Origin of the sequence: Microbacterium sp. USTB-Y (genome assembly GCF_023703415.1) — a bacterium.
GTDB lineage: Bacteria > Actinomycetota > Actinomycetes > Actinomycetales > Microbacteriaceae > Microbacterium.
Window position 1 is genome coordinate 112,909 of the sequence record NZ_JAGMTU010000003.1, and the last position, 227,146, is coordinate 340,054.

The following is a 227,146-nucleotide window of genomic DNA, read 5'->3' on the forward strand; positions in this document are numbered from 1 at the left end:
GGAGCCGGGGCCGCGGACCTGTTCGGCGCACCCGCTGCGACGGCCGACGAGGCCGACGCGAACACGGTGGCGATCCCCACGACCCGCCGCGAGGCCGCGGAGTACGCCGCCGCGCAGAACGCTCAGGACGAGGGCGAGGGCACCGCCGAGGCAGACGATTCCGCACCGGAGGAAGACCAGGGCGCCGAGCCCGACGGCACTCCGGAGGAAGGCGCCGCTGCGGAGGCCGAGTCGTCGAGCGATGCGGCCGAGCAGGATGCGGAGGACGCGGAGGAGCACTCCGACGGTCCCTCCGACGGCGAGGCCGAGGCCCTGGCCGAGGAGGGCTCCGAGGCCGAGGCGCACGAGGGCGACGCGGCCGGATCCGAGGACGCCGGAGAGCAGCACTCCGAGGCGCCGGGCGAGACCGACGACGCGACGCAGCCGGAGGCTCCCGCCGAGGACGAGCCCGCCGAGGATGCCGACAAGGACGAGCCCGCCGAGGAACCCGCCGAGGACGCCGACAAGGACGAGCCCGACGCGATCGCCGCGGGCATCGCGCTGACGGCCCCGATCGTCACCGACGACGCGCATGGCGAGCCGCGGCACGAGGACGGGCACGAGCAGGCGGGATCCGAGGAGCAGGTCGGATCCGCGGAGCAGGCCGGATCCGAGGACGGCGCGCCGCTCGGCGACGGGCATTCCGACGCCCCGCTCACGCACGCCGCCGACGGCGCCGAGGACGAGCAGGGCACCGCGCTCGGCTCGTTCGAGACCGCCGCGCTCACGATCCCCGCCGAGGCCGCCGCGGTGTCGTTCGACGACCTGATCACCGGCGTCCCGCTGGCCGTGCAGGATCCGGAGCACACCGACCACGATGGGACCGAGGACCAGGACGGCGCATCCGAGCAGCACGAAGCCGACTCCGAGCAGCGCGAGCCGGGCGGGGAAGGCGAGGACGTCGAGCAGGACGCGCACTCCAACGACGACGCGCAGGACGGGACCGCCGAGCACCACGACATCGACGACGCCCCGACCGCCGCGACCACGGTCATCACCACGCCGTCCCCCGAGGACGAGTTCATCACCCCCGAGCCGAGCACCGAGACCGCGCAGATCGCGGGCATCGAGATCTTCGACGCCCTCGCCGAGGGACGCACCCAGGAGATCCAGGTCATCCTCGACGAGGCGCCGGACGATGACGACGATCTCGAGGATGTGACCCAGGGCGAGATCCACCACGACGACGACCCGCGGGCCGCCGCCGTCAGTGCATCGCTCGCCGCCGCGGCGCGGGCCTTCTACAACGACGACGCCCCCTCGTACACCCCCGGCCCGACGGGCGAGGAGCAGCCTGCGCCGGAGCACGCCGAGCACGATCAGGGCGAGGCCGAGGAATCGCGCGACCAGGGCGAGGGACAGGACTCGCACGACCACGGCGACGGACAGGACTCGCACGACCACGGCGACGGACAGAACTCGCACGACCACGACGGCGAGCACTCCGGGAACTGATCCCGCACCCTCCGGAAACGGAGTCGTCCCCCTGAGCACGGTCCATGGACCGTTCCCAGGGGGACGACTCCGTTTCCGGGAGGATCCGGGTCCGCGATCCCGGGATCCGGCGGTGCTGGTCGGCGCCGTGCGCACAATTCAGGCTGGACACCCGTCGGTGCCGATCAGAGCCGCGCGTTCCGCGCCGACCCGCTGCCGTGGCCGGAAGATGGCCTGAGTCGTGCACGGCCCCGCCCGGGGCTCTCGGCTCAGGCCGGGCGGACCGCCGGCTTGCGCTTGCGCGAGGATCCAGCCGATTCCACGACGGGGATGGCGCCGGTCGCCGCGATGTCGGTGACCTCGGCGAGCTCGCTCGTGGCGTCGAGGCGGAGCGCCTGGGCGAGCGCCAGCCCGTGCCGAGTGGTGAGCACGAGACGCTGGAACTCGGCACCCTCGAGGTCGATCACGACACTCGGCTTGTGCCGCCGGATGAGGACGAAGTCGTCGCCGTTCGCCGATTTCCAGGTGCCGGCGGCGAGCACGAGCGGCACGTGGGTGCCGGGACTGCCCACGCCGCGGAGCCACGTCCAGGCGTCGTCGGTCAGCTGCACCTTCACGATCGTCTCGCGGGCGATGTGCAGGTTGTCGCGGCGGAACGAGACGGCGCGCTCGAGCGGAGACAGCTCCACCTCGAGGCGGGTCCGATCCAGCAGCAGCGTCACCATCGTCCCAGTCTGCCAGCGCTCCGCGGCATTGACCTGCGAGGCACCTCACAGGACGGCAACGATCCGGCTGGCGGAGATCCACAATCCGGATCCCGACCGTGCCCGCGCCCGGGCCCGGCGCGGGGGTACCCCGCCGGATCGGTCGCCCGCCCCGCTCGCACAACTCAGGCCAGGACCTGCCCCGACCGGCCTCTGGCCTCCGCATCCCCCGATCCGGCCGGCTTCAGCCTGAATTGCGCAGGCACGCGTCGCCGACGTCCCCCGCCGAGCCGACCGTGCGCCGCGCGGGTCGCGGCCGAGCCGCGTCGCCGACGTCCCCCGCCGAGCCGCGCCGGCTCAGGCCGTCGCGCGGGCCGCGGCCTCGGCCGCCGCCGGAAGCGCGGCCTCGATCGCGGCGAGCTCGACGTCGCCGTGCGCCGCCGTGAGAAACCAGGCCTCGAACACGCTCGGCGGCAGGGCCACGCCCTGCTCGCGCATCGCGTGGAAGAACGGCGCGTACCGGAACGTCTGCTGGGCCTGGGCCTCGGCGTAGTCCCGCGGGGCCGTCTCGGCGAAGGCCACCCCGAACAGGTTGCCCGCCCGCGGCACCGCATGCACGACGCCCGCGTCGGTCAGTGCGCGGTCGAGCGCGTCCGACAGGCGCACCGCGGCGGCGTCGATCCGCGCGTACACCTCCGGCGTCGCGAGGCGCAGCGTCGCCAGTCCCGCGGCCACCGAGAGGGGGTTCCCGCTCAGGGTGCCCGCCTGGTAGACCGGGCCGGTCGGCGCCAGCTGGTCCATGACCTCGGCACGGCCGCCGAGCGCGGCGAGCGGCATCCCGCCGCCGACGACCTTGCCGAACGTGATGATGTCGGGCAGGTACGCCTCGCCGGCGGCCTGCTGCAGACCCCAGAAGCCGGCGGGATGCACGCGGAACCCGGTGAGCACCTCGTCCAGGATCATCAGGGCGCCGTGCGCGTGCGCGGTCTCGGCGATGAGCTGGTTGAACCCGGGCTGCGGGGCGACGACGCCCATGTTCGCCGCGGAGGCCTCCACGATGACGGCCGCGATGCGGTCGCCGTGCTCGGCGAACACGGCGGCGAGAGCCTCCGGGGAGTTGTAGTCGATGACGAGCGTCTGCGCCGCGATCGGAGCGGGAACGCCCGCGGATCCGGGCAGGGCGAGGGTCGCCACACCGGATCCGGCGGCAGCCAGCAGCCCGTCCGAGTGCCCGTGGTAGTGCCCGGCGAACTTCACGAGCAGGTCGCGTCCGGTCGCGCCGCGCGCGAGCCGGATCGCGGTCATGGTCGCCTCCGTGCCCGTGGAGACCAGGCGCACGCGCTCGACGGGCCGGGCCTCGCCGTGCCGCACCCGATCGGCGATGAGGGCGGCGAGCTCGACCTCGCCCTCGGTCGGGGCGCCGAACGACAGGCCGCGGGTCGCGGACTCCTGCACCGCGGCGACCACCTCGGGGTGCGCGTGCCCGAGCAGTGCCGGCCCCCAGGATGCGACGAGGTCGAGGTACGTCGTGCCGGCCGCATCCGTGACCGTCGCGCCGGAGGCGCTCGCGAGGAACCGCGGCGTGCCGCCGACCGAGCCGTAGGCGCGCACGGGCGAGTTCACCCCGCCGGGGATCACGGCACGGGCGGCGTCGAACAGGTCGTCATTGCGGTCGGTCATGGATCCATTCTCCCGGAGGCGGCTGTGCCGTTCCTGCTCGGAGGGAACGGCCGGGCGCCCTGCGCCGCGGGCACGGCCGGGCAGCCGTCAGCCCCGCGCGACCCAGCGGGCGGCCTCGGTCGCCCAGTAGGTGAGCACGGCGTCGGCGCCTGCGCGGCGGATCGACAGCAGCGACTCCAGGATCGTGCGCTCGCGGTCGAGCCAGCCGTTCTGCGCGGCGGCCTCGATCATCGCGTACTCCCCCGACACCTGGTACGCCCAGACGGGCACGCGCACGCTGTCGCGCACCTCGCGCAGCACGTCGAGGAACGCCATCGCGGGCTTGACCATCACGACGTCGGCGCCCTCAGCCTCGTCCAGCAGCGCCTCGCGCACGCCCTCGCGCCGGTTGCCCGGGTCGAGCTGATACGTGCGGCGGTCGCCCTGCAGCTGCGAGTCGACGGCCTCGCGGAACGGCCCGTAGAACGCGCTCGCGTACTTGGCCGCGTAGCCGAGCAGCAGCACGTCGGGGAAGCCCTCGGCGTCCAGCGCGTGGCGCACCGCGGCGACCTGGCCGTCCATCATGCCGCTCAGCCCGAGCAACTGCGAACCGGCGCGGGCCTGGGCCAGCGCCATCGCCACGTACCGCTCCAGGGTCGCGTCGTTGTCGACGGAGCCGTCCGCGGCCAGCACGCCGCAGTGGCCGTGGTCGGTGAACTCGTCCAGGCACAGGTCGGTCTGCACGACGAGCGCGTCGCCGACCTCGGCCGCCACGGCGGCGGTCGCGACGTTGAGGATCCCGTCCGGGTCGTCCGCCCCGGATCCGATCGCGTCGCGCACGGCGGGCACGCCGAACAGCATCACACCGGTGACGCCGGCCTCGGCGGCCTCGACCGCCGCGCGGCGCAGCGAGTCGAGCGAATGCTGCACGACACCGGGCATGGATCCGATCGGCGTCGGCTCGGTGATTCCCTCGCGCACGAAGGCCGGGAGGACGAGGTGCCGCGGAAGCAGATCCGTCTCGCGCGCGATCGAGCGCACCGCGGCGGACTGACGCAGCCGGCGCGGGCGGACGTCGGGGAAGCCGGCCGACGCGCCCAGCCCTGCGGCGCCGGAGCGGAATCCGCCGGTCACGGTGCGAACTCGTCGGCCGCGTGCGGGAGGGTGAAGTGCGAGACCGCGTCGATGAGCGCATCGACGGTCTGCTTGTCGGCGACCACCGTGATCGGCAGCCCCGCCCTCTTCGCATCCTTCGCGGTGCGGGGGCCGATCGCGGCGAGGAGCGTGGTGTCGGGGATCTCGGGGAACTGCTCGCGCACCTGCTCGGCGACGGAGCCGCTCGTCACGAGGATCGCGTTGATCCGTCCGTTCTGCACGTCGCGCATGATCCGCTCGGTGACCGGGACGCCGACCGTGCGGTAGGCCACGACGCTCGAGACGCGGTGTCCCGCCTTCTTGAGCGACTTCGTCAGCAGCGGCTTCGCGATCTCGCTGCGCAGGGTGAGGATCCGTTTCGGCTCGGGCTCCAGATCGATGATCTGTCGGGCCATGCCCTCGGCCGAGTTGTCGTCCTCCGGCACGAGGTCGACGTGGTAGCCGACGGCCATGAGGGCGGCGGCGGTGGTCTCGCCGACGGCGGCGATCTTGGTGGAGGAGGGGATCTCGGCGCGGTGCGCGAAGAGCACGTCCACCGTGGTGGCGCTGGTGATCGTGAGCCAGTCGAACTCCCCGGCGGCGAGCTTCACGAGCGCGTCGTCGAGGGCCGCCTGGTCGTTCGTGGGTGCGAAGTTGATCAGCGGGGCGACCACCGGCACCGCGCCCTGGGCGCGCAGGCTCGCGGCGACGCCGTCGCCCCAGGGACCGCCGCGCGGCACGAGCACGCGCCAACCGGTCAGCGGCTTGGCCTCTTGCTTCGATTCAGTCATCATCATCGGGTTCAGGGGCGCGGAAGAAGGTCAGCCGCCCCACGTTCGAGCAGCCGATGGGCAACAGACAACCCGATCTCGCGGGCTGCGGCGATCGGGTCTGCTCCATCGGCAGAGTCCGCACCGTTGCCACTGCCGTTGGCATGAATATACTCCTCGGCCGCCGCCTCCGCCTCCACGTGCGCTGGACGCAGCGCCTCGGTCACGTCGATCCCGATCCGCCAGCCGTCCTGCGGCGCGTAGACCACGGCGCGCACCCGGAGGTCCCCGCCTTCGAGCACGGCGTGCGCGGCCATCGGGGCCTGGCAGCCGGAATCCAGCCCCGCCAGCACGGCCCGCTCGGCGGTCACGGCGATCCGGGTCGCCTCGTCGTCCAGTGCCGCCAGCGCGGCCATCAGGTCGTCCGGGGCATCGGTCGTGGTCTCCACGGCGAGAGCTCCCTGCCCGGGCGCGGTGGGCCACTCCGCGAGGCCGAGGCTCTCCGCCTTCAGGTCGCCGAGGGGGTCGCCGTCGAGCCGGCTGAGCCCCGCGGCCGCGAGGATCACGGCATCGAGCTCGCCGGTCGCGACCCGCTGCAGCCGCGAGTCGACGTTCCCGCGCAGATCCACTGTGCGCAGCCGGGGGTTGCGGACGTGCACCTGCGCGATGCGCCGGGGCGAGCCCGTGCCGATCGCGGATCCGCTCTTCAGCTCGTGCAGCGCGGTCCCGTCCCGGGTGACGGCCACGTCGCGGGAGTCGGCGCGGGCCGGGGTCGCGGCGATGACCAGGCCCTCGGGCACCGTGGTGGGCAGATCCTTCAGAGAATGCACCAGCAGGTCGCACTCCCCGCGGCGCAGCGCATCGCGGAGGGCGGTGGCGAACACCCCCTGACCGCCGATCTCGCTGAGCGACGCGCGGTTGGTGTCGCCCTCGCTCGTGATGGGGACGAGCTCCACGCGGCGGCCGGAGACCTTCTCCAGCGCCTTCGCGACCTGCCCGGACTGCGCCTGCGCGAGGGCGCTGCGGCGGGTGCCGAGCCGGAGCGGGGCCGCGTCGGTCACTGCAGCACCTCGGCGATCTCGTCGAAGCGCAGGCGGCGCCCCGTGTAGAAGGGCACCTCCTCCTTCACGTAGCGGCGCGCATCGGTGTACCGGAGATCGCGCATCAGGTCGACGAGCTCGGTCGGCTCGTCGGCCTCGAGCGGGAGCAGCCACTCGTAGTCGCCGAGCGCGAAGGCGGCGACCGTGTTGGCGAGGACCCCGCGGAAGGCGGCGCCGCGGCGGCCGTGCTCGGCGAGCATGCGGCGGCGCTCGTCCTCCTCGATGAGGTACCACTCGGGCGTGCGGACGAACGGGTACAGGCAGAGCCAGCCCTTCGCGTCGACGCCGCGCAGGAAGCCGGGCACGTGCGCGCGGTTGAACTCCGCGTCGCGGTGCACGCCCATCACGTTCCAGACCGGCAGCAGGGTGCGCAGCAGCTCGGTGCGGCGCAGCCGGCGCAGCGCCTTCTGCAGTCCCTCGGGAGTGGGCCCGTGCAGCCACACCATGAGGTCGGCATCGGCCTTCAGGCCGGAGACGTCGTAGAAGCCGCGGACGCTGATGCCGCCGTCCTCGATGTGGCGGACGATGTCCTCCAGCTCGGTGGAGTCGGTCTCGAGCACCGGGGCGGCGGGGTCGCGGCGCCACACGGCCCAGAGGGTGAAACCCTGGGGCGAGGCGTCGGAGTCGGCGGCGAGCATGGGCGTTTCTGCAGCTTCAGCCATGGGACCAGTCTGCCCCCTCCGCCTATGCGCCGGGGACTCGTGACGACACGCACCCGGATCCGGCCGGGATCCGGGCAGGATCCGGGCTCGGCACGGTCGGGCCGGCACGGTCCGGCGCGGCCCGGGGATCCAGCCTCCGGTGCGGCCCGTGTCCCGATCAGCACACGGTGTGACGATCAGCACACGGATCCGCCGGATCGGTGTGCTGATCGTGCCTCGGTGTGCTGATCGTGACGGCGGAAGACCGTGCCCAGGACGCGCCCGGGACGCGCCGAGGACCGGCGTCAGCGGGCGATGCTGCGGGTGACGGCCCAGACCACGCCGCCGACGACCGCCGCGACGCCGACGACCGCGGCGAAGGCGCCGACCGGGTTGCGCTGCGCGAAGACGCGGGCCTTGCCGCCGGCCTTCTGCAGCTGACGCGGCACGTTCGTCTTGTCCTCGATCGCGAGCAGTGCGGCCTTCAGCTCGGCGCGGGCCGAGGCGACCGGGTCGACCAGGCCTGCCGGCACGGCCGTGCGCGGGATGTTCACCGGGTCAACGGCCATCGCCGGCCTCCTTCACGATGCGGACGTCGGTCGCCACGGCCTGCGCGGGGTTCTCCCGGCGCAGCACGGTGCGGAACTTCAGGAGACCGAGCAGCGCGAACACGAGCACGGCCAGGAGCAGGATCCCGAACGTGATGATCGCGGAGAGCCAGACCGGGAACCAGGACGAGAGCCCGGCGATCGCGAACACGAGCACCACGGGCACGGCCCAGAACAGGAAGAACAGCGCGACCAGGAACCAGACGCTGCCGATGCCGGCGTCCTTCGCGGTGCGGGAGATCCAGGTCTTGGCCGCGTCGATCTCGGCCTTGACCAGGTTGCTGATCAGGTCGGGGATGTCGCCGAGGAGCGTGAGCAGGCTGTCGTCGGCGCGATCCCGGTAGTTGCCGGCCATGTCAGGCGCCCGCGGTCGGCTTCTTCGGCGCGCTCTTCGCGGCCGCGGATGTGCGGGACTTCGTGCGGCTCTCCTCGGCGGCGACGCTCTGCTCCGCGGCCGCGACGGTCTCCTCCGCCGCCTGCTTGACCTCGGCCGCGACCGCCTTGCCGCTCGCGATCGTGGAGTCCACGCGCTGGCCCGGGGTTCCGTCGGAGGTGGCGGCCTTGACGATCTTGACGGCGCCGGTCCACAGCGCCTGCGGCACCGCGGCCGCCTGGGCCTTCGCGAAGTCCTGCACCTTGTGCACCTGTGCCTGCACGGGGTCGAGGTGCCAGACCTTCAGCCACTGCTTCTTGATCTGTTCGTACCGTTCGCGCCCGGCACGCGTGCCCAGCACATAGCCGACGCCGAGTCCGACGACGAGTCCGATCTTCCCCTTCATGGGGTCTCCTCACGATTGCGGTCCCTGCGGGCTACCAGCGTAACCCTGTATTCCGTTTTCGGCATCTATCGGTCGCGGAGTCGGCCTTCCGGGCGTCCGCCCACCCGGTCATCCCCAGAGCAGGGCGTGGCGGATCCGCTCCGCCTCGGCGCGCGCGTGCGGCACGACCTGGGCGAGTCCGGTGCCGCTCAGCCAGGCCCCGGTCGCCGCCAGCCCCGGCACGGCGCCGATCGCGGCCGCCGCGGCGGTGCGCCGCTCCGCGGCTCCCGCGACCGCGGAGGGCTGCGCCTGAACGAAGCGGGCGCGGTGGCTGCCGCGCAGCCGATCGGGCGGCAGGGCGACTCCGAGGAGCGCCGATGCCTCGGCCAGGGCGAGCGCGGCGGCGGCCTCGTCGTCGAGCGCAGCGGTCGCGGGGTCCTCGTCCTGGGCGCCGAACGACACCCGCACGACATGCCGGGATCCCGCCCGCTCCCGCAGCCACGCCCACTTCGCGGTGCTGTGGGTGAGGGCCTTGGCGACGTGCGAGCCCGGAACCGTGAGCACGCCGGATCCGCGCGGCGCCGCGTCGAGCACCGGGGCGTCGAGCACCAGGGTGACGATCTCGATGCGGGGCGAGGACGCGGCGGCGACCGCCGCGAGCTCGGGCACGTGCGGGGCGAGCAGCCGGCGGGCCGTGCCCTCGTCGACGGCGAGGATGACGGCGTCGAAGGACTCGGGGATCCCGTCGGCGGCCTCCTCGCCCTGCTCCCCCGGTTCGCCGGACTCGACCACGCGCACGATCCAGCGCTCTCCGTCGCGGTCGAGACGCTCGATCGGCGTCGCGGTGCGCACCTCGGATCCGAGCAGCTCGATGCGCGCGACGAGCGCGTCGACGAGGCCGGCCATGCCTCCGTCGAGTCCCTGCACGGCTGCGCCCGGGGCTCGGCCCGCTCCGCCGGTGATCTCGGCCACGGCCCCGGAGAGGGAACCGACGCGGGTCAGCGCCGCGTTCAACGCGGGGGCCGCGACGTCGACGTCGATGTCATCCGGATGCGCGGAGTACACCCCGGTGCTCACGGGCGCGACGAGCCGGTCCAGCACCCGGGCGCCCATGCGCCTGCGCACGAGGCGGCCGAGGCTGCGGTCGTGGCCGATGGTGAGCGGCGGCAGCAGCCGGTCGAGCCAGGCCCGCCACGTGCCGTTCCAGCCGATCACGCGCCGTACGTCCTCCGCGAACGGATTGGCCGGGATGCCGAGCAGACCGCCGTGCGGCAGCGGCGCCGCACCTCCGGGGATGCCGGCCACCCACGCGCCGCCGGGTTCCGGGGTGCGCACGCGGTCGCCGAGGCCCAGGTCGTCGATGAGGGCGCGCACGTGGCCGCCGCGCACCGCGAAGCTCTCCGCCCCGGCGTCGAACACCAGCCCGTCCGCCTCGCCCGCCTGCACCGCGCCGCCCGCGCGCTCCTGCGCCTCGAACACCGTGGCATGCGCGCCGATCGCGGCGACCGACTCCGCCGCCACGAGGCCCGCCACGCCGCCGCCGATCACGGCGACCCTCCGTCGTGCCGCGCGTTCGGCGAGCTCCGGCGTGTGCGCCGGTTCTGGCGCGCCGCCGTCGCCGGACCGCGGATCCGTCATCGCGCGGCCTCGGCGGCCGGCTCGGTGCGCACGGAATGGGCGAGCTCGACGATGCGGGTGAGCACCGCCGGGTCTGTCTCGGGGGGCACCCCGTGGCCGAGGTTCAGGATGTGCGCCCGGGCCGCGGCCCCGCGCCGGAGCACCTCGCGGACGTGCGCCTCGATCACCGGCCAGGGAGCGGTGAGCAGCGCGGGGTCGATGTTGCCCTGCACCGTGACGTCGGGGCCGAGCACGGCGACGGCCTCATCCAGCGGCAGGCGCCAGTCGACGCCGACCGCGGCGGCGCGCCCGCCGAGCCGCATGTCGCCGAGGAAGGGCCCGGTGCCGACCCCGAAGTGGATGACCGGGGCGTCGATCCCGTCGACCGCGGCGGCCGAGTGCGGCGCGACGAAGGCGCGGTAGTCGGCGGGGCTCAGGGAACCGGCCCAGGAGTCGAACAGCTGCACGGCGCTCGCGCCCGCCGCCCGCTGAGCGGCGAGGAAGGTCCGCGAGACCTCGGCGAGCCAGCCCGCGAGACGGTTCCAGGACTCCGGATCCGTGTGCATCATCGCCCGGGCACGCAGGTGCTCCTTCGAAGGACCCCCCTCGACGAGGTAGGCGGCGAGGGTGAACGGGGCGCCGGCGAAGCCGATCAGCGGGGTGCGGTCGCCGAGCTCGGCGACCACGAGGCGCACCGCCTCCTCGATCTGCGTCGTGTCGAGCGATGCCGGATCGATCGCGGTGATCCGGTCGACGTCGGAGGCCGTGCGCACGGGCTCGGCGAACACCGGACCGCGACCGGGCTCGATCTCGACCTCGACGCCGGCGAGACGCAGGGGCACCACGATGTCGCTGAAGAAGATGCCCGCGTCGACGCTGTGGCGGCGCACGGGCTGCAGCGTGATCTCCGCGGCGAGGTCGGGCGTGAGGCAGGCGTCCAGCATGCGGGTCCCGACACGGAGGTCGCGGTACTCGGGCAGCGAGCGTCCCGCCTGGCGCATGAACCACACCGGGGTCGTCTCGGGGCGGATACCGGCAAGGGCGCGCAGCAGCGGGGCGTCGTTCAGGGGCATGGGTCCATTGTCCCCGACGCACCTCTGCGCGGGATGCGGACCTGGTCCGCGCGGATCCGGACCGCGATGCCCGCCGGGATGGCCGATCAGCAGCCACGACCGAGCGGATCCGGGATCCGGGATGACGTCGCGCGTCGGATGTCCAGGATCCGCAAAGGCCGCGGAGCGTAAACTCCCAGGGTGCTGCTCTGCGTCACGGCCAATCACAAGACGGCCCCCTTCGACCTCCTCGAACGACTCAGTCGCACCCCGGACGACCTGGCCGGATCCCTCTCCGAAGGATCCAAGGGCGCCGTCGTGCTCGCGACCTGCAACCGCTTCGAGGCCTATGTCGACGTCGACGGCACGGCCGACGAGAATGACGTCGCGCGCATCCTGAGCACGGTCTCGGAGCGCAGCGGCATCGACGCCGACATCCTCTCCGCGTCGTCGTCGGTGCACTCCGGCCCCCGGGTCGTCGAGCATCTCTTCTCGGTCGCGTCGGGTCTCGAATCCGTCGTCTCCGGCGAGGGCGAGATCGCCGGCCAGGTGCGCCGTGCGCTCACCTCGGCTCGCAAGCACGGCACCACCTCCCCCGAGCTGGAGCGCCTCTTCCAGCGCGCCAGCGAAGCCCAGCGCAAAGTCAAGAACGACACCGCCCTCGGCCGCGCCGGCCGGTCGCTGGTGCGCCTCGCCCTCGACCTCGCCGACAGCCGCATCGCCGACTGGAGCACCGCGCGCGTGCTGCTCGTCGGCACCGGCGCCTACGCCGCGGTGACCCTCGCGACGCTGCGCGAGCGCGGCGCGCACGACATCAGCGTGCACTCCCCCTCGGGCCGCGGTGCCGCGTTCGCCGCGAAGCACGGGATCCGGGCGCTGCCCAAGGCGGAGTACGCCCGCGCCGCCGCGCACGCCTCGATCGTCATCACCTGCACGAGCGCCGAGCACCCCGTGCTCGACGCCGCGATCCTGCGCGCAGGCCGCGGCCCGGCTCTTGCCGCCCTCCCGACGCCGCACGGCACGGCGGTGGACTGCCCGATTCCGGGACACGGCTTCTCGGCCGGCGCCACCCCGTCGCAGCTGATCGTCGACCTCGGCATGCCCCGCAACGTCGCACCCGACGTCGCGGAGGTCGAGGGCGTGGCCCTGCTCGACCTCGAGACGATCCGCCTGCACGCGCCGCTCGAGGAGCTGCAGGCGACGGACGCCGCACGCTCGATCGTGCGTGCCGCCGCGGCGACGTTCCACGAGGTGGGAGCGCGCGAGAGCGTGACCCCGGCGGTCGTCGCCCTGCGCGGGCACATCTTCGGCCTGCTCGAGGCCGAGATCGAGCGCGCCCGCAAGCGCGGGGATGACGGCGGCCAGGTCGAGCAGGCCATGCGCCACCTCGCCGGCGTGCTGCTGCACACCCCGACGAGCCGCGCGCATGAGCTCGCCGCCCAGGGCCGCGGATCCGAGTTCATCGCCGCCCTCGAGACGCTGTACGGGCTCTCCGCCGAGCCCGCCGTCCAGGACGACGCCGCCACGGCCTGACCGGTTCGCTCTCTCGGGCCGGCCCACTGCGTGCCGGCGCGCGTCCGCGACCGCGACCGCGACCGCGGCGGCGACCGCGGCTAGCCTGGTCCGGTGAGCGACGTGACAGACGAGGGCCCGTTCTTCCACGGCACCAAGGCGGATCTGCGGCCCGGCGACCTGCTCACGGCGGGATTCCGGTCGAACTACCGGCCCGAGGTCGTCATGAATCACATCTACTTCACCGCGCTGCGCGACGGAGCCGGCCTCGCCGCAGAGCTCGCCGCCGGCGACGGCGAACCGCGGGTGTACCTCGTCGAGCCGACCGGCGCCTTCGAGGACGACCCGAACGTCACCGACAAGAAGTTCCCCGGCAATCCGACGCGGTCCTATCGCAGCGCGGATCCGCTTCGCGTGGTCGCCGTGGTCGACGACTGGACGCGGCTCGCGCCGGAGGCGCTGCAGGGCTGGCGCGACCGCCTCGCCGCCATCCTCGACGACGAGCGCGGCGAGATCATCAACTAGGCCGAGCCGCACCGCCGGCGTGCGGGCGCCGGGGGATCACCGGATGTGCGGGCGCCGGGGGATCACCGGGTGTGCGGGCGCAAGGCGATCGAGCGGCATCGGCCTGGGCGCGGACACTCGCGGTCTTCCGCGAGATGGCGACGCCGTGATCCCCGCGCTCCGCGTCGGGGATCGTCGCGAGATCCCTCACTGACCGGCTCCCGCGGCGTGCTCCCCGCGCGGAGATGTGCGCTTCGCTCGGAGAGATTCTCGAATCGGCTCCGCGGTCGGTGCACATCTCCGATGTTGGCGCACCGGCAGCTGCGATGTGGATGACGAGGCCGGAGTGCGAGACTGGATCCATGGCCCTTCACATCACCGGAGACACCGCCGCCGACACCCTGCTCAGCGACAACCCGCTCGCCCTGCTCGTGGGCATGCTGCTCGACCAGCAGGTCGCGATGGAGACCGCCTTCGCCGGACCGCTCAAGATCGAGCAGCGCACGGGCGCGGCCGACGCCGCCGCGATCGCCGCGTACGACCCGGACGAGTTCCTCGCCGCGTTCAAGCAGTCCCCGTCGGTGCATCGCTTCCCCGGATCCATGGCGACGCGCGTGCAGACGCTGTGCCAGAAGCTCGTCGACGACTGGGGCGGGGACGCCGCGAACCTGTGGACCCAGGGGGATCCGGACGGCGCCGAGGTGCTACGGCGACTGAAGGGCCTTCCCGGGTTCGGCGAGCAGAAGGCCAAGATCTTCCTCGCCCTCCTCGGCAAGCAGTACGGCTTCACCGGCGCCGGCTGGCGCGAGGCCTCTGCGCCCTACGGCGAGGACGGATCCTTCCGCTCGGTCGCCGACATCGTCTCGCCGGACTCGCTCGCGAAAGTCCGGGAGCACAAGCGCGCGATGAAGGCCGCGGCCAAGGCGACCGCCTGAGGCCTCCGCCGCGCTCCGTCAGGTCGCCTGGCACGGATCGCCGGTGACGGAGCCGCCCGCACAATTCAGGCCCGACATCCGGATCCGCCCCTCGAACCGCCTGGTCGACCGGCTTCCCGAGGACTCAGCCTGAATACGGCGGACCGGGTCCTGACTACGGCGGGCCGGGTCGGCCCACCCCCTCGATCGCGGCGACGACGCGCCCCGCGCGATCCCGGGCAGAGCGCGGGATCCGGCCTCCCTCCCCTCGGACCGGATCCCGCGCCGTTCTGCGGTGGCCGGCGGCTCAGCGGACGGCGACGCGCACCGTGGCCGGGGCAGACGGGCCCGTGTGCGGCAGCTTCTGCGTGATCTTCGCCCTCTGCGGCACGGTCAGTTTGCGGTCGAGCACGAGCGTCCAGCTGCCGTCCACGGCAGCGGTCGTCGAGGCCGCGGCGGGGATCCTCCCGGGACCGGTGACCTTCACGCTCACGGTGGCGCCCGGGGCTCCGACGCCGCGGATCGTGATCCGGTCCGCGGCGAGCGCAGCGGTGGGGGCCTTCGGTGCGACACCCGCGGCGTCGTCCTGCACGGCCGAGAGGTTCTTCATCCAGGTGAAGGACGTCGGCGTGATGCTGTCATCCCCCCAGACCTTGCCGTCGCGGTCGACCGCGTAGGCGAAGAACCCGCCCTTCGTGCCGCCCTGCGGCTGCCACGTCGCGTACTCGTACGCCGTGGATCCCGGCGCCGTCGCGGGGTCGTAGATCCCCTCCGCGTCGCCCCAGTGCGTGCGGTCCTGCTCCTCGGGGAAGGAGAACCCGGGGAGGAACTGGCACGGGGCGATCTTGTCGGCGAAGGTGTTCCAGGTCGATTGCATGCCCGCCGCGCCCCGGCCGTAGGCCTGCAGGAGAACGTAGGACACCTTCGACGAGACCGCCGTGAACAGCGGGGTGCTGCCGTCCTGGTTGGTGTCGAAGATGAGGATCTTGTCGGAGCCCGAGGTCGGTCCGAGGAGATCCCCGAGGGCGTTGAAGACGCCGATCGCCCTGGTCAGGTCGTCCCCGGTCGGGTACGACTCCACATCGATGTCGATGCCGTCCAGCCCGTACGGGGTCACGTAAGTGTCGACGAGCTTCTGCGCGTAGTCGCGATAGGCCTGGTCCGTCAGCGGGATGTCCGCCTTCGCGAGCTTGTCGATCCACAGCGTGTACGCGACCCGGGTTCCGCGCGCATGCAGCTCAGGGACGTACTCGTCGCGCAGGGCGCGCCAGTAGTCGGTGTCCGCCGTCGCACCGGCGTCGAAGACCATCGCCACATCGACCTCGGGAGGCAGGTCCGTCATGCGCGTGACGTTGGGGTCGGGCAGGTTCGAGTTCGCGCTCTGCGGCACCGTGACGTCGCGCCAGGTGCGGTAGTACGCCATGGTGAGGGGCTCGGCCGAGCACTGCGATGTGTTCCCGACCGATGCGGATCCCGTCCCGGCGAGAGCGGGTGGCGCGCCGAGGACCGCGACTCCGGCGAGGAGCGCGCCGAGACCGATGGCAGCTGTCGTGCGATTCATACGTGCCTTCTCTCTTCTTCGAGTGGGGTGGCTTCCCCGATCGCGGCGTCGAGCGCCGCGAAGTCCGCAAGCTCCAGGGCGGTTCCGGCGTTCCACGCCCGTTCCGCCATCGCGCGCAGCGGTCCGCGGATCCCCTCCGCGACCTCGGCCGGGGTCTGCGCCTCCGGCCGGTCCGACCACACCGCGAACGAGACCCCGAGCAGCGCTTCGGGGTACGGGCGCTCCAGCTCCTGCACCACGGTCGCCTGCCCTTCGGGTCCCCACAGCGCCGGGAAGAGGCCGGGATGCCAGTCGGCCGCCCAGATCCGCTCCGCCGTCGGGTAGCGGTAGCCGGCGTTCTCACCGAGCACGTAGTAGAACACCGCGTCGTCGACGTTGACGAGCCGATGCCCTGCGGCGAGCGCGTCGGCGACCGGCCGCATGCCGGCGTTCCAGTTCGTCCACCAGGTGAGCACGACGTCCTGGTCCAGACGCTCGGCGGTGCTGCGCAGCAGGCCGTCGTTCCAGGCGCGCGCTTCGAGACCGCGCTCGCGCAGGTGCGCGGCGACGCGGTTGACGAACGCGGTCAGCAGGTCGAATCCGGTGCCCGCGGCGCCGTAGCGCTCCGCGGCCGCCGTCGCGAGCGCCGGGAACTCGGCGATGCGGTCGAAGTCGACGAACTCGTCGCCGCCGAGATTCCAGCGCGTGCTGTGCGGGAACACGGGGACCATGTCGTCGATCAGCGCGAGGGCGAAGCGGACCGGATCCTCGCGGGTGATGTCGAGCGCGTGGTCGGTGGCGAGGCCCGGCGCGTCCGGCAGCCGCAGGTCCGGGTGGGCCCGGAGCGCGTGCCGCAGATGCCCCGGCATGTCGAGCGACGGGACGAGGTCGATGTGCAGGTCGCGGGCGGTCGCGACGATCTCGGCCGCCTCGGCGCGGGTGATGCGCCCGGACGAGACGATCTCGGGGAAGGCCGTCGATTCCAGCCGGAAGCCCTCGTTCTCGGAGAAGTGCCACTGGAACACGTTCACGCCCACGTCGGCGGCGGCGTGCAGCTGCGCGAGGATCCACGCCGCGGGGTAGTGCTTGCGCCCCGCGTCGAGATGCAGTCCGCGCTCGGCGACCGCCGGCGCGGAGCGCACGATCCCTCGCGGGACCGCCCCCTGGGCGCGCAGGTTGTGCAGGAGCTGCCGGGTGGCGCGGAACACTCCGGCGGCGGAGGCGGCCGTCACCACGACGTCGTCCGCCACGTCGATCGTGAACGACTCGTCGGCCGGATCCCGGTGCGCGAGCGGACTCAGCCGCACCCGGATCACCGGATCCGAGACGTCGGCGGCCGCCGCGATCCCCCGCTCCCGCAGTTCGGACTCGAGCCGCTCCGCCTCCCGGCGCAGTCCCCGGCTCGCCGCGATGACCCGCACCCGCTCCGGCTCCCACGTCCCGCCCGCCGGCTCGAACGCCGTGGGCTGCGGGAGCGACGCCCACGGCGTTCGCGCGGCGGGTGCCGCCGGAGAGATCATCCCTTGACGCTCCCCTCCTCGACGCCCTTGAAGAACTGCTTCTGGAGGACGGCGAAGAGGATGATGATCGGCACGAGCGCGATCATCGTTCCCGCCGCGATCACCCGGGGGTTGGATCCGAAGTTCGAGTTCAGGTAGTTCATGCCGACCGTGAGCGTGTAGTTCGCCGGATCCGAGAGCACCACGAGCGGCCAGAGGAACTCGTCCCAGGCGCCGATGAACGCGAACAGGGCGACCACCGAGACCATGCCGCGGATGTTCGGCCACACGATGTGGCGAAGGCGCTGCAGGGTGTTGGCGCCGTCGATCGTCGCGGCGTCCAGGGTGTCCGCGGGGATCATCCGGCAGGCGGCGGCCATGAGCAGCACGTTGATCGCGGCGATCGCGCCGGGCAGGAACACGCCCCACAGGGTGTTCGCCAGACCCAGCGACTTCACCGTCAGGTACTGGCTGGTCAGGGTGACCTCGCCGGGGAGGAGCAGCGTGGAGAAGAAGATCGCCATGACGATCCCCTTGCCGCGGAACTTCAGGCATCCCAGCGCGTAGCCGCCGAGGGTGGCGAAGATCACGTTGGTGATGACGGTCCCGACGCCGACGAGCAGCGAGTTGCGCGCGTAGTCGAGCACCGGGATCGTGCGGAAGACCTCCGCGTAGTGGTCGAGCGTGGGAGCGCTCGGGAGGAGGTTCGGCGGGAAGCCGTAGATGTCCTCGCCGGATCCCTTGAACGACGTGGAGAGCTGCCACAGGAACGGGAACACCATGATGCCGAGCACGACGACGAGCAGCACGTACTTGCCGATCAGTCCGCCGAGGGAGGGCTTCATGATGTCGGCGGATCCGCGGGTGCGGAACGGCTTCTCGCGGTGGTGCGGCGGGCGGGCGCCGCGGCCGGCTGCGGCCTGCCGGAGCGTCGCCTGCTCCTCGATCACGCCGGCGCTGCCGGGGGTCTGGAAGGAAGTCATGCCGCCACCTCCGCACGGTTCTTCGCGTCACGGCGCTCGGCCCGCTGCTGCGCACGCAGGTCGCGGCGGGTCCGCCGGCCCGCCAGGGCGTCGCGGATCATCTCGCCGTTGTTGGCGATGCCGACCACGGTCAGCGGGATGAGGGTCAGCAGGAACAGCACGATCGAGATGGCCGAGGCGTAGCCGATCTGGCCGTTCAGCCCCTTGCCCATCGACTGGATCAGCATCACCATGCTCATCGACCGGCCGCCGGGCCCGCCGGATCCCGAGGAGAGGATGTACAGCTCGGTGAACACGCGCATGGCCGCGACGCAGATGAGCACCGAGACGAGCATCATCGGGCCGCGCACGCCCGGCACGGTCACCGACCAGAACCGCCGCCAGGCCCCGGCGCCGTCCATCGCGGCCGCCTCGTGCAGCTCGCGCCCGACGTTCCCGAGGGCGGCGAGGTAGACGACCATGTAGTAGCCGAGGCCCTTCCACACGGTCAGGCCGATCGCGCAGAAGATGAGCAGCCAGCGATCCGAGAGGAACTCGATCGGCCGGTCGGCGAGGCCGAAGAACTTCAGGGCCGAGTTGATCGTGCCGGTGCTGGAGAACAGGAACTCCCACACGATCGCGACGACCACCGCCGATGCGATCACCGGGAAGTAGAACGTGGTGCGGAAGAACCCGATCGCCGGGATCTTGCGATGCACCAGCAGCGCGAGGAGCAGCGGGAGGAAGGTGAGCAGCGGCACGCACACCACCACGTACACGAGCGACGTGGTGAGGGCGTACCCGAACCGCTCGTCGCTCGCGAGACGGGTGAAGTTGTCCAGGCCCACGAACGCGACGGGCCGGAGGGGGCGCGCGTCCGTGAAGGCGAGCACCACCGTGTTCAGGAACGGCCACAGCGCGAACACGAGCACCCAGATCACGCCCGGAAGCACGAGCAGGTACGGCGTGTACCAGCGTTGTCTTCTCATCTGCTCACCCCCTCCTCTCACTCATCGGGTCACTTCGAGACGTTCTGGTTGGCGTAGTCCTGCGCCTTCTTCAGCGCGTCCTTCGCCGAGATGTCGCCCTTGATCGCGAGCGCGATCTGCTGCTTGGCGTAGTTCTCCATCGAGTCGACGTAGCCGGATCCGGGTGCGCCGGGGACGCGGGCCTTGTCCATCTGCGCGGCGGCGAACTTCGTGGCCTCGGCCTGCTCGGGGTTCTGCGCGGTGCCGGCGAACGCGGACGGGTCCTCGTTGGCCTTCTTCGTGCCGGGGAAGAAGCCGGCGGCGAGCTTCATGAACTCGATCTGGTTCGCGTCGTTCGTGACGTACTCGGCGAACGCGATGGCCGCGGCCTTGTTCTTCGCGTTCTTGGAGACGCTGATGCCCTGCACGAACAGCGGCGGCTCGCCGAAGCCGCCGGTCACCTTCACCGAGGGCAGCAGAGTGGGCGCGTTGACCGCGAGGTTCTTGTCGATGTAGTTCGGGCCGGCGGTCGTCCACGCGACGCTGCCCTTGTTGAAGTTGTCGACGTTGGCGTTCGCCGTACCCGCGTTCTGCAGCGCCTCGGGGCTGACCGCGCCCTCCTTGTAGAGCTCGGCGTAGCGCTCGACGATGGCCTCGGCCTCGGGGGTGTCGAAGACGAACTTCCCGTCCTTGACGAAGTCGAAGGTCTTGCCCTGGTCGCTGATGTCGATCTGCATCGACTTGGGGCTCGGCACGTCGGACAGGGTCGCGATGCCGAGCTTGCCGAGCTTGGCTGCGGCGTCGAGCGTCTCGTCGAAGGTCTTCGGCGGCGCCGTGAGACCGGCCTTGCTCAACAGATCCATATTCCAGTAGTTCAGCTCGGTGCCGAGGTACCACGGGAAGGCGTAGGTGCCTTCGAGCCCGTCGTACGTGTAGGCCGCGACACCGCCGTCGACGTAGTCGCCGATGATCTTGGAGTCCTTCTTCAGATCGGCCAGCTGGCCGGCCTTGGCGAGCTCCTGCGCGAACTCCGGCGGCAGGTTCACGACGTCGGGCAGCTCGTTGGACTCGGCCTGCTGCAGGATCTTGTCCTCGTAGCCGTCGGCGGGCTGATCGATCCACTTGACGGTCGTGCCCGGGTGCTCCTTCTCGAAGCTCTTCGCGATGTTCTCGAAGTAGGGCGAGAACTTGTCGTTCTTCAGCGACCAGGTCTGGAACGTGACCGTGCCCGTGATCTCGCCGTCGGCGGATCCGCCTCCGGAGGCCGCCCCCGAACCGGTGCAGGAGGTGAGGGCGAGCGCTGCGACCGCGGCGATGCCGACGGCGATAGTCGATCGGATCTTCATGGACGTGTTCTCCTTCGAAGTGTCCCGGGTGCATCGCCGGCCGGCGCTGGCATCCCATCACTAAAACGATATAGTGTGCCTAGCATGCCATAAGGGCAGGGTGTCGTCCAATATCACCGTGTTCTCTGCGCACGGTGAACCAAATCCCTTCAGCGACTCAAGGAGGAACGCGATGAGCAGTCCCCGTCGCCCGAACATCGTGTTCGTGCTGACCGACGACCACGCCGCGAATGCGATCGGCTGCTACGGATCGGTGGTGAACACCACCCCCGGCATCGATGCGATCGCGGCCGCCGGGATCCGCTTCGACCGCGCCCTCGTGGAGAACGCGCTGTGCACGCCGAGCCGCGCCGCGTTCCTCACCGGCACCTACAGCCACACCAGTTCCGTCACCACGCTCGCCACGCACCTGACGAACGACCACGAGACCTTCATCACGGCCCTCCGCGCCGCGGGCTACCGCACCGCGATGTTCGGCAAGTGGCACCTCGGTCACGGCCCCGACCACGACCCGGTGGGCTTCGACCACTGGGAGGTGCTGCCGGATCAGGGCGAGTACTTCGACCCGGAGTTCTTCACGCCCGACGGCCCCGTGCGCTACGAGGGCTACGTCACCGACATCATCACCGAGCACGCCCTCGCGTGGATGGAGGCGCAGGGCGACGAGCCCTTCTGCGTGCTCGTGTGGCACAAGGCGCCCCACCGCCCCTGGCTGCCGCATCCCCGGCACGCGGACCTGTTCACGGATCCGATCCCGCTGCCGCCCACGTTCGACGACGACTACGACGGCCGCGGCACGCCCGCCCACCACGCCACGATGCGCGTCGCCGACTACCTCACCGACGTCGATCTCAAGGAGGATCCGCCGGCCGAGCTCGGCTACGCCGAGCGCGCGGTGTGGAAGTACCAGCGCTACATGCAGGACTACCTGCGCTGCGTGGCCGCGGTCGACGAGGGCGTGCAGGCCCTCACCGCCTTCCTGCACGAGAAGGGCCGGTTCGACGACACCGTCACGATCTACGCCTCGGACCAGGGCTTCTACCTCGGCGAGCACGGGTGGTTCGACAAGCGGTTCATGTACGAGGAGTCGCTGCGGATGCCGCTCGTGCTCAGCTATCCGGCGCGGGTTCCCGCGGGCGCGAGCACCGAGGCGCTCGTCTCGAACGTCGACATCGCGCAGACCCTGCTCGGCTTCGCCGGGGTCGCCGCCCCCGAGGGCATGCAGGGGCACAGCCTCGTCGACCTCGTGACCGCGACGGATCCGGCCCCCGTCCGCGACGCCCACTACTACCGGTTCTACGAGCACGACGACCACATGCACCACGTCTGGGCGCACTACGGCGTGCGCACCGACCGCTACAAGCTGATCTACTACTACGCCGACGGAATGGGACTGCCCAATACGGGTGACACGTCCTATCCTCCGGAGTGGGAGCTCTTCGACCTCGAGAAGGATCCGTACGAGCTCACCAGCGTGCATCTCGATCCCGCGTACGCCGGCATCCGGCGTGAGCTGACCCTGAAGCTGTGGGATCTCCAACAGGAGCTCGGCGACACCCCTCACCCGCGCCAGCCCGTCCCGGAAGGACGTACTCGATGACCCCCGACACCGACGCCGCACACTCCGCCGGTGCGCGTGGATCCGCCCCGCTGCGGTTCGGCGCGAACTACACGCCGTCGAAGGACTGGATGCACTCCTGGCTCGACCTCGATCTCGACGCGGTGCGCCGCGACTTCGCCGGCCTCGCCGCACTCGGCCTCGACCACGTGCGGATCTTCCCGCTCTGGCCGGTGCTGCAGCCCAACCGCACCCTCATCCGCGACAAGGCCGTCGCCGATGTGCGCGCCGTGGTCGACATCGCCGCGGAGTTCGGCATGGACGCGAGCGTCGACGTGATCCAGGGGCACCTGTCGAGCTTCGACTTCATCCCGTCCTGGCTGTTCACCTGGCACGACAAGAACATGTTCACGCACCCGCAGGCGCTGAGCGGCCAGGTCGCGCTCGTCGAGCGCCTCGGCGCCGCGCTCGCCGACGCACCGAACTTCCTCGGCTTCACCCTCGGCAACGAGGTGAACCAGTTCTCGGCCGCGGTGCACCCGCACCCGTGGCCGGTCACGCCCGACGAGGCCGCCGGCTGGCTCACCGCCCTGCTCGACGCGGCGGAGCGCTCCGCCCCCGGTCTGCCGCACGTGCACAGCGAGTACGACGCAGCCTGGTACATGGACGGCCACGGGTTCGTGCCGACCCACGCGAGCCGCATCGGCGCCATGACCACCGTGCACTCGTGGATCTTCAACGGCACCGCCCAGCGCTACGGCGGGCGCTGCGCCGCGAGCGACCGGCACGCCGAGTACATGATCGAGCTGTCCCGCGCCTTCGCGACGGACCCGCACCGTCCGGTCTGGCTGCAGGAGGTCGGCGCCCCGTCGAACTGCCTGACCCCCGAGCAGACGCCGGACTTCCTCGAGGCGACGGTGCGCGCCGCGGTGCGCACCGAGAACCTCTGGGGCGTGACCTGGTGGTGCTCCCACGACGTGGGCCGCCAGCTCGCGGACTACCCGGAACTGGAGTACTCGCTCGGCCTGATCGACCAGGCGGGCGAGGCCAAGCCGATCGGGCGCCGGTTCGCCGAGATCATTCCGTCCCTCCGCGAGCGGCGGCCGGCGCCCGCCCGCACGACCGCGATCGTGATCGAGGTCGACGAGGACGAGATCCCCGTCAGCCGCGCCGCGATGAGTCCCGGAGGCGCGATCTTCCAGGCCTGGGTGGAGGCATGCGAGGCCGGGCTCGACGTGACCTTCGTCACGTCGCGCACGGCGGCGGATCCGGCCGATCTCGCCGCCCGCGGGATCACCGACCTGATCCGCCCCGACCTGAGCACGGGATCCGGCACCTACTCCTCGAACAACACCGTCGTGGACCACGCCGCACCCGCCGCGGGGGTTCCCGCATGACCCGCCCGAACGTGGTCGTGATCTACGCCGACGACCTCGGCTACGGCGACGTGGGCTGCTTCGGGGGCGACGACGTGCGCACCCCGCACCTGGACCGGCTGGCAGCCAGCGGCGTGCGCCTGACGAACTGGTACTCGAACTCGCCGGTGTGCTCGCCGTCGCGCGCCGCGCTGCTCACCGGGCGCCACCCGGTGCACGCCGGAGTGCAGGAGATCCTCGGCGGCAAGCGCGGCACCGCCGGCCTCCCCGCCCAGCCGACGCTCGCCTCCCGGCTTCAGGACGAGGGCTACCGCACCGGCATCTTCGGCAAGTGGCACCTCGGCACCGGATCCGGTTACCGCCCTCTCGATCGGGGCTTCGCGCAGCACTTCGGATTCCTCGCCGGCTGCGTGGACTACTACTCGCACATCTTCTACTGGGGTCAGGGCCAGAACCCCGTGCACGACCTGTGGGACGACGAGCGCGAGGTCTACGACAACGGCCGCTACCTCACCGAGGTCATCGCGGAGAAGGCGGCCTCGTTCATCGCGGACGGCGGCGCGGAGCCCTTCCTCTGCTACGTGCCGTTCAACGCCCCGCACTATCCGATGCACGCGCCGAAGGAGTACGTCGACCGCTTCCCGGAGCTGCCCGACGATCGCCGCATCATGGCCGCCATGATCGCCGCGATGGACGACGGCGTGGGCCGGATCCTGGACGCGCTCGAGGCCGCAGGGATCGCCGACGACACGATCGTGTTCTTCTCCTCGGACAACGGCCCCTCCACCGAGAGCCGCAACTGGCTCGACGGCGAGGAGATCGATTACCAGGGCGGATCCACCGGCGGCCTGCGCGGCAACAAGGGATCCCTCTTCGACGGCGGGATCAGGGTGCCGGCGATCATCTCCTGGCCGGCCGCGCTGCCGCAGGGCGCCGAATGGGCCGAGCCCGCGGCGATGATGGACATCCTGCCGACCGTGCTGGAGGCGGCGGGCGCTCCGGCCTCCGCGGAGGCGGACGGAACGAGCGTGCTGGGCGCCCTGCGCGCGCTGGCCCCGTTGTCCGACGAGCGCACGCTCTTCTGGGAGTACGGCCCGCAGCTCGCGGCCCGGCGCGGCCCGTGGAAGCTCACGACATCGGCGCGCGAGCATCTGGGCGGCCCGTTCACGCTGGGCAGCACGGTGCTGGCGAACCTCGACGACGACCCGGCGGAGGCGGCGGACCTCTCCGCCGAGCATCCCGAGATCGCAGCCGCGCTGCGCGCCGAGCTCGAGGCCTGGGCGCGCACGTTCGACTGGGATCCGGCTCCCTGGCTCTAGCCGGGCGCCCGAGCGCCGCCCCCCCCGTGCGCGCGGGTGCGCGCGGTGCGCGCCCGACGTCGACCGTTGTGCAGGGAGCCCCGTCAATATGCAGGACGAGCGGGCGCCACAGCACTCGGATCCCACGGAATCACGAGCCTGAGGCGTGCCCGCCCGCCGATCGCACCTGCAGAACGGCGCGTGCTCCCTGCAGAACGGCGCGCGCCATCGGGTCAGGCGCGGCGTGGGGTCAGGCGCGCGCCTCGCGCTCGGCCTCCTTGGCCGCGACGATCTTGCGCAGTCCGGAGCTGGAGAAGCGGTGGTCGCGGCTGTTGAAGTACAGCTCGATCCCCGCCTCCTCGCAGTAGGTGCGCCCGGTGAAGTCGCGGTCCTCGTACTCGTCGCCGACGATGCGCACGTCGAGCTTGAACGAGCGGAGGATGTCCTCCAGATCCTGCTCGGTCGAGTAGGGCACGATCTCGTCGACGTACTCGCAGCCGCGCAGCTGGATGTAGCGCTCCACCACGGTCTGCGTGGGAGCGTTCTTCTCCGGCCGGTCCAGGGTGGGATCCATCTGCAGACCGCAGATGAGGTAGTCGCACTGCCTCTTCGCCTCGGCGAGCATCATGATGTGCCCCGCGTGCAGCAGGTCGAAGGTGGAGAAGGTGATCCCCACGCGCGGCCCCGGGTTGTAGTCCTGGTGCTTCTTCACGGTCTCCGGCGTCATCTGCGAGTCCTCTCGTCGGCCCAGAGCACTCTATCGAACGCGCCGGGACGCGCCCCGTGAGAGTCGCTCAGCGCGACGGCGCGGCGGTGCTCTCGCGGATGGTGAGCGCCGGCGTCGGCCCCCGCCGCGACGGCAGCGGCTCCGTGGATCCGATCCGCTCCAGCAGGAACGCCGCGGCCTGCTCACCGAGGGCGAAGGTGTCGCGGGTGAGACAGGTGATCGACGGGTGCACGAGCCCGGTCACGACGGAGTCGTCGAAGGACGCCACCGACAGGCCCTGCGGCACGGCGACCCCCATCTCCTGGGCGACGCGGAGTCCCGCGATCGCCATCACGTCGTTGTCGTACACGATCGCGCTCGGCCGGGCGGCGCGGCTCAGCAGCGTCCGCGTCGCGCTCGTCGCCGCGGCGGGCGAGAAGTCGGTGACGAGGGTCTCCCCCACCACCTCGCGCTGCGCGAGGGCGGCCAGCACATCGGAGCGGATGCGGGTGTGCTGGAACTCGGCGGGCCCGGACACATACGCGATCTCGCGGTGCCCGAGCGCGGCGAGGTAGTCGAACAGGGCGTGCGCCGCGGCCTCGTCGTCGAGCCAGATCGCCGGGGGATCCCCCGAGGTGTCGCTGCTGCCGATCACCACGGCCGGCAGCGGGAGGGAGGGCAGCAGCTCCAAGCGGGGGTCGTCGTCGCGCGGGTCGATCACGATCACGCCGTCGACCTGATTGGCGCTGCGCCAGCGCCGGTAGGTCGCCATCTCCTCGTCGATCGAGGACACCACCACGAGCTGCAGCGCGATGCCGTGCAGCGCGAGCGCCGACTGCACGCCGGCGATGAGGTCGGTGAAGAACGCCTCGGTGCCCAGCGTGCGCGCGGGGCGGTTCACGGCGAAGCCGACGACGCCGGCACGGGATCCGACCAGGGCGCGGGCCGCGGAGCTCGGCTGCCACTGGTGCTGCTCGGCGATCTCGAGGATGCGCTGCCGGGTCTGCTCGCTGACGCCCGGTCGGCCGTTCAGCGCAAAGGAGACGGCCCCGGGGGACACACCGGCGAGCCGGGCGATATCGGCGATGGTGATGCGCTTCGCCTGTGACATAGACTCACCGTACTAGATCGTTTTAGTGGATCCCGGGGAACACGATTTCCCCCGGCGTTCCCACATTCTCGCACCGCGAAGGAGCACCCCCGTGCACGAAGAGACCTCGCTCACCGTCGGCCGCGTCACCCGCGTGCTCGCCGAGCGGGTGCGCCCCGCCGTCCACTCCGCCCGCGTGCCGCTGGGGATCGCCGCGCACGCCCTTCCGGGGGAGCCGATCACCGCCGCCGAAGGACTGGCGCTGGAGTACGCGCCGTTCGCCGCCGGACAGCAGTGGGGACCGGCCTGGGGCACCACGTGGTTCCGCCTCCGCGGCTCCGTGCCCGCCGAGTGGGCGGGCCGTCGTGTCGAGGCGCTCGTCGACCTCGGGTTCGACATCAACATGACCGGCTTCCAGTGCGAGGCGCTCGCCTACCGCACCGGCCCCGAGGGCGAGCCGATCCCGGTGAAGAGCCTCAACCCGCGTAACCAGTGGCTGCCGATCACGGAGCGCGCCGAGGGCGAGGAGGCCGTCGAGCTGTTCCTCGAGGGCGCCTCCAACCCGGTGCTCCTCGACTACCACCCCTTCCTGCCCACGCAGGAGGGCGACATCCTCACCTCCTCTCCGGATCCGCTCTACCGCGTGCGGCACATGGACCTCGCGGTCTTCGAGCCCGAGGTGTTCGAGCTCTCGCTCGACCTCGAGGTGCTGCTCGAACTCCAGGCCGAGCTGCCCGAGACCAGCCCGCGCCGCATGCGGATCCTGCAGGCGCTCGACGACGCCCTCGACGTGCTGGACCTGCAGCGCATCGTCGCGACCGCGGGCGACGCCAGGGCGCAGCTGGCCGACGTGCTCGCCGCCCCCGCCGATGCGAGCGCGCACCGCATCGCCGCGATCGGGCACGCGCACATCGACTCGGCCTGGCTGTGGCCGCTGCGCGAGACGGTGCGCAAGGTCGCCCGCACCACCTCGTCGATGACGACCCTGCTCGAGGAGCAGCCGCAGTTCCGCTACGGCATGTCCAGCGCCCAGCAGTACGCCTGGATGAAGGAGCACCGTCCCGAGGTCTACGCGCGGATCAAGGCCGCCGTCGCCGAGGGCCGCTTCCTGCCGCTCGGCGGCATGTGGGTCGAGTCCGACACCGTGATGCCGACCGGCGAGTCACTCGTGCGCCAGTTCTCGCACGGGCAGCGCTTCTTCGAGCGCGAGTTCGGGATCCGCTCGAAGGGCGTCTGGCTGCCGGACAGCTTCGGCTACTCCCCCGCCCTGCCGCAGCTCCTGCGCCGAGCCGGCTTCGAGTGGTTCTTCACGCAGAAGATCTCGTGGAACCAGCGCAACGTGTTCCCGCACCACAGCTTCGACTGGGAGGGCATCGACGGCTCGCGGATCTTCACGCACTTCCCGCCGATGGACACCTACAACTCGCAGCTGAGCGGCATGGAGGTCGCCAAGGCCTCGCGGCAGTTCAAGGAGAACCGCGTCGCGACCCGGTCGATCGCCCCGGTCGGCTGGGGCGACGGCGGCGGCGGGACGACCCGCGAGATGACCGGCAAGGCCGCCCGCCTCGCCTCACTGGAGGGATCCGCCCAGGTCGAGTGGATCCATCCCGACGACTTCTTCGACGCCGCCAAGGCGGAGCTTCCTGACCCGGCCGTGTGGGTCGGCGAGCTCTATCTGGAGCTGCACCGCGGCACGCTCACCAGCCAGCACGCCACGAAGGCGCTGCACCGCTGGGCCGAGCAGGCGCTCATCGAGGCCGAGCTGTGGGCGTCGACCGCGGCGGTGCGCCTCGGCGCCGCGTACCCGCATGACGAGCTGGACCGGCTCTGGCAGACCGTGCTGCTGCACGAGTTCCACGACATCCTGCCGGGGACGTCGATCGCGTGGGTGCACCGCGAGGCGGTGTCGGTGCTGTCCGGCGTGCTCGACGAGGCCCGCGCCCTGTCCGCGGCCGCGCGCACGGCGCTCGCGGGCGAGGGGGACGTGGAGCTCGTCTTCACCCCGACGTCCGTCCCCACGGGGTCGTCGAGCGAGCGCAGCGCGACGGAACGCGGTGCCTCGACGGAGCGCGGCGTCTCGTCTCGCGCCGCCTTCGGCGGTGCTCGCTCGACGACCCCGCAGGAGAGCGCCCCCGTCTCACTCGCCGAGTCCGCGGACGGCTTCCGCCTGGAGAACGACCTCGTCGTCGTCACGGTCTCCTCCGAGGGCCTCATCGTCTCCGCCCTGGACAAGGCCTCGGGCCGTGAGACGATCCCCGCGGGGAAGCCGGCCAACCTGTTCCAGCTGCACCAGGACTTCCCGAACATGTGGGACGCCTGGGACATCGACAAGTACTACCGCAACCGCGTGGATGATCTCACCGCGGTGTCGTCGATCTCGGCGTCGGTCGAGGACGGCACAGCGACGATCGTGGTCGAGCGGCCGTTCTCGGAGTCGTCCCTGCGGCAGACGATCACGCTGCGCCCCGGATCCCGCACGGTGCTGCTGCACAACGAGATCGACTGGCACGAGACGGAGAAGCTGCTCAAGCTCGCGTTCCCGCTGGACGTGTTCGCCCGGGAGACGGCCGCCGAGACGCAGTTCGGCTTCCAGCGCCGGGTCACGCACGTGAACACGAGCTGGGAGGCCGCGAAGTTCGAGACGTCGATGCATCGCTTCGTGCTCGTGCAGGAGGACGGCGGCTTCGGCGCCGCGCTCGTGAACGACTCGATCTACGGCTTCGACACCGCGCGCGACGTGGACGGCGACGACGTCACCACGACGGTGCGGCTGTCGCTGCTGCGCGCCCCGCGCTTCCCCGACCCCGACACCGACCACGGCCGGCACGAGATCCAGGTGGGCCTGGTGATCGGCGCCGACGCCGCGATCGCGACGGCCGAGGGCATCGCGCTGAACGCCCCGGCGACCGTCGTGCGCGGCGCGAACGAGGTCGAGCCGCTGGTCTCCGTGTCCGGCGAGGGCATCGTCGTGTCGAGCGTGAAGCTCGCCGACGACCACTCCGGCGACGTCGTCGTGCGCGTCTACGAGGCGCTCGGCCGGCGCGCGACCGGATCCCTGTCGGTCGGCTTCCCGCACGCCGGGATCCGCGAGGTGTCGCTCATCGAGGACGAGCTGGAGTCGCCGCGCACCGGCGAGGCGCTGTCGCTGCGCCCCTTCGAGGTGCGCACGCTCCGCATCGCCCGGGCCTGACGGGCCCCGTCCGCACAATTCAGGCTGGACGTCGCGTACTCCTCCGGGAAGGCCGGATTCACGGGAGAGGCGGAGGGTCCAACCTGAATTGTGCGGTGGCGTTGACCCCGACTGGCGGTGGCGTTGACCCCGATTGGCGGCGGCGCTGACCCCGACCGGCGGCGGAGCGGCTCAGACCAAGGAGCGGCTCAGACCCGACCGGCGGCGGAGCGGCTCAAGCCAAGGAGCGGCTCAAGCCAAGGAGCGGCTCAGACCAAGGAGCGGCTCAGACCAGCACGCGGGTGAACGCGTCGCGGCTGATCCCCTGCTCGAGGATCCGCGCCGACCATTCGCGCGCTCCGTGCAGGCTGTGGTCGCGGTAGTTGCCGCATTCGATCGCGCTCACGCCGGGAACATCGCTCCACTCGGCCTTCTCGGCGATGAAGCGCAGGCTGTCCGAGATCGCCTCGACGAGCGCCGGGATCTCGGGGCGCCCCCAGGTGATCAGGTGGAACCCGGTGCGGCAGCCGAACGGCGAGATGTCGATGACGCCGTCGACGCGGTCCCGCAGTAGCGAGGCGAGGGTGTGCTCGATCGTGTGTAGCGCCGCCGTCGGGATCTCGCCCTCGTTCGGCTGCACGAAGCGCACGTCGAAGTTGGAGATCTCGTCGCCCCGCGGGCCCTGCTCGACGCCGATCAGACGCACGTACGGGGCCTTGACGGCGGTGTGGTCCAGGGTGAAGCTCTCGACCTCGGCCATGACGGATCTCCTTCGGGTGGCGGGTGGACGGACCGGATCCGGCCCGAATCAGAGGCTACCCCGCCGGGTTCGGGCGGGGGCCGCCGGCCGCAACACGATGACGGATCCGCTCCCGTCGCAGAAGATGTCGTTCCGAGCGGACGATGGCGACGCCTTCTGCGACGGGAAGCCCGCCGGCTCAGTCCTCGATGGCCCCGGCGAAGAACGCGCGGATGTCGCCGGCGAGCAGGTCGGGGCGCTCGAGCGCCGCGAAGTGCCCGCCCTCGTCGAAGCGGCTCCAGTGCACGATGTTGTCGTTGTCGCGCTCGGCGAAGACGCGGATGGTCTGGAAGTCGTCCTTGAAGACCGCGACGCCCGTGCGCGCGTGGCTGACCTGCGGATCCTCCTGCGCCTGCGCGTTGTCGAAGTAGCTGCGGCTCATCCCGGCCGCCGCGTTCGCGAACCAGTTCACGCTGACCTCAAGCAGGATCTTCTCCAGCGGCACGAGCGAGGTGCCGTTGCCGAAGCTGTTGAACAGTTCGCTGTAGGCCAGCAGGCCGATCGGCGAGTCGCTGAGCCCGACCGCGACCGTCTGCGGACGGGAGGCGTTCATCGTGTTGTAGCCGCCGACCGACTGGAACCACTGCATGTGCTCGAGTCCCGCGTAGTCCGCCGGCTCGAGCCGCTCGAACTCGCTCGGATCCCCCGAGGGGAACGAGAACAGCTGCAGCACGTGCAGGCCGAGGAAGCCCTCCGGGTCGAGCAGGCCAAGCTCGCGTGCGACCATCGCGCCGTTGTCGGATCCGTGCACGCCGTAGCTCTCGTAGCCGAGGCCCCGCATGAGCGCGTCGTAGGCCCGGGCGACGCGCGCGGTCGTCCACCCGCTCTCGGCCACGGGCTGCGAGAAGCCGTAACCGGGCGCGTCCGGGATGACGACGTCGAAGGCGTCCTCGGCACGGCCGCCGTGCGCGACCGGGTCGACGAGGCGGTCGATCACGTCGAGGTAGTCGACCGAGGATCCGGGGTAGGTGTGCAGCAGCAGCAGGGGCGTGGCGCCCTCGTGCGCGGAGCGGACGTGGATGAAGTGGATGTCCTGGCCGTCGATCCCGGCGACGAAGTGCGGGAACGCGTTGATGCGCGCCTCGGCGGCGCGCCAGTCGAAGGAGCGCCAGGCGGCGAGCGCCTCACGGAGGTAGTCGTTCGGGGTGCCGGTGGTCCAGTCGTCGGCGGGCGCCGGCTGCGGCAGGCGGGTCCGGGCCAGGCGGTCCTGCAGGTCGGCGACCTCGGCATCGGAGACGGAGACGGTGAAGGGGCGGGGGGCGAAGGCTGCGGTGCTGTTCATGTCTTCGACACTATGAGCCGATTAGGATGGATTCGTTCCTAATGAAAGCGCTTCTTCGAGGATCCGATGACAAGCCCCTCTGCACGCCTCCTCGCCCTGCTCTCGCTGCTGCAGACGGGCTCCGGCCGCACCGGCGCCGAGCTCGCGACCCGACTCGGCGTGAGTCCGCGCACCGTGCGCGCCGACATCGAACGGCTCCGGGAACTCGGCTACCCGGTCGACGCCGTCCGCGGATCCGTGGGCGGATACCGCCTCGGCGCCGGAGGGCGGCTGCCCCCGCTGCTGCTGGACGACGAGGAGGCGGTCGCGGTGACCGTCGGCCTGCAGATGGCGGCGGGGGTGACCGGGGTCGAGGAGGCGGGTGCCAGAGCGCTCGCCAAGATCGAGCAGGTGCTGCCCTCGCGTCTGCGCCCACTCGTCGACGCACTGGGTTCGACGATCGACCGCGGCCAGGAGAACGTGGACACCGACGCGCCCGATCCCGAAGTGGATCCGGCCGTGCTCGCCGCCGCTGCCGCGGCGATCCGCGACACGGAATGGCTGCGCTTCGAATACCGGGACGCACCCGTGCTCGTCGAGCCGTACCGTCTGCTCAGCTGGCAACGGCGCTGGCACCTCGTCGCCCGCGATCCCGGTTCCGGCTCGTGGCACACCTACCGGGTGGACTGGATGTCGCTCCGCATGCCGACCCGGCGCAGGTTCGATCCGCAGCCGCTCCCCGGCGGCGACTACACGGCTTTCGCGATGCGCACGATCGCCGCGAGCGGCTGGGCCGTACACGCCCGGCTGCGCATCGACGCCCCGGCGCAGGCCGTGCTCGACCGGATCAATCCCACCGTCGGCGTGGTGGAGCCGATCGACGCCGACCACTGCGTCCTGGTGACCGGCGCCGACAGTCTCGACACGGTTGCCGCGTACATCGGGATGCTGATGATGGACTTCACGGTCGAGTCCCCGCCCGAGCTGATCCCCCGACTGCGGCTGCTGTCGGAGCGCTACGCCAGGGCCGTCGCAGGATCCTGACGCGGGATCCTGATCAGCGTCCGTAACGCGCGACGATCTCCTCGGTGAGCGCGGGCCAGATCCGCTTGTGCTCCTCCCCGAAGGGCACGCCGGAGAGGAAGGCCGCCGCGACATCGCGGGACCGGTCGATGAGCAGGAAGCTGCCCAGCGCCCCGAAGTGGCCGGCGGTCTCCGGCGGCAGCGTGTCGCTCATCCAGTGCGGCGACTTGGAATCCTTGAGCTCGAACCCGAGGCCCCACTGGTTGTCCGGGTAGGAGCCGTAGCCGGGCACGATCCCCCGCAACCCGGGGTGCGAGACGGTGAGCGCGAGATCGCGCAGCGCCGCGGGGATCAGCGTGGGGCGCAGAACCTCGCGACCGAAGATCAGCAGATCCTCGATCGAGGCGAGGGCTCCGGCCGAGGGGCGACCGGTCACGTCGGTCCGGTCCATCCCGAGCGGCAGGGTGACCTCGCGCAGCATCCAGTCCGCGAACTCCATGCCCACGGCGTCGGCGATGTGCGCGGCGAGCGCATCGAATCCGGCGTTCGAGTAGATGCGGCGCTCCCCCGGAGCCTTCAGCGGCCCCTCGCCCTCCATCGGCAGGCCGCTGGTGTGGTCGAGCAGGTTCCGCACGGTCGCCCCCGCGGGCCCGGCCGGCTCGTCGAGATCCACCAGGCCGCGATCGACGGCGACCAGGGCCCCCCACGCCGTGAGCGGCTTGGTCACCGAGGCGAGCGGAAGGACGGCTTGCGGATCCCCCTGCACCGCGAGCGTCCGCTCGGGGCCGGTGACGCCGACCAGGGCCGTGTGCGGGAAGCCGTCGGTCGCTCTGAAGGTCGTCGTGTCCACGGATCCATCGTGGCACGAAGGATCCGGCGGACCGGATGTCACACTTCGGGCCCGGCCGGTGTCTCCATGTCCGAAGACGCGAGACGCGCGTCGCAGAAGGAGCAGATCATGAGCAGCACGACCAGGATCCCCGCCGTCGAGGTGACCGGCCCGTTCGGCGCCGTGGTGAAGGCCGTGGCGCGCCGCAAGCTCGGCCTCGTGCCCGACTCGCTCGGGGTGATGTGGCAGCACCGGCCCGTGATGATGGACATGATGAGCTTCGGGGGCAAGACCGAGAAGTGGCACGAGCTCGACCTCGGCCTTTCGACGCTGGCGACCATGGCCGCCGCCGCGACCGTCGGCTGCAGCTTCTGCCTCGACTGTTCCGATTCTTGGATTATGCCGATCTCCGGTCGGCTTGCGGCGTGATGACTGCTCGACTGTAGGGAGTTGGCGCAGAGCAAATGACCGAGGATCGGGATAACGCGTTCAGCTGGCGTGTCCGCCAACTACGTGGCGCTCGCACAGGCGGGCGCTTGCCGGGGCAACCCATGTCGCAGAGAACGGGCCTCCGAGAAGCTCGGTGGCCCGTTCCTCCACGTGTTGCCAGCGCGCTCGTCAGGTTACGCAGCCCGGCGATGCCGAGTAGATCTGCCCGTGTCCGCTGTTCTTGACCCGCGCAGCACCGTAGATCAGGTTGCCCGGGTGGTAGGTGCTCGCTGCACCAGTGCGGAATCCGCCCGACCCCGCGAACCGGATCGATTCACCCCGTCTTTATCTGAGGGTTGATTCGATCGTTTCCGCGATCCGGAGTAGCCGCAAATCTCCGTTTGGCATGCCTTGAATCGTGACAGCGGTAGAGGTCACCCCTTGGCGGCCAGTCGGGACGGTGGCCATCGGGGTACCCAGCACAGTTCCGGCAGTGACGTGTCTTGTGATGGTCGGGAAGAGTGGCTTCTGCTGTCCCGACAGGTCAACAGTACGGTCCTGCCCGATAGGAGGCGGTAGGACGGGGACTGTGGGGAATACCAGCACATCCAGGCCATTGGTCCGGAAGATGTCGACGTACTTTTCTTGCAACTGCGCACGTGTACGGAGCGCCTGAGCGTAGTCCTCTTCTCGCACCGGTGATTCGATCCAGCCGCGAACCGTCGCGGCCACGTCAGGTGAGGCGGTTCTGGCTGCTAGGTCTTCGAGAGAGCGCATCTCAGGATGGAAGCCCTTCGCACGGAGGTGCTCCACGAGAGATCTCGGTGCCTCCCAGCCAACGATCGTTCGTCCCGCGAATGAGAGTTCGTCGGCGAGCTGATGGAGATCGACTCGCACCAGTCGGCATCGACCCTGTTGCAATACTTCGGCCGCCTGCTCCCAGGATTGGCCAACAGCGTCGTCCACGTCGGTGATGAAACTCGTAGGAACGCCGCAGATGATTTCAGTGGGGGCTTCGACAGGTTGCCCTTTTCGGGAGGACAGAACCTCGTCCGCAATGCGGAGGTCGCCGATCGAGTTGGCGTGTGTTCCGATCGTGTCCCGGGTCGGCGATAGATGCAGCACACCGTCCGAGGGATAGCGACCGGTGGACGGCCGGAACCCCGCAACTCCGCAAAAGGCAGCGGGGATCGATATCGACCCGCCCGTGTCCGTCCCCAGCGACAGCGGTACGGTTCCGTAGGCGATCGTTGCGGCACTTCCTCCTGAAGATCCACCTGCAGCAAGCGACTTGTTCAGCGGGTTGCGCACAGGACCGAAGGTGGCGTTGTTGCTCGTGACTCCGAGCGCCAGCTCGTGGAGGTTGGTCTTTCCAAGCACATGAGCTCCGCGGGAGCGAAGTCGGGCTACGGATGGAGCGTCCGCCGAGGAAATGTGTTCGAGGTAGTGAGCACCCCCGGTCGTTGCGAACCCCGCAACATCGATGTTGTCTTTGACAGCAATTGGGATCCTCGCCCACCCTTCGATGACTTCGGGTTCGATCATGGAGGATTCGGGCTGTTGTAAGGAGATGTAGACGTTCCCTCCGGCAGTGGTTTCCTCCGCGGACACGTAAGCCTCCCGAAGATGTTCGGCCCGCTCGTCCAGCGACCAGTCGAGCCAACCGCGGAGGCCAGTGGCTTGCCGTGCGGCTCGTGAGCGCGTGCTGGTGTGCGCGTCTTGGTGGTCGCCTGTTGATGAAGCCCCGCTCTCGGCGTCTGACGTTAGGCCTTCCACGTGACGGCTCCTCTTCGGATCATGACGGCGGGCGAAGTGGGCACGAGCGTTGGCGTGATCGTGATGTCGGCGTAACGACCCGGGGTGATGCTGCCGACGTGATGGTCGACCCCGAGGCACATCGCAGGATTCAGAGTCGCCATCTGGATGGCTTCGAGCGGCGGGACACCCATTGAGCCGGCGGCCGACACCACGGTCCGGACAGGCACGTCAACGGCACTGATGCAGACGTTTCGTGTGTCGATCCGACTGTCTCCGAGAGATCTGAAAAGCGCGAGCATGCTTTCCTCCTCCACGAGGTCAGTGATGACGGGGATTCGTCCCTGCCGAAGCACATCGAGCACGTCCTCAGATTGCGCCCTACCGGTTAAGAAGATAGTCAGGGGCGAGCCGGCCAACGCGTGAAGTTCCTCCGGTACGTCTTCGACCGGAGAGTCTGGAGCTCTCTGCGGCTCGTGTGCCCAAACCCTGGATATCGCCGCGTCGCCAGCGCTGAGTCCGCCAGGTGGGAACGCAGCTGTCGCTGTCTGCACAAGCCCAGGTGTGGCGAATTGCCCACGGGCGTCAAGTTCGACGTTCGCGAGGCCGTCGAACTCTGGTCGAACTGCCACAATTGTGCCGTCGATGATCGCGATGTCGGCGGGTCTGGTCTCTTGAAGGTTGACGTCGACGAGCTCGCAGTTTCGAACGATCAGGTCAGCAGGCTCGAGGCCTTGCGCGCATCGGATCCTTCTCGCGAGTGTCGTGGACGTGTGATGGACCTCACCATGGCCCTTCATGATGGGTCCTCCAGAATGCTCATGAAGCTATCCGTCTCCAGGTTGTATAGGCCACGGTCAGTGAATCCCAGCTCCGGCGCCGTATGGAGGACGGTCGCACTCATCGTCCAGAACGGCGTGAGCCTGTTGGATCCGAGTTCGTCGTGTACGACTCGGTCTGCCCTCTCCAGCTCGTCGACGAGGCGCTCGAAAGGAGCGGTGGACATGATGCCCCCGATGGGTAGCTTCACGTCGGCGAGCACCTGTCCATCTGCCACGGCGACGTTCCCCCCTCCGATCGCTGCCAGATGCTGAATTGCCGTCCAGATGTCATCGTCGTTCACGCCGAGGGCCACGATGTTGTTGGACGGTAGCGACATCGACGACGCGATGGCTCCGCGACGAAGTCCGAAGCCCCGCGCGAAGCCCACCGCCATGTTCCCGTTTCGTCCATATCGCTCGACCATGCAGAACTTGACGATGTCCTTCTCGCTATCCGGGTGAACGCGCCCCGTTCGAACAGGAAGCTCAGCGATCTCGCAGGTGTTCCCCGCCCGTCCGGGCTCAGGCAGGGCGAGCACGCGTGCTCTCACATGCTCCCGGTTCGGAGGTGCCGCGATCGATAGCCGCTCTCGCGTGACTGCCGGGTGGAGACTGATCGTGTCTCTGAAGCGGTCAGGGATCTGTTCTGTCGGCGGGGAGCCGAGAAGTGCCCCGTCTCGTGCGACGATACGGCCATCTACGATCACAACCTTCGGGGGGAACTTGTCGAGTTCCTCGAGAAGGAGAATGTCTGCTCGTCGGCCAGGCGCAATGCTCCCGATGGAATCCTCGACATGGTAGTAGCGAGCGGGGTTGAGAGTCACCATTCGGATCGTGTCGATGGGCGAGAGACCGGCCTGAATCGCCATCTTGAAGGGGCGTTCTAAATACCCGTGCCCGTCGGCTGCGACATTTCTGGCGGTGATGTTGTCAACGCAGAGTTGCAGTGAGCGTGTAGGAATAGCATTGTTCTTGAGGTGATCAAGAACTCCCTCGGAGAAGTTGTACCGCGTGGGTGTCTCGACGATGAACAGCGTCAATCCTCGCGCCAGCCGACTCACCATCTCTGCTGGAGTCCGGGTACCGTGATCGTCCGTGATGCCGGACGCGACGTAAGCATCGAGAGCCGATTCGTCGTGGGCTGGCAGGTCGTTACCGTGACCGCTGGCACGGAGACCACGATTGAGGGTCGTGGCCACTCGAGCGAGGAACTCGTCGTCGGCGGAGAGAACCTTCGACGACACTGCCTCTCCGATGCTCACAGACTCAGTCCAGTCGAGCATCATCTCGAGATCATCCAATGACAGCTCGTAGGCAGCCGTCTCTCGTGTGGGATCCAGTGGGGCGTAGGACGGGATGGAGAAGTAGGAGCGCAACGGGAGATCCCGGAAGGCATCGATCATGTCGCGGAGGCCCAGAGGCCCTACCGTATGCAACGGATTTGTGAGATCGACGACGACGGTGGTCGTGCCGCGCGGAACAAGCAAACGAGCAAGTTCCGGAGCCCAGAGTCCCGTCGACTCGAGATGCATGTGGGGCTCGATGAAGCCGGGCACAGCGAACAGTCCATCGCACTCGATGACTCGCGCCCCTGTTGACGACTGCCCGGCGTCAATCGATACCACTTGTCCGTCCTGAATCAGGATGTCCGTCGTGTAGATCTCTCCCGAGTAGACGTTGGCGAGCTGACAGTGCTTGAGCAGAAGGTCCTCGTGCACGTTCACGACAGCACCTCCGCGAGACTCATCACTCATCGAGGTCCGCCGGTTGAGCATTTCGCGCGTCGTCGTAGCGCTGCTTCAGGCGATGCATCGCTTCGCGTGGGCCGAAATCCTGTCTGTCCCTGAAGAAGCTGGGCTCGTCGTCTTCGAATCGAATGTTCGTGAACAGCGTGTTCTCCAACGCGAACGCGGCGCGGTTGGCAATGCCGAGTCTTTCGAACTCGAGTTGGCGCACGGCCTTTCCGAGCGCGAGGCCATCGCGAGGCTGGAGTACGACCTGACGCGCGAGTCGCATCGTCTCGGCCATGAGGTCTTCCTCCGGCACGCTACGGCTTGCCCAGCCGAGCGCTTCTGCCTCGCTGCCGGCGATCCGTCCTCCAGTCAGTGCGAGCTCCCGGGCCTTCTTCGGTCCGAGATGGAGCATGACCCAGAGGTCGGAGCCTGTTGCACGCCCGTGGCGATTCGCTTCCCACGAGATGACTGCGTTATCGGCGACGACCGTTAGGTCGCAGGCCATGGCGATGCCGGTGCCGGCGCCGATGCAGTACCCATGCACCATCGCAATCGTCACCTTGGGAAACAAGAGGATGTAGTTGGTCCGTTCCCCAACAACGTCGAAGCTTTCGCGCAACCTCTGACGCTGGGGCGGATCAGATGACTTGCCATCGGCAGTCAGCCCGGTCACGCCGCCGCCAGTGCCCACATCGTGCCCGGCGCAGAAGGCGCGCCCCTTGCCGCCGATGATGACGGCCTTGACCGCGTCGTCCGAACGGAACCTCTCCATGTGGAAGCGGAATTCCTCGGTCATCTTGGGATTGAAAGCATTTAGCTTCTCTGGCCGGTTGAGCATTACCGTGCCGATCCCGTGCTCGTCGACCCAGGAATCGACGGTCTCTCCGTCCCAACGCTTCGTACCCATGCTTTCTCCTTCTCCTAAGTCGGGCAGCGGGTGCCCTGAGTTGCCCACGTGTCGGCCTATGGAAGGTCGGACATTATCGCCCGGGTGTGAAACCCCTGGCTGAGCACGCGGTCCCCCACACGCACGTCGACCTCGAACTCGAGTCGACGCCCTCGGGCGGCGATCAGTTCGCACGAGACCGTGACGACTTCACCTAGGGAAGCGGGCGCGAGATGGGAAACATTGATGTGCGTTCCGACTGTCGTCTGCGCAGCATCGAGATTAGACTCGACGGCACCATGGCAGGTCCCCTCGATAAGCCCGATCATGGCGGGGGTGGACAGCACCGCCCGTGACATGTGCACGGTGACCATGGGCTGCGTGATCTCCCACTGCTGTGACCATTTCGAGCCTTCTGTCAACTCGGTCATCATTTACCTTTCCGTCCGGGTCTCTTGTGCGGCCTCGTCGGTTGACGTTCCGCTATCCTCAATTCCGCCAGAAAGCGCCTTAACGGTGATCCGCGCGTCGACCGCGATTCCGCCGGCGAACGCCTCCCCGACGATGAACGGGTTCAGATCGATCGAGGCCTCTCGGTCCGCGAGATCGGACGTGAGCTCGCCAAGCGCGCACAGTACTTTGGCGATCGCCGACACATCGGAGAGCGGCGCGCCTCGGAACCCTCGAAGTAGTTCGGCCCCCGGCATGGAGTCCAACGCTTCGCGCGCGTCAGACTCGCTGAACGGATGCACGATGAGCTTGGGGGGCGCAAACAGCTCGACGTTGGTTCCCCCCATGCCGATGGCCACGATCGGTCCCAGTTCCGGATCGACGTGTCCACCGAGGAACAGTTCCGCTCCGGCAACCATCGACGAGACGACGATTCCCTCGAATCGAGCACTGGGCTGCGCGCTGGCCACGGCGTCGCGGATACGATCCCAGGCGCTGACAAGTTCTGCAGGTGAACGGATGCCGAGGACGACTCCTCCGACATCGCTCTTGTGAAACACATCTGGAGAGACGATCTTCGCAACGACCGGGTAGGTGAGATCGGCGCGCTCCACGTCTTCTCGTGAGGTGATGACGATCGGCTGTACGACGGGGATGGAGTACTGGCCTAGAAGACTCGCAGTGTGCGCTGGGTCGAGGAGCTCGCGGATCTCGGTCGGCAAGATGTCAGTCTGACCGTCTTCGCGACGTGCGGATCTCACGCCTTCGGAGTGGGACCGGCTGGGCGCGTACCACCTCATCAGTCCCGCGACGGCGACCGCGGCTGGTCTCAAGCCACGAAGAGCCACGACATCGCCTGACGTCATGGACTCGACTCCCGCGAAGCTGGTACGCCCTCCCTCGTCGGACGCGACCACCACAGGGACTCCGAGATGCTCACCGGCTCCGGTGACGGCACGAATGATCAACTGCTCGAGTGGGTTCGGTTTCGCCAGTTCGTCACCGAGGTTCTGTGCGATCAGGATCGCTCCGATGTGGCTATCGTCCGCGACCGCCCTCATTGCCTCGCCAATGGTGTCGGACAGGCTCTTGGACCCACGGAATCCAATGCCGAGATCGACGGGATTGTTGCAGCGGATGCCAGCCGGAAGGCTCAGAGCTGAGGAGAGCTTTGCCAGAGTGGAGTCTTCGAAAGCGGGAAGATGCACCCCCTCGGACTCTGCAATGTCGGCGGTGATCGTCGCCTTCCCACCGGAAACGGACATGAGGCCGACTCCATTGGCCTTGATCAGGCGCGGCCCCAGGGCGCTGAAGAGTCGCACCGTCTCTCGCAGTTCGTCGAAGTCATTGACTTGAACGACCCCGAGCTGCTCAAAGAAGGCTCCGTACGCACGCCCGCTCCCCACGAGCGCACCAGTGTGACTTTGTGCGGCCGCCGCGCCCGTCTCCGTGACGCCTGACTTGAGCACGATGATTGGCTTGTCGAGGTCATGCGCGCGCGCGGCGAGCTCGCGAAAGCGTCGCGGCTGACGAAGCGTCTCGACGAACATGGCGATGACCCTGACAGTCGGGTCCTCCACCAGGTGTTCCATGATGTCTTCCGCGGTGGTCACCGCTTCGTTGCCCGTCGAGAACACGGAGTGGAGGCCGATTTCCGTCCCGAGTCTCATGAGATTGACCGATACGGATCCGCTGCCGCAGACCGCCGCCACCTCACCCGATCGGATCCCCGTGGGAAGCACAGCTCCGTAGGCGGCCGCGTGGCCTTCGAAGTGAACGTAACCCAGGCAATTTGGGCCTATCAGGACCGCGCCCGCCTGATCGCAGGCGTCACGAAGCTCGGCCTGACGGCGTGCACCTTCGACGCCGGCTTCGGCAAAGTCTGCGGCCTGGACGACAAAGACGCGGATACCCTGTCGAATTCCCTGCTTCACGGCGTCCGCCACAAGCGGCGCTGCCACGTTGACGACGCAGACATCGATGGATGCCGGCACGGACGCGACATCGGGATAGCAGGGGCGCCCAAACACCGAATCATGTCGGGGGTTCACGAAATAGATCTCCCCTTCGAACCCAACCTGCTCATTCGAGGCCACGAAACGCGCAGCAAAACTCGCCGGACCGTTCCGTTCAGATGCGCCCACGATTGCGATGGCACGCGGCCGCGTCAGCTTCGTCCAGCACTCGGAGCTGATCATGTGAACCTCACTTTAGATATTTGATCAAAAACGTTTGATGATACGATAGGGGGATGATTGGGATTCCACAAGGCGAGACTGTTCTCGCAGAGTTGCCGCCGATTCTTTCCGTGGAGGAGTCAGTTCTTCGCGCTATGCGTCAGGACATCGTCCGCCTTACGATCCCCCCTGGAACTCGGCTCCGGATGGCTGATGTGGCGGAACGTGCCGGCGTCAGCCTGACGCCGGCACGCCAGGTGCTTCGACGGCTCGAAGCCGAGGGCTTGGTGGTTTCCTATCCGCGCACCGGGAGCAGTGTCGCTCCCCTTACGTTCCCTGACGCGGAGCTCGTGATGACAGTGTGCGGAGCCCTCGAGCGGCGCCTCCTTAGCCTGGGAGTTCCAGCCCTCGAAGAGCACGACCTGACGGAGATGGCGTCGCTGCTCCAGACTCGCTCGGCGGCCGTCGCCTCGAGGGATATTGACGGCATCGACGAGACCGCCTTCGCAATTCGTGACGTCGTCTACCGTCGAGCAGCAAGACCCGAACTGTTCCGCGAGGCGATCACCTGGCGACACAGGCAGCAGCGATACGTACGACATGCAGTGCTTGCGGGTATCGACATCGGTTCGTTCTTGGGGCACGAGGTCAATGCGTTCGTCGATGCATGCCTTCGTCGTGATACGTCCGCCGCCGAGGCTGCGCGCATGAACATGGAAGACCGAGTACTCGACGGGCTTCAGGCGAGCCTCCGCAGCTCGTGACAGATCCGAAAGGCGCTCCCCCATCCTCGTCAAGGGAGAACCCTGTGTTGCTTCTCCTTGCACGGTAGGTCCGAGTCGATCTGCAGCAGTCATCCCAGGTCGCGCTCTTTCGGGTCCCCATGGATGGGAAAATGGCAAGCAACCTGATGCCCAGCCGATATCGCGGTAAGACGCGGTCGTTCCTCCGCACACTTGTCCTGTGCCATCGGGCAGCGGGTGCGGAATCGACAACCGCTCGGAGGATTGAGCGGAGAGGGAGGGTCGCCCTTGATCGTGACAACGGGGCGTCGGGGAGCCGCCGGATCAGTGCTCGGAGAAGACTCCAAGAGCGCAAGGGTGTAGGGGTGAGCCGGCGCGCGATAGAGGTCCTCCGCGGATGCGACCTCCACGATCTCACCGAGGTGCATGACCGCGACCCGATCGCTGACCTGCCTGACGAGCGCAAGGTCATGGGACACGAAGAGGTAGGAGAGCCCCAATTCTGCGCGGAGCTTCTCGAAGAGATTCAGTATCTGTGCTTGGACGATCACATCCAGTGCGGACACTGCTTCGTCGCAGATGATCAGAGCAGGGTCGAGGGTGAGAGCCCGCGCGATGGCGACCCGCTGGCACTGACCGCCTGAGAGTTGAGACGGGCGTCGCCGGGCGAACGTCTGCGGGTTGAGGCCAACGAGGTTCAGCACCTCGTCAACTCGTTTCCGGCGGTCAGCTCGAGTGCCGACGCCATAGCCTACGAGGGGCTCTTCGACGATCTGACGCACTCGCCACTCAGGGTTGAGGGACGCGAAAGGGTCCTGGAAGACCATCTGCAGCTGCCGGCGTGCATTCATGAGACCGCGTCGGCGCAACTGAGTCAGGTCCTCTCCGAGGAACCAGACTTGCCCCGACTTGGGAGGCGGTGACTGAATGATCGAGCGCGCGAACGTCGACTTTCCAGACCCGCTCTCGCCCACGAGCGCGACGGTCTCCCCCCGGCCGATGCTCAGCGATACGTTGGAAACGGCCTGGACGACTCCGCCGCTGATGCCTCCCTGCAATCGGACTTCGAACTGCTGCACGAGATCGTGAGCTTCCAGTAGCGGCTCAAAACCCATAGGGGATCCGGGAGGAACTGGCTCCATCCTCGCCTTAGGGGCTCTACGCATTGTTCGTCTCCAGCTCAGGCGCGTACCCCAAGGGGTACCAGCACGCATATCTATGCCCGTCGGCATCCTCGGCAAAGGGCGGAGCCTGCTCAGCGCAGTTCGGTTGGGCTCTGGCACATCTTGGAGCGAACGCGCAGCCGCTCGTGAGTTGACTCGGATCTGGTGGCTGTCCGGGGGCAACCGTGAAGGTGGCATGCGGAGGACGCCTGGGATCAGGAATCGCCTCGAGTAGCGCTTTCGTGTACGGCATACGAACGTTCTGGAAGAGATCCACAGCGCTCGCTCGCTCCACAGCCCGGCCTGCATACATGACGATCACGTCATCGGCGTAACTCGCTGCGAGCCCAAGGTCGTGGCTGATCATGATGAGGGCCATGTTGAGTTCACGTTGCAGATCCTTGAGGAGATCCATGATCTGCGCCTGGGTAGTGACGTCAAGCGATGACGTCGCTTCGTCGGCAACGAGAACACGTGGATTGCCGCCGAGGGCAACGGCGATCGCCACCCGCTGACGCATTCCGCCCGAGAGCTGATGCGGATAGGAATGAAATCTCTGCACGGGCTCCGGGAGTCGAACAAGCCGCAGAAGCTCAAGCGCACGGTCCTTCGCTTCACGGCGAGACACGCCTCCATGCGCACGAACGGCTTCGACGACCTGCGCGCCCACTTTCATCGTCGGGTTCAAGGCACGCAGAGGGTCCTGAAAGACCATCGCAATGGTGCTGCCGCGATGCGCTCGCATCTGCGAGTCGGTGAGCGACAGCAGGTCTATCCCATCGACTCGGATCTCGCCTTCGATCGTCGCCGAGTCCGGAAGTATCCCCATCAGTGCGCGCGAGCTCACGCTCTTGCCGGAACCCGACTCGCCGATGATGGCCAGAGTCTTTCCCCGGTCGACCGCGTAGCTCAGGCCGTTGACCGCGTGCACGTCGCGCGTGCCGCGCCGGAAGGTGACCCGAAGATCCGTGACCTGCAGAAGGTCGTTCTGATCAGTCAGCGTGTGTTCAACAGCTGTGGGGGAACTCATCGCTTACTCCATCGCATTCGAAGTGCCTCGCCGAGGAGGTTCAATGACAGGACGGTGAGGAACAGCACCACGCTAGGCACGAGAACGAGCAAGGGGGTGCGGAGCATGGCTCGTTGACCGTCGGCGATCATGTTCCCCCAACTAGGGAACGGAGGTGGTGTTCCCAAACCGAGGAAACTCAGAGCACCTGCCACGATGATCGTCACGCCCATGCTCAGGAGCGCATAAGTAACGAGTTGGGGGCCGATGTTCGGTGCGATATGCAGAGCGAGGATCCGCGAGCTCCTGGTGCCGGATAGCTTCGCAGCCATCATGAAGGGCTGGTTCCTCAGGCTGAGCGTCGCGGCTCTCGCCACCCGCGCGAATGCTGGAATGCTGTGCACCGACATTGCCAGCACCGTATTTACAGGGCTGGGTCCAAGAGCTTGTGCGACGACAATAATCAGCACCAGCGACGGGAAGGCGATGAGCACATCCAGGATTCTCATGAGAATGGCGTCCCCGATACCGCCGACGTAAGCGCCGACAGCACCCATCGCCCCACCGACGATGAACCCAATCGCTGTTACCGCGAACGCGACCTGAAGCGAGTCCCTTCCGCCATAGAGTACGCGCGACAGCAGGTCGTTCCCGACCTGATCGGTTCCAAGAAGATGCCCTGGGCTGAAAACCGGAAGGTTCGCGTCGAGGACGTTTCCCCCGATCGGGCTCGGAACCGCTCCGAGCAATGGCACAAGGTAGCAAGAGACCACGATCAGGGCCAGTATCCCGCCGGGGACCACGAGGTCAAGAGGCACATCTCGCCTTCGGGAAGGGATACGTCGAGAACCGCCGGAATCAACTCGACCTACGATGGATAGTTCAGTCTCGGCCATGGCGAATCCTTGGATCGATCACTGCGTACAGAATGTCCACAGCGAGGTTGGCCACCACGACGATGGCTGCGAAGATCAACACACATGCCTGGACTACTGCGATGTCACGATTGACGATTCCCTCAAGGAGGAGCTTGCCAATCCCTGGAAGTCCGAAGATCTGCTCCATGATCACCGTGGACCCGATGAGGGCTCCGAGGTTGAGTGCGACAACAGTAAGAAGCCCCGTGAGTGAGTTCCGAAGAGCATGGAAGACGAGCACTCGCCCCGGTGGCAACCCCTTCGACTTTGCAACCAACGCGTAGTCCTGCTGCATCTGCTCGATGAGATCTCCACGTAGGAATCTCGCGTAGAAGGCGAAGCCCGGTAGCGCCATCGCAATGGCTGGCAAAGCGAGAGACCACAGATTCGGCCCGAGCCCTTTGCTGATCGGGATGTAACCGATCGCGGGGAAGAGTCTCAGATTGACGGCAAACACCAACACCAGGACCAGTGCCACCACATAGCCGGCGATCGACAGACCTGAGACGCTCACTGCCATCCCAATCCGGTCAGCGACCCCTCCCGGCTTCCGGGCCGCCATGAGCGCGACGGGAAACGCGCAGATCACCCCCAGCAGGAATGCCAGCAGAACAAGTTCAAAGCTCACCGGGGCTCGTGACGCGATGATGGCACTGACGGGCTGTCCTGACGTCAGCGAGGTACCGAAGTTACCCGTGAGCGTGCCACCAAGCCATCCAAGATACCGATTAAGGGGAGGCTGATCCAGGCCGAGCTTTGCCTCGAGCTGTGCAATCTGTTCTGCCGTGGCGTCAGGCCCGAGGATCTGCTGGGCGGCCCCTCCGGATATCACATTCATGAGCACGAAGGTTAGAAGTGTGGCGCCAAAGAGGACCAGAACTGCACCCCCGATGCGCCGGAAGATAAGCCAGAGAATGGGCGAGCGCAGTGCGTTGGACACACCGCCCCCGACAGGGGCGGGACGCGCAAGCGCGCCCCCGCCTCCTGCCGAAGCTGTGTGCTGACTCATCGGGTGCCGGCATCCATCCAGATCTGATCCCAGGTCACCGGGGAGTTGTTGATGATGGGGGGAACCGGCACGGTGATTCCCGGGCCATGAACTCCCTTCGCCACGGTCGCCGGAGCGTACGCGAACAGGAACGGCGCGTACGCTTCATCGCTGATGAGCTTGCCCGCCTTGTAGTACAGAGCGTCTCGGTCTTTCGAGTCGACTGCGGTGCCCGCCGAACGGAGGAGATCATCGAGTGCCGGATCGGCCACTCCGCTGTAGCGTCCCTGCGACGAGAAGTAGCCGCTCACTCCGACGCCGGCAGCGGGGTCCCATCCGCCGACGACTCGAAGCATCGCGTCCCACTCGCCGACCTCATACTGCTTGAGAAGGGCGGGCACGGCATAGGCAACGACATTGACGTCGATCCCCGCTTCTGCCCACTGCGCCTGAAGCACGGTCATCACGTTCTGCGCGTTCGGTGACGCGATTGTCCCGAGTGTCACCTTGAGACCGCCGAGTTCCTTGACCAGGGCCTTCGCCTTCTTGAGATCGTAGGTGCGATATCCGGGGATCTCCTCGTGGTAGAACAGCCCTCCGGGGGCAGTGAACATCTGGCTGGCCTTGTACGCACCCTCGAACAGACCCTTGTTGATGGCGTCCACATTGGTCGCGTAGTAGATCGCTTCGCGTGCCTTCTTATCTGCGAAAGGTCCCTTCTTCGTGTTCAGCTGCACGGCCATCGGAGAAGTAGGCGGGTTGCTCATGAACGACAGGTCCCGATTCTCACGAGCCAGATCGACCAAGGAAGATCCATCAGCGCCAATCATGGCGTCCGCCTGGCCTGCCAGGATTGCCTGATAGCTGACCTGGGGGTCCTCGATCGGCTTGTACGTGATGCCGTCCAGATAGGGCAAACCCTTCGCCCAATAACCCTTGTTCGCTTCGAGAACCAGCTCCGAGTCGGACTCGTTCTTGACGACCTTGAACGGGCCAGCACCGACCGGGGTGACCGAGAAGGCGTCGCCCAGCTTCGCCACCGCAGTCGGGGATGCGATCCAGTTCGCATTCGACCCAAGGAATGAGTTGATCACCGAGACCGGGCGCTCCGTGAATCGGATCGCCACCGTCAGATCATCGACGGCAGCAATCGAATCGCCCGGCTGCAGAGACCACTTCGGCGCGCAGGCGCAGGCAGAACCGACAGCGCGCTTGAGATTGAACACCACGGCTTCGGCGTTGAAGTCGGTCCCGTCCTGGAACTTGACACCCTTCCGAAGCTTGATGTCGAGCGTAAGCCCATCGCCTGAGATCGTGTAGTCCTGCGCGAGGTCAGGAACGACGACACCACCCTTGTCGTCGCCTTTGCCAGAGGTGAGCTTGAACAACCCCCCATAGATGGCAGTCATCAATTGCTCTTCGCCATTCGTTCTGGTAGCAGGGTCCAACCCTGTCGGCCAGCCCTGCTTCCCGATCAGCGTCAGCGTTCCTCCATGCTGCGGCTTCTCCGACCCACCGGTCGAGTCGGGTGAACCGCCTCCACCACTGCACCCCGCGAGCACCGTGACAAGCACTGCTGCGATCACGAGTGAAACCGCGCGCTTCCTCAGATTCATGGACAGATCCCATCTGTTTGGCCGACGGCGTTGTCGGCGGAAGAAGTGAGTCATCACACTCTTGTGGTTGACCTTTGATCAAACATACACGACGGAAGACGGTTGGACCACTCCCCCTCAAGCCGCCCACTGGGCCACTCCGAACTCTTACAACTGGAGGCGTGCCCGCTCCCCGCGTCGAGTCCGTGCCTCTCACCGCCGTACTCTTCAAGCTCGGCGTCGACCAGCCGGCACCGCAGCCGGATCCGCTCGGCCTCGTCTGGATCGAGTACGCCCCGGACCTGTCCATAGCGGAGCTGTGGGATCGCGGCCGCGGCGTCTGAAAGGCGAAACTGACCTCCGTAGCGGAGAGTGAGATGCGCGCATAAGACCTCATCAGCATTCGACGGATGACTCGGCGATGATCGGAATCACGCGAGGGACTGACCAGCGTTGATGATCGGGGTGGTTTCGACCTGACCGACAGCGCATCGTGAATGGGAGCACGGCCAACGACGGCCGCGCCCATCCGATGGGAGGTCTTGTTGTGGACGACGAATTGTCAGTTCTGGCCGAGGGTGTGTTGATGGGGGCGGGCCGAGTCGGACTCGCGCCGAACTCCTTGTTGTACTACCGAGAGTGCTGTCGAACCGTAGTGCGTTTCTGCCGGGCACAGGCAACAGAGCACTTGGATGACGACCTCGTTGAGCGCTTCCTGCTGGCCATGGATGTGCGCCTTAGCCAAGGTGAGATCGGGCCGGTGATGCGCTCGTCGCTGGAAAAGTCGGTGTTGGCGATGCTGGAGTTTCAGGAGAGCGGGGACGTTCGCTGGCAACGACGGCGGGCCCGTTCGGGGGTCCCGCCACTCTACGAAGCGTTGCTCGAGGACTTTACCGCTTCGTCACGACCGGACCTATCGGCGGGCTCGACGCGGCTGGTGGTTGGTGAAGCCCGCCAGTTCCTGCGTTTCCTCCACCGGGCCGGTCGACCGTTGAGTGAATTGGCGGTTGATGATGTTCGTGGATATCTCGTCGACGTGCGTCCACGACACACTTCAGGCATGGGTAACCCCGTCTGGGCAATCAAGCACTTCGTTCGGTTCACGAACAAGCGGGGGTTGACTCATCTCGACGTTGAGGGGTTGTTGGGGAAGGTCGGGCCACGGCGGGTACGAGTACTGCCCTGCTTCACGACGGACGAGACGACACGTATCCTTGCCGCGATCGACACCACCACCGCGCATGGCAAACGCGACTATGCGATGGTCGCTTTGGCGCTCTCGACCGGGCTCCGCGGCGTTGATATTGTCGCGTTGCGCCGGGATGCGATCGACTGGCACCGTGACGAAATTCGCCTCGTTCAAACGAAGACGTCCGCGGAGTTGACGTTGCCTCTGTCGGTGCTGGCCGGTAACGCCATCGCCGACTGGCTGCTCAACGGTCGACCCGATTCTGCAGCCCTCGAGGTCTTCGTGCGGCTAAAGGCACCGTTCGTGAAGCTCACCGGTCCAACCGGTGCCCTCCTGATGGCCAGATGGCTCGACAAGGCCGGCATCAGCCATCGGCCGTGGGACGGCAAGACGTTCCATGCCCTGCGACGCACCACAGGCACCCGTCTCATCGAGTCCGGTGTCGAACTCGAGCTGACAGCGCAGATCCTCGGCCACGGCAGAGTCGAGTCCTCCCGGCGCTACATCGCGCTGGCCGTCACGTCTCTTCGAGACTGCTGCCTGCCGCTGGATGGTTGGGCCTGCACGAGGGAGGGACTGAGATGATCACGTTCACGAGCGTGTTCGCACCGCAGATCGAGGCGATGCTCGCCTGGCGAGAGTCGCTCGGCTACACCCGGAGCACCTGGCTCTATCCGCTGCTGAACTTCGACCGGTTCTGTGCCACTCGCCATCCGGACCAGGCCGTGTTGACGCGCGAGCTGGCCACACAGTGGTGCCAGGAGGGCACCCGCGTCGACTATCCCGCCTACAAGGCCCAAGCGATCCGCGCGTTCGGCGAGTACTTGCGCCTGACGGGCACTGACGCATTCGTGCTTCCCACCGAATGGATCAGCCCCCGCTCATCGAAACTGCCGCATCTGTTCACCGACGACGAGCTAACAGCGTTCTTCACCGCCACGGACCGTATCCCGCGCTCCGCGGTCAGCCCGTTCCGTGAGTACACGCTGCCCGTCCTATTTCGTCTCATCCTCGGCTGCGGCCTGCGACCACAGGAGGCTCGCCTGCTCCGTCGCAATGCTGTCGACGTCGAGTCGGCGATCCTGACAATCGAACGCTCGAAGCGCAACAAGGATCGTCGCGTCCCCGTGGGTGAGGACCTACTAGGTCTGTTGGATCGGTTCGATCAACTCGCCGAAATCCGAGCCCCCGGCCGTGAGTACTTCTTCGAACAACGGCCGGGCGAGCCCTATCCGGGTCGGTGGGTCTGGGCGTCCTACCAGCGCTGCCTCGTGCTTGCCGGCAACATCGCACCCGGCTCGTCCCCCTACGCCCTGAGGCACAACTACGCCACGCGCACGCTGACGAAGTGGGTTGAGCAAGGCCGAGATCTGCGCGTCTGGCTGCCCTACCTCACCGCGTTCATGGGCCACGACACCTACGCCGCGACTGCCTACTACATCCACCTGCTGCCCGAGCGCCTGGCCGCAACTGGACTCACCAGCGCGGCCGGCATCATTCCGGAGGTAACAACATGACCAAGCACACCGACCACTTCTACCGCTATTTGCGAGAGTGGTTCACCGTCTTCCTTCCCCACCAGCGAGCAGCGAGCCCTCACACGATCATCGCCTTCCGTGACGCCTGGAATCTGCTGCTCCGATACGTCGCAGACACCCGCCAGATCCCGCTGGAACAGATGACGTTCGAGGTCTTCGACCGGGAACTCGTCGCCGAGTTCCTCGATCACATGACAGCAACGCGCGGATGGAGCGCGACCACGCGCAACCAGCGACTCGCATGCATCCGGTCGTTCTTCCGATACGCCGCCTCAGCAGAGCCCACCCTCGCCATGCACCTCGCCGCCATCACAGCGATCCCGCAGAAGAAGGACCCAGCAAATACCACGATCCGCTACCTGACGACCGGGGCGATCACAACACTGCTCGCCACCCCCGACCCACTCACCAAGACCGGGCTCCGTGACCAGTTCTTCATGATTCTCATGTACGACCTCGCTGCCCGAGACGCGGAGATGCTTACACTCACCGTCGGCGCCATCGACACACGACGGAGAACTGCTGAACTGATCGGGAAAGGAGCCAAGCCGCGCAGGCTCCCAATTACCGCAGAGACCGCGGAGCACTACCGTCGATACACCGGAGCGCTCCACCCCGGCTCAGACCCAGGCGAACCGCTGTTTTACACGACTCACCGCCATCGCAAGACCCCCATGTCCGACGACAATGTCGCTCGCTTCCTGCGCCAATACGCGACCGCCGCTCACCAGATCAACGCGGAAGTGCCCGAGAGGATTCATCCGCACATGCTCCGCCACTCTCGAGCGATGCACCTTTACCAGGCCGGGATGCCACTCGAAATGCTCACCGAGTGGCTCGGGCACGCCGACCCCGAGACGACGCTCATCTATGCCCACGCGGACACCGAGATGAAGCGCAAGGCGCTGGCGAAAATCACGATCGACATCGGCACCGACGCAACACCGATCCCGATCTGGCGCGACCGACAGGACATCATCCAGCGACTTTGCGGACTTGCCAGCTGAACGCGTTATTCCGATCCTCGACCATTACGCAACTCCGACGCCCCGGCAACTGCCCAGTCCTCACACCGCAAGTCGACCAGAGATCGGAATAACCCGCATATCGGAACAATCGACGTTATGCCGAGTTCGGCATAACCTCGACCTGCACTACTTCATGGCGCACGACCGGGGACTCGACGAGGACAAGGCCCGCGAGGTGCCGATCTGGCGCGACTCGACCCGGTTCACCCGCCTGGAGCGCCTGGTGATGGAGTACGCCGAGGCGATGAGCCAGACCCCGCCGGCGGTGACCGACGAGCTTTCCGACGCCCTGCTGGCGGAGATCGGCGCCCCCGCGCTGCTCGAGCTCGCCGCCAAGGTCGGGTACCTCAACGCCACCGCCCGGACGAACATCGCTCTCGGCATCCACTCCGACGGGTTCGCGGACGCCTGCGGCCTGGCGCCTCTGGCGTCTGCCGCGACCGGCGTAGCGTCGCAGGCATGAGCAGCGCGCCGGCGGCCGAGCCCGAGGACCCGTTCGTCACCCATCGCGGCCTGCTCTTCACCGTCGCGTACGAGATCCTCGGATCCGCGGCCGATGCCGAGGACGTGCTGCAGGAGTCGTGGCTGCGCTGGGACGGGGTGGACCGCGACCGGATCCAGGATCCGCGGGCGTACCTCGTGCGGATCGTCACCCGGCAGGCGCTGAACCTGCTCCGGTCGGTCTCCCGGCGGCGCGAGGAGTACGTCGGCCCGTGGTTGCCGGAGCCGCTGCTGACGACCGCGGACGTGGCCGACGACGTGGTGCTCGCCGAGAGCGTGTCGGTCGCGATGCTGACGGTGCTCGAGACTCTCGGCCCGACCGAGCGGGCGGTGTTCGTGCTGCGCGAGGTGTTCGACGTGCCGTTCGACGAGATCGCGGACGCCGTCGGCAAGACCCGGGCGGCGGTGCGTCAGATCGCGCACCGCGCGCGCGACCACGTCGCCGCCCGGCGCCCTCGTGTGCCCGTCGACGCCACCGAGCACGACCTGGTGGTGGAGCGCTTCATCGCGGTGATGAACTCGGGCGACGTGCAGGACCTCATGGACGTGCTGGCGCCCGACGTGGTGTCGGTCACCGACAGCGGCGGACTCGTCCGGCACGCCGCGCGCCGGCCGCTGCACGGCGCCGACCGGGTGATCGCGTTCCTGCGGGGCAGCATCGCGAAGCTCGACGTCGCGTACAGCGTGGTGCCGCTGCGCGTGAACGGCATGCTCGCCGCGGGGATCCGGGTCGGCGACGACCTCGCGGCCGCGGTGAGCTTCGCCGTCGAGGACGGCCGGATCACCCGGGTGTTCTCGGTCGCGAACCCGGGCAAGCTCGCCGGCCTGGACGCGGAGGCGCCGCTCAGCCGCTGACGATGTTCTCGGGGGGAGGATCACGCTGCACGCCCGGATCCCGCGGTTCCTTGCACAGTGCGAAGGAACAGAGGTTCTTTCACCTCGCATCGCGCAGAGGCGCCGGCCGGCGTCGGCGAGGCTGGATCCAAGCCCCCCACTCGTACGCAAAGGAGCACGCGCATGGAACGCGACCCCGATCTCTTCGACACCGACGCACTGCTGCACATCGGCCGCCCCGTCTGGTTCGAGAAGCACCCCTCGCAGGCCGAGGGCGAGGACTTCTGACTCCCCGCCGTCCCGGCACGGAAGGGCCGCGACTCACCTGCGTGGGTCGCGGCCCTTCCGCGTGACGGCACGGCGCATGCGGGTCCGCCCGCGGGCCTCGCGCTCCTCGCGACGTTCGACGCGGAAGAACGCGACGACGCACGCCGCCATGAGCGCGACGAGGGCACGGGTGACCCAGAGCATCGGGTCCGACCTCACGGTGACGGCATCGCTCGGCAGGCCGAACACCACGGCGAACATCGCCGCACCGGAACCGCGGCTCGGCGCCCAGCCGTGCGTGTCGAGTGCGAGGGTCGCCGTCACGCCGGAGACGGCGACGAGAAGCAGCAGGACCATGGTGAGGATCGTGCGCGGCGCACGATCGCCGCGTCGCGTCAGCGCCAGCAGCAGCACCGCCACCGGCCACAGCACGATCATCCCCACGAGGATCCCGAGAAGCAGGGCCAGCGGCACGAAGAGCAGCCCGATCAGCAGCCCGGAGCCCAGCCCCTCGCCGCGCCCGTCGGGAAGGGCGACAGCCGCCCCGCACGGGATCCCCGCGGCCGCGATGACCGCCCCGGCGCCCCCGCACGCCGTGCGGAGCGACAGGGGCATCCCGGTCAGGGCGAGGGCCGTCACGACCGCGGCGACGAGCGCGGCGGGGACGCCGCCGAGAACCATCAGCCGCGCGGATTGCTGGTCTTCCACGCCACGCAGGGCGAATGCGGCGATCGCGCACCCCAGCACGAGCGCGACCCCGGCCGCGATCACGATGACGGCGGCACGCCCCGGGTGCGCCGATGCCCCCGCCGGGAGCTCCGGCGAGGGCATCGGCGACGACATGCTCAGGCGCCCTTGAGGCGCTCCGACAGGTAGGCGTCGAGCTCGGCGAGCGGCACGCGCTCCTGCGCCATGGTGTCGCGGTCGCGCACGGTCACGGCGTCGTCCTCGAGGGAGTCGAAGTCGATCGTGACGCAGAACGGGGTGCCGATCTCGTCCTGGCGACGGTAGCGGCGCCCGATCGCGCCGGCGTCGTCGAAGTCGATCGCCCAGTGGCCGCGCAGCGTGTCGGCGACCTCGCGGGCGAGCGGCGAGAGACGCTCGTTGCGGCTCAGCGGCAGCACGGCGACCTTGACCGGGGCCAGGCGCGGATCGAGCTTCAGCACCGTGCGCACGTCGGATCCGCCCTTGGCGTTGGGCACCTCCTCCTCGACGTAGGCGTCGACGAGGAAGGCCATCATCGACCGGGTGAGGCCGAACGAGGGCTCGATCACGTACGGGGTGTACTTCTCGCCCGAGGCCTGGTCGAAGTAGGTCAGCGACGAGCCGGAGGCCTCGCTGTGGTTGGACAGGTCGAAGTCGGTGCGGTTGGCGACGCCCATGAGCTCGCCCCACTCCTTGCCCGCGAAGCCGAAGCGGTACTCGACGTCGATCGTGCCGGCGGAGTAGTGCGCCCGGTCCTCCTCGGGCACGTCGAACTGGCGCATGTTCTCGGGGTTGATCCCGAGGTCGATGAACCAGTCCCAGCACTCCTTCACCCAGTGCTCGAACCACTCCTGCGCCTCGGCGGGCGGCACGAAGTACTCGATCTCCATCTGCTCGAACTCGCGGGTGCGGAAGATGAAGTTGCCCGGCGTGATCTCGTTGCGGAACGCCTTGCCCACCTGGCCGATGCCGAACGGCGGCTTCTTGCGGCTCGCGGTGAGCACGTTCGAGAAGTTCACGAAGATGCCCTGCGCGGTCTCCGGGCGCAGGAAGTAGACGCCCGACTCGTCGTCGACCACGCCGAGGTAGGTCTTCACCAGTCCGGAGAACGCCTTGGGCTCGGTGTACTGGCCCTTGGTGCCGCAGTTCGGGCACGGCACGTCGGCCAGGCCGTTCTCGGCCGTGCGCCCCTTGCGGGCCTCGAAGTCCTCGATGAGGGTGTCGGCGCGGAAGCGCTTGTGGCACTGCAGGCACTCGACGAGCGGATCCGTGAAGGTGGCGACGTGACCCGAGGCCTCCCACACGCGCTTCGGCAGGATGATCGAAGAATCCAGGCCGACCATGTCGCCGCGTCCGCGCACGAACGTCTGCCACCACTGGCGGCGGATGTTCTCCTTGAGCTCGGTGCCGAGGGGTCCGTAGTCCCAGGCCGAGCGCGAACCGCCGTAGATCTCACCCGCTTGGAAGACGAACCCGCGGTGGCGGGCGAGGGCGATGACCTTGTCAAGACGGGACTGTTCGGCCACGGTGGCTCCAATGGTCGCGATGATGCGGGGAATTGCGCACGATGAGGCGCGACTCAATCCTATCGGCGCACAGGATCCCCGTGAGGGCCTGCAAGCACGCGCGAGCCGCTGACCCCCGCCTGCGCGCCCGACCGCACCGTCAGGACGGCACGCGGCCGGGGGCGGAAACGCGGATGCCGACCTGCTCTGCCCCCCGCGCGAGCCGGTCATCGTAGGTCCACAGTTCATGCGCCCCGAGCGCGACCGCGGTCGCGAGATGGAGGGCGTCGAGCGAGCGCAGGCGTCGCGGTCCGATCGTCCGCGCGAAGGCGAGCACCGCGTCGTGCAGCGGCGCGATCGCGACTCCGGACAAGGCATCCGCCGACAGGAGCCCTGCCGGGAGGTCTCCCTCGTAGACCTGCAGAGCGCGCGCGACCTCGACTTCGGCCAGCCTCGATGTGACGAGCGTCGAGCCCGCGTCCCCCTCCCGCAGCATGGCGTCGGCCAGGCGCTCGGACTCCGCCTCGGCGAGAACGCGCTTCAGAAGCGCACTGCTGTCGAAGTAGAGCACCCTCACAATCGGTCTTCCCGAAGCTCATCCAGGAGGCCGATGATCGTCGCACCTGCCGGCAACGTGATCCGGGGTCGAACATCGCGAAACGGCTCGCGGGGTGGATCCACCCAGTCGGGCAGGCGCGTCGCCCTGGGTTTCACGATTCCCAGCCGTTCATCCACCGCTTCGCGCAGGATCTCCTGCTGACTGAGACCGGTGCGCGCCGACTCGGCCTTGAGAGCAGCCGCCGCCTCGGGGCGCAATCTCAGATTCATCGCCATGGGAGGACGGTACCACTCACCATCTCGATCGGTACCGGATTCGTGGCGGACTCCTCGGTCGCCCCGCACCACCGCGAACGTCGGAGGCCGGTGCCACACTGACGGGCATGGAACAGCGAGTGAGCTTCATCACCCTGGCCGTCGCCGACGTGGCCCGCAGCAGGGCCTTCTACGTGGACGGCCTGGGCTGGCAGCCGATCTTCGAGGCCGACGAGGTGCTCATGCTCCCGGTCGCGGAGCGGATGATCCTCTCCCTCTGGAGCGTCGAGGGGTTCACGGCCGAGATCGGCGCACCGCCCGCGCCCGGCATCGCACCGCTCACGCTCGCGCACAACCTCGCCACCGAGGCCGAGGTCGACGCGGTGCTCGCGGAGGCTGCGGCGCTCGGCGCGTCGGTCATGCCCGCGCAGCGTCGGGACTGGGGCGGCTATTCGGGCTACTTCGCCGATCCGGACGGCTTCCGCTGGGAGATCGCGATGAACCCCGGCGAGACCGGGGCGTTCGTGCTCGGCACGGAGAGCTGACCCCGGGCGTTTCCGCGGTCCGCGCCCGCGCGGCCTACCCTGGAATGATGAGCACCGCACCGGAGACCGACGAGCACCGCGAGCGCGACACCCGATTCTTCGGGCAGCCCTGGGCGCTCGCGCACCTGTTCGGCGTGGAGATGTGGGAGCGCTTCAGCTTCTACGGCATGCAGGGGATCCTGCTGATCTACCTGTACTACTCGGTCACCGACGGCGGGCTCGGGCTCGACAAGGCCGTCGCCGGCGGCATCGTCGGCGCCTACGGCGGGTCGGTGTACCTGTCGACGATCCTCGGCGCCTGGGTCGCGGATCGGATCCTGGGGTCCGAGCGCACCCTCTTCTACAGCGCGATCGTGATCATGGCCGGCCACATCGCCCTCGCGCTGCTGCCGGGTGCCGCCGGCGTGGCCGTGGGCCTCATCCTCGTCGCGATCGGATCCGGCGGGCTCAAGGCGAACGCCACCTCGGTGGTCGGCACGCTCTACTCGGCGGAGGATCCGCGCCGCGACGCCGGCTTCTCCCTGTTCTACCTCGGCATCAACCTCGGCGGGTTCTTCGGCCCGATCGTCACCGGTCTGCTGCAGTCGACGCTCGGCTTCCACGTCGGCTTCGGCATCGCGGCGGTCGGCATGGCCGCCGGGCTCGTGCAGTACTCGTTCGGCCGGCGGGCGCTGCCCGCCCCGGCGCGCCGGGTCGCGAACCCGCTGCCGCGGAACAAGTACGTCACGGCGGTGCTCCTCGCGATCGCCGCGATCGTCGTGCTCGTCGTGCTGGTGCTCACGGGCGTGATCCGCGCCGACAACCTCGCCACCGTGGTGATCATCGCGGCGACCGTCGCGGCGATCGCCTACTTCGCCGTGATCCTGACGAGTCGCCGCATCGATGCCACCGAGCGCTCGCGCGTGTGGGGATTCCTGCCGCTGTTCATCACGAGCGTGGCGTTCTGGTCCCTGTACCAGCAGCAGTTCACCGTGCTGACCGTGTACTCCGACGCCCGCCTGAACCGCGACCTGTTCGGCTTCACGATGCCGGTCTCGTGGGTGCAGTCGATCAACCCGATCTTCATCATCGTGCTCTCGGGTGTGTTCGCCGCGATCTGGACCAAGCTCGGCTCCCGCCAGCCGTCGACGCCGGTGAAGTTCGCCCTGGGCGCGGCGGTCATGGGCGCCGCGTTCCTGCTGTTCCTGCCGTTCGCGAACGGCCCGGCGAACTCGACCCCGCTGCTCGCGATCATCGGGATCCTGTTCGTGTTCACCGTGGCGGAGCTGCTGCTCTCCCCGATCGGGCTGTCGGCGGCGACGAAGCTCGCACCCGCGGCCTTCCACACGCAGATGGTCGCCCTGTTCTTCCTGTCCGTCTCGCTCGGCACCGCGATCTCGGGCTGGCTGGTCACCTACTACGACCCGAAGAACGAGGTGCCGTACTTCTCGATCCTCGGCGGCATCGCGATCCTCGTCGGCGTCGGCCTGCTGGTCTGCGCGAAGCCGGTGCTCGCGCTCATGAAGGGCGTGCGCTGACGCGAGCGGGATCCGTTCCCGTCGCAGAAGACGCCGTTCCGGGCCGGTGACGGCGACATCTTCTGCGACGGGAACCCACGGGGTTCAGCGCGCGGCGACGCTGTCGCCGAGATACTCGCCGGCGGCGAGCTGCTCGACGAGAGGCCGTGCGACCGGCTCCCAGCCGAGCTCGGCGCGCGCCGTGGCGCCGGACGCCTGCTCGTCGAGCAGCAGCGCGTCGGCGAACGCCTCGCCGAGCCGGGCACGGGTGTCTGCGGCGCTCTCGGGCCGGACGCCCTCGGCCACGTCGTATCCGCCGGCGATGGCCTCTCCGAGCTCGCGGACCGTGGGGTTCTGACCCGAGGCGCCGATGTAGGTCGCTCCGGCGCGCCCCTTCTCCAGCGCGAGCACGTACACGGCCGCCAGGTCATCCACATCGACGGTCGTCCAGTGCTGGCTGCCGTCTCCGATCAGACGCACTCCCCCGTCGGTCTCATCGGTGAGGAGCCGGATCAGCCCGCCGCCGCGGCCGTACACCAGCGCCGGTGCGACGACGACGCCGCGCACCCCGGTCGCACCGAGGACGCGGTCCTCGCCTGCCGCGCGCCAGGCCGTCAGGGCCGGACGGTCCAGGGGGCTCTCCTCGGTGATGTCGCTCCCCGCGCCGTAGCTCCAGATCCCGCCGGTGTGCACGAACGGCTTGCCGCTGCCCTCGAGCGCGCCGAGCACGGCGTCGATGAACGCCGCGTCGCCCTCGGGGGTGGAGGCCGTGTGCACGACGCCGTCGGCGGCGGACGCGGCCTCCGCCACGAGCGCGGCATCGGTCACGTCGCCGACGAGGCCGATGGCGCCGGCCTCTTCGACGGTGCGGGCCTTGGCGGCGTCGCGCACGAGCGCGGTCACCTCATGTCCTTCGGCGAGGAGACGGGAGAGGACGGAGGAGCCGATGTATCCGGTCGCGCCGGTGAGAAGAACCTTCATACGATTCGCGAACGCCCGGCGTGACGGATCCTATTCCCGCCGCGGACGGGTCGGGGCCGCCCCCCAGCGGGAGATCATGCGGCCGTCCGCGTCTCGAGTGCACGGAGCGACGCACCCTCGGCGCCGCCCGGGGCGATGGTTCGGACGGCGCCGAGACGGACGGCCCTGTGGGCGATCAGGCCGGCACGACCAGGATCTGCGACTGCGCGTGGTCGCCGCCCGTGGGCGTGCTGCACACGGACTTCGCCTCCGAGGTGATCAGTCCGGTCGTCCCGCTCTGCGTACCGCGCTCCCCCGCGTTGATCTGGGCGAGGAGGTACCAGTAAGCGGCCTCCGAGTTCGGCGTCTCGAAGTTCCACGCCGCGTCGAAGGTGAGGTCGGTGTACCGCCAGATCGCGTACTGGGTGGCCTCGATCGCGTCGTCGGCGCTCAGCGGGGCGGTGAACGGGTGTCCCGCGCCGGGCGCCCATGCCGCCACGGCCGCGGAGAACGCGCTGAGGGTGATCCCCGGGTAGCTGTTCTGGATGATCCAGAGCACCTTGCTGTAGATGTCGGCACTGCCCGTGAGGTAGTTGCTGCCCAGGTAGGTGCCGAGGCCGCCGGCCGTCGCCGCCATGTCCGACTTCGCCGGAACGTCGTGCTCGACGCAGTAGGAGAAGTAGTCGGGAGTGCCCGGGTTGCCGGGATCCGCCGGAGTGCTGGTGAAGACCGCGTGGATCCCGGTACCGCCGTAGCCCTGGGTCAGGGCGCCCATCCACAGCCCCGAGACCATGACGGGGATGCTCGCCGTCGGGCCGTTCGGAGCGATCTGACCGACGACGTCGTAGGTGCCGGGGGTGGAGCTGGTGACGATGAGGCTCGTGAGGTCGACGATGCCGTTGGCATCCGACAGGAGGGTCTTCGGCGCGGTGGTGCCGTCGCTCCAGTGGAACGAGGACTGCCCCGCGGGCGCCGCGGGCGGCAGGGTGACGATGATCGCCTGGTTCGCCACCGGGGCCCCGTTCTTCGTCAGCGCAAAGCGGATGTTCCCGACGGGTGTGCACACGCCCGTCGGGACGGGCGTGCTGCCCGGGTTGATCTCGGTGCCGTTCGACGCGGCGAAGGCGGGTGCGGCGACCGCGACCGCGATGACGGGCAGCGACCATGCTGCGCCCTTGACGATCGTGCGGCGCGACAGGCCTGCGCCCGCGACGTGCGCGCTGTCCTTCTGTTCCATGCTGCTACTCCCCAGTTCTCGTTCGCGGTGGCGGAATTCGCCACCGTCCCCGAAAGGAAAGGAGTACGCAGGGCCGTCGAGGTGACGCGGGCGCCGGCACGCGATCCTCGCACCCCGATCCGACGAGTGCCCGTCGGCCCGGGGCGCGGTACGGGCCGGCACCTGCGCGGGCGACCGTGGCGGTGGGCGCGAGCGGTGGGCGCGAGCGGTCGGCGTGCGGTCGGCGCGTCAGCGCACCGTCGGAGCGTCGGTCAGCGTGCGATCGTGCGGCCGTCCGGATCCCCGGGGCCGAGCGGACGCAGCCGCGACGGCAGCGGCCAGCCCAGGGCATAGCGCCGGGTCGGCGGGCGCTGCATGTCGCCGAAGTCGTCGACCTTGACGGTGATCCGCCCGTCGCCCTCCGGGACGACCTCCACGATCTGCACGCGGAGCGGGCCCTCGCCCTCCCCCTCGAGGATCCACGGATCAGCCAGCCAGCGGATCCCGTGCTCTTCCAGCGCCGCCTCGGCGTCGAGCCAGTCGATCTCTCCGGTGAGCTCGCGCCCGAGCACGTCGACGGCGAGCCAATCGGCGCCCTCGGGACGGATCCACCCGAGCAGTTCGCCGTCCTCACGGCGGTGCGGGGTCCAGTCTGCGGGGATCATGGGGCGAGCCTAACGCGGCGGGCCCGCGGGACGATCGCCGGTGCCGATCCCCCCGGGGCCGCGCCCACGGGCGGCGGTCGACCGAGACGAAACGCGGTTCCGTCGAGGACGCCGCGTTTCGTCTCGGTCGCCTCCGGCGTGCTCGCTCAACGACCCCACGAGGGCATCGCGAACGACGAGCGTCACCAGATCGTGACGCGCTCCTCGGGGGCGAGCCATAGCCGGTCGCCTTCCGCCACCCCGAACGCGTCGTAGAACGCGTCGATGTTGCGAAGGATCTGGTTGCAGCGGAACTCGTTCGGCGAGTGCGGGTCGATCGTGAGCAGGCGGATCGTCTCGGCCTCCCGGCTCTTCTGCTGCCAGACCTGGCCCCAGCTCAGCAGCAGGCGCTGCACGCCCGTGTAGCCGTCGATGACCGGGGCCTCGGCACCGCCGAGCGCGATCTCGTAGGCCTTGAGCGCGATGCCGAGGCCGCCGAGGTCGCCGATGTTCTCACCGATCGTGAGCGCGCCGTTCACGTGGTGCTCGGCGCCCAGCCCCTCGGGCACGAGGGCGTCGTACTGCGCGATGAGCGATGCGGTGCGCTCCTCGAAGGCGGCGCGATCCTCGTCCGTCCACCAGTCCTGCAGCTTGCCGTCTCCGTCGTAGCGGCTGCCCTGGTCGTCGAAGCCGTGGCCGATCTCGTGGCCGATCACGGATCCGATCCCGCCGTAGTTCGCGGCGGCGTCGCGGCCGGCGTCGAAGAACGGGTACTGCAGGATCGCCGCCGGGAACACGATCTCGTTCATGAGCGGGTTGTAGTACGCGTTCACCATCTGCGGGGGCATGAACCACTCGTCGCGGTCGATGGGCTTGCCCACCTTGCCGAGCTGGCGGTCGTGCTCGAACCGCCCCGCGCGACCGGCGTTGCCCACGAGGTCGCCCGCGTCGATGACCACCGCGGAGTAGTCGCGCCAGGTCTTCGGGTGGCCGATCTTCGGGGTGAAGGTGTCGAGCTTCGCCAGCGCCTTCTCGCGCGTGGCCGGGCTCATCCACTCGAGCGTCGTGATCGACTGGCGGTACGCCTCGAGCAGGTTGCCGATGAGCTCGTCCATCGCCGCCTGGGCGGACGGCGGGTAGTGCCGCTCGACGTAGACCTTGCCGACTGCGTCGCCGAGCGAGCCCTCGACGAGCGAGACGCCGCGCTTCCAGCGCTCGCGGATCGTCGGCACGCCGGTGAGCTCGGTGCCGTAGAACGAGAAGTTCTCCTGCACGATGTCGTCCGTGAGGTACGCGGCGAGGCCGTGCACGACCTTGGCCCGCAGCCAGGCCTTCCAGTCGTCGAGGCGGTCCGCGACGAGCAGGGATCCGAGGCCCGAGAAGAAGCTCGGCTGGTAGGCGACGACCTCGTCGAAGGCCGCGGGTCCGGCCGGGCCCGCAACCGCGTCCCGCCAGGGCGCCAGGTCGACCCCGGCGAGCTCCTGCAGCTCGTCCCACGTCTTCAGGTTGTAGGTCTTGACGGCGTCGCGGCTCTCGACGTTGTCCCAGTGGTGGCCGGCGATCTCGTGCTCGAGCCCGAATGCGCGCTCGGCCTGGTCCGCGGCATCGGTCACGCCGGCGAGAGCGAGGATCCGCTCCAGGTGCGCCCGGTAGGCGGCACGGGCGCCCTCGAAGCTGTCGAGGCGGTAGTAGCTCTCGTCGGGCAAGGAGAGGCCCGCCTGCACGGCGAACGGCACGTAGCGCTCGGGGTTGCCCGGATCGGGCTCCACGAAGACCCCGATGAGCGCGGCGATGCCCTGTCGGTCGAGGGACCCGACGGTCGCGAGGAACTCGCCGATCGTCGTGATGGCGTCGACGGCCGCCAGCGGCTCCTTCAGCGGCGCGGTGCCGAGCGCGGCGATGCGCTCGGTGTCCATGAAGCTCGCGAACAGGTCGCCGATCTTGCGGGCCTCGGTGCCCTCGTCGGCGGTCTGCGCCTCCTCGATGATGGCGCGGACGTCTTTCTCCGCCTGATCCGCGAGCAGGTGGAACGAGCCCCAGCGCGCCTTGTCGGCGGGGATCTCGGTGTTCTCGAGGAAGGTGTGGTTGACGTGCCGGTAGAGGTCGTCCTGGGGGCGGATCGCGGGGTCGAAATCGCCGATGGCGAGGCCGGAAGGGAGAACGTCGGTCATGGGGATCAGCCTATGCGGGCACTCCGACAAGCTCGACGGATCGCCCGACGCCGTGGGCGAACGCGCACCGGCTCAGGAGGATCCCGGGAGCGGCGTTCCGGGCGCAGGGGCCGGCCGAGCATCCGTGGTGCACGGCTCCTGGACTCGGGGAGCCGACGCTCTTCGTCCTTGCACAGAGGGGGGTCCAAGAGAGTTCTCCACAGCAACAGTTCTTGCGCCTGATCTGGGGTTGGAATGTCGGTGGTCCGCGGTTTCATGGGGGTATGACATCCACGACGCGTGAGGTTCTGGAGCAGGTCGAGCACCTGTTGCGGGGCATGTGCGCGTCCGACGAGGTCGTGGGGCAGTTCGAGGGGATCGATGATGCGGAGGCGATCCGGATCCTGCAGGCCTGCGGCCGCGTGCAGCGGCTGATCGACGCGGGGATCACGACGGTCGCTGCTCGCGCAGCCGAGCGGGATCTGGGTCCCGCTTCCTCGGGGATCAGCACGCGGGCCGGCTGCGCGAACGTGACCGAGCTGCTCCGGCGGGCTCTGCGGGTGGATGTCGGCACGGCCCGCCGATACCTGCACGCTGCGGACGCGGTGAGGCGTGACCTGCTGCTCTCGTCCGGGCAGCACGCGGCCGCCCGGTTCGAGGCGCTGGGGCGGGCCCTTAGGGACGGGGACCTCTCGGTGACGGGGCTGCTCGCCGCGGTCGGGCCGGTCGAGCGGTCCGGGAACAGGATCGACGGGCAGATGCGGGACGCGGTCGACGAGATCCTCGCCGCCATGGCCCGCGGAGCAGACCTGCCCGATGAGCATGGTCGCCCGGGACCGGCGCCGTCGACGGACGAGCTCGCGCATCACGCGCGGGCTCTGATGCTCGCGCTCGATCCGGACGGGGCGGAACCCGAGGATCGCAGGGCGGAGCGCAACCGGGGGATCACGATCGGCCGGCTCCGCGACGGAGTGCGGCCGGTCCGCGGCGGGCTGCTGCCCGAGGTCGCGGCCGTGCTCGAGCGGCTGTTCGACGCGTTCAACAACCCGGCCGCCCCGAGCGCCGCCGACCTCACCGGCCGCCTCGACCCCACCGGCGACGGGGCGCGCGCCGGGGTCCGGTTCGTCGACGACACCGAGGCGCCCGACGCATCGCCGTTCCCCGGGGGCCCGGCCGCTCCTGCCGACACCCGCACTCGCGCGCAACGCGATCACGACAATCTCGCGGCGATCCTGAACATCGCGGCCGGCCGGCCCGGCGTGCCCGCCCTCGGCGGCGCCGCACCCACCCTGGTCGTCTCCGTAACCGCGAAGGACTACGCGACCGGCTCGGGGCGGGCGTTCCTCGAGGGCTCTGACATCGACGTCCCCCTCAGCGTGGCCCGACACACCGCGTGCGCCGGGGGCATCCAACGGGTGCTGTTCGACGACCACGGCCAGATCGTGTCGATCGGCACCACCGCTCGTGTCTTCACCGCCCTCCAGCGCCGTGCGATCGTGCTCCGCGACCGGGAATGCCTCATTCCCGGCTGCCATACCCCCGCCGCCTGGTGCGAGATCCACCACGTCCAAGAGCACGCCGCTGGCGGCCCCACCCATACCAGCAACGGCGTCGCCCTCTGCTGGCAGCACCACCGTACGCTCGAGACGTCCGGCTGGCAGATCCGAATGCGCCGCGGCGTCCCCGAGCTACGCGGACCGCACTGGTGGGACCCTGCCCGCACCTGGTTCCGGCCACGCACCAGGGGCGGCCTCACCGACGCCCTGCATCGGGCGCCCGCCGATGCCCTCGCACCACCCGGGTAGGAGACAGGCCGGACAGGGAAAGGGCGGGACTCGCCTCGAAGGCCGGACCCTCAGACCTCGCCCGCGTCCCCCATCGGCAGCGTCACCTTCAGGCAGAAGCCGGCGTCCGTGTGCTCGGCGACCACGTCTCCGCCGTGCGCCCGCGCGAGCCCTCGGGCGATCGCGAGGCCCAGGCCCGCACCCGAGGCGACCGCGTCGGGCGCGGCGCCGGCGCTGCGGGACGGATCCGAGCGCCAGCCGACCTCGAACATGCGGTCCAGATCCTCCACGGCCACGCCGCTGCCGTGATCGAGCACGGCGAGCACGAGCCGGTGCGGCGACGGCGACTCCGCGAAGACGAGGATCTCGGATCCGTCCGGTGCATGACGCACCGCGTTCGTGAGCAGGTTGACGATCACGCGCGTGAGCTGATGCGGATCGGCCCACAGCACATGCCCCTCGATCCCCTGCTGCACGATCCGCACACCGTGCTGCCCGGCGGCGGCGCTGACGTCGGCGACCGCGTCGGAGACCACGTCGAGCAGTTCGACCTGCTCCGTGCGCAGTCGGAGGCTGCCGGACGTGATGCGCGAGAGCTCGAACAGGTCGTCCACCATCCGCCCCAGGGTGTCGGCCTGTGCTCGCACCTGGCCGGGCAGAGCGGCCGGGTCCGCGAGACCCGCCTCGGCGGACTCCGCGAGCGCGCGGATCGCGGTGAGCGGCGTGCGCAGGTCGTGCGAGATCCACGCGAGGAACCGGCGGCGGTCGGAGTCGAGTCGCTCCAGTTCGGCGCGTGCATCGCTGAGCTTCGCGGAGACCTCGGCGAGCTCGGCGGAGAGGTCGTCGAACTCGCGCCAGCCGCTCGCCCCACCGTCGACGACGTCGCCGTCGCCGACCCGGCGCACCGCGGCCGTGAGCTCCTGCACCGAGCTGCGCGCCGCTCTCGCGGTGATCCACGCCGTCGCGAGCGCGCACAGAAGGGCGGCGCCGAGCACCCACACCAGCACCGTGAAGTCGTGCACCGAGAGGTACATCTCTGCGGAGATCGCGAGCACGCCGGTCGCGAGGGCGAGCACCGAGGCGGCTCCGACCACGACCAGCCGGAATGTGAGCCCCGCACCCCGCGCGCGACGCAGCACCAGCACGGCGACGAGCGTCACGACCGCGGCGCATCCCAGCGCGGTCAGCACGATGAGCAGCACATCCAGCGCGCCGAGCGGCATCATCGTCATGCTCCGGATCCGTCGGCCGAGAACCGGTACCCCGCACCCCACTCGGTGAGCAGATGCGCAGGCCGACGCGGATCGCGCTCGATCTTCTCGCGCAGCCGCCGCACGTGCACCGTGACCGTCGACCCTTCGCCGAAGGACCAGCCCCAGACCTCGCGCAGGATGTCGTCCCTCGAGAGCACCTCGCCGTCGTGCTGCACGAGGTACGCGAGCAGTTCGTACTCGCGCGCGGCGAGCAGCACCTCGTCTCCGCGCACGTGCACGCGTCTGCGGGCGGGATCCAGCCGGAAGGCGCCACGCACGATCTCCCGGGTCAGGGCTGCCGCGGCACGGGAGCGGCGCAGCAGCGCGTCCACCCGCAGCAGCAGCTCGCGCAGCGCGAAGGGCTTCACGAGGTAGTCGTCGGCGCCGTTCTCCAGCCCGGCGATGCGCTGCTCGACCTCGCCGAGCGCGGTCAGCATGATGATCGGCACCGCCGAGCGGGCCCTCGCGTCGCGCGCCAGCTCGTCCCCGCTGATCCCCGGCAGCATGCGGTCGACGATGAGCACGTCGGGCGGATCCGCGCGCACCGCGCGCTGCGCCGACACCCCGTCGCCGAACGCGTCGACGAGGTAGCCGTTCGCGCCGAGGTAGCGCTCGACCGCCACCCGCACGGTGGGATCGTCCTCGACGAGCGCCACCCGGGGCACAGAGGTTCCCGGCGTCTCCATGCACCGAGGCTATCCCCGCCCCGGGATGCGGATCCGAGATCCTTACGTCCTCGAAAGAACTCCCCTGCGCTCGGTTCTCGGTGCCTAGCGTCGGATCCGTTCACGACCGGCGGCGACCTCGTCGTCGGCGCTTCCCCAGGAATGGAGCAATCATGCGCAGGTCCGCACTCGTCCCCTCCTCGATCGGCGTGGCCGTCCTCGCCCTCGGACTGACCCTCGCCGGCTGCAGCTCGACCCCGGGCGGATCCTCCCCCTCGGCCGACACGATGTCGAGCTCGTCTCCGATGGCATCGTCGTCGCCGATGGATCACCCGTCGATGACCGGGACCTTCATGGGGCTCAACGGCAAGGCGGTGAAGGGCACGGTCACCGTGTCGGGATCCGAGCTGGTCCTCAGCGGGTTCTCCTCCGACGAGGGCCCCGATCTGCACGTCTACCTCACGAACGGCACCGATGAGGCGGCGGTCTCCGCCGGGAAGCAGATCGACGCCGTGGCCTTCGACAAGGACTCGCAGACGTTCCCGCTGAACGGCGTCGACCCGTCGATGTACAAGGACGTCGTCATCCACTGCGACAAGGCCAAGGCGGTGTTCGGGGCCGCCGCGCTGTCATGACCGCCGCCGGGGCCCGTGCCGCGCGGGCCTCCGTGCGACCCGCCGCCCCCGCCCGCGGGATGCTCGTCGTCGCTCTCGCCGGAGCCCTGGCCCGGGTGGCGACGGGGGTGCTGTGGCTCGGCGAGGGGCTGCTGAAGTACCGGGCCGGATTCGGATCCGCCGACATCCTCCTCGTCGCCCAGGGCGCCGCCGGCAACTCCCGGATCCCGTTCTTCTTCCGCCCGCTCGGGGCACTCATGCAGGCCGCGCCCGGTCTGTTCGGGTTGGCGATCCCGGCCCTCGAGATCGCGCTCGGGATCCTGCTCGTGCTCGGGCTCGGCCGGGTGACGACCACGATCGCCGCGCTCGGATCCATCGCCACGCTGATGCTCTACTGGTCGTCGGATCAGCTCATCGCGCAGTACCCCGCGATGGTGCTGCTCTCGGCCATCGTGCTGGCCCTGCCCCGGTCGGGGCGGCTCGGGGTGGCGTGGCTGTGGGAACGCCAGCGCAAGGCGCGGGGGCTCGGTAGGACACCGCCCGTCGTCTAGCGGCGGAACCAGCGCTTCTTCGGCTCCGCGACGGCGGCGGGCGCGGCGGCCACCGCGACCTCTCGGCGCTGCCGCCACGCGGCGATCTCGGCGTCGACGTCGCGCGGCCTCGTCACCACGGGCGGGCCGCCCAACAGCTGGCGCCGGGCCTCGATGACCCTGCGGTTGAAGTCCTCCAGCACGGCACGGACATCGGCCTCCCGGCGCAGCCCGTCAAGCTGGGCATCGAGCTCGCGGTCCTCCACGCGGAGCATGAGCGCAGGCGGGCCGAGGCCGGTGAGGTTCTCGCGCTCGATCTTCCGCCGGATCCACCAGTCCGGATCGTGGTGGGCGCCGAGTCCGGGGATGGGCTTGCCCGCGCCGGGCAGATCGTCGAACTGCCCCTGCCGGATCGCGACCTGGATCGCGGTCTCGACGACCGCGGGCATCGTCTCCGCGTTCAACGTGGACGGCGGGGCCGTCGACTCGGCGGGCGTGGCGCTCAGCAGGCGCTCGGCGTGCGAGCGGCGTCTCTGTTCGTCGTCGGCCATGGGTTCCTCCGGTTCTCGTCGGACCTCGGGTGCTCTCAGCCTAACGCCGGCCGGCGGGCGGCGGCCGGGGGCCGGGAGGAGAGATCGCCGGACGGCCGGGATGTCCGCACGCACCCCTAGGCTCGTACGGTGCCCTCCCCGATCCCGAGCGAGACCCCGAGCGCGGCGCCGAGCCTGAACCGCGAGATCGTCCGGCTCGCGGTGCCTGCGCTGGGCGCGCTCGTCGCGGAGCCCGCGTTCCTCATGGTCGACGCGGCGCTGGTCGGACACCTGGGCACGACGCCGCTCGCCGGACTCGGCATCGCCTCGGCGATCCTGCAGACCATCGTCGGCCTGATGATCTTCCTCGCCTACTCGACGACCCCCGCGGTGGCACGACGGTTCGGGGCGGGCGAGCACGGCGATGCGGTGTCGGTCGGCATCGACGGGATGTGGCTCGCCCTGGGTCTCGGCGCGGTGCTCGCGGTGATCGGCTCGCTGCTGACCCCCGCCGTGATCCCGCTCTTCGGCGCGAGTCCCGCTGTCGCCGCGCAGGCGAGCGCGTACCTCGTGCCCTCGATGTGGGGGCTGCCCGCCATGCTCGTCGTCTATGCCGCGACCGGGCTGCTGCGCGGGATGCAGGACACGATGACCCCGCTGTGGATCGCCGGCATCGGCTTCGCGGCGAACGCGCTGCTGAACGCCCTGTTCATCTACGGCTTCGGCTGGGGCATCGCCGGATCCGCGTTCGGCACGGTCGTCGCCCAGTGGGGCATGGTCGGCGCCTACGTGCTCGTGATCGGCCGCCTCGCCCGCCGTCACGACGCGTCGATCTCCCCCGAGCTGAGCGGGATCCGCGGATCCGCGCGCTCCGGCGGGTGGCTGTTCCTGCGCACCGTGAGCCTGCGCGTCGCGCTGCTCGCGACCGTGGCCGTCGCGACGGGCATCGGCACGCGCGAGCTCGCCGGCTGGCAGGTCGTGTTCACGGTGTTCTCCGCCGCGGCGTTCGCCCTCGACGCTCTCGCGATCGCCGCGCAGGCCCTCATCGGCAAGAGCCTGGGAGCCCTGGATCCGAACGGCGCACGGCACGTGCTGGCCCGCACCGTCGCGTGGGGCGCCTGGTTCGGGGTGATCGTCGGCGCGCTCATCGCCGCCCTGTCGGCCGTCATCGGCCTCGCCTTCACCGGCGACCCGCACCTTGCCGCACTCATCCAGCCGGCGCTGATCGTGCTCGCCATCGCCCAGCCGATCGCGGGCGTCGTCTTCGTGCTCGACGGAGTGCTCATGGGAGCGGGCGACGCCCGGTACCTCGCCCTCGCAGGCGGACTGAACCTCGTCCCCTTCCTCCCCGCGCTCGCGATCATCGCCGCGACCGGGGTCTCCGGTGTCGCCGGGCTGGTCTGGCTCGCCGTCGCCTTCTTCGGCGTCTACCTGTGCGCGCGCCTGGTCACGCTCGGCCTCCGCGTGCGCACCGGACGCTGGCTCTCCCTCGCCGTCTGAGCGCGCTCCCGATCCGCACAGGTGCGGTCCGATCAGCGTTTTCCACCGATCACGCCGTCGGAGACCCAACAGCCCGAACGCGTTGCCAATCTGGATCGATCCGAGCGACACTGAAGAGGTGCTGACCATGAATGAACCACAGGTGTGGACACTGATCGGAGTGTTCGCAGCCGGCATGTTCGGCATGATCACGATCGTGTCGACGATGTTCATCCGGGTGATGCGCTCGGAGATCCATGCGTTGCGGGTCGAACTGGTCGGCGAGATCCGCAACATCGACCGCGACGTCAACGCCCTCATGAAGCACACGTTCAACATCGACCGGGACTGACCGCCGACCGTTCCCGCCGGCACTGATGCGACAGTCTCCCCGGGGCGTCGAATCTCGCGCGAGCCGGATCTGAACCGCGGTGCCGGTCAGCCCGCGTGCCTCCGGCACCACTCGTGCATGATGATCGCCGCCGCAGCTCCGGCGTTGATCGAGCGGGTGGACCCGTACTGGGTGATCTCGACGTGCCCGGAGGCCGCGGAGAGCGCCTCGTGCGAGAGCCCGGGACCCTCCGCGCCGAACAGCAGCACGCAGCGCTCCGGCAGTTCCGCCTGATCGACGGGGAGCGCGCCGTCGAGGTTGTCGACGGCGATGATCGGGATCCGCGCCGCCTTGGCCCAATCGGCGAACTCGGCCACGGTCTCGTGATGGACCACGTGCTGGTAGCGATCGGTCACCATCGCGCCACGGCGGTTCCAGCGGCGGCGGCCGATGATGTGCACGGTGTCGGCGAGGAACGCGTTGGCGCTGCGCACGATCGACCCGATGTTCATGTCGTGCTGCCAATTCTCGATCGCGACGTGGAAGCCGTGCCGGCGCGTATCGAGGTCGGCGACGATCGCCTCCATCCGCCAGTACCGGTATCCGTCGACGACATTGCGCCGGTCGCCGTGCGCCAGCAGCTCGGGATCGAAGCGGTCGTCCGAGGGCCACTCCCCCTCCCACGGCCCGACGCCGTGCGGAGGATCGAGCTCGGGTTCGGCGACGGGCTCGGGATCCTGCATCCCGCCAGCGTATCCGGCGACGGCACCCGCCATCCGCGGCGGCGGGTGCCGTCGCCGCGGGGTTGCCGCGGGGGGAATCAGATATTTCGGTTAGCCTAAATATGAGATAGGTTTTCGGTGTGCCTAAAACGACCGTGATCGACGCGCCGCCGAGCGGGCGCGCCGGTGCGCCCGCTTCCGCACGCGGCGTGGCCCTGCTCGGACCGGCACTCGTCGCCGGAGTCGCCTACGTGGATCCGGGCAACGTCGCGAGCAACATGACGGCGGGTGCGGGCTACGGCTACCTGCTGGTGTGGGTGGTCGTCGTCGCGAACGTCATCGCCTGGCTCGTGCAGTACCTCTCGGCGAAGCTCGGCATCGTCACCGGGCGCAGCCTTCCCGAGCTGCTCGGCGACGGTCTGCGCAACCGCTTCGCCCGCCGTGCGTACTGGCTGCAGGCCGAGCTCGTCGCCATGGCGACCGACATCGCCGAGGTCATCGGCGGCGCCGTCGCGCTGCAGCTGCTGTTCGGCCTCCCGCTGCTGCTCGGCGGACTGATCACCGGCGCCGTGTCGATGGCGCTGCTCGCGGTGCAGGGCCGGCGCGGCGCACGCCCCTTCGAGTTCGTCGTGATCGGCCTCCTCGCCGTGGTCACCGTGGGGTTCCTCGCCGGCCTCCTGGTTGCCCCGCCGGATCCCGCCGCAGCCCTCGGCGGTCTGACGCCGCGGTTCACCGATTCCGGATCCGTGCTGCTGGCCGCCTCGATCCTCGGCGCGACGATCATGCCGCACGCGATCTACGCGCACTCCGCCCTCGCCCGCGATCGCTTCGGCACGCCGGCCGCCCCCTCCGCCGGAACCGCGTCCGTCGCGACGCCGCCGCCCGCCCCGCGCACCCCGATCGCGCGGCTTCTCGCCGTGACCCGGTGGGACGTCACCCTCGCGATGGTCGTCGCCGGCGCCGTGAACCTGGGGATGCTGCTGCTCGCGGCAGCCACGCTGCCGGGAGTCGAGGGCACCGACTCGCTCGAGGGCGCCCATGCCGCGATCAGCGCGCAGCTCGGCCCGCTCATCGGCACGCTCTTCGCCGTCGGGCTGCTCGCCTCGGGCCTCGCCTCGACGGCGGTGGGGGCCTATGCGGGCGCGGAGATCATGCACGGCCTGCTGCGGGTGCGCATCGCAATGCCCGTGCGCCGCCTGATCACCCTCATCCCGGCGCTCGTCATCCTCGGGCTCGGCGTCGACCCCACGTTCGCCCTCGTGCTCAGCCAGGTGGCGCTGTCGTTCGGGATCCCCTTCGCCCTCATCCCGCTCGTCGCACTCACCGCTCGGCGACGGATCCTGGGGACCTACGCCAACCGGCCGTGGACCACCGTCGCCGGCATCGTGGCGGTGACCCTGCTCATCGCGCTCAACGCGGTGCTGCTCTGGCTGCTCCTGACCGGATCCTGACCCGTTTCACCCGCTCCCCCGCCGCCCGCGCCCGGCTCGTCGGGGACCGCTCGCCCGGCCGCCGCGCCCGGCCGCCCCGCTCGGCCGCCGCGCCCGGCCGGTTCGCGATTCCCGCGAGACCGAACCTGCGTCCCGAGACCGACGATGAATCGCGCGGTCTCGGGGCGCGGGTTCGGTCTCGCGGTCAGTACCCCGGATCCCGCACGCCCACCGGATCCCGCACGCCCACCGGCTGCCGCACGGCCACCGGATCCACCGGAAGGAGGATCCGGCCCGCATGGGGAGCACAGCCGCCGCGGGTAGGCTCGGAGCATGGCCCGATCCCGCCGCCCGTCCGCCGCGCAGCGCGCCGCAGAGAAGGCCGAAGCGCAGGCCGCCGCGCGTCGCGCCGTGCGGATCTGCACCTGGGCGTCGCTCGTCACCGCCGCTCTCGGGGTGCTCCTGATCGCCGTGCCGAAGCTGATGCCGGTCGGCAGCCCCTGGGTTCAGCTCGCGCTCGGGGCGCTCACCCTGATCCTGGCGTTCCGCGCCAGGGCGATCGGCATGCGCGGCGTCGAGGGATTCGACGGCCGCCTCTCGCTGCTGGGCGCGGCCGCGGGCTTCATCGTGATGTTCTTCGCGGGCCAGGCGGCGTTCTCCGTGCTGTCCTCCCTCGGCCACTGACCCCCGCGCTCCGAGTCGTCCCCCTGAGGACGACCTATGGACCGTGCTCAGGGGGACGACTCCACGGAGGACGACGAGGCGGAGAGGTTAGGCTGGATCCGTGGCATCCCCCGCGGCCGACGACTACCTCAAGACGGTGTTCGCGCACACCGAATGGCAGCCGGCGCCGATCACGCCGTCGCAGCTCGCCGCCAAGCTCGGCATCGCCCCGTCCAGCGTCACCGAGATGGTGAAGAAGCTCGCCGCGTCGGGCCTCGTCTCGCACGTGCCCTATGGAGCCGTGCGCCTCACCGACGACGGGGAGCAGCGGGCTCTCGCGATCATCCGACGACACCGCCTCATCGAGACCTGGCTCGTGCGGGAGTTCGGCTACGCGTGGGACGAGGTGCACGACGAGGCCGAGGTGCTCGAGCACACCATCAGCGACCGGCTGCTGGAGGGCATCGACGCCCGTCTCGGCAGGCCGCGGTTCGACCCGCACGGCGACGCGATCCCCGGCGCGGACGGCCGCATCGAGCGAGAGCCGTTCGTCCTGCTCGCCGATGCCGCAGCCGGCCACACCGGCCGGGTGCTGCGGGTGGACGACCGGGATCCCGAGCTGCTGCGCTCCCTGGAGTCGGCCGGTCTGGTGATCGGCGGCGAGGTCACGGTGACCTCCGAGGGACTGAAGATCGACGGCGCCGAGGTCGAGCTCCCGACGGACGGCGCCGACGCCGTCTGGCTGTCGGCCTGACGCCGGCTTCGGGGTCGACGGTGCCGGAGCTCCGCCCGCCGAATTCAGGCCGGATCCCGTCCGAGGGGGCGAACGGAGCCGGATCCGGGCCTCCCCCGCAGATCCGGCCTGAGTTCGGCGGTGGGCGGCGCCGTCATCCGCCCGTAACCCGCGGGTTCTAGGCTGGGCGCATGGCACAACGCGACGACATCGAATGCTGGCTCACCGACATGGACGGTGTGCTCGTGCACGAGAACGACGCCATCCCCGGTGCGTCCGAGCTGCTCGCCAACTGGGAGAGCAGTGGCATCCCCTACCTCGTGCTGACGAACAACTCGATCTTCACCGCGCGCGACCTGTCCGCGCGGCTGCGCACGAGCGGGCTGAACGTGCCGGAGGAGCGGATCTGGACCTCCGCGCTCGCGACGGCCGACTTCCTGAAGCAGCAGCTCCCCGGCGGATCCGCGTTCGTGATCGGAGAGGCCGGGATCCTCACGGCCCTCCACGACGCGGGCTTCATCATGACCGAGACGAACCCCGACTTCGTCGTGGTCGGCGAGACGCGCAACTACTCGTTCGAGGCGATCACCAAGGCGATCCGCCTGATCGACGGCGGTGCACGCTTCATCGTCACCAACCCCGATGCCACGGGGCCGAGCGCCGACGGGCCACTGCCCGCCACCGGGGCGATCGCCGCCCTCATCACCAAGGCGACCGGGCGGGATCCCTATGTGGTCGGCAAGCCGAACCCGATGATGTTCCGCTCGGCACTGAACAAGATCGGCGCCCATTCCAAGCGCACCGGCATGATCGGCGACCGCATGGACACCGACGTGGTGGCGGGCATCGAGGCGGGCCTGCACACGGTGCTCGTGCTGACCGGGATCAGCGACACGGCGGAGATCGAGAAGTACCCGTTCCGTCCGGACGAGGTCGTGCAGTCGGTGGCGGATCTGCTCCCCCGGATCACCGAGACGATCCGCACGATCCCGCAGAAGGCCCAGAAGACTTCCCGGGACTGAGCATGGGCGCACTCGACGAGGGCGAGCGGGTCGTCGCCGCGGACGCCGCCGCCTGGCGCTCCTGGCTCGCCGCGAACCACGGGACGGCGACCGGCGCCTGGCTGGTGCGCCCCCGCCCCGGCAACGACGACGTGCACGTCGGCTATGAGGAGGCGATCCTGCAGGCGCTGTGCTTCGGGTGGATCGACGGCCCGGTGCGCAGCTTCGACGAGCGCATCGGCGGGCTGTGGTTCGCGCCGCGCCGTGCGTCCAGCGGGTGGGCCGCGACGAACAAGGCCCGGATCGCGCTGCTCGAGGAGGCGGGCCTGCTCGAGGCGGCCGGGATCCGCGCGATCGAGATCGCCAAGGCCAACGGCGCCTGGTCGGTGCTCGACGGCCCGGAAGCCGGCATCGAGCCGGACGACCTCGCCGCCGCCCTCGACGCGGCGCCCCTCGCGCGCGCCGGGTGGGACGCGTTCCCGCCGTCGGTGAAGAAGCTCGGCCTCACGCAGATCGCGATGGCGAAGCGGCCCGAGACGAGGGCCGCCCGCATCGCGAAGATCGTGGCGGACGCGGCAGAGGGGAAGCGGCCGTGAGCACGAACCCGATCCTCTGGGTCGCGCTGGTGATCGCGCTCGGCACCCTCGCCGCGTGGATCGTGCAGTTCGTTCGCAGCCGTCGGGGCGGCTCGGCCCGCGACCGCGGTGCCTGGTGGGAAGGCCCCTGGGACGAGGACGACCCGCCGCGGAAGAGCTGAGCCCGGCCGACCACACCCCGCGCCCGGGGCCGTTGAGCGAGCACGCCCACACGCCGCGCCCGGGGTCGTTGAGCGAGCACGGCCGCAGGCCGCGCGAGACGAAACGCGGCGCCCTTGCAGAGAACCGCGTTTCGTCTCGGTCGCTGCGCGTCCTCGCTCAACGTCCCCGGGAACGGAGCTCGATCCCGCGCTCAGCGCCCCGGGAACGGAGCTCGATCCCGCGCCGCCCGCTAGCGCAGCACGAGCGCCGCGGCGCCGATGAGCGGCCCCTCGTCGCCGAGTCCGGAACGCACCACGCGGGTGCGCCGGGAGTAGTCGTGCGCGGCTGTGGCCACGAGCGCGGCCTGGACGAGGTCGATGTAGTCGGCGGAGACGCGGGAGAACCCGCCGCCGATCGCGACCACCTCCAGATCCACCAGGGTCGAGGCATCGGCGAGCGCCGCGCCGACGGTGCGGGCGGACCTCTCGATCGCCGCCCGTGCGAGCGGGTCCCCGGCTGCCGCGTCACGCGCGAGGTCCTCGCCCTGTTCGCCCGACCAGCCCTGCGTGCGGGCCCAGGCCACGCTCGCGGGCCCGGAGGCGACCTGCTCGACCGTGAGCCCCTCGGCGGCGTGCACCTGTCCCAGGTGGCCGGCGTTGCCCGACGCGCCGGGCAGGTACTGCCCGCCGACCACGAAGCCGCCGCCGACGCCCGTCGACACGACGATCGACAGCGACGCCGCAGCGCCCTGCGTGGCGCCGAGCCACGACTCGGCGAGCGCGAGGCAGCCGCCATCGTGCGCGAGCACGGTCGGCACCGGTGCGCCGACCGCGGCCGCGGCGGCGTCCCGCACGGCACCGCGCAGGTCGAACCCGTGCGCGCCGGGCATGTTCACGGGGACGATGGTGCCCTGTTCGCGGTCGACGGGGCCGGCGCTGCCGATGCCCGCGCCGATCAGCTCGTGGTCGGCGTCACGGCCGGCGAGCGCGTGGCGGACGACTTCGCCGATCGCGGCGCGCAGCGAGTCGGGTGTCGCCTCCGGCCCGGTCGGGCGGCGACTGCGGGTGCCGTCGACGACGGTCCCGTCGGCGCGCACGAGCGCGGCCTCGAGCTTGGTGCCGCCGACGTCGACGGCCAGGGCGATGCGGGGGTCCTCGGATCCGGTCATTCGGCGCTCCTCATCGCGGCGGGGACGGAGGCAGGATGCGGCGATGCCTGCAGGATCGGATCCGCGGATCCGTCCTGCATGCGTGTCAGGATCCCGCGGATGTCACGACGATCGCGGGTCACTGCGGCGCGAGCCCGAGGTCGTCGAGGTCGATCGCGGCGAGCCACTGCAGCCCGGCCGCCTCGACGGCGGCCTGAGCGCCGGTCTTGCGGTCGACGATCGAGATCACGGCGACCGGCTCGGCGCCCGCGGCGCGCAGCACCTCGACCGCCTTGAGCGGCGAGCCGCCGGTGGTCGAGGTGTCCTCGACGACGACGACGCGCTTGCCGGCGACGTCGGCGCCCTCGATCTGGCGGCCGCGGCCGTGGTCCTTGGGCTCCTTGCGCACCACGAAGGCGTCGACCGGGGATCCGGCGCGCACCGACTCGTGCATCACGGCGTTGGCGATGGGGTCGGCGCCGAGCGTCAGGCCGCCCACGGCCGCGATGCCCTCGAGCCCCTGCATCAGGTCGAGCACGATGCGGCCGATCGCGGGCGCAGCACGGTGGTCCAGGGTGAGCCGGCGCATGTCGACGTAGTACGTGGCCTTCTTGCCGCTGGCCAGCGTGAAGTCTCCGTGGAACACGGCCTCGTCGGTGATGAGGCCGATGAGGGCCTGCCGGTCTGCTTCGAGTTCGGGGGTGCTGAGCGTCACGGCTCAAGTCTAGGACGGCGGCCCCCGGCCACAGGAGTACGACCACAGCGGATCCGCCCTGGTCGCGTCCGCCCCGACGGTGCGAGGATGGGCCGTGGCCGTCTCGACACCGCGAGCGACGCGATGCGAGCCGCCGCGACTGGAGGACCGCATGCTCGACGTCGACACGTACGCCGCCCTCGCCCGGCTCAAGCCGGTGCCCCCGCTGGAGCTCTCCAGCCCCGACTTCGACGCGGACGGGCCGCTGCCCGTCTGGGCGTGGTCGGAGTCGCGCGGCGGGGACGACCGGTCTCCCGGCCTGGTCTGGGGCGAGCCGCCGGCGGGCACGAAGAGCTTCGCGCTCTCGGTCTACGACCCGGACGCGCCGACCGGATCCGGCTTCTGGCACTGGGCCGTCGCGAACATCCCGGCCGACGTGCGCTCACTGCCCGCGGGCGCGGGAGACGGCGAACCCGGATCCCTCCCCGCCCAGGCGATCACGTTGCCGAACGAAGCGCGCCTGCCGCGCTACATCGGCGCCGCCCCGCCGGCCGGCACGGGCGTGCACCGCTACGTCATCACGGTCGACGCGCTCGACATCGAGGAGATCGACCTCGACGGCGACGAGACGCCCGCCTATCTCGGCTTCAACCGGCACTTCCATGTGCTGGCGCGGGGCATCCTCGTCGGCACGGCGGATCCCTCCGAGCGGTGAGCGGCGGGGAGGATCCGGGACCGACGCGGCACCTTCTTTCAAGATGTGGAACTTAAGCTTCACATTGTGATAATCTCCTTCCGAGAGGTAATCTCGACATCGAGATAAATCACGCCGAGGGAGACGCCGATGTCCACGCACCGACAGACCGTCACGATCACGTACGAGACGGCCGCCCGCGCCGTGGCGCTCGCCCTCGAGATCGGCGCCGAACGCGGCCTGCCCACGGTCGCCGCCGTCGCGGATCCGTCGATGACGCTCATCGCCTACGGCATGGCCGACGGCTCCACCCCGCACAGCGCCGAGACCTCGCAGCGCAAGGCGAAGAGCAGCGCGTCGATCCGCCGCCGCACCGGGCAGATCGCCGACGCGCTCGCGGCGACCCTTCCGCTCGGCACGGGCGGCACCATGACCACCATCGACGGGGGCGTGCCGATCTTCTTCGGCGACGACCACGTCGGCGGCCTCGGCATCGCCGGCGGTCCGCCCGCGCTCGACGCGGAGATCGCACTCGAAACCCTGAAGCGCCTCGGCGCCCGCACAGAAGGAATGGAACTATGACCTCGTACCTCTCCCGCGCTGACCTGTCGGTCGCCGCGCCGATCGTCGAGTTCGCTGAAGCGTCCCTTGCCGATTCCGGCCGCGACGCCACAGCGTTCTGGGCGGGCGCGAGTGCGATCGTGCACGACCTGGTGCCGCGCAACGCCGCGCTGCTCGCCCGGCGCGATGAGCTGCAGCAGCAGATCGACGAGTTCCACCGGCAGAACCCCGGCCAGCCGGACCCGGCCGCCTACCGCGCCTTCCTCACCGAGATCGGCTACCTCGTGCCGGTGCCGGAGCAGGTCGCCGTCACCACGTCGGACGTCGACCCCGAGATCGCCACGATGGCCGGCCCGCAGCTGGTCGTGCCGCTGCTGAACGCGCGCTTCGCACTGAACGCCGCGAACGCCCGATGGGGATCCCTGTACGACGCGCTCTACGGCACCGACGCCATCTCCCGCGAGGGCGAGCTGGCGCCCGGCCGCGAGTTCAACCCGAAGCGCGCGGCCGAGGTCGTCGCGTTCGGCCGCGAGTTCCTGGACGAGATCGCGCCGCTGACCGAGGGATCGCACCGCGACGCCACCGGCTACCGCGTCGACGCGGACGGCCTCGTCGTGTCGACCGCGACGGGCGACCGCCGCCTCGCGGATCCGACCCGCTTCGTCGGCTACACCGGCGACGCCGACGCGCCGGCCACCGTGCTGCTGGTGCAGAACGGACTGCACGCGGAGATCCTCGTGGACCGCGCAGGCGCCATCGGCCGCACCGACGCCGCGGGCGTGCAGGACATCATCCTGGAGTCGGCGCTCACCGCGATCCTCGACCTCGAGGACTCGGTCGCCGCCGTCGACGGCGACGACAAGGCCCTCGGCTACCGCAACTGGCGCGGGTTCATGGACGGCAGCCTCACCGAGACCGTGACCAAGGGCGACAAGACGTTCACTCGCTCGCTCGCGGCCGACCGGGTCTACCGCACGGCAGACGGCGGAGAGGTCACGCTGCCGGGCCGTGCGACGCTGTTCGTCCGCAACGTGGGCCACCTCATGCGCACCCCGGCCGTGCTCGACCGCAACGGCGACGAGGTGTTCGAGGGCATCGTCGATGCGATCATGACCGCGCTCGGCTCCCTCCCCGAACTCGAGGGCGCCAACAAGGGCAGCAACTCGCGCACCGGATCCATGTACATCGTGAAGCCCAAGATGCACGGCCCCGAGGAGGTCGCGTTCGCGGCCGAGCTGTTCGGCCGCGTCGAGGAGCTGCTGGGCCTTCCGGCCGGGACCATGAAGGTCGGCATCATGGACGAGGAGCGTCGCACCTCGGCGAACCTCGCCGCCGCGATCGCCGCCGCGAGCGATCGCGTCGTCTTCATCAACACCGGCTTCCTCGACCGCACCGGCGACGAGATCCACACCTCGCTGCACGCCGGCCCGTTCCTCCCGAAGGCCGGCATCAAGGCGCAGCCGTTCATGCAGGCGTACGAGGACCGCAACGTGGCGATCGGCGTCGCATCCGGACTGACCGGGCACGCCCAGATCGGCAAGGGCATGTGGGCCGAGCCCGATCTCATGCACGACATGCTGCAGAAGAAGATCGCGCACCCGCTCTCCGGCGCATCGACCGCCTGGGTGCCGTCGCCGACCGCGGCGACGCTGCATGCCCTGCACTATCACCAGGTCGACGCGTTCGCCGCGCGCGCGGCGCTGCCGCCCGTCGACGACGAGGCGCTGAACCGGCTGCTGGTTCCACCGCTCGCCGCCGAGGGCGACCTCACCCCGGAGATCGTCGCCACCGAGGTCGACAACAACGTGCAGTCGATCCTCGGCTACGTGGTGCGCTGGATCGACCAGGGCATCGGCGTCTCGAAGGTGCCGGACATCCACGACGTGGGCCTCATGGAGGACCGCGCCACCCTGCGCATCTCGAGCCAGCTGCTCGCGAACTGGCTGCAGCACGGCGTGATCACCGAGGCGCAGGTCGACGACAGCCTCCGCCGCCTCGCCGGGGTCGTGGATGCGCAGAACGCGGGCGACCCGAACTACGAGCCGCTCGCCTTCGCCGACGGCGCCGAGCCGGGGATCGCGTTCACCGCGGCCCGTCGCCTCATCACCGAGGGCGCCGCCCAGCCGAGCGGCTACACCGAGCCGCTGCTGCACGGTCTGCGCCGCGAGAAGAAGGCCGAACAGGCCGCGCGCGGCTGACCTTCCGCATCCCCGCGTCGCTCCCCTGCCTCATGAGGTCGTTGAGCGGGCAAGGCCGCGAGGCCGCGCGAGACGAAACGCGGCCCCTTCCTGGGGGCCGCGTTTCGTCATTCGCATCCGGGGTCCCGCCTTCGCGTGCCGGTCAGGCGGCGTGCGTGTAGACCGCTCGCCACACGCGCTCGAAGCCCTCCCGGTCGAGCGCCCCCGCGCGATAGGCGGCGCTGGCGCCCTGGATCGAGTCGGCCAGGGCGTCGAGCCGGCGCTGCGCATCCCGGTCCTCGCCGTCGACGCGGAGCCCGGAGCAGCACGCGGTCACGGTCGCCGCCGTACGGCGCACCGCGCGGGTGCCGCGCGCCAGGGCGATGCCGACGGGCACGGTGACGGCCGCGATCGCCACGAGCGCGGCCAGCGGCGCGATGCCCGCGGCCGCGCAGCCGATCCAGACGAGCAGGCCGCCGCCGAACGCGAAGACGCCGTATCCGCGGGAGAGCTCGGCCCGGCGCCGCTCCGGTGCGGGGGCGTCCGGGGAGTAGATCACGAGGGTGCTCGAGACCACGCCGTAGCGGCTGACCGAGCGCGACAGGTAGCCCCAGTGCGGGCGGGAGCGGTGCAGCGCGTGCGGGGAGGCGCCATGCTGCGAGGGCGTGGTTCGCTGTTCGATGACCATGGATCCACGGTGCGCGCCAGGTGCGCGGAACGGACCCGATCCCTACGGAATGCAAACGGATCCGGTCCGGATCCCTGCGATTGCCGTGCGTTCCCGGGGATCCGTCACGCCCCGGTGCACGACCGGCCGAGCTCACCGTTCGCAGGACCGGCGCCGCGAGCTGCAGGAGCACCCCGCACGGTCCCCGCACGGTCGGCGGTGTCCGCGCCCGCCCGTAGGCTGGATCCATGCGCCTGGCCACCTGGAACGTCAACTCCATCCGCACCCGCGTCGCCCGCACCGTCGAGTTCGCCGTGCGCGAGGACATCGACGTGCTCGCGATGCAGGAGATCAAGTGCAAGCCGGAGCAGTTCCCCTACGCCCCCTTCGAGGAAGCCGGCTACCACGTCGAGGTGCACGGCCTGAACCAGTGGAACGGCGTCGCGATCGCGAGCCGTGAGCCGATGACCGACGTCCGCACGGCGTTCGACGGCATGCCCGGCTTCGCGAAGGGTCATGAGGGCCCCGACGCGCCGCTCGAGGCCCGGGCGCTCGGCGCGATCGTGAACGGCGTGCGGGTGTGGAGCCTGTACGTCCCCAACGGACGCTCGCTCGACGATCCGCACCTCGCCTACAAGCTGCACTGGCTCGACGCGCTGCGCACCTCGACCGCGGCAGAGCTCGAGGCGAAGCCCGGTCTGCCGCTCGCCCTCGTCGGCGACTTCAACATCATCCCGTTCGACCACGACAACGGGGATCCGGACATCGTGGTCGGCAAGTCCACGCACGTCTCCCCCGAGGAGCGCGCCGCCTTCTTCGCGCTGGAGTCGGCGGGCGTGCACGACGTCGTGCGGCCGCTCCTGCCCGAGGGGTACACCTACTGGGACTACCAGCGGCTCAAGTTCCCGCGCAACGAGGGGATCCGGATCGACTTCGTGCTCGGATCCACGGCCTTCGCCGACGCGGTGAAGGGCGCCTCGATCCACCGCGAGGAGCGCAAGGGCGAGCAGCCCAGCGACCACGTGCCGGTGGTCGTCGACCTCGATCTGTCGGGCGCCGACGAGGACGACGACATGCCGATGATCTTCGCGTGAACTCCGCGGATCCCCGCCCCCCGGGATCGTCGAGCGAGGACGCCGAAGGCGACCCTCCCCCAGGGTCGTTGAGCGAGGACGCCGAAGGCGACCGAGACGAAACGGCGCGCGCCCGCGAGGACGCCGTCCCTCCTAGGCCGATCCGGCTCGTCGCCACCGACCTCGACGGCACCCTGCTGGATCCTTCTGGACACGTCACCGCCCGCACCCGGGCGGCGCTCGACGCGGCGCGGACCGCCGGCATCGTCGTCGTGCCCGTGACGGCGCGGCAGCCGATCGGACTGCGCGCGATCGCCGAGGAGGCCGGGTTCGACGGCTGGGCCCTGTGCGGCAACGGCGCCTATGGCATCCATCTCGGATCGCACGAGCAGCTGTTCGCCACGGAGATCGCGGTGCCGGTGCAGCAGCGGATCGCCCGCGAGCTGGGCGCGCGGATCGATGGGCTGCTCTTCGCGAGCGTGCGCGAGGCGGGCGAGGTGTTCGTCGCGCAGGAGGGCTACGCCGAGGTCGCGACGCTCAGCGACCACAAGCGGGATCCGCGCACCATGGGCGCCGTGCCGCTCGCGGAGGTGCTGGCGGCACCGAGCCTGAAACTCGTGATCCGCCACGCGACGATCTCCCCGCCGGAGATCTTCGCCGTGCTGGGATCCCTGGACCGGACCGGCTTCGCGGCGACCCTGTCGGGAGCGCCGTTCGTGGAGGTCATGGCCGAGGGAGTCACCAAGGCCACCGGCCTCGCGCACCTGTGCACGCGGCTCGGCATCGACCGCACCGAGGTGCTCGCCTTCGGGGACGCCCTCAACGACGTCGAGATGCTGCGATGGTCGGGTCGCGGCGTCGCCCTGGCGAACGCGGAACCCGAAGCCCTGGCCGCCGCCGATGACGTCACCCTCTCGAACGCCGAGGACGGAGTGGCCGCCGTGCTGGAGCGGGTGCTCGCGGACTGACCCGCGTGGGCGCCATCGCGCGACGGCGGGGCCGGAGCGGGCGAATCCCGCTCGGCCCCGGCACGCCCGACCGCAGCCCGATCAGGCCTGCTGCCGGCGGCGGACGCGCATCAGCACCGCACCGGCCACGAGCAGGAGCATTCCCAGACCCACGATGCCGAGCGGGACGTCGGCGCCGGTCGCAGCCAGCTGCGCACCGGCGGAGCCCGACGAGGTCGAGCCCGTGCCGGCTGAGCCGTTCCCCGATCCGGATCCGTCCGATCCGCCGGGGGCAGCGACAGCGGTCACCGTGAGGGGTGCGCCGCCCGTCAGCGTCGACATCGCCCCCACCAGCACGATCCGGTGCTCGCCCGCCGCGATGTCCGCCGGGATCGTGACCGTGGTGTCGACGGTGCCGTCGACCCCGGCAGTCACCGATGCGAGCACGACCGGAGCGGAGTGCAGCTCGATCTGGACCGGCTCGCCGGTGGCGAAGCCGGATGCCGTCACGCGCACCGCATCACCGGGATGCGCCGTCGCGGACGACAGCGCGACGTCGGCGGTGAGCGAGGACAGGTCGAAGTCGATGCCCGTGGTGTCGCCGGTGCCAGAGACGACGACCGGAGTCGCGTCCGTCGCAGAGTCGGCGTGCGAGTAGTACTGCGGAGCGATGGCCCAGGCGAAGCCTTCTGTGCCCTCGACCCGCACCGTGTAGCTGCCCGGGCCGACCGTGAGGCCGTAGGTCCCGTCGGCGTGGACGTACGTCATCCCGATGAACTGGCCGTCCTGCTCGGCGATCACCGCGATGCTCGCCGAGTGCCCGCGCAGATCCGTCGAGCCGTCGAGGAGCACGGAGCCGCGGATCGACACGGCCGGGTCGAGCTGCGCGTCGATGCCGGTGAGCTCGGATCCGTCGGTGACCGTGATCGGCGTCGCAGCCTGCGGGCTCGAAGCGCCGTCCCACCACTGGGGGGCGAGAGCCAGGCGGGGGTCGCTGAAGTTGACCGTGTACTGCCCCGGCGCCGCATTCGGGATCCGATACTCACCGGCGTCATCGGTCGAGGCGGCGAAGTAGCCGTGGTCGCCCGTCACGGTGATGTACACGCCCGCAGCAGGGAGTCCGTCCGCGGTCCTCGTGACGGTCCCGCTGATCGCGCCGCTCCCCGCCGGCGGAGCGGCACTGGCCGCCCCCACTCCGGTGAACATCAGCGCCGCGGCGAGCAGCGCGGTCAGCGCGGCCTTCCCGCGTCGGCGTCCGGGCACACGTGCAGTCATCCTGGTCCCCCTCGGGTCAGCGACCGCTCCCCTTCGTCGGGCGCGGTCGGAGCCTGAAGAACCAGGCGTCGATGCAATCTATCGTCATAGGGTTCTCCCAGGAAAGAGGCAGGCCTGCGATCGCCCCCGGACATGGGAACACCCGCACTCCCCAGAGTGCGGGTGTTCGGGTCAACGTCCCCACGCGTTATGAGGACTGTAGTTTCTGCGCGGTTCCCTGGACAGAGGTGATCGCGATATTCCGGTCACGAATGGGAAACGGAGCGCGGGGACTCACATCGTGCCGGTCGTGGGCTCCCCGGGCAGCGGCGCATAGCGCAGCAGCAGAGTGCCGCCGTCGCCCGACTCGGCGTGGACGAGACGCAGGTTGTGCGCGGATGCCCCGTCGGGGAACACCTTCTTCCCCTGGCCGAGCACGATGGGATACACCCACAGCTGCAGCTCGTCGTAGAGCTGCTCGTCCAGGAGCGTCTGCACGAAGTCGACGCTTCCGATCACGTGCACGTCCTCGTGCTTCTCCCGCAGAGCGGCGAGCTCGGCCGGAAGATCGGCGCCGATCCGGCTGCTGCCCTCCCAGTCGAGCCGGATGCCGGCGTCGCGCGACGCCACGTACTTGGGCACCCGGTTGAACAGCTCCCCGATGAAACCCTCGGGCCCGGTGGTGTGCTCCGGCCAGTAGCCGGCGAAGATGTCGTAGGTGCGGCGCCCGAGCAGCAGCGCGTCGAGCGTCTCCATGCCCTGGATCACGCTGCGCATGACGGCCTCGCTCGGCAGCGTCGCCTGCCAGCCCCCGAAGCGGAAGCCTCCGCTGGTGTCCTCCTCGGGGCCGCCCGGCGCCTGGGCGACGCCGTCGACGGTGGTGAACAGGTCGATGATGATGCGTCCGGTCATGATGTTCTCTCTCCTTGATCGCGGTCCTGTCCCGGGCGACGCTACGCCGCGAGGGGGTCGATGTGAAAGGTCTTCGTGAAGGCGTCCAGGATCCGCTGATCGCCGCGCACGACGGCGACGAGATCCTGCGCGACCGCCTGCTCCGGGGAGACATCCCCGGCGATGAGGCGCCGGATGCCGGGTCCTGCGACGACCACCGCCTCCGGCTCGCCGGGCGGCAGGGCTCCCCCCACCGGCGGTGCGGCCGGAGCGAGCTGCGCCACCTGCAGCACGCCCGCGTCGACGATCACCCGCAGGGCCACGTCGCCCAGGTGCAGCGCGATGTCGAGGTCGCTCGACCGCTCGGGTCGGAACGCGGTGCGCAGCGCCATCGTGAGCGAATCGGCGGTCACGACGTCTCCCTCGCCGGGATCGCCCATCGTCTGGAACCCCCAGCGCCCCAGTGCGAGCACGATCGGCTCGAGCGCGCGCCCGTACGGCGTGAGCTCGTACACGAGACCGCTCCCGTGCAGCGGCGCGCGGCGCACCACGCCGCCCTCCTGCAGCTCCTTGAGCCGGGTGGACAGGATGTTCGTCGGGATGCGGGGCAGCCCCTGCTTCAGATCCGTGTACCGACGCGGGCCGACGAGCAGGTCGCGCACGATGAGCAGCGCCCAGCGCTCCCCGATCAGCTCGACCGCCGTCGTCACGCCGCAGTACTGGCCGTAGCTGCGTGCGGCCACGTCAGCGCCCCCGCATCACGCCGTGGCGGCCGACGCGTCGGCCTCCTGCTCGGCGCCACCCGGGACCATGTACAGGAAGCCGAGCGAGTTGCCGTCCGGGTCGTCGAGATCGCGCGAGTACATGAAGCCGTAGTCCTGGGCGGGCTGGGGCTCGGTGCCTCCCGCGGCGAGCCCCCTGGCGAGCGCGGCGTCGACCTCCTCGCGCGAGTCGAGGGCGAACGAGGCGGACGTCTGCAGTGAGATCCGCGGATCCACGATCGGCTTCTCGGTGAAGGTCGCGAAGAACTCGCGCGTGATCATCATGAAGAAGATGTTGTCGTCCCAGACGACGCAGACGCCGTTCTCGTCGGACATCTCGGGATTGATGGTGCAGCCGAGCGCCGTGTAGAACGCCTTGGTGCGCTCCAGATCGGTGACGGGCAGGCTGATGAAGACGCTGGCCATGGTGACTCCTCTGTCCGCGGATCCGGAGAGGATCCGATGCGACTAGCTTGCTTTTTGCAAGCTTACTTGTCAAGAGCAAGTTCGGTCCGATCCAGCGGCTCAGGGAATTGCGCCCGCGGCACGCCTCGCCCGGTCCGCCGTACGGGGGATGTTCGCGGCGCGGCGCCCGCTCTACGGTGGAGGGATGCCCTTCACCCGCACACCGACACCCCGTGAGCTCCGGCAGGATCTGCTCCTCGCCGCGGTCCTGCTCGTGGGCGGGATCCTCAGTGCGGGCCTGTCGTCGATCGCGAAGGTGTACGGCGCCGAGCAGGGCGAGCTGTGGACCGCCATCCCGTACGTCGTCGTGATCGCGGCGGCGCTCTCAGTCCGCCGCCGCTGGCCCGCTCCCGTCGCCGTCGTCGTCTCGCTCGCGTTCATCGTGGCGACCTCGCTGCACGTGCCCGAGATCTATGCGGGCAACATCGCCATGTTCATCGCCCTGTACACGGTCGGGGCGTGGATGAACGCCCGCCGCGGCGCGTTCCTCGTGCGGGCCGGGATCATGACCGTGATGGCCGTGTGGCTCGTGATCGAGATGTACCGGCAGGCGATCGATCAGGCCGCGAAGGCGGATGTCGTCGCCGGGATGTTCTCGCCCCTCGTCGCGTTCCTCATGCTGCAGGTGCTTCTGAACGTGCTGTACTTCGGCGGCGCCTATTACTTCGGCGAACGCAGCTGGATCGCCGCCCGGCAGCGTGCGGCGCTGGAGCAGCGCACCGCGGAGCTCGAGCGCGAGCGCGCCCTCAGCGCCGCCCAGGCCGTGGCCCTGGACCGCGTGCGCATCGCCCGCGAGCTGCACGACGTCGTCGCCCACCACGTCTCGGTGATGGGCGTGCAAGCGGGGGCCGCGCGGATGATGATCCCGCAGGACCCCCAGGCCGCGACCGCCATCGTCGCCGGAATCGAGACCGCGGCGCGCGACGCAATCCGCGACTTCCACCAGTTGCTGGACACGCTCCGCGACCCCGGCGACAGCGAGGACGTCGCCTCGACGGTCGAGGTGGACGACATCGCCGACCTCGCCGTCGCGTCGACCGCCGCAGGGCTCCCCACCCGTCTGCAGGTGGTCGGCGACCCCGTGCCGGTGCCGCGGGTGACGGCGGTGAACCTGTACCGGATCGCGCAGGAGTCGCTCACGAACGCACGGCGTCACGCCGGCCCCGATGCCGAGGCGGACGTGCGGATCCGCTACGAGCGGGGTTCCGTCGAGCTCGAGGTGGTCAACACGGGGCGGATCGTCACCGGCCTGCGACCGGGACTGGGCCAGCTCGGCATGCGCGAGCGGGCGACGGCGTCGGGGGGCTCGATCGAGCTCGTCCCCCGCTCGACCGGCGGATTCCGCGTGCGCGCCACCCTGCCGTTGGCCGGGGCCGAGGCTGGGGCCGCCGATCGCGCCGGGGCCGCCGAGTCGCCCAGCCGCGAGGACCCCGCTGGCCGGTCCGACCGTGAGGACCGCGCTGGCCGGTCCGACCGTGAGGACCCCGCTGGCCGGTCCGACCGTGAGGACCCCGCTGGCCGGTCCGACCGTGAGGACCCCGCTGGCCGGTCCGACCGTGAGACCGAACCTGCGCCTCGAGACCGACGATCGTTCCCTTGGTCTCGCGACGCAGGTTCGGTCTCACGGTCATCCGGCGTACCAGCCCCCCGCGCCGACGACGCATCGGCGACAGCCGCAACGCACCCGAGCGAGCCGCACGGAACGCACGAGCCCCAAGGAACGCAGGGACCCCACGGAACGAGCGAGCCCCACGGAGCGCACGAGCCGCACGGAACGGACGAGCCGCACGGACCACAGGAACCGCGCATCCGGGAGGGAGCCGCGTGACAGCGCCGATCCGCGTGCTCCTCGTCGACGATCACGCCATGCTCCGGGCGGGGTTCCGCACCATCCTCGATCTGCAGCCCGACATCGCCGTCGTGGGCGAGGCGGCGAGCGGAACCGAGGCGGTGACGCTGGCCGGATCCCTGCAGCCCGACGTCATCACCATGGACGTGCAGATGCCCGACATGGACGGCATCGAGGCGACGCGGCGGATCCGCGCCGACGAGCGGATCCGCGCCTCCATCGCGATCGTGACGACCTTCGATCGCGACGACTACCTGTTCGACGCGCTGGACGCCGGCGCGAGCGGATTCCTGCTCAAGAACGCCGGCCCTGAGGAACTCGTCGCGGCGGTGCGGGCGCTGGCCGCCGGCGACGGCATGCTCGCCCCCGAGGTCACCCGGCGGGTGCTGCAGCGCTTCGCCGCCCGCCCGGTTCCGACGCCATCCGCCGCGCCCTCGATCCGGGCGGTCTCGGATCCGGCGACCGGATCGGCCGCCCTCCCCAGCGCCGACCTTCCGGAACCGCTCACCGAGCGCGAGGGCGACGTGCTGCGCCTCGTCGCCGAGGCGTGGAGCAACGCCGAGATCGCCGCGGAGCTGTTCATCGGCGAGGCGACGGTGAAGACGCACGTGTCGCGGATCCTGCAGAAGCTCGGCGCACGCGACCGCGTGCAGGCGGTGGTGCTCGCGCACCGGCTGGGCCTGGCGCCGCCGCCCGCCCGCTAGCCTCTCCCCATGGCCGACACCGCGAGCGCTCCGCACGCCCACCCGCGCAGCTCGCTTTCCCGTCCGATCATGGCCGGCGTCGTGACCGCGCTCGTCGGGTTCACGAGCTCCTTCGCCGTCGTGCTCACCGGCCTCGCGGCGGTCGGCGCGAACCACGCGCAGGCGGCGAGCGGTCTGCTCGCGCTCAGCCTCACGATGGGCGCCGCCTGCATCGTGCTGGCGTGGCGCTACCGCATGCCGATCACCGCGGCCTGGTCGACCCCGGGCGCCGCACTGCTCGCCGCTTCCGGGGCGGCGGGCGGGGCGGGCGCCGGGATCGACGGGGGCTGGCCGGCGGCCGTCGGAGCGTTCCTCATCGTCGCGGGGCTGGTCCTGCTCACGGCCCTGGTGCCGCAGCTCGGGGCGCTCATCGCCGCGATCCCGCCGTCGATCGCGCAGGCCATGCTCGCCGGCGTGCTGCTGCCCCTGTGCCTCGCCCCGATCACCGGACTCGCCGCGAACCCGTGGGGCGTGATCCCCGTCGTGCTGACCTGGCTCGTGTTCGCCCGGCTCGCGCCGCGGTGGGCTGTGCCGCTGGCGTTCCTCACGGCGACCGTCGTCATCGTCATCGCGATCGCGACCGGTGCTCCGACGGGCGCTCGGGCGGCCGTGGATCCCGCCGCGCTGCTCCCCCGCGTCGAGCTGACGGCGCCGACGTTCACGGTCGGCGCGCTCGTCGGCATCGCGCTGCCCCTCTTCATCGTGACGATGGCGTCGCAGAACGTCCCGGGCGTGGCCGTGATGCGCAGCTTCGGCTACGAGGTGCCCTGGCGTCCGGCGATGCTCGTGACCGGCATCGGCACCGCCCTCGGGGCTCCCGCCGGCGGGCATGCGATCAACCTCGCCGCGATCAGCGCCGCCCTCGCGGCGGCGCCCGACGCGGAACCGGATCCGAAGCGCCGCTGGATCGCCGGTGTCTCCACGGGCGTCTCCTACCTGGTGCTGGGCGGCTGCTCGGCGGCCTTCGCCGCGCTCGTGGCGCTCGCACCGACCGCCGTGATTCCGGCGGTGGCCGGCCTCGCTCTGTTCGGCGCCTTCGGATCCGCCGTGCAGCAGGCGATCGACGACCCCGGCGAGCGCACCCCCGCGGTGGTCACCTTCCTCGTCGCCGCGAGCGGGATGGCGTTCTGGGGCGTCAGCGCCGCGTTCTGGGCGCTCCTCGCCGGCCTGCTCGTGCGCGGCGCGCTGCACCTCGGGCGGCGCTGAGCGGATCCACCGTGCGCTGAGCGCCTCAACCCGAGAGCCTCCTCCGCGGGTCCGCAGGGCGGCGGTCCGCAGAGCGCGGGCGCGCGAGGCGCGGGTCCGCCGGGCGCGGTGACGCCGGACGACGAGGCGGACGCCCCCGGATCCACCTCCCGGATGACGCCGCGGAATCCGCCGCAGGGGGGATGCCCCGCCCGGCGCCGCTGAATACCGTTGCTGTCATGACCACAGTGCTCACCCGCACCACGACCACGGGGCTGCTCGAACTCGAGGGCCTCACCAAGAGCTACGGCACCCGCCGGGTGCTCGACGACGTCTCGTTCCGCGTCGAGCCGGGCCGGCTCACGGGCTTCGTCGGCGGCAACGGCGCCGGCAAGACCACCACGATGCGGATCGTGCTCGGCGTGCTCGGGGCCGACGGCGGCAGCGTCCGCCTGGGCGGGCACGACGTCGCCGCCACCGACCGCCGCCACTTCGGCTACATGCCCGAGGAGCGCGGCCTCTATCCGAAGATGAAGGTGCTCGAGCAGGTCGCCTACCTGGCGCGCCTGCACGGCTTCGGCAAGGCGGACGCCACCGCCCGCGGCGAGGCGCTGCTGGTCGAGCTCGGCCTCGGCGAGCGCCTGCACGACACGATCGAGTCGCTCTCCCTGGGCAACCAGCAGCGGGCGCAGATCGCGGCGGCGCTCGTGCACGACCCCGAGGTGCTCATCCTCGACGAGCCGTTCTCGGGCCTGGATCCGCTCGCCGTCGACGTCGTGGCCGGGGTGCTGCAGACGCGGGCCGCGCAGGGGTCGTCGATCCTGTTCTCCTCGCACCAGCTCGACGTGGTGGAGCGCCTGTGCGACGACCTCGTCATCATCGCGGGCGGCACCATCCGCGCCTCGGGGTCCCGCGAGGAGTTGCGCGCTCAGCATTCCTCCCCCCGCTACGAGCTCGTCTCGGATGCGGACGCGGGATGGATCCGCTCCGAGCCGGGCATCACGGTCGTCGACTTCGAACGCGGCACCGCCGTCTTCGACGCCGAATCCCCCGACGACGCCCAGCGCGTGCTCCGCACCGCGCTCCAGCACGGGGTCGTGCACGCCTTCACCCCGCAGCGCCCGTCCCTCGCCCAGATCTTCAAGGAGGTCATCCAGTGAGCACCTCGACCACCCCGAGCACCGGCGGGCTGTCCGTCGGCAACGGCGTCTTCCTCGTCGCCGAGCGCGAGATCGGATCCAAGCTCCGCAGCAAGGCGTTCCTGATCTCGACCGGCATCCTGCTGCTCATCGCCCTCGCCGGCGTGCTCATCGGCGGTTTCATGAGCAAGAACACCACGGAGACGGCCGTCGCGGTGACCTCCGAGACCGCCCTGGCGGTGCACGGCCTGCCCGGCCTGAAGCTCACCGAGGTGGCGGACACCACGGCCGCCGAGAAGCTGGTCCGGGAGGGGAAGGTCGAAGCCGCGCTCATCCCCGCGCCGGGCGACACGTCGTTCGGCTTCGAGATCGTCGCGCTGAAGAGCGCCCCCAGCAGCCTCCAGAGCATGTTCGCCAAGACGCCCAAGGTCACCCTGCTCGCGCCCGACACGACGAACCCGCTGCTGCGGTACCTGGTGGCGATCGGGTTCGGGGTGGTGTTCCTGATGGCGGCGTCGACCTTCGGCGCGACCATGGCGCAGAGCGTCGTGGAGGAGAAGTCGACGCGGGTGGTGGAGCTGCTGCTCGCGGCGATCCCCGCGCGGGTGCTGCTGGCCGGCAAGGTCATCGGCAACACGGTGCTCGCGATGGCGCAGATCCTCGCCCTCGCGGCGATCGCGGTGGTCGGTCTCATCGTCACCGGGCAGAACGCGGTGCTGGAGGGTCTCGGCTCGCCGCTCGTCTGGTTCGCCGTCTTCTTCCTCTTCGGCTTCGTGCTGCTGGCCTCGCTCTTCGCCGCCGCAGGCGCGATGGTCTCCCGCCAGGAGGACATCGGATCCACCACGATGCCGATCACGATGCTGGTCATGGCGCCGTACTTCCTGGTGATCTTCCTCAACGACAACCCGGTGGCGATGACGATCCTGTCGTACATCCCGTTCTCGGCGCCGGTCGCGATGCCGGTGCGCCTGTTCGTCGGCGAGGCGCAGTGGTGGGAGCCGCTGGTGTCGCTGGTGATCCTGCTCGTCTCGTGCGTGGTCGCCATCCTCGTCGCCGCGAAGATCTACGAGAACTCCCTGCTGCGCATGGGCGGCCGCGTGAAGCTGTCCGAGGCCCTGAAGGGCTGAGGGGCTCGCTCGCGGGGCTCGGCCGGACGGCTGGGCCCCGCGGCGCTCCCCGAACGGCCGCGAGACCGAACCTCCGTCCCGAGACCGACTATCAGAACGTCGGTCTCGGGACGCGGGTTCGGTCTCGCGGTCGTGTCGGGGCGGCACCGGGGATCCGGGAACGCGTCGGATCCGGTTCCGGGAATATTCACACGCATGGATCGTTAGCCTCAGGGTACGGACGATGAGGTCCGGCGCCCCGAGAACCGATCCGAAAGGCCTCATCACCATGAGCACTCCCGCCCTCGACCGCACCGCGGTCACCGACGCCCCGATCCTCGACGTGCTCGCCGAGCGCTGGAGCACCCGCATCTTCGACCCCGCTTCCACGATCGACGAGGAGGCCCTGGCCAGCGCGCTGGAGGCCGCCCGCTGGGCGCCGACGGCCGCGAACAGCCAGCCCTGGCGCGCGATCGTCGCCCGCCGCGGCTCCGCGGCGCACGGCAAGGTGCTCGGCAGCCTGATGGGCTTCAACAGCGCCTGGGCCGGCGACGCCGCCCTGCTCGTCGTCTTCGTCGCCGAGACCACCCGTGACGACCAGCCCATGCCGTGGGCGCTGTACGACACCGGCCAGGCCGCCGCGCACTTCACCGTGCAGGCGCACGCCAACGGCCTGTCCACGCACCAGATGGGCGGCTTCGACCGCGACGCCATCTCGGCCGCGTTCGAGCTGGGCGCCGAGTTCACCCCGATCTCCGTCATGGCCGTCGGCGAGCTGGGCGACATCCGCACCGCGAGCGACGAGATGCAGCAGCGCGAGAACGCGCCGCGCGTGCGCCGCCCCATCGCCGAGACGGTCATCGTCAACGACTGATCCCCGGGATCCGAAACGCCCCCTCCGCCCACCGGAGGGGGCGTTCGTCGTCCGGGGCGCGCTCGCTGCCCCGCCGTGCCTCCCGAGAACAGGCGGATCGCCCCGGAGCAGGCGGATCCTGGGCGGATCCACCTCATCTCGGTCGATCGACCGGTCCTCGGTCACTTCTGATCGGGGGCCCCGGGCCAGATGCGGGCCCGACCCGGCGCCGGTCGGGTCAGCGCTTGCGGTGGCGGCGCGCGGCGAGCGCGTCCGCGGCGCGGATCAGCGACAGGTGCGAGAACGCCTGCGGGGTGTTGCCCACCTGGCGGCGCCCGATCGGGTCGTACTCCTCGCTCAGCAGGCCGACGTCGTTGCGCAGCCCGCACAGCCGATCCATGAGCGCCTCGGCCTCGGCGGTGCGCCCGGTCACCGCGTACTGCTCGACGAGCCAGAACGAGCACGCGAGGAACGGATGCTCGGATCCCGCGAGGCCGTCCACGCCCGTCGCGGTGCGGTACCGCATCACGAGTCCGTCGCGCATCAGGGTCTGCTCGATCCGCTCCACGGCGGCGAGCATGCGCGGGTCGTCCGGCGCGCAGTACCCGGTGCGCGGGATGAGCAGCAGCGCCGCATCCACCTCGTCGGTGCCACTGTGCTGCACGAAGCACCCGTCGCGCACGCCGTGCTCGTCGATCTCGGCACGCAGCCGATCGCGCACCTCGCGCCAGCGGTCGGCCGGTCCGTGCAGGCCGTCCTTCTCGACCGCGCTCACACCGCGGTCGAACGCCGCCCACAGCGACACCCGCGAGTGCGTGAAGAACTGCGGATCCCCGCGGATCTCCCACATGCCGTTGTCGGGCCGATCCAGCTGCTTCTCGGCCTGCCGCAGCATCACCCGCTGCAGCGACCACGACCGCTCCGACTCCGCGAGACCGGCGCGCCGCGCGGCGCCGAGGGTCATCAGCACCTCGCCGAAGACGTCGGCCTGGAACTGCTCCGCCGCGCCGTTGCCGACGCGCACCGGGACGGATCCGGCGTATCCGGGAAACGACGGCATGTCGCGTTCGCGCAGGTCGCGCTCCCCGGCGAGCCCGTACATGATCTGCAGGTCGGCCGGATCCCCGGCCACGGCCCGCAGCAGCCAGTCGCGCCACGCCCGCGCCTCGTCGGCGAGGCCGTGACCGAGCAGGGCCTCGAGGGTGAGGGCGGCGTCGCGGAGCCAGACGTAGCGGTAGTCCCAATTGCGCTCCCCGCCGAAGTCCTCGGGCAGCGACGTGGTCGCCGCCGCGGCGATGCCTCCGGTCTCGCGGTTCGTGAGCGCCCGGAGGATGAGCAGCGATCGCCGCACGTCCTCCTGGTGACCGCCCTCGTGGGCGATCCCGTCGGCCCAGTCGCGCCACCACGCCGCGGTCTCCCGTCCGGACGCACCCACGTCGAGCGGAGGCGGCGCGGATCGATAGGACGGGAACCAGGTCAACGTGAGCGCCGCGTGCTCCCCCGCCCCGACCTCGACCGTGCCGACGTGGCTGTGCCCGTGCGGGTACAGCGCACCGCCGCGCACCACGACGGCGTCGGGTCCCGCCGTCGCCGTGAGCTCGGGGGCGAGATCGGTGCCGGTCTGCCGCACCCACGGCAGCGCCCGCGCGTAGTCGAACCGGAACCGCAGCTCCTGCCGGAACGCCATCCGCCCGCTGACACCCGCGATCCGCCGGATCACGTCGGTGCGGTCGCCGCCCTGGGGCGCGGGGGCGCCCGTGGTGTCGTCCCGGGGCGGAATCGGCATCCACTCGGTGACCTCGGCGACGCCCTCGGCGCTCTCCCACCGGGTCACCAGGCAGAACGTGTCGCCGTCGTACCGCCGGGTCGCGGTGGCGTCGGGATCCGCCGGCCGCAGCGTCCAGTGCCCCTGCTCGACGTCGCCGAGCAGGGATCCGAACAGCGACGCCGAGTCGAGCCGCGGCGCACAGAGCCAGTCGATGCTCCCGGCTCGGGAGACCAGCGCCGCCGTACGTCCGTCACCGAGCAGCGCGTAGTCCTCGATCGGTGCACTCATGAGCGCAGTCTGCCACCCGGCGCTCTGCGGATTCCGCGAGCCCGCCCCGCGAGTCCGAGCCCGATCTTCCGAGAAGCAGGATCCGGCCGCGCCGGGCGACAAGCACGCGAGACGGAACGTATCGTGGGCGCATGACCACCCCGACGACGCTGCTCATCCTCGGCGCATCCGGAGACCTCACGTCCCGGCTCCTCCTGCCCGCGATCGCCCAGCTGCTGCAGCGCCAGCCCGACCGCAGGCTCGTGCTGCGCGGAGCGGGGTCCGACGACTGGTCCGACGAGCGCTGGCAGGAGGCCGTGCGCACCGCCTTCGCCACGGTCGGCGCCGACGACCAGGTCGCCCGGGTCGCCGGCACGACCTACGCGCAGGCGGACGTCACCGACCACGACGCGCTCGCGGCGCTCATCGGAGACGCCGATGGCCCTCTCGTGATCTACTTCGCGCTGCCGCCCGCCGTGGCGGTCGCCGCCTGCGAGAAGCTCCTCGACATCCCGCTCCCCGCCGGCACGGTGCTCGCGCTGGAGAAGCCGTTCGGGAACGACGAGCGGAGCGCCGCGGCGCTGAACGCCCTCGTCACCCGGATCGTCCCGGAGAACCAGGTCTTCCGCGTCGACCACTTCCTCGGCCGGTCCACGATCCTCAACATCATGGGCGTGCGGTTCGCGAACCGGCTCGTGGAGCCGGTGTGGTCGGCCGATCACGTCGAGAAGGTCCTGATCCGCTATGACGAGGCCCTCGCCCTGGAGAACCGCGCGCGCTACTACGACAAGGCGGGCGCCCTCGTCGACATGATCCAGAGCCACCTCCTCCAGGTGCTCGCGATCCTCGCCATGGAGCAGCCGGCGGATCTGGACGAAATCGATCTGCGCGACGCGATGGCCGCCGCCCTGCGCGCCACCCGCATCGTCGGCGACGACCCCGCGCGCTCGACCCGCCGCGCCCGCTACACGGCCGGCACGAGCGGCGACCGTCCCGTGCCGGCCTACACGGACGAGCAGGGCGTCGATCCCTCCCGCGACACCGAGACGCTCGCCGAGATCACCTGCGAGGTGGACACGGCGCGCTGGGCCGGCGTTCCCTTCACCCTGCGCAGCGGCAAGGCGCTCGGCGAGCGCTGTGCCGAGATCGTCGTCACCTTCCGCCCGGTGCGGCACATCCCCGGCGGCCTCACCGGGACGCCCGCGGACGGCGGCGTGCTGCGCTTCTCCCTCGGCCCCGACCGGATCGAGCTGGAGCTCAACGTGAACGGCGGCGACGACCCGTTCGCGCTGCGCCGCGACGTGCTCTCCACCGAGCTCGGCAAGGGCACCCTGCTGGCCTACACCGAAGTGCTGAGCGAGATCCTCGACGGGGATGTGGCCCTCTCCGTCCGCGGCGACGCTGCCGAGCAGTGCTGGCGGATCATCCAGCCCGCCCTGGACGCCTGGCGCTCCGGCGCGGTGCCGATGCAGGAGTACCCGGCCGGGTCCACGGGCCCGGAGGACTGGGCGACCACGCGCTGATTCCGGGATCCCCGCCGTCCCGGGCCCGTCCGTTCGGCATCGGGCGGAGCGCGGCGGATCCGACGTATCCCGGCGGCCCGCATGACGGATCCCCCGCATCGGGCCGCCGGATCCGCACGAGCACCCCTACGATCGGCCCATGACCGCGCTCCCCCGCCGCGTCAGGGTCGGCTACGCCCTGGGCGGCATCGCCTCCGGCACCTACGGCACCGTTCCGGGCCTCATCCTGATGCCGTTCCTCACCGATCTGCTCGGCGTGCAGGCGGCGCTCGCCGGCATGATCGTGTTCGCCCCGAAGGCCTGGGACTTCTTCCTCAACCCGATCGCCGGGCGCATCAGCGACCGCTCGCGCAACGCAAGCGACCGACGGCGGCCGTTCATCCTGCGCGCGGGGATCCTGCTCGCCCTCGCGTTCGCGGCCATGTTCTTCGGCCCCACGGCCCCGCCGGTCGCGGCAGCCCTGTGGGTGCTCGTGGCGTTCCTCGCGTCGGCGACCGTGTACGCCTTCTTCCAAGTGCCGTATCTGGCGATGTCGGCCGAGATCACCGACGACTACGCCGAGCGCACCCGGATGATCAGCTGGCGCGTGATCGTGTTCACCCTGGCGATCCTCGCGTCCGGGGCGGCGGCGCCGGCGCTCGTGGAGGCCTTCGGCGGCGTGACCGGCTACCGGATCATGGCGGCGTCCATGGCCGTGCTCATCCTCGTCGGCACCGCGGGCGTGTGGCTCGGCACCCGATCGGTCCCGCTCACGCGGGGAGAGGAAGCGGAAGGGAGGCTGTTCTCGCAGCTCGCGATCGTGCTGCGGGACGCGGACGCGCGGATGCTGATCATCGCGTTCGTGCTGCAGGCCGTCGCGATCGGCATGGTGCTCGGCGGGGTCGTGTACGTCGCCCGGCATGTCGTGCACGACCCCGCGATCGCGACCTACAGCTTCGTGTGCTTCGTCGCTCCCGCGATCGTGCTCACCCCGATGTGGAGCCGCCTCGGATCCCGCCTCGGCAAGAGACGCGGATTCGCGGTCGCGACCGCCACCATGGCGGTCGGCCTGGTCGCACTGCTCGCGGCGCGCACCGGGGAGGCCGTCCCCCTGCTCGCCGCATCGGGCATCGTCGGCATCGGCTACGCCGGGGCGCAGTTGTTCCCCCTGGCCATGCTGCCCGACCTCGCCGCCGAGGATGCCCGCCGCAGCGGCGCCAACCGCATCGGGATGATCTCCGGCGTGTGGTCGGGGTTCGAGCTCCTCGGCTATGCGCTGGGTCCGGCGCTGCTCGGACTCGTGCTCACGCTCGGCGACTACCGGGCATCGACCGGCGACGCGGGGCCGCAGCCCGACAGCGCGCAGTGGGCGATCGTGCTCGGCGTATCGCTCGTTCCGGCCGCACTGTGCCTGCTCAGCCTGATCCCGCTCTCCCGGTACCGCCTCGACGACAGGCTGCGTGCGGCCGCGGATCCGGTCGCCGCGCGCAGCCGCTGAGCCTGACGCGTCAGGGGCACCGGCGCGGCCGGGGTGTGCCTCTCCCGGCGAGGCAGGGCTGTCTCTGCGCGTCCCGGCGAGGCAGGGCTGTCTCTGCGCGTCCCGGCGAGGCAGGGCTGTCTCTGCGCGCCTTCCTCGGAGTTGTGCAGGATCTTCGGACGGATCCGGCGCATCTCTCCGAAGATCCTGCACATCTCCGAGCGAGGTGCGCCGCCGGGGCGAGCGGATCCGGTCGCCGCGAGCAGCCGCTGAGACTGCCGCGTCAGGGGCACCGGCGCGGCCGGGTCCTGGGCGCACGAGGATCCGTCACCAGCGGGGCGGGATGCGCGCGATCGACCGCCCCGATGCGTCGAGCTCGTGCCCGTTGCGCTTGACCGGGCGCAGCACCGTCCAGCGGTCGACGATCTCGACGTCTCCGCCCCACACCCTCTCGATCGCGGGCAGCGCCGTGAGCGACCGCGCCCGTACGCACGCGAAGAGCGGCGCCGGCCCCACGGCGACCCCGGCGCGATGCACCTCGGGCAGCCGGGCCGCGCGGATCGACGCCGCCTCGGGATCCGCGGAACGCGCCCACAGCACGGCGCCCCGGCGGTAGCCCGCCGCAGGCATCGCGAGGTCGCAGCCGAAGCGCAGGAGCCCGGCCGAGGTCGCGCGATCGACCGCACGCCGCGCCGTCGCCTCCGAGACGCCCAGGCGCGCGCCGAGCACGGCCGACGGCATGCGCGGATCCTCGTCCAGCACGTCGGCGATCTCGGCGACCGTCTGCGGCTTCGGCAGGCGGACCGCCTCGGCGGAGGGCCTGCCCCCGGCCTCGCGCGACGGACGCACGACGCGCTGCTGCGCGGCCGAGAGCACGGGCAGCCGCCAGGTGGAGTCCTCCGCCGAGACGCTCGCGGCGACGTCCATCCGCAGCACGGTCGCGCCCGTCTCGAGCGCGCGCACGCGCTCGCCCAGCTGGGGGAGCCCCTCGGACGCGGCGACGAGCAGCAGCAGACCGGCCGAGGTCTCGTCGACGCCCAGCACCCACGGCCGCCGCACGGCCGACGTGCGCGATTCGTCCGTGATGCCCGGGTGCAGCAGTACGAGCGCGAGATCGGTGGTCGAGGCCCAGCGCTCCGCCGTGGGCCAGGCGGTCAGCCAGGCCAGCCCCTCCTCGCGCAGTGCACTCCAGTGCCGCACCACGGTGGCTGAGTCCACCCCGATCGCCGCGGCGATGCGCGTCCAGGGCGCCCTCGCGTCGACCTGGAGGGCGTGGACGAGGGTGAGGTCGATCTCGTCCAGCCCGCGCGGATCCGTAGTCTCCATGTGACGAAGACTACGCATGAAGAGCGCAGAAATGAAGGTTTCGAGTCAACAGGATCCAGAATCGAGTCGGAATCCTACGCTCACCTCATGAGCTTGACGACGGATCGGATCCTGGCCACCATCGAGGATCTCGTCGCGCTCGCCCCCCGAGCCACGGGAACCCCCGGGGGCGCCGCCGCGGCGGAGTACGTCGAGGGCCGATTCGCCCGCGCGGGCCTTGCGACCGAGGTCCTCGAGGTGCCGTCGTTCACGTGGCGGGCGACGGAGTGCCGTGTGACGACCGGGGCCGACGGCACGGAGGAGCTCGAGGTGCCGAGCTCGCCGATCCTGCACTCCGCCCTGCCGGCTCAGGACTGGACGGGCGAGGCGCGGCACCTCATCGACGCCCCCGTCGTCGACATCGGCGCCGACCGCGTGCGCCGCCACGACGTGCGCGGCGCGATCGTGCTCTTCGACCTCACCTTCGACATGACGCTCGCGCACACCCTGCCGCTCACGCTCTTCCTGCACGACCCCGGCCGACGCGTGCTGCGACGCGACGTGCTGCGCAGCCGCAACCCCTACGTCACCTCGCTCGCCCGCACGATGCGCGACGCGGCGGCGGCAGGCGCCGTCGGCGTCATCGGCGTGCTGCGCGACTACCCCGACTCCCTCGGCTACCACAACGAGTACTACCGGCGGACCCTGTTCCGCCTGCCCGGCGCCTGGGTGACCCGCGCCGGCGGAGCGCGGCTGCGGGCCGCGCTCCGCCGCACGCGACGTGCAACCCTCACCCTCGGCGTCGAGCGCTCCGAGGTCGTCTCCCGCACCGTGATCGGGGTGCTGCCGGGTGCCGACGGCCCGGACGGCGTCGCGCACGACCGCTCCGGCAGCTCCCGCGCGTCGAGGACCGGCAGTCCGCGCGGCGACGCCATCATGATCCAGTCGCACCACGACTCGGCGGGCGACGGCGCCGTCGAGGACGCCTCGGGCGCGGCCGAGGTGATCGCCCTCGCCGAGCACTTCGCCGCGCTGTCCCGCGCGGGGCGACCGCCTCGCAAGACGCTGCTGTTCACGACCTTCGACACGCACTTCACCGGCTACCAGGCCCATCGCGAGTTCGCCCGCCGGCACGTGCTCGCACCGGATGCCCGCTGGCGGATCGTGCTGAACGCCACGATCGAGCACATCGGCCTGAGGGCCGTGGAGGGATCCGACGGCGGGTTCGAGAACACCGGCGAGACCGAGCCGCGCGGCATCTTCCTCAACGTCAATCCGGCGTTCACGGCGCGCATCGCGGGGCTGATCCGCCGTCATCGGATGCACGCCACCAGCATCCTCGGTGCGGGTCTGCTCGAGTTCTTCGCGAGCGGGATCCCGACCGACGCGTCGTTCACCTTCGTCTCCGGCGTGCCCACCGTCAGCCTCATCTCGGGTCCGCTCTACCTGTACGACGACGCCGACACGATCGATCGCATCGACGTCGCCCAGCTCGAGCCGGTGGCGCGGTTCTTCGCCGACGTCGTGGAGGACGCCGATCGGCACCGCGGCGCACTTCTCGGCACGATGCCCGCGGGCCTGCGCCGGCTGCTGCCCCGGGGACGATGGTGAACGGCGAACGGGCCGAGGGCGGATCTGCACCGGGCGCCGGCGGCCCCGGTCCCGGCTCCGGCATCCGGCACGGGTCGACCCGCATCGTGCGCTTCGACGGGGAGGAGGCACCAGAGACAGGGATCCTGCACCTGCCGCACACCGCTGCTCCGGCCGGGGGCTACCCGGTCGTCGTGTTCGGGCACATGACGACCGGAGGGTCGCCGCGCTCCGCCCCGAGCCTCGGTCACCCCGGCCACCCGGAGTGGCGGCGCATGTCGCAGGGCGACGCGCTGTGCGACCTGCTGCTGCGGCGCGGGATCGCCGTGCTGCGACCGGACTACCCCGGAATCGGCGGCCCCGGCGTGCATCCGTACCTGCTCGGCCGTCCCCTCGGCGGTTCGCTGCGCGCGATGGTCCGCGCTCGGCGCACCCTGGACGACCGGCTCGGCGACGACTGGGTCGCCGCGGGGCACTCCGAGGGCGCGGTCGCGGCGCTGTTCGCCGGCACCGCACCGGAGCCGGACGACCGCAGCCGGCTGCGCGGTGTCGCGGCCGTGACCCCGGTGACCCGGATGGACCTCAGCATCCGCTGGTCGCTGGGCATGCCGGGCGCGATGCCCGGATCCGGCGTCGTCTCAGCGCTCATCGGGCTCATGCTGCGCGGGGCGGCCACCGCGGATCCCGCCCTGGCGGCGCTCCGGGAGGGAGAGGGCCTCAGCCCCGCCGCGCGCGCGGCCCGGCGCGACCTCGACCATCTCTGCCTCACCGAGCTCGCCGCGCGCGACTCGTGGGGCGGCATCCCACCGGGCCGCATCGGCGGGGCCGACGGATCCGCGCTTTTCGCGCGCCTGTACGCCTCGTTCCGCGAGAACGAGGTCGCCGCGCTCTCGGGTTTCCGCTCCCCCGTGCGGATCGACGCCGCACGGTTCGACGAGGTCGCCCCGGCGCCCTTGAGCGCCCGGCTGCTGCGCGCGTACCAGCGGGCCGGCGTCGACCTCACGGCACGCTGGTGGCCGTCGCACCACTCCGGCACGATGCGTCCGCAGCACGCCCCGCCGCACGTGGCCGCATGGATCGCGGAGCGCTTCCGGGACTGACGCGTCCGGCGAGCAAGCCCCCGAGGTCGTTGAGCGAGCACCGAGCGCAGCGAGGAGCGAGACGAAACGCCGCCACCCGGCGAGGGCACCGCGTTTCGTCTCGGGCGGCTCCGCCGTCCTCGCTCAACGACCCCTGAGGGAGCGGGCGGCTCCGCCGTCCTCGCTCAACGGCCCCGAAAGAGCCGGCAGCTCAGCCGTGGCGGGCGAGCAGGCGGCGCGCCGCCGCGCTGTGGTCGGCGATGAGCTGGGGCACGTCGAGGCCGACGATCTGCCCGTCGAGCACGCGCCAGGATCCTCCGACCATCACCCGGTCGGCGCGCTCCGCGCCGCACAGCAGCAGGGCCGCGAGCGGGTCGTGGCTGCCCGAGAAGCGCAGTTCGTCGAGGGTGAACATCGCGAGGTCGGCCTGCTTGCCCGGGGCCAGCACGCCGATGTCGCTGCGGCCGAGGGCGCGCGCCGACCCCTGGGTCGCCCAGTTCAGGGCGTGCTCGGGGGTCACCGCGGCGGCGCCGTAGCGCAGGCGCTGCAGGTAGAGGGCCTGGCGCACCTCCATCATCATGTTCGAGCCGTCGTTCGATGCGGATCCGTCGACGCCGAGCCCGACGGGGACGCCCGCGGCCTCGAGCTCGACCGCCCGCGCGATGCCCGAGGCGAGGCGCATGTTCGAGGTCGCGCAGTGCGAGACCGCCGTGCCCGCCGCGCCGAGGCGCGCGATCTCGGCGTCGTCGAAGTGGATCCCGTGCGCGAGCCAGGTGCGATCGCCGAGCCAGCCGACACTGTCGAGATAGTCGACCGTGCGCAGGCCGAACATCTCCCGGCAGAAGTCCTCCTCATCGATCGTCTCCGCGAGGTGGGTGTGCATGCGCACGTCGAGCCGCTCGGCGAGCGCGGCCGTGTCGCGCATCATGCCGGTGGTCACCGAGAACGGCGAGCACGGGGCGAGTCCGATCTGCACGAAGGCGCCCTCGCCGCGCTCATGGTAGGCGCCGATGAGGCGCTCGCTGTCGGCGAGGATCACGTCGGGATCCTGCACCGTCGACTGCGGCGGCAGTCCGCCGTCCTTCTCCCCGAGCGACATGGATCCGCGGGTCAGGGTCGCGCGCATGCCGAGGCGCTTGACGACGTCGACCTGCACGTCGATGCCGTCCTCGAGCCCGGCGGGGAAGAGGTAGTGGTGGTCGGCCGCGGTGGTGCAGCCGCTGAGCAGCAGCTCGGCGAGCGCCGCGGTGGTCGCGAGCTCGAGATCGCGCGGCGTGAGTCCGGCCCAGACGCCGTAGAGGCCCTTCAGCCAGGGGAACAGCTCGGCGCTGACGACCGGCGTCCAGGCCCGCGTGAGCGTCTGGTAGAAGTGGTGGTGCGTGTTGATGAGGCCGGGGATGATCACGTGGCGCGACGCGTCTACGGTCTCGTCGACGGGCACGGTCGGGGATCCCCCGGCGGGCACGGCTTCGAGGATGCGCGACCCCGAGACGACGAGGCCGCCGCGCGCATCGGCGGCGTCTCCGGTGTGGATGCCGAGCGGGTTCTTCAGCCAGACGGTGCGAGCGGATTCGGACATTGAGCAGACTCCCTGTGAGTGGTGCGGAGCCGGGGCCCGGCCCCGAAGGGGCCAGCTCAGTGTGTGACCTGTCTGCTGATCCAGGTGCGCCTCCGTCGGCGGAGGCACTCAAGATCTATCACGACCCCGACGAAGAGGTCAACAGTTTTTCCAGATGACGGATGAGACTTTCCGTGATGCGAATGCAAGCGCCCCTCACCCCGAGGCGGTACGAGGGGCGCTCACGCACGCAGGGAGCGTCAGTGATCCGAGCGCGTGATGGCGACCTCGTTGCCCTCCCGGTCGACGATCTTGCCGTCGATGATCGAATCGCCGTCTTCGAAGGCGTCCAGGTACGCGACCGGGATGCTGCGCGTCGGCGCCGAGACGAAGGCGTTCTTGCGCTTGGCGCTGCCGAGGTGGTTGAACAGCAGGTTGAGCAGGATCGCGGTGACCGCGGCCGAGCTGATGCCGGAGTGGAAGATCGTCACGAACCAGGCGGGCATCGCGTGGTAGATGTCCGGCTTCGCGATCGGCAGCATGCCCACGGCGAGCGACGTCGCGACGATCACCAGGTTCATGTTGTCCTTGTACTCGACCTTCGCGAGCGTCCGGATGCCCGAGGCCGCGACCGACCCGAACAGCACCAGGCCGGCGCCGCCGAGGACGGGCTGAGGGATGGCGCCGACGACGCGGCCGAGCACGGGCAGCAGACCCAGGATGACGAGCACGCCACCGCCGGCGGTGACCACGAAGCGGCTCTTGACTCCGGTGATCGCGACCAGGCCGACGTTCTGCGCGAAGGCCGACTGCGTGAACGTGCCGAAGATCGGCGAGACCGCACTGGAGAGCATGTCGGCGCGCAGGCCCGCGGCGATGCGCTTGGAGTCGACCTTGGTGCCGACGATGTCGGCCACGGCGAGGATGTCGGCGGTGGTCTCGGTCAGCGTCACCAGGATCACGATGAACATCGAGATGATGGCCGCGATCTCGAAGGTCGGCATGCCGAACCCGAAGATCTGCGGGAGGGCGAAGATCTCCCCCTGCCCCACCTTGCTGAAGTCCGCCTTGCCGAGGAAGACCGCGATGATCGTGCCGAGCACGATCGCGAGCAGGATCGCGAGCCGCGAGATCGCCCCCACCGGGATCTTGCTGAGCACGAGCACGATCACGAGGGTGATCGCCGCCAGCAGCAGGTTCTCCGGCAGCGCGCCGTCCGCCGGGTTCGCGCCGGGGCCGTAGATCCAGCCGGCCGCGACGGGCAGCAGGCTGAGACCGATCGTGGTGATCACCGTTCCCGTCACGACCGGGGGGAAGAACCGGATGATCGTCGCGAAGACCGGGGCGATGAGCAGGCCGATCACCGAGGCGGCGATGACGGATCCGAAGACCGACGGCAGCCCGCCGCCGCTCGTGACGATCGCGCCCATCGTGGCGACACCGGCGAACGAGACGCCCTGCACGAGCGGCAGCTGCGATCCGAAGAACGGGATGCCGACGGTCTGCAGGATCGTGGCGAGTCCGCCCATGAACAGGCACGCGGCGATGAGGACGCCGATCTCGGCGGGCTTGAGGCCCGCGATCTGCCCGATGATGAGCGGCGGGGCGATGATGCCGCCGTACATCGTGAGCACGTGCTGGATGCCGTAGCCGATGGTCGCGCCGATCGGCAGTCGTTCGTCCTCGGGGCGGACGAACTCCTTCTTCTGCTTGGTAGTCAATTCGACCTCTTCGTCGTGGGGCAGGCACCGGGTGAGCCGAGCGCCGGCCGGCATGCAGCGCCTGTGCGGCGATACGGTGCGGGCGCTCCGTCCGCCTCGCGATACGGGGCGGACTGCTGTGGGTCCTGGTGCGTCTCCGGCTCTGGAGACTCCCTCAGGCTAGCGGCGGCCCCCTTCGAGAGTCAAGCATTTTTTCCGAATCTCGGATTGTCCTTTCCGCTATGCGGATATTCGGGATTGCTCGTCGTTTCGCACCCTGCGCAAGAAAGGGGCCCGGATCAGGGAGATCCGGGCCCCTTCGAGCAAAGCGCGAGCGGCGTCAGTCGTCGAGCAGCTCGGCCTCGATGGTGTCGTCCTCGGGCTCGTCGTCCACCGGCTGCGGGGCCGTCGGCCCGTCACTGGTGAGCACGAGGGAGGATCCGTCCGCGGCGACGTCGACCCGCACGAGGTCGCCGTCGTGCACCCGGCCGGAGAGCAGCGCCGACGCCAGCCGGTTCTGCACCTCGTTCTGGATGAGACGGCGCAGCGGCCTCGCACCGAACACCGGGTCGTAGCCGCGCTCGGCGAGCCACGCACGCGCGTCCGGCGTGACCGCGAGCGTGAGCCGGCGATCGGCGAGACGGCGCTGCAGCTGGTCGATCGTGAGCTCCACGATCTGCGCCAGGTCGTCCTCGGTGAGCGCGGAGAACATCACGATGTCGTCGAGACGGTTGATGAACTCGGGCTTGAACGCCTGCCGCACGAGCGCCATCACGGCCTCGCGCTTCTCGTCGGACGAGAGCGTGGGGTCGATGAGGATCGGGGATCCGATGTTGCTCGTGAGGATCAAGATGACGTTCGAGAAGTCGACCGTGCGCCCCTGGCCATCGGTGAGCCGGCCGTCGTCCATGACCTGCAGCAGTACGTCGAACACCTCGGGGTGCGCCTTCTCGACCTCGTCCAGCAGCACGACGCTGTAGGGGCGCCGCCGCACGGCCTCGGTGAGCTGGCCGCCCTGCTCGTAGCCGACGTACCCCGGAGGGGCACCGACGAGTCGCGAGACCGAGTGCTTCTCGCCGTACTCCGACATGTCGATGCGCACCATGGCGTGCTCGTCGTCGAAGAGGAACTCCGCGAGAGCCTTGGCGAGCTCGGTCTTGCCGACGCCCGTGGGACCGACGAAGAGGAACGAGCCCGTGGGGCGCCCCGGATCGCTGATCCCGGCGCGCGAACGCCGCACCGCGTCGGAGACCGCGGTGACGGCCTCCTTCTGCCCGATCAGGCGCCGGCCCAGCTCGCGCTCCAGGTGCAGGAGCTTCTCGCTCTCGCCCTGCAGCAGCCGGCCCACGGGGATCCCGGTCCAGGCCGCGATCACGGCCGCGATGTCCTCGTCGGTGACCTGCTCGTTGACCATGCGGGGCTCGTCGCTCTGCGCGTCCGCCTGCCGCTCGGCATCGGCGAGCTGCGCCTGCAGCTGCTTGATGGTCTCGTACTCGAGCTTCGACGCCTTCACGTAGTCGGCGTCGCGCAGCGCCCGGTCGCGCTCGGTGAACGCCTCGTCGAGACGCTTCTTCAGGTCGCCGACCCGGTTCAGGCCGCCGCGCTCGCGCTCCCAGCGGGCCTCGAGGCCCGCCAGCTCCGCCTCGGACTCGCACATCTGATCACGCAGCTTCGCGAGACGCTCCTTGGAGGCCGCGTCCTTCTCCTTCTTCAGCGCGAGCTCCTCGAGCCGCATCCGGTCGACCGACCTCTTCAGCTGGTCGATCTCGACCGGACTGGAGTCGATCTCCATCTTGAGCCGGCTCATGGCCTCGTCGATGAGGTCGATGGCCTTGTCCGGCAGCTGGCGGCTGGGCAGGTAGCGGTTCGACAGCGCGGCCGCCGCGACGAGCGCGGAGTCGCTGATCGTGACGCCGTGGTGCGCCTCGTAGCGCCCCTTGAGCCCGCGCAGGATCGCGATCGTGTCCTCGACGGAGGGCTCGCCCACATACACCTGCTGGAACCGGCGCTCGAGGGCCGCGTCCTTCTCGATGAACTCGCGGTACTCGTTGAGCGTGGTCGCGCCGATGAGGCGCAGCTCGCCGCGGGCGAGCATGGGCTTGAGCATGTTGGAGGCGGCGACGGATCCCTCTCCCCCGCCCGCGCCCATGAGTACGTGCAGCTCGTCGATGAAGGTGATGACCCGGCCGTCGGACTCGGTGATCTCCTTGAGCACGCTCTTCAGGCGCTCCTCGAACTGGCCGCGGTACATGGCCCCGGCCACGAGGGCGGAGATGTCCAGGGAGACGAGCTCCTTGTCCTTGAGCGATTCGGCCACGTCACCGGCGACGATGCGCTGGGCGAGCCCCTCGACGACCGCGGTCTTGCCGACGCCCGGCTCTCCGATGAGCACCGGGTTGTTCTTCGTGCGCCGGGTGAGCACCTGGCTCACGCGACGGATCTCGGAGTCGCGCCCGATCACCGGATCGAGCTTTCCCTGACGTGCGCGGTCGGTCAGGTTGATCCCGAACTGCTCGAGTGCCGACTGCTGTTCTTCCTGCGGTGCCTGCTGCGGGGTGGCCATTCGTCCTCCTGGAGTCTCCTTGCGATGTTGCGGAAGAGCCGGATCCGCCGACTCCTCAAAGTTGAGTTGATAAGACTCAAGTTTAACGGACGGCCCGCTTCAGGGCAAGGCCCGGAAACACAGAGTCGTCCCCCTCAGCACGACCGTGGAGTGGTGCTGAGGGGGACGACTCGGGGTGGTGGAGGGTCAGTCCTCCTCGACCATGCCGCGACGGAGCAGACGCCCGCGCGGGTTCTCGAAGTCGATCGGGGTGCCGTGCAGGTAGGTCTTGCGCACGCGTCCGGCGAGCGCCTTGCCGTTGTACGGGGTGAGCGGGTTCTTGTGGTGCAGCTTGGTCACGTCCACCACATAGGCGTCGTCCGCGGCGAAGATCGAGAAGTCCGCGTCGTAGCCGGGGGCGATGCGCCCCTTGCCCGTGAGGCCCGCGAACTGCGCCGGCTTCTCGCTCATCCATCCCACGACGGTCTCGAGCGACAGGCCCCGCTGACGCGCCTCGGTCCAGATCAGCGACAGGCCGAGCTGCAGCGACGCGACGCCGCCCCAGGCCACGGCGAAGTCGCCGTTCTCCAGATCCTTGAGGTCGAGGGTCGAGGGCGAGTGGTCCGACACGATGAAGTCGATCGTGCCGTCCTCGAGCCCCTGCCAGAGCAGCTCGCGGTTGCCGGCCTCGCGGATCGGCGGGCAGCACTTGAACGCGGTCGCCCCCAGCGGGACCTCCTCCGCGGTGAGCGTGAGGTAGTGCGGGCAGGTCTCGACCGTGAGCCGGATGCCGTCGTGCTTGGCGGAGCGCAGCATCAGCAGTGCGTCCGAGGAGGACAGGTGCAGGATGTGCGCGCGGGCTCCCGTCCAGCGGGCGCGCTCGATGACCTCCGCGATCGCGAGGTTCTCCGCGCCGCGCGGACGCGAGGCGAGGAACTTGGAGTAGTCGTCGCCGTCGGGCTTGGGCGCGCGGTCGATGGCCCGGGAGTCCTCGGCGTGCACGATCATGACCGAGTCGAAGGTCACGAGCTCGCGCATGTCCTCCTCGAGCTCGTCGGGATCCAGCGGCGGGAACTCGTCCACCCCGCTGTGCAGCAGGAAGCACTTGAAGCCGAAGGCCCCGGCATCGTGCAGTCCCCGCAGCTTGTCGATGTTGCCCGGAACGGCACCGCCCCAGAAGCCCACGTCGACGTGCACCTGGTCGCGCGCGACGTCGCGCTTGATGTCCAGCGCTTCGACATCGATCGTCGGCGGGATGCTGTTCAGGGGCATGTCCAGGATCGTGGTCACACCGCCCGCGGCCGCCGCCTTGGTCGCCGAGGAGAAGCCCTCCCACTCGGTGCGACCCGGCTCGTTGACGTGCACGTGCGTGTCCACCAGACCCGGGATCAGGGTCTCGTCGTCTTGGAGCTCGATGATCTCGTCGCCCGCGAGGTTGTTGCCGAGGGGCTGCATCGCGACGATCACGCCGTGCCGCACCCCCACCTCGCGAGGTCGGATCCCCGAGCTGGTGAGGACCCGCTCGCCGCGGATCACCAGATCATAGTGCTCGCCCGTCGGGTCGAGCGAGGCGTGTTCTTCGGTCTCCTGGGACATGTCCGCGGATTCCCTTCTGCCGGCGACGTCGCCGGCCTTGTGGCGTGGTGGGTGAGGCTGGTTCGATTGTGCTCCGCGTCAGCGGGCCGTCGCCGGGAATCCGGTGATCCGCTTCGGCCGGGGCTGCGCGTAGGTGCGCACCTTGGAGGTGGAAAGGCCCAGGTTCACCAGGCCCTCCGCGACGGCGACCGCGGCCTGGACGCCGTCCACGACCGGGACGCCGCAGAGCTCGACCACGCGGTCCTTGAGCTCGGCCATCCCGCCGCAGCCGAGCACGATGACCTCGGCACGGTCGATCTCGACCGCCTTCTGCGCCTCGGCGGCGATCGCCTCGACCGCGCGCTCCGGATCGGACTCGAGCTCGAGCACGCTCATCCCCGACGAGCGCACCGACGCGCAGCGGTCGTGGAGGCCGCCGAGGATCAGCCGGTCCTCGATGAGCGGCACCGTGCGGTCGAGCGTGGTGACCACCGAGTACGAGCGGCCGAGGAACATGGCGGTCGAGGCCGCCGCCTCGGTGATGTCGACCACCGGCACAGTGAGCAGCTCCTGGAGCCCCTCCCGTCCGTGCTCGCCGTATCCGGCCTGGATGACCGCGTCGTACTCGCCCTCGTAGCGGACGACCTTGTCCATGACCGCAATCGCGGCGAGGTAGCTCTCGAAGTTGCCCTCGCAGCTCTCGGCGCCGAAGTCGGGCGTCAGGCCGATGATCTCCGTGCCCGGCGACGCGGCGGCCCGCGCCGCCTCGGCGATGGCGTCGGTCATCGCCTCGGTGGTGTTGACGTTCGCGATCAGAATGCGCATGCTCGGTGTCCTCGTCGGATCTCAGTGGCCGGCCTTGACGGCGATCGCCGCGCCGTCGACGTCGTGGAAGGGTCCCCTGCGGTCCGCGATGATCGCATAGATGATCGCGGCGGATCCGGCCGCGACGAACCAGGAGAAGTCGCTGACCGAGTGGAAGACCGGCAGGAAGGTGAACAGCAGCGCGATCGCGCCCGAGATCACCAGGGCGATGACCGCACGAGGGTTGAAGCCCTTCGCGTATGCGTACTCGCCGATCGGGGAGTCGGAGTAGAGCTGCGGCACGTTGATGCGCTGCTTCTTGATCAGCCAGTAGTCGACCATGATGATGCCGAACAGCGGGCCGAGCAGCGCGCCGAGGCCGCCGAGGAAGACGCCGATCACGACCGGCGAGTTGTACATGTTCCACGGCGTGATCACGAGGCCGATGACGGCGGAGATGAGCGCCGCGCGGCGGAAGTTCAGGTGCCGCGGGAACAGGTTGTTCAGCGCGTACGTGGGGGCCACGAAGTTGGCCATGAGGTTGACCGCGATGGTCAGCGCGATGAGCGCGAGCGAGGCGAGCACGAGCAGGAACGTGTTCGGGATCGCGGCGACGACCTCGGACGGCGACGTGATGAGACGGCCGTTGATGCTGAAGCTGCCGCCGGTGAGCACGACCACGATCACGCCGAAGAACAGCATGTTGATCGGGATGCCCCAGAAGTTGCCCTTGACGATGGCCCTGCGGGACTTCGCCCCGCGGGTGAAGTCGCAGAAGTTCAGCACGAACGTGCCGTAGATCGAGACCCACAGGGAGGCGGCGCCGAGCATCTTGATCCACACGTCGGAGCCGGTGGCCGTCTCGGTCGGCGCCCAGTTCACCTGGAATCCGGACTGCACGAGCACCCAGACCGCCAGGATCACGAACGTGGCGAGGATGATCGGGCCGGCGAAGGCCTCGTACTTGCGGATCATCTCCATGCCGTAGCTGACGATGACGACCTGGATGATCCACAGCACGATGAACGTGATCCAGCCGAGGGCCGAAAGGCCGAGGAAGGATCCGGACTGCATCGTCTGCAGACCGGGGAAGATCGCGATCAGCACGACCTGCAGCACCTGGGAGGCGAGGTAGGTCTGGATCCCGAACCAGGCGATCGCGACGATTCCGCGCAGCAGCGCCGGGATCTGAGCGCCGTGGATGCCGAACGCGATGCGGCTCATGACCGGGAACGGAACACCCGTCTTCTCGCCCATGAAGCCGGACAGGCTCAGCAGCAGGAACAGGAACAGTGCGCCGAACCCGAGCGCGCCGAGGATCTGGCCGCCGGTCAGGCCGAGCGAGAACAGGCCGATCGCGAACGCGTAGTTGCCGAGGCTGTGCACATCGTTGGCCCAGAGGGTGAAGATGCTGTACGCGCTCCAGTGCCGGCTCTCGCGGTCGGTCGGCGCCAGGTCGCTGTTGTACAGGCGCGGGCTGATGCCCGCCTGCACCGCGAAGACGCTGGACGGCGCCTCGTCGAGGCCCTCGGAGGCCCGACTCGGAACGTGGATGTGGTCGTTGGACGTCATTGTGATTTGAACCCCTCTCGACGGCGACAGTGCCGTCGACACTCGATTTCACAATCCGGAAGACTGATTTCGGATAGAGATACAGTCGCTCTCGACCGCGGAGGTTGCAACATCGTTTGCATAATTTGGACGACTTCCGGTGCGCGGCGCGGTCGACGACCGCCGCTCCGGGATCACGAGGCCGGCTCGGACCCCGGTCGCCGCCGTCCGGTCGACGCGCGCTCGACCAGGTCGAACTCGAGCCGCAGATGCGAGGTGAGCGGCGCGGCGCTGTTCAGCCGGCGCTCCAGCAACCGCGTCAGCTGCGATGCCCAGACCTGCAGGTTCGCCTTCATCGCCGTGATCGGCACCACGGCGCGCTCGGCGATGACGCTGTCCATCATGTTCGCGACGAGCACGTCGTCGGGCACCCGGAGCCCGCGCGCCTGGACCGCCTCGATCGCCCCCACCGCGAAAACGTCCGAGGAGGTGAGGAAGGCGTCCGGCGGCGTCGGCGTGCGCAGCAGCGACTCCGCCGCCGCGGCACCCCCCTGCTGACCCCGCACCGGCTCCAGCTCCCTCACCAGCACCGGCAGCCCGCGCGAGCGCATCTCCTGGATGTAGACGCCGGCGATCGACTCCAGGTACGTGTTCTGCGTCGAGCCCACGATCAGCGCCGGGCGGCGAGCGCCGCGCTCCAGCAGGTGCTCGAGCAGGGTGCGCGCGTTGGCGACGTGATCGGCGCTGATCCACCACGCGAACTCCTCGTCGTCCGGATCCCGGTCCAGCGTCACGGTCGGGATGCCCCGCTGCACGAGCGCGCGGAGCACCTCGTCCCCGCGGCGGGGATGCAGCAGCACGAAGGCGTCGAGGCGGCCGACCTGGGCGCCGATGTCGTCGAGTGTGAGGAACGAGGAGACGGAGAAGCCGGCGCCCAGCAGGGCCACGAGCACGGCGCCGGCGACGGACGTGAACGCGTCGGATCCGGAGGCGAATCCGGGGATGGCCTCCGGCGGACGCAGCAGCAGGCCGACGGTGCGCTGACCGGCGTCGCGCTCCATCACGAAGCCGAGGTCGAACGCGGCCTTGAGCACCGCGGCCTTGGTCGCGGGCGACACCGGACGGTGCCCGCTGAACGCGTGCGAGGCCGTCGTCGGCGAGACACCGGCCAGGGCGGCGACGTCACGCAGACGCGGGCGCTCCGTCATGTGTCCACCTCGTCTTCGAGACCGTTCACCACATCCTCGGGATCGTTCACCGGCCTCCGATCCTACGCGCCGGCGACGACGGGAGCGTCCCCGGGGTCGTTGAGCGAGCGCCGGCGCAGCCGGAGCGAGACGAAACGCGGCGCACTCGCGAGGACGCCGCGTTTCGTCTCGGTCGTCCGACGCGCGTCCTCGCTCACCGCCCCCAGGCGAGAGCACCGGGGCCGGCGGACGCTCAGCGCTGCGGCACGAGCTCGCCGAGCTCGGCGCCGATGCGGCGCCCGACCTCGGTGAGCAGAGCGACCGCCTCGGCCATGCTGCGGGCCGGATCCGGCTCCAGTTCCGCGAGCGCGTAGACCCGCTCGAACCCGGCGGCGCGGGCCGCCTCGGCGCTGAGCGTCGAGCGACCGCACACCGCGATGACCCCGATCCCCGCCGCGCGCGACGCCGCCGCGACCCCGAGCGGCGTCTTGCCGCCGAGACTCTGGTCGTCGAGGCTGCCCTCGCCGGTGATCACGAGATCGGCGCCGACCAGGGCCTCGGCGAGGCCCGTGAGGCGCTGAACGACCTCGACGCCGGGTTCGCGCCGGGCGCCGAGGGCCGCGAGCGCGGCATAGCCGACGCCGCCGGCGCCTCCTGCCCCCGGCAGCTCGGTCGCGGCGCGGATGCCGGGCTGGCGCTCGAGCAGCGCGGAGTAGCGGGCCAGCGCGGCGTCGAGGGCGGCCACGTCGTCCGGGCTCGCGCCCTTCTGCGGGCCGAACACCGCCGGCGCCCCCCGCTCGCCGAGCAGCGGGTTGTCGACGTCGCTCGCCAGCACGATCTCCACATCGGCGAGACGCGGATCCAGGCCAAAGACGTCGGCCTCGGCGATGCGGCTCAGCGCGCCGCCTCCCCCGGGCAGCTCCTGCCCTTCGGCGTCGCGCAGAGAGACGCCGAGCGCCTGGAGCATCCCCGCTCCGCCGTCCGTGTTGGCGCTGCCGCCGATGCCGAGCACGATGCTCGTCGCACCGTGATCGAGCGCCGCGGCGATCAGCTCGCCGGTGCCGCGGCTGGTGGCTCCGAGCGCGTCCTTGACGCCGCCCGGAAGCTGGTCCAGTCCGCTCGCGGCCGCCATCTCGATGATCGCCTGCGTGCCGCGCACCCCGAACCGCGCCTGCACCGGCTGCCCCGTGGGGCCGGTCACCGTCGCCGTGACCTCCTCGAACCCGGCGGCGAGGGCCGCGTCGACCGTGCCCTCTCCGCCATCGGCGACCGGCACCGCGTCGATGGCAACGTCCGGCGCGACGGCGAGGATCCCCTCCGCGAGTGCGGAGGCCACCTGCGGGCCCGTGGCCGAGCCCTTGAACTTGTCCGAGGCGATCAGGATGCGCATGCGTCTACCCTTCCAGTCTTTGAGCGTGCCTGCGCCACGCCAGGGTCGCAGATGACGGGGCCCGCTCCGCGAGACTCCCTCCTCGGGGTGAGACGGCACGTCAGGCGTGGGGTCTCGTGCCGAGAACGGAGTCTCGCGGTCGGGTCGCGCTCAGTCGAGCAGCGCGTAGATGGCCTCGGGAGCGTCGGCGGGCGACGTCGCGAGGTCCTCGAACTCGTTCATGGTGTCGAGGTCGGCGCCCATCGCGATGTTCGTGACGCGCTCGAGGATCACCTCGACGACCACCGGCACCTGGAACTCGTCGCGCAGACGCTGCGCCTCCGCGAAGCCCGCGGCGAGGTCCTCGGGGCGCTCGACGCGCAGCGCCTTGGCGCCCAGGCCCTCGGCCACCTTCACGTGGTCCACGCCGTAGCCGGTGGCGATCGAGGACGAGTCCTGCGGGGTGTTCACGTTGTCGAACGCGAGCGACACCTCGTAGTCCATCTCGAAGCCGCGCTGCGACTGGCGGATGAGGCCCAGGTAGCTGTTGTTCACGACGACGTGGATGTACGGCAGCTTGTGCTGCGCACCGACCGCCAGCTCCTCGATCATGAACTGGAAGTCGTAGTCGCCCGAGAGCGCGACGACCTGCTCGCCCGGCTTGCCGCGCACCACGCCGAGGGCGGCGGGGCCGGTCCAGCCCAGGGGGCCCGCCTGGCCGGCGTTGATCCACTTGCGCGGGCCGTACACGTGCAGCAGCTGCGCCCCGGCGATCTGGGACAGCCCGATCGTGGTGACGAACGTGGTGTCCCGGTCGAACGCCGACAGCATCTCCTGGTACACGCGGTGCGGCTTCATCGGCACGTTGTCGAAGTTGGTCTTGCGCTGCAGGCGCGCCTTGCGGTCGCGGCACTCCTGGGCCCAGCCGTTGTAGTCGGGCAGCTCGGCGACGCGCTCCCGCGCGGCCTCGAGCAGCGCGTCGATGAAGGCGCCCGCATCCGAGACCACACCGTAGTCGGGCGCGAAGACGCGGCCGATCTGCGTGGGCTCGATGTCGACGTGCACGAAGGTGCGGCCCTTGCGGTAGGTGTCGAGGCCGCCCGTGTGACGGTTCGCCCAGCGGTTGCCGATGCCCAGCACGAAGTCGGACTCGAGGAAGCTCGCGTTGCCGTAGCGCTGCGACGTCTGGATCCCGACCAGGCCCGCGGCGAGCGCGTGGTCGTCGGGCAGCACGCCCCAGCCCATCAGGGTCGGGAAGACCGGCACGCCCAGGGTCTCGGCGAGCTCGACGAGCTTCTCGGAGGCGCCGGAGTTCACGATGCCGCCACCGGCGATGATCGCCGGGTGCTTCGAGGCGACGAGCATGTCGAGCACCTTCTCGGCCTGCGCGCGGGTCGCCGCCGGCTTCGCCACCGGAAGCGGCTCGTAGGTGTCGATGTCGAACTCGATCTCGGTCATCTGCACGTCGAACGGCAGGTCGATGAGCACCGGACCGGGACGGCCGGAGCGCATGATCTGGAACGCGGACTGGAAGACGCCGGGCACCTGCGCACCCTCGAGGACGGTCTTGGCGAACTTCGTGACGGGCTTCGCGATCGACGCGATGTCGACGGCCTGGAAGTCCTCCTTGTCGAGCTTCGCCACCGGAGCCTGGCCGGTGATGCAGAGCATCGGGATGGAGTCGGCGATCGCGGCGTAGAGACCGGTGATCATGTCGGTGCCGGCGGGGCCCGAGGTGCCGAGGCACACGCCGATGCGGCCGTCGCCCGTGCGGCTGTAGCCGTCGGCCATGTGGCTCGCGCCCTCGACGTGGCGGGCCAGGGTGTGCCGGATGCCGCCGTTGGCGCGCATCGCGGAGTAGAGCGGGTTGATGGCGGCACCGGGGAGGCCGAAGGCCTCGTCCGCGCCTTCCTTGATCAGGATCTGGACGATCGCGTCGACTGCGCGCATGCGGGTCATGAGAAGTTCCTTTAGGTCTGGTTTGTGGTCGTTGAGCGAGCGAAGCGAGACGAAACGCAGTGCTCTGCCGGAGACGCCGTTTCGTCTTGGTCGCCTTCGGCGTCCTCGCTCAACGACCCCGAAGAATGGGTCAGTTGCCGGAGAGCTCGTTGGTGAGCTTGAACAGGCCGGAGTGGTCCAGCCCGCCGTCGCCGCGGGCGACGAGCGCGTTCACGAGCTGAGCGACGGCGGCGCCGAGCGGGACGGTGACCCCGACCGAGCGCGCAGCCGACGTGACGATGCCCAGATCCTTGTTGTGGAGGGCGAGGCGGAAGCCGGGCGCGAAGTCGCGGTTCAGCATCTTCTGGCCCTTCTGGTCGAGGACCTTGGATCCGGCGAGACCGCCGCCGAGCACGGTGAGCGCCGCGTCGGTGTCGACGCCGAACGCCTCGAGGAAGACGACCGCCTCGGCGAGCGCCTGGATGTTGACCGCGACGATGAGCTGGTTGGCCGCCTTCACGGTCTGCCCGGCGCCAGCGGGGCCGACATGCACGATGGTCTTGCCGATCGCGTTGAGCACCGGCTCGGCCTTCGCGAAGTCCTCGGGGGATCCGCCGACCATGATCGACAGGACGGCATCGATCGCGCCCTGCTCGCCGCCCGACACGGGGGCGTCGACGGCGCCGAAGCCGGCGGCCACGGCCTCCTCGGCGAGCTCCTTGGCGACGTCCGGGCGGATCGACGAGTTGTCGATCCACAGCGCGCCGGCCTTGGCGTTCGCGAACACCCCGTCCGGGCCCTGCACGACGCCGGCCACATCCGGGGAGTCCGGGACCATGGTGATGACGACGTCGGCGTCCTTGACCGCGTCGGCGATGCTGGTGGCGGCGGTGCCGCCCGCGGCGGCGAGCTTGTCGATCGCCTCCTGGCTGCGGTTGAAGCCGGCGACGTCGTAGCCGGCGGCGACGAGGTTCTTCGCCATGGGCAGGCCCATGATGCCGAGGCCGATGAATGCGATGCGGGTCATGTCTTCGCTCCTTCGCGGACGTTCTGGTGGGTTCAGGCCTGAGCGGCCGAGGTGGTGATCCAGGCGAAGGGATCCGCCTGGGTGGCCTTGTACTCGAGGCCGATGACGCCGGCGTAGCCGCCGGCCTGGGCGTCGGCGATCCACTGCTCGAGCGGGAGGTCGCCGGTGCCGGGCTCGCCGCGGCCGGGGGCGTCGGCGATCTGGATGTGACCGAACTCGGCGGCGTGCTCGGCGATCACCGCGGGCACGTCGTCGCCGTTGACGGCGAGGTGGTAGAAGTCGGCGAGCAGGCGGACGTTGTCGACGCCCTCCTCGACCTTGACCCGGTCGATGATCGCCAGCGCGTCGGCGGCGGTCTTCAGCGGGTAGGTGTCCATGCCGGAGACCGGCTCGAGCAGCACGATGCCGCCGAGCTCGGCGACCGCACGGCCCGCGGCGGCGAGGTTCTTCACGGCCAGGTCGTCCTGCGCCTGCGGCTCGACGCCCTCGAGGCGGTTCCCGTAGAGCGCGTTGAACGCGGTGGTGCCGAGGCGGCGGCCGATCTCGACGACGACGTCGATGTTGGCGGCGAACTCGTCCTCGCGGCCGACCCACGACACCAGGCCGCGGTCGCCGCCCGGCATGTCGCCGGCGAAGAAGTTCAGTCCCGTCAGCTGCACGCCCGCGTCCTGGATGGCGGCGACGAACGCGTCGACCTCCTCCGGCGCGGGAACGGCGACGGAGAACGGCCACCAGTACTCCACGGCGTCGAAGCCGGCGGCCTTCGCGGCGGCCGGGCGCTCGAGGATCGGCAGCTCGGTCAGAAGGATGGAGGCGTTGACGGTGTAGGTCATGGGATCGTCCTTGATTCAGTGATGATGCGAGATCTAATTCCGAATTATGGAAAGAAAATCTTGATTGATGAAAGTTTAGGCCGAGGCACTCGGAGTTGTCAACGGGTCCTCCCCCACGGGGTCGTTGAGCGAGGACGCCGCAGGCGACCGACACGAGACGCGACGCCCTCGCGCGGGTGCGGCGTTCCGTCTCGCTCCGCTCGCTCGACGGCCCCGGAAGGAGGCGGCCCGGACGACGAACGCCGCCCCCTGGAGGGAGCGGCGTTCGCGCGGGCCTTCGACCGGCTCGGGGACCGTCGTCAGGTCAGGCGGATCTGACGGTTCATGTCCTTGTAGAGCAGGTAGCGGAAGTCCTCCGGACCGCCGGCGTAGCAGGCCTGCGGGCAGAACGCGCGCAGCAGCATGTAGTCGCCGGCCTCGCACTCCACCCAGTCGTCGTTGAGGCGGTAGACGGCCTTGCCCTGCAGCACGAACAGGCCGTGCTCCATGATGTGCGTCTCGGCGAACGGGATGGATCCGCCCGGCTTGAAAGTCACGATGTTGACCTGCATGTCGTGCGCCATGTCGCTCGCGTCCGAGAAGCGCGTGGTCGACCACACGTCGTCGGTGTCGGGCATCGAGACCGGCTCGATGTCGTTGTCGCTCGTGACGAACGACGCGGGCGCATCGATCCCGTCGAGGTACTCGTAGGCCTTGCGGATCCAGTGGAAGCTGGTCAGCTCGGAACCCTCGTTCGCGAGCGACCACTGCGCGTTCGGGGTGATGAACGCATAGCCGCCGGCCTCGAGCACGTGCCGCTCGCCCTCGAGAGTGAGGGTGAGCTCGCCGGTCGTGACGAACAGCACGCTCTCCACGCCGGCCTCGGGCTCGGGCTTGGCGGCGCCGCCGCCCGGCGCGATCTCGACGATGAGCTGCGAGAACGTCTGCGCCGAGCTCGGCGTGGGCCGGGCGAGGATCCAGGCGCGGGTGTCGGTGAAGCCGGGCAGGCTCGAGGTGACGATGTCGCGCAGCACGCCCTTCGGAATGAACGAGTAGGCGAGCTTGACGACCGCGCGGTCGGTGAGCAGGTCGGACTGCGGGGGCAGGCCGCCGGCCGGGGTGTAGTAAGTGCGGGTGCTCAAGAGACGGCCTCCTTGGTCGTGAGCTTCGGATGGGCGAGGCGGACGAGCGCCTCCGGCTCGGAGCCGGTCGCCGCGCGGACCTCCTCGGCCGTGAGCGCGCCGCACTCGAGGCCGCGCACGACGAACCGTGCGAGGGCCCGGGCCGTCGCCGGCTCGTCCATGATCGTGGCGTCGCTGCCGTGCAGGTAGTTGTCCAGGCGCTTGGCGGCCGCGGCGAACCCCTCGCGGTAGAACGCGTAGGTCGCGAGGTACCGGGTCGGCAGCTGCGCGGCGTGCAGGTCCCAGCCCTGGTAGTAGCCGCGCTCGAGCGAGCGCCGCACCAGGCGCGCGTGCAGCTTCCATGCCTCGATGACGTGCTCCGGATCGCCGACGGGGATCACGTTGGTGGATCCGTCGGAGATCCGCACGCCGGTCTCGGCGACGGCGACCTGCATCACCTGCTTGGCGAAGTCGGCCGCCGGGTGCTCCATCGACTGGTAGGCGGCCGCGATCTGCAGGGAGGCGCTGTAGTCGTAGGTGCCGTAGTGCAGGGCGGAGACCCGGCCGTCGGCGCGGTGCAGGAGCGTGGCGACGGGAACCGATCCGTCGGCCGCGACGATGAGCTGCGGCGTCTCCATCTGCACCTCGAAGCGCAGCCGTCCCGCCGGCAGCCCGAGACGCTGCTCGAACAGCTCGCAGAGCGCGACCATGGCCTCGACCTGCTCGACCGTGGTGACCTTCGGCAGCGTCAGCACGAGCCCGTCCGGGAGTCCGCCGGTGCGGACGAGCGTCGTCAGGAACAGGTCGAGCGTGCGGATCCCGCGCCGGCGCGTGGGCGCCTCGAAGCACTTGAACCGGATGCCGATGAACGGCGGGGCGACGCCGGCCGCGACGGCGGCGGACACCCGTTCGGCGGCGAGGACCGCATCCGCGTCCTCCTCGTCGTCGGGGCGGGCGCCGTAGCCGTCCTCGAAGTCGAGACGGAGGTCCTCGATCGGCTCGCGCTGCAGCTTGGCGTCCACGAGCGGGGCCAGCTCGTCGGCGAGCGCGCCGAGTCCCACGGCCTGCGCGAGGGCGACCGCGCCGCCGAAGTCGGCGACGGCCTGCGCCGCGACCTGCCCGAAGGCGGCCGGCAGCTCGGGCCGGTACCGGTCGGCGGGCACGTACAGCGTGTGCACGGGCTGACGGGATCCGTCGTCACCGGGGTACTCGGTCGCCAGCAGCGTGTCGGTGCCGGAGAGGCGGGCGTCGACGTCGGCGAGATCGCCCTCGCCGAGGGTGCCTGCGGACATACCCGTCACTCCTTCGACGACTCGACGACGCGCACGATCGCCTCGGCGACGGCGCCGGCCACGAGCGGGTCGAAGACGCTCGGGATGATGAAGCTCGCGTTGAGCTCGTCATCGCCGATGCGCTCGGCGATGGCGCCCGCGGCTGCGACCAGCATAGGCGGCGTGATGTCCGACACGCCGGCGTCGAGCAGGCCGCGGAAGAAGCCGGGGAACGCGAGGACGTTGTTGATCTGGTTGGGGAAGTCGCTGCGGCCCGTGGCCACCACCGCGGCGTGCTTGGAGGCGACGATCGGGTCGACCTCCGGCGTCGGGTTCGCCATCGCGAACACGATCGCGTCGTCGGCCATGGCCGCGATGTCGGCCTCGTCCAGGATGTTCGGGGCGCTCACGCCGATGAACACGTCGGCGTCGACCACGGCCTCCTTGAGCGTGCCGCGGAAGTCGCGCGGGTTGGTGGTCGCGGCGAGCTCCTTGCGGTGCGCGTCGGCGTACTCCTCGCCGCGGTGGATCGCGCCGTTGCGGCCGCAGGCGACGATGTCGACGGCCCCCTCGGCGAGCAGCAGCTGCACGATCGCGTTGCCCGCGGCCCCGACGCCGGAGACCACGATCCGCACCTCGCCGATCGTCTTGCCGACGACCTTGAGCGCGTTGCGGAGGGCGGCCAGGGTGACGATCGCGGTGCCGTGCTGGTCGTCGTGGAAGACCGGGATGTCGAGCTCGTCGCGCAGGCGCGCCTCGATCTCGAAGCAGCGGGGGGCGGCGATGTCCTCGAGGTTCACGCCGCCGTAGACCGGGGCGATCGCCTTCACGATCTTGATGATCTCCTCGGTGTCCTTGGTGTCCAGGCAGACCGGCCAGGCGTCGACGTTGGCGAACTGCTTGAACAGGGCGGCCTTGCCCTCCATGACCGGCAGCGCGGCCTCCGGGCCGATGTCGCCGAGGCCGAGCACGGCGGTGCCGTCGGTGACCACGGCGATCGTGTTGCGCTTGACGGTGAGGTTGCGGGCCTTGCTCTTGTCCTCGGCGATCGCCATGCAGACGCGGGCGACGCCCGGCGTGTAGGCGCGGGACAGGTCGTCACGGTTGCGCAGCGGCACGCTGGGCACGACCTCGAGCTTGCCGCCGAGGTGCATCAGGAAGGTGCGGTCGCTGACCTGGCGGACGGTGACGTCGTCCAGCGCGTCGATCGCGTCGCGCACCTGCTCGGCGTGCTCCTCGCCGGTCGTGTTGCACGTGAGGTCGACGACGATCGTGGTCGGGTGCGACTCGACGACGTCGAGCGCGGTGACGACGGCGCCCGCGTCCGCGGCCGCGGCGGCGAGCTCGCTCGTGACAGTGAAGTTGGACGGCGCGTCGATGCGCAGCGTGATCGAATTGCCGGGACCCGGGTTCGCCATGATTCCTCCTCATCGAGACGTCCGGGCAGAGGGCTCGGGCGCCGGTTACGGTGATGAAACTCTTTACAACTTTCGTATTGTGGACACTATTATCTCCATCGTGGAAGTTTTGCGCAAGGTGCGTTTCGAACGCACTCGGATTTCCGGCGCGCGACTCTCGCATGATGGAATAATCACGACGACGGGAGCGAGAATGACGGATATTTCGAACGCGAAGAAGGCGGATCCGAAGGCGGGCAAGAGCTCGGGATCCGGTGTGCAGTCGGTCGAGCGCGTGTTCGAGCTCCTCGAGCTCGTCACCGACGCCGGTGGCGACGTGACGCTCAGCGAGCTCTCGGCGTCGACGGACCTGCCGCTGCCCACCATCCACCGGCTGCTGCGCACCCTCGTCTCGCTGGGATACGCGCGACAGCTGCCCAACCGCCGCTACGCCCTCGGCCCGCGTCTCATCCGCATCGGCGAAGGGGCCTCCCGACAGTTCGGCGCGCTCGCACGTCCGCAGCTGAAGACCCTCGTCGACGCCCTGGGCGAGAGCGCCAACATGGCCGTGCTCGACGGGGACATGGTCGTCTACGTCGCCCAGGTGCCCTCGCAGCACTCGATGCGCATGTTCACGGAGGTCGGCCGGCGCGCCAACGTGCACGACACCGGCGTGGGCAAGGCGATCCTCGCCCAGCTCGACGACGACACCGTGCGCGGCATCGTCGGCCGCACCGGCATGAGCACCCCGACCGAGTACAGCATCGGCACCGTGGACGCGCTGCTGAAGGAGCTCGACCTCATCCGCGAGCGCGGCTACTCGATCGACGAGCAGGAGCAGGAGATCGGCGTGCGCTGCTACGCCATGGCCGTGCCCGGCGCCCCGACCCCGACCGCGGTCTCGGTCTCGGGTCCGATCGCCCGCGTGACCGAGGAGTTCGCGCACCGCGCGGTGCCGCTCCTGCGCGAAGCCGCCACGGCGATCGCCGCCGACCTGGAGGCCTGAGGCCCACCCCGAGGTCGCGCCCTCGCACGGCACCCCGGGGTCGTTGAGCGAGGACGCGCAGCGACCGAGACGAAACGCGGTGCCCTCTCGAGAATCGCCTGGGGGCGCAGCGTTTCGTCTCCCTCCGGCTGCGCCGGTGCTCGCTCAACGACCCCGACAGGCAGAGGGCTCCGGCTGCGCCGGTGCGGGCGCAGCGACCAGGCAGAAGGCGCCGAGCAGATGCTCGGCGCCTTTCTGGCGTCACTCCGCGTCGGTGCCGCTGGTGCCGGCGTTCACGTCGAGCAGGCGGTACTTCTCGGCGGCCTGCTGCGGGATCGAGGCGTCGATCTCGCCGCGCTTCGCGAGCAGCTGCAGCGTGCGGACCACGACCGACGGGCCGTCGATCTTGAAGTACCGGCGGGCGGCGGCGCGGGTGTCCGAGAAGCCGAAGCCGTCGGCGCCCAGCGTCGCCCAGTCGTTCGGGACGAACTGGCGGATCTGGTCCGGCAGGTCCTTCGCGTAGTCGCTGACGGCGACGATCGGGCCGTGCGCGTCGGCGAGCTGCTGCCGGAGGAACGGCTCCCGGGCGCCGCGTCCGAGGAACTCGTCCTCCTCGGCGGCGACGGCGTCGCGACGCAGCTCGGTCCAGCTGGTGACCGACCAGACGTCGGACTCCACGCCCCAGTCGTCGCGGAGCAGCTGCTGCGCCTCCTGCGCCCAGGTCACGCCGATGCCCGAGGCGAGCAGGTGCGCACGCGGGGCATCGACGGGGGCGATCCGGTGGATGCCGCCCAGGATCCCCGCCACGTCGGCGTCCTCGGGCTCGGCCGGCTGCACGATCGGCTCGTTGTAGACCATGAGGTTGTAGATGTAGTTGCGATCGGTCGAGTCCGCGCCGTACATGCGCTCGATGCCCGCGCGCATGATGTGGCCGATCTCGTAGCCGAACGCCGGGTCGTAGGTGATCACCGCGGCGTTCGTCGCCGCGAGCAGCGGCGAGTGCCCGTCGGCGTGCTGCAGCCCCTCGCCGGTCAGGGTGGTGCGCCCGGCGGTCGCCGAGATCAGGAAGCCGCGCGTCATCTGGTCGGCGGCCGCCCAGAGGGAGTCCCCGGTGCGCTGGAAGCCGAACATCGAGTAGAACACGTACACCGGCACGAGCGGCACGCCGTGGGTCGCATAGGCGGTGCCCGCGGCGGTGAAGGCGGCGATGGATCCGGCCTCGTTGATGCCGACGTGCACGATCTGCCCCGCCGTGGACTCCTTGTACGAGAGCACGATGTCACGGTCGACCGCGAGGTAGTTCTGCCCGTTCGGGTTGTAGATCTTCGCCGTCGGGAAGAACGCGTCCATGCCGAAGGTGCGCGCCTCGTCGGGGATGATCGGGACGATCCGCTTGCCGAACTCGGGGTCGCGCATGAGGTCCTTGAGCACCCGCACGAACGCCATCGTCGTCGCGGCCTGCTGCTTGCCGGATCCGCGCGCCGCGACCTCATACGCCTTCGCATCGGGCAGCGCGATCTCGCCGGAGGCGTGCGGGCGCCGCTCGGGCAGGTATCCGCCGAGCGCCTGGCGCCGCTCCTGCATGTACCGGATCTCCGGAGCGTCGGCGCCGGGGTGGTAGTACGGCGGCTCGTAGGGGTTCGCCTCGAGCTGCTCGTCGCTGATCGGCACGCGCAGGTGGTCGCGGAAGTCCTTGAGGTCCTGCAGCGTCATCTTCTTCATCTGGTGCGTGGCGTTGCGCGCCTCGAACCGCGGGCCGAGGCCGTATCCCTTGACCGTCTTGACGAGGATCACGGTGGGCTTGCCGTTGTGCTCCATCGACTGCTGGTACGCCGCGAACACCTTGCGGTAGTCGTGGCCGCCGCGCTTGAGGCCCCAGATCTCGTCGTCGCTGAGGTGCTCGGCGAGCTTGAGCGCGCGCGGGTCGCGTCCGAAGAAGTTCTCCCGGATGAACGCGCCGGACTCGCCCTTGTAGGTCTGGTAGTCGCCGTCCACGGTCGTGTTCATCACGTTCAGCAGGGCGCCCTCGGTGTCGGCTTCGAGGAGCGCATCCCACTCCCGGCCCCAGACGACCTTGATGACGTTCCAGCCGGCGCCGCGGAAGAAGCCCTCGAGCTCCTGGATGATCTTGCCGTTGCCGCGCACCGGCCCGTCCAGGCGCTGCAGGTTGCAGTTCACGACGAAGGTGAGGTTGTCGAGCTTGTCGTTGGCGGCGAGCTGCAGCAGGCCGCGGCTCTCCGGCTCGTCCATCTCGCCGTCGCCGAGGAACGCCCAGACGTGCTGGTCGCTGGTGTCCTTGAGCCCGCGGTTGTGCAGGTAGCGGTTGGACTGGGCCTGGTAGATCGCGTTCATCGGGCCGATGCCCATCGACACGGTCGGGAACTCCCAGAACTCCGGCATGAGCCGCGGGTGCGGGTAGGAGCTCAGCGCGTGCCCCTCGCGCGACTTCTCCTGGCGGAAGCCGTCGAGGTCCTCCTCGCTGAGGCGGCCCTCCATGAACGCGCGGGCGTACATGCCGGGCGACGCGTGGCCCTGGAAGTAGATCTGGTCGCCGCCGCCGGGGTGGTCCTTGCCGCGGAAGAAGTGGTTGAAGCCCACCTCGTACAGGGTCGCGGCTCCCGCGTAGGTGGAGATGTGGCCGCCGACGCCGATGCCGGGACGCTGCGCGCGGTGCACGAGGATCGCGGCGTTCCAGCGCATCCAGGCGCGGTAGCGGCGCTCGAGCTCCTCGTCGCCCGGGTAGGCCGGCTCGTCGTCGGCGGAGATCGTGTTGACGTAGTCCGTGGTCGCGTTCGGCTCGTCGACCACGCCGGCGCGGGCCGCCAGCGTACGCACGATGTGCTCGCCGCGCTCGGCTCCGCGCTGGGCGACGAGCGCATCCAGCGACTCGAGCCATTCGGCGGTCTCTTCGGGGTCGTGATCCAGGGTCTCGGATCCGAGGGCGGCGGAGCTGCTCTGTTCGTGCATCTTCGGCCTTTCTGTGAGAAGTCGGGGTGACCTGTTAGATGTAGGGGGCTGCCGGTTCGGCAGCGGAGTCGAGTCGTGAGGAGTGAGGATGCACGCACGCATCGCTGTGGTGACGGGGGCGGGATCCGGGATCGGGCGCGCCGTGGCGCGCACCATGCTGGCCGCCGGATACCGCGTCGCGCTCGCCGGGCGGCGCGAGGCTGCGCTGGCGGAGACGGCGGCCGGGCATCCGGACGCGCTGGTGGTCCCGACAGACGTGACGGTCGAGACCGAGGTGGACGCCCTGTTCGACCGGGTGGTGCGCGAGTGGGGCCGCGTGGACATGCTGTTCAACAACGCCGGCGCCTTCGGCCCCGCCGTCTCGGCGGCGGACATCGAGCTCGCCGACTGGGAGCAGACGCTCGCGGTGAACCTGACCGGCGCGCTGCTCTGCGCGCGGGCGGCGATGCGGACGATGCGCGCGCAGGCACCCCAGGGCGGCCGCATCATCAACAACGGCTCGATCTCGGCGCAGGCGCCACGACCGCTGTCGGTGGCGTACGCCGTGAGCAAGCACGCCCTCACGGGGCTCACCCGCTCCATCGACCTGGACGGCCGGCCGTTCCGCATCTCGTGCGGTCAGATCGACATCGGCAACACCCGCACCGAGATCATGGATGAGCTCGGGGTCGGATCCGGCGCGCTGCAGGCCGACGGCTCCCGCAAGGTCGAGCCCACGTTCTCCGTCGACGAGGCCGCCCGCACCGTGCTGTTCATGGCGGATCTGCCGCTCGAGGCCAACATCGGGGCGCTCACGATCACCGCGAGCGGGATGCCGTTCGGCGGGCGCGGCTGAGGGATCGCGGGGGTTCGCGATCATCGGCGGACCTCCTCGTCGCCTCCCGCTCTCTGCTGAGACGACGGGGTTCTTGCTCGGTTCCGGATCCAGTTGATTTCAGATCGTGGAAGATAAATTTCAGATTGCGTAACTAGTTTCCTCCGACGAGGGGGTCCTTGTCAAGGTTCCGGACCTTCGCAGACGCCGGGAGACGCGAATGCGGGGCCCGGTGAACCGGGCCCCGCATTCGTGTGACGGTCGTGGTCGGGCGCTCAGCAGAAGCCGGCGATGCCGTCCCAGGACCAGTGGTCGGCGTCGGCGCCGTCGCGCAGGAACGACGCCTCGATGAGCCCATAAGGGCGATCGGCGGCGTAGAAGACCTCGTTGGGGTTCTCCAGGCCGAACGGCGACAGGTCCACGACGAAGTGGTGCTTGTTCGGGGTCGAGAAGCGGATCTCGTCGATCTCGGGGTGCGCGTCGAGCACGGCCTCGGCCATCTCCTTCAGCGTGTGCTGCAGGGCGTACGAGTAGTTGCGCGAGAAGCCGGCCAGGAGCAGGCGGCGAACGTCGGCGTAGACCTCGTTGAAGTCGAGGTCGATGCGGTTGTAGCGCCACTTCGCGGTGACCGAGGTGGCGAGGATCCGGTCCTCGGTCTCGGGGAGCGTCGTGTACTTGTCCCGCGGGTAGCCGACGAAGCCGCTCGCGGTCGACTTGAGCACCGTGAGGTCCTGCAGACCCGCGATGACGGTGGTGTCGTCGCCGTCGATCTGCACGACCGCGGTGCGGGTCTCGGTGCCGCCGCGGACGAAGGCGTGGTCGTGCTCGCCGGCGTCGCCCTCGATGCGCAGCCAGGTGTACTGCTCGGCCGCCCAGCGACCGCCGGTCACCCAGTCGAACTCACCGGTGAAGTGCCGGCCGAGGCGGAGGAGGAACTCCTCCGGGCTGCCGACGCCGTCCTTGGCGAAGGCGAAGACCGTGTTCTTCTGCGTGTCGGTGGCGACGACGTTCTCGTTGTTGCCGTCGAAGTGCGCCGAGGCGAAGTCGCCGCGCAGCTGCGACGTGACGTTCAGGTCCTCGATCTCGTGGCGGTCGGTGTCGCGCGTGATGCGGACGACGCGGTTCTCCGCCTTGCCGTACTGGTTCTTGCCCAGGATGATGCTGGTCATGTCGGATTCCTCTTAGCTTCCTCGATAGGTGGAATAGGCGAACGGACTGAGCAGGAGCGGCACGTGATAGTGCGCCTGCTCGGCGTCGACCTGGAAGGTCAGCACCACCTCCGGGAAGAAGGCGTCCGTCATGATGCCGGCGAAGTAGGCCGCGGTGTCGAACCGGAGGCGGTACGCACCGCTCTCCAGCCTCTCCGGACCCAGCTCTTTCACCCGCCCGTCAGCATCGGTGAAGCCCGAACCGATCCCGGTCCACGCGTCGCCGTCGCGGGCTTCGAGCACGACGGCGACGCCGGGCGCGGGGCGCCCGAGTGTGGTGTCCAGGATGTGGGTGGTCACGTGGGAGACGCTCATGCGCTCGCTCCTTCGGTCTCGATGGCCGCCGTCAGACGCAGAGCGGCGATCTCGCGCAGCTGCCGGTCGACGACGGCGAGTTCCTGCTCGTCGGTGTTGCCGAGCCGCTCGTGCAGCAGGGCGAGGATCTCCTGGGCCGAACGGCCCGCGGCCCGCACGAGGAAGACGCGGTCGAACCGCTCCTCGTAGGCGCGGTTGCCCTCGACGAGTGCGGCGGCCGTCACCTCGTCGACGCTCGGCTGCTCGCGGCGCGAGTGCGCGGCCTCGGCGCTCGTGCCGTCCACCTTCGCGCCGATCCGCGGGTGGTGCGCCAGCGCGCCGTCGAGCTCGGCCTCGCTGAGCGGAGCGGCGACGGAGAGCGCGGCATCGGCGAGCGCGTCGACCGAGGCGTAGGGACGGCCGTCGAGGATCTCATCGATCCAGCGGGCGATGTCCAGTGCGGGCTTCACGGCGATCGCGGCGGCGGCGCGATCTGCGGAGTTGAACTCCTCGAGCAACATCTTCGATCCTCAAGCCATGCTGGCATCCGGCGTGTCGTGCTTACGGGGGATCCGCGTGCGGGATCCGATCCTATCGAAGAGATAGTTTCCGTAGTCCGGAACTGTTATTTCAGCATGTGTAACTATTGTGCGGATCGGATCCGCGGATGTCAACCCCCTCCGGGAACTTCCCCCCGCCTCGGGCGCCGACTTGGACGATCGGATCCGGGCGGGGTGTCACGATCAGCACACCATGCGACGATCAGCACACGTGTAGACGTGGATCCGTGTGCCGATCGTCGCATGGTGTGCTGATCGTCGCATGACGGACGCTCGCCGGACGCCCGGGATTCCCGGACGCGCAGAACGCACCCCCGGGGATCCCGGTGGTGCGTTCTGCGCCGCGGTTCAGACGCCGAGCTCGGCGCGCAGGCGCGCGACGTGCCCGGTCGCCTCGACGCCGTACTCGGCACGCTGCACGACCCCGTCGCCGTCGAGCACGAAGGTCGAGCGGATGACGCCGTCGAACGTGCGGTCGCCGACGGTCTTCTCCCCCCACACGCCCCATGCCTGCGCCACGGCGGCGTCGGTGTCGGCGAGCAGCGGGAAGGTCAGGCCCTCCGCCTCGGAGAAGGCGCGGATGTCGGCGACCTCGTCGGGCGAGACGCCGAGCACCGAGTAGCCGGCGGCGTCGAGCGAGGAGAGGTTGTCGCGGAAGTCGCAGGCCTCGGTCGTGCAGCCCGGAGTCGCCGCCTTCGGGTAGAAGTACACGACGACGTTGCGGCCGCGGTAGTCCTCGAGCGAGACCCGGGCGCCGTCGGCGTCCTGGAGGGAGAAGGAGGGCGCGGTGTCGCCGGGGGCGAGGCGAGTGGTCATGATGTCTCCGTTCGGATGGATCAGTGGGTGACAGGCAGCACGCCGAAGGCCTCGGCGAGCTGCATGATCTTGCGGGCACGTCCGAGACGCGGCAGGTCGCTGCCGTCGCGGACGATGCGCCCGCGCGCGTCGAAGTCCTCGAGGAACTCGTACGCCCACTCGACGTCGGTGCGGGTGGGGCTGATGACCTCGTTCACGACGGGGGTCTGGTCGGCCTGCAGGCAGAGCTTGCCCGTCATGCCCATCGACACCGTGATGGCCGACTGCTCGCGCAGGATGGGATGGCTGGATCCGACCGTCGGGCCGTCGATGGGTCCGGGCAGGCCGCCGGCGCGGCTGGAGATCACCAGGCGCGCCCGGGGGTAGGCCATGGCCTCGCGGTCGGCCGACATGCCGGTGTCGCGGCGGAAGTCGCCGCTGCCGAACGCGAGCCGGAAGGCGCCCTTCGCCCGCGCGATCTCGGTCGCGTTCTCGATGCCGACCGCGGACTCCACGAGCGCGACCACGGGGACCCGCGCGCCGAGGCGGTTGAACGTGTCCATGACCTGACCGCCGAGCTCGGTCTTGGCCAGCATCACGCCCTGCAGGCCCGGGGCGTCGCGCAGCCCGTCCAGGTCGGGCGACCAGTGCTCGCTCGTCGCATCGTTGATGCGCACCCACGCGCGGTTCGGCCTGCCGTCGGCGGCGGATCCGTGCAGCCAGCGCACCACGTCGTCACGGGCGGAGTCCTTGTGGCTCGCGTCGACCGCGTCCTCCACGTCGAGCACCACCGCGTCGGCGTGCGAACGCGCGGCGTCGTCGAACGTCTCCGGCTTCGTCGCGGCGACGAGGAGCCACGAGCGCGCCAGCTCCGGCGCGATCTCGCGCGGACCGGACGTGGGAAGCGGAGCGTTCATTTCATTCCATTCTATGAAACTCGAATTTTGCAGTATGAAAAGATTACCTCGTGCGGTGTTGCGACGCCAGCCTCAGCCTGCCGACGCCCGTGCGACTCATCCCCGCAGCGCAACCACCGCGTCCCACAGGACCGCGGCGACACGGCGCTTGGAGCCGGCCGTCACCGCGACCACCTCGCCCTCCCGCCCGATGAGCTCGATCGCGTTGTCCTCCGCCTCGAAGCCGTGCTCGGCGTCGGCGAGGTTCACCGCGAGCAGATCGGCGCCCTTGCGCTCGCGCTTGCGTCGCGCGCGCTCGCGCCGGGCGTCGGGATCCGTCGAGGTCTCGGCGGCGAACCCCACGATGATCTGGCCCTCGGGCGCCGCGCCCTCTCGGCGGGCCGCCCCGAGCGCCGCGAGCACGTCCTCGTTCTCGACGAGCTCGATCCGCTCGAGGATCCCGTCCTCCTTGGTGAGCTTGTGCGTCGCGGCCTGCGCCGGGCGGTAGTCGGCGACGGCGGCGGCCATGACCACGGCATCGGCGACGGCGGCCGCATCCTTCATGACCGTCGCGAGTTCCGCCGCGGTCGCGACCGGGCGGATCCGGATCCGCGGATGCGCCGCAGCGGCCAGCACGTCGCCGGCCAGGTTCGCCGCGACGAGGTCGACCTCGGCGCCGCGCATCGCGGCCTCGACGGCGAGGGCGACCCCCTGCCGCCCGCTGGAACGGTTGCCGAGGTAGCGCACCGGATCGATCGACTCGCGGGTGCCCCCGGCGGAGACCGCGACCCGCAGGCCGTCCAGATCCTGCGGGGCGAGCAGGCGGAGCGCTGCCTCGGCGATCGCCTCGGGCTCGCTCATCCGGCCGGGTCCGCTGTCGCCGCCCGCGAGCTCGCCGTCGTCGGGCCCGATGACGTGCACCCCGCGCCCGACGAGGGTGCGGATGTTGGCCTGCGTCGCGGGATGCGCCCACATCTCGGCGTGCATCGCGGGCGCGACGAGCACCGGCGCGGTCGTGGCGAGCAGGGTCGTGCCCAGCAGGTTGTCGGCGATCCCGGCCGCCATGCGCGCGAGGGTGTTCGCGGTGGCGGGCGCGACGACGACGAGGCCGGCGCCCTGGCCCAGCGCGACATGGCGCACCTTCGCCACGTCGTCGTGCACGCTCGTGGTGACGGGGTTGCGGCTGATCGCCTCCCAGGTCGGCGCACCCACGAAGCGCAGGGCGTCCTCGGTGGGGATGACGGTGACGTCGTGGCCGGCCTTCACCAGGAGTCGAACGAGCTGCACCGACTTGTAGGCCGCGATGCCGCCGGAGACCCCCACCACGATGTCCATCCCCCGATTCTGCCATCCGGCATCCCGTGCCCGCCTTTGGGCAGGGCGTCCACGCCGTTGCGCAGGGACCGGCGGCCGTTCTGCAGGGACCGGTCGGCGTTTGTGCAGGGAGCCGCCCCCGTTGTGCAGGGACGCGCCAGCGTTGTGCAGGGAGCCGCCTCCGTTGTGCAGGGACGGGCCGCGGTTCTGCAGGAGCCCGCCGCCGTGAATCCGCCTGTGTCGACCCCGGGACCGGCGCTTCTCTACGCCTGACCCTGCAGAACACCCCGGGCACCCTGCAGAACGGGCCCGGGCGCCCTGCAGAACGACCCGGGCACCCTGCACAAAGCCGGGCACGCCTTGCACAACGGCGTGACCGGCGCGGCCACCCCGGACGGATCCACCCGCCGGCGCCCTGCCTAGACTGAACCCGTGTGCACGGTCGTGATCGAGGTCGACGCCCTTCGACAGGCTCAGGGACCAGGGGCGCGGCTGCTGGCCGTGCGTGACGAGGACCCGCTGCGCGAGTGGGACGCGCTCGGCGAGTGGTGGCCGGATCGGCCCGGCGTCATCGGGATCCGCGACCGTCGCGCGGGCGGAGCCTGGCTCGCCGCGGATCCCACCACCGGGCGCCTCGCCGTGCTGCTGAACCGTGCCGACGTGCTCGACCTTCCCGACGACCAGGCGGTCTCCCGCGGCGCGCTCGCGCTCGCCTCCGTCGCCGACGCGTCCGCAGGTCTCCGCGAACGCCTCGAGTCGGGCGCCGTGCGGATGCACGGCTTCAATCTGCTCGAGGTCTCTCCCGCCGGCGCCCGCGTGCTGTCGTGGGACGGCGCGACGCTGCGCGAGACCCCCGTCCCCACCGGCGTGCACATGATCGCGCACGACGACCTCGACGACCCGGCCACGGCGCGGATCGCGCGCTGGCTGCCGGAGTTCTGCGCGCAGCCGGCCACCGGAGACGACTGGCCGGAGTCGTGGATCCGCCTGCTCGCTGAGACCGCGGAGCTGGATCCGGCCGACGACCGCGCGATCATCCGCGACAACCGCCCGCACGGCTATCCGACGCAGTCGCTCCTCTACGCGACCGCCGCCGTCGACGCGGACGGCGTCGACGTGCGCGACCACGCCCTCCCAGCACCGGCGCACTGGGCATGACGACGCCGGTGGAGTCCGCGGATCGCCTCGCCCCGATCCCCGGGGCCGTGATCCGCCAGGCGTCCCCGGAGCCGGACGACCTCGAGCGGTCGGTCGTGCTGCTGCGTCAGGTCGCGTCCGGAGAGGGGCCGCGGCGGCTGCTCCGCCTGTACACGCCGGCACCGACGCTCGCGCTGACACGGCGGGAGAGCCTGATGCCCGACTACGACATCGCCATCGCCGCGGCGGAGCGCCTCGGGTTCACGCCGGCGATCCGCCCGACCGGCGGCCGCGCCGCCGCCTACGACGAGACGTGCCTCGTCTTCGACCTCGTCGAGGGCGAGGAGTCGCATGCCGATCCCACCGCCCTCTTCGCGCAGGCGGGCAGGACGATCGTCGACGCCCTGCGCGGCCTCGGCGTCGACGCGCGGCTGGGCGAGGTGCCCGGCGAGTACTGTCCCGGCGAGTACAGCATCAACGCCCGCGGCGCCGTGAAGCTCGTCGGCACCTCGCAGCGCGGCGTGCGCGGCGCCCGCCTGCTCAGCGGGGTGCTGGCGTTCGGCCGTGTCGACCACCTCGTCGCGGTGCTCACGGAGGCCAACGCCGCGCTGAGACTCGAATGGGATCCGCGGACCTTCGGGTCGATGCTCACCGAGGCTCCGGCCGTGACGCGCGAAGACGTCGAAGAGGCGTTGGCGGCGGCGCTCATCGCCTGATTGACACCGCGTCTGGGTGGCATGGGTGGTGCCGCCGCGGGAACGGTCTACATCGCCTTCGAGTCCCTCCAGGGGCCCACCGGCAACGCAGCGCTCTAACTGCCCCCGTCCCCCTCCTCAGCCGCCGCTCGCCCGCCCATACACCTCGAGCATCGCGGCCGTCCGCGACGACTGCCGGAAGTCGGCGGAGACCTGCGGATCCGGCTCGGGGGCACGGCCGCCTGCGATGTCGGCCGCGGCGAGACGCAGGGTCTCGGCGAGCGCGGCCACCCGCCCCGGCTCGTCCCGGGCATCGGGCACGGCCCAGAGCCCGCCGCCCAGCTCACCGGCGATGTCGGGGTCGCTCACGATCGTCGGGGTGCCGAGGGTGGCCGCCTCGAACGGGGTCATGCCCTGGGTCTCGAAGCCGATGGACGTCTGCACGACGGCGTCGGCGGCGGCGATCCGGGCGAGCACGTCCGCGTAGCCGATCCGTCCGGCGAAGTGGATGCGCGGCCGGGAGGCGCGCGCGGCGATGCGCTCGGCGGCGCGCAGCTGGGCCCCGCCGCCCACGATCTCGATGTCGGTGTCCACGTCGCTCGCGACGACGGCCTCCAGGAACGGCAGCAGGCGCTTCTCGGGACTCATCCGGCCGAGCCAGATGAATCGCGGCCGCCCGGGGGCGCGCTCCGTCGGAGCCGCCGCGAGCACCTGCTCGCGCACCTCGTCGTCGATGCCGTTCCAGATCACGTCCACGGATCCGAAGACGCCGTGCTGCTCGAGCCGGCGGGCGAAGTGCCCCGACGGCGCGGTCACGGCCCGCGACTCCGCGGCGACCCCGGCGAGATACGCCCACCCGTCGGCACCGCGCGGCTGCGGCCCGATCCCGCGCAGCGCCGTGCGCCGCCACAGGTTCAGCGCACCCAGCACGGGCCGGTGCAGCGGGGTGACCGCGGCGATGCCCACATCCACCCGGTTGTGCATCGTGTGCACGGCGGGGATGCCGTGCCGATGCGCGAAGCGATGTCCGATGAACGCGCCCCAGAAGTCGGCCTGCACGTGCACCAGGTCGACCGGGGGCCGCCGGGTCATCGCGCGGTCGAGGAAGCGGTCAGTGCGCCGCCCCGGCCAGGTCAGCGAGTACTCGCGGTCGGCCGTGATCGGGATCGAAGGAAGGTCGATGTAGCCGGGATCCCCCGCCGCGTCCCCGCCGCGCGCCGAGTGCATCCGCGGTGCGACGATCGTGACCGTGTGCCCTGCCCGCTCCAGGTAGGTGCGCTGCAGCCGCATCGAGACCTGCGCGCCACCCAGCGACTCGGCGTGCTGGTCGGCGAAGAAGACGATGTGCATCCGGTCTACTCCGGCAGCGGCTCGTCGCGGTACAGCGCCTCGAAGGTGTCCAGCGTGCGGTTGATGTCGTGCACGGCGACGCCGTCGAGCGATGCTCGCTGCATCCGCTCGTACTCGGCCGGATCCGCGGTGAGCACGTCGGTGAGACGCGCCGCGAGCTCGTTCACGTTGCCCGGCTCGAACAGGTAGCCGTTCACGCCGTCCTGCACGAGGTGCGGCAGGGCCACGGCGTCGGCCGCGACGATCGGCAGCGCCGAGGCCATCGCCTCCATGGTCGCGATGGACTGCAGCTCGGCGATCGAGGCGATCACGAACAGCGAGGCGCGGCTCAGCAGCGCGCGCAGCTCGGCGTCGGTGGTGCGGCCGTGGAAGGTGACGCGGTCCTGCAGGCCGAGCTGCTGCGTGAGCGCCTCGAGCTGCTTGCGCTGGTCGCCGCCGCCGACGATGTCGAACGTCACGTCGAGAGCCGGATCCAGCTTGGTCATCGCCTTGAGGATGACCTCGACCTGCTTCTCGGCGGTGAGCCGGCCCACGAACACGATGCGGTTCTTCTCGCGCGGGCCGATGACGGGCGTGTACTGCGTGCGGTCGATGCCGCAGCTGACCGGGATGACGCCCTCGACGTCGATCGTGCGCTCGAGGAAGTCGGCGGCGCGGCGGGTCGGGGTGGTCACCGCGCGGGTGAGCGCGAACGTCCGGCTCGCGTCGGCCCAGGCGAGGCGCAGCACGATGTCGTCGATGAACTTCGGCATCGTCGTGTGGTCGAGGATGTTCTCGGCCATGACGTGGTTGGTGGCGATCACCGGGATGCCGCGCTCGTGCGCGATCCGCGACAGACCCCGCCCGATCACGATGTGCGACTGGATGTGCACGACGTCGGGCTGCACGGCGTCGAGCACCTGGCGCGCATAGTGCTTCGAACGCCACGGCCAGACGAACCGCAGCCAGTCGTGCGGAGCCCAGCGCACCGACGGCAGCCGGTGCAGGGTCATCGCCTCGCCCTCGATCACCTCGGTGCGGGGCTTGGCCGTGCGGTAGGCCTGGTTCGGAGCCACGACGTGCACGTCGTGGCCGCGCTGCACGAGGCCGGCCGCGAGGCGCTCCGTGAACCGGGCCGCGCCGTTCACGTCGGGCGAGAAGGTGTCGGCACCGATGAGGATCCGCAGCGGGCGCGGCTCGGCCGGGACGGACGCGGCGGTGTCGGAGGTGGCCTGCGGGCGATGGTCGCCGGGGGAAGTCACGTGATTGCTGCCTTTTGCTGGGCCGCGGCGCCGGCGAGCGCCTCATCGGCCGCTCGAACCCCGCGGAGATGGCCTGGATCGGGCGCTGGCCACTCTACCCGAGGGGCCTGGGGATCCGACGGAGGCCGGCACGGGCCCGCCGCGGTCGGGCCGGCACGGCCCTGCCGCGGTCCCGCGCCGGCCCGGCAGGGTTCGGCGCCCGGCCCGGCAGGGTTCGGCGCCCGGCCCGGCAGGGTTCGGCGCCCGGCCCGGCAGGGTTCGGCGCCCGGCCCGGCAGGGTTCGGCGCCCAGCCCGCGAGGGTTCGGCGCCCCGCCCCCGGGTTCCGTATTCAGGCTGGATCCGTGTCCCTGGCGGTTTTCCGGCCGGAACGGCGCGGATCCGAGGATCCAGCCTGAGTTGTGTCGACGTCGGACGGACGACCGGAGCTCGCGCCCCCGTGTCACCCGCGTGGGACCGCGGCCGCCCGGCGGATCGCCGGCCGGCCGCGGCCGCGATCACGCGCCGAGGACGATCCTCTTGGCGTGCCCGTGTCCGTCCAGGTCGAACTCCAGGGTGAGCGGCGCCGTGCCGACGACCCGCACCCCGTCGTCCCCTTCGACCACCGTCGACGAGGCGACGTCGGCGAGCACGACCCGTGCGGTCGTCTGCGTGCGGCTCGGGTCGGACAGCACGACCGTCGTGCGGCCCGCGTCGGTGCGCACGGCGAGCGAGCAGGGCCCGCCGACCGTCACGCCGTACGCCGGCGCCGCGTCGGCGGGCGTCGCCTGGAAGAAGTTCGCGAGGACGAGGCCCTGACCCGCCACGCGGATCGCCTGCGCCTGCGCGTTGTTCGCCAGCACCTCGACGCTCGGCGCGCCCGACTCCGCGAACGTGACCGAGTGCGCGACGTTCGGCAGCACCATGTAGGCATAGCCCCCGCCGGACGGGTTCGTGCCGTGGTGGTGGGTGAGGGTGACGTAGTCGCGGTTCTTCACGTCGGTCGTGCCGCCGGTGTCGGATCCGGAGTTGATCGTCTGCCAGTCGCCCGAGCGCGGAACGACCTGCACGTCGATCGCTCCGGAGACGTTCTCGCCCTTGAGGAAGACGTAGCCGCCGTGACCCATGATGTGCACGTTGCGCTTGACGGTGATCGCCCCGTCCGCCGCGGCGAGGGCCCGGTTGCGGTTGTCGGTGCGCACGTTCGGCACGGTTCCCGGCGCGAACGAACGGTTGTCGATCGTGGTGAACACGTCGAACCCCGACGCCGACGTGATCGCCGCCCCCAGGCACACCACTTTGTCGTCGAGGAAGAACCACGACTTGCGCGCGCTGAGCGACTTGTCGAAGTTCAGGTGGTCCATGCCCTGGATGCCCCAGCGCTCATCGAGCGCGAGACCGCCGCCGAACGCCTGGAACGCGCGCGGGATGCCCGTGCCGTCGGTCGCGCCGTTCGCCCGCGGCGCCGCCGTCACCGTCGTGCCCGGCAGCCGGTACGGGTCGACCGTGGGCCAGAAGTCGGCGCTGTACTGAGCCGGATCCGCCGAGCTGTAGAAGAACGTCATTCCGTCGCCCTGATACCAGCCGAGGTTGTTCTCCTTGTTGCCCCACTCGTAGCGACCGATCCGCTTCGACGAGACGTTGACGACGGCGCTGAAGCCCGGCCGGTGATGCACGAGCCTGTCCTGGTCGCCGAACGCCTTCGTGGAGACCGGGGCGTCGGCCGGCGTGACCGAGCCGTCGGCGAGGATCGAGGTCACGAGCAGCGACTTCGCCACCGTCTGCGTGGGCAGGCCGTAGAGCTTCTCGTCGGTGCAGCGCTGCAGCCAGCCCTTCACGAGCGAGAGGTAGCGGCCGCGGTACGGCTCGCCTGCTCCCTGGGCCAGCAGCAGGATCGCGGTGATCGCCGCGGCACCGTCGACGTAGTCCGGCTCCGCCTGCCGCGACACCGCGCGCCCGCGGACGGCCTCCATCATGCGGCCATTCCAGATGAACGGCGCATAGGAGGCCTCGACCGCATCGAGGATCACCGACTTCTTCGGATCCGTCACGTCCCAGTCGCTCCCGCCGAGGAGCCCGAGGATCTCGGCGATGCCGCCGAGCGTCACCACACCGTAGGTGCCGACGTAGGGCAGGTAGGTGTGCTGCACGAAGGATCCGTCGACATAGAAGCCGTCGCCGCTCGTGACGTAGCCGAACACGCTGTTCTTGCCGGCGCGCACCGTGTCGCTGAGGGCGTCGCGGGCCAGCGCGATCTCGTCCGGACGGCCGTCGAGGATCCCGCGCAGCGCGCAGGACAGCGCCTTGTCGGTGCGGTTGGCGCCGGTCTCGGCGAGGCTCGTCGCCCGCCCGCGCCAGTTCGGATCGGGCGTGAAGTACCGCGCGGCGGCCAGAAGCGCGGTGCGCACGTCGGCCGGGACCTCCTCGTGCAGCAGGACGCAGATGTCGGCCGCCTTGCGGGGCACGCCGATCTCCCAGAACCACCAGTTGCCGACCGGAGACTTGCCCGCCTTGTAGATGTTCGCGCTGAGCCAGGTCAGCGCATCCACGAGATCGGCCGCGAGCGCGGCGTCGCCGTACTGCGCGCATCCCGCGGTCGCGTAGGCGAGCGCGAGGTCGAAGATGCGGTTGAAGGTGACGCCCATGTTCCCGGACAGGACCGTGCCGGTCACTCCCGTGAGAGGCAGGTCGCTCCAGATGCCGGGGGACGCCGCCGGGCGCACCATGGCGTTCCACGACGCGGTCGCCGCGTCGCTCATCCCGCTCAGCACACCGGCGAGCTCGGGCACGGACGCCGCACTGCCGTCGCCGGCGAGCATGACGGCGCGGCGCTGGACGAGCAGCGCGAGCGGGTCGTCGGCGGCGGTCCGGACTCCGCCGGGAAGCGTACGGGCGCTCGCCGATCCGCCGGCGACGGCGACGAGAGCACCGGCTCCGAGCAGTCCGAGCAGGGCGCGGCGGTTCATTTCGAGGGGGGACATCATCGGCCTCCGGGTCGTTCGGGGAAGGATTCGCGGACCATGGTATGCGCTTTCCCAACCAAATAGTAGAGGCGGTGTACATATTTCATCGCGCCCTGGACGCACGGCGGACCCCCACCTTCGCCCCCTACGCTCTGAGCATGCGCCTGCTCGCCGACGCCGACCCCGAACGCTGGATCCCCGTGACCGGATCCCTCGGCCTGCGTGGTCGCCGGCACCGCAAGGCTGCGATCGGCATGCTGCTGGGCCAGCTGAACGGTGCGGCGGGCGCGACGCAGCGCCCCGGGTCCGGCTTCGGCGCCTGGGCGCTCAGCCAGGCGGCGCCGTTCCTCATGCGCAAGGCCGACGGGCGCGTGCTCGTATGGACGTGGAAGGCGGAGCCCGAGCTGATCGTCGCGATGGCGAGCGCCCAGGAGCTCACGCCGCAGGTGCGCACCGCCCGCGCCATGATGCCGATGGAGTACGACGACACCGAGGCGTTCCGCAACCCCTACCTGGGCGTGGGTGAGAAGCTCGTGGTGCCGCTGCCGGTCGAGCCCGGCGCACCGCCGTTCGCGACCTACACGTGGGACACGGGCACGCACCTCATCACGCTGCAAGCGGTGTGCGCCGACCGGGAGCGCTTCGGCACCGTGATCGGCGCGGTGGACGAGATCGCGCGCACGCTGCGCTCCCAGGACGAGCTTTCCGTCGGCGAGTCCGGACCCGTGCTGCGGCTGCCGCCGGCCTGACCGGCCTGAGCCCGCCGGCCGCGCACACACCGCCCTGTCCGCACGCTCAGGCGAGGCCGCGTTCGTCCAGCCACTGCCGGGCGACGGCCTTCGGCGCCCGCAGAAGCCAGGCGTCGGCGATGACCTCCCCGAGCTGATCGGGCGCGATCTCGTCGAGCCGCAGCAGCACCGCCGGATAGCCTGCGAAGTGCGGGATGGTGAAGAAGATCCGCGGGTCCGCCGCGACGAGCTCGGCGGCGAGAGCCACCGACTCGGTGCGCACCGCGAGCACCGGCCCGTCCGGCCAGGCGCGGCCCAGCTCGGCGAGCTGGCGCAGGTCGGTCTGCGACGGCCCGCGCATCCAGGCGATCTGGCCGCCGTTGCAGCGCCAGCCGGGGGCGCCCGTGTGGCCGCCGACGCGCTCCTCGACGCCGGGAAGCGCGAGGGCGAGGGTGCGGACGTCGTCGATCGTGGCCATGGATCCGATCCTCCCCGTCCCTGGGGGATGGCTCAACCCTTCTGATCTTCTACTCGCCCTGCACAGCCGACGGCGTCCTCCCGTTCTGCACAGCTCGCACAATCGGCCGACGATCCCGTCCGCACCGCTGACACACTGGCCCGAACGGCGCAGAATGGAGGCATGGACATGACCGAACCGCAGGTGTGGACCCTCATCGGCGTCTTCACTGCGATCATGCTCGGCGGCATGACCCTGATGACGACCCTGCTGACGAAGACGATCGAGGCGCGCTTCGACGGGCTGCGCGGCGAGATGACCGGGCTGCGCGGCGAGATGAACGCCCGCTTCGACTCGGTGAACTCCCGACTCGAGAAGATCGAGCACACGGTCGACCGCCTCGACGACGAGGTCAGCGGTCTCGCGAAGCGGGTGTGGGGGTCCTGAGCCGCACGGAGGACGATCGGCGGAACTCCAAGAGCGTCACGCCGGAGTCGAATGCCGTCGACGCGGTGCGCGTGAACGCCTCCGGGGCGTAGCCGCTCCGCCCGAACAGCGGGATCCCGTCGCCGAAGAGCACGGGGTGCACCTTCAGCACCAGGCGGTCGATCTCCCCGGCGAGCTGCGCGGCGAGCGCCCCGCCGCCGCAGAGCCAGATGCCGCTGCCGGCCTCGGCCTTGAGTCGGCGGACGACCGGGACCGGATCCTCGTCGGCGAACTCCACGCCCTCGACCGGCTCCGCCTCGCGGTGCGTGAAGACGACCTGGCGCAGGTGGCGGTAGGGGCTCGTCAGGGTCGGGAGCCCGACCGCGTACGTGTTCCAGCCCATGAGCACGGTGTCGAACAGGGCACGGTCCTGCGTGAGGCCGATCGCCTCGGCATAGGCGGTGGGGAACGCATCGGGGAAACGCGCGCCGAGCGCCGCCATGTGGTCGCCCCCGTAGAGGAAGGCGTCGAACTGCCCGTCGGGACCGGCGATGAAGCCGTCCAGCGTGACGGCGATGTAGTGCGTGAGCTCTCGCACAGGTCCTCCGATCCTCGGCACAATCCACGACAGGTGCAGTGATTGGAGACTACAACAGATGTTGTGGTTGCGCTACTCTGAGGACATGGCGAAGAACGAAGCGCGCAGAAGCGCCCTGGCCGATGCCGGCATCGCCGTGCTCGCCCGGGAGGGCTCGCGTGGGCTCACGCACCGCGCCGTCGACGACGAGGCCCAGGTGCCGACCGGCACCGCCTCGAATTACTTCCGCACCCGGGACGCACTGGTCTCGGCACTCCTGGAGCGCATCTGGATCCGCCTCGGCCCCACCTCCGAGGATCTTGCGCTGCGCGCGCCCCGGGAGCCGAGCCGCGCGCTGTTCGCCGACTACACGCGCGACATCGTGCGACGGCTCACCGCCGATCGCGCCGCCACCCTCGCCCTGTTCGAGCTGCGGCTCGAGGCCACCCGCCGACCCGCCCTCGCGGCGGCGCTCGCGCAGTGGCAGCAGGCGTCCCTCGACGCCGACGTCGCCTTCAACACCGCGGCGGGGCTGCCGGGCGGGCGTGCGGAGATCGCGCTGTTCCACTACGCGGTCGAAGGCCTCGTCTTCGACCGGCTCACCTCCCCGATCGACCCGGGGACGCCGACCGACGACGTCGTGGACGCCCTGGTCGCGGGGCTGCTGCCCCAGGCCTGACCCGCCGCCGAGCGACAGGGCGGAGAGGCGTCAGACGTTCACGTCCCCCACGAGGTTCACGCGGATCCCCATGCCGTCCAGCATCGCGGCCTTCGCCACGAGCGCCTTGTCCGCGGTCTCCGCATCGGGCGCGTAGACGAGCTGGGCGTGGTTGGCCTTGTGGCGCGCCATGAACTGGTCGCGGCTCTGGCCGTGCAGCACGACGTGCGCGATCGGCCACTCGGGGTTCGTGGCATCCTTGCGGCGCTGCGTCTCCTCGGCGGGGAGCTCGACGACGGTCCCGCGGAACACGTCCGCCTGCAGCACGCCGTCGGCGATGAAGATGCGGGAGAGCACGACCTCCCCCGGCTTCGAGACGCCGTTGATCGTGGCCCCTCCCGCCGGGAAGAACACGTGCCCCTGCCGCCAGCCCTCGGCCTTGTCCCAGCCGCCCAGGTGCGAGGCGGGGACGGATCCGGAGATCTCGTAGACCCAGACGAAGTCGTCGCCGAACTGCTCGCCCCAGCGCACGTCGTGCAGCGTGTTGTCGGGGACGAGGCCCATCGCCCGCCACACCCGGTCGGTCACGAGCGCGTCGACCGCGACGCCCTCGTCCGCCTCGTTGAAGTGCGGGAACGCCCGCCCCTCGTGCAGGATCCGGGATCCGTCGCGCGAGGTCACCGGTGGGCGCTCGGTGGAGTTCAGGATCCCCTCGGCGAGATCCGAGGCGGGCACGAGGTCCTTCAGTCCCTGCTGGTACTGGATCCCGACCGCATCGAGGCCGAAGTCGTCGGCGATGCGGAGGGCGGCGACGTACATCTTGAGCTGCCATTGCACCTGCTCGCGGGTGAGTTCGGTGGCCCCGTCCTCGCTGTAGCGGAAGGTCATGCCGTGCGTGATGAGCCAGTCGTAGGCGGCGTCCGCCTCGGCGTCCGTCACGGTCAGCATCTCGGCGTAGAGCGCCGACTGCGAGAGGCGCTCCTTGTAGATGCCGGTGCGGTTGAGCAGCTCGTCGTCGAAGATCGCGTTGTACATGCCCATGCAGCCCTCGTCGAAGACGCCGATGATGGCCTTGTCGGCGCGCAGCTGCGCGGCGAGCGCCTCGCCGAGCTGCTTCTCGGGCGAGTCCGGGAGCTCCGGCAGGGCGCGCACGTGCGAGGCGTCGTGCGTGATGCGCCCGGTCTCGGTCCACTCCGCAAGACCCTCGCGGAACCAGGGGTCGGTGAAGTCCACCGACCAGATGGTGGAGTACGGCTTGCCCATCTTCGTGAGGCCCGCGTTGAGCCCGAGCAGCCCGACGAGGCCGGGCCAGTCCGGTGCGAAGTTGGCGGTGGTGAGGATCGGACCGCGGTGCGTGCGCAGCCCCGCCAGCACGTGGTGGGAGTACTGCCAGTTGGCGGTGGCGACGATCAGCGGCGCGTCCTCGGGGATGCGCGTGAACACCTCCATCCCCATGCGCTGGCTCGAGATGTAGCCGTGGCCGGTGGCCGGATCCACACCGAACGGGCGGATCACCGTCCAGCCCAGGTCCTCGAAGGCGGCGGTGACCGCGGCCTCGGTCGCGGCCTGCACCGGCCAGCCCGCGACGTTGGCCGACTCGCGGAGGTCGCCGGAGGTGATCAGGTAGGCGGTCTTCGGCGCGGATGCGGGGCGCTCGATCGGCGCGGGGAGGGCGTAGCTCATGGGATTCTCCGGTTGCTGGATGGTGGTCACGTCGGTGGTAGCCGCTCAGGCGGGCGGCGGGAAGGTACGGGGTTCGCCCGGGACGAGTCGCACGTCGTGCGCGAGCAGGGCGCCGTGCAGCCGCAGCTCGGCGAGGTCGAGCGCTCCGCCGTCGAGCCGCAGGGTCAGCGCGCCCCCGTCGATCTCGGCGCATCCCCAGCCGGTGCCCGTGGTGAAGAGGAACCGCACGGGGGCGCCCTCGGCGAACGCGCCGGCCGCGGGCGCGAACGACAGCGTGCGGGCCGGGGCGTCCCACTGCGCGCCGCTCGCCCCCAGCAGCAGCGCCCAGGACGCGAGCGAGCGCGCGTAGTGGTTGCCGCACTCGATCTCGTTCCAGGGGTTGCGATGCGTCCCGTCGTAGCGCGAACGCAGCGCGCGCTCGACGCGCAGCGCGTCGTCGACGCGCCCCGCGTAGAGCAGCGTGGCCGCGACCTGGTGCTCGACTCCCGTCCACACCTCGTCGGAGTAGACGAACGGGATGGCGGGACGCCCGCCGCGCGGCCAGGAGGCGAGCAGCAGGCCGCCCTCGTCGTTCAGCGCGTAGACCCGCTGAGTGCTCTCGTGCGCAGAGAGGTCGGCCCGGTGGTTGTGCGCGACGATCGCGGCGAGCGCGCTGTCGAGGTGCGCGGGCGGCAGCAGCGGGCCGAGTCCGTTCAGATACGCATGGAACTGACCGAGCAGCTGGTCCGAGAGCACCCCGTCGCCGTACTGGTAGCGGTGCGCGTCGACGTCGTCGATCACCTGCCGGTAGTACTCGCCGGTGAAGAGCACGTCGTCCATCGCCGCGGCCACGTGATCGGCTCTCGCGGACCAGTTCCTGGCCCGCTCCGTCTCCCCCAGGTGGGCGGCCAGGCGCGCTCCGGCGCGGAGGGCGGCGAGGTACACGCCGTTGGCGAGCGGATCGATCCCGTGGAACTCGATGTCGTAGGTGTTGTGCAGCTCTCCGTCCAGCAGCCCGTCGCCGTCGCGGTCCCACTCGCGGGTCGCGTGCTCGAGGGTCCGCACCGCCGCGGGCCAGAGCTCGCGCAGGAACGCGTCGTCGCCCGAGAACCGCCATTCGCGATGCAGCCGGAGGAAGGTGCCGAGCTGCCCGTCGACGGCGGGCCCGATGAACCACGGAGCGGATCCGAACACGCGGTTGCCGCGGAACCTCTGCGCACCGTCCGCATCGGTCTCGAGCAGGAACTCCGGGCGGCGCGCGCTGCGCTCGAGCGCCGGGAACAGCCAGGCGACGGTCTGCGCGTAGGACCAGACGTGCGTGCAGGTCCCCTCGCACGACCCGCCGTGGTCGAAGGACCCCTCCCAAGCCGCGAACACCGGCCCCTCGCCCAGGGCGGGGTTCGGCGACTCCAGCACGAAGCAGGTCGTGGACCGCACCGCGGCGATGTTCGCGCCGATCGCGTCGGCGAGCACCGGGTCGAGCGTGCCGCCGTAGAGCGCCTCGACGAAGGCGTCCGTCGCGGCCTCGAGCGCGGGGAGCTCCCGGTGCAGGTGCGTCGCCGCGGACCAGGCATCGGGCCAGAGCGCGGCGTAGTGGTTGCGCACGACAGGCGGCAGGGACGGATCCACGGGGGCGTCGTCGAAGACGATGTGCCCGTGCCAGCCGCGCCGCCGGTTCGGGAACGACCAGCTCAGCACGAACTCGAAGTCGCGCGTCTCGCCGGGGACGAGCGTGTGGACGATGCCGAGGGATCCGGTGCGCAGCCGCGGCAGCTTCGCGAGCATCTGCTCCTCGGTGAGCGGCGGGGCATCCGGATCCGCGTCCTTCTCGGCGAACAGCCCGCGCGGGCGGTCTTCGAGCGTGAGCCGCGACTCGGCGTCGAGCAGCCCGTCGGCGGTGAGGTCGCTCCAGAACATCCGGGCGCCGTCGGGCCAGTAACTCGTGACCCATTGCGGCTTGACCGTGGTGGAGGCGTCGGCGGTGGTGAGGGCGAGGGTGCCGTAACCGGGGTCGTCACCGGGGAGGTCGATGCCGAAGTCGAGGCCGCGCACCTCCCCGTCATCGCGCCAGCGGACGCTCTGCGTGCCGCGCATGCCCCAGGGGGCGTCGGGGCCCGGTTCGCCGCGGCCCGCCGTGTGCGAGACGCTGCCGGCGACCGTGACCGCGACGGGCGCGTCGCCGGGATTCGAAACCCGGTAGCGCAGCACGGCCGCGGGGATGCCCGAGGCGTCGGCGTCGAGCGGGACGAGCGGCGTGAAGGCGTGCAGCGTCACGTCGACGGGCAGCGTGCGGTCGGCGAAGTCGATGTCGACCACGGGGTACTCCCCGTGCATCGTCGCCGCCTCGAGGCGAGGGAGGCCGACGAGATCGTCGAACGAGAAGCCGGCGTCGAGGTCGCGTCGCCCCGTCATGCGCGCCTCGAGAACGCGGGTGACGGGCTCGGCCCCCTCCGGTGCCGCGTGGATCGCGAAGAACGTGCGCGGATTGCGGCGATCCTTGTCGGGGTGGTTCTCGAGCTCCCAGTCGCGCAGTTCGCCGCGCGCTCCGAGCGAGACGTTGCCCGTGCCGATGCCGCCGAGGGGGAACGCCGCGCGCTCCGCGGTGTGCGGGACGGGACGGGCCCGGCGCGTCATGCCGGCACCTCCCGCTCGTCATCGGCGCGCTGCTGCTCCGCGAGTTCGTGCACGACCTCCGCGGTGCCCGCGTACAGCCGCAGGTAGCGGTCGAAGAGCGCGTCGTACGCGGAGGCCAGGGCGGGATCGGGAGCGATCGTCGTCACGACCGGGTTCCAGTCCGCGATCGCCGGTGCGGGGTCGGTCACGGCGCCCGCGGCGAGGAAGGCCGCGCCGTAGCTCGCGCCGATCGTGATCTGCGGCACTTCCTGCGCGAGCCCGGTCGCATCGGACACGATCTGCAGCCAGAGCCGCCCCTGGGTGCCTCCGCCGACCGCGACGATCCGGCGGATGTCCGCGCCCGCGTCGCGCATCGTCTGCACGTTGTGCCGCACGCCGAGCGCGGTCGCCTCCAGCGCCGCCCGGTACAGGTCGCCCCGGCCGTGGTCCAGGGTGAGACCCGCGATCACGCCGCGCGCATCCGGATCCTGGATCGGCGTTCGCTCGCCCGCGAAGTACGGCAGCATCACGAGCCCGCGCGCGCCCGGGCCGGACGCCTCGGCCTCGGCGAGCAGTTCGGGGTAGTCGGATCCCGTCAGGTCCTTCAGCCAGGCGGTGAGCGCGCCCGAGGTCGAGAGGCCGCCGGCGAGGTTGCGGGTGCCTGCTAACGCGCCCGCCGTCGTCCACATGGAGGGCGTCCGCAGCGTCTCCTCCCCCGTGGCGACGAGGAACATCGTGGTGCCGTACATGAGCATGAGGTCGCCGACGCCGTGCGCACCGACGCTGACCGCTTCGGTCCAGGCGTCGATCGTGCCGGCGATGACCGGTGTGCCCTCGGGGATCCCGGTGACGAGGGCCGCCTCGGCGGTCACCAGGCCCGCGACATCCCCCGCCCAGAGCAGCGCGGGCTGCTCGAGCGGCGCCGCATAGCGCTGCCACCATTCGTCGTGCCAGCGCTCGTGCTCGATGTCGTACAGGGGCGAGACCTGGCTGGCGGACTGATGGTCCAGCACGTAGGCGCCGGTGAGCCGGTGCGCGAGCCACGAGGCCGGCATGAAGAGCCGCCGGGCCCGCTCCCACGCTCCCGGATCCTCGTCATGGATCCAGAGGATCTTCGGGCCTGCGGCCTGCGAGGTGAGGACGGATCCGCCCACGCGCGTGATCTCGGCGACGCCCAGGTCGGCCGTCATCCGTGCGATCTGCTCCCCGGCGCGCGTGTCGACGCCGTAGAGGACGGCCGGGCGGACCGGCTCACCCGCCGCGTCGACCAGCAGGATGCACGGCCCCATGCCGCTCACCCCGACCGCGGCGATCTCGGCGTCCGGCACGGCGGCGCGCAGCTCCCGGGCGAGGGAGACGAACTCGTCCCACCAGATCCCGCCGTCCATCTCGACCCAGCCGGTGCGCGGGCGGCTCACCTCGTGCGTCCGGGTCGCCTGGGCGAGGATCGCGCCGTCGGCATCCACGAGGACGCCCTTGCTGCTGGAGGTGCCGATGTCGACACCGATGGTGCACCGCACGCGCATCCTCCTCGATCGCTCGTCCTGGCCGGACGGCGATCACACTACGCGAAATCGATTTCAAGCGCAATCGGCCCGAGACCGTCCTCCACAGCGCCCGATGAGCGCGCCTTCTCCCCTGATTCTGTGAAACCGACTTCGAGACCTTTGGCTGATGACAGGCTCGGAACGACCGAAGACACTGGAGGCATGGACATGACCGAACCGCAGGTGTGGACCCTGATCGGACTCTTCGCCGCGATCATGCTCGGCGGCATGACGCTCATGACGACGCTTCTCACGAAGGCGATCAACGGACGGCTCGAAGCCCTCGAGGGCCGGTTCGACGGCAGATTTGATGCCCTCGTGGGCCGGTTCGACGGCAGATTCGAGGCCCTCGAGGGCCGGTTCGACGGCAGATTCGAGACCATCGACGGCAAGTTCGAGGGCCTCCGCGGCGAGATGAACGCCCGCTTCGAAGCCATGGACGCCCGCTTCGAGGCGATGGACGGCAGGATCACCGGACTCCGTGCCGAGATGAGCGCCCGCTTCGACGCGGTGGACGTCAAGGTCTCGGCGCTCGACAAGGATGTGGCGGCGCTGGCCGACCGCCTCTGGCACTCCTGAGCGGGGGTCAGCGCGAGACGGTCGCCGCCTGGATCTCGTTGCGCAGCACGACGGTGCGGGCGGGCTGATCGTCGCCGCCGATCCGGTCGAGGAGCATCCGGGCGGCGGTCACGCCCATGTGGCGCGCGGGCAGGCGTACGACGGTGACCACGCTCGGCGACAGCGTCGTGAACGGCAGCGAGCCGACGACCGCGACGCCCATCGCGGGCGGGGTGAGACCGCGCTCGGTGAGCACCTGGATCGCGCCGACGCCGATGAGGTTGTTGCCGGCGACGACGGCGTCGGGCGGCTCGGGCAACGCCAGCAGCTCCGCCATCGTCTCGCGCCCGCCGTCCACCCGGAACGACGAGAACCGCAGCAGCTCGGGATCCGCGGGGAGGCCGTGCGCCTTCAGCGCGGCACGCCAGCCGTCGGCGCGCTCGACCGCGGTCTCGATGTGCTCCGGGCCCGCGATGTGCGCGATGCGCGTGTATCCGGCCTCGATCAGCTGCTCGGTCGCGCTGCGGCCGGCGTCCCGGTTCGCCATGACGACCCCGTCGATGTCGTAGCCCGTGCTGCGATCGACCGCGACCACCGGCCGACCCGTCTCCAGCAGCTCGTCGAGAGAGGTGTGGTCGGACGCCGCGGCGAGGATCACGCCGGACATGTGCTCGGCGATCGCGATGCGCAGGTAGGTCTGCTCCTTCTCCACCTGGGCGTCGGAGTTGCAGAGCACGACCGAATAGCCGGCCTCGGAGGCGACATCCTCGACACCGCGCGCCATCTCGGTGAAGTACGGGTTCTCGATGTCGGGGATGACGAGCGCGATCACCTCGGAGCTCTGCCGCCGCAGCGTCCGGGCCGTGCGATTCGGGAAGAACTTCAGCTGGGCGGCCGCCTGACGCACCGCCGCGACCTTCTCATCCGAGACGCCCGCGCCGTTGAACACGCGCGACACCGTCGCAGGAGACACGCCGGCGAGACGCGCTACGTCGTAGATGGTCGCCATCCGGTCCTGCCTTCTGTTGTCCGTCAGGACACATTACCGTGATGAAATCGATTGCAACAGTGAGTGGGAATCGGTAGGGTGGCCGCACGCGCCGTCGCGGACGCCACGCGCGGATCCACCCCACCACGACCCGAGGACGTGCCCCGCCATGACTCTTACCGACCTGTCGTCCCTGTCCGCCCTGAGGACCGTGCAGACCCGGTCCATCTCCCCGGAGAACTTCGACGGCGCCGTCGGCGGCGGAGCCAGGGCGACCGAGGGCACCGGGGCCGACTGCGCGCGCGACCTCGGGCCCGGATGGAAGATCTCCCCGAGCGTCGACATCGCCGCGGGCGCGACGTTCGACCTCGCCTCGATCGAGGGGGCGGGCCGGATCACCCACATCTGGATCACCACGCACACCGACAACTGGCGCACGCTCATCCTGCGCGCCTACTGGGACGGCGCCGACGAACCCGCCGTCGAGGTGCCCTACGGCGACTTCTTCTGCAACGGCTGGGGCGTGTTCGCGCAGGTGAACTCGCAGGTGATCGCCGCGAACCCGCACGGCGGCTTCAACTCCTACTGGCCGATGCCGTTCCGCGACGGCGCACGCCTCACGATCGAGAACACCTCGGCGGTCGACGTGCGCGTCTACTACCAGGTGACCTACGAGATCGGCGGCGACTACTCCGCCGACGGGTACTTCCACGCGCAGTGGCGCCGCTCGAACCCGCTCGAGGAGCTCGTGCCGCACACGATCCTCGAGGGCGTCGAGGGCCGGGGGCAGTACGTCGGCACCTACATCGCGTGGGGCGTGAACTCCAACGGCTGGTGGGGCGAGGGCGAGATCAAGTTCTACCTCGACGACGACACCGACCACCCCACGATCTGCGGCACGGGAACCGAGGACTACTTCGGCGGCGCGTGGAACTTCGACATCCCGGGTCAGGGGTACACGACGTTCTCGACGCCCTATCTCGGCATGCCCCAGGTGATCCGTCCCGACGGGCTCTACCTCTCGCAACAGCGCTTCGGCATGTACCGCTGGCACCTCGCGGATCCGATCCACTTCTCCACCGGGATCCCGAAGGTCGACATCCAGGCGCTCGGGTGGCGCAGCGGCTGGCGCTACCTGCCCCTGCGCGACGACATCGCCTCCACCGCGATGTTCTACCTGGACCGGCCGACGGCCCGCCGCCCGAAGGCGCCCAGCGCAGACGACATGGAGGTGCACCTAGGAACGGCCCCCGTGCCGGACCTGGGATCCACTCCCCCGCGCGAACCGCGCAGCTGACGCCGTCGCACGAGCGAGTCGCGAGCGAGTCGCGCATGCGCCGCGCGGTCTTCTTCTCCGCGCCGGGTCGGCCGGAGCTCAGGCCAGTGCACGCACCGGGCCGCGCAGCACGGCGCGGTCGAGGCCGTAGCGCCCGGCGCCGGTGAAGGCGAGGGCGAGCGCCCCCGCGCCGAGCACGGCCGCGAACTCCCAGCCTCCGTCACCGACCCAGATGCCGTTGCCGAGGTGCACGAGCACGATGGCGCCGATCATGTCGGCCGCCAGCAGCACGCCCACCGGACGTGTGAACAGGCCGGCGATGAGCAGGATCCCTCCGACGAGCTCGAGGAAGGCGATCACGGGTCCGGCGATCTCGGGCAGCGGCGCGCCCATGCCCGCGAAGGCCTGGACCGTGCCGGGCAGGGTGTACTCGAAGACCTTCTGCGCGCCGTGCGCGGCGAAGACGCCGCCCACGACGAGGCGCAGGACGAGGAGTCCGAGAGAGGCGGCGGGCTTCGTGGTGTTCGTCATTCCGGACAGCTCCTTCGTGGCAGGACACCGCGGCGAGCGCGGCTCGGGGCAGCCGCCCCGGCCCTCCACGCTACGGAGCCGCCCCTGTCATGTTTCTGAACGCAGGCTCAATATCCGGTGACGGCGCCGTCCGGGCGGGCGCCGTCGGAAGACTCGAACGCCTCAGGACGTGGGGATGACGATGATGGGCTGACTCGTCGGCTTCCCCGTGGGGGATCCGCCGGCCTGCTCCACCGTCACGGCGATCGCGTCGCCCGCATGCATGCTCCCGCTCAGCTGCGCCGTCGTCGTTCCCGGCTCGGCGGCGAAGACGCCGGCGGACACCGGGCCGTCGCCGCGGACGAACCACAGCTCGTAGGTCTGCTTTCCGCCGAGCGGCTCGAGGCCGTCCGACACGAGCACCGCCGTGCCGATCGACGCCGACCAGTGCGCCGTCGCATGACCGCCCGAGGGCAGCGACACGGTCTTCTGCGCCGCATCGGGCGCGTTCTCGATCCGGTCGAGCGCGACGACGGCCGCGGGGCGCAGCAGCTGCGGGATGACGACCGCGGCGCCCACGCCGAGACCGAGGATCAGCACGAGGCAGGCGGCGAGGGCGAACATCAGCCGTCGCGGTCGACGCGACACGTCCGCGGCTCCCGCGTCGGATGCGCTGCGCGAGTCCTCCGGAGCGACGGGACCGGGGGCCGCGCCGGCGACGGGGGCATCGGCCGGCACCGGCTCTGAGGCCGGTTCCGGCGCGAGCGCATCCTCTGCCGCCACCGAGGGCGCGTCCTCGGGATCAGCGCTCTGCGGCGTCACCGCGATGCGGGCGAGGAGGGCGTCGCGAAGGGCCGGCGGAGGTGCGACGGAGGTCGCCCCCTCGGCGAGGAGCGCGGCGGTGTCGGCATCGTCCTCGGCGATCGCCGACCACTCGGGGTGCGCGGCGAGCGCGGCCCGATAGCGTCGCTCGTCCTCCGCCGACAGCGCCCCCAGGCTGTGGCCGGCGGCCAGCTCGGCGAACTCCGGCTCGTTCATGCGTTCACCCCCCAGTGCGTCCGAAGACGCGTGAGTCCATCTCTCATGCGGGTCTTCACCGTTCCCAGCGGTGATCCCGTGATCGTGGCGATCTCGCTCTGCGAGTATCCGCCGTAGTACGCGAGCACGAGCGCCTCGCGTTGCGCATCCGGCAGGGCGGAGAGGGCGCCGACCACCCGGTCCGCATCGATCGACAGCTCGGCCTGCTCGGCGACGCTGTCATGGGCGACGTCGAGGTCGCGCGCCCCGACCCGCACGTCGCGGTCGGCGCTGGCCTGCGAGGCCCGCACGCGGTCCACCGCCCGACGATGCGCGATCGTCAGGATCCAGGTCCGCCCCCGGCCTCGATCCGAGGCGAAGCGCGAAGCGGTCTGCCAGATCTCCAGGAAGACCTCCTGCAGCACCTCCTCGCTCTGCGAGCGATTCACCAGCACGCGGAGGATGAGGCCGAAGACGCGCGGGGACAGCATGTCGTAGAGTTCGGCGAACGCCGGCTGATCGCCCTGCGCCACCCGCACCAGCAGCGCGGAGGCGGGGTCGTCGCCGCCGTCCTGCTCGGCGTGCTCCCGATCGTCGATCACCATGGCTTCCAGCATGCCTCACCTCCCCACCCCGTCCCGGCAATGCGTCGCTGATGAGCACTGCCGAGTCCCCGGGTCCGCCGCCCCTCCGCGCCGGACCGGACCGCATGTTCGGGCGGTGCCGTCGATCATGCGGTCCGGTCTGTGTCGCGAGGGCGCAGATCCTTACTGGGCCGGCGGCATCAGGACGGAGTCGATGAGGTACACGGTCGCGTTCGCGGTGTGGACGCCGCCGCAGATCACGTTCGCGTCGTTGACCTTGAGGCTGTCGCCCGATCCGGTCACCGTCACCTCGCCGCCCTCGACGGTCTTGTGGGTCCCGACGATGTCCTTCGGCGAGATCTGACCGGCGACGACGTGGTAGGTCAGGATCTTGCTGAGCGTGTCGGCCCCGGCGTCGGTCTTCAGCGTGTCGATGGTGGCGGGGTCGATCTTCTTGAACGCGTCATCGACGGGTGCGAACACGGTGAACTCGCTTCCGTTGAGCGTGTCGACCAGGTTCACCTTCGGGTTGAGCTTGCCGGAGACCGCCGCGACCAGCGTGGTCAGCAGCGGGTTGTTGCTGGCGGCCGTCGCCACCGGGTCCTGAGCCATCCCGGCGACCGAACCCGCGCCGGAGGGGACCTGCTGCGCGTACGCGGCGCACCCGGGGCCGACCAGATCGGCCGCCGGATCCATCGTCTGCGACGGGGACGCCTCCGGCGAGCTGACGGGCGGGGCCGACGACGAGCCGGACGACGAGCCGGACGACGACGAGCATCCCGTGAGGGCGAGCGCCGTGGCGGCCAGCAGGCCGGCGGTGACGAGCGAGACCTTGGTGTGCAGGCGAGCGGTGGATCGCATGATCTTCTCCTTTGACTGGTGCATCGCGACCGTTCATCGGCCGACACGATGCGTTCGGAGCCGTGCACCCAGCGGATTGGATCCGGATCGATGCACCATCCGTTCGGCCGCCCGCACCGAACCCAGGACATGGAACACAAGACAGGAAGTCACGGCGGGCGCGGCTGGGCGGCGCTCGCCGGCGTCGTCAGCGGCGCGGTGTTCGTCGCCGTCGCCGAGATCACGGCCTTCGCCGCCGCCCGCGACGCGAGCCCGCTGCTGGCGGCCGGCTCGTTCGTCATCGACATCGTGCCGCAGTGGGCCAAGGAGCTCGCGATCGACCTCTTCGGCGCGAACGACAAGCTCTTCCTCCTGCTGACCCTCGGCGTCGGAGTGCTGCTGGCCGCCGCGGCGGCCGGCCTCCTCGAGCGCCGCCGCCGCCTCGCCGGCGTCGCGGTGTTCGCCGTCGCCGGTGCCGCCGGGCTGGCGGCGGCCCTGACGCGCACGGGGGCGACGCCGTTGTCCGCCCTGCCCTCGCTCGCCGGCACGATCGCGGGCTGCGTCTTCCTGACGATGTCGATCGCGGCGCTGCGCCGATGGCGCGCGCCCGGGGCCGCCGGCGACGGGGCGTCGGGGCCGGACCGCCGGCGCTTCCTCCTCCTGACCGCGGTGGGCGGGGTCACCGCGATCGTCGTGGGCACGGGAGCCCGGATCGGGACGATGGCGACGACCTCCGTCGCCTCCGTGCGCAAGGCGCTCCGCCTACCAGAGCCGCTGTCCCGGATCACCGTGCCCGCCGGCGCCGAGCTCGACATCCCGGGGCTCTCCCCGCTGTTCACCCCGAACGCGGACTTCTACCGCGTCGACACCGCCCTGACGGTGCCGTCCCTGGCCCCGGCGGACTGGCGGCTGACGGTCGACGGCATGGTCGGCGAGAAGGTGGAGCTGAGCTTCGACGAGCTGCTGCGGATGGGGCTGCGGGAGTACGCCGTGACGCTGACCTGCGTGTCGAACCAGGTCGGCGGCGACCTCGTCGGCACCGCACGGTGGCTGGGCGTCCCCGTCCGCGAGGTGCTCGCCCGCGCCAAGCCCGAGCAGGGCGCCGACATGGTGCTCTCCCGCAGCGTCGACGGCTTCACCGCGAGCACGCCGCTGGACGCGCTCACGGATCCGGGCAGGGATGCGATCCTCGCCGTCGCGATGAACGGCGAGCCCCTGCCGCCGGAGCACGGCTTCCCGGTGCGGATGGTCGTGCCGGGGCTCTACGGCTATGTCTCGGCGACGAAGTGGCTCACCCGGATGACGGTCACGACGTTCGAGAAGGACCAGGCCTACTGGACGCCTCGCGGGTACAGCGCACAGGCGCCGATCAAGCTGTCGAGCCGGATCGACACGCCGCGCATCGACAAGGAGATCCCTCCGGGAGCCGCCCGGATCGCCGGGGTCGCCTGGGCGCAGACGGTGGGGATCGCGCGGGTCGAGGTGCAGATCGACGGCGGGGCCTGGCAGACCGCGACGCTGTCCACCCCGGTCAGCGCCGACACCTGGGTGCAGTGGTTCCTGGACTGGAACGCGACCAGCGGCAGCCACACCCTCGTCGTCCGCGCCACCGATCGGAACGGCCGGATGCAGGAGCAGGAGCGCACCCCGATCGCGCCGAACGGATCGACCGGCTGGCAGTCCACCGTCGTCCGCGTGGGCACCGCGGGCTGAGCGGCGCGACCGGTCGGAGCCTCAGACGAGCCCCTGGACCCGGAACTGCTCCACGTGGTAGACGCTGTTGTTCCCGGTGTTCCACTGGCTCACGCCGAGGTGCAGATCCGACAGGGTGGAGCCGGGGATGATGTACCCGCCGTAGAGCTGCGCGACGTGACTGGCGTCCTCCGCGCCCCACTCGCACCCCGTGAGCAGCGTGGTCTTCGCGGCCGTGTAGAGGTTGTCGGTCGGGGTGTTCAGCACCATCGCGTCGATCCGGTAGGCGCCGGCGTTGAACCAGGTGAGGATCCACTTCCCGCCGAGGGGCCGCAGGCACATCTCGCCGAACTTCCCCGGCAGCACCTCGGTCGCCTGGTTGCCCCACCCCCAGGCGCCGTTCGCATAGCCCCAGGGCTGGTAGGCCGACAGCGCGGTCATGCTGTTCTGCGGCACCCGGTAGAGCACGATGCCCTTGTCGCGCTGGAAGCCGGTGCCGTAGATGTACACGTAGCCGTCGTTGCCCTGTCCCCACGTGATGCACTGGAAGCGGCCGCCGGCCATGTCCGCGGGGAACTTGAGGCCGGTGTGCTGCCAGGTCGCACCGGAGTCGTCGGACTGCCACAGCTCGGTCCAGCGCACCGCCCCGAAAGTGGGCCCGTTCACGATCGCGTGCAGGTACATGCGGGTTCCGATCGTGATCACATCCGAGGGGATCACGGTCTCGTAATAGGCGTCGTGCGGGTAGTACCAGAGCTGGGGGGCGGTGACCTGCGTGTTCGCGCCCGCGCCTGCCGCCCCGCTGAACACGACGCCGGTGGCGAGGTCGCTCGTCGACGAGTACAGCGCGACCGGCGAGCGCCAGTCGGTGCCGCCCACGGCGTCGGCCCAGGTGTCCCCGAAGACGAAGAGCAGACGGCCGTCGGGCGTGCGCGCGGGGATCCCGAGATCGGTGGCCCCCACTCCGTACTGCACTCCGGCCTGGGTGCCGGCGAGCACCTTGAGCCTCGTGACGGTGAGCCCGGCCGCGGCCGCGGGGCCGGCCCCCAGTGCGGAGACGCCGAGCGCGGCTCCCGCGGCGAGGGCTCCCTGCAGGAGACCCCGGCGGGTCAGTGCGTGGACGGGACGGGTCGGTCGTTCGGACATGGCATTCTCCCCTTCGAGAACACGGCCGCCTATTTGAGGCCGGCCATCTTGATGTTGCCGATGATCTGGCGCTGGAAGATGAGGAACAGGATCACGACCGGAGCCGCCGCCAGCACGGATCCGGCCATCAGCAGCCCGAGCTCGCTCGAGCCGCGTCCGGTGCGGAACTCCGCCAGGTACTGCTGCAGCACGAACTTCTCCGGCGACGTGATCGTCATGATCGGCCAGACGTAGGAGTTCCAGTAGGCGAGGAACGCCGTGATCCCCATCACCACGAACGGCGGCTTCGACAGCGGCAGGAAGATGCGCACGAAGATCCCGAAGCGGCCGCAGCCGTCCAGCATCGCGGCCTCCTCGAGGCTGGCCGGGATGTTCAGGTAGAACTGCCGGATGAAGAAGACCGACGCCGCGCTTGCAGCCCCCGGGATCACCAGCACGGCGAGCGTGTCCAGCATCGCGAGCTTCGTCACCACGATGAAGCTCGTGAGCAGGATCGTCATGCCCGGGATGAACATCGTCGTGATGACGGCGACCCACAGCGTGCGCTGGAACCGGAACTGCAACCGCGCGAACGCGTAGGCGGCGAGCGAGTTCACCGTGAGGCTCAGCACCGTGAACAGGATGGCGCCGAGGAACGTCCAGCCCAGGGTGCGCAGGAACGTCGCGTCACCGAGGATCTTGGTGTAGTTGTCCCAGTGCCACACCTCGGGGAAGAACTGGAACGGCGTGCTCAGCACCTCGGTCTTCGCCTTGAAGCCGGCGATCACCATCCAGGCGAGAGGGAACAGCGCCGCGACCAGGAACAGCAGGCCGACGAACGCCTTGCCGACGAGGATCGCCCAGCCCGTGACGCCGTGCGGCGCCGTGAACCGGCGGTGGTCCTTTCCGGCCAGGACGATCCGGGTGGTCTCCAGGGCGGTGGTCGGGGAGGTCGCACTCATCAGTCGACGAGCCTTTCGGAGTTGATGAACTTGAAGACGAGCGCCGAGACGGATCCCAGCACGACGAAGAGCAGCAGGGCCGCGGCGATCGAATAGCCCACGTTCACGTCGTTGCGGAAGTGGTTGAAGATGAACAGGTTCGGCAGCGTGGTCGAGTCCAGCGGTCCGCCCTGCGTCATGACGAGGGGCAGCTCGAACTGCTGGATCGCGGCGACGAAGCCGGTGATCAGCAGGTAGAGGAACACGTTCTTCATCTGGGGCATCGTGATGTAGAAGGTCTTCTGCCACCAGCCGGCGCCCTCCATCGCCGCGGCCTCGTAGTACTCCGTCGGGATGTCCACCATGGCGGCGACCATGATGAGCGAGGTGATACCCATGCCGAGCCACACCGCGGGCACCGCCACGGAGAGCAGCGCCCACGCGGGATCCCCGATCCACGCCACGGGGTCGATGTGGAACACGGCGAGCACGGCGTTCAGGATGCCGCCGTCGTAGGTGTAGATCAGCACGAACACGATCGACGCGATCACGGACGAGATGATCGTCGGGATGTAGATGCTGACCTTGAGCACGGTCGCGAACCGCCGGGAGACGCTCACGACGAGGCTCGCGAACAGAAACGCCAGCACGAGCATCGGCGGCACCGTCATCAGGACGAACAGGAATCCGCGGCCGATCGTCGCGACGAACAGCGGATCCGTCAGCACGTCGACGTAGTTCTTCCCGCCGACGAACTGCGGGTCCTTGTAGAAGCTCCAGTCCTGGAACGAGAGGAACGCCGCGTACACCGCCGGCCAGGCGACGAAGATCCCGAGCAGGATCACCACGGGGGCGAGCAGCAGGTAGGCGAGCTTCGTGTCGCGGTACCGGTGCCGGTCCGCTCTGCGCTTGGCTGCGCGCCGGTCGTCGATCGCTTGCGTGGTCATCGGTGCTCTCCGTCGGGGGGATGGTGCGGGGCCAGGCTGCGCGGTCGGGGACGGCCGCACAGCGGTCCCCGACCGCGCCGCGCTCACTTCTTCGGAGCCTTGCTCGGCAGATCCTGCGACTGGATCACCTTCTGGATCGCGGCGTCCGCGGTCTTGATGGCGTCGTCCGGCGAAGCCGCGCCCTTCATGACCGACTCCATCGCGGTGCCGACCGCGAGCGAGACGTCCCACGGGTAGGTCGGCTCGGGGATCGCGTCGGGCGCGATGTCGTTCGTGATCACGCTCGACCACGGCGCCTTCGCGGCGGCCTCGTCCTTGGCGACGGCCTCCTGCACCGATTTGCGCACGGGGACCTTGGTGAACTGCGTGTTCACGAAGAACGGCACGAGGTTCTGCGGATCACCGGCGAGCGACCACTCCAGGAACTTCCCGGCGGCGTCGGCGTGCTTGCTCTTCGCGTCGATGACCCACTTGAAGTTGCCGAGCGTGGTGGCGGTGCGGCCGTCGGCGTTGGAGGCGTTCGGGAAGGCGCCGATGCCCGTCTTGGTGAGCAGGTCCGGGTAGTCGGATCCGATCTCCGACATCATCCAGGAGCCGGAGACCTTGAAGGCGACCTTCTTCTGGCCGAAGTCCTTGCCCTCGACGTAGGCGGCGAGCGCCTGCTTGGGCATGTATCCCTTGTCCCACAGCTCCTTGTACTTCGACATCAGGTCGCGGTACGCGGCGTTGTCGATGTCCGGGGACTTCCAGTCGTCGGTGAGCGCCGTGTGCCCGGCGAAGTTGTACTGCTGGCCGACGGTCGACCAGGCGAACGTGATGGCGTCGGACGCGGGCGAGATGCAGTACTGCCCCTGGGCGAGCGTCGGCTGGATCTTGGCGCAGTCGGCGAGCAGGTCGTCCCAGGTCGCGGGGCCCTTGTCCGTGTCCACACCGGCCTTGGAGAGCATGTCCTTGTTCCAGAACAGCACGGTCTGGGCCTCCTGCAGGAGGGGGTAGGCGTAGTAGGTGCCGCCGATCTCGGACACCGACTTCGCCGAGTCGATGATCTCGTCCAGCTTGGAGGTGTCGACGACCTTGCCGAGGTCGTACAGCTGACCGGCGTTGACCGCGTCCTGGATGCTGCCGGAGTGGGTGTAGATGTCGGGCGCCTTGCCCGCGGCCTGGGCCGCCTTCATCTTCTGGTCCCACGCGTCGGCGGGGATCTCGGTGTCCTTGACGACGATCTTGTCCTGGGAGGCGTTGAACTTCTTGACGATGTCCTTGTACCAGGCGTTCTCGGGCGGGGTGAACGTGCGGTGCCAGAACTCGATGGTGGTCTTGCCGCTGGAGTCGCCTCCGTCCCCGGCGGCCTGCCCCGGAGTGCTCGAGCCGCAGCCCGCGAGCAGTCCAACCGCCGTGATGCCGCCGAGCGCGGCCATCACGACCCGGCGCGTGCGCTGTGTGTCCGTCTTCATGGGTTCCTCCTCGGGAACACGACTTCCTCGTCGATTCGGTGCTGGGTCCGGCACAGGCGTCCGGGTCCGCGGTCGCGCTGAGTCGGCATCGACCGGGCTGCACCCAGGGTAGGCGAAATCGATTTCAGATACAAGACACTCGTGGATGATCCCGGGCGCGCCCCCTACTCGGGTGTCGTGGTGGCGCTCTACGGCACACAGGGAAACAGGTCTCGATGCCCGCAGCGCCTCAGGGCACATGAGGCAGGAAATCGATTTCATGCCCTGGATCGAGACCCTAGCGGTCGCACGGCACCGGATCGGGACGGCGCGACCGCGCGCGGCCCTGCACCGGACGCGCCTCAGCGTCGGCTGTCGTCCGGGTCGTCGGCGAGTTCCTCGTCCGACGCCTCGGTGCGGCTCCCCCAGGGGCGCCACAGCACGACCTCGGTCGACCGACGGATCCGCCGTCCCGACGGCACGGCCATGATGGATCCGGTCGCACCGGCGGCGAAGACCCGCACGCCGGGGCGGGAGGCGCGCTCTTCGCGCAGGGAATGCTCGAGCTCGACCACGCGGCGGCGGAGCGTGCGCACCTCATCCTCGAGGTCGAGCAGCTTCGCGATCGCCGGCAGGCTCATGCCCTCGCTGGACAGCTGGGCGACCTCGCGCAGCTGGGCGATGTCGCGCTGGGAGTATCGGCGGGATCCGCCCCGCGTGCGGCCGGGCACGACCAGCCCGATCCGGTCGTACTGGCGGAGGGTCTGCGGGTGCATGCCGGCCAGTTCGGCGGCGACCGCGATCGCGAAGATCGGGGTGTCGGCGCTCATGCGCTCATCGCCCATGGCGCACCGCGTTTCGACTCTGCCGGCACAAGGTCGACTGACCGAGATCAGGAGAATCCACAGGGATCCACCTGATCTCGGTCAGTTCGCCCGTTCTCGGCACGGAGAGAGCCCGAGCGGAGGCGCTCATCACGCCCGCGCCTTCGCCAGAAGCTCGGCGCGCGGGTTCTCCGCGGGCTCGGCGGCGCGGAAGCGCTCGAGCGCCTCGCGTGCGGCCTCGTCCAGATGCGCCGGCACGGCGACCTGGACCTCGGCGAGCAGGTCCCCCGAGCCCTTGGACGTGGTGACGCCGCGTCCCTTGACCCGCAGCACCCGGCCGGACGGCGTTCCCGCCGCGACCTTGAGCTTGACCGGATCCCCGCCGAGCGTCGGCACCTCGATGGTGGCGCCAAGGGCCGCCTCCGTGAACGTCACCGGCACGGTCACCCGCAGGTTCAGCCCGTCACGGGTGAACACCGGATGGGGCTTCACGGAGACCTGCACCACGATGTCGCCGTTCTCGCCGCCGTCGGGCGAAGGCCGCCCGCGACCGCGCAGACGGATCTTCTGCCCGTCCTTCACCCCCGCGGGGATCTTCACCTTGAGCGGACGGCCGTCCTCGCCCTGCAGCGTGACGGTCTCGCCCTGCACCGCGGTCGCGAACGACAGCGTCGTGCGGGCCGTGACGTCGGCGCCCTTCTGGGGCCCGCCGAAGCCGCGGAAGCCGCCGGACGGCTGTCCGAACCGACCGGATCCGAACGACCCTCCGCCGCCCTGGTTGAACATCGCGAAGATGTCGTCGAAGTCGGCGGTCTGGCTGCCGCGGCCCCGGTTGAACGCGCTGAACACGTCGTCGAAGCCGCCGTTGCCGGCGCTGCCGGGCGCGGTGAACCGCGCCCCGCCGGCGCCCATCGCGCGGATCTGGTCGTACTCGGCGCGCTGCTCGGTGTCGGAGAGCACCGAGTACGCCTCGCTGATCTCCTTGAACTTCGCCTCCGCCGCGGCATCGCCGGGGTTGGAGTCGGGGTGGTACTTGCGTGCGAGCTTGCGGTAGGTCTTCTTCAGGTCCGCCTCGGAGATGTCCTTCGAGACGCCGAGGGTCTTGTAGAAGTCCTTGTCGAACCAGTCCTGGCTAGCCATCGACCACCCCCCTACTCAGCAGGAACGGCGACGACGACCTTGGCAGGACGCAGCTCGACGTCGCCCAGGCGGTAGCCCACCTCGACGACCTCCAGCACGACGGTCTTCTCGACGCCCGGGGTGGGCTGCTGGAAGATCGCCTCGTGCTGCTGCGGGTCGAACTCGTCGCCCTTCTCGCCGTAGGAGACCACGCCGAGACGCTCGGCGACCGAACGGACCTTCTCGGCGATCGCGGCGAAGGGCGTGCCCTCCTGCAGATCGCCGTGCTGGGCGGCGCGGTCGAGATCGTCGAGCACGGGGAGCAGGCCCTTGGCGGCCTCGCCCTTCGCGCGCTGGATCTCGACGCCGCGCTGCTCCTCGGTGCGGCGGCGGTAGTTCGCGTACTCGGCCTGGAGGCGCTTGAGGTCGACGAGCAGGGTGTGCTCGGCGTCGGCGAGCGCCGCGTCCTCCGCGGCGTCCTCGGCGAGCGCGTCGTCGCTCGGCGCCGTGTTCAGGATGTCGTCGACCGTGAGCTCGTCGGCGTCCTGCGCGTCACCGGCCCCGGCCGCGGGGCCGGACGCGTTCGCGCCCGACCCCTGGCCGCCGACCTCACGGCCCTCTTCGGGCTCTTCGAAGTCCTTGGGATCCGTCATTACTTCTTCTCGTCCTCGTCGTCCACGACCTCGGCGTCCACGACGTCCTCATCGGACGCGGCGCCCTCGGCCGCCGGCTCGCCCTGCGGGGCGGAGGCCGCGTCGGCCTGGGACTGCGCGTAGATCGCCTCGCCGAGCTTCGTCTGCGACTGGTTCAGCTTCTCGAACGCGGTCTTCACGGCCTCGTCGTCCTCGCCCGCCAGTGCGGTCTTGAGCGCGTCGACGTCGGCCTTGACCTCGGTCTTCACGTCCTCGGGGAGCTTGTCCTCGTTCTCCGAGATGAGCTTCTCGATCGAGTAGGACAGCGTCTCGGCCTGGTTGCGGACCTCGGCCGACTCGCGGCGCTTCTTGTCCTCGGCGGCGTGCTCCTCGGCCTCGCGCACCATGCGGTCGATGTCGTCCTTCGAGAGCGAGGATCCGCCCGTGATGGTCATCGACTGCTCCTTGCCTGTGCCCTTGTCCTTGGCGGACACGTGCACGATGCCGTTCGCGTCGATGTCGAAGGTGACCTCGATCTGCGGGATGCCGCGCGGAGCCGGCGCGATGCCGGTCAGCTCGAAGGTGCCCAGCGGCTTGTTGTCGCGGGTGAACTCGCGCTCGCCCTGGAAGACCTGGATCGCGACCGACGGCTGGTTGTCGTCGGCGGTGGTGAAGGTCTCGCTCCGCTTGGTCGGGATGGCCGTGTTGCGCTCGATGAGCTTGGTCATCATGCCGCCCTTGGTCTCGATGCCGAGGCTCAGCGGGGTGACGTCGATGAGCAGGACGTCCTTGCGCTCGCCCTTCAGGACGCCGGCCTGGAGGGCGGCGCCGACGGCGACGACCTCGTCCGGGTTCACGCCCTTGTTGGCCTCCTTGCCGGTCTCGCGCTTGACGAGCTCGGCCACGGCGGGCATACGGGTGGAACCGCCGACGAGCACGACGTGCGCGATGTCGCCGACCTTGATGCCGGCCTCGCGGATGACGTCCTCGAAGGGCTTCTTGGTGCGGTCGAGGAGGTCCTTGGTGAGGTCCTCGAACTTGGCGCGGGTGATCGTCTCGGAAAGCGACACGGGGCCGTTCTCGGTGAGCGACAGGTACGGCAGGTTGACGCTGGTCGACGTCGAGGAGCTGAGCTCCTTCTTCGCCTGCTCCGCGGCCTCCTTGAGGCGCTGCAGCGCGATCTTGTCGCCGGAGACGTCGACGCCGGTCGAGTCCTTGAACTGCTTGATCAGGTAGTCGACGAGGCGCTGGTCCCAGTCGTCGCCGCCGAGGCGGTTGTCACCCGCGGTGGCGCGCACCTGGATCGTGGAGAAGTCGTCGTCCTTGCCCACCTCGAGCAGGGACACGTCGAACGTGCCGCCACCCAGGTCGAAGACGAGGATGAGCTCGTCCTCCTTGCCCTTGTCGAGGCCGTAGGCCAGGGCGGCCGCGGTGGGCTCGTTGATGATGCGCAGCACGTTGAGGCCGCTGATCTCGCCGGCCTCCTTCGTGGCCTGACGCTCGGCGTCGTTGAAGTACGCCGGGACGGTGATGACCGCGTCGGTGACCGTGTCGCCCAGGTAGGCCTCGGCGTCGCGCTTGAGCTTCATGAGGATGCGCGAGGAGATCTCCTGCGGCGTCCACTTCTTGCCGTCGACGTCGAAGGACCAGTCGGTGCCCATGTGGCGCTTGACCGATGCGATCGTGCGGTCGACGTTGGTGACGGCCTGGCGCTTCGCGGTCTCGCCGACGAGCACCTCCCCGTCCTTGGTGAAGGCGACCACCGACGGGGTGGTGCGGAAGCCTTCTGCGTTGGCGATGACCTTGGGCTCGCCGCCCTCGAGGACGCTGACGACGGAGTTCGTCGTACCGAGGTCGATACCGACAGCACGTGCCATTTGTTTTCTCCTTCAGTCGGAAGTGCGGAAAAGTCTGCGCGGCCGCAGCCCCCGAGAAGGAACCCGGAAACCTGAGTCGCGATGACTCAACGATACGCCGACCGTCAAGGGATGTCAACAAACTTGATATGACTCAACTCAACTTTTGCGAAGGGCTCGGAACACCGTCCCCGCGGGGATCCCCGTGGGGGGAACCGCCGGACCGGACTGCCCATCGACGCGGCATTCAGCTGATCCCTAAGATCGGCGTCATGACGACTCACTCGCGCACTGCGTCAGCCGCGCTCCGTCTCGGCGCCGTCGGCCTGCTGCTCGCCGCCGCCCTTCCGCTGAGCGCCTGCGGCTTCCCGTTCACCCCGTACGCCGGCGGTGCGAAGAACCTCGGCGCCACGTCCGCCCCCGCGTCGACCGATGAGCCGTCCGTCGACGACCCCACCCCCTCCAGCACCCGATCGTTGCGCTTCGACGACCCGTCCCTGCCCGCCGGCAGCCACGTGGAGTGGTCGGACGGACTGATCGCCGACTCCCGCTGGACGGTCGACAAGCCCGATGACGGCAACGGCGGCTGGTCGTACGCCACGGTCGACGGCATCTGCGTCGCTCAGTTCTGGCAGGGCACCTCCTCGTCGACGGGCGCGAAGGACGACCGCGAGGCGAGCGATCTCATGCTGGCCGCGCTGACCGAGGCGACCGTCGCGGACGTGACCGCGGCCGCGCGCGACCTCGCACTCGAGAGCGCCTCCGACGGCGGCTACGAGATCGACTCGCGCGCGGTCCAGGGGCACAACGACGCCGCGACCTGGGTCATCCAGGCGAGGGTGTTCGAGAAGGCCGGATCCGGGCTGTACTTCATCCTGGACTGCACGGACGGAAGCGCCTCGACGGTCGCCGACGAGATCGTGGAGAAGAACCGGGTGCTGGTGTACTGAGCGGCGCTTCCGCGTCTCAGTGCGACCCTCCGGGAGGGCCGATCAGCAGCAGCACGGCGAAGAGGGCGGCGACCGCGGCGACGATGAGCAGCGCGAGCACCCACGGCCGGTGCAGGAACCAGCGCATGGTGCGGTCGTACCAGGCCGCGTCGCGCGGGTCGTCGGTCTGCTCCAGACGCCAGGCGCCGGCGAGACGTCCCGTGCGGTGCAGCCAGATCTCGGCGGGGATCGTGGCGTAGGGGACGATCGCGCTCGCGATCGCGACGACCGCGACGCCGACGCCCCAGCGCTGGTGGAACGCCAGCAGCACCGCGGTCGCGGCGTAGGAGAGGAACACGAAGCCGTGGATGGATCCGGCGATCGTGACGAGCACCGGAGGCAGGCCCGTGGCGCGGCCGACGAGCGCGCCGATCAGCAGGGTCCAGGTGATGGCCTCGGCGATCGCGAGCACGCGGAACAGGCGGGCGGGAGTGGTGAACACGGCTCTCCTCGGGTCGGGTGCTTCCAGCGTATGCAGCGGCCCCAGGGCGCCGCCTGCCCGGGGCCTCCACCTTTCGGACGGTTTCCGGCCGCCCTCGACAGGAGGCGACCCCGGCCCGTAGACTCGGCGGGCGCCGGGACCCGCCCGGGATCCGAGGGAAGGAGCTGACGATGAACGTCTCTGTTGTCGCGCCCTTCGCCCCCCTTCTTCCCTGAGGCCGCCCGCCCGACGCTTCCGCGAGCGGCCCCGACCCGGAGCCCCTCGTGATCCCTTCCTCCGCATCCCCGGATGCCTCTGCTTCTTTCTTCCTCTCCGCCGCCGACGACGACGATCTCGGTCTCTCCTTCGCCGATGTCGACCTGGCCGACGGGCAGCGCTGGACCACCTGGCCGACCGCGACGCCCACCGAGCGCGGGCCGGAGCCGCGCCCAGGCTGGGTGGTGACCTCGGCGGGCGCCGTCGACACCGAGCTCGGCATCCTCAAGACCGGCAAGGAGGCCGATGTCTTCCTGCTCGAACGGGCGGTGCCCGGCGATCCTGCTCAGCGCACCCTGCTCGCCGCCAAGCGCTACCGCAGCCCCGATCACCGCGCCTTCCACCGCTCCGCCGTCTACACCGAGGGGCGACGCACCCGGAACTCGCGGGACGCCAGGGCGCTCGCGCGCAAGAGCGAGCACGGCCGCGAGGTCGCCGCGGCGCAGTGGTCGTTCGCGGAGTTCGAGGCGCTGCGCCGGATGCACGAGCTCGGGGCGCCCGTGCCCTACCCGGTGCAGGTGACCGGCACCGAAGTGCTCATGGAGTTCATCGGATCCGCCGACGGTGTCGGCGCGCCCCGGCTCGCGCAGGTGCGGCACCACCCCGACCTGCTCGCCGAGCTGTTCGCGCAGGTCGGCGACCTCATGCGCGTGTTCGCACGTGCCGGGCTGGCCCACGGCGACCTCTCGCCGTACAACCTGCTCGTGCACGACGGCCGCGTGGTGGTGATCGACCTGCCGCAGATCGTGGACACCGTGGCGAACCCGCAGGGCCTGGACCTGCTGCATCGCGACTGCGTCAACGTGTGCGACTGGTTCGCCCGGCAGCGCCTCGACGTCGACGCCGAGGCCCTGTTCGGCGAGCTGGTCGCGGAGTCGTTCGGGTGAGGCGGCCAGATTTCGACGTGTGAACCGCCGAGCGGACCGCGGCGGGCGGATCCGCATACACTCCGACCATGACCCGCCCCGCTCTGCTCGCCGTCTCGCACGGCACCGACGACGCGGCCGGCGCTGCCGCGATCGCCCTGCTCGTGCAGCGCGTCTCCGAGCGGCTGAACGGTGCGGGCGGGCCGCACTCGGCGTCGGATCCGTCGCGGGTCGAGGTGCGCTCCGGTTTCGTCGACGTGCAGCAGCCCGACGCCCCGACCGCCCTCGCCGCGGTCGACGGGCCGGTCGTGGTGGTGCCGCTGCTGCTGTCCCAGGGCTTCCACGTACGGGTCGATCTGGGGCGCGCCGTGGCCGCCCGCGCGGACGCGGTGGTGACGGATCCGCTCGGCCCCGATGCGCGCCTCGCGGAGGTGCTCGCCCAGCGGCTCGCCGAAGCCGGCGCCGCCGAGGACCCCGCGGCGCCGGTCGTGCTGGCGGTCGCCGGATCCCGCGATCCGCGCTCCCTTCCCGACGCGGAGGAGTCGGCACGCCTGCTGGCCGCGCGGCTCGGGAGCGCGGTGGTGCCCGCGTACCTCGCCGCGCGCGAGCCGCGCCTCGCCGACGCGCTGGACGCGCACCCCGGCTCCCCCGTCGCGACGTACCTCCTCGCGCACGGCTACTTCTTCGACGTGGCGGGGCGCATCACGGGATCCGGCCTGCTGACCGAACCCCTGCTGGACGACGGCGAGCCCCCGCAGCCGCTCGTCGACCTCGTGGTCGACCGCTATCGCGAAGGCGTCGCGCAGCTCGCCGCGCGCGCCTGAGACGGCGTGATGGCAGTCGTGGCGCCGTCCACCCGCGCTCCACGGCCGGGAGCCACGACTGGGATCGCCGTCGGATGCACGGGCCGGATCCGCACGGCGGGCGCTCCATTGAACCGCATCCACCCCGGAGGAAACTGGACCATGTCGAACAATGACGCTCCGTGTCGGAGGCGATGACACAGACGGGCGGATCCGGCGGGTGCGCACGTAGCGTGTCGGCATGTCTCCCGAACCGACCACCGCCGTGCCCGCCGCGCCCGTCCGCGGCGCTCGCACCCGCACCGCCCGCGTGCCCACCAAGCCGCACGGTCAGTGGGCCGTCGACGGCACGGAGCCCCTGAACGGCAACGAGGAGTTCAAGCTCGCCGACAACGGCCTGAACGTGCGCGAGCGGATCGAGGGCGAGTACGCGCAGGGCGGCTTCGCGTCGATCGACCCGACCGATCTGCACGGGCGGTTCCGCTGGTGGGGCCTGTACACGCAGCGCAAGCCCGGCATCGACGGCGGCCGCACCGCGACGCTGACCCCGGAGGAGCTCGAGGACGAGTACTTCATGCTGCGGGTCCGCATCGACGGCGGCCAGCTGACCACCGAGCAGCTGCGCGTGATCGGCGGCATCTCGACGGAGTTCGCGCGCGACACCGCCGACTTCACCGACCGGCAGAACATCCAGCTGCACTGGATCCGCATCGAGGACGTCCCCGAGGTCTGGCGCCGCCTGGAAGACGTCGACCTCAGCACCACCGAGGCCTGCGGCGACGTCCCCCGGGTGATCCTCGGATCCCCCGTGGCCGGGATCGCCGCCGACGAGATCATCGATCCGACGCCGCAGATCCGCGAGATCGTCGACCGCTTCATCGGCGACGAGACTCTCGCGAACCTGCCCCGCAAGTACAAGACCGCGATCACCGGGCACCCCAGTCAGGATGTGGTGCACGAGATCAACGACTGCGCGTTCGTCGCGTACGAGCACCCCGAGCTCGGCATCGGCTACGACCTGTGGGTCGGCGGCGCGCTGTCGACCGTGCCGCGCCTCGGCGAGCGCCTCGGCGCGTTCGTCGCACCCGAGCGCGTCGCGGAAGTATGGCACGCGGTCACGCGGATCTTCCGCGACTACGGTTACCGCCGGCTGCGCAACAAGGCGCGGCTGAAGTTCCTGCTGGCCGACTGGGGCGTCGAGCGCTTCCGCGAGGTGCTCGAGACCGAGTACCTCGACTCCCCGCTGCCCGACGGCCCCGCCGCCCCGAAGCCCGTGGGACGCGGCGACCACGTCGGCGTGCACCGTCAGAAGGACGGCCTGTTCTACGTCGGCGCGGCGCCCGCCGTCGGCCGGGTCTCCGGCACGGCGCTCACGGCTCTCGCCGACCTCGCCGAGGAGCACGGATCCTCGCGGATCCGCACCACGCCGTACCAGAAGGTGCTCGTGCTGGACGTCGCCGAGGACCGTGTCGAGTCCCTGATCGCCGGGCTGTCCGCGATCGGGCTCGAGGCACGGCCGAGCCTGTTCCGCCGCGCGACGATCGCCTGCACCGGGATCGAGTTCTGCAAGCTCGCGATCGTGGAGACGAAGGTCAACGCAGCCCAGGCGATCGAGCAGCTCGAGGAGCGCCTGGGCGCGCTCGAGCCCGAGATCGGCCGGCCGATCACCCTGCACGTGAACGGCTGCCCGAACTCCTGCGCCCGGATCCAGACGGCGGACATCGGCCTCAAGGGCCAGCTCGTCACCATCGACGGCGAGCAGGTGCCCGGCTACCAGGTGCACCTCGGCGGCGGGCTCGCGAACGCCGACCGCGAGGAGGCGGGCCTGGGCCGCACGGTCCGCGGCCTGAAGGTGCCCGCCGACGGCATCGCCGACTACGCGGAGCGCGTGATCCGGCGCTACCTCGCCGATCGCGCCGACGCCGACGAGACCTTCGCCACCTGGGCGCACCGAGCCGACGAGGAGGCGCTGGTATGAGCACCGCCGTGGAGGTGCGGCCGGCCCGGCGCTCGCTCGACGAGCTGCGCGCCCTCGCCGAGCGCGGCGCCGCCGAGCTGCGCAGCGGATCCGCCGACGAGGCCTCCCCCGCGGAGGTCGTCGCCTGGGTCGCCGCGAACGTCTCCCCCCGCCTCGCCGCCGTCGCCTGCTCGATGGCCGACGCCGCCCTGCCGCACCTGGTGGCGGAGTCGATCCCGGGCGTCGATGTGCTGTTCCTCGACACCGGCTACCACTTCCTGGAGACGACGTTCACCCGCGACGAGGTCGCCCGCACGCTCGACGTGCGCATCGTCGACGTGAAGCCCGCGCAGACCGTGCGCGAGCAGGATGCGGAGTACGGCAAGGACCTGTTCTCCCGGGATCCGGCGCTGTGCTGCGAGATGCGCAAGGTCGCCCCGCTGCAACAGGCCCTCGGCGGCTACGAGGTGTGGTTCACCGGCGTGCGCCGCGACGAGGCCCCCACCCGGGCGAACACGCCGCTGATCACGTTCGACGAGCGCAACGGCCTGATCAAGGTCAACCCCGTCGCGAGCTGGTCGTTCGACGACCTCATCGCCTACGCGACCGCGCACGAGGTCGTCGTGAATCCCCTGGTCGCGAACGGCTATCCCTCGATCGGCTGCGCGCCGTGCACCAAGCCCGTCGCCGCGGGCGAAGACCCCCGCTCGGGCCGCTGGGCCGGGCTCGCCAAGACCGAATGCGGACTCCACGTATGAGCATCATCGACACCCTGCCCGCTCCCGCCGAGACCCTCGCCGGGCCCGACGCCGGTTCCCTCACCGGGCTCGACCTGCTCGAGGCCGAGGCGATCCACATCATCCGCGAGGTCGTGGCCGAGTTCGAGCGCCCCGTGCTGCTGTTCTCCGGCGGCAAGGACTCCGTGCTGGTGCTGCACCTCGCCGCCCGCGCCTTCGCGCCGGGCCGGATCCCCTTCCCCGTGCTGCACGTCGACACCGGGCACAACTTCGACGAGGTCATCCGGTTCCGCGACGAGACCGTCGAGCGGCTCGGGCTGAAGCTCGAGGTCGCGCGCGTGCAGGACTACATCGATGACGGCCGCCTCGCCGAGCGTCCGGACGGCACCCGCAACGTGCTGCAGACCCAGCCGCTGCTCGACGCGATCGCCGCGGGCAAGCACGACGCCGTGTTCGGCGGCGCCCGCCGCGACGAGGACAAGGCGCGCGCCAAGGAGCGCATCATCTCGCTGCGCGACGAGTTCGGGCAGTGGGATCCGCGCAACCAGCGCCCGGAGCTGTGGAGCCTGTACAACGGCCGGCACACCCCGGGCAAGCACGTGCGCGCGTTCCCGATCTCGAACTGGACCGAGCTGGACGTCTGGCGCTACATCGCCCGCGAGCGGATCCCGCTCCCCCCGCTGTACCTGGCGCACGAGCGCGAGGTCTTCCGCCGCGACGGGATGTGGTGGGCCGTGAACGAGCACGCGCAGCCCCGCGAGGGCGAGCAGGTCGAGCGCCGCACGGTCCGCTACCGCACGGTTGGCGACGCGAGCTGCACGGGCGCCGTCGAGTCCGACGCGTCCACCGTCGACCAGGTGGTCTCCGAGGTCGCCCGCTCCACGCTCACCGAGCGCGGCGCCACCCGCGCCGACGACCGGATCAGCGAGGCCGCCATGGAGGACCGCAAGAAGAACGGATACTTCTGATGAGCACGATAGAGCCCGCCCCCGCCGGGGTCGTTGAGCGAGCGCAGCGAGACGAAACGCGGCAGCCCGCGGGGAACCGCGTTTCGTCTCGGTCGGCTTCGCCGTCCTCGCTCAACGACCCCATCGTCGACCTCGGCGACACGACCCTGTTCCGGTTCGCCACGGCCGGATCCGTCGACGACGGCAAGTCCACCCTCGTGGGCCGGCTGCTGCACGACGCGAAGGCGATCCTCGCGGACCAGCTCGAGCAGGTGGCGCGCACCTCCGCCGACCGCGGCTTCGCGCACGGCGAGTTCGACTTCGCGCTGCTCACCGACGGCCTGCGCGCCGAGCGCGAGCAGGGCATCACGATCGACGTCGCGTACCGGTACTTCGCGACCGATGCGCGCAGCTTCATCCTCGCCGACTGCCCCGGGCACGTGCAGTACACCCGCAACATGGTCACCGGATCCGCGACCGCCGACGCCGTGGTCGTGCTCATCGACGCGCGCAAGGGCGTCGTGGAGCAGACGCGGCGGCACCTCGCGGTGGTGTCGCTGCTGCGCGTGCCGCACGTGATCGTCGCCGTCAACAAGATCGACCTCACCGGCTTCGACGAGGCGCGCTACCGCGCCGTCGAGGAGCAGGCGCTCGCGGTCGCGGCGGAGCTGGGTCTCATCGACACGCATGTGATCCCGGTCTCGGCGCTGGAGGGCGACAACATCGTGGATCCGTCCGCGCGCACGCCCTGGTACGACGGCCCCACCCTGCGCGAGCTGCTGGAGACCCTCCCGGCGCGCCAGGCCGAGGAGGACGCCGCCTTCCGCCTCCCGGTGCAGACCGTGATCCGTCCGCAGGGCGGGATCTCCGCCCTCGTCGACGACGCGGAGGTCGACGACCTGCGCGACTACCGCGGGTTCGCCGGACGCGTGGCGAGCGGATCCGTGCGGGTGGGCGACCGTGTGCAGGTCTTCCCCGGCGGGCACGAGACGACGGTCACCGGAATCCGCGTCGCCGGTCGCGTGGCCGAGGCCGCGCATACGGCGCAGTCCATCGCGGTGACCCTCGCCGACGAGGTGGACGCGGCCCGCGGCGCGCTCATCGCGACCGCCGGCACCGTGCCGAGCGGTCACCAGGAGGCCGAGGTCGAGATCTTCCAGCTCGACGTGCGCCCGATCGCGCCGGGGGCGCGGGTGCTCGCCAAGCACGGCACCGCGACCGTACAGGCGATCGTGGCCGAGGTGCTCTCCCGCCGCGACCTCGACACCCTCGCCCTGGAGGACGCCGCCGAGCTGGCCGTGAACGAGATCGGGCGGGTGCGGATCCGCTTCGCGTCGCCCCTGCCCCTGGAGCCGTACGCCGACGATCGGGAGGGCGGCGCCCTGCTGCTCATCCATCCTGTCGACGGAGCGACCCTCGCCGCCGCGACGGTCGTCGCGGCGGCATAGGACGGCGGAGCGAGACGAAACGCCGTCTTCCGCAGAGCGCCGCGCTCGTCTCGCCTCCGCGCGCGCAACGACCACAGAGACCACTCACCCGAAGAACGCCTAAGGAGGCGACAGTGAATCGCAAGACCCGTATCGCAACGGCTCGTTACAGTGCGGCTTTGGCCACCCTCGGACTCGCGATGGCGATGCTCGCCGGCTGCGCCTCCGGTCAGGCCTCGGCGACCGACAAGACCGAGAAGCTCGACACCGTGCGGGTCGGCTACTTCGCCACGGTCACGCACGCCCCGGCGCTCGTCGGCGTCGAGAAGGGCTTCCTGCAGAAGGAGCTGGGGAAGACCGCGCTCAAGACCGAGGTCTTCAACGCGGGCCCCGCGGCCATCGAGGCGCTCTCGGCCGGCGCGATCGACGCCACCTACATCGGCCCGAACCCGGCCATCAACTCGTACATCAAGTCGGCGGGCGCCTCGGTGCGCGTCATCGCGGGGGCCACCAGCGGCGGCGCGTCGCTCGTGGTGCGCGACGGCATCACCAGCGCCGCGGATCTGAAGGGCAAGACGCTGGCGACGCCGCAGCTCGGCAACACCCAGGACGTCGCGCTGCGCACCTGGCTCTCCTCGAAGGGGCTGAAGACCAGCATCACCGGCGGCGGCGACGTGAACATCACGCCGACCGACAACGCGCAGACTCTCGCCCTGTTCAAGAACGGGCAGCTCGACGGCGCCTGGCTGCCGGAGCCCTGGGCGTCTCGCCTGGTCGTCGAGGCCGGGGCGCACGTGCTGCAGGACGAGCGCGACCTCTGGCCCGGCGGGAAGTTCCCCACCACCGTGCTCCTCGTCAGCAAGGACTTCGCGGACAAGCACCCCGACGCCGTGAAGGAACTCGTGGCCGGGCACCTGGATGCGCTCGACTGGATCGCGAAGAACCCGACCGAGGTCGGCACGGTCGTCAACGCCGCGCTGCAGAAGGCCACCGGCAAGCCCCTGGCCGACGACGTGCTCACGCCGTCGCTCGCGAACGTGTCGTTCTCGGCGGATCCGAACGCCCAGGCGTTCGCGACCCTCGTGAAGAACGGCGTCACCGCGGGCACGCAGACGAAGGGCTCGATCGACGGCCTGTTCGACCTCACGGCGCTCAACGCGGCGCTGAAGGAGCGCGGCGAGAAGGCCGTCGACGACGGCGGACTGGGCGCGAGGAAATGACCGCCCCGCTCGCGCCGAGCTTCGACGGGGTCACCCCGGTCCTGCCCGCTCCGGATCCGGTGGATCCGGCCGTGCGTCTCGCGCACGTCACGAAGCGGTACGGATCCGGCCCCGTCGTGCTGGACGACGTCTCGCTCGACATCGCACCGGGAGAGTTCGTCTGCCTGCTCGGCGCGAGCGGCTGCGGCAAGTCGACGCTGCTGAACCTCATCGCGGGCCTCGAGCCCGTCTCCGCCGGCACGCTCACCGCTCCGCCGGAGGGCGCCGCGGTGATGTTCCAGGATGCGGCGCTCATGCCCTGGCTGAGCGCGCGCCGCAACGTCGAGCTCGCCCTGCGCCTGCGCGGCGTGCCGCGCGCCGAACGCCGGGCGGAGGCGCTGCGCCTGCTGGGGATCGTGAACCTCGCCGACGCCGCGGACAAGCGCCCGCACGAGCTCTCCGGCGGCATGCGGCAGCGGGTGGCGCTGGCCCGCGCCCTCGCCCAGGACCGCCCGGTGCTGCTCATGGATGAGCCCTTCGCGGCGCTCGACGCCATCACGCGCGACCTGCTGCACGAGGTCCTCGAGAACGTGTGGCGCGAGACCGGCCGCACGATCGTGTTCGTCACCCACAACGTGCGCGAGGCCGCCCGCCTCGGCGAGCGCGTGGTGCTGCTCGGCAGCCGTCCCGGCCGGATCTCCCGCGAATGGCGCGTGGCGCGCACCCGCGGCCGGCGCATCGAGTCGCCCGAGGTGTCGGCGCTGGCCGCCGAGATCACCGTCGAGCTGCGGAAGGAGATCCGCCGCAATGCCTCTTGAGAACGCCGTCCCCGCCTCGGGGTCGTTGAGCGAAGACGAGCGCAGCCTCCCCTCGGGGTCGTTGAGCGAGGACGAGCGCAGCGAGACCGAGACGAAACGCGGCTCCCTCGCAGGCGGCCGAGACGGAACGTCGCACCCTCGTCTCGCTCCGGCTGCGCCGGGGCTCGCTCAACGACCCCATGGAGAGCTCGAGGGCCTCGACCGCCTGCAGACCGTGGAGATCGGATCCGCATCCCGCACGCGCGAGCGCCTGCGCGCGGTGCTGCCGCCGGTCGGTCTGCTGGTGCTGCTGCTCGCCGCCTGGCAGCTCTACATCGTCATCGCCCAGCCGCGCCCCGACAAGGCGCCGAGCCCCGCGCAGGTGCTGGGCGCCCTCGGCGACGCCTGGCAGTCGGGCCGGCTGCAGGAGTCGGTGCTCACGAGCCTCGAACGCGGCGGCATCGGCTTCGTGGTCGCGATCGCGGTCGGCACCCCGCTCGGCCTGCTCCTGGCGGAGTGGAAGCTGCTCCGCCGCGCCGCGGGACCGCTGATCTCCGGGCTCCAGGTGCTGCCGTCCGTGGCCTGGGTGCCCGCGGCGATCATCTGGTTCGGTCTGTCGGATGCGACCGCGTACTTCGTGATCCTGATGGGGGCGATCCCCTCGATCGTGAACGGGCTGCTGGCCGGCATCGACCAGGTGCCGCCGCAGCTGCGCCGGGTGGGCACCGTGCTCGGCGCGGGCCGCCTGCAGGCGGCGACGGCGATCGTGCTGCCCGCGGCTCTCCCCGGCTACCTCGCCGGGCTCAAGCAGGGCTGGGCGTTCTCCTGGCGCTCGCTCATGGCCGCCGAGATCATCACGACCGGTGGATCCATCGGCTTCGGTCTCGGGACGATGCTCGACCAGTCCCGCGAGCTCGCGGATCTTCCCGGCGTGCTCGCGACCATCATCCTGATCCTGGCGATCGGCATCCTCATCGAGCTGGCGCTGTTCGCGCCGATCGAGCGGGCCGTGCTGCGCCGCCGCGGACTCCTGCTCGGAGGTGCCTGATGTCCTACGGAACCGTGACTCTGGTCGGAGCGGGCCCCGGCGACGCCGGCCTGCTGACGCTGCGGGGGCTCCGCGCCCTCGAACGCGCCGACGTGATCGTCGCCGATCGGCTCGGCGCGCGCGCCGTGCTCGACCAGCTCGCCGCCGAGGGCGTGGTCCTCACCGCCGAGGTGATCGACGTCGGCAAGACTCCGGGGCACCACCCGGTGCCGCAGCAGGAGATCAACGCGCTGCTCGTGCGGCACGCCCGCGCCGGCCGCGAGGTCGTGCGTCTCAAGGGCGGGGATCCGTTCGTGCTGGGCCGCGGCCGGGAGGAGTCGCTCTACTGCGAGGCCGAGGGCATTGCGGTGAGCGTCGTCCCCGGCGTGACCAGCGCCGTCTCCGTGCCCGCCGTGGCCGGCATCCCGCTGACGCACCGCGGCGTCGCGACGGCGTTCACCGTCGCGAGCGCGCACGATCCGATCGAGCAGCTGCCCGGCGGATCCGATCACACCGTCGTGCTGCTCATGGGCATCGGCACCCTCGCGCACACCGCCGGGATCCTCGCCCGCGGCGAGCGCGGCGCCGACTGCCCCGTCGCCATCGTCGAGGACGGCTACGGCGCCGCCGAGCGCGTCACCATCGGCACGCTCGGCACGATCGCCGGGCTCGCCGCCGTGCGCCAGGTGCGCAACCCCGCCGTCGTCGTGGTGGGCGACGTGGTGCGGCTGAGCCCCCACGCCGCACTTTCGGGGTCGTTGAGCGAGGACGCCGCAGGCGACCGAGACGAAACGCGGCACCCCCGCAAGAGCACCGCGTTTCGTCTCCCTCCGGCTTCGCCGGTGCTCGCTCAACGACCCCGGCAAGACATCCCGGCTGCGCCGGTGCTCGCTCAACGACCCCCTGCACACGCCCGATCCGACCGAAAGACCCTGCAGCCGTGACCGACCTCCACCCCTCCTCCCCGCTCCGCGTCGCGATCGTCGGCGCCGGTCCCGCCGGGATCTACGCCGGCAACATCCTGTCGAACGCGATCGCCGCCCGGTCCGACGGCAGCACGGTCGAGATCGACCTGTTCGAGTCGCTCCCCGCGCCCTACGGCCTCATCCGCTACGGCGTCGCCCCCGACCACCCGCGCATCAAGGGCATCGTGAACTCGCTGCACGAGATGCTCGACGCTCAGGGCGTCGACGCGGAACGTCGCACCATCCGCTTCCTCGGCAACATCGAGGTGGGACGCGACGTGTCGATCGACGAGCTGCAGGCCCGCTACCACGCCGTGGTGCTCGCGACCGGGGCCATCCGCGACGCCGCGCTGCGCATCCCCGGGGTCGACCTGCCCGGCTCCTACGGCGCCGCGGACTTCGTCTCGTGGTTCGACGGCCACCCCGACGTGCCCCGCACCTGGCCGCTCGTGGACGAGCAGGTCGCGGTGATCGGCAACGGCAACGTCGCCCTCGACGTCGCCCGCATCCTCGCCAAGCTGCCGCAGGACCTGCGCAGCACCGAGGTGCCCGACAACGTGCTCGCCGGTCTCGAGGCCTCCGCCGTCACCGACGTGCACGTGTTCGGCCGCCGCGGCCCCGCCGACATCAAGTTCACCCCGATCGAGCTGCGCGAGCTCGGCGAGGTCGCGGGCGTCGACATCATCGTCGACGACGCGGACTTCGCAGAGGTGGATCCGGCCGCGGCGGGGACCAACCAGCTAAAGATCATGCTGCGCACGCTGAACGCCTGGCGCGACCGTCCGGAGAACCGCGGCGAGAGCACGGGGGCGACCCGCCGCCTGCACCTGCACTTCTGGCACGCGCCGGTGGAGATCCTCGGATCCGACCGCGTCGAGAAGGTGCGTTTCGAGCGCACGGCGCCGAGCGAGGACGGATCCGTCTCGGGAACCGGCGCCTTCGTCGAGTACCCGATCACCGCCGTGTACCGGGCCGTCGGCTACTTCGGCTCGCCGATCGTCGACGTGCCGTTCGACGACCGGCGCGGCGTGGTTCCCAACGACGGCGGCCGTGTCGACGGCACGCCGGGAGTGTACGCGACCGGCTGGATCAAGCGGGGCCCGGTCGGCCTGATCGGCCACACCAAGTCCGACGCCACCGAGACCATCGCGAACCTGCTCGAGGACGCCGACGCCGGCCGTCTCGCCGACCCGACCGAGACGGCGGACATCCTCGACCTGCTCGCCGAGCGCGAGGTCGAGGTGACCACGTGGGACGGCTGGCTCGAGCTCGACGCGCACGAGCGCGCGCTCGGCGCCGCGCACGAGCACACCCGCGAGCGGGTCAAGGTCGTGCCGCGCGAGGAGCAGGTCGAGATCTCGCGCAGCGGGGCGCTCGCCCGATGACCTACGTGATCGCGCTGCCCTGCGTGGACGTGAAGGACCGCGCGTGCATCGACGAGTGCCCGGTCGACTGCATCTACGAGGGCGAGCGCTCCCTCTACATCCACCCCGACGAGTGCGTCGACTGCGGCGCCTGCGAACCGGTCTGCCCGGTCGAGGCGATCTACTACGAGGACGACCTGCCCGACGAGTGGAGCGACTACTACACCGCGAACGTGGCGTTCTTCGACGAGATCGGATCCCCGGGCGGCGCGGCGAAGGTCGGCGCCTACGCCTTCGACCACCCGCTGGTCGCCGCGCTCCCGCCCCAGGCGGACGGTCATGACTGACGACGTCTACGACGTGCTCATCGTCGGCGGAGGGCCCGCCGGGCTCTCCGCCGCGCTGAACCTCGCCCGCTCGCTCGCGCGCGTGCTGGTCGTCGACGCGGACCGGCCGCGCAACGCCGCGACCCTCGTCTCGCACGGCTTCCTCACCCGCGACGGGATCCCGCCGCACGAGCTGCGGCGCATCGCCCGCGAGGAGCTCGCCGCCTACCCGAACGTCACGATCCGCACCCGCGAACGCGTGTTCGAGCTCGCCGCGGACGGATCCGGCTTCGTCGCCGAGGTCGGCCGGCGGGCGCCGGAGGCCACGGTCCGCGCGCACCGCGTCCTGCTCGCCACCGGCCTGCGCGAGACCTTGCCCGAGGTCCCGAACCTGCGCGGCTTCTACGGCGTGAGCCTGTTCAGCTGCGCGGCCTGCGACGCCTGGGAGCTGCAGGGCCGCCCGCTCGCCCTCATCGGGGAGACGCCAGACCTCGCCGCACGCGCCCGGCTCATCGCGCGCTGGACGACCCGGCTCACGGTCTTCACGAACGGCTCCGACGCGGTCGACACCGCGGAGGAGGCCGAGCTCGCGGCCGCCGGCATCGCCGTCGAACGCAGCCCGATCACCGAGCTGCACGGCGAGCGAGGCGCCCTCACCGCCATCAGCCTCGCCGACGGATCCCAGCACGCGGTCGAGGGCGGCTTCGTGCGCCCCGAGTGGGAGACCGACCTGTCGTTCCTGCCCTCGCTCGCGCCCGATCTCGACGCCCACGGCCACCTCGCCGCCGACCGCGCCGGCCGCACCAGCGTGCCCGGGCTGTACGCCGCGGGCGACGTGGCCTCGCCCGGACCGCAGCAGCTCATCGTCGCCGCGGGCGCCGGCGCCCGGGTCGCCGCGGTCATGATCCACGACTCGATCGGCGTCGCGACGGCGCACTGACGCACCCGGGAAACCCGGGCGCGTCAGTGCGGTGCGGAGCCGAGTCCGTCACTCAGCCCGTGCGGGAGAACGCCGAGGCGATCTCGCTGCCGGTGCGTCGTGCGAAGGTCACGGTGCGCAGCACGGACATGGCGCCCGGGTACTCGCCGTACCAGACGCCGGTGACGACCCCGGCACCGTACAGGCCCGGGATCGCCGTGCCGCGGGGCGTGACCACGCGCCCCTGCAGGTCGATGCGAATGCCGCCGTAGCTGAACGTCGATGCCGTCGCGAGCGGATACGCGAAGAAGGGCGCCTCGGCGATCGGAAGCGCCCAGTTCGTCTTGTCGACCTCCAGCCCGCGCGTGTGCTTGCCGTCGAGGACAGCGGGGTCGAACTCGCCGTCGACGACGGCGTCGTTGAAGCGCGCGATCTCCTCTTCGAGGGCGTTCGGCGGGACCCCGATCAGCCCGGCCAGCTCGGCCAGCGTGTCGGCGCGGTACGGCTCGATGTCGCTCTGGTTGAGGAACCCCCAGCCCGGGATCCGGGCGGCGCGCGCATCGAAGACGAAGGACGCGGTCGCATCGTGGTCGCGCCACACCGACCACGCGAGCGGAGCGTTGAGCGCCTCGGGCGTCGCGGATCCCTCATCGACGAATCGGCGACCGCGGCCGTCCACGATCACTCCGAAGGGGATCCCGAAGATCCCGGCATCCGGCTTGGACGTCCGTTCGTCGACGAGCTGGACGTGCAGCCGGTCGAACTGGCCCGCGGTCGCCGCGCCGAGCTCGGTCGCCATGCGCAGTCCGTCGCCGGTGTTGAAGCGGAGTCCGGGGACGACCGGACGGATGCGCCCGGCGCGCGGGCCGACGTACCGGGTGACCGCTTCCAGACTGCCTTCGAAGCCCCCGGTGGCCAGGACCACCGCGTCGGCGGCGATCCGGCGGGTGAGCCCGTCCGGGCCGCGCGCGGTCACGCCGTTCACCCGGCCGTCCTCGTCCGTCAGCAGCTGCAGCGCCTCGGTGTCATAGCGGATCTCCACGCCCGGGATCTCCTCGAGACGCGAGCAGAACGCCTCGACGAGGCTGGCTCCCCCGCCCACCATCGCGCCGTAGTCGTTCGCCATCGCGAACGGCGGGCGCTGATGCGCGATCTGCACGCCGTGATCCTCGAGCCACGCCACGGTCGCGGCGCCCTCCTGCTCGATCACCCGGAAGTACGGCTCGTCCACATCGGTATGCGACGCCAGGATCCGTTCGATGACTCCGGCGTCGACGACGCCCTCTCTATCGACGGTCACGTTGACCCAGGACCATCGCGTCGCTCCCCCGCGCTCGGCGCGCGGGGCACGCTCCACGAGGGTCACCCGCGGGGTGCGGCCCGAACGCTCGGCCTCCTCCAGGAACGACAGCGCGACGCTCAAGCCGCCGGCGCCGCAGCCGACGACGAGCAGGTCGACGGGCGCGGCCCCTTCCTCGGCGCTCATTCCGGCTCACCCCCGTCCGGCACGAACGCGAACACCCGGGCAGGCCCTGCGGTCCCGCCCACGAGCGGCAGCGGCGCGACGACGATCCAGGCTCCCGCCGCCGGCAGCGCGTCGAGGTTGCGCAACGAGGTCAGCCCGTACTTGTCGGATCCGAGCAGGTAGTAGTGGCCGGGACCGAACGCACCGGGGTCGTCCTCGGCATCGTCCGCCTCCGGACCGGCTCCCAGGCCGTCGATGCCGATGGCCTCGACGCCGAGGCCGGACAGATGCGGGTGCGCGGCGAGCCATTTGGCCGCCTTCAGGGTGAGACCGGGCCAGACGTTGTCGTTCAGGAAGCGTTCCGGATCCTCGCCGCGCGCGCTCCAGCCCGTCCGCACGAGGAGCCAAGTCCCCGGCTGCATCCGCCCGTGCTCCGCCTCCCAGTCCTCCAGGTCGGCCACCGTCACGAGATAGCCGGGGTTCTCGTCCACCGCCGCCGTGCGGTCGAGGACGGCAACGGGTCCGACGAGCCGGTCCGGCGGGATCTGGTCGACGGAACGCCCGTCGCGGCCGCTGATCCAATGTCGAGGGGCGTCGACGTGCGTACCGGCGTGCTCCCCGAGCGTGATGTCGCTCCACGACCAGCCCGGCCCGTGCTCATCGAAGTCGCTGACCGGGGTGAACGTCAGGCCGGCGGTCGGCGCGAAGGGCGCGGGCACCGGCACCACGGGCGTGGTCGGGCTCAGCGGCGTCGTCAGGTCGACGATGCGCGCGCCGAGGAAGGGGGTCGGGCTGGTCATGAGTTGTCTCCGTTCGGGTGTGTCGGATGGGGAGCCGGGGCATCGCCGGCGAAGTGCGGGAGGTACGCCCTGACTTCGACCTCGATGAGCATTCCCGGGCCGAGGAACTCGGCGACGTAGCCGCTGCCGACGAAGCCCCGCTGCGGGATCCGCTCCCGGAAGATCTCGTTCAGGGTGCCGAAGTCCTCGGCACGGGCCAGGGTCGCGTGCACCTCGTAGACGTGCTCGAAGCCGGCGTCCACCGCAGCCAGCACGATGGCGATGTTGTCGAACGCCAGGTCCGCCTGCGCACGGAAGCCCGCGGGCAGGCGCCGGTCCTCGACCGGGCCGGTCAGGTTCGTCAGCGCCGAGGTTCCGGACACGGTGAGCCACGGACCGATCCGCATCGCGCGGTCGAAGTGCCCGGCGGGCGGGGCGAGGTCCGACGGGTTGATCGCCTCGATGAACGGGCGGTCAGCGGGCATCATCACGGTTGCCTCCTCGGGGGCGTGATCGGGTGGGCGGAGGGGAGCGGACCGGCCTCGTCGACGACGGGCGTGCGCATACGGCCGAGACCGGTGATCTCGGCTTCGACGACGTCCCCCGGCTGCAGGAAGACCGGCGGGTCCTGTTCGAAACCGCACCCGGACGGGGATCCGGAGAGGATCACGTCACCCGGTTCGAGCGGGAGGCCGGCACTCACGAAGGAGATCAGCTCCGCGACCCCGGTGATCATGTCGGTCGCGCGCGCGTGCTGCCGCGCGGATCCGTTCACGCTCAGACGCAGGATCAGATCGACGGGCGCGGCCACCTCGTCGGCGGTGAGCAGCCAGGGTCCGAGCGGGCAGAACGTCGGAAAGCCCTTCGCCCGGGTGAGCTGCAGGGAGAGGGGATGCGCAAGACCCGCCCCGAGGGCGATGTCACGGGCGGACACGTCGTCGGCCACGACGAAGCCGGCCACGTGGGCGAGGGCGCGCTCCGGAGGGACCCGATGAGCGGCCGCGCCGATCACGATGCCGAGCTCGACCTCGTGGTCCAGAGCGGCGGTCTCGGGCGGGCGGACGATCTCGTCGTACGGGCCGCACACCGCGGACGGCGGCTTGAGAAACAGGACCGGATCCCCGGCGCGGGTGTCGAGGCCGGCCGCGTGCGACGGATAGTTCATGCCGACTCCGACGACGAGGCGCGGCTTCGGGATCGGCGCACCGATCCGGCGCGTCCCGAGCCTCTCCCGAAGCCGCTGCGCGGCCGGGCCGGCCAGCCACTCCGCGAGATCCGCGCGCCTGCTCACCAGGTCGCTCAGGTGACGGATCCGCACGCCGTACCGCGCGGCCAGGGCGCGCAGCGGGACGACGACCGCCTCGGGCGACGGCACGCCGTCTGATCCGTCGTCGTCGAGCAGGGCGAACGGCTCCTCGGCGCCGACAGGCCCCGCGCTCAGCAGCCGCATGCGCGGCCCCCGTCCTCATCGACCATGACTGCTCCCTCGTGCTGTCGTTTCGACGACACTAGGAGCAGGGTCCCCCCGACTTCGTCGGCGGATCACTGCGATTCAGGACCGGTTCTTGGTGGATTCCCCGAGGGACCGATCACCTCGATCGGGGGCACCCTCGCCCGCAGGCGACGGGCGGAGTCTCAGCGCGGCGGCCCGATCGACAGCATCGACAGCGCGAGGCCGTCGAAGCGCCGCGGGTCGTGGCCGGTCAGTTCCTGCCATCGATCCAGACGGTAGGCGACCGTGTTGGGGTGCAACTGCAGCGCGGCGGCGGCCGCGGCCAAGCTGAACCCCTCGTCGGCGAAGGCGCGCACCGCCTCGGCGAGACCGGGATGCTCCGCCGCCACCGCCTTCGCATCGCCGTACAGCGGGGTGAGCCGGGTGCGCGCGTCGACGAGCCCCGAGTGCAGCCACGCGCGTTCGAAGAACGACACCGAGTCCGGCCACGCGACGCGCAACGCCCGCTCGGCGTCGCCGATGCTCGTCTCGGCCCCGGAGACACCAGGCCGCTCCAGCCCGACTCCGACGCTCCCGCGACCGGGCAGCTGGCGGTGCACCTCCTCGGACACCGCCTCCGGGGAGGCGCCCTGGCAGAGCACGATCATCAGGGTGCCGTGAAGCCCCGCGTGATTCGTGCCGGGCAGCCGCGACAGCCCCTTCTGCAGCAACTCGAGGTCTCCCTCCACCCAGGGCCCCGCCTCGGTGCAGACCGCGCGGAAGAGGCCACCGGGCACGAATCCGAGCCGCCGCGCGTTCTCGACCGCATCGCCCTCCGCCGCGTCGCCCGCGCGGACGGATTCCAGCAGGCGCTGACGAAGCACGACCTGCCGCCCGTGCGCGCCCCCGCCCCCCGCGAACGCCTCGGCGACGTGCGCGCTCGTCTTCTGGATCCACGACCACAGGGGATCCGCCAGCTGCACCAGAGTGCTCGGCGCGATCCCGTCGACGTGCGACAACGCGTCCCACACATCCCGCCCGACCACGTGGAACGCGGCGAGCACGTCCTGCACGGGTATGCCGGCGGCCTCCCGGCGCAGCGCCGCGTAGCGGATCGCCCTGGCGTCCTCCGCCGAGAGGGATCCGTCTGCGGCGAGCGCGTGCAGGAGCGCCCTGATCGTGTCGCGCACGGTTGCACGGTGCGTCTCGAGCGGCACCAGGGCGTATCCGGCGATCTCGGCGCGCACATGGTCGGTCGTCTCGGCGGCGAGCGCGTCGAGCCCTTCCTCGACCTGTGCGCACGCGCGGTGCGCCGCGGTCCTCTTCCTCGTCGTCATGCCTCTCCCCGGGCGGCCGGCCGTCCCTCGTGGAATGCAGGCTACTCCGCGGTTTCGAGCAGCCGCGCCCAGGGGTGCGAGGCGGGTCCGGTGCCGATGCCGTCCCAGGCCGTGCGGCGAGCCGGATCCGGATCGGGAACGCATCCGGCGCCCGCCTCTCCGAAGCGGAACTCGTGCCGCTCCGTCTCCGAATAGGCGCGCCAGGCCGGATCGGGGATCCCGGTGCGCGCGAACCCGCTCAGGCATCGGTCTGCGGTCCGATCCGGGGTCATGCCGAAGAACGCCGGCACCTCCGCGCCGTGGGCGGCCGATCCTGTCGCCCCCGGCAGGTCGTACCGGTACACGTAGGTCGCCGTGGCGCCTCCGGCCAGGCGCGCCTCTGCGAGACGGAGACTGCGGATGCGGAACTGGTCGGAGGCGATCGTCAGCCAGAGCTCGCCCGGCGGGGCGGCGGGGAGGAGCCCGCGGTAGGTGCGCAGCAGCGCATCCGCGTCCTGCGGATGATCCAGCCCGTCCGCGACGAGACGCTGCAGCTCCTGGGGCGACAGGTCGCGGGATGCGGCGTCCGGATCCATCCCGAGCACGATGTGGGACTCGTCGCGGGCGGTGCCGACGATGAGCGGGATGCGGGCGCCGATGCCGGCTCCGGCCGCCGCCGTGGGGGCGAGCGGAAGCGGGGCGCGGCCGACGACGGGCGAGAAGCGCATGCTGTGCGGACCGGGGACGGCGCCCGCGCCGAGGTGCTCCTGCATCTGCAGGAGCACCTCGGTCGGCACCCCGCGGAGGCCGGACACGAGACGGTCGGCGTCACCGGTGAGCGCCAGCGCGTCGACTGCGGCGGCTCGGGTGTCGCCCGCGCGCGCGGGGTCGTTGAGGTCGAACTCCGGGCCGGCCATGATCACCGCGCCGTGCATGAGCCCCTCCGCCGCCGGCGTGCTCAGCAGCATCGACGTCTTGCCTCCGCCGCCCGAGTGCCCCACGACCGTGACGCGGTCCGGGTCGCCGCCGAAGGCGGCGATGTTCCCCTGGATCCAGTGCAGCGCCGCGATGAGGTCGAGGTGACCGGCGAGACCGGATGCGGAGACGCCGAGGGGCTCCAGATCCAGGAACCCGAGCACGCCGAGCCGGTGCGTCACGGAGACGACGACCAGGTCGTGTTCGGCGCTCAGTCGCGCCCCGTCGCTGTCGGGTTCGAGCGAGGAACCGGCGAAGTAGCCTCCGCCGTGCAGCCAGACGACGACGGGGCGAAGGCCGTGCACGGACGGCGTGACGACGTCGAGGAAGAGGCAGTCCTCGCTCATGCCGCGCCCGGCGTCGGCCAGCGGGCTCGCGGGCTGAGGCGCGATCGGCCCCGGCGACGCGGATCCGCGGACCCCCGTCCACGGCGGCATCGGCACCGGCGGGGCGAACCGCCTCTCGTCCACCGGGGCCAGGGCGTAGGGCACCCGATGAAAACGGAGCAGGCCGCCGTCCCGGTGGCCGGCGAGACGTCCCGAGGGCGTGGACAGGAGGAGCTCAGGCACGCGCGGCCTCGGCTTCTGCGGCCCGGATGTGCTCGCCGATCAGCGCGGAGATCCGCACGGCCGCGGTGTCGAGCAGCCAGTGCCCGCCCTCGTCGAGCTCCACCATCCGGAACGGGCCGCGCGCGAACCGTGCGCAGAGCGCGGCCGTGGCCGGCAGCAGCGCCGGGCCCTGACTGAAGACGTAGAGCGCCGGCACGGCGACCGGCGGGACTTCGGCCATCGCCTCGACGGGGATGAGGTGCCAGGCTACTGCTGCCTCGAGCACCTCCGGATCCCGCAGCCGCGCGACCGTCTCGCGGACCAGTTCCGGGCGCATCCCCGATGCGGCGAGGAATGCCCTGAGTCCGGCGGCGTCGTCGCGCAGCAACTGCTCCGCCGCCGGGCGCGGAGGGCTCATGCTCTCCAGCTCGTCCCAGGCTCGGCGCTGCGCCGGGTCGGTGCGCACCCCTTCGGCGAAGGCCGCAGGGTGGGGGAAACGCAGCGCGGTGAGTGATGCGATCCGGTCCGGATGCGCCGCGGCGGTCGACCAGCTCTGCAGCGCGCCCTGACCGAAGCCGGCGAGGTGCACACGATCCCATCCGAGCGCATCTGCGACGCCGACCGCGTCGGCGACCACCGCATCGAGCGAGTACTGGTCCAGCGGCACCCTCGCCTCCGGCGAGTAGCCGCGCTGATCGAAGGCGACCGTGCGGATCCCCTGCTCCGCGAGCAGCGGGGCGACGCGGTCCCAGCTCCCCGCGTGCTGCGGGAAGCCGTGCAGGGCGAGGAGCGGGACGCCGTCCGCGGGCCCCCAGGAGACGGCGTGGAATCGGAGGCCTCCGGCGTCGACGGCGAACTCGGACGATGCGTCCGTCGCGCCCCGCCCGCCCGTCACGGGCGGGCCTTCGAAGCGGCCGCAGCGGACCCTGCCGGCACCGTGGCGGGGAGCACCACGTCCTCGATCGCCTCTGCGGTAGGCCGAGCACGCCGGAGCAGCACCGCGGCGACGATCCCGGCGACGGTGGGCACCGCGATGCCGAGGAAGAGCTGGGTCGTGCTGAACCCCGCGGCGAGCATGGCGCCTCCGGCCCAGCCGCCGCCGAGGCGACCGATCTGCCCTGCCCCGTTCGCCCAGGAGACGCCGGTCGCGTTCGCCCGCGCGGGATACAGCGCGGTCGCAAGAGTGGGAAGCACGGCGTTGGATCCGGCGATCGTGAAGGCGATCGCGCAGATCGCCGCGAGGAAGCCCCCGATTCCGAGATCGACCACGGCGAGCAGGATGATCCCCACGGTGCCGACGCCCCAGACCGCGGCCAGCACGGAGCGCGGGTCCCAGCGTCGCAGCGCGAAGCCGAGTCCGAGCTGCCCCAGCAGACCGCACAGGCCGAACAGGCCGGTGACGAGCGCCGAGCTCCCCGCGCCCAGACCGTAACGCTCGACCATGAGCGGCAGATAGGTCGCGATGAGGTAGGCGACGCCGAGACCGACGGCGAAGCAGATCCAGGTGAGGATGGTGGACACGAGATACCGGCGGGCGAACAGCGTCCCGACGGCGCTGCGGTCATCGGCGGCCGCCACCGGCGCGAGATCGTCGAACCGTTCCGGTCGACGCGGCAGCACGCGCAGCAGGAACGGCACCAGCACGAGCGAGAGAGCGCCGCTGATGATCACCAGGGCCCGCCAGCCCGCTGTGGGGATGACCACCGCAGCGAGCACACTGCCCAGGATGAAGCCGAACGCTCCGCCCGACCAGACCAGGCTCACCATGTGCGATCTGCTGCGCTCGGAGGCGAGCTCCGCCACCTGAGCGATGACGACCGGCACGAGAGCGCCGAGTCCGACACACGCGGCCAGCCGCACGATCATCAGCCCGGCCATCCCGGGGACCGCCGCGGTCGCGACCGTCAGCAGCGAGAACTCCAGCGCGCAGACGACGATCACGGGCCGGCAGCCGAAGCGGTCGGCGAGCGGGCCCGCGAGGTAGCCGCCGATCGCGCCGGCGACGACGCTGAGGGTGACGAGGAGAGTGATGTCCTCGATGCTCGTCCCCCACTCCTCCATGACGCGAGGGAAGACGAAGCTCGCCACGACGAGGTCGAGTCCCTCGGCGACCATGGCCAGCATCAGGATGAACAGGGCGAGACGGATCCGAGGTCGTGCAGTCGACGTTGACATGTGAATCTCCGGGCTCGGGTTGACCGGCACGAACAGTGCCGTGCGGGCACGCTAACGAGCCGCGGAGCCGTTCGGCATCGGCGATTCCCCAACTCGTTCCCGTCGATCCCACAGCGAGCGCCGGCGTGCCGCACTTCGCACGGAGATGTGCGCTTGACTCGGAGAGATTCCCGCTTTTCGTCCGAGGTTGCCGCACAGTTCCGAACGAAGCGCCCGCGGGACGCTCACGCGGAGAGCGGATGCGGCCGGGGGATCCCCGCCGCGGGACGCCACCTAGCCCTCCGCCGCCCGCACGGCCTCCAGCAGCGCCACCAGCGGCCGCGGGATCCGGGCGGCGGGCAGCGCCGCGATCACATCGGCCGCGAAGACCGTCTTGCGTCCGCTCGCCGTGCCCGCGAACCGGTGCAGCTGCGCGTCGACGGAGCGCACGCGCTGCGCGGGCTGCCCCTGGAACACCCGGAACAGCGCGAGCTCCCCGCGGGCATCGAGGGTCTGCAGCACCAGCTCGGGGCCGGCGGCCCGGATCACCTCGTCCTCCAGATCCTGCTCGCATCCGAAGAACCCGCATCGGGCGACCGCCGCCGGGTCGGCTTCGCCGGCGGGCAGCAGGCGGCCGGCGACGAGAGCGCCGACCACGTAGCGCAGCTCGGCCGCGTCATAGAGCCCGAGCACCGGCACCGCCGGATCCCGTCGCTCCAGCCAGGAACGCAGGTTCGTGATGCCGCCGAGCGAGACCACGTCCGCACGGAGCTCCTCCCCGCGCACGCGCGCCGCCGCGATCAGGGCGAGCCGGTCGCTCTCCCCTTCGACCAGGACCACGGGCGGCACGAGCGGTCAGACCCGGGTCAGCGGAAAGTGCGGAGGGGGCGGGAGCTTCACCTGGATCGGGTCTCCGGGAGCCACGGATCCGCTGCGCGAGACGATGCCCATGACGCCGGCGAGACGGACGACCCGGCCCTCATCATCGGTGCGCACGACCTGCTTCAGCAGCCCCGGCTGGAAGTCGTTGATCTGCTGGCAGGGGTTGCGCAGCCCGGTCACGGTGACCACGGCCTGGGATCCGATGCGCAGCCGGGTCCCGACCGGGAGCGCGAGCAGATCCACGTCGCCGGTCGTGATGTTCTCGCCGAGGCTCCCGGGGGCGACCTCGTGTCCCGCCGCGCGGAGGTCGGCGAAGAGCTCTTCGTGGATCAGGTGCACCTGGCGGAGGTTCGGCTGCGACGGATCCGCCGCGACCCGGGAGCGGTGCTGCACCGTCGGACCGGCATGCGCATCGCCGACGACCCCCACGCCCTCGACCAGCGCGATCTCGCCGCGCGGGGCTTTGCTGAACCCGTGCACGGGGCTGGAATGAACCGCGACCACTCGACCCGTCATGGGTTCATCGTGCCACGCCGTGCATCTCGACAACCCGACCGCACGCGCACGCCGCCCCACCCCGACGAAGCCCGGGCGCAGCCGTCGCGAGCGGGCCCGCCCCGCCGCCGGCCGCGCTCCTGATTCCGGCGCGCCGCTACCCTCCGTTCACCCCCACCCACGAGACTTCCTGCATGAGCAACGGCGATCATCCCGAACCCCAGGCTGCCGCGAACAGCGGAGCCGTCGCTGTGGTGGGTCTCGAGCTGCGCGGGGACGAGCCGGCGCCCAAGAAGCAGGTCTACTCCTGGGCGCTCTGGGACTGGGCGACGCAGCCGTTCCACTCGGTGATCCTGACCTTCATCTTCACGGCGCTGTATCTGACGTCCGACGCGTTCCTGCCTGCCGGGCTCGCCTCGCTCCCCGACAAGGACCCGGCGAAGGTCGCCGGGATCGCCGAGCTCACGAGCGGCCTCGGGCTCGGCGGCACCATCGCCGGCTTCGCGATCCTGCTGCTCGCCCCCGTGCTCGGACAACGCGCCGATGCGGCCGGCCGCCAGAAGTTGTGGCTCGGGATCGGCACCGGCGCCCTGATCCTGTGCATGCTCGGGCTCTGGTTCGTCACGCCGAGTCCGTCGCTGTTCTGGCTGGGGGTCGCGCTGATCTCCGCCGGCGTGGTCTTCAGCGAGATCGCCTCCGTGAACTCGAACGCGATGCTCATCTCGATCGCGAACGCGAAGACGGTCGGACGGATCTCGGGCCTCGGCTGGGGCTTCGGCTACCTCGGCGGCATCGTCGCGCTCGTGCTGGTGATCGTGTTCTACATGGCGGACTGGTTCGGACTCTCCGCGGACGGCGGGCTGCCGTTCCGCATCATCGCGGTGGGATGCGCGGTGTGGGCGATCGCATTCTCGATCCCGATCTTCCTGAACGTGCCGGAGCCGTCGCTGGGCCGGGCGGACCGGAAGGTCGGCTTCTTCGCGTCGTACGCGCTGCTCGTGAAGGACGTGATCGGGCTCTACCGCAACCCGAGCACGCGCACCACGTTCTGGTTCCTGGTCGCGAGCGCCGTGTTCCGCGACGGCCTGGGAGCGGTCTTCACCTTCGGCGCCGTGATCGCGAGCACGGTCTTCCATTTCACGTTCCTCGACCTCGTGATCTTCGGCGTCGCGGCGAACCTCATCGCCGGCGTGTCCACGATCCTGGCCGGGCGTCTCGATGACCGCTGGGGTCCGAAGCGGCTGATCCTCATCTCACTCGCCAGCATGTGCGTCGCGGGCATCGCGGTGTTCGCCCTGGTCGACACCGGGCCGATCGCCTACTGGATCGGCGGCCTGATCCTGTGCGCATTCGTCGGTCCCGCGCAGTCCGCAGGGCGGTCGTTCCTGGCCCGGGTCACCCCGGCGGGCCGGGAGGGCGAGGTCTTCGGCCTCTACGCCACGACGGGCCGCGCCGCGAGCTGGATCGCCCAGGGCGCGTGGACGCTGCTGATCATCCTGACCGGCAACACGAAGTTCGGGATCCTCGGGATCGTCGCCGTGCTGCTCGCCGGGCTCCTTCTGCTGCTGCCGGTCAAGGAGGCGCGGAGCAGCGTCCGCCTCTCGCACTAGAGCCGGTTTTCGACGCTCAGGTCGCACTTTCTGCGCCGAACGACGGCTCTGAAGAGCAGATAGTGCGACCTGAAGCAGATCCCGGGCCCGTCCGCGGATCCGGCGACGGATCCGGCTACTCGTCCAGCGGCACCAGGAGCGCCGGCTCCGCGCCCGCCGCGCGCAGGCGGTCCCGCATCGCTCGCGCCGCGAGCAGATAAGGACGCTCGTCCTGCAGCAGCAGCGACCTCGAGTTCGCCTCCTCGTTGAGCGCCGCGAGCTCGAACGCGAGCAGCTCGGGATCCGTGCCTTCGGCGAGCTCCCCCGCGGCGATCGCGAAGCGCGCCTGGGCTTCGAGGTAGCCGTACCAGTCCACGAGCGCGGAGCGAACCGCGTCGCGCACCGGACCGGGCTTGGAGTCGACGTCGGCGGCCGTCGCGGCGAAGAAGCAGCCGCCCGTGAACACCCGGTCGCGGGAGTAGTCCAGCGCGTTGCGCAGCAGCGCCGAGAGCCTCTGCGCGCCCCGCGGGGCGGTGCGTGCCCGCTCGACGATGAGCGCGGTGAAGACGTCCCTCGCCGCCGCGACGGTGGCCAGCTGCAGCCCCTCCTTGCTCTGGAACAGGGTCGCGATGCTGCTCTTGCCGCGGCCGGACGCCGTGGCCAGCCGCCCGATCGTGAGCCCGTCGAGGCCGTCGACCGAGGCGAGGTCGGTGGCGCTGTGCAGCACCGTGCGCCGGGAGGCGTCGCCGCGCGTGCGCCGCCCATCCGCGGCGGGGCGCGACGGGACCGTCACGCTCTCATGCGGATCCTGAACGGCGGGCTTCGACATGCCCCTAGTGTACGTACGATCGTTCGCGTAATCTACGTATGAACGTACGTATACTTTTCGCTCGCCGAAGGAGACCCGATGCTCGCCACCGCCCGACTCCTCGCCGCCGGCGTCCGCGCCTCCGGCCCGCTCCTGCCCGCACTGTCGGCCCGGCTCGCGCTGCGCCTGTTCTTCACGACCGCGCCCCGCATGGCCGTGCGCGATGCCGACCTGGCCACGCATCGAGAGGCACGCCGCGAGCGGATCCTGCTCCGCGGATCCGAGGTCGTCGCCTACCGCTGGGGTCGCGGCGAACGCGCCGTCCTGCTCCTGCACGGCTGGCAGGGGCGCGCCTCCCAGTTCGCCCCGCTCGTGCGCGAACTCGTCGCCGAGGGGTTCCGGGTGACGTCGTTCGACGCCCCGGCGCACGGCGCGTCGGGCGGCAGCGACACCGACCTCCGCGACTGGGTGGAGGTCGCGTCGCTGCTCGAACGCGCCGACGGGCCTTTCCACGCGATCGTGGGTCACTCGTTCGGCGGACTCGCCGCCCTCACCGCGGCGCGCACGAGCACCCCCGCACCCCGGGTCGCCGTGATCGCGGGCGCCGCGTCGCCGGCGGCGTTCCTGGCGGAGTTCTCCCGGGCGCTGCAGCTGAGCCCTGCGGTCGCGGAGCGGTTCGAGCGCCGATTCGCGGCGCGCTTCGGGCTCGACGCCGCCGGGGTGGCCGCCGCCTACGACGCGGCGCGGGATCCGCTCCCCGCGGAGACCGCGCTACTCGTGGCCCACGATCGCGCCGATCGCCGGATGCCCGACGCCGATGCGCTGCGTCTGCATGCGGCCCACGGCGGCCGGTCCACGCTGCTGCGCACGGACGGCCTCGGGCACAACCGGATCCTGCAGGCCGACGCCGTGCTGGACGCCGTGCTCGACCTCGCCCGCACCGATGCCGATCCGTCACCGTCGCCATCGCCGCGCCTGCGGACAGAGCGCACCGTCCCGCCGATCCCGGACCTCCGCGATGGTGTCCGGCGCGAGAGCGGAGCACCGCACCCCGCGACCGCGCACTGAGCGCCGGCCGGCGCGAGGGCGCTCAGCTCCAGTTCGCCGCGACTTTGGCGAGCAGGCGGGCGAACTCCGCCTGCTCCTCCGCCGTCAGCGCCGACATCGCGCGACGCAGCATCTCCCGCCGGTCCCCCCGGACGCCCCTGCCGAGACGCCGCCCCTCATCGGTGAGCACGATGCGGGTGCGCCGGGCGTCGTCCGGATCGGCCTCCCGACGCAGCCAGCCGCGCTCCACGCCCTGCTGCACCAGGCGGGACGCCCGCGGCTGATCCACGCCGATCGCCTCGCCGAGCGCGCTCACGCTGAGCGGACCCGACGCCAGCGCCTCGAGCATGCGGACGCGCGCGGGGGCCTCCCCTCGCACTCCACTCCAGACTCCGACACCCTCGGATCCGCCCTCGCGCCGCCGCCCGTGCGGCCCGCGGTGCATCCCCTCGTGATCCCCGTGCGCGCCGTACGGACCGCCGTGCCCGTGGAACCCGTCGTGCGCGCCTGCGGCGTGCGGATCCCCGAAGCGATCGTGCGCGCGCGGCAGCCGGGGCCCGCGCCCGCGCAACAGGCCGAGCGCGGCGACGATCGCGTCGAGGGGATCCGGGTTCTCAGCGTCTTGAGGCACGAGCTGATTTTACATGCGACTTGACATGGATCCCAATTGCATGTCACACTGCATGTACATGCCAGATGACAAGCATTGACAGGATCCTTCCTCCGCTCACGTCGTTCCCGTCGGTAACACCGGGGGGCTCGGGGCCCTGCCGCCGCCCGAGGGCGTGAGCCGACGTCATCCTCAGACCAGAACAGGAACACCATGAACACCTCAGAGAACACACCCGAGAACGCATCCTCCGACCAGAGCCGCCCGTTCGGCTTCTGGATCACCGCCACCGACCGCCTGCTGGCGGCCCGGTTCGCCACCGCCTTCGAGGACGAGGGGATCACCCGCCGCGAGTGGCGGGTCCTCAACGTCGTCGACGGCACGGTCCCGATCGGCCGCGAGCTCCCGGACCGCGCCCTGCGCCCGCTCCTCGATCTCGGCTGGATCGAGCGCACCGCCGACGGATGGGCGCTCACAGCCGACGGCTCCGCCGCCCGTGCTCGGCTCAGCACCGCCGTCGAGGAGATCCGCGACGAGGTCGCCGCGCTCCTCGACCCGGAGGAGTTCGCCACGATGGCGGCCTCCCTCGAGAAGCTCGCCCGCGGGCTCGGCTACGAGGAGGGCACGCGCCTCCCCCGTCGCCGCGGCACGCGTCGCGACGGCGACCGCGACCACCGGCGCGGGCATGGGCACCACCGGCACGGGCGCTCCGCCCACGGCGAGCACCGCGACCACGACGGGCGTCACGGGCACGGCGAGCACTCCGCTTCGTGCGAGCACGCCGGCCACCACGGGCGTCACTGCCACGGCGAGCGCACGGCGCACGACGAGCGGGCCGGTTTCGGCCGGTTCGCGGTCCAGCCCGGTTTCGTTTGGTTCGCCGAGCAGCCCGGCTTCGGCCGCGAGTGGCTGCGCCGCGAGCACGGCCACGGCGAGCACGCCGGCGGCAGGGGACCGCGCGGCGGAGACCACCGCCACGCCCCCGCGCACCTCCACATCCACCTGCACGACGGCCGCCACAACGGCTGATCGCATCCCCTGCGGCCCCCGCGCCCTCACCGGCGCGGGGGCCGTCTCCGTTCTCCCGTCGAGCGCCGGCGAGCCCGACCGCCTTCCTCAGCGCGAGGAATACGCTTGCCGCGTACGCTGTTGCCCCCTGGCATGACCCTTCTCGCGCCCGGCCCGTCGCCCGCGGCCGTCCCGGGTGCGGCTGCGCCGTCCGGGGGCGCGGTCGAAGCCCTCCTCTCCGCGATCGACGTGCAGTTGCGCCGGCAGGTGCGGATCGCACCGGATCCGGCCGAGACCATCGCGCTCGACCGGGACGCGCTGTCGATCGTCTACGTCATCGACGGCGCGGTGCACACCCGCTGCGGCGACAAGCCGCTGTCGCTCGCCCAGGGCGATGCCCTGCTCACCCCGGGCCGCGTGCCGATGTCGGTCAAGACCGACCCGGGGACGCGGATCCTGGTGTCGACCCTCACGCTCGTCCCGCACGCGAGGCACATCGCCGACGCGCTGCCCGATGTGGCCCTGGTGCGCGATTTCGCCCACCACGAGCCCGCCGCGGCGGCTCTCGCCTCGCAGGTCGGGCTCGACATGACGACGCTGCCCGTCGATCCCTCGGCGATCCAGGAGGCGAGCCGCGACGGCGATGCGGTGGTCTGCCGCATGATGGCGAACACCGTGCTCGTCTCGGTGATCCGCGCCTGGGCCGCGCACGGCTGCGCCCCCGCCGGCTGGCCCGCGCGCACCAGCGACCCGTTCCTGGAGAGAGTGATCGAGGCGATCCACGCGGCCCCGGGCAACGACTGGAGCGTCGAGGGGCTCGCCAGCGTCGGCGCCATGTCCCGCACGGTCTTCGCAGAGCGGTTCCGCGCAGCCTTCGGCGTCTCTCCGGCCAGCTACGTGACCGAGGTGCGGATCCGCGCCGCCCAGGACCGGCTGGTGCTGGGGTGCCTGGTCAGCGAGATCTCCCGCGACCTGGGCTACAGCTCGGATGAGGGCTTCAGCCGCGCGTTCCGCCGGCGCACCGGGCAGACGCCCACCGCCTGGCGCGAGGCCCGCACGGCCTGAGGCCGCGGCGCGCCCTGTCGCGCCGCCGGCCCATCGATCGGGCCGCGCCTGACAATGCCGGATCCCGCGGGCTCCCCGCCGTCGATTCTGAAGGACGATGGCAACTTCTGAGGATGGATCCGCCCGGGTCCTCCTTCAGAATTGGCATCGTCCTTCGGAACTGAGGGACCGCCGCCCGGGTCAGCGGGCGCGGCCGGCGAGCCCGAAGAGCACGGCGCCGACGACGAGCACGACGGCACCGATCGTGTACACCTGGGCGATGCCGATCCCGTCCACCAGCGCCCCGCCGACGGCCGCCGCCGTCATGATCGCCGCCTGGAAACCCATGACGACCAGGCTCCCGCCCGCCTCGAGACGGTCGGGCATCCGGTGTCCGATCCAGGTGTTCACGATGAGCAGCCAGGAGGCGAAGAAGAAGCCCCAGAGCAGCACGATCGCACCGATCGCGAACAGGGATCCCGACAGCAGGATCAGCAGCAGCACGGTCGCCGCCATCGCGAGCGGCGCGATCACGGCGAGCACGCGGTACGCGCGATCGACGAACATCCCGAACACGATGTTGCCGACGAAGCCGCCGACGCCGAACAGGGCGAGCAGCACGATGACGGTGCTCTCGCCGATCACGGCGCCTCCGTCCTGCACGCGCTCCAGCGCCAGGCGGATGTACGTGTAGGCCAGGAAGTGGCCGAGCACCACGAGCACGTGCCCGACGATGCCGAGCCCGATCCCCGGACGACGAACCGTCTCCACGAGGGCGGACAGGCGCGCGGCGCCCTCGGCCGGCACCGACGGCAGCAGGATCCGCAGCGCGACCGCGAGCACGGCGGTCGCGCCCGCGGCGATCCCGAAGACGCCGCGCCAGTCGACCGCCTGGCTGAGCAGCACACCCAGCGGAATGCCCGCCACGGTCGCCAGCGTCGTGCCGGCCGTGGTGAACATGACCGCGCGGCCCAGGCGCTCGGGGCCGGCGATCCGCGCGGCGACCGTCACCGACATCGACCAGAACCCGCTGAGCGCGCCGCCGAGCAGCACCCGGGCGAGCAGCAGCAGCGGCAGGCTCGGAGCGACCGCCACGATGACGTTCGACACCGTCGCGCCGACCGCCATCCACACGAGCAGCGAGCGCCGGTCCAGACGCGGCAGCATGAGCCCGATGGTCGGGGCGACGATGAGTCCTGCGAGGGCGGTCACGGTCACCATCTGTCCGGCCTGCCCCGGGGTCACGCCGATCTCCGCGGCGATGTCGGTGAGCAGACCTCCGGGGAGGAATTCGGCGGTGACGAGCAGGAAGCTCGTCGCCATCATGACGAGCAGCGCGCCGTAGCGCATCGGCTGCGGGCCGACGCCGGAGGCGAGAGGCACGGGTGCGGTCGTGGTCATGCTTCCAGCCTTCCGTGCGCGCGACGTCCGCGCCCGATCATGCGTCCGGCCGATCCGACCGATCGTCCGGATCGCGGTCCCTGTGCCGCGGTCAGAAGAGCGGAACCAGGGCCGGGAACGAGGCTGCGGCCACCGGGAACGGCCAGGCGCCGTTCGCGACGAGCACGGCGATCAGCACGATCGCGCCGATGAGCAGCACCGCCAGGAAGAGGAAGACGAGCGCGACGAGGCCGAAGTATCCGCCGCCGCCTCGTTCCGGAGCAGGCGGCGGCCCGGGACGCTCGGGCGGCAGCGCGGGGAGCGGAGACAGCCCGTCCGAGGCGGCAGGCGCGGGAGCGGAGTGAGGCGCCGGGGGCGCGATGGCTACGACCGCGGGGGGCGGCGCCGTGGGCCCGGGAGCCGGCTCCTCCGGTCCGGGAGCCGACTCGCCGAACAGGGCGGGATCCGGATCCGCGAGGATCGCGGCGAGACCCGGGGTCTCCTCGGCGGGGGCCGCCTCCTCCGGGGCCGCGAGCAGGTCGGCGAGCGCGGCGCTCTCCTCCGCGGGGGCGATCTCCGGGTCGGCCAGGAGGCCGGCGAGGCCGGCGCTCTCGGCCGCGGGCGCGTCGGGATCGGGCGCGGACGACGGGCCGGGGTGCGACGCAAGCGGCTCCGGAGCGTCCGATGCGAGCGGATCCGGCGCGTCCGACGCGAGCGGATCCGGCGCGGCCGACGCGCCCGGGTGCGACGCGAGCGGATCCGTCTCCTCGCCGGACACGTCAGGCCCCCGTGGACCCCGCGTCGGTGACGCCGACGTCGGTGCGGTGGAAGTTCTGGAAGGAGCGCGACGCCGTGGGCCCGCGCTGCCCCTGGTAACGGTTGCCGTACGGCCCGGATCCGTAGGGGTTCTCCGCGGGGGACGACAGCTGGAAGAAGCACAGCTGCCCGATCTTCATGCCCGGCCAGAGCTTGATCGGCAGGGTCGCGACGTTCGCGAGCTCGAGCGTGACGTGACCGGTGAAGCCCGGGTCGATGAAGCCGGCCGTGGAGTGCGTGATGAGGCCGAGGCGCCCCAGCGAGGACTTGCCCTCGAGGCGCGCGGCGATGTCGTCCGAGAGCGACACCTGCTCGAAGGTCGCGCCGAGCGCGAACTCGCCCGGATGCAGCACGAACGGCTCGTCCGGGTCCACCTCGATCAGCCGGGTCAGCTCGGGCTGGTCCTCCGCCGGGTCGATGAACGGATACTTGTGGTTGTCGAACAGGCGGAAGTAGCGGTCCAGCCGCACGTCGATGCTCGACGGCTGGATCATCGACGGTTCGAGCGGATCCAGCCCGATCCGCCCCGCGTCCAGCCCCGCCCTGATGTCCCTATCGCTCAGCAGCACGGTCTCAGCGTAGCCGCTGCGCGTCGGGCGGATCGGTCAGGCCGTTGCGGAACGCGTAGACCACTGCCTGCACGCGATCGCGCATGCCGAGCTTCTGCAGCACCCGGCCGACGTGCGTCTTGACCGTCGACTCGCTCAGCCACAGCGCCTCCGCGATCTCCGCGTTGGACAGACCCTGCACCAGGGCGTCGAAGACCTCGTGCTCCCGGTCGGTGAGGACTTCCAGCCGGGCGGCGGCGACGCGTCGATTCTCGGAGCGGGCGCGGAGAGCGGGATCCTCCGCGGCGCGGGCGAGGTCGGTGAAACGGCGCAGCAGCTCCGAGGTGACGCGCGGGGCGAGCACCGCGTCCCCCGCGGCGACGGCCCGGACCGCCGCGACGATGTCGTCGGCGTCCGAGTCCTTGAGGAGGAACCCGCTGGCGCCGGCGTCGATGGCGCCGAACGCATAGGCGTCGAGATCGAAGGTCGTGAGCACGAGCACCCGGGTGCCGTTCCCCGCGCGGACGAGTTCCCGCGTGGCGTCGAGGCCGTCCATGCGGGGCATCTGCACGTCCATCAGCACCACGTCCGGCCGGTGCACCCCGGCCAGGGCGACCGCTTCGATGCCGTCCTGGGCCTCCCCGACGACCTCGATGTCGGGCTGCGCCGCGAGCACCATCGCGAGCCCCGCGCGGATGAGGGTCTGGTCGTCGGCGATGAGCACCCGCACGGTTGTCATGAGGCGCTCCGGGGCAGGTCGAGCCGCACCGTCCAGCCGCGGCCGTCCCGCGGACCGGTCTCGAGCGTGCCGCCGTAGAGCGCAGCCCGCTCGCGCATCCCGAGCAGCCCCCGGCCGACGCGCACCGTCTCCGCAGCAGCGCCCGTGCGCTCGGTGCCCGCCCGCCCGTCGTCGCGGATCTCGGCGCGGACCGCCGCGGCGTCGATGCTCACCGCCACGGTCACCTCGGTCGGGGCGTCCGCGTGGCGCAGCGCGTTCGTGAGCGACTCCTGAACGACCCGGAACACGGTCATCTGCAGCCCCGCCGGGATCTCCTCGGCCTCACCGCCGCCCGAGACTCCTTCGACGGACCGCGGTGCGACGACCACGTCCAGCCGCACCGGCAGCCCGATCCCCCGGTAGACCTCGGCGAGGCGGGGCAGATCCTCCAGCCCCGTGCCGCTGCGCGAGGGCTCGCGTCCGCTCGGCCGTTCGAGCACCCCGAGCACCCGCCGCATCTCGTCGAGAGACGAACGGGCAACCCCGCCGATCTGCCCGACGGCCTCGCGGGCCCGATCCGGATCCGCGTCGAGCACGACCCGGGCCCCGTCGGCGAGCCGCACGATGACGCTGAGCGAGTGCGACACGATGTCGTGCACGTCCCGCGCGATCCGCGACCGCTCGGCGAGCGCCGCCAGCTGCGCCTCCTGATCGCGCTCGTGCTCGAGGATCCTGGCCCGCTCGACGAGCGCCGCGACGTAGCGGCGGCGGTTGCCGGCGTTCTGCCCCCACAGCAGCGCCACGAGCAGCACCAGCAGATCGAAGGCGACATAGGTGAGAGCCGTCTCCAGGCGGCTCTCCGAGCGGCTCACCGGCAGGAGGCCGAAGCCGGTGAGCAGGTGCAGCACACCGAGGGCGAGACTGACGGCGTAGGCGATCGCACCGGCGATCCAGGCCCGCGCGACCGTGTCGTAGACGGCGATCGCGAACACCGCGTAGGCGGTCGCGAACCGCCCCACGTCCAGCGAGAACGGCAGAAGCACCAGCGGCAGCGTCACCGCGACGGCGAACACCAGGACCGGGTTGCGCCGCCGGAACAGCATCATGAGCGTCGCGATGATCACGACGACGACCAGCCCCAGCCCGAGGCCGAAGGGCGTGGTCGTCCGCGGCGCCGTGGCCGCGGCCGAACCTCCGGGGGCGGCGCTGAGCATCGGCACCACGGTGAGCACCATCCAGCTCGCCGTCGTCAGCGCGTCCGCCGCACGAGGATGGCGCTGCCAGCGCGACGCGGCCCGGTCCAGGGCGCGCGCGGAGCCGTCGGTCACGTCGCCAGTCTCCCACGGTCCCCTGACCCGCCGATGCCCCGATCCGCATCGCCCGCGGTCGGCACCTCGGCCGCGTCCGGCGCCCCGGCGGTCGTCGGCGCCTCCTCGGCGACGGCGGACTCGAACACCTCGACCCCGCCCTCGCGGCGCGCCCGGCGCTCCTCGCGGCGCTCCCTCCTGCGGCGCCGCCGGTCCCCGCGGCGCTCGTACAGCACGACGAGCGCGGGAACCAGCAGCAGCGTCAGCACCGTGGAGGACACCAGTCCGCCGATCACGACGATCGCCAGGGACTTCGAGATGAACGCCCCGCCGCCGGTGACGCCGAGCGCCATCGGGATGAGGGCGAAGATCGTGGCGCAGGCCGTCATGATGATGGGCCGCAGCCGCAAGCGGGCTCCGTGCACCACCGCGTCGTCGAGATCGGCCCCGTCGCGCCGGTACTCGTTGATGAGGTCGATGAGCACGATGGCGTTGGTCACCACGATGCCGATCAGCATCAGCATGCCGATGAGCGCGGGGATCCCGAGGGGCGTCCCCGTCAGCAGCAGACCCGCGATCGCGCCTGTCGCGGCGAACGGCACCGAGACGAGCAGCAGGAGCGGCTGCACGAGCGACCGGAACGTGGCGACGAGCACGATGTAGACGAGCGCGATCGCCGCGAGCATCGCCACCCCCAGCTCGCCGAACGACTGCGCCTGCTCGGTCGCCGCGCCGCCCTCGTCGAGCGTGACGCCCGCGGGCAGGTCGGCCTTCGCGACCGCCGTCTGCACGCCGTACGCGGCGGTGGACAGGTCGGCGCCCTCGGCGGGCGTCGCCGAGATCGTCACGGCCCGCGCACCGTCGATCCTGGTGATCGTCGCCGGCGCGGCGACGACCTCGACGGTGGCGATGTCGCCCACCCGGATCGGCGTCGCCCGCAGATGCTCGAGATCGCGCTGCGCCTGCGTCATCCGATCGGTCTCGGCCTGCTGCCGGGCCCCGTCGGCGATCGCCGAGCGCGCGGCGGAGATCTGCTCGTCGAGTCCGGTGAGACTCGATTCCGCCCCGGCGACCGCCTGGGTGAGCTGCTGCACGAGCTTCTGGTACTCGAGCGCGCTGAGCTGACCCTGCGTGGCGGGCTGCGAGTCGGCGGGCGGCGGCGAGGCGAGGAGCGCGGCGAGCTGCTCCCGCAGATCGGCGAGCTGCCCCGCTCCCGAGGAGCGCGCGTCGTACAGCTCGGAGAGCTGCTGGTCGGCCTTGGCCTCCGCCTCGCGGCGCGCGTCGGAGGACATCGCCTCCTGCTCGCGCTGCAGCGCGTCGGTGGCATCCTTCTGCGTCTTCTGCGCCTGCAGCGCCGAGATCGGCAGCGGCAGCGCGGCGATCGCCGCCGGGTCGGTCGCCGACGACTGCGCTCGCAGCACCAGATCCCTGCTCGCCCCGTCGATCGAAACGGAGCCGAGCCGCTCACCCTGCACCGCGGCCGAGATCGCCGAGCCCACGTCGGCGGACGTGAACCCCTGCGCGGCGGCCCGTGCGGGGTCGACCGCGACCTTGAGCACCGGGAGGTCGGCGGCGAGGTCGCTCGAGACGGTGCCGATCCCGTCGACCTTGCCGAGCGACTTCGTGAGGGCATCGGCGGCCGCGGCGAGCGCCTTCTCGTCCGGGCTCTTCACGATCACGTCGATCGAGGAGGACGTGGCCTCCGTCGCCTGGGTCGAGACCGTGATGCGATCGGATCCGGGAAGGCCGGCGACCGCGGACCGGATCCGCTTCAGCACCGCCTTCGGATCCGCATCCTGAGCGATCACGAGGTCGACGGTCACCGGCGCGCCCTGCTCGCCCGCCGTGGTGCGGTAGGACGCGACGCCGTCGAGCCCGCCCACCTTCTTCTCCAGCGCGGTCGCCGCGTCGTCCGCGACGGTGAGCGTGGTGTCCAGCGGCATCTTCTGGGTGACGGTGACCGCACGCTCGTCGGCGAAGCTGCCGAGCATGTCGGTCTTCAGGAACCCGGCCGAGATGAGCGTGCCGGCGAACACCAGCACCGAGACGAGCACGACGGTCACCGGGCGGCGCAGCGCGAACCGCAGCGACGGCAGATAGGCGCGCTGCATCCGGGTCACGCGCTCGGCGCCGTCGGCGGGCATCGATGCCTCCGCGGTCAGCGCCCCCACGCCGGCCGCCTCGCCCTCCGCGGCCATCGCGCCCGCGCCGACGGCAGCCCTGCCGGCGCCCCCCGGCCCTTCGGTGGCGTCTCGCGCGTCGTCCGCCGTGCGGAGATCCTCCGCGGCGCCGTCTCGGGCGCCGCTCTCTGCAGTGCCGTCCTCCGCCGCGACGCCTTCCGCGGCCGCTCCCTCCGCCCTCCGGGCGGGCTTGCGCATGAACCAGTAGGCCAGCACCGGGACGATCGTCAGCGAGACGAGCAGCGATGCCAGCAGCGCGATCGTCACCGTCAGCGCGAACGGACGGAACAGCTCGCCCGCCACACCTCCGACGAGGGCCACCGGCAGGAACACCGCGACGGTGGTGAGGGTCGACGCCGTCACCGCTCCGGCGACCTGCCGCACCGCCGCCAGCACGTCGGCGGGCGTGAGCCCCGTGGATCCGCGCCGGCGCGCGATGTTCTCGATCACGACGATCGAGTCGTCCACCACGCGGCCGACCGCGACGGTGAGCGCCGCGAGCGTGAACACGTTGAAGGAGAACCCGCCCACGCGCAGCCCGATCACCGCGATGAGGAGGGAGAGCGGGATCGACACCGCCGTGATCACGGTCGCCTTGGGCGAGAGCAGGAACACGAGGATGATGAGCACCGCGAAGACGAGGCCGAGACCGCCCTCGACCGCGAGATCGTGCGTGGACTTCTCGATCATCGTGGACTGGTCGAACAGCACCGAGCTCTTCGCCGCGCCCCCGAGCGTCGGGAGGGCCTTCGCCACGGCGGCGGTGACCGCGTGCGAGACCTGCACGGCGTTCGCCTCGGGGGTCTTCGTGATCGTCAGGCTGAGCGCCGGGCGCCCGTCCGCGCGGGAGATCGTGCTCTGCGGGACCGGGGCGAGCTCGACCTTGGCGACGGCCGACAGGGCCACCGGACCCTGCAGCGTCGGGATCGGGATCGCCGCGATCTGCTCGACCGACGTGCCCTCCTGACCGACCTCGATCGCCATGGTCCGCTTCCCGTCGGTGCTGGTGCCCGCGGGCACCACGACGCCCGCGGTGCGCAGCAGCCCGGAGACCGCGGCCGCGTCGATCGAACGCGCGGAGAGCTGGGCGGGGTCCAGCGTCACGAGCACGCGCTGCGGCGTGCGGCCCGACACCTGCACCGCGCGCACCCCCGGCACGTGCTCGATCGCGGGCACGAGCGTCTTGTCGACCCGGTCGGCGAACGCCTCGAGGTCGCCGTCGCCGGTGATCGCGAGGCTCTGTACGGGGATGTCGGCCGAGCTTCCGGCGTAGACCTCGGAATGCACGCCGTCGCCCGCCGTCGCGAGGGCCGCGGTCGTCGCGGACTTCAGGTCCGCGAGGATCTTGGCGTCGTCGCGACCGAACGCCCAGGTCACCGTCACCTGCCCGCTGCCGCTCGAGGTGCTCGCCCGCACCTCGTCGATCCCGGCCACGGCGCCCAGGGCCCCGGACAGCGGGGCGACCACATCGTGATCGAGCGTCTCGGCCGACGCACCGGGCTTGGTCACCATGACCATCGCCGCGGGCTGCGACATCGACGGCAGCAGCTCCTGCTTCATGCTCCCGGTCGCCCAGAGGCCGATGCCGACGATGAGCACGGTGAACAGCGCGACGACGGCACGGTTGGCGAGGCTGAGACGGGTCAGCAGGGTCACGGATCCTCCAGGCGATCACGGGCGGGCGCAGGGCACCACAACTGCCGCGGGCTGCGACGAGCCGTACCTTCAGCAAACCCGTCACGGGCGGTCCGCCGCATCCGCTTCGGGGAGGATCCACCCCGTCCCGGGGTCGTCCTCAGGTACCACATCCGCAGCTCCGGCCCCACATCGGGTACCGGTCCCGCCCCGGCTTCGCGCCCTTGCCCGGCCGGCCCCGCTCGGCCCCCCGGCATCCGCATACCCGCCCTGCCCGCACAATTCAGGCCAGACCCGAGCACCCGGTGCTGGAAGGGCCGGATCCGCCCTCGACCCGCGACCCCAGCCTGAATTGCGCGCCGGGACCACCCTCCAACGGACGACGGCGCCCCCTCCGCGCGGTGCGGAAGGGGCGCCGTCGGCGGGACCCGCGGATCAGGCGTCGCGGGAGCGCAGCACCACCCAGGATCCGAGCAGCCCCGCCGCGACCCAGGCGCCGAGGGTGAGGAACGCGACGCCCGCCGAGAGCGCGGCCGTGTCGCTGGGCAGGATCGCGCTCTGCGCCGCAGAAAGCGGCAGGTAGTTCGCCGCGTCCAGCACCCACTTCCAGGACTCCCCGCCGAAGGCGAAGAAGTTCGACATGATCGGCAGCACGAACAGCAGGCCGACCGTCGCGGCGATCGCCCCGGCTCCCGAACGCAGCAGGAAGCCGAACGAGACGCCGATGAGCGCGCACACCGACATGGTCAGGGCGGCGGAGAGCAACGGCAGGATCACCTTGTCCGGCGTGCCCCACTCGAGGCCCCCGCCGTGGGCGCCGAGGATCGCCGAGACGATCACGGCGGCGACGACGAACATCACGAGCGACGCGAGGAAGAGGAACGCCGCGAGCACCACCGCCTTCGCGACCAGCACCCGTCCGCGCCGCGGATCCGCGGTGAGCGTCGAGCGGATCATGCCCGTGGAATACTCGCCGGTGACCGCGATCGCGCCGAGGATCCCGGCCAGCAGCGCCGTGAACTGGATCGGCATGACCACGGCCGTGATGCCGTTGATCGCTCCGGCCTGCGGACCTGCGGATGACGACATGGCGAAGGCGATCAGCGCGGCGATGCCGATCGTCAGGACGGCGGTGATCGCGATGGACCACCAGGTGGACCGCAGCGTGGCGAGCTTGATCCCTTCGCTGCGCAGCGTGCGCGGCAGGGTCAGCCGGTAGCCGCCCGAGCGGACGGATGCGGTGGGGGCGACGGCGCTCATGCGACCACCTCCGGGATCGGGGCGCCGGCCTCGGGCACGGCGCGGGTGCGGTATTCGACGGCGTCGCCGGTGAGGGCGAGGTAGGCGTCCTCCAGCGAGCCGCTGGTGGGGGTGAGCTCATGCAGCGGGATGCCGCGCTCGGCGGCGAGATCCCCGATCCACCACGCCTCGGGGCCGCTGACCTCGATGATGTCGTGGGCGGTGCCGGTGACCACGGCGCCGGCGGCGACGAGCAGCTCGCCGAGCTCGACGACGCGGGGGCTTCGCACGCGCACCTGGGCGGTCGTCCATTCCTGCACCAGCTGCGACAGGGGCGCATCGGCGAGCACGCGGCCGCGACCGAGCACGATGATGTGGTCGGCGGTCTGCGCCATCTCGCTCATGAGGTGACTGGAGAGCAGCACCGTGCGCCCCTCCGAGGCCGCGTGGCGCACGAAGTTGCGCACCCACAGCACGCCCTCGGGGTCGAGTCCGTTGACCGGCTCGTCGAGGATGAGCGTGTGCGGGTCGCCGAGCAGCGCCGCGGCGATGCCGAGCCGCTGACCCATGCCGAGCGAGAATCCGCCCGCGCGCTTGCGCGCCACGGATCCGATGCCGGTGATCTCGATCACCTCGTCGACGCGCGACGCGGGGATCCCGTGCGTCGCCGCCATCGCGCGCAGGTGGTTGCGCGCGGAACGGCCGGTGTGCACGGCCTTCGCGTCGAGCAGCACGCCCACCTCGGTGAGCGGGGCGCGCAGCCCGCGGTACTCCTGACCGTTCACGCTGACCCGGCCCGCGCTGGGGCGGTCGAGGCCCACGATCATGCGCATCGTGGTCGACTTGCCTGCGCCGTTCGGGCCGAGGAAGCCCGTGACCGTCCCCGGACGCACGGTGAACGAGACGTCGTCGACGGCGGTCTTGGGTCCGTATCTCTTGGTGAGGCCCTCTGCGGTGATCATGCCTTCGACGCTAGGCGAGCCCGCCGCCTCGCCGCATCCGTCTGGAGGATGACTCGGGGTATCCCCGTGGATGACTCCGGGAAACCCGAATGGCGAGCGGGGCTGCGGGGACGCGGCGGGCCGCACCCCGCGGATCGCGGAGTCGCGGACGTTTGTTATGCTGGCCAGGCGTCACCGACGCACGGGGCTGTAGTTCAATGGCAGAACTTCTGCTTCCCAAGCAGACAGCGCGGGTTCGATTCCCGTCAGCCCCTCCACTGTGACTTCCAAAGCTATTCCGGACATTCTGGAGTTACTTCAGACTGAAGTTCTGGGCCGAGTCATCCCAGGACTCCCCTGGCTCTACGGTGGTGGGCGCTCAGAAGCCTTCGCGCGTTTCTCCGTCGGTATCAGATCGCAGCTGGTCAGGTAGCTGGGGACTCCCAGTCGATACCGCCCCGCTCAGTGACGAAAGTGTGGATCTCGACGACAGCCGCCCGGTGGATGGGGTTGTTCGCGAAAGCCTCGAGACCTGCGACGTCGTCGAAGGTCGCGAGGACCGCGAAGTCGTGGTTCACCTCCGGGAATGCGACGTTCTCGATGACGTCGATAGTCCGGATGGAATCGACGATGCCGACCAGCCCAACAAGGAGTTCGCGGGTGCGAGCGATGGATTCGGTGCGGTCGACGTCGTCGCGGAGCTTCCACGACACCAGGTGATGAATCATGCGTGCGCTCCGTCCTCGCCGTACGCCGGCTTTCCGTCAGCGGTGGTCTCCTGGTATCCGATGAGCTGAGCCCGGCCGATGATGTGCGGTCGCAACCTCAAGCCGACGATGGCCGGGGTCGCGTCCGCAGCGACTTCAAGCGTCGGGATGTCGAGCGCGCTGAGCGTATAGACGTACCGGTGCGGGCCGTGACCGGCGGGCGGGGCGGCGCCGATGAAGATGTCTGTGCCGTATTCGTTGCGGCGGCGCTTCACGTTTCGCGGCAGCAGATCGTCCTCGGTTCCCGCTCCGCGAACGAGAGCCGTGACGCCGGCCGGAATGTCGATGAGCGTCCAGTGCCAGAAGCCCGAGCCCGAAGGCGCGTCCGGGTCGAACACGGAGAGCACATAGCTCTGCGTGCCTTCGGGAGCGCCTGACCACTGCAGGGCGGGCGACCGGTCTTCGCCGCCGCCGGCGGAACCGCGAACCCACATGGGAAGGTGCGCACCGTTGACGAAGTCTGGGCTTGTGAGGGAGAAGGAGGGAACTTCGGGAAGCTTCCAGTTCGGGTCGTTGGTCATGACCTCATTCAACGACTGCGACCGAGCGCGAGCATCGAGCGGGAGTCGGATGGCGGTTCGACATTCGTCCGGTGCGCCAGGCCGGACAGCGCTCCTACCGTGGAGCCATCGTTGCCCGAAAACCTGCGAGGACCTCATGAACAGGCTGCTCATCAAGCGCGTCTACGAACCTGCGGCCGTGGAGGACGGGTTCCGGGTGCTGGTGGACAGGGTGTGGCCGCGGGGCGTCTCGAAGGGGCACGCGGACCTTGACGAATGGATGCGTGACATCGCACCCACCCCGGCTCTACGGACGTGGTGGGATCATGACCCGGCTCGGATGGTCGAGTTCGCGCAACGGTACGAGGCGGAGCTGGATGCGAACGAGTCGGAGGTGCGCCATCTCGCGGCGGTCGTGAGCGCCCACCCCACCGTCACGCTCCTCTACGGGGCGCACGACCCGGTCGTGAACCACGCCCGCATCCTCCGGGACTACGTACTGCGGCGTCTCGTGGACGACTTCGACAGCTGACAACACCTCGGGGTGGCACGCGCCTCTCGTCGCCGGGCGCAGCTCACCGGATGTGTCCGGCGCTCTCCCAATAGGTCGCGAGCTTCAGTGCCAGGTGCAGGGCGCTGCGTTGCATCCCGTTATCCAGAGCTTCTTTCACTACGGGCGGCATGTTCTCGAGCCGGTAGTACAGGGTGGTGCGGTGGATGTGGAGGGTCTCGCAGACGTCGCGGACATGATTGGCGGTATCCAGGAGGACCTCAACGGTCTGACGGCGCATCGGGTCGGGATCGTGGATGAGTGTGTGAGCGGCTGGTGAGTACCACTGCAGACGCGCCGGATCTACGAGCACGTCCGCAAGGAACAGCCATGGGCCCACGTTGTCCGCGTGGGCGCTCATCCCGAGCTCCGGAAGCATCTCCACGACTGCCGCGGTCGCGACCGCTCGCCCGGCGACCGGAAGAAGATCGGTCTCATGCGGTGAAAGGGCGGCGGACCCAATCCCTTTGAGGGCTACGCCGGCCCTGTCTGCCTCGGACGTGATGAGCGCATCGATGTTCTCCGGGGCCCCGTGTCGACCGATGAAGAGGAGCGCTGCTCCCAACTCGCCGATAAAGAACAGAGCCTGTCGGGCTGTGCTCTCCAGCGCCTGGCCGAGCGCCGCGCGTTGGATCACAGGTGCGTCTTCCGCGACGGTGATGGCGCGTACGACCGTCTCCGGTCCGCGGGTGACGCCATGGCTGCGAACAGCTGTAGCAAGCGCCTCGCGACGTGAGGCTGGGTCGCTCGCGAGGAGGGAGCGGAAGACACTTTCGCGGGCATTGCGTGCCGTTCCCCCCGACCTGGCTTGCAGGAGCGAGCTGGCGACAGTGACGGTCGCGTCGATGGCGCGGAACTCATCTTCTTTGAGCGGGGAGAAGCCGGTCTTGATGAGCCAGATCGTGCCGAGTTGCTCATCGCCGCCCCAGATCGGAACGATGAATCGCTCATGTGCACCGAACTCGGCGAAGTCGACGGTGAGGGGATGGCGCGTTCGTGTGACCCCGCACTGCTCTGCCCAGTCGCGCTCCACCTCAGGTGTCATTCTGGTGAGAAGTGTGCGCACTTGCAGCTCATCGATGTCGTCTCCCTGCGCGCTGGCGGCAACCAGTCGGAAGTCGGTGTCCTGCATCATGACCGAACGACCGAGGACGTCGGAGAGTTCATCGACGAGGTCCTGCAGGCTTGTCGCTCCGCCCCCCGCAGGTAGCGGGATGAGGTCGGGGCGGATTCCCGCACGATGCTCAGTAGTTGCTTGAGTCTGTTCTGGCCACACCAACGACGCTACGGAAGGACAGCCGGCGGGTAACAGGTCCGCGTTGTACCACCCTGAGTCAGCACTCATCGCTCGGCTCCGGTCATGAGGACGGTGCCGGCCCCGCCGGGCAGCGACTCCGCGAGCCGCGTAAATAGCCTTGCGCCCAGGCCGCCTCGCTGCGCGGACAACACCGTCAGCTGATATCCCGGCATACTGCGAACCGCGAAGTTCTGAGCGTCGATGGCGATTTCGCCCACGCCTTCGAACACGAAACGGAAGGTCGCGTCTTCGGGGCCTGAGACATCGTGGCGTTCCCAGATGCGTCTGAAGTCGTCGTGCACGGACAACTGCCGGAGAAGCTCACGAAGTCGTGGAGAGTGCGGGTGCGCGTCACGCCGCAGCGTCGCCACGGCCGAACGGGCCATGGGCTCCCATTCGAGAAGACTCCGTCGCATGCGCTCATTGAACAGGGCGCTGACCTGATTCGAGCCGGCCGCGAGCCCACCTTCACCGAAGATCGTCGCGAGCGGGTTCGAGGCGATGATGTCCCGGTGAGGGTCGGAAACGTATGCGGGGGTGTGCGTCCACTGCGACAGGGTGCGCGCAATCCGATCTGGTGTGTCGCTGTCGCGGATGACTCCGCGGGGCATCTGCCCTGACACGAGACGGAAGGCGTACGCCGTGGATTCCACATCCAGCCGGAGTGCCCGTGCGATTGCGCCAATGACCTGGTCGGACGGGCGCGCTCCCCGCCCCTGTTCGATGCGCAAATAGTAGTCGTTACTGATCCCCGCAAGCTCAGCCACCTCGTCCCGACGGAGCCCCGCGACACGACGGCCACGAGTGCGTGGGAGACCGACATCCTCCGGAGAGATAACGGCGCGCCGCGCCCGGAAGTAGTCTCCGAGTGCAATCAAAGCGGTGTCCATGCGCGCTCCCTGGGGGTCGGTGTTCTCAACGTGTGCGTTGGAAACGTACCGAGGGCCGCAAGCCCGCCACATCACCCGAAGCGTCCGTCAATATCCCACGTCCGAAAGTCGAGTTGGTGTTCGACACCTGTCGGATGCTGTCTACTTCCTGAGCGATTCACACTTTCTCAGGCGCACGAGGTACGAGCGCATGAGAGCGAGGACTTCTGTGGCTGGGACGACCGAAAGCGTGCAGGCGCTGACGGCGCCGTTGACGGCGAACGCCGTATTCCTCATCTCCACAGTGACGACTGACGGGCTGGATCAGGTGCGAGAGGTCCTCATCGGTCTTGCCGACACTGTCAAAGCGCTCACGTTCCGCTTTCCCGAAACAGCATTGACCTGCACGGTCGGAATCGGAAGCCGAATCTGGGATGACCTGACCGGGGTTGCCGCACCACAACAGTTGCGCGAGTTCACACCGGTCACCGGTGCCGCGCACGCGGCTCCGGCAACGCCGGGCGACCTGCTGTTTCACATTCGCGCTGAGCGCGCCGATGTCTGCTTCGAACTCGAACGTCAACTCCTCGAGACGCTTGGGGCCTCCGTCGTCGTCCAAGACGAAACGGTCGGGTTTCGCTCCTTTGACCGTCGAGACCTCTTGGGATTCGTCGACGGCACCGCCAACCCCGTGGGGCCGGATGCCGAGGCATCCGTGCTCGTCGGCGATGAGGACCCGACGCACTCCGGCGGCACCTACGTGGTCACGCAGAAGTACATTCATCCGCTGGGCGCGTGGCGGGATCTCACCACCGAAGCGCAAGAGACCATCATCGGGCGCACGAAGCTTGAAGGGGTCGAGCTGGACGACGCGGATGAGGGCCAAAAGTCCCACAAGACCCTGACGACCATCACCGACGCAGGCGGCACAGAGCACGATATCCAGCGAGACAATATGCCGTTCGGCAGCCCCGGACGCGGTGAGTTCGGTACGTACTTCCTCGGCTACACGCGGAACCTGTGGGTCATCCAGCAGATGCTGGAACGAATGTTTGTCGGTGACCCTCCCGGCCTGCATGACAGGCTCCTGGACTTCTCCACCGCCATCACCGGCTCAGTGTTCTTCGCACCACGCGGCGACGTCCTCGCCTCGCTCCGTTCCCCGGAGTAGTGGCGACGAGTCGAACAGGCGATGTCCACAACTACACCGGGGGATGTCCCGACTCCCACCCTGCACCTACCGTCACAACATCCACTGCACCTCAGACCCGACAGAGAGCACCCATGACCACCCACACCGCACCGCCCATGACCGACACCCCGAAGCCGGTCGCGTCCGTTCGCCACCCCGTCATTCGTGGCATCGCCGACCCTGCAGCCCTCGGCCTTGGCGCATTCGGGATGTCGACCTTCCTGTTGAGCTTCGCCAACGCAGGCATCTTCCCCGGCGCGGCGGTCGCTGTGCTTGGACTCGGCCTGTTCTATGGCGGGGTCGCTCAGATCATCGCCGGCATCTGGGAGTTCGTGCAGGCGAACACGTTCGGGGCCCTCGCCTTCGTGTCCTACGGAGCATTCTGGCTCGCCTACTGGTGGACCATCACCACCCCCGGCATGCTGGAGAAAGCAGGCGGCGAGGGCATGGGGACGTTCCTAATCCTGTGGGCCGTTTTCACCGCTTTCCTGGTCGTCCCGTGCACCCGCATCTCCGTGCTGCTCACCGTTCTTTTCAGCGCCGCAGCCGTCACGTTCGTCCTCCTCGCCATTGGCGCGTACGCATCCTCGGACGTGATCACCCGTGCCGCCGGGTACACCGGCTTCGTCGTGGGAATCCTCGGCCTCTACGGTTGTTTCGCGTCCGTGGTGAACGCCACCTGGCACCGAACGGTCATTCCGCTGGGCAGCCGCGAGTAGTGACATGAGCCCGCAAACCAACCTTCCGACTCCCGTCGAAATGTGGCCTCCAGCCAGCGGCTCTGCGCTCGAGCACGTGCGTCGTCTCGAAGGGCACGTCCCCTCCGTTGTCACCGATGCCCTGCACGCCGCAAATTCACAGGACGCTGACGCTCTCACCCGGTGCTTCCACCCAGACGCGGATGTGGATGCGTGGGGGATGCTGTTCGAGGGCTTTCAGGGAATCACGTTGTGGATCGAGAAGTGGATCATCGAAAACCGCGTGCAGTTCACGGACCTCCTGCACGCCTGGGACGGCAGTGACCTTGCCGTGCACACCCAAGTGCACGGAGACAGCTACAACGGCCCAGCTACTTTGACCTTCTCCACAGTCGGCGACACGATCTCTGCTCTCCGGATCACTACGGCGTAGAGGACGACATGCACGAGCATTGGGAACGCCCGCTGACCGCTATCGAGCTACTGGAGATCGAACTGGTCATCCGAGACTTCGTCACCATCCTCAACGAAGGAAGCGACCACGACATCCACGCGTTCCTGACCGAGGACGTCACGTATCGACCATCCGCAAGAGAGATCATTCACGGACGCGGCGCCGTCGTGTCGATGATCCGCGACATCCGCGGCACGTTCACCGACTGGCACACAGAACTCGTGAGTTTGGCAGTCTCGGGGCAGGTGGTGCTCGCCGAGCTAGCGATGTGCCTCACCCTCCCCGCGACCGGCCCTCAATGGGTCATGGGGTTCGCGAGCTTCCGTGTGGACAACTTCAGAATCAGTGCCTGGCACCAGGTGCACGCTTGAGTCCCGTCACGAACCCAACCATCATGACCCCGACCGTGCACCAACGACAGGAGAACTGCTCATGAGCGACGCCAACGACTTCATCCGAGCGGACGTTCCGCCATCCGGGCCGGGATGCGTGGATTGCGAGGAGATCGGCTCGTGGTGGCTGCACCTTCGGCGGTGCGCCTTCTGTGGACACATCGGATGCTGCGACGACTCCCTGCATAAGCACGCGACCAAGCACGCCCACACGAGCGGCCATCGCGTCATTCAGAGCTTCGAACCAGGCGAGGACTGGTTCTGGGACTTCCGCACCCAAACAGCATTCGAGGGGCCTCTCCTCGCGCCTCCGCGAAGCCACCCACGATCCCAGACCACCCCAGGGCCGGCAGATCGCGTGCCGAGGAACTGGGAAGATCAACTCGCCGAAAACGCATGACTGAGATCACTCCTGGCAGCAAGCTGCCGCTCAAACTAATTGCGGACGCGGATGGACGAGACGCCTATGCACTGCGTGACTATCTGACTCGAAGTGAAGTGCCCTTCTTGTCCATCAGCGTGCCGCCTGACTCTCGGGAGGTCGAAGGCGTACTCCTGACCGGTCGCCAGCGTCCGCTGGTGCTGTTCGCCGACGGGGAGATGCTCGAGCATCCCACGCCGGCTCAGGTGGCGTCCGCCTTGGGTTGGGTGACGCCGCCGTCACGGTCTGCGTACGACCTCATCATTCACGGGGCGGGCCCCGCGGGACTCTCGGCTGCCGTCTACGCAGCGTCGGAGGGTCTCAGTGTTGCTGTCGTCGAACGCGACGCTGTCGGCGGGCAGGCCGGCTTCAGCAGCCTCATCGAGAACTACCTCGGCTTTCCCGGTGGGATCTCCGGTGCGGAGCTCGCCGAGCGAGCCCGCCGCCAGGCGCTATCGTTCGGGGCAGACCTCGTTCTCATGCGCCACGGCATCGCCCGGACGTTCAAAGACCATGACGTGCGCGCCGTCCTCGCCGATGGTTCGGAGATCCATGCCCGCGCGGCACTCTCCGCCACAGGCGTGCGGTGGAGGCGACTCGGTCTAGACGGGGAGCGTGAGTGGGAAGGGGCGGGCATCTACTACGGTGCAGGCACCAGCGAGGCCTCCGCCTGTATCGGATTGCACGTGTATGTCGTGGGTGGCGCGAACTCTGCAGGACAGGCGGCGATGAACCTGGCAGCTCACGCCGCCCGCGTCACCGTCGTCGTCCGCGGAGCTTCGCTCTCCTCGACTATGTCGGCTTATCTGCTCAACCGACTCGCCGTGCAGCCGAACGTCACAATTCTCCTCCACACCCGCGTCGTCGCGGTCGACGGTGACGACCATCTTCGTGAGATTACGCTCGACCAGGCAGGCGCGACGACACGCGTGCCCGCGACCCACCTGTTCGTCTGCATCGGCGGCGCCCCGAACACCGAGTGGGCAGAGACCACCGATGTCCAACTCGACAGCCGTGGCTTTGTCCTGACCGGTGTGGACCTGGCCCCCGCGGATCTTGAGCGGTGGTCAATAGCCCGTCCACCGTTCTATCTGGAGACGTCAGTTCCTGGGATCTTCGCCGCCGGCGACGTACGAGCGAACTCCGTCAAACGGGTCGCCTCGGCCGTTGGCGAGGGCGCGATGGCCGTCACTCTCATCCACCGATACCTGGCGGAATCGGGCTAGACCTTGCGAGAGGGGCTTGCCGCAGCGGCGGATTCCTCCTGGAATCGATGTGCCGCCTCGCGCCTCGTGTTCACGCCCCATTTCGAGAAGATGTGGCGAATGTGCGTGACGACCGTATGCGGGGACACCATGAGATCCTCGGCGATCTTCTGTGTCGTCAGCCCCGCTGCAATACGTTCGGCGACCTGATACTCGCGTGAAGACAACCCCATCGGGCCGTCGCTGACCGACTTCGCCCTCGTCCGAACTCCGCGGTTTCGGAGCGTTCGGAGCACGCGACTCACTTCGCGGGCCGCACCCAACTCCTCGAAGAGGCGCATCCCTCGCACGTAGCAGCTCGCCGCTTCATCGTCCGTCGGGGCGAGGCTGCCAGCGAGTTCGAGCAACCGAGCACGAATCAGTGGTCGCTCTACCTCCTCCATCAATGCGACCGCTTCCATGACAGCGGAGAACGATCCATTGCGCACCGCCTGCACAGCCAAGGACACCGCCGAGACGTACGCATTGTCGGGATTCTGGGACGCGCGACTGGCCGCGTGCCTGGCGACCTTCTCCACGGCGGCGTCGTCGCCCATCTTCTTGCTCAGATAGGCCAGGTACACATCGTCGGAGAAGTCTGCGGGACTGGTCATCGAGGGGATCGGCACGTTCACGCACTCGCGGGCCAGTGCCGTGTACCCGTAGGCCATCTCGATATCGCCGAGATCGAACGCTTCGAGCGCCAGGCTCCACTTGCCGGTTCTGGTCAGACTCATGCCATCCGCAAGGTGTTCCACGAGGGATCGAACACTCTGCCGCAGCTCGACATCGCCGGTGTCCAATGCGATCCGGTGCAGCACCACCCCCGCTGTGGCATTCGCGAAATCGCCGAGGTGAAGGAGCTCCGCGAGGTCGAGGACGGTCTCTGCTTGCTCGCGCGCTTGATCCAAACGACCAAGGTCGTAGAGGACTCGGCAGCGCACCATCATCCAGAACGCCTCGGCGACGACGTACTTCGCAGTTCTCGCATCACGCAGACCGTCGTCAACAAGCCGAAGAGCGTCCTCGCAGTCGCCTCTGCTGTTCAGCATGAAGGCCATCCACAGGCCCTCCGGGACCCACAGCACCGCGGACCTGCCGGCGCGTTCGAGCTTCTCGAGCGCCGATTCTTGCAACCGTTGCGCCTCATCGAAGCGATTCTCGTTGAACAGAAGCACTGACTCGGTGGCGTCCACGGTGGCAACCGCGAGAAGATCGCGGTCATCATCGGCGTTCTGCCGGGCGCGTGCCAGGCTGTCGCGCAGGCCGACCGCGTCAGCCTTGTTCGCGTAGTTGAGTGCACGAACCGCGAGCAACTCCACGACGGTCTTCTGAGAGACCCCTCCGAGAGCCAGCGCTGTTTCCGTCTCCGCAATAGCTTTGCCGAAGTCTGACTCCGTGAGTTGCCTGGCGAAGGCGAGGCCGACCCGTGCGCGTTCGTCCGCGGTGAGGCCGGGGGTGAGCGACTCACGTATGAGATGGGCATCGTCCTGCAGGCCGCCGGCGAGTACCAACGGAAGCAGCTCGACCACGCGGGTCGAGTGGTGGATCCGCCCTCGCGCCAACTGTGCTCCACGCACCGTCAACTCTGCCGCGCCGCGGGCGTCGACGGGGGCGAGCTCCGCAGCCGCGGTGAAAAGCAGATCGATGGACGCGTCATCTCCAGCTTCAGCCGCTGCTGAAATCGGGGACGCCAGGGAAGACACCGACTCTCCGGCCCGCAACCGATGCTGCAGGACTTCTCGAGCGACCGCTCGCCGCACGGTGGGGGACAGACTGTCGTACGCTGCAGCCTGAATCGTGTCGTGACGGAACGCGAAGCTGCTTCCGGTGTCGACGACGAATCCGAGGTCGAGGAGTTGCTGCACCGCGGGGACGGCCTGCGCGGCGGATTGGCAGATGACATCCAAGACACCGCCGAGGGGGAACTCTCGACCGAAGAGACTGCCGATCTGGGCGATTCGACGGGCATCAGCATCGAGCGCCGCGATGCGTTCTCGCACCGATGCGCCGTACCGGGCAGGAACCGCTTCTTTCTCGAGGTCGACCATGCCACGGGACGGATGCAGGAGCCCCTCTTCTTCCATCCCGCGAAGCATCTCGAGAATCAGAAGCGGCGACCCGCCAGTCTTGCGTATGGCCGCCTCGACCTTCGGCCCCGGCGCGGCCCCAAGAATGTCGCGGGCCATCGCATCGACAGCATCCACGTCAAGCGAAGACAGATCGATGACAGAGGCGAACTCTCGAAGGTTGACGAGGAACCGCCGATGCTCGGGGCCGTAGGCTCCGCTGCGTGTGGCGAAGACCCAGTACACAGGGAGCCCCTCAAGGGTTCGCAGCAGCGCGGCGAGGACCGAGAGGGACCCTGAGTCCAACCACTGCAGGTCGTCGACGACGACGAGTACCCCGGCGCGAGAACTGGCAGATTCCAGTGTGTCGCCGAGCACGCGCGTGATCCAGTACTGCGGCGATGCTCCCTGAATCGCCGCGTGCAGTTCGTCAGCGCTGAGCAAAGGTGGGGCCGCCTCGGTCACCGCACTGATGAGGGCACCCAACGGCGACAACTGCGAGTCGAAATCCGGTGCCACCACGAGCGTCGACCATCCGCGTGCGTGCGCGAGTTGCAAAGCATGCTGCAGCAGACGGGTTTTGCCCATCCCGGGATCGCCGGAGAAAACCGTGACAGCGTTGTGCCCGGTGAACGCGAGGTCGAACCCCTGCTCAATCGCGTGAACCTCCGGTTTTCGACCGCGTACGGGAACCAGATAGAGGTCGGCTGCACTCCCTGCGAGCGCGTCGCGGTTGCTAGCGCGATGTGGCTTGCGGGAGGGGGGCACGCACTCACGATACTCGCGCGACGGCTGAACATGAGACGAAGCAGCTTTCGCCAATCGTCGCAACGTTCTCCGGCCGGATGGTGCGCGAATAGAACATGCGATGTGCCGGTGGGCCCCGGGGGATGTACCCCCTGAAACTGCCGAATAGCGTCGCATCTGCGAACGCCGGATCGGCGGCTCGTGCCAATCCACACACCCGCCGGACACCGGCATGAAACGAAGGAGCCTCTCATGGCTGCAACCCCTCGCCCCGACCTCGTGCTTTCGCACGCAGTGGTCACGTCTGACGTCACCGGCAACTTCGATGACATCGACATCGAAGCGTGGCTGAGGAACCTCCCCACCCACGAGTACCAGCGCTGTGCGCCCGGCGACCACAAGGCCGCCGGCTACACGGTCGACGACGACGGCACGCCCATGTCGATCAACGTCGAGGTCATCGGTGCAGGCCTGGTCATCCAGAACTACCGCTACGAGGTCGCCAGCAAGCACTACTGCAAGATGGTCTCCATCTCGGACGTTCTCTCCCCGGCCGGCTGGACCACCACCCAGGTGATCTGGGAGCTCGGCATGGAGCAGCTCGAGGGCGACCAGCTGCGCTACGTCAACACCGTCACTTCGCACCCCACGGAGGAGTTCCTGGAGTTCATCACGGCCAGCGGACAGACCTTCGAGGAAGCCGCAGCCGCCCGTCAGGAGGCCTCGGGCCGTCACTGCGAGCTCGAGACGCCGCACTACGCGCAGAGCATCGTCGCGTACGCCAAGGCCAACGCATCCGCCTGAGCGGAGTGACCATGGCTACCACGGACACGCACGCCGAGCACCACACGGTCGCAGAGCACGAGCACGGCGCGAGCTGTGGACACGAAGCGGTCGCCCACGGCGACCACGTCGACTACGTCCACGACGACCACCGTCACGCGCTTCACGGCGACCACTACGACGAGCACTAAGAACCCGTCTGGGTGGAGGGGGCAGACTGTCTCCTCCACCCGCCCGCGTTCGAGAACGAAGGAACCCCATGACCTCAGCAGTACGGTTCACCCGACCTGGTTCACCTGACGTGCTCCGCCTGATCTCGGTGGACCGACCCCACCCCGCACCTCACGAGGTGCGCATCAGCGTCCACGCCGCCGGCATCAACAACGCTGACCTGCTCGAACGTCGCGGCCACTACCCCGTGCCGCCGGGAGCTCCTCCCGGACTCGGGTTGGAATGCGCCGGAGTCATCGACGCCGTGGGCGCGGACGTCACCGGCTGGAAGGTCGGAGACGAAGTATGCGCGCTCCTCACCGGCGGCGGTTACGCGGAAGAAGTCGTCGTCCCCGCAACCCAGGTGATGCCCAAGCCGACCACCATGACCATGCTCGAAGCGGCAGGCCTTCCCGAAGTCGCCTGCACCGTCTACTCGAACCTCGCCATGATCGCGGGCCTGAAGCCAGGTCAGACAGTTCTCATCCACGGTGCGGCCGGAGGAATCGGTTCCTTTGCCACACAGTGGGCAACCGCTATCGGTGCCCGGGTCATCGGCACCGCCGGAAGCACCGCGAAGACAGACGCCGTCCTCGGCTTCGGAGCATCCGTCGCCATCAATTACCGCAGCGAGGATTACGCCTCGGTCACGCGCAACGCAACGAACGGGCGCGGCGTCGATGCCATCCTCGACATCGTCGGAACGCCGTACCTCGAGAGCAACATCGAATGCCTCGCCGACGATGGCCACCTCGTCATCATCGGCGGATCCACCGGTCCGGCCACCGTCGATCTGTGGGAGCTGATGTCGCGCCGAGCCAGCATCTCCGCCACCCTCCTGCGGGCACGGCCCGCAGCCCAGAAGGCCGCGATCATCGCCGGTGTCACGCGCGACGTCCTGCCGCTCATCGAAAGCGGCGCCATCCGCGGCGCCGTCGACGCAGTATTCCCGCTCGCAGAAGCGAACCGGGCACATGAACTTCTCGAAGGCGGGCAGACCGTGGGGAAGGTCGTCCTGAACGCCCTCGAGCAGTAGCCCGTCTGGGGCTGGATCTGTCGGGCAGCGGCATCGAACGGGGGTTGCTGCTCCCGACAGATCACATCGACTTTGGAGACACCGCCATGAACACACCGGCACCCCGACCCGCAACCGGCGACGTCACGACTTCCCACGACACCGCACCCCGCACGTCGATCTGGGCGCCCCTCGCTGTGCCGATCTTCCGAGCACTGTGGTTGACGGCGCTGGTCAGCAACATCGGTACCTGGATGCAGACGGTCGGAGCGCAATGGTTCATGGTGGAGCAGCACACCCACCCTCTTCTCATCGCCCTGATCCAGACAGCGTCTGCGGCCCCGGTGCTGCTCCTCGGTATCCCGGCGGGAGTGCTCGGCGAATTCCTGAACCGTCGTTCCATCCTCATCTGGATGCAGACACTCCAGGTCCTGCTGAGCGCGGCTCTCGTGACGTTGACCGCGACAGGCGAGATGACGCCGTATCTGCTGCTGCTCATCACCGTGCTCCTCGGCGCGGCGACGGCCGTGCAGCTTCCCGCCTACCAAGCGCTGGCCACCGAGATCGTCCCGCTTCGTATGGTGCCGATGGCGGCGTCCCTCAGCGCCATATCCGTCAACGTCGCCCGTGCCATCGGGCCAGCAGTCGCCGGCGTCCTGCTCTCCGGCTTCGGGATCGCCTTCGTCTTCGGGATGAACCTGCTGTCGTTCGCCGCATTCCTCATCGTCCTCATCGGCTGGCGCACCTACCGCCCGAACCCTCATCAGGCCGAGCGGTTCGTCGACGCAGCCCGTGCGGGCCTTCGTTACGTCACTCAGGCTGCCGTCGTCCGCCGCATGTACGTGCGTCTCGGAGCGTTCGTCGTCCCGGCTAGCGCGTTGTACGCGCTGCTGCCGCTCATTGCCACACAGCGTTTGAATCTCGACTCCGCCGGGTACGGGCTCCTGCTTGCAGGGCTCGGTATCGGCTCCGTGGGCGCGGCGTTCATCATTCCGTGGTTCCAAGCCCTCGGTGCGAACCGGACAGTGCTGCTGTCGTCGGCTCTCTTCGGGGCCGCCACCATCGGCGTTGCCGGATCTTCGTGGCTCTTCCTCACTCTGCCGATCCTCGCGGTGGCTGGAGCCGCCTGGATCGGCGTCGTTGCCACGCTCAACGGTGCCGTTCAGTCCTTTCTCCCCGTCTGGGTCCGCGCGCGGGGCCTCTCCGTCTACCAGATGGTGCTCTACGGGGCGTTGGCCGCGGGCGGCCTCGCGAGCGGACTCATCGCCGGGTGGATCGGTGCCATCGCCACCAGCGCCATTGCAGGTACGGCGACGCTCGTCGTCGCCGTATCGCAGCTCTTCTGGCCACTGCTGGAAACGGCAGACAAGAAGCGAGACACGTTCGCCCTTCCGCTGGCGGACGCTGTTCACGACATCGACGGGCACAGCCCCACTCTTGTCCTCGTCCGCTACGACATAGCCGAAGAGCAGGAAGCCGCGTTCCTACATCAGATGAATGCTGTCGAGCACAGCCGCCGACGAACCGGAGCTCGCACGTGGGCCTTGTATCAGGACAGGGAAGACGGCACGTGGGTAGAAGTCTTCGGGGTCGGCAGCTGGAGCGAACATCTCCAACAGCACCAGACCCGTCTCACCCAGTACGACCAGGTCGTCATCGAGACAGCCGGCGCGCTTGCACTGTCCGTCGACGTGAACCACCTCATCGAGCACGACAGTGTCGCCGGCGCACACACGAAGCCGCGACACAAGCACCCCACTGTGACAGCACGCACCCGACAGGAGAAGACCTCATGACGCTCACGGCCTCGGACCTCATCGGAGCATGGCGGCTCGTCAGCGCGACGGAAGTCTTCGCCGACGGCGTACGGATGCCGGAGTTCGGTCCCGACGTGAAGGGTTACCTCTCGTACAGCCCTGACGGCATCGTCTCAGCGACCCTGGGGTCGACGGATCGGGTTCGCACGAACGACCCCGACCCGCAGTCCGTGTCGACCGCGAACCTGGCGCTCATGGCCGGAGGGTTCATCGCCTACGCCGGTCCTTACACCCTCGACTCCGCCGACGACACGGTCACGCATCACGTGGACGTCGCCTTGTTCACCGGGTGGGAGGGCAAGCCGCAAGCACGGCATGCCCGCATCGAAGGCAACGATCTGTTCATCACAGGATCTCCACGCACCACCATCGACGGACTCACGTTCCACAGCGAACTCCATTGGACGCGGGTGGGTGCGCGCGCGACGCAGGGGTCATGAGCGCGGCCCGCATCGCACGGACGCTTGTTCACTTCTCTCCCGCACCTGGCGCGTGGGTTCCCGCCACCCAAGCGACCATCGCGGTCGCCGGCCCACCGGCCGTGTTCGCGGCGTTCGGGCAACTCCGACTGGGACTCCTCGCGGCCTTCGGAGCGCTCATCGTCTTGTACCTCTCCGGGCAGAGCAGGCGAGAACGAGCCGCGAAACTGCCGGTCATCGCGGTCGGCTTCCTCGTGGGAACCGTCATCGGCATCAGCACGGGAAGTTCACTGCCGACAAGCCTGCTCGCCATGAGCATCGTCGCCATTGTCTTCTCGTACGCGAGCTTGACGTTCAATGTGGGCCCGCCCGGCGCCATCTTCCCGGTCCTCACTGCCGGCTCCACGGGACAGCTGACCGCACCCCTGTCGATGGGGGGAAGCGGGATGGACCCGCTACTCGTCATCTCGGTTGTCGCACTGGGCGTCGTCACCGGGTACGTCGTGATCGTCGCGCCGCTCGCCCTGAAACAGGTACGCACCGCAGATGCGGCACTCCCTCATGACTACCGTTGGGCTTACAGCTGGAAGCCGGATTCTGCACGTATCTTCGCGCGCCTCACCGTCGCGGTCGTGCTCGCGGTGCTTGTGAGCGCATTGCTGGGACTCCACCACGTCGGTTGGGTGCTTCTCGCCGTCATCGGCATCCTGCAGAAGGATTCCGACCTGCACCTCGGGACTCTCCGGACGGCCCAGAGGCTCATCGGAACAGCTCTTGGTGTCTGCATCGCGCTCGTCTTCATGATCTGGATACCCGAGGGGTTCGCGCTAGTCGCCGTCGTCGGCGGACTCGTGTTCGGGTTCGTGTTCTTCATCCGCAGCAACCTCATGTTCGCGCTCATGGTGGTGACTCCTATGGCGCTTCTTCTCGTGGCCGGCGGCAGCCGTCCGCTGCTCGAAGCATCCATGGGCACACGCATCATCGACACCGTCGTCGGAGGTGCCGTCGCCGGCGTCGTGCTGGGTGCTGTGAGCATCACCCGGAGGTGGGCAGCTCGCGGAGTCGGATCTAACAACACGGCAAAGGGGGTGTGACGCTCGAGCGCCTCACCCCCTTCCGCTATGACTTCGCGACTCAGCGCAGCGGCGTGATGCCCTGGGCCCCTCGGGGGAACGTCGCGAGCACGGCGGGGTCGATGTTGAGGTGCGCGGAGACGAGCTGCGGCGGCACGTGCGACAGCCAGTTGGCGAGCGAGATCTCCTCGTAGGTGTCGGTGCGGAACACCTCGAGGAACTGCAGCACGTCGTCACCGGTGTTCTCGATGTAGTGGCCGAAGTTCTTGCGCACCACACCCACGTCGCCCGCACGGAAGTCGGTCGTGTTCGCGTGCGGACCCGTGTTGAACACGGTCATGCGGGCCGAACCGCGCAGGTAGTACTGCCACTCATCGGCGTTCGGGTGCCAGTGCAGCTCCCGCATCGAGCCCGGTTCGACCGTGACGAGCGCCGCAGCGACGGTGCTCGAGTACTTGTAGTTGGAGGAATCGGCGATCTGGATGCTGCCGCCCGAGTTCTGGTAGAGCGGCTTCGAGCGCGACAGGCGGAAGATGACCGGCTCCATGCCCCACTCGACCCCGGCCGCGGCCTGGTCCACGTCGAGCGCTGGCGGCTCCTCGCCGGGGAAGATCCAGAGGTTGTGCAGAGGGATGTCGGAGAACACTTCCTGAGCGACGCCGAAGTTCTTCGCGAGCACCTCGGGAGGTGTGTGCGCGAACCAGTCGGTCAGCAGCAGCGTGTTCGATTCGGACTGGTCGCCGTCGTCGAATGCGAGGACGAACTCGGCACCGTCCGGGCCCAGTCCCTGGAGGGAGTGCGGGGTACCGGCGGGGAAGAACCACAGGTCGCCTTCCTCCACGTCTTCGACAGCAGGCAGGCCGGAGCGGCTGAGCGTCGTGACGCGGGCCTTGCCGCGGGTCATCACCGCCCACTCGGCGGTCTGGTGCCAGTGCAACTCGCGGATGCCGCCGGGCTCGAGGTACATGTTCACACCGGCGATCTCGTCGGAGATGTGGAAGTCCTGCTTCGTGAGCTCCCGCGCCCAGCCGCCGCGTTGCACCCGGCGGGGTGAGATGTTGAACGACGACCAGAAGAACGGCTGCGTGCTGATGTCCGTCGCAGGCGCGTGCATCTGGTTCGGGAACTGCGACTCGATGGCCTCGTTCTGCGGGCCGGTCATGGTGTTGCTCTGCGGGTGGTCGGCGATGTTGATCTCGCCTTCCTGCGGCAGGTCGGGGTTACCCAGCGAGGGGACTTCGTGACCCACCTCGGGGTTCTCGGATGTGTCCATGCGGTGCTCCTTCGTGACGATTCCGGACGATACCCAGGAGTCTGCCCAGCGGGCGGCTCGGAGCGCATCGAATCGTGACGAATGCACATTCGACTCTCGTCGCAAGGCCCTCAGCGCAATCGGCACTCTCATGAGAAGGCACCCACGCAGGAGGCCCCATGTCACAGCCAGCTCACGCTCTCACTCGCCGATACCCACTGTTGGAGACGGCACCCGCAGCGGTCGCGCTCGCTCTCGTCTCCGGTCTTCTCAACGCCTGGACGTTCGGACAGGTGGGCACGTTCGCTACCGTCCAGTCCGGCAACCTGCTGTCTATCGGCTACTTCCTCGCCGACGGCAACCCTGGACGTGTGCTCCTCGCAGCGACCAGCGTCGTCGTGTTCGCCTTCGGCGCGTTCGTCTGCAGCATCTACGTTCTGTGGCGCGCACGTGAGGACAAGCCCTACTCCGCCGAAGTCCTCGTCTTTGAAGTCGCGCTCGTCGCCGTTCTCGCGGTTCTCACGGCCACGACCCACATCAGCCCGTGGGCGGTCGCCTGGACGGTCAGTTTCATCGCGGGCGTCCAGGGCAATGCCTTCCACCGCGAAACCGGAATGCTCTACGGCAATATCGCCGTCACCTCCGTCGTCCAGATGGCTGCGAGCCTCGTCGCCCGAGCACTGGGCCGCCGAATCTCCGACGACGGTGAAGCGCACATGCGACCCGCCGGCGCCTACCTCGTGGTTCTCATCGCGTTCGTGGTCGGTGGCGGCACGGGCTTCGTCATCGACGAGCTGTGGGCCGGAGCGTCGCTCGCCACTGCCGCAGTCGTCCTCCTCGTCCTGTTCATCGCGACATCGTCGGCGCGTGGCCCCATCGACCCCACGCAGAACAACCCCACCCCCTGAAAACCGAGAAGGAGCACCCCATGACCACGACCGACGCGAACACCCCCGAGTACCAGAACGTGCCCATCGGCACCGGACAGAGCGGCCAGCGAAGCGAGTTCGACAGCATGGGAACTGTCGACGTTCCCGCCGAGCGCTACTGGGGCGCACAGACACAGCGTTCCCTGCAGCACTTCTCCATCGGCCACGACCACATGCCCATCGAGGTCTACCGCGCATACGGCGTCGTGAAGAAGGCCGCGGCACTCGTGAACGAGAACGCCGGGCGTCTCGCCCCCTGGAAGTCGAAGGCCATCGTCCAGGCGTCCGACGAGGTCATCGCGGGCGACCTGGACGAAGAATTCCCCCTCTACGTCTGGCAGACCGGATCCGGCACGCAGAGCAACATGAACGTCAACGAGGTGATCTCCAACCGCGCCATCCAGCTCCTCGGCGGCGAGCTCGGCACCCAGCAGCCCGTGGGCCCCAACGACGACGTCAACATGGCCCAGTCCAGCAACGACTCGTTCCCCACGGCGATGCACGTCGCCGCGCTGACCGAGCTCGACGACCGGCTGCTGCCGAGCCTGCGGGCGCTGCACGCAGAGATTGCACGCAAATCCAAGCAGTGGATGGACATCGTGAAGATCGGCCGCACCCACCTCGAGGACGCTGTTCCGCTGACCGTCGGACAGGAGTGGTCAGGCTACGCGGCGCAACTGGAATCGGGCATCCGCGACATCGAACACAGCCGTGAAGACCTGCTGAAGCTCGCCCTTGGCGGAACCGCGGTCGGTACGGGCCTGAACGCGCCCGAAGGGTTCTCCGTGCAGGTCGCGGCGAAGATCGCCGAGCTGACAGGCAAGAAGTTCGTCACCGCCCCGAACAAGTTCGAGGCTCAGG

211 protein-coding genes and 1 tRNA gene (2 of these 212 running past the window's edge) are annotated in these 227,146 nt (G+C 70.3%); 89 read left to right on the forward strand and 123 right to left on the reverse strand.

Annotation, left to right across the window (positions count from 1 at the left end; genetic code table 11):
* Positions 1–1,494, forward strand: the 3' portion of a protein-coding gene (locus J8G10_RS07765; RefSeq protein ID WP_251442721.1) for an ATP-binding cassette domain-containing protein. The gene continues 1,119 nt to the left of window position 1, outside the view; the window shows 1,494 of its 2,613 coding nt (coding positions 1,120–2,613); its start codon lies off the left edge, out of view; the stop codon is at positions 1,492–1,494.
* 248 nt (positions 1,495–1,742) lie between these two features.
* On the opposite strand, the gene J8G10_RS07770 is transcribed toward J8G10_RS07765, so the two are convergent.
* The 11 genes from J8G10_RS07770 to hemE all read right to left on the reverse strand — a co-directional run bounded on the left by J8G10_RS07770 (position 1,743) and on the right by hemE (position 11,537).
* Complete coding sequence (locus tag J8G10_RS07770; RefSeq protein ID WP_251442723.1) at positions 1,743–2,198, reverse strand: hypothetical protein; 456 nt, start codon at positions 2,196–2,198, stop codon at positions 1,743–1,745.
* A 336-nt stretch (positions 2,199–2,534) separates the two neighbouring features.
* Positions 2,535–3,857 carry a glutamate-1-semialdehyde 2,1-aminomutase gene (locus J8G10_RS07775; RefSeq protein ID WP_251442726.1) on the reverse strand — a complete coding sequence of 441 codons (1,323 nt, stop codon included), beginning with the start codon at positions 3,855–3,857 and terminating at the stop codon, positions 2,535–2,537.
* 87 nt (positions 3,858–3,944) lie between these two features.
* Complete coding sequence (gene hemB, locus J8G10_RS07780) at positions 3,945–4,970, reverse strand: porphobilinogen synthase (protein WP_374208767.1); 1,026 nt, start codon at positions 4,968–4,970, stop codon at positions 3,945–3,947.
* Positions 4,967–5,761, reverse strand: coding sequence for a uroporphyrinogen-III synthase (locus J8G10_RS07785; protein WP_374208768.1), 795 nt, complete (start codon positions 5,759–5,761; stop codon positions 4,967–4,969). Before J8G10_RS07785 ends, hemB begins: the two co-directional genes overlap by 4 nt.
* An 11-nt stretch (positions 5,762–5,772) precedes the next feature.
* Entirely contained in the window at positions 5,773–6,801 is a 1,029-nt protein-coding gene (gene hemC, locus J8G10_RS07790; protein WP_251442732.1) for a hydroxymethylbilane synthase, read from the reverse strand.
* Positions 6,798–7,502, reverse strand: a complete 705-nt coding sequence (hemQ, locus tag J8G10_RS07795; protein ID WP_374208769.1) for a hydrogen peroxide-dependent heme synthase — start codon at positions 7,500–7,502, stop codon at positions 6,798–6,800. The genes hemC and hemQ overlap by 4 nt, the downstream gene beginning before the upstream one ends.
* Positions 7,503–7,786: 284 nt before the next feature.
* The gene (locus J8G10_RS07800; protein ID WP_251442735.1) at positions 7,787–8,050 is read right to left on the reverse strand and encodes a hypothetical protein; all 264 of its coding nucleotides are present in this window, start codon (positions 8,048–8,050) and stop codon (positions 7,787–7,789) included.
* Positions 8,040–8,444 carry a phage holin family protein gene (locus J8G10_RS07805; RefSeq protein WP_251442738.1) on the reverse strand — a complete coding sequence of 135 codons (405 nt, stop codon included), beginning with the start codon at positions 8,442–8,444 and terminating at the stop codon, positions 8,040–8,042. Before J8G10_RS07805 ends, J8G10_RS07800 begins: the two co-directional genes overlap by 11 nt.
* A 1-nt stretch (position 8,445) precedes the next feature.
* Entirely contained in the window at positions 8,446–8,868 is a 423-nt protein-coding gene (locus J8G10_RS07810) for a hypothetical protein (RefSeq protein WP_251442742.1), read from the reverse strand.
* Positions 8,869–8,976: 108 nt separating this feature from the next.
* Positions 8,977–10,485 carry an NAD(P)/FAD-dependent oxidoreductase gene (locus J8G10_RS07815; RefSeq protein ID WP_251442745.1) on the reverse strand — a complete coding sequence of 503 codons (1,509 nt, stop codon included), beginning with the start codon at positions 10,483–10,485 and terminating at the stop codon, positions 8,977–8,979.
* A complete protein-coding gene (gene hemE, locus J8G10_RS07820; protein ID WP_251442748.1) occupies positions 10,482–11,537 on the reverse strand; it encodes a uroporphyrinogen decarboxylase in 1,056 nt (351 codons plus the stop codon). Before hemE ends, J8G10_RS07815 begins: the two co-directional genes overlap by 4 nt.
* 180 nt (positions 11,538–11,717) lie before the next feature.
* Between hemE and J8G10_RS07825 the strand changes: the two genes are divergently transcribed.
* The 3 genes from J8G10_RS07825 to J8G10_RS07835 all read left to right on the forward strand — a co-directional run bounded on the left by J8G10_RS07825 (position 11,718) and on the right by J8G10_RS07835 (position 14,467).
* Positions 11,718–13,049 (forward strand): glutamyl-tRNA reductase, encoded by a 1,332-nt coding sequence (locus J8G10_RS07825; RefSeq protein ID WP_251442751.1) that lies wholly within the window; start codon positions 11,718–11,720, stop codon positions 13,047–13,049.
* Between the two features lie 93 nt (positions 13,050–13,142).
* Positions 13,143–13,553, forward strand: coding sequence for an NAD(+)--rifampin ADP-ribosyltransferase (gene arr / locus J8G10_RS07830; RefSeq protein ID WP_251442754.1), 411 nt, complete (start codon positions 13,143–13,145; stop codon positions 13,551–13,553).
* Between the two features lie 341 nt (positions 13,554–13,894).
* Positions 13,895–14,467 carry an HhH-GPD-type base excision DNA repair protein gene (locus J8G10_RS07835; protein ID WP_251442757.1) on the forward strand — a complete coding sequence of 191 codons (573 nt, stop codon included), beginning with the start codon at positions 13,895–13,897 and terminating at the stop codon, positions 14,465–14,467.
* Between the two features lie 286 nt (positions 14,468–14,753).
* On the opposite strand, the gene J8G10_RS07840 is transcribed toward J8G10_RS07835, so the two are convergent.
* The 5 genes from J8G10_RS07840 to J8G10_RS07860 are packed head-to-tail and all read right to left on the reverse strand — an operon-like array spanning position 14,754 to position 20,761.
* Positions 14,754–16,007, reverse strand: coding sequence for a hypothetical protein (locus tag J8G10_RS07840; protein ID WP_251442760.1), 1,254 nt, complete (start codon positions 16,005–16,007; stop codon positions 14,754–14,756).
* Positions 16,004–17,506, reverse strand: a complete 1,503-nt coding sequence (locus J8G10_RS07845; protein WP_251442765.1) for a family 20 glycosylhydrolase — start codon at positions 17,504–17,506, stop codon at positions 16,004–16,006. Before J8G10_RS07845 ends, J8G10_RS07840 begins: the two co-directional genes overlap by 4 nt.
* Positions 17,503–18,468: a carbohydrate ABC transporter permease gene (locus tag J8G10_RS07850; protein ID WP_251442768.1), complete on the reverse strand. Its 966-nt coding sequence runs from the start codon at positions 18,466–18,468 to the stop codon at positions 17,503–17,505. Before J8G10_RS07850 ends, J8G10_RS07845 begins: the two co-directional genes overlap by 4 nt.
* Entirely contained in the window at positions 18,465–19,436 is a 972-nt protein-coding gene (locus J8G10_RS07855; RefSeq protein ID WP_251442772.1) for a carbohydrate ABC transporter permease, read from the reverse strand. The genes J8G10_RS07850 and J8G10_RS07855 overlap by 4 nt, the downstream gene beginning before the upstream one ends.
* Positions 19,437–19,465: 29 nt before the next feature.
* Positions 19,466–20,761, reverse strand: coding sequence for an ABC transporter substrate-binding protein (locus J8G10_RS07860; RefSeq protein ID WP_251442775.1), 1,296 nt, complete (start codon positions 20,759–20,761; stop codon positions 19,466–19,468).
* A gap of 172 nt (positions 20,762–20,933) precedes the next feature.
* Between J8G10_RS07860 and J8G10_RS07865 the strand changes: the two genes are divergently transcribed.
* Genes J8G10_RS07865 through J8G10_RS07875 form a run of 3 tightly spaced genes read left to right on the forward strand, consistent with a single transcriptional unit; the run spans position 20,934 to position 25,014 of the window.
* Positions 20,934–22,361, forward strand: coding sequence for a sulfatase (locus J8G10_RS07865; RefSeq protein WP_251442778.1), 1,428 nt, complete (start codon positions 20,934–20,936; stop codon positions 22,359–22,361).
* On the forward strand, positions 22,358–23,716 hold the full coding sequence (locus tag J8G10_RS07870) for a glycosyl hydrolase (RefSeq protein ID WP_251442781.1): 1,359 nt from the start codon (positions 22,358–22,360) through the stop codon (positions 23,714–23,716). Before J8G10_RS07865 ends, J8G10_RS07870 begins: the two co-directional genes overlap by 4 nt.
* Complete coding sequence (locus J8G10_RS07875; RefSeq protein WP_251442784.1) at positions 23,713–25,014, forward strand: sulfatase-like hydrolase/transferase; 1,302 nt, start codon at positions 23,713–23,715, stop codon at positions 25,012–25,014. The genes J8G10_RS07870 and J8G10_RS07875 overlap by 4 nt, the downstream gene beginning before the upstream one ends.
* A gap of 229 nt (positions 25,015–25,243) precedes the next feature.
* On the opposite strand, the gene J8G10_RS07880 is transcribed toward J8G10_RS07875, so the two are convergent.
* Positions 25,244–25,720: an adenylyltransferase/cytidyltransferase family protein gene (locus J8G10_RS07880; RefSeq protein ID WP_251442799.1), complete on the reverse strand. Its 477-nt coding sequence runs from the start codon at positions 25,718–25,720 to the stop codon at positions 25,244–25,246.
* A 67-nt stretch (positions 25,721–25,787) separates the two neighbouring features.
* Positions 25,788–26,810 carry a LacI family DNA-binding transcriptional regulator gene (locus J8G10_RS07885; RefSeq protein WP_251442801.1) on the reverse strand — a complete coding sequence of 341 codons (1,023 nt, stop codon included), beginning with the start codon at positions 26,808–26,810 and terminating at the stop codon, positions 25,788–25,790.
* Positions 26,811–26,901: 91 nt separating this feature from the next.
* Here J8G10_RS07885 and J8G10_RS07890 point away from each other — a divergent pair, with 91 nt between their 5' ends.
* Complete coding sequence (locus J8G10_RS07890) at positions 26,902–29,979, forward strand: glycoside hydrolase family 38 C-terminal domain-containing protein (RefSeq protein WP_251442803.1); 3,078 nt, start codon at positions 26,902–26,904, stop codon at positions 29,977–29,979.
* Positions 29,980–30,244: 265 nt separating this feature from the next.
* Here the strand turns inward: J8G10_RS07890 and J8G10_RS07895 are convergent, their stop codons facing one another.
* Positions 30,245–30,718, reverse strand: a complete 474-nt coding sequence (locus tag J8G10_RS07895) for an S-ribosylhomocysteine lyase (RefSeq protein ID WP_251442805.1) — start codon at positions 30,716–30,718, stop codon at positions 30,245–30,247.
* A gap of 178 nt (positions 30,719–30,896) precedes the next feature.
* On the reverse strand, positions 30,897–32,039 hold the full coding sequence (locus J8G10_RS07900) for an epoxide hydrolase family protein (RefSeq protein WP_251442807.1): 1,143 nt from the start codon (positions 32,037–32,039) through the stop codon (positions 30,897–30,899).
* 66 nt (positions 32,040–32,105) lie between these two features.
* Here J8G10_RS07900 and J8G10_RS07905 point away from each other — a divergent pair, with 66 nt between their 5' ends.
* Positions 32,106–33,062 carry a YafY family protein gene (locus J8G10_RS07905; RefSeq protein ID WP_251442809.1) on the forward strand — a complete coding sequence of 319 codons (957 nt, stop codon included), beginning with the start codon at positions 32,106–32,108 and terminating at the stop codon, positions 33,060–33,062.
* A 13-nt stretch (positions 33,063–33,075) separates the two neighbouring features.
* On the opposite strand, the gene J8G10_RS07910 is transcribed toward J8G10_RS07905, so the two are convergent.
* On the reverse strand, positions 33,076–33,891 hold the full coding sequence (locus J8G10_RS07910; RefSeq protein WP_251442812.1) for a serine hydrolase domain-containing protein: 816 nt from the start codon (positions 33,889–33,891) through the stop codon (positions 33,076–33,078).
* A 108-nt stretch (positions 33,892–33,999) separates the two neighbouring features.
* On the opposite strand from J8G10_RS07910, the gene J8G10_RS07915 reads away from it, so the two are divergent.
* Entirely contained in the window at positions 34,000–34,299 is a 300-nt protein-coding gene (locus tag J8G10_RS07915) for a hypothetical protein (protein ID WP_251442815.1), read from the forward strand.
* 345 nt (positions 34,300–34,644) lie between these two features.
* Here the strand turns inward: J8G10_RS07915 and J8G10_RS07920 are convergent, their stop codons facing one another.
* The 6 genes from J8G10_RS07920 to J8G10_RS07945 form a co-directional block, all read right to left on the reverse strand.
* Complete coding sequence (locus tag J8G10_RS07920; RefSeq protein ID WP_251442818.1) at positions 34,645–35,910, reverse strand: amidase family protein; 1,266 nt, start codon at positions 35,908–35,910, stop codon at positions 34,645–34,647.
* 152 nt (positions 35,911–36,062) lie between these two features.
* A complete protein-coding gene (locus tag J8G10_RS07925; protein ID WP_251442821.1) occupies positions 36,063–36,854 on the reverse strand; it encodes an amidohydrolase family protein in 792 nt (263 codons plus the stop codon).
* Complete coding sequence (locus J8G10_RS07930) at positions 36,851–38,599, reverse strand: adenine deaminase C-terminal domain-containing protein (protein WP_251442838.1); 1,749 nt, start codon at positions 38,597–38,599, stop codon at positions 36,851–36,853. The genes J8G10_RS07925 and J8G10_RS07930 overlap by 4 nt, the downstream gene beginning before the upstream one ends.
* A 22-nt stretch (positions 38,600–38,621) precedes the next feature.
* Positions 38,622–39,515, reverse strand: a complete 894-nt coding sequence (locus J8G10_RS07935; RefSeq protein ID WP_251442841.1) for an enoyl-CoA hydratase/isomerase family protein — start codon at positions 39,513–39,515, stop codon at positions 38,622–38,624.
* A 56-nt stretch (positions 39,516–39,571) separates the two neighbouring features.
* The gene (locus tag J8G10_RS07940; protein WP_251442844.1) at positions 39,572–39,928 is read right to left on the reverse strand and encodes a thioesterase family protein; all 357 of its coding nucleotides are present in this window, start codon (positions 39,926–39,928) and stop codon (positions 39,572–39,574) included.
* Complete coding sequence (locus tag J8G10_RS07945) at positions 39,929–42,142, reverse strand: acetate--CoA ligase family protein (RefSeq protein ID WP_251442847.1); 2,214 nt, start codon at positions 42,140–42,142, stop codon at positions 39,929–39,931. It abuts the gene before it with no gap.
* Between the two features lie 53 nt (positions 42,143–42,195).
* Between J8G10_RS07945 and J8G10_RS07950 the strand changes: the two genes are divergently transcribed.
* The gene (locus J8G10_RS07950) at positions 42,196–42,885 is read left to right on the forward strand and encodes a GntR family transcriptional regulator (protein ID WP_285814164.1); all 690 of its coding nucleotides are present in this window, start codon (positions 42,196–42,198) and stop codon (positions 42,883–42,885) included.
* Between the two features lie 89 nt (positions 42,886–42,974).
* Here the strand turns inward: J8G10_RS07950 and J8G10_RS07955 are convergent, their stop codons facing one another.
* The 5 genes from J8G10_RS07955 to J8G10_RS07975 all read right to left on the reverse strand — a co-directional run bounded on the left by J8G10_RS07955 (position 42,975) and on the right by J8G10_RS07975 (position 48,557).
* Entirely contained in the window at positions 42,975–43,979 is a 1,005-nt protein-coding gene (locus tag J8G10_RS07955; RefSeq protein WP_251442850.1) for an ABC transporter ATP-binding protein, read from the reverse strand.
* Between the two features lie 43 nt (positions 43,980–44,022).
* On the reverse strand, positions 44,023–45,057 hold the full coding sequence (locus J8G10_RS07960; protein ID WP_251442853.1) for an ABC transporter ATP-binding protein: 1,035 nt from the start codon (positions 45,055–45,057) through the stop codon (positions 44,023–44,025).
* Positions 45,054–45,932, reverse strand: coding sequence for an ABC transporter permease (locus J8G10_RS07965; protein WP_251442856.1), 879 nt, complete (start codon positions 45,930–45,932; stop codon positions 45,054–45,056). The genes J8G10_RS07960 and J8G10_RS07965 overlap by 4 nt, the downstream gene beginning before the upstream one ends.
* Entirely contained in the window at positions 45,919–46,893 is a 975-nt protein-coding gene (locus J8G10_RS07970) for an ABC transporter permease (RefSeq protein WP_251442859.1), read from the reverse strand. Before J8G10_RS07970 ends, J8G10_RS07965 begins: the two co-directional genes overlap by 14 nt.
* A 65-nt stretch (positions 46,894–46,958) precedes the next feature.
* Positions 46,959–48,557, reverse strand: a complete 1,599-nt coding sequence (locus J8G10_RS07975; protein ID WP_251442862.1) for an ABC transporter substrate-binding protein — start codon at positions 48,555–48,557, stop codon at positions 46,959–46,961.
* Positions 48,558–48,718: 161 nt separating this feature from the next.
* On the opposite strand from J8G10_RS07975, the gene J8G10_RS07980 reads away from it, so the two are divergent.
* The 6 genes from J8G10_RS07980 (at position 48,719) to J8G10_RS08005 (ending at position 53,647) form a co-directional block, all read left to right on the forward strand.
* The gene (locus tag J8G10_RS07980; protein ID WP_251442865.1) at positions 48,719–48,880 is read left to right on the forward strand and encodes a hypothetical protein; all 162 of its coding nucleotides are present in this window, start codon (positions 48,719–48,721) and stop codon (positions 48,878–48,880) included.
* 203 nt (positions 48,881–49,083) lie between these two features.
* Entirely contained in the window at positions 49,084–50,310 is a 1,227-nt protein-coding gene (locus J8G10_RS19550; protein ID WP_251442869.1) for a tyrosine-type recombinase/integrase, read from the forward strand.
* Complete coding sequence (locus J8G10_RS07990; protein WP_251442872.1) at positions 50,307–51,242, forward strand: tyrosine-type recombinase/integrase; 936 nt, start codon at positions 50,307–50,309, stop codon at positions 51,240–51,242. Before J8G10_RS19550 ends, J8G10_RS07990 begins: the two co-directional genes overlap by 4 nt.
* Positions 51,239–52,270 (forward strand): tyrosine-type recombinase/integrase, encoded by a 1,032-nt coding sequence (locus J8G10_RS07995; RefSeq protein ID WP_251442875.1) that lies wholly within the window; start codon positions 51,239–51,241, stop codon positions 52,268–52,270. The genes J8G10_RS07990 and J8G10_RS07995 overlap by 4 nt, the downstream gene beginning before the upstream one ends.
* A 154-nt stretch (positions 52,271–52,424) precedes the next feature.
* Positions 52,425–52,754, forward strand: coding sequence for a carboxymuconolactone decarboxylase family protein (locus tag J8G10_RS08000; RefSeq protein ID WP_251442878.1), 330 nt, complete (start codon positions 52,425–52,427; stop codon positions 52,752–52,754).
* Positions 52,751–53,647, forward strand: coding sequence for an RNA polymerase sigma-70 factor (locus J8G10_RS08005; RefSeq protein WP_251442881.1), 897 nt, complete (start codon positions 52,751–52,753; stop codon positions 53,645–53,647). Before J8G10_RS08000 ends, J8G10_RS08005 begins: the two co-directional genes overlap by 4 nt.
* Positions 53,648–53,947: 300 nt before the next feature.
* Here the strand turns inward: J8G10_RS08005 and J8G10_RS08010 are convergent, their stop codons facing one another.
* From J8G10_RS08010 to J8G10_RS08025, 4 genes are all read right to left on the reverse strand, one after another.
* Positions 53,948–54,736: a hypothetical protein gene (locus J8G10_RS08010; RefSeq protein ID WP_251442884.1), complete on the reverse strand. Its 789-nt coding sequence runs from the start codon at positions 54,734–54,736 to the stop codon at positions 53,948–53,950.
* 2 nt (positions 54,737–54,738) lie between these two features.
* Complete coding sequence (locus J8G10_RS08015; RefSeq protein WP_251442887.1) at positions 54,739–56,124, reverse strand: glycine--tRNA ligase; 1,386 nt, start codon at positions 56,122–56,124, stop codon at positions 54,739–54,741.
* A gap of 139 nt (positions 56,125–56,263) precedes the next feature.
* Positions 56,264–56,680 carry a type II toxin-antitoxin system VapC family toxin gene (locus tag J8G10_RS08020; RefSeq protein WP_251442890.1) on the reverse strand — a complete coding sequence of 139 codons (417 nt, stop codon included), beginning with the start codon at positions 56,678–56,680 and terminating at the stop codon, positions 56,264–56,266.
* Positions 56,677–56,937, reverse strand: a complete 261-nt coding sequence (locus J8G10_RS08025; RefSeq protein ID WP_251442893.1) for a ribbon-helix-helix protein, CopG family — start codon at positions 56,935–56,937, stop codon at positions 56,677–56,679. The genes J8G10_RS08020 and J8G10_RS08025 overlap by 4 nt, the downstream gene beginning before the upstream one ends.
* 107 nt (positions 56,938–57,044) lie before the next feature.
* Between J8G10_RS08025 and J8G10_RS08030 the strand changes: the two genes are divergently transcribed.
* Both J8G10_RS08030 and J8G10_RS08035 read left to right on the forward strand, forming a co-directional pair.
* A complete protein-coding gene (locus J8G10_RS08030) occupies positions 57,045–57,461 on the forward strand; it encodes a VOC family protein (RefSeq protein ID WP_251442896.1) in 417 nt (138 codons plus the stop codon).
* 44 nt (positions 57,462–57,505) lie between these two features.
* Positions 57,506–58,978: a peptide MFS transporter gene (locus J8G10_RS08035; RefSeq protein WP_251442899.1), complete on the forward strand. Its 1,473-nt coding sequence runs from the start codon at positions 57,506–57,508 to the stop codon at positions 58,976–58,978.
* Positions 58,979–59,062: 84 nt separating this feature from the next.
* On the opposite strand, the gene J8G10_RS08040 is transcribed toward J8G10_RS08035, so the two are convergent.
* The 4 genes from J8G10_RS08040 to J8G10_RS08055 all read right to left on the reverse strand — a co-directional run bounded on the left by J8G10_RS08040 (position 59,063) and on the right by J8G10_RS08055 (position 63,948).
* Complete coding sequence (locus tag J8G10_RS08040) at positions 59,063–59,938, reverse strand: NAD-dependent epimerase/dehydratase family protein (RefSeq protein WP_251442902.1); 876 nt, start codon at positions 59,936–59,938, stop codon at positions 59,063–59,065.
* Between the two features lie 175 nt (positions 59,939–60,113).
* Positions 60,114–61,154, reverse strand: coding sequence for a thioester domain-containing protein (locus tag J8G10_RS08045; protein WP_251442905.1), 1,041 nt, complete (start codon positions 61,152–61,154; stop codon positions 60,114–60,116).
* A gap of 251 nt (positions 61,155–61,405) precedes the next feature.
* Positions 61,406–61,798: a hypothetical protein gene (locus J8G10_RS08050; RefSeq protein ID WP_251442908.1), complete on the reverse strand. Its 393-nt coding sequence runs from the start codon at positions 61,796–61,798 to the stop codon at positions 61,406–61,408.
* A 182-nt stretch (positions 61,799–61,980) separates the two neighbouring features.
* The gene (locus J8G10_RS08055) at positions 61,981–63,948 is read right to left on the reverse strand and encodes a M13 family metallopeptidase (RefSeq protein ID WP_251442910.1); all 1,968 of its coding nucleotides are present in this window, start codon (positions 63,946–63,948) and stop codon (positions 61,981–61,983) included.
* A 263-nt stretch (positions 63,949–64,211) separates the two neighbouring features.
* Between J8G10_RS08055 and J8G10_RS08060 the strand changes: the two genes are divergently transcribed.
* Positions 64,212–65,732 (forward strand): HNH endonuclease signature motif containing protein, encoded by a 1,521-nt coding sequence (locus J8G10_RS08060; protein ID WP_251442912.1) that lies wholly within the window; start codon positions 64,212–64,214, stop codon positions 65,730–65,732.
* A gap of 50 nt (positions 65,733–65,782) precedes the next feature.
* Here J8G10_RS08060 and J8G10_RS08065 read toward each other — a convergent pair whose 3' ends face one another.
* Together J8G10_RS08065 and J8G10_RS08070 are read right to left on the reverse strand one after the other, a co-directional pair.
* Positions 65,783–66,943: a sensor histidine kinase KdpD gene (locus tag J8G10_RS08065; RefSeq protein WP_251442914.1), complete on the reverse strand. Its 1,161-nt coding sequence runs from the start codon at positions 66,941–66,943 to the stop codon at positions 65,783–65,785.
* Positions 66,940–67,650 (reverse strand): response regulator transcription factor, encoded by a 711-nt coding sequence (locus tag J8G10_RS08070; protein WP_251442916.1) that lies wholly within the window; start codon positions 67,648–67,650, stop codon positions 66,940–66,942. Before J8G10_RS08070 ends, J8G10_RS08065 begins: the two co-directional genes overlap by 4 nt.
* A 152-nt stretch (positions 67,651–67,802) precedes the next feature.
* Between J8G10_RS08070 and J8G10_RS08075 the strand changes: the two genes are divergently transcribed.
* Together J8G10_RS08075 and J8G10_RS08080 are read left to right on the forward strand one after the other, a co-directional pair.
* Entirely contained in the window at positions 67,803–68,264 is a 462-nt protein-coding gene (locus tag J8G10_RS08075; protein WP_251442918.1) for a DM13 domain-containing protein, read from the forward strand.
* Entirely contained in the window at positions 68,261–68,794 is a 534-nt protein-coding gene (locus J8G10_RS08080; protein WP_251442920.1) for a hypothetical protein, read from the forward strand. The genes J8G10_RS08075 and J8G10_RS08080 overlap by 4 nt, the downstream gene beginning before the upstream one ends.
* On the opposite strand, the gene J8G10_RS08085 is transcribed toward J8G10_RS08080, so the two are convergent.
* On the reverse strand, positions 68,791–69,324 hold the full coding sequence (locus J8G10_RS08085; protein ID WP_251442922.1) for a DUF1992 domain-containing protein: 534 nt from the start codon (positions 69,322–69,324) through the stop codon (positions 68,791–68,793). The genes J8G10_RS08080 and J8G10_RS08085 overlap by 4 nt on opposite strands.
* A 129-nt stretch (positions 69,325–69,453) precedes the next feature.
* Here J8G10_RS08085 and J8G10_RS08090 point away from each other — a divergent pair, with 129 nt between their 5' ends.
* The gene (locus J8G10_RS08090) at positions 69,454–70,803 is read left to right on the forward strand and encodes an MATE family efflux transporter (protein ID WP_251442924.1); all 1,350 of its coding nucleotides are present in this window, start codon (positions 69,454–69,456) and stop codon (positions 70,801–70,803) included.
* A 127-nt stretch (positions 70,804–70,930) separates the two neighbouring features.
* On the forward strand, positions 70,931–71,134 hold the full coding sequence (locus J8G10_RS08095; RefSeq protein WP_251442926.1) for a hypothetical protein: 204 nt from the start codon (positions 70,931–70,933) through the stop codon (positions 71,132–71,134).
* An 86-nt stretch (positions 71,135–71,220) separates the two neighbouring features.
* Here the strand turns inward: J8G10_RS08095 and J8G10_RS08100 are convergent, their stop codons facing one another.
* On the reverse strand, positions 71,221–71,856 hold the full coding sequence (locus J8G10_RS08100) for a TrmH family RNA methyltransferase (RefSeq protein ID WP_251442928.1): 636 nt from the start codon (positions 71,854–71,856) through the stop codon (positions 71,221–71,223).
* A 119-nt stretch (positions 71,857–71,975) separates the two neighbouring features.
* Here J8G10_RS08100 and J8G10_RS08105 point away from each other — a divergent pair, with 119 nt between their 5' ends.
* The 6 genes from J8G10_RS08105 (at position 71,976) to J8G10_RS08130 (ending at position 76,419) form a co-directional block, all read left to right on the forward strand.
* A complete protein-coding gene (locus J8G10_RS08105) occupies positions 71,976–73,286 on the forward strand; it encodes an Nramp family divalent metal transporter (RefSeq protein WP_374208770.1) in 1,311 nt (436 codons plus the stop codon).
* Between the two features lie 312 nt (positions 73,287–73,598).
* Positions 73,599–73,949, forward strand: a complete 351-nt coding sequence (locus J8G10_RS08110; protein WP_251442930.1) for a hypothetical protein — start codon at positions 73,599–73,601, stop codon at positions 73,947–73,949.
* 100 nt (positions 73,950–74,049) lie between these two features.
* Entirely contained in the window at positions 74,050–74,682 is a 633-nt protein-coding gene (locus J8G10_RS08115; protein ID WP_251442932.1) for a metal-dependent transcriptional regulator, read from the forward strand.
* Positions 74,683–74,852: 170 nt separating this feature from the next.
* Complete coding sequence (locus J8G10_RS08120; RefSeq protein WP_251442934.1) at positions 74,853–75,683, forward strand: HAD-IIA family hydrolase; 831 nt, start codon at positions 74,853–74,855, stop codon at positions 75,681–75,683.
* 2 nt (positions 75,684–75,685) lie between these two features.
* Positions 75,686–76,258: a YdeI family protein gene (locus J8G10_RS08125; RefSeq protein WP_251442936.1), complete on the forward strand. Its 573-nt coding sequence runs from the start codon at positions 75,686–75,688 to the stop codon at positions 76,256–76,258.
* On the forward strand, positions 76,255–76,419 hold the full coding sequence (locus J8G10_RS08130; RefSeq protein ID WP_251442938.1) for a hypothetical protein: 165 nt from the start codon (positions 76,255–76,257) through the stop codon (positions 76,417–76,419). The genes J8G10_RS08125 and J8G10_RS08130 overlap by 4 nt, the downstream gene beginning before the upstream one ends.
* Before the next feature lie 230 nt (positions 76,420–76,649).
* On the opposite strand, the gene J8G10_RS08135 is transcribed toward J8G10_RS08130, so the two are convergent.
* Together J8G10_RS08135 and pyrE are read right to left on the reverse strand one after the other, a co-directional pair.
* On the reverse strand, positions 76,650–77,567 hold the full coding sequence (locus tag J8G10_RS08135; protein ID WP_251442940.1) for an ROK family protein: 918 nt from the start codon (positions 77,565–77,567) through the stop codon (positions 76,650–76,652).
* 118 nt (positions 77,568–77,685) lie between these two features.
* Complete coding sequence (pyrE, locus tag J8G10_RS08140) at positions 77,686–78,261, reverse strand: orotate phosphoribosyltransferase (protein ID WP_251442942.1); 576 nt, start codon at positions 78,259–78,261, stop codon at positions 77,686–77,688.
* A gap of 94 nt (positions 78,262–78,355) precedes the next feature.
* Here pyrE and J8G10_RS08145 point away from each other — a divergent pair, with 94 nt between their 5' ends.
* The 3 genes from J8G10_RS08145 to J8G10_RS08155 all read left to right on the forward strand — a co-directional run bounded on the left by J8G10_RS08145 (position 78,356) and on the right by J8G10_RS08155 (position 81,693).
* Positions 78,356–78,955: a YbhB/YbcL family Raf kinase inhibitor-like protein gene (locus tag J8G10_RS08145; RefSeq protein ID WP_251442945.1), complete on the forward strand. Its 600-nt coding sequence runs from the start codon at positions 78,356–78,358 to the stop codon at positions 78,953–78,955.
* A 129-nt stretch (positions 78,956–79,084) separates the two neighbouring features.
* Positions 79,085–79,516 carry a heme-binding protein gene (locus J8G10_RS08150; RefSeq protein ID WP_251442947.1) on the forward strand — a complete coding sequence of 144 codons (432 nt, stop codon included), beginning with the start codon at positions 79,085–79,087 and terminating at the stop codon, positions 79,514–79,516.
* On the forward strand, positions 79,513–81,693 hold the full coding sequence (locus J8G10_RS08155; RefSeq protein WP_251442950.1) for a malate synthase G: 2,181 nt from the start codon (positions 79,513–79,515) through the stop codon (positions 81,691–81,693). Before J8G10_RS08150 ends, J8G10_RS08155 begins: the two co-directional genes overlap by 4 nt.
* A 142-nt stretch (positions 81,694–81,835) precedes the next feature.
* On the opposite strand, the gene J8G10_RS08160 is transcribed toward J8G10_RS08155, so the two are convergent.
* The gene (locus tag J8G10_RS08160) at positions 81,836–82,360 is read right to left on the reverse strand and encodes a DUF6611 family protein (RefSeq protein WP_251442953.1); all 525 of its coding nucleotides are present in this window, start codon (positions 82,358–82,360) and stop codon (positions 81,836–81,838) included.
* Between the two features lie 227 nt (positions 82,361–82,587).
* Between J8G10_RS08160 and J8G10_RS08165 the strand changes: the two genes are divergently transcribed.
* Positions 82,588–83,433 (forward strand): exodeoxyribonuclease III, encoded by an 846-nt coding sequence (locus J8G10_RS08165; protein WP_251442956.1) that lies wholly within the window; start codon positions 82,588–82,590, stop codon positions 83,431–83,433.
* On the forward strand, positions 83,430–84,380 hold the full coding sequence (locus J8G10_RS08170; RefSeq protein WP_251442959.1) for a Cof-type HAD-IIB family hydrolase: 951 nt from the start codon (positions 83,430–83,432) through the stop codon (positions 84,378–84,380). The genes J8G10_RS08165 and J8G10_RS08170 overlap by 4 nt, the downstream gene beginning before the upstream one ends.
* 81 nt (positions 84,381–84,461) lie before the next feature.
* Here the strand turns inward: J8G10_RS08170 and J8G10_RS08175 are convergent, their stop codons facing one another.
* The 4 genes from J8G10_RS08175 to J8G10_RS08190 form a co-directional block, all read right to left on the reverse strand.
* Positions 84,462–85,634 (reverse strand): carboxypeptidase regulatory-like domain-containing protein, encoded by a 1,173-nt coding sequence (locus J8G10_RS08175; protein ID WP_251442962.1) that lies wholly within the window; start codon positions 85,632–85,634, stop codon positions 84,462–84,464.
* Between the two features lie 273 nt (positions 85,635–85,907).
* Positions 85,908–86,525 (reverse strand): dihydrofolate reductase family protein, encoded by a 618-nt coding sequence (locus J8G10_RS08180; RefSeq protein WP_251442965.1) that lies wholly within the window; start codon positions 86,523–86,525, stop codon positions 85,908–85,910.
* Between the two features lie 41 nt (positions 86,526–86,566).
* A complete protein-coding gene (locus J8G10_RS08185) occupies positions 86,567–87,247 on the reverse strand; it encodes a helix-turn-helix domain-containing protein (protein WP_251442967.1) in 681 nt (226 codons plus the stop codon).
* Between the two features lie 15 nt (positions 87,248–87,262).
* On the reverse strand, positions 87,263–87,691 hold the full coding sequence (locus J8G10_RS08190) for a VOC family protein (RefSeq protein WP_251442969.1): 429 nt from the start codon (positions 87,689–87,691) through the stop codon (positions 87,263–87,265).
* A gap of 184 nt (positions 87,692–87,875) precedes the next feature.
* Here J8G10_RS08190 and J8G10_RS08195 point away from each other — a divergent pair, with 184 nt between their 5' ends.
* From J8G10_RS08195 to J8G10_RS08220, 6 genes are all read left to right on the forward strand, one after another.
* A complete protein-coding gene (locus J8G10_RS08195) occupies positions 87,876–89,558 on the forward strand; it encodes a sensor histidine kinase (RefSeq protein ID WP_251442971.1) in 1,683 nt (560 codons plus the stop codon).
* On the forward strand, positions 89,555–90,283 hold the full coding sequence (locus tag J8G10_RS08200; protein ID WP_251442973.1) for a response regulator transcription factor: 729 nt from the start codon (positions 89,555–89,557) through the stop codon (positions 90,281–90,283). Before J8G10_RS08195 ends, J8G10_RS08200 begins: the two co-directional genes overlap by 4 nt.
* A gap of 9 nt (positions 90,284–90,292) precedes the next feature.
* Positions 90,293–91,528, forward strand: coding sequence for a benzoate/H(+) symporter BenE family transporter (locus tag J8G10_RS08205; protein WP_251442975.1), 1,236 nt, complete (start codon positions 90,293–90,295; stop codon positions 91,526–91,528).
* 254 nt (positions 91,529–91,782) lie between these two features.
* Complete coding sequence (locus J8G10_RS08210) at positions 91,783–92,667, forward strand: ABC transporter ATP-binding protein (protein ID WP_251444348.1); 885 nt, start codon at positions 91,783–91,785, stop codon at positions 92,665–92,667.
* A complete protein-coding gene (locus J8G10_RS08215; RefSeq protein ID WP_251442978.1) occupies positions 92,664–93,773 on the forward strand; it encodes an ABC transporter permease in 1,110 nt (369 codons plus the stop codon). Before J8G10_RS08210 ends, J8G10_RS08215 begins: the two co-directional genes overlap by 4 nt.
* Positions 93,774–94,041: 268 nt before the next feature.
* Positions 94,042–94,626: a nitroreductase family protein gene (locus tag J8G10_RS08220; protein ID WP_251442981.1), complete on the forward strand. Its 585-nt coding sequence runs from the start codon at positions 94,042–94,044 to the stop codon at positions 94,624–94,626.
* Positions 94,627–94,843: 217 nt separating this feature from the next.
* Here J8G10_RS08220 and J8G10_RS08225 read toward each other — a convergent pair whose 3' ends face one another.
* Positions 94,844–96,661 carry a glycoside hydrolase family 15 protein gene (locus tag J8G10_RS08225; RefSeq protein ID WP_251442983.1) on the reverse strand — a complete coding sequence of 606 codons (1,818 nt, stop codon included), beginning with the start codon at positions 96,659–96,661 and terminating at the stop codon, positions 94,844–94,846.
* A gap of 131 nt (positions 96,662–96,792) precedes the next feature.
* Between J8G10_RS08225 and J8G10_RS08230 the strand changes: the two genes are divergently transcribed.
* Together J8G10_RS08230 and J8G10_RS08235 are read left to right on the forward strand one after the other, a co-directional pair.
* A complete protein-coding gene (locus J8G10_RS08230; protein WP_251442988.1) occupies positions 96,793–98,163 on the forward strand; it encodes a glucose-6-phosphate dehydrogenase in 1,371 nt (456 codons plus the stop codon).
* 139 nt (positions 98,164–98,302) lie between these two features.
* Positions 98,303–99,640 (forward strand): MFS transporter, encoded by a 1,338-nt coding sequence (locus tag J8G10_RS08235; RefSeq protein ID WP_251442991.1) that lies wholly within the window; start codon positions 98,303–98,305, stop codon positions 99,638–99,640.
* Positions 99,641–99,946: 306 nt separating this feature from the next.
* On the opposite strand, the gene J8G10_RS08240 is transcribed toward J8G10_RS08235, so the two are convergent.
* Positions 99,947–100,945, reverse strand: a complete 999-nt coding sequence (locus tag J8G10_RS08240; RefSeq protein WP_251442994.1) for an AsnC family transcriptional regulator — start codon at positions 100,943–100,945, stop codon at positions 99,947–99,949.
* Positions 100,946–101,032: 87 nt separating this feature from the next.
* On the opposite strand from J8G10_RS08240, the gene J8G10_RS08245 reads away from it, so the two are divergent.
* Entirely contained in the window at positions 101,033–102,535 is a 1,503-nt protein-coding gene (locus tag J8G10_RS08245) for a hypothetical protein (RefSeq protein WP_251442997.1), read from the forward strand.
* A complete protein-coding gene (locus J8G10_RS08250; protein WP_251443000.1) occupies positions 102,532–103,614 on the forward strand; it encodes a S9 family peptidase in 1,083 nt (360 codons plus the stop codon). Before J8G10_RS08245 ends, J8G10_RS08250 begins: the two co-directional genes overlap by 4 nt.
* A gap of 190 nt (positions 103,615–103,804) precedes the next feature.
* Here the strand turns inward: J8G10_RS08250 and J8G10_RS08255 are convergent, their stop codons facing one another.
* From J8G10_RS08255 to J8G10_RS08320, 15 genes are all read right to left on the reverse strand, one after another.
* Positions 103,805–105,172 (reverse strand): 8-oxoguanine deaminase, encoded by a 1,368-nt coding sequence (locus J8G10_RS08255; protein ID WP_251443002.1) that lies wholly within the window; start codon positions 105,170–105,172, stop codon positions 103,805–103,807.
* Positions 105,173–105,411: 239 nt separating this feature from the next.
* Positions 105,412–106,926, reverse strand: coding sequence for a nucleobase:cation symporter-2 family protein (locus J8G10_RS08260; RefSeq protein WP_374208771.1), 1,515 nt, complete (start codon positions 106,924–106,926; stop codon positions 105,412–105,414).
* A gap of 265 nt (positions 106,927–107,191) precedes the next feature.
* Positions 107,192–109,414, reverse strand: coding sequence for an ATP-dependent Clp protease ATP-binding subunit (locus J8G10_RS08265; protein ID WP_251443008.1), 2,223 nt, complete (start codon positions 109,412–109,414; stop codon positions 107,192–107,194).
* 186 nt (positions 109,415–109,600) lie between these two features.
* The gene (gene allB, locus J8G10_RS08270) at positions 109,601–110,989 is read right to left on the reverse strand and encodes an allantoinase AllB (RefSeq protein WP_251443019.1); all 1,389 of its coding nucleotides are present in this window, start codon (positions 110,987–110,989) and stop codon (positions 109,601–109,603) included.
* Between the two features lie 78 nt (positions 110,990–111,067).
* Entirely contained in the window at positions 111,068–111,793 is a 726-nt protein-coding gene (locus tag J8G10_RS08275; RefSeq protein WP_251443021.1) for an aspartate/glutamate racemase family protein, read from the reverse strand.
* A gap of 21 nt (positions 111,794–111,814) precedes the next feature.
* Positions 111,815–113,344: an NCS1 family nucleobase:cation symporter-1 gene (locus tag J8G10_RS08280; RefSeq protein ID WP_251443023.1), complete on the reverse strand. Its 1,530-nt coding sequence runs from the start codon at positions 113,342–113,344 to the stop codon at positions 111,815–111,817.
* A 173-nt stretch (positions 113,345–113,517) separates the two neighbouring features.
* Entirely contained in the window at positions 113,518–114,531 is a 1,014-nt protein-coding gene (locus J8G10_RS08285) for a LacI family DNA-binding transcriptional regulator (RefSeq protein WP_251443026.1), read from the reverse strand.
* Between the two features lie 62 nt (positions 114,532–114,593).
* On the reverse strand, positions 114,594–114,728 hold the full coding sequence (locus J8G10_RS19375; protein ID WP_285814167.1) for a hypothetical protein: 135 nt from the start codon (positions 114,726–114,728) through the stop codon (positions 114,594–114,596).
* A 35-nt stretch (positions 114,729–114,763) separates the two neighbouring features.
* On the reverse strand, positions 114,764–115,900 hold the full coding sequence (locus J8G10_RS08290; protein ID WP_251443028.1) for a glycerate kinase: 1,137 nt from the start codon (positions 115,898–115,900) through the stop codon (positions 114,764–114,766).
* Between the two features lie 150 nt (positions 115,901–116,050).
* Positions 116,051–117,838 (reverse strand): glyoxylate carboligase, encoded by a 1,788-nt coding sequence (gene gcl, locus J8G10_RS08295; protein WP_251443030.1) that lies wholly within the window; start codon positions 117,836–117,838, stop codon positions 116,051–116,053.
* Between the two features lie 130 nt (positions 117,839–117,968).
* Entirely contained in the window at positions 117,969–118,844 is an 876-nt protein-coding gene (locus J8G10_RS08300; RefSeq protein ID WP_251443033.1) for a 2-hydroxy-3-oxopropionate reductase, read from the reverse strand.
* Positions 118,845–118,876: 32 nt separating this feature from the next.
* The gene (locus tag J8G10_RS08305) at positions 118,877–119,677 is read right to left on the reverse strand and encodes a hydroxypyruvate isomerase family protein (protein WP_251443035.1); all 801 of its coding nucleotides are present in this window, start codon (positions 119,675–119,677) and stop codon (positions 118,877–118,879) included.
* 299 nt (positions 119,678–119,976) lie between these two features.
* Positions 119,977–120,798, reverse strand: a complete 822-nt coding sequence (locus tag J8G10_RS08310) for a bifunctional allantoicase/(S)-ureidoglycine aminohydrolase (protein ID WP_251443037.1) — start codon at positions 120,796–120,798, stop codon at positions 119,977–119,979.
* On the reverse strand, positions 120,795–122,069 hold the full coding sequence (locus J8G10_RS08315; protein ID WP_251443039.1) for an aldolase/citrate lyase family protein: 1,275 nt from the start codon (positions 122,067–122,069) through the stop codon (positions 120,795–120,797). The genes J8G10_RS08310 and J8G10_RS08315 overlap by 4 nt, the downstream gene beginning before the upstream one ends.
* A 5-nt stretch (positions 122,070–122,074) precedes the next feature.
* Positions 122,075–123,466, reverse strand: a complete 1,392-nt coding sequence (locus J8G10_RS08320) for an NAD-dependent malic enzyme (protein ID WP_251443041.1) — start codon at positions 123,464–123,466, stop codon at positions 122,075–122,077.
* A 193-nt stretch (positions 123,467–123,659) separates the two neighbouring features.
* Here J8G10_RS08320 and J8G10_RS08325 point away from each other — a divergent pair, with 193 nt between their 5' ends.
* Positions 123,660–124,451, forward strand: a complete 792-nt coding sequence (locus J8G10_RS08325) for an IclR family transcriptional regulator (protein ID WP_251443044.1) — start codon at positions 123,660–123,662, stop codon at positions 124,449–124,451.
* Between the two features lie 240 nt (positions 124,452–124,691).
* Here the strand turns inward: J8G10_RS08325 and aceE are convergent, their stop codons facing one another.
* Complete coding sequence (aceE, locus tag J8G10_RS08330; protein WP_251443047.1) at positions 124,692–127,397, reverse strand: pyruvate dehydrogenase (acetyl-transferring), homodimeric type; 2,706 nt, start codon at positions 127,395–127,397, stop codon at positions 124,692–124,694.
* 88 nt (positions 127,398–127,485) lie between these two features.
* Between aceE and J8G10_RS08335 the strand changes: the two genes are divergently transcribed.
* Positions 127,486–128,232, forward strand: coding sequence for an SDR family oxidoreductase (locus J8G10_RS08335; RefSeq protein WP_251443050.1), 747 nt, complete (start codon positions 127,486–127,488; stop codon positions 128,230–128,232).
* Between the two features lie 254 nt (positions 128,233–128,486).
* Here the strand turns inward: J8G10_RS08335 and pucL are convergent, their stop codons facing one another.
* The 6 genes from pucL to coaBC all read right to left on the reverse strand — a co-directional run bounded on the left by pucL (position 128,487) and on the right by coaBC (position 133,299).
* Positions 128,487–129,380, reverse strand: coding sequence for a factor-independent urate hydroxylase (gene pucL / locus J8G10_RS08340; RefSeq protein ID WP_251443052.1), 894 nt, complete (start codon positions 129,378–129,380; stop codon positions 128,487–128,489).
* A 12-nt stretch (positions 129,381–129,392) separates the two neighbouring features.
* The gene (gene uraH, locus J8G10_RS08345) at positions 129,393–129,734 is read right to left on the reverse strand and encodes a hydroxyisourate hydrolase (protein WP_251443055.1); all 342 of its coding nucleotides are present in this window, start codon (positions 129,732–129,734) and stop codon (positions 129,393–129,395) included.
* On the reverse strand, positions 129,731–130,234 hold the full coding sequence (gene uraD, locus J8G10_RS08350) for a 2-oxo-4-hydroxy-4-carboxy-5-ureidoimidazoline decarboxylase (RefSeq protein ID WP_251443058.1): 504 nt from the start codon (positions 130,232–130,234) through the stop codon (positions 129,731–129,733). Before uraD ends, uraH begins: the two co-directional genes overlap by 4 nt.
* A 387-nt stretch (positions 130,235–130,621) precedes the next feature.
* Positions 130,622–131,089, reverse strand: coding sequence for a thioredoxin-dependent thiol peroxidase (bcp, locus tag J8G10_RS08355; RefSeq protein WP_251443061.1), 468 nt, complete (start codon positions 131,087–131,089; stop codon positions 130,622–130,624).
* Between the two features lie 20 nt (positions 131,090–131,109).
* Positions 131,110–131,985, reverse strand: a complete 876-nt coding sequence (locus tag J8G10_RS08360; protein ID WP_251443064.1) for a CoA ester lyase — start codon at positions 131,983–131,985, stop codon at positions 131,110–131,112.
* Positions 131,986–132,081: 96 nt separating this feature from the next.
* The gene (gene coaBC / locus J8G10_RS08365; RefSeq protein ID WP_251443067.1) at positions 132,082–133,299 is read right to left on the reverse strand and encodes a bifunctional phosphopantothenoylcysteine decarboxylase/phosphopantothenate--cysteine ligase CoaBC; all 1,218 of its coding nucleotides are present in this window, start codon (positions 133,297–133,299) and stop codon (positions 132,082–132,084) included.
* Positions 133,300–133,710: 411 nt separating this feature from the next.
* On the opposite strand from coaBC, the gene J8G10_RS08370 reads away from it, so the two are divergent.
* Together J8G10_RS08370 and J8G10_RS08375 are read left to right on the forward strand one after the other, a co-directional pair.
* Positions 133,711–134,436 carry an NRDE family protein gene (locus tag J8G10_RS08370; RefSeq protein ID WP_251443070.1) on the forward strand — a complete coding sequence of 242 codons (726 nt, stop codon included), beginning with the start codon at positions 133,711–133,713 and terminating at the stop codon, positions 134,434–134,436.
* Positions 134,433–135,131, forward strand: a complete 699-nt coding sequence (locus J8G10_RS08375) for a lipoate--protein ligase family protein (RefSeq protein WP_251443073.1) — start codon at positions 134,433–134,435, stop codon at positions 135,129–135,131. The genes J8G10_RS08370 and J8G10_RS08375 overlap by 4 nt, the downstream gene beginning before the upstream one ends.
* A gap of 117 nt (positions 135,132–135,248) precedes the next feature.
* Here the strand turns inward: J8G10_RS08375 and J8G10_RS08380 are convergent, their stop codons facing one another.
* The 3 genes from J8G10_RS08380 to J8G10_RS08390 form a co-directional block, all read right to left on the reverse strand.
* A complete protein-coding gene (locus tag J8G10_RS08380; protein ID WP_251443075.1) occupies positions 135,249–136,460 on the reverse strand; it encodes a glycosyltransferase family 4 protein in 1,212 nt (403 codons plus the stop codon).
* A gap of 5 nt (positions 136,461–136,465) precedes the next feature.
* Positions 136,466–137,701 carry a glycosyltransferase gene (locus tag J8G10_RS08385; RefSeq protein ID WP_374208772.1) on the reverse strand — a complete coding sequence of 412 codons (1,236 nt, stop codon included), beginning with the start codon at positions 137,699–137,701 and terminating at the stop codon, positions 136,466–136,468.
* A 495-nt stretch (positions 137,702–138,196) separates the two neighbouring features.
* Entirely contained in the window at positions 138,197–140,659 is a 2,463-nt protein-coding gene (locus J8G10_RS08390) for a polysaccharide lyase 8 family protein (RefSeq protein ID WP_251443076.1), read from the reverse strand.
* Positions 140,660–140,799: 140 nt separating this feature from the next.
* Here J8G10_RS08390 and J8G10_RS08395 point away from each other — a divergent pair, with 140 nt between their 5' ends.
* Complete coding sequence (locus tag J8G10_RS08395) at positions 140,800–141,390, forward strand: hypothetical protein (RefSeq protein WP_251443078.1); 591 nt, start codon at positions 140,800–140,802, stop codon at positions 141,388–141,390.
* Positions 141,391–141,436: 46 nt separating this feature from the next.
* Here J8G10_RS08395 and J8G10_RS08400 read toward each other — a convergent pair whose 3' ends face one another.
* On the reverse strand, positions 141,437–141,847 hold the full coding sequence (locus J8G10_RS08400) for an MmcQ/YjbR family DNA-binding protein (RefSeq protein ID WP_251443081.1): 411 nt from the start codon (positions 141,845–141,847) through the stop codon (positions 141,437–141,439).
* Positions 141,848–142,009: 162 nt separating this feature from the next.
* On the opposite strand from J8G10_RS08400, the gene J8G10_RS08405 reads away from it, so the two are divergent.
* Positions 142,010–142,273, forward strand: a complete 264-nt coding sequence (locus tag J8G10_RS08405; RefSeq protein WP_251443083.1) for a hypothetical protein — start codon at positions 142,010–142,012, stop codon at positions 142,271–142,273.
* On the opposite strand, the gene J8G10_RS08410 is transcribed toward J8G10_RS08405, so the two are convergent.
* Complete coding sequence (locus J8G10_RS08410) at positions 142,239–142,850, reverse strand: dihydrofolate reductase family protein (RefSeq protein WP_251443084.1); 612 nt, start codon at positions 142,848–142,850, stop codon at positions 142,239–142,241. The genes J8G10_RS08405 and J8G10_RS08410 overlap by 35 nt on opposite strands.
* 85 nt (positions 142,851–142,935) lie before the next feature.
* Between J8G10_RS08410 and J8G10_RS08415 the strand changes: the two genes are divergently transcribed.
* Positions 142,936–143,508 (forward strand): TetR/AcrR family transcriptional regulator, encoded by a 573-nt coding sequence (locus tag J8G10_RS08415; protein ID WP_251443086.1) that lies wholly within the window; start codon positions 142,936–142,938, stop codon positions 143,506–143,508.
* 30 nt (positions 143,509–143,538) lie between these two features.
* Here the strand turns inward: J8G10_RS08415 and J8G10_RS08420 are convergent, their stop codons facing one another.
* From J8G10_RS08420 to J8G10_RS08430, 3 genes are read right to left on the reverse strand one after another with little or no spacing between them, the layout of a single operon-like run.
* Positions 143,539–145,170, reverse strand: coding sequence for a fucose isomerase (locus J8G10_RS08420; RefSeq protein ID WP_251443088.1), 1,632 nt, complete (start codon positions 145,168–145,170; stop codon positions 143,539–143,541).
* A 45-nt stretch (positions 145,171–145,215) separates the two neighbouring features.
* Positions 145,216–147,783 carry a GH116 family glycosyl-hydrolase gene (locus J8G10_RS08425; RefSeq protein WP_251443090.1) on the reverse strand — a complete coding sequence of 856 codons (2,568 nt, stop codon included), beginning with the start codon at positions 147,781–147,783 and terminating at the stop codon, positions 145,216–145,218.
* The gene (locus tag J8G10_RS08430) at positions 147,780–149,288 is read right to left on the reverse strand and encodes an FGGY-family carbohydrate kinase (RefSeq protein WP_251443092.1); all 1,509 of its coding nucleotides are present in this window, start codon (positions 149,286–149,288) and stop codon (positions 147,780–147,782) included. The genes J8G10_RS08425 and J8G10_RS08430 overlap by 4 nt, the downstream gene beginning before the upstream one ends.
* Positions 149,289–149,471: 183 nt before the next feature.
* Between J8G10_RS08430 and J8G10_RS08435 the strand changes: the two genes are divergently transcribed.
* Complete coding sequence (locus J8G10_RS08435) at positions 149,472–149,888, forward strand: hypothetical protein (protein WP_251443095.1); 417 nt, start codon at positions 149,472–149,474, stop codon at positions 149,886–149,888.
* Positions 149,889–149,895: 7 nt separating this feature from the next.
* Here J8G10_RS08435 and J8G10_RS08440 read toward each other — a convergent pair whose 3' ends face one another.
* Positions 149,896–150,876, reverse strand: coding sequence for a LacI family DNA-binding transcriptional regulator (locus J8G10_RS08440; RefSeq protein WP_251443098.1), 981 nt, complete (start codon positions 150,874–150,876; stop codon positions 149,896–149,898).
* 148 nt (positions 150,877–151,024) lie between these two features.
* Between J8G10_RS08440 and J8G10_RS08445 the strand changes: the two genes are divergently transcribed.
* Complete coding sequence (locus J8G10_RS08445; protein WP_251443101.1) at positions 151,025–152,152, forward strand: glycoside hydrolase family 172 protein; 1,128 nt, start codon at positions 151,025–151,027, stop codon at positions 152,150–152,152.
* Positions 152,153–152,230: 78 nt separating this feature from the next.
* Here J8G10_RS08445 and J8G10_RS08450 read toward each other — a convergent pair whose 3' ends face one another.
* The 4 genes from J8G10_RS08450 to J8G10_RS08465 all read right to left on the reverse strand — a co-directional run bounded on the left by J8G10_RS08450 (position 152,231) and on the right by J8G10_RS08465 (position 155,103).
* Positions 152,231–152,662, reverse strand: coding sequence for a DoxX family protein (locus J8G10_RS08450; RefSeq protein WP_251443104.1), 432 nt, complete (start codon positions 152,660–152,662; stop codon positions 152,231–152,233).
* A 162-nt stretch (positions 152,663–152,824) separates the two neighbouring features.
* The gene (locus J8G10_RS08455; protein ID WP_251443106.1) at positions 152,825–153,679 is read right to left on the reverse strand and encodes an anti-sigma factor domain-containing protein; all 855 of its coding nucleotides are present in this window, start codon (positions 153,677–153,679) and stop codon (positions 152,825–152,827) included.
* Complete coding sequence (gene sigK, locus J8G10_RS08460; RefSeq protein WP_374208773.1) at positions 153,676–154,275, reverse strand: ECF RNA polymerase sigma factor SigK; 600 nt, start codon at positions 154,273–154,275, stop codon at positions 153,676–153,678. Before sigK ends, J8G10_RS08455 begins: the two co-directional genes overlap by 4 nt.
* A 150-nt stretch (positions 154,276–154,425) precedes the next feature.
* A complete protein-coding gene (locus tag J8G10_RS08465; protein ID WP_251443109.1) occupies positions 154,426–155,103 on the reverse strand; it encodes a fasciclin domain-containing protein in 678 nt (225 codons plus the stop codon).
* 129 nt (positions 155,104–155,232) lie between these two features.
* Here J8G10_RS08465 and J8G10_RS08470 point away from each other — a divergent pair, with 129 nt between their 5' ends.
* The gene (locus J8G10_RS08470; RefSeq protein ID WP_251443111.1) at positions 155,233–156,795 is read left to right on the forward strand and encodes a molybdopterin-dependent oxidoreductase; all 1,563 of its coding nucleotides are present in this window, start codon (positions 155,233–155,235) and stop codon (positions 156,793–156,795) included.
* A gap of 21 nt (positions 156,796–156,816) precedes the next feature.
* Here the strand turns inward: J8G10_RS08470 and J8G10_RS08475 are convergent, their stop codons facing one another.
* The 8 genes from J8G10_RS08475 to dnaK form a co-directional block, all read right to left on the reverse strand.
* Positions 156,817–157,920: a DUF4185 domain-containing protein gene (locus tag J8G10_RS08475; RefSeq protein ID WP_251443113.1), complete on the reverse strand. Its 1,104-nt coding sequence runs from the start codon at positions 157,918–157,920 to the stop codon at positions 156,817–156,819.
* 29 nt (positions 157,921–157,949) lie between these two features.
* The gene (locus tag J8G10_RS08480; RefSeq protein ID WP_251443115.1) at positions 157,950–158,861 is read right to left on the reverse strand and encodes a carbohydrate ABC transporter permease; all 912 of its coding nucleotides are present in this window, start codon (positions 158,859–158,861) and stop codon (positions 157,950–157,952) included.
* Positions 158,861–159,787 carry a carbohydrate ABC transporter permease gene (locus J8G10_RS08485; RefSeq protein ID WP_251443117.1) on the reverse strand — a complete coding sequence of 309 codons (927 nt, stop codon included), beginning with the start codon at positions 159,785–159,787 and terminating at the stop codon, positions 158,861–158,863. The genes J8G10_RS08480 and J8G10_RS08485 overlap by 1 nt, the downstream gene beginning before the upstream one ends.
* Before the next feature lie 83 nt (positions 159,788–159,870).
* The gene (locus J8G10_RS08490) at positions 159,871–161,241 is read right to left on the reverse strand and encodes an ABC transporter substrate-binding protein (RefSeq protein ID WP_251443119.1); all 1,371 of its coding nucleotides are present in this window, start codon (positions 161,239–161,241) and stop codon (positions 159,871–159,873) included.
* 341 nt (positions 161,242–161,582) lie between these two features.
* Positions 161,583–162,065 (reverse strand): heat shock protein transcriptional repressor HspR, encoded by a 483-nt coding sequence (locus J8G10_RS08495; RefSeq protein ID WP_251443122.1) that lies wholly within the window; start codon positions 162,063–162,065, stop codon positions 161,583–161,585.
* A gap of 129 nt (positions 162,066–162,194) precedes the next feature.
* A complete protein-coding gene (locus J8G10_RS08500; RefSeq protein ID WP_251443124.1) occupies positions 162,195–163,184 on the reverse strand; it encodes a DnaJ C-terminal domain-containing protein in 990 nt (329 codons plus the stop codon).
* An 11-nt stretch (positions 163,185–163,195) separates the two neighbouring features.
* Complete coding sequence (locus J8G10_RS08505) at positions 163,196–163,816, reverse strand: nucleotide exchange factor GrpE (protein WP_251443126.1); 621 nt, start codon at positions 163,814–163,816, stop codon at positions 163,196–163,198.
* Entirely contained in the window at positions 163,816–165,672 is a 1,857-nt protein-coding gene (gene dnaK / locus J8G10_RS08510) for a molecular chaperone DnaK (protein ID WP_251443128.1), read from the reverse strand. The genes J8G10_RS08505 and dnaK overlap by 1 nt, the downstream gene beginning before the upstream one ends.
* 251 nt (positions 165,673–165,923) lie before the next feature.
* Between dnaK and J8G10_RS08515 the strand changes: the two genes are divergently transcribed.
* The gene (locus tag J8G10_RS08515) at positions 165,924–166,601 is read left to right on the forward strand and encodes a hypothetical protein (RefSeq protein ID WP_251443130.1); all 678 of its coding nucleotides are present in this window, start codon (positions 165,924–165,926) and stop codon (positions 166,599–166,601) included.
* Positions 166,602–166,617: 16 nt separating this feature from the next.
* On the opposite strand, the gene J8G10_RS08520 is transcribed toward J8G10_RS08515, so the two are convergent.
* On the reverse strand, positions 166,618–167,082 hold the full coding sequence (locus J8G10_RS08520; RefSeq protein ID WP_251443132.1) for a DUF3817 domain-containing protein: 465 nt from the start codon (positions 167,080–167,082) through the stop codon (positions 166,618–166,620).
* A gap of 263 nt (positions 167,083–167,345) precedes the next feature.
* Here J8G10_RS08520 and J8G10_RS08525 point away from each other — a divergent pair, with 263 nt between their 5' ends.
* The 13 genes from J8G10_RS08525 to J8G10_RS08585 all read left to right on the forward strand — a co-directional run bounded on the left by J8G10_RS08525 (position 167,346) and on the right by J8G10_RS08585 (position 180,692).
* Positions 167,346–168,224 (forward strand): RIO1 family regulatory kinase/ATPase, encoded by an 879-nt coding sequence (locus tag J8G10_RS08525; RefSeq protein WP_308220685.1) that lies wholly within the window; start codon positions 167,346–167,348, stop codon positions 168,222–168,224.
* A gap of 68 nt (positions 168,225–168,292) precedes the next feature.
* On the forward strand, positions 168,293–169,027 hold the full coding sequence (locus tag J8G10_RS08530) for a sirohydrochlorin chelatase (RefSeq protein WP_251443134.1): 735 nt from the start codon (positions 168,293–168,295) through the stop codon (positions 169,025–169,027).
* A gap of 220 nt (positions 169,028–169,247) precedes the next feature.
* Positions 169,248–170,984 (forward strand): nitrite/sulfite reductase, encoded by a 1,737-nt coding sequence (locus J8G10_RS08535; protein WP_251443137.1) that lies wholly within the window; start codon positions 169,248–169,250, stop codon positions 170,982–170,984.
* On the forward strand, positions 170,981–171,721 hold the full coding sequence (locus tag J8G10_RS08540) for a phosphoadenylyl-sulfate reductase (protein ID WP_251443140.1): 741 nt from the start codon (positions 170,981–170,983) through the stop codon (positions 171,719–171,721). Before J8G10_RS08535 ends, J8G10_RS08540 begins: the two co-directional genes overlap by 4 nt.
* On the forward strand, positions 171,718–172,668 hold the full coding sequence (gene cysD, locus J8G10_RS08545; RefSeq protein ID WP_251443143.1) for a sulfate adenylyltransferase subunit CysD: 951 nt from the start codon (positions 171,718–171,720) through the stop codon (positions 172,666–172,668). Before J8G10_RS08540 ends, cysD begins: the two co-directional genes overlap by 4 nt.
* Positions 172,668–174,095 carry a sulfate adenylyltransferase subunit 1 gene (locus tag J8G10_RS08550; RefSeq protein ID WP_251443145.1) on the forward strand — a complete coding sequence of 476 codons (1,428 nt, stop codon included), beginning with the start codon at positions 172,668–172,670 and terminating at the stop codon, positions 174,093–174,095. Before cysD ends, J8G10_RS08550 begins: the two co-directional genes overlap by 1 nt.
* Positions 174,096–174,253: 158 nt before the next feature.
* Positions 174,254–175,294: an ABC transporter substrate-binding protein gene (locus J8G10_RS08555; RefSeq protein ID WP_251443147.1), complete on the forward strand. Its 1,041-nt coding sequence runs from the start codon at positions 174,254–174,256 to the stop codon at positions 175,292–175,294.
* On the forward strand, positions 175,291–176,091 hold the full coding sequence (locus J8G10_RS08560) for an ABC transporter ATP-binding protein (protein ID WP_251443149.1): 801 nt from the start codon (positions 175,291–175,293) through the stop codon (positions 176,089–176,091). The genes J8G10_RS08555 and J8G10_RS08560 overlap by 4 nt, the downstream gene beginning before the upstream one ends.
* Entirely contained in the window at positions 176,081–177,118 is a 1,038-nt protein-coding gene (locus tag J8G10_RS08565; protein ID WP_251443151.1) for an ABC transporter permease, read from the forward strand. Before J8G10_RS08560 ends, J8G10_RS08565 begins: the two co-directional genes overlap by 11 nt.
* Positions 177,118–178,041: a uroporphyrinogen-III C-methyltransferase gene (cobA, locus tag J8G10_RS08570; RefSeq protein ID WP_251443153.1), complete on the forward strand. Its 924-nt coding sequence runs from the start codon at positions 177,118–177,120 to the stop codon at positions 178,039–178,041. Before J8G10_RS08565 ends, cobA begins: the two co-directional genes overlap by 1 nt.
* Entirely contained in the window at positions 178,038–179,447 is a 1,410-nt protein-coding gene (locus J8G10_RS08575; RefSeq protein ID WP_251443155.1) for an FAD-dependent oxidoreductase, read from the forward strand. The genes cobA and J8G10_RS08575 overlap by 4 nt, the downstream gene beginning before the upstream one ends.
* The gene (fdxA, locus tag J8G10_RS08580) at positions 179,444–179,773 is read left to right on the forward strand and encodes a ferredoxin (protein WP_251443157.1); all 330 of its coding nucleotides are present in this window, start codon (positions 179,444–179,446) and stop codon (positions 179,771–179,773) included. Before J8G10_RS08575 ends, fdxA begins: the two co-directional genes overlap by 4 nt.
* Complete coding sequence (locus J8G10_RS08585) at positions 179,766–180,692, forward strand: NAD(P)/FAD-dependent oxidoreductase (RefSeq protein WP_251443160.1); 927 nt, start codon at positions 179,766–179,768, stop codon at positions 180,690–180,692. Before fdxA ends, J8G10_RS08585 begins: the two co-directional genes overlap by 8 nt.
* Positions 180,693–180,744: 52 nt before the next feature.
* On the opposite strand, the gene J8G10_RS08590 is transcribed toward J8G10_RS08585, so the two are convergent.
* From J8G10_RS08590 to J8G10_RS08635, 10 genes are all read right to left on the reverse strand, one after another.
* The gene (locus J8G10_RS08590) at positions 180,745–182,157 is read right to left on the reverse strand and encodes an FAD-binding protein (RefSeq protein ID WP_251443165.1); all 1,413 of its coding nucleotides are present in this window, start codon (positions 182,155–182,157) and stop codon (positions 180,745–180,747) included.
* Positions 182,154–182,936 (reverse strand): cyclase family protein, encoded by a 783-nt coding sequence (locus J8G10_RS08595; protein ID WP_251443167.1) that lies wholly within the window; start codon positions 182,934–182,936, stop codon positions 182,154–182,156. Before J8G10_RS08595 ends, J8G10_RS08590 begins: the two co-directional genes overlap by 4 nt.
* Positions 182,933–183,403: a RidA family protein gene (locus J8G10_RS08600; RefSeq protein ID WP_251444354.1), complete on the reverse strand. Its 471-nt coding sequence runs from the start codon at positions 183,401–183,403 to the stop codon at positions 182,933–182,935. Before J8G10_RS08600 ends, J8G10_RS08595 begins: the two co-directional genes overlap by 4 nt.
* Complete coding sequence (locus J8G10_RS08605; protein WP_251443171.1) at positions 183,403–184,365, reverse strand: fumarylacetoacetate hydrolase family protein; 963 nt, start codon at positions 184,363–184,365, stop codon at positions 183,403–183,405. The genes J8G10_RS08600 and J8G10_RS08605 overlap by 1 nt, the downstream gene beginning before the upstream one ends.
* A 185-nt stretch (positions 184,366–184,550) precedes the next feature.
* Complete coding sequence (locus J8G10_RS08610) at positions 184,551–185,684, reverse strand: CdaR family transcriptional regulator (protein WP_251443174.1); 1,134 nt, start codon at positions 185,682–185,684, stop codon at positions 184,551–184,553.
* Between the two features lie 41 nt (positions 185,685–185,725).
* Positions 185,726–187,207 (reverse strand): carboxylesterase/lipase family protein, encoded by a 1,482-nt coding sequence (locus tag J8G10_RS08615; protein WP_251443177.1) that lies wholly within the window; start codon positions 187,205–187,207, stop codon positions 185,726–185,728.
* Complete coding sequence (locus J8G10_RS08620; protein WP_251443180.1) at positions 187,200–188,081, reverse strand: alpha/beta fold hydrolase; 882 nt, start codon at positions 188,079–188,081, stop codon at positions 187,200–187,202. Before J8G10_RS08620 ends, J8G10_RS08615 begins: the two co-directional genes overlap by 8 nt.
* Positions 188,078–189,361, reverse strand: coding sequence for an MFS transporter (locus J8G10_RS08625; protein WP_251443183.1), 1,284 nt, complete (start codon positions 189,359–189,361; stop codon positions 188,078–188,080). The genes J8G10_RS08620 and J8G10_RS08625 overlap by 4 nt, the downstream gene beginning before the upstream one ends.
* Positions 189,362–189,634: 273 nt before the next feature.
* Positions 189,635–190,180, reverse strand: coding sequence for a hypothetical protein (locus tag J8G10_RS08630; RefSeq protein WP_251443185.1), 546 nt, complete (start codon positions 190,178–190,180; stop codon positions 189,635–189,637).
* Positions 190,181–190,195: 15 nt separating this feature from the next.
* Complete coding sequence (locus tag J8G10_RS08635; RefSeq protein ID WP_251443188.1) at positions 190,196–190,738, reverse strand: MOSC domain-containing protein; 543 nt, start codon at positions 190,736–190,738, stop codon at positions 190,196–190,198.
* 173 nt (positions 190,739–190,911) lie between these two features.
* Here J8G10_RS08635 and J8G10_RS08640 point away from each other — a divergent pair, with 173 nt between their 5' ends.
* A complete protein-coding gene (locus tag J8G10_RS08640) occupies positions 190,912–192,327 on the forward strand; it encodes an MFS transporter (RefSeq protein WP_251443190.1) in 1,416 nt (471 codons plus the stop codon).
* A gap of 115 nt (positions 192,328–192,442) precedes the next feature.
* On the opposite strand, the gene J8G10_RS08645 is transcribed toward J8G10_RS08640, so the two are convergent.
* Positions 192,443–193,135, reverse strand: coding sequence for a TetR/AcrR family transcriptional regulator (locus tag J8G10_RS08645; protein ID WP_251443193.1), 693 nt, complete (start codon positions 193,133–193,135; stop codon positions 192,443–192,445).
* A 78-nt stretch (positions 193,136–193,213) separates the two neighbouring features.
* Between J8G10_RS08645 and J8G10_RS08650 the strand changes: the two genes are divergently transcribed.
* On the forward strand, positions 193,214–194,182 hold the full coding sequence (locus tag J8G10_RS08650) for an alpha/beta fold hydrolase (protein WP_251443195.1): 969 nt from the start codon (positions 193,214–193,216) through the stop codon (positions 194,180–194,182).
* Positions 194,183–194,204: 22 nt separating this feature from the next.
* Here J8G10_RS08650 and J8G10_RS08655 read toward each other — a convergent pair whose 3' ends face one another.
* Complete coding sequence (locus tag J8G10_RS08655) at positions 194,205–194,792, reverse strand: MarR family winged helix-turn-helix transcriptional regulator (protein ID WP_251443197.1); 588 nt, start codon at positions 194,790–194,792, stop codon at positions 194,205–194,207.
* A gap of 192 nt (positions 194,793–194,984) precedes the next feature.
* On the opposite strand from J8G10_RS08655, the gene J8G10_RS08660 reads away from it, so the two are divergent.
* Together J8G10_RS08660 and J8G10_RS08665 are read left to right on the forward strand one after the other, a co-directional pair.
* Positions 194,985–195,800: a MarR family winged helix-turn-helix transcriptional regulator gene (locus J8G10_RS08660; RefSeq protein ID WP_251443199.1), complete on the forward strand. Its 816-nt coding sequence runs from the start codon at positions 194,985–194,987 to the stop codon at positions 195,798–195,800.
* A gap of 132 nt (positions 195,801–195,932) precedes the next feature.
* Complete coding sequence (locus J8G10_RS08665) at positions 195,933–196,844, forward strand: helix-turn-helix transcriptional regulator (RefSeq protein ID WP_251443201.1); 912 nt, start codon at positions 195,933–195,935, stop codon at positions 196,842–196,844.
* A 180-nt stretch (positions 196,845–197,024) separates the two neighbouring features.
* Here the strand turns inward: J8G10_RS08665 and J8G10_RS08670 are convergent, their stop codons facing one another.
* From J8G10_RS08670 to J8G10_RS08705, 8 genes are all read right to left on the reverse strand, one after another.
* Positions 197,025–198,224 (reverse strand): MFS transporter, encoded by a 1,200-nt coding sequence (locus J8G10_RS08670; RefSeq protein WP_251443203.1) that lies wholly within the window; start codon positions 198,222–198,224, stop codon positions 197,025–197,027.
* A gap of 91 nt (positions 198,225–198,315) precedes the next feature.
* Positions 198,316–198,981 (reverse strand): hypothetical protein, encoded by a 666-nt coding sequence (locus J8G10_RS08675; RefSeq protein WP_251443206.1) that lies wholly within the window; start codon positions 198,979–198,981, stop codon positions 198,316–198,318.
* A 1-nt stretch (position 198,982) separates the two neighbouring features.
* Positions 198,983–199,588: a dCTP deaminase gene (gene dcd / locus J8G10_RS08680; protein WP_251443208.1), complete on the reverse strand. Its 606-nt coding sequence runs from the start codon at positions 199,586–199,588 to the stop codon at positions 198,983–198,985.
* Between the two features lie 4 nt (positions 199,589–199,592).
* Positions 199,593–200,306, reverse strand: a complete 714-nt coding sequence (locus tag J8G10_RS08685; protein WP_251443211.1) for a response regulator transcription factor — start codon at positions 200,304–200,306, stop codon at positions 199,593–199,595.
* Positions 200,303–201,613: a histidine kinase gene (locus J8G10_RS08690; RefSeq protein ID WP_251443214.1), complete on the reverse strand. Its 1,311-nt coding sequence runs from the start codon at positions 201,611–201,613 to the stop codon at positions 200,303–200,305. Before J8G10_RS08690 ends, J8G10_RS08685 begins: the two co-directional genes overlap by 4 nt.
* Positions 201,610–205,428: an efflux RND transporter permease subunit gene (locus tag J8G10_RS08695; protein WP_251443216.1), complete on the reverse strand. Its 3,819-nt coding sequence runs from the start codon at positions 205,426–205,428 to the stop codon at positions 201,610–201,612. Before J8G10_RS08695 ends, J8G10_RS08690 begins: the two co-directional genes overlap by 4 nt.
* A 414-nt stretch (positions 205,429–205,842) precedes the next feature.
* Complete coding sequence (locus J8G10_RS08700) at positions 205,843–206,667, reverse strand: ABC transporter permease (protein WP_251443218.1); 825 nt, start codon at positions 206,665–206,667, stop codon at positions 205,843–205,845.
* On the reverse strand, positions 206,664–207,608 hold the full coding sequence (locus tag J8G10_RS08705; RefSeq protein ID WP_251443220.1) for an ABC transporter ATP-binding protein: 945 nt from the start codon (positions 207,606–207,608) through the stop codon (positions 206,664–206,666). The genes J8G10_RS08700 and J8G10_RS08705 overlap by 4 nt, the downstream gene beginning before the upstream one ends.
* 183 nt (positions 207,609–207,791) lie before the next feature.
* Here J8G10_RS08705 and J8G10_RS08710 point away from each other — a divergent pair.
* A tRNA-Gly gene (locus tag J8G10_RS08710) sits at positions 207,792–207,865 on the forward strand.
* Positions 207,866–208,012: 147 nt separating this feature from the next.
* Here J8G10_RS08710 and J8G10_RS08715 read toward each other — a convergent pair.
* On the reverse strand, positions 208,013–208,315 hold the full coding sequence (locus J8G10_RS08715; RefSeq protein ID WP_251443223.1) for a Dabb family protein: 303 nt from the start codon (positions 208,313–208,315) through the stop codon (positions 208,013–208,015).
* Positions 208,312–208,875 carry a YbhB/YbcL family Raf kinase inhibitor-like protein gene (locus J8G10_RS08720; RefSeq protein ID WP_251443225.1) on the reverse strand — a complete coding sequence of 188 codons (564 nt, stop codon included), beginning with the start codon at positions 208,873–208,875 and terminating at the stop codon, positions 208,312–208,314. Before J8G10_RS08720 ends, J8G10_RS08715 begins: the two co-directional genes overlap by 4 nt.
* Before the next feature lie 136 nt (positions 208,876–209,011).
* On the opposite strand from J8G10_RS08720, the gene J8G10_RS08725 reads away from it, so the two are divergent.
* Positions 209,012–209,386 carry a DUF488 domain-containing protein gene (locus tag J8G10_RS08725; RefSeq protein ID WP_251443228.1) on the forward strand — a complete coding sequence of 125 codons (375 nt, stop codon included), beginning with the start codon at positions 209,012–209,014 and terminating at the stop codon, positions 209,384–209,386.
* Between the two features lie 43 nt (positions 209,387–209,429).
* On the opposite strand, the gene J8G10_RS08730 is transcribed toward J8G10_RS08725, so the two are convergent.
* Together J8G10_RS08730 and J8G10_RS08735 are read right to left on the reverse strand one after the other, a co-directional pair.
* Positions 209,430–210,539: a CdaR family transcriptional regulator gene (locus J8G10_RS08730; protein ID WP_251443231.1), complete on the reverse strand. Its 1,110-nt coding sequence runs from the start codon at positions 210,537–210,539 to the stop codon at positions 209,430–209,432.
* 206 nt (positions 210,540–210,745) lie between these two features.
* A complete protein-coding gene (locus J8G10_RS08735) occupies positions 210,746–211,591 on the reverse strand; it encodes a helix-turn-helix domain-containing protein (protein WP_251443234.1) in 846 nt (281 codons plus the stop codon).
* 208 nt (positions 211,592–211,799) lie between these two features.
* On the opposite strand from J8G10_RS08735, the gene J8G10_RS08740 reads away from it, so the two are divergent.
* The 6 genes from J8G10_RS08740 to J8G10_RS08765 all read left to right on the forward strand — a co-directional run bounded on the left by J8G10_RS08740 (position 211,800) and on the right by J8G10_RS08765 (position 215,953).
* The gene (locus tag J8G10_RS08740) at positions 211,800–212,741 is read left to right on the forward strand and encodes a Dyp-type peroxidase (protein ID WP_251443237.1); all 942 of its coding nucleotides are present in this window, start codon (positions 211,800–211,802) and stop codon (positions 212,739–212,741) included.
* A 113-nt stretch (positions 212,742–212,854) separates the two neighbouring features.
* A complete protein-coding gene (locus J8G10_RS08745) occupies positions 212,855–213,481 on the forward strand; it encodes an acetate uptake transporter (protein WP_251443240.1) in 627 nt (208 codons plus the stop codon).
* A 4-nt stretch (positions 213,482–213,485) separates the two neighbouring features.
* Positions 213,486–213,893, forward strand: a complete 408-nt coding sequence (locus tag J8G10_RS08750; RefSeq protein WP_251443243.1) for a nuclear transport factor 2 family protein — start codon at positions 213,486–213,488, stop codon at positions 213,891–213,893.
* Positions 213,894–213,901: 8 nt separating this feature from the next.
* Entirely contained in the window at positions 213,902–214,285 is a 384-nt protein-coding gene (locus tag J8G10_RS08755; RefSeq protein ID WP_251443258.1) for a nuclear transport factor 2 family protein, read from the forward strand.
* A 61-nt stretch (positions 214,286–214,346) separates the two neighbouring features.
* The gene (locus tag J8G10_RS08760) at positions 214,347–214,706 is read left to right on the forward strand and encodes a UBP-type zinc finger domain-containing protein (protein WP_251443261.1); all 360 of its coding nucleotides are present in this window, start codon (positions 214,347–214,349) and stop codon (positions 214,704–214,706) included.
* Positions 214,703–215,953: an NAD(P)/FAD-dependent oxidoreductase gene (locus J8G10_RS08765; RefSeq protein ID WP_251443263.1), complete on the forward strand. Its 1,251-nt coding sequence runs from the start codon at positions 214,703–214,705 to the stop codon at positions 215,951–215,953. Before J8G10_RS08760 ends, J8G10_RS08765 begins: the two co-directional genes overlap by 4 nt.
* On the opposite strand, the gene J8G10_RS08770 is transcribed toward J8G10_RS08765, so the two are convergent.
* The gene (locus tag J8G10_RS08770; protein WP_251443267.1) at positions 215,950–218,808 is read right to left on the reverse strand and encodes a LuxR family transcriptional regulator; all 2,859 of its coding nucleotides are present in this window, start codon (positions 218,806–218,808) and stop codon (positions 215,950–215,952) included. The two genes, J8G10_RS08765 and J8G10_RS08770, sit on opposite strands and share 4 nt — an antisense overlap.
* Before the next feature lie 231 nt (positions 218,809–219,039).
* Between J8G10_RS08770 and J8G10_RS08775 the strand changes: the two genes are divergently transcribed.
* The 6 genes from J8G10_RS08775 (at position 219,040) to J8G10_RS08800 (ending at position 224,125) form a co-directional block, all read left to right on the forward strand.
* Entirely contained in the window at positions 219,040–219,591 is a 552-nt protein-coding gene (locus J8G10_RS08775) for a hypothetical protein (RefSeq protein ID WP_251443270.1), read from the forward strand.
* Between the two features lie 11 nt (positions 219,592–219,602).
* The gene (locus tag J8G10_RS08780; protein ID WP_194762343.1) at positions 219,603–219,761 is read left to right on the forward strand and encodes a zinc transporter permease; all 159 of its coding nucleotides are present in this window, start codon (positions 219,603–219,605) and stop codon (positions 219,759–219,761) included.
* 68 nt (positions 219,762–219,829) lie between these two features.
* Positions 219,830–220,816: an NAD(P)H-quinone oxidoreductase gene (locus J8G10_RS08785; protein ID WP_251443272.1), complete on the forward strand. Its 987-nt coding sequence runs from the start codon at positions 219,830–219,832 to the stop codon at positions 220,814–220,816.
* Between the two features lie 86 nt (positions 220,817–220,902).
* Positions 220,903–222,591, forward strand: coding sequence for an MFS transporter (locus tag J8G10_RS08790; RefSeq protein WP_251443274.1), 1,689 nt, complete (start codon positions 220,903–220,905; stop codon positions 222,589–222,591).
* Entirely contained in the window at positions 222,588–223,052 is a 465-nt protein-coding gene (locus tag J8G10_RS08795; RefSeq protein WP_251443277.1) for a lipocalin-like domain-containing protein, read from the forward strand. Before J8G10_RS08790 ends, J8G10_RS08795 begins: the two co-directional genes overlap by 4 nt.
* Positions 223,049–224,125, forward strand: a complete 1,077-nt coding sequence (locus J8G10_RS08800) for an FUSC family protein (protein WP_251443280.1) — start codon at positions 223,049–223,051, stop codon at positions 224,123–224,125. The genes J8G10_RS08795 and J8G10_RS08800 overlap by 4 nt, the downstream gene beginning before the upstream one ends.
* Before the next feature lie 40 nt (positions 224,126–224,165).
* Here the strand turns inward: J8G10_RS08800 and J8G10_RS08805 are convergent, their stop codons facing one another.
* Positions 224,166–225,377 carry a cupin domain-containing protein gene (locus tag J8G10_RS08805; RefSeq protein WP_251443283.1) on the reverse strand — a complete coding sequence of 404 codons (1,212 nt, stop codon included), beginning with the start codon at positions 225,375–225,377 and terminating at the stop codon, positions 224,166–224,168.
* A gap of 200 nt (positions 225,378–225,577) precedes the next feature.
* Between J8G10_RS08805 and J8G10_RS08810 the strand changes: the two genes are divergently transcribed.
* Positions 225,578–226,264, forward strand: a complete 687-nt coding sequence (locus J8G10_RS08810; protein WP_251443286.1) for a YoaK family protein — start codon at positions 225,578–225,580, stop codon at positions 226,262–226,264.
* 20 nt (positions 226,265–226,284) lie between these two features.
* Positions 226,285–227,146, forward strand: partial view of a class II fumarate hydratase gene (gene fumC, locus J8G10_RS08815; protein ID WP_251443288.1) — the 5' portion only. The gene runs 599 nt beyond the window's last position; 862 of the gene's 1,461 nt are visible here — the first part of the coding sequence; its start codon is at positions 226,285–226,287; its stop codon lies beyond the right edge, outside the window.

Bases quoted from the DNA above. Each gene is read 5' to 3' on its own strand.
- J8G10_RS08225 (WP_251442983.1), bottom strand. From the start codon at position 96,661: ATGAGTGCACCGATCGAGGACTACGCGCTGCTCGGTGACGGACGTACG.
- J8G10_RS08120 (WP_251442934.1), top strand. From the start codon at position 74,853: ATGGCACAACGCGACGACATCGAATGCTGGCTCACCGACATGGACGGT.
- J8G10_RS08780 (WP_194762343.1), top strand. From the start codon at position 219,603: ATGGCTACCACGGACACGCACGCCGAGCACCACACGGTCGCAGAGCAC.
- J8G10_RS08035 (WP_251442899.1), top strand. From the start codon at position 57,506: ATGATGAGCACCGCACCGGAGACCGACGAGCACCGCGAGCGCGACACC.
- J8G10_RS08010 (WP_251442884.1), bottom strand. From the start codon at position 54,736: ATGTCGTCGCCGATGCCCTCGCCGGAGCTCCCGGCGGGGGCATCGGCG.
- J8G10_RS07885 (WP_251442801.1), bottom strand. From the start codon at position 26,810: ATGTCACAGGCGAAGCGCATCACCATCGCCGATATCGCCCGGCTCGCC.
- J8G10_RS08305 (WP_251443035.1), bottom strand. From the start codon at position 119,677: ATGACCTACACCGTCAACGCCTCCATCCTTCTGACCGAGCTGCCGATC.
- J8G10_RS07810 (WP_251442742.1), bottom strand. From the start codon at position 8,868: ATGAAGGGGAAGATCGGACTCGTCGTCGGACTCGGCGTCGGCTATGTG.
- J8G10_RS08650 (WP_251443195.1), top strand. From the start codon at position 193,214: ATGCTCGCCACCGCCCGACTCCTCGCCGCCGGCGTCCGCGCCTCCGGC.
- J8G10_RS08000 (WP_251442878.1), top strand. From the start codon at position 52,425: ATGGCGCACGACCGGGGACTCGACGAGGACAAGGCCCGCGAGGTGCCG.
- J8G10_RS08670 (WP_251443203.1), bottom strand. From the start codon at position 198,224: ATGACCACGACCGCACCCGTGCCTCTCGCCTCCGGCGTCGGCCCGCAG.
- J8G10_RS08195 (WP_251442971.1), top strand. From the start codon at position 87,876: ATGCCCTTCACCCGCACACCGACACCCCGTGAGCTCCGGCAGGATCTG.
- J8G10_RS07960 (WP_251442853.1), bottom strand. From the start codon at position 45,057: ATGAGTTCCCCCACAGCTGTTGAACACACGCTGACTGATCAGAACGAC.
- J8G10_RS07835 (WP_251442757.1), top strand. From the start codon at position 13,895: ATGGCCCTTCACATCACCGGAGACACCGCCGCCGACACCCTGCTCAGC.
- J8G10_RS08500 (WP_251443124.1), bottom strand. From the start codon at position 163,184: ATGGCTAGCCAGGACTGGTTCGACAAGGACTTCTACAAGACCCTCGGC.
- J8G10_RS08245 (WP_251442997.1), top strand. From the start codon at position 101,033: ATGAGCTTGACGACGGATCGGATCCTGGCCACCATCGAGGATCTCGTC.
- bcp (WP_251443061.1), bottom strand. From the start codon at position 131,089: ATGACCACTCGCCTCGCCCCCGGCGACACCGCGCCCTCCTTCTCCCTC.
- J8G10_RS08375 (WP_251443073.1), top strand. From the start codon at position 134,433: ATGACGACGCCGGTGGAGTCCGCGGATCGCCTCGCCCCGATCCCCGGG.
- J8G10_RS08685 (WP_251443211.1), bottom strand. From the start codon at position 200,306: ATGACAACCGTGCGGGTGCTCATCGCCGACGACCAGACCCTCATCCGC.
- J8G10_RS08230 (WP_251442988.1), top strand. From the start codon at position 96,793: ATGACCACCCCGACGACGCTGCTCATCCTCGGCGCATCCGGAGACCTC.
- J8G10_RS08800 (WP_251443280.1), top strand. From the start codon at position 223,049: ATGAGCGCGGCCCGCATCGCACGGACGCTTGTTCACTTCTCTCCCGCA.
- J8G10_RS07915 (WP_251442815.1), top strand. From the start codon at position 34,000: ATGAGCAGCACGACCAGGATCCCCGCCGTCGAGGTGACCGGCCCGTTC.
- J8G10_RS08600 (WP_251444354.1), bottom strand. From the start codon at position 183,403: ATGATGCCCGCTGACCGCCCGTTCATCGAGGCGATCAACCCGTCGGAC.
- J8G10_RS08550 (WP_251443145.1), top strand. From the start codon at position 172,668: ATGAGCACGATAGAGCCCGCCCCCGCCGGGGTCGTTGAGCGAGCGCAG.
- J8G10_RS07785 (WP_374208768.1), bottom strand. From the start codon at position 5,761: ATGACTGAATCGAAGCAAGAGGCCAAGCCGCTGACCGGTTGGCGCGTG.
- J8G10_RS08605 (WP_251443171.1), bottom strand. From the start codon at position 184,365: ATGCGGCTGCTGAGCGCGGGGCCTGTCGGCGCCGAGGAGCCGTTCGCC.
- J8G10_RS07860 (WP_251442775.1), bottom strand. From the start codon at position 20,761: ATGAAGATCCGATCGACTATCGCCGTCGGCATCGCCGCGGTCGCAGCG.
- J8G10_RS07935 (WP_251442841.1), bottom strand. From the start codon at position 39,515: ATGGGTACGAAGCGTTGGGACGGAGAGACCGTCGATTCCTGGGTCGAC.
- J8G10_RS08290 (WP_251443028.1), bottom strand. From the start codon at position 115,900: ATGCGCATCCTGATCGCCTCGGACAAGTTCAAGGGCTCGGCCACGGGC.
- J8G10_RS07870 (WP_251442781.1), top strand. From the start codon at position 22,358: ATGACCCCCGACACCGACGCCGCACACTCCGCCGGTGCGCGTGGATCC.
- J8G10_RS08235 (WP_251442991.1), top strand. From the start codon at position 98,303: ATGACCGCGCTCCCCCGCCGCGTCAGGGTCGGCTACGCCCTGGGCGGC.
- J8G10_RS08565 (WP_251443151.1), top strand. From the start codon at position 176,081: ATGCCTCTTGAGAACGCCGTCCCCGCCTCGGGGTCGTTGAGCGAAGAC.
- J8G10_RS08610 (WP_251443174.1), bottom strand. From the start codon at position 185,684: ATGACGACGAGGAAGAGGACCGCGGCGCACCGCGCGTGCGCACAGGTC.
- J8G10_RS08595 (WP_251443167.1), bottom strand. From the start codon at position 182,936: ATGACCAGCCCGACCCCCTTCCTCGGCGCGCGCATCGTCGACCTGACG.
- J8G10_RS08625 (WP_251443183.1), bottom strand. From the start codon at position 189,361: ATGTCAACGTCGACTGCACGACCTCGGATCCGTCTCGCCCTGTTCATC.
- J8G10_RS08660 (WP_251443199.1), top strand. From the start codon at position 194,985: ATGAACACCTCAGAGAACACACCCGAGAACGCATCCTCCGACCAGAGC.
- J8G10_RS08075 (WP_251442918.1), top strand. From the start codon at position 67,803: ATGCGCAGGTCCGCACTCGTCCCCTCCTCGATCGGCGTGGCCGTCCTC.
- J8G10_RS08165 (WP_251442956.1), top strand. From the start codon at position 82,588: ATGCGCCTGGCCACCTGGAACGTCAACTCCATCCGCACCCGCGTCGCC.
- J8G10_RS08470 (WP_251443111.1), top strand. From the start codon at position 155,233: ATGGAACACAAGACAGGAAGTCACGGCGGGCGCGGCTGGGCGGCGCTC.
- J8G10_RS08100 (WP_251442928.1), bottom strand. From the start codon at position 71,856: ATGCAGGATCCCGAGCCCGTCGCCGAACCCGAGCTCGATCCTCCGCAC.
- J8G10_RS08135 (WP_251442940.1), bottom strand. From the start codon at position 77,567: ATGACCGGATCCGAGGACCCCCGCATCGCCCTGGCCGTCGACGTCGGC.
- J8G10_RS08220 (WP_251442981.1), top strand. From the start codon at position 94,042: ATGAGCACTCCCGCCCTCGACCGCACCGCGGTCACCGACGCCCCGATC.
- J8G10_RS08030 (WP_251442896.1), top strand. From the start codon at position 57,045: ATGGAACAGCGAGTGAGCTTCATCACCCTGGCCGTCGCCGACGTGGCC.
- J8G10_RS07875 (WP_251442784.1), top strand. From the start codon at position 23,713: ATGACCCGCCCGAACGTGGTCGTGATCTACGCCGACGACCTCGGCTAC.
- hemE (WP_251442748.1), bottom strand. From the start codon at position 11,537: ATGCCCCTGAACGACGCCCCGCTGCTGCGCGCCCTTGCCGGTATCCGC.
- J8G10_RS07925 (WP_251442821.1), bottom strand. From the start codon at position 36,854: ATGAAGGGCCATGGTGAGGTCCATCACACGTCCACGACACTCGCGAGA.
- J8G10_RS08730 (WP_251443231.1), bottom strand. From the start codon at position 210,539: ATGATGCAGGACACCGACTTCCGACTGGTTGCCGCCAGCGCGCAGGGA.
- J8G10_RS08560 (WP_251443149.1), top strand. From the start codon at position 175,291: ATGACCGCCCCGCTCGCGCCGAGCTTCGACGGGGTCACCCCGGTCCTG.
- J8G10_RS08530 (WP_251443134.1), top strand. From the start codon at position 168,293: ATGACCCGCCCCGCTCTGCTCGCCGTCTCGCACGGCACCGACGACGCG.
- J8G10_RS08775 (WP_251443270.1), top strand. From the start codon at position 219,040: ATGGCTGCAACCCCTCGCCCCGACCTCGTGCTTTCGCACGCAGTGGTC.
- J8G10_RS08125 (WP_251442936.1), top strand. From the start codon at position 75,686: ATGGGCGCACTCGACGAGGGCGAGCGGGTCGTCGCCGCGGACGCCGCC.
- J8G10_RS07945 (WP_251442847.1), bottom strand. From the start codon at position 42,142: ATGATCAGCTCCGAGTGCTGGACGAAGCTGACGCGGCCGCGTGCCATC.
- J8G10_RS08265 (WP_251443008.1), bottom strand. From the start codon at position 109,414: ATGGCCACCCCGCAGCAGGCACCGCAGGAAGAACAGCAGTCGGCACTC.
- J8G10_RS08715 (WP_251443223.1), bottom strand. From the start codon at position 208,315: ATGATTCATCACCTGGTGTCGTGGAAGCTCCGCGACGACGTCGACCGC.
- J8G10_RS08320 (WP_251443041.1), bottom strand. From the start codon at position 123,466: ATGGCGAACCCGGGTCCCGGCAATTCGATCACGCTGCGCATCGACGCG.
- J8G10_RS08415 (WP_251443086.1), top strand. From the start codon at position 142,936: ATGGCGAAGAACGAAGCGCGCAGAAGCGCCCTGGCCGATGCCGGCATC.
- J8G10_RS08485 (WP_251443117.1), bottom strand. From the start codon at position 159,787: ATGACCACGCAAGCGATCGACGACCGGCGCGCAGCCAAGCGCAGAGCG.
- J8G10_RS08180 (WP_251442965.1), bottom strand. From the start codon at position 86,525: ATGACCGGACGCATCATCATCGACCTGTTCACCACCGTCGACGGCGTC.
- J8G10_RS08440 (WP_251443098.1), bottom strand. From the start codon at position 150,876: ATGGCGACCATCTACGACGTAGCGCGTCTCGCCGGCGTGTCTCCTGCG.
- J8G10_RS08760 (WP_251443261.1), top strand. From the start codon at position 214,347: ATGAGCGACGCCAACGACTTCATCCGAGCGGACGTTCCGCCATCCGGG.
- J8G10_RS08420 (WP_251443088.1), bottom strand. From the start codon at position 145,170: ATGAGCTACGCCCTCCCCGCGCCGATCGAGCGCCCCGCATCCGCGCCG.
- J8G10_RS08395 (WP_251443078.1), top strand. From the start codon at position 140,800: ATGCGCCTGCTCGCCGACGCCGACCCCGAACGCTGGATCCCCGTGACC.
- J8G10_RS07880 (WP_251442799.1), bottom strand. From the start codon at position 25,720: ATGACGCCGGAGACCGTGAAGAAGCACCAGGACTACAACCCGGGGCCG.
- J8G10_RS08790 (WP_251443274.1), top strand. From the start codon at position 220,903: ATGAACACACCGGCACCCCGACCCGCAACCGGCGACGTCACGACTTCC.
- J8G10_RS08635 (WP_251443188.1), bottom strand. From the start codon at position 190,738: ATGACGGGTCGAGTGGTCGCGGTTCATTCCAGCCCCGTGCACGGGTTC.
- J8G10_RS08205 (WP_251442975.1), top strand. From the start codon at position 90,293: ATGGCCGACACCGCGAGCGCTCCGCACGCCCACCCGCGCAGCTCGCTT.
- J8G10_RS08280 (WP_251443023.1), bottom strand. From the start codon at position 113,344: ATGACGTCCAACGACCACATCCACGTTCCGAGTCGGGCCTCCGAGGGC.
- J8G10_RS08540 (WP_251443140.1), top strand. From the start codon at position 170,981: ATGAGCACCGCCGTGGAGGTGCGGCCGGCCCGGCGCTCGCTCGACGAG.
- cobA (WP_251443153.1), top strand. From the start codon at position 177,118: ATGTCCTACGGAACCGTGACTCTGGTCGGAGCGGGCCCCGGCGACGCC.
- J8G10_RS08175 (WP_251442962.1), bottom strand. From the start codon at position 85,634: ATGACTGCACGTGTGCCCGGACGCCGACGCGGGAAGGCCGCGCTGACC.
- J8G10_RS08405 (WP_251443083.1), top strand. From the start codon at position 142,010: ATGGACATGACCGAACCGCAGGTGTGGACCCTCATCGGCGTCTTCACT.
- J8G10_RS07850 (WP_251442768.1), bottom strand. From the start codon at position 18,468: ATGACTTCCTTCCAGACCCCCGGCAGCGCCGGCGTGATCGAGGAGCAG.
- J8G10_RS08065 (WP_251442914.1), bottom strand. From the start codon at position 66,943: ATGACGATGATGCCGCTCGGCGCGCTGGATGTGCTGCTCATCGTGCTG.
- uraH (WP_251443055.1), bottom strand. From the start codon at position 129,734: ATGAGCGTCTCCCACGTGACCACCCACATCCTGGACACCACACTCGGG.
- J8G10_RS08745 (WP_251443240.1), top strand. From the start codon at position 212,855: ATGACCACCCACACCGCACCGCCCATGACCGACACCCCGAAGCCGGTC.
- J8G10_RS08335 (WP_251443050.1), top strand. From the start codon at position 127,486: ATGCACGCACGCATCGCTGTGGTGACGGGGGCGGGATCCGGGATCGGG.
- J8G10_RS07990 (WP_251442872.1), top strand. From the start codon at position 50,307: ATGATCACGTTCACGAGCGTGTTCGCACCGCAGATCGAGGCGATGCTC.
- hemQ (WP_374208769.1), bottom strand. From the start codon at position 7,502: ATGGCTGAAGCTGCAGAAACGCCCATGCTCGCCGCCGACTCCGACGCC.
- J8G10_RS07905 (WP_251442809.1), top strand. From the start codon at position 32,106: ATGACAAGCCCCTCTGCACGCCTCCTCGCCCTGCTCTCGCTGCTGCAG.
- J8G10_RS08110 (WP_251442930.1), top strand. From the start codon at position 73,599: ATGGCCCGATCCCGCCGCCCGTCCGCCGCGCAGCGCGCCGCAGAGAAG.
- sigK (WP_374208773.1), bottom strand. From the start codon at position 154,275: ATGCTGGAAGCCATGGTGATCGACGATCGGGAGCACGCCGAGCAGGAC.
- dnaK (WP_251443128.1), bottom strand. From the start codon at position 165,672: ATGGCACGTGCTGTCGGTATCGACCTCGGTACGACGAACTCCGTCGTC.
- J8G10_RS08455 (WP_251443106.1), bottom strand. From the start codon at position 153,679: ATGAACGAGCCGGAGTTCGCCGAGCTGGCCGCCGGCCACAGCCTGGGG.
- J8G10_RS08465 (WP_251443109.1), bottom strand. From the start codon at position 155,103: ATGCGATCCACCGCTCGCCTGCACACCAAGGTCTCGCTCGTCACCGCC.
- J8G10_RS07815 (WP_251442745.1), bottom strand. From the start codon at position 10,485: ATGACGGATCCGCGGTCCGGCGACGGCGGCGCGCCAGAACCGGCGCAC.
- aceE (WP_251443047.1), bottom strand. From the start codon at position 127,397: ATGCACGAACAGAGCAGCTCCGCCGCCCTCGGATCCGAGACCCTGGAT.
- J8G10_RS08795 (WP_251443277.1), top strand. From the start codon at position 222,588: ATGACGCTCACGGCCTCGGACCTCATCGGAGCATGGCGGCTCGTCAGC.
- J8G10_RS08095 (WP_251442926.1), top strand. From the start codon at position 70,931: ATGAATGAACCACAGGTGTGGACACTGATCGGAGTGTTCGCAGCCGGC.
- J8G10_RS07805 (WP_251442738.1), bottom strand. From the start codon at position 8,444: ATGGCCGGCAACTACCGGGATCGCGCCGACGACAGCCTGCTCACGCTC.
- J8G10_RS08785 (WP_251443272.1), top strand. From the start codon at position 219,830: ATGACCTCAGCAGTACGGTTCACCCGACCTGGTTCACCTGACGTGCTC.
- J8G10_RS07840 (WP_251442760.1), bottom strand. From the start codon at position 16,007: ATGAATCGCACGACAGCTGCCATCGGTCTCGGCGCGCTCCTCGCCGGA.
- J8G10_RS08750 (WP_251443243.1), top strand. From the start codon at position 213,486: ATGAGCCCGCAAACCAACCTTCCGACTCCCGTCGAAATGTGGCCTCCA.
- J8G10_RS08590 (WP_251443165.1), bottom strand. From the start codon at position 182,157: ATGAGCGCCGAGGAAGGGGCCGCGCCCGTCGACCTGCTCGTCGTCGGC.
- uraD (WP_251443058.1), bottom strand. From the start codon at position 130,234: ATGTTGCTCGAGGAGTTCAACTCCGCAGATCGCGCCGCCGCCGCGATC.
- J8G10_RS08435 (WP_251443095.1), top strand. From the start codon at position 149,472: ATGGACATGACCGAACCGCAGGTGTGGACCCTGATCGGACTCTTCGCC.
- J8G10_RS08720 (WP_251443225.1), bottom strand. From the start codon at position 208,875: ATGACCAACGACCCGAACTGGAAGCTTCCCGAAGTTCCCTCCTTCTCC.
- J8G10_RS08260 (WP_374208771.1), bottom strand. From the start codon at position 106,926: ATGCCGGCCGGCGCTCGGCTCACCCGGTGCCTGCCCCACGACGAAGAG.
- J8G10_RS08190 (WP_251442969.1), bottom strand. From the start codon at position 87,691: ATGGCCAGCGTCTTCATCAGCCTGCCCGTCACCGATCTGGAGCGCACC.
- J8G10_RS08450 (WP_251443104.1), bottom strand. From the start codon at position 152,662: ATGACGAACACCACGAAGCCCGCCGCCTCTCTCGGACTCCTCGTCCTG.
- J8G10_RS08275 (WP_251443021.1), bottom strand. From the start codon at position 111,793: ATGCGCATTCTGATCGCGAACGTCAACACCACCGAGGCGATGACCGAC.
- J8G10_RS08495 (WP_251443122.1), bottom strand. From the start codon at position 162,065: ATGGGCGATGAGCGCATGAGCGCCGACACCCCGATCTTCGCGATCGCG.
- J8G10_RS07965 (WP_251442856.1), bottom strand. From the start codon at position 45,932: ATGGCCGAGACTGAACTATCCATCGTAGGTCGAGTTGATTCCGGCGGT.
- J8G10_RS08240 (WP_251442994.1), bottom strand. From the start codon at position 100,945: ATGGAGACTACGGATCCGCGCGGGCTGGACGAGATCGACCTCACCCTC.
- J8G10_RS08445 (WP_251443101.1), top strand. From the start codon at position 151,025: ATGACTCTTACCGACCTGTCGTCCCTGTCCGCCCTGAGGACCGTGCAG.
- J8G10_RS07770 (WP_251442723.1), bottom strand. From the start codon at position 2,198: ATGGTGACGCTGCTGCTGGATCGGACCCGCCTCGAGGTGGAGCTGTCT.
- J8G10_RS08085 (WP_251442922.1), bottom strand. From the start codon at position 69,324: ATGGCCGACGACGAACAGAGACGCCGCTCGCACGCCGAGCGCCTGCTG.
- J8G10_RS08380 (WP_251443075.1), bottom strand. From the start codon at position 136,460: ATGCACATCGTCTTCTTCGCCGACCAGCACGCCGAGTCGCTGGGTGGC.
- J8G10_RS08285 (WP_251443026.1), bottom strand. From the start codon at position 114,531: ATGACGGAGCGCCCGCGTCTGCGTGACGTCGCCGCCCTGGCCGGTGTC.
- J8G10_RS08475 (WP_251443113.1), bottom strand. From the start codon at position 157,920: ATGTCCGAACGACCGACCCGTCCCGTCCACGCACTGACCCGCCGGGGT.
- J8G10_RS08430 (WP_251443092.1), bottom strand. From the start codon at position 149,288: ATGCGCGTGCGGTGCACCATCGGTGTCGACATCGGCACCTCCAGCAGC.
- J8G10_RS07855 (WP_251442772.1), bottom strand. From the start codon at position 19,436: ATGAGAAGACAACGCTGGTACACGCCGTACCTGCTCGTGCTTCCGGGC.
- J8G10_RS07800 (WP_251442735.1), bottom strand. From the start codon at position 8,050: ATGGCCGTTGACCCGGTGAACATCCCGCGCACGGCCGTGCCGGCAGGC.
- J8G10_RS08665 (WP_251443201.1), top strand. From the start codon at position 195,933: ATGACCCTTCTCGCGCCCGGCCCGTCGCCCGCGGCCGTCCCGGGTGCG.
- gcl (WP_251443030.1), bottom strand. From the start codon at position 117,838: ATGACCCGCATGCGCGCAGTCGACGCGATCGTCCAGATCCTGATCAAG.
- J8G10_RS08805 (WP_251443283.1), bottom strand. From the start codon at position 225,377: ATGGACACATCCGAGAACCCCGAGGTGGGTCACGAAGTCCCCTCGCTG.
- J8G10_RS08025 (WP_251442893.1), bottom strand. From the start codon at position 56,937: ATGGCGATGAATCTGAGATTGCGCCCCGAGGCGGCGGCTGCTCTCAAG.
- J8G10_RS08535 (WP_251443137.1), top strand. From the start codon at position 169,248: ATGTCTCCCGAACCGACCACCGCCGTGCCCGCCGCGCCCGTCCGCGGC.
- J8G10_RS07975 (WP_251442862.1), bottom strand. From the start codon at position 48,557: ATGAATCTGAGGAAGCGCGCGGTTTCACTCGTGATCGCAGCAGTGCTT.
- J8G10_RS07995 (WP_251442875.1), top strand. From the start codon at position 51,239: ATGACCAAGCACACCGACCACTTCTACCGCTATTTGCGAGAGTGGTTC.
- J8G10_RS08480 (WP_251443115.1), bottom strand. From the start codon at position 158,861: ATGAGTGCGACCTCCCCGACCACCGCCCTGGAGACCACCCGGATCGTC.
- J8G10_RS08390 (WP_251443076.1), bottom strand. From the start codon at position 140,659: ATGTCCCCCCTCGAAATGAACCGCCGCGCCCTGCTCGGACTGCTCGGA.
- J8G10_RS08425 (WP_251443090.1), bottom strand. From the start codon at position 147,783: ATGACGCGCCGGGCCCGTCCCGTCCCGCACACCGCGGAGCGCGCGGCG.
- J8G10_RS07900 (WP_251442807.1), bottom strand. From the start codon at position 32,039: ATGAACAGCACCGCAGCCTTCGCCCCCCGCCCCTTCACCGTCTCCGTC.
- J8G10_RS08060 (WP_251442912.1), top strand. From the start codon at position 64,212: ATGACATCCACGACGCGTGAGGTTCTGGAGCAGGTCGAGCACCTGTTG.
- J8G10_RS07775 (WP_251442726.1), bottom strand. From the start codon at position 3,857: ATGACCGACCGCAATGACGACCTGTTCGACGCCGCCCGTGCCGTGATC.
- J8G10_RS08700 (WP_251443218.1), bottom strand. From the start codon at position 206,667: ATGAGCGCCGTCGCCCCCACCGCATCCGTCCGCTCGGGCGGCTACCGG.
- J8G10_RS08505 (WP_251443126.1), bottom strand. From the start codon at position 163,816: ATGACGGATCCCAAGGACTTCGAAGAGCCCGAAGAGGGCCGTGAGGTC.
- J8G10_RS08515 (WP_251443130.1), top strand. From the start codon at position 165,924: ATGACGACTCACTCGCGCACTGCGTCAGCCGCGCTCCGTCTCGGCGCC.
- J8G10_RS08080 (WP_251442920.1), top strand. From the start codon at position 68,261: ATGACCGCCGCCGGGGCCCGTGCCGCGCGGGCCTCCGTGCGACCCGCC.
- J8G10_RS08735 (WP_251443234.1), bottom strand. From the start codon at position 211,591: ATGGACACCGCTTTGATTGCACTCGGAGACTACTTCCGGGCGCGGCGC.
- J8G10_RS08070 (WP_251442916.1), bottom strand. From the start codon at position 67,650: ATGGAGACGCCGGGAACCTCTGTGCCCCGGGTGGCGCTCGTCGAGGAC.
- J8G10_RS07865 (WP_251442778.1), top strand. From the start codon at position 20,934: ATGAGCAGTCCCCGTCGCCCGAACATCGTGTTCGTGCTGACCGACGAC.
- allB (WP_251443019.1), bottom strand. From the start codon at position 110,989: ATGTCCCAGGAGACCGAAGAACACGCCTCGCTCGACCCGACGGGCGAG.
- J8G10_RS08490 (WP_251443119.1), bottom strand. From the start codon at position 161,241: ATGAAGACGGACACACAGCGCACGCGCCGGGTCGTGATGGCCGCGCTC.
- J8G10_RS07845 (WP_251442765.1), bottom strand. From the start codon at position 17,506: ATGATCTCTCCGGCGGCACCCGCCGCGCGAACGCCGTGGGCGTCGCTC.
- J8G10_RS08360 (WP_251443064.1), bottom strand. From the start codon at position 131,985: ATGAACGCTCCGCTTCCCACGTCCGGTCCGCGCGAGATCGCGCCGGAG.
- J8G10_RS08640 (WP_251443190.1), top strand. From the start codon at position 190,912: ATGAGCAACGGCGATCATCCCGAACCCCAGGCTGCCGCGAACAGCGGA.
- J8G10_RS07955 (WP_251442850.1), bottom strand. From the start codon at position 43,979: ATGGGTTTTGAGCCGCTACTGGAAGCTCACGATCTCGTGCAGCAGTTC.
- pucL (WP_251443052.1), bottom strand. From the start codon at position 129,380: ATGACCAGCATCATCCTGGGCAAGAACCAGTACGGCAAGGCGGAGAAC.
- J8G10_RS08755 (WP_251443258.1), top strand. From the start codon at position 213,902: ATGCACGAGCATTGGGAACGCCCGCTGACCGCTATCGAGCTACTGGAG.
- J8G10_RS08055 (WP_251442910.1), bottom strand. From the start codon at position 63,948: ATGACCGACGTTCTCCCTTCCGGCCTCGCCATCGGCGATTTCGACCCC.
- J8G10_RS08725 (WP_251443228.1), top strand. From the start codon at position 209,012: ATGAACAGGCTGCTCATCAAGCGCGTCTACGAACCTGCGGCCGTGGAG.
- J8G10_RS08300 (WP_251443033.1), bottom strand. From the start codon at position 118,844: ATGACCCGCATCGCATTCATCGGCCTCGGCATCATGGGCCTGCCCATG.
- J8G10_RS08005 (WP_251442881.1), top strand. From the start codon at position 52,751: ATGAGCAGCGCGCCGGCGGCCGAGCCCGAGGACCCGTTCGTCACCCAT.
- J8G10_RS07895 (WP_251442805.1), bottom strand. From the start codon at position 30,718: ATGGCCGAGGTCGAGAGCTTCACCCTGGACCACACCGCCGTCAAGGCC.
- J8G10_RS08705 (WP_251443220.1), bottom strand. From the start codon at position 207,608: ATGATCACCGCAGAGGGCCTCACCAAGAGATACGGACCCAAGACCGCC.
- J8G10_RS08585 (WP_251443160.1), top strand. From the start codon at position 179,766: ATGACTGACGACGTCTACGACGTGCTCATCGTCGGCGGAGGGCCCGCC.
- J8G10_RS08255 (WP_251443002.1), bottom strand. From the start codon at position 105,172: ATGTCCGAATCCGCTCGCACCGTCTGGCTGAAGAACCCGCTCGGCATC.
- J8G10_RS08150 (WP_251442947.1), top strand. From the start codon at position 79,085: ATGTCCACGCACCGACAGACCGTCACGATCACGTACGAGACGGCCGCC.
- J8G10_RS08315 (WP_251443039.1), bottom strand. From the start codon at position 122,069: ATGTCCGCAGGCACCCTCGGCGAGGGCGATCTCGCCGACGTCGACGCC.
- J8G10_RS08160 (WP_251442953.1), bottom strand. From the start codon at position 82,360: ATGGTCATCGAACAGCGAACCACGCCCTCGCAGCATGGCGCCTCCCCG.
- J8G10_RS08155 (WP_251442950.1), top strand. From the start codon at position 79,513: ATGACCTCGTACCTCTCCCGCGCTGACCTGTCGGTCGCCGCGCCGATC.
- cysD (WP_251443143.1), top strand. From the start codon at position 171,718: ATGAGCATCATCGACACCCTGCCCGCTCCCGCCGAGACCCTCGCCGGG.
- J8G10_RS08325 (WP_251443044.1), top strand. From the start codon at position 123,660: ATGACGGATATTTCGAACGCGAAGAAGGCGGATCCGAAGGCGGGCAAG.
- J8G10_RS07950 (WP_285814164.1), top strand. From the start codon at position 42,196: ATGATTGGGATTCCACAAGGCGAGACTGTTCTCGCAGAGTTGCCGCCG.
- J8G10_RS08040 (WP_251442902.1), bottom strand. From the start codon at position 59,938: ATGAAGGTTCTTCTCACCGGCGCGACCGGATACATCGGCTCCTCCGTC.
- fdxA (WP_251443157.1), top strand. From the start codon at position 179,444: ATGACCTACGTGATCGCGCTGCCCTGCGTGGACGTGAAGGACCGCGCG.
- J8G10_RS08645 (WP_251443193.1), bottom strand. From the start codon at position 193,135: ATGTCGAAGCCCGCCGTTCAGGATCCGCATGAGAGCGTGACGGTCCCG.
- J8G10_RS08400 (WP_251443081.1), bottom strand. From the start codon at position 141,847: ATGGCCACGATCGACGACGTCCGCACCCTCGCCCTCGCGCTTCCCGGC.
- J8G10_RS08045 (WP_251442905.1), bottom strand. From the start codon at position 61,154: ATGGAACAGAAGGACAGCGCGCACGTCGCGGGCGCAGGCCTGTCGCGC.
- J8G10_RS07940 (WP_251442844.1), bottom strand. From the start codon at position 39,928: ATGATGACCGAGTTGACAGAAGGCTCGAAATGGTCACAGCAGTGGGAG.
- J8G10_RS08050 (WP_251442908.1), bottom strand. From the start codon at position 61,798: ATGATCCCCGCAGACTGGACCCCGCACCGCCGTGAGGACGGCGAACTG.
- J8G10_RS08765 (WP_251443263.1), top strand. From the start codon at position 214,703: ATGACTGAGATCACTCCTGGCAGCAAGCTGCCGCTCAAACTAATTGCG.
- coaBC (WP_251443067.1), bottom strand. From the start codon at position 133,299: ATGGACATCGTGGTGGGGGTCTCCGGCGGCATCGCGGCCTACAAGTCG.